The organism is Bacillus sp. FSL H8-0545 (assembly GCF_038006105.1).
Taxonomy (GTDB): domain Bacteria; phylum Bacillota; class Bacilli; order Bacillales; family Bacillaceae_G; genus Bacillus_A; species Bacillus_A cereus_U.
Genome location: NZ_JBBOUO010000003.1, coordinates 57,672 through 232,940 on the forward strand (window position 1 = coordinate 57,672; position 175,269 = coordinate 232,940).

Consider the following 175,269-nt stretch of genomic DNA (forward strand, 5'->3'; position numbering starts at 1 on the left):
ATTTTACTATCTGGTACTTTAGCTTTTAGCATCGGTCAATATTTATATGTTACATTCTTCTTATTAGGGATTATGTTTATATATAGAAGCATAAGAGATTTGTATTTAAATGTTTCATATATAATTATTGGTCTTGAGTTAGTAGTAGGTGTATTTCTAACCATATATATGGCACTTAATTATTTAGTTGCTTAGATGAAAATATAAAAAAGAATACCGCCTTTAAAGGTGGTATTCTTTTTTATATTAATGAATTGTCTTTTTGTTTACAGGTTCCTTGACCTTTTTGTTTATAGTGTTTTGAATGTATACTTTTGTTATTGATTTTGCTAAAAATAGATAAAGTCGGATAAGAATAATGAAATCAATATTTTGAATGTATACTAATGGATAAAAGTTTACATTCGGGTTTTGAAAATATTTACAACTAAATTTGTATTAAATTTCTCAATATAGATATACTTGTAAATTATGGTTTTAATATTCAAAATTAACAAAAATTAAAGTATAATAAAAATGTGATGGTTATCACTTATGTTTACTCCTTGTGCTGAAGATAAGATCGTATTCTCCGATCTTATCTTTTTTTGTTTGTAGAAATTTAATGCAAAAAAATAGAATCCTTATTATAAGGGGTCTCGCCACATCGCCATCAAGCTAAGAAAAGCAAATACCCCCAAAACGAAAAAATAAGCTTTTTTATTACAGTTAGCACAAAATCTCATTGTGGGTAGTTGTATTTTTTTGCAATGCCCCGTTGAAAGTTTACCTATACCGATATAAGGGTTTACATTTCTGAAAATTAAATCTATTATTAATAGTGGAAAATTAAGTAAGAAGGATGTGGTTCTGTGTCGAAGAAAATCATTCTATCAGGCTGGGAGCTAATTATTCATCTATTGTTGTCGTTTGTCGGTATACTAGCGGTTGGCTCTCTACCAATTCTATTCAAAGGGCTTTCAATAGATATTCCAGGGTATTTTAGTAGTATTTATAACATTTGCGAGAAGATAATACTACATGCTTCATCTATGCAGTATGGTCTGAAGATTAAAAAGGATTTGTTCCCACAAATATTTTTTCACTATACAGAGACGATGGTTATACTCTCAATTTCACTGATTGTTTCATTAATAGTGTCATTTATACTAGTACACGTAATCTTAAGGGTTAACAAAAAATGGCAGAATAGGATTAAAGAAATCATGTTATTTCTTCAATCTTTACCTGACATATTGTTTATTGTTGGTTCCCAATTGTTGGTGGTATGGATATTCCAGAAAACTGGTGTTATGGCAGCACAAGTAGCAGGAATTGGAGATCAGAAGGTGCGACTCTTACCAATTATCTGTTTTTGTATACCTACCATTATAATGTTTGTTAAGTTCTTACTTCTAAGATTTGAGGATGAGTTGAGAAAGGATTATGTATTGTTCGCTGCTGCAAAGGGGATGGATCGTCTTCATATTTTAAACCGCCATGTACTAAGAAACGTACTATTAAGCACTTTGTTCTTTGTAAAAGCTAATATATGGTTTATGCTCTCTAACTTATACATAATAGAATCGATATTCAATACTCTTGGATTCTTTGTATTTATTAAAACTTACCAAAGTATAGAGGTTTTTACGGTTGGATTAATGCTAATCTACTTACCAATATTCTTGATTTTTAAATGTTTTCATTGGGTTGTACCTACTGCGATGAAGGAGAAAATTTAATATGTGGAGTTATTTAAAGCACGATAAAAGGTTCTGGTTAGGTGGTTTATTTTTAACAATATTAATGGTCCTAAGTATAGGAAATACTATTTTTAATGATGGGCATATACACAAAGTAATCCTTCAATATGATAAAACTGGTTATCCTGAAGTACCTCCATTTCCACCTTCAATGCAATTTTTATTTGGTACCGACAGAGCAGGGTACGACTTACTCAATCTGATAATTGAGGGGGCTAAATGGACTATTGGGTTTGCAATAGTAGTAGCCATTTTACGTATGATGCTAGGTATCATAGTTGGTTTTTTACTTGGTGCATATGTTAAAAGAGGTTTTAAAAAAATAGAAGCATTTTTTGATAGTTTTACAATCGTACCAATGGTTATGATTTGTTATTTTATATTATCAGAAGTACTTATTTATGATAATGGAACGATACCGGCTCCATTTTACCAAAGACTTCTATTCCAATTGGCTGTGATTGTTCTTTTAAGTGTTCCCACCCTATCATTATATGTTGCAAATGAAGTAAGAAAATTGCAAACTGAAGAGTTTGTTGAAGCCGCAAAGATACTTGGTGGCGGGAAATTATACATTGTGGTTAAGCATATTCTTCCTCATCTAGTTCCAACATTTATAATTATGCTTATGCAACAATTTGTACAAACACTAACATTGTTGCTTCATTTAGGTTTACTAAATTTGTTTTTTGGTGGAACGGTTCTTTATGGAGATGAAGTAGATTCCGTAACACATGAATGGACTGGGTTAATTGGAATGTACTATCCTTCTCTGTCTTCAGACACTTGGATTCCAATGATTCCGATAATTTTCTTTAGTTTAACTGTTCTGGCTGCGAATAAAATAACCAATAGCATTCAAGATTCTTTAGAAAGAAACAGAACTGGCAGTATCTCTGTTAAAAATACTAATAAGAGTGTTTTGCAGGTACCTGAAAATGAATTGTTTACATTCAAACATCAAACATAAACACAGCTTTAATTCTCACTTACAGGGGGTATCATCATATCGCTACAAAAAGAATAGCGTTTTTTTCGCTTTATAAATACAATTTCTTTTTCAGTAAAAAATGTGGGTGGTACCTCTAATACCCCAGAAGGAAAAGAAGAGTTTGAATCCTTTAACGTACAGGGCGTTCCATATATCATTGTAAAAGATCATGAAAATAACACTCAAAAATCAATTCTTGGATTCAGCACTCAATCATTAGAAGAGGCTATTTTATAATAATCATCCCAAAAAAAAGAAACGAACAAAAATGTTCGTTTCTTTTTCATGGTGTTCAATGCTCAAGAAAACTTATAACCGCATAAGTATATAGAACGACTAGAGCAAAGGCACATATTCCCATAATAATAATCGCTAGTGCGCTTTTCTCTTGTCTAAACCCTATAATTCCAAGAATAAATGCACTCAACATCGTTACCTTAAGCATATTAGAAAGGTTGGGAATTGAATATTTACTCAACCAGGTAGAGAAACTTACAATTGCTAAAAAAGAGAACAAAGTTAGAATAATAGATAATATATTAATGTGCCTCCCATACTTCAAGTGCATTTCGCTACCCCCTTTTCTTTTCATTAGTGAATAATAGGTAGATGGCTATATTTTTATTTTATTCTAAACTTTCTTTAAAATCCACAACAAAAAGAAGAGGTTGTCCCAAAAGTCGCTGAATAGTTACTTTTAGGCAACCTCTTTTCTTTATTTTTTACTTTCCTCTAGTTTAGAGATACTTGCTTCTTTTTCAGGTAACGTATCAACAAAATCCTTTTGAGATTTTAATAGGTCAGATTGTTGTATCCAAGCCATAAAATCATCTAAAGATTTACGGGCTTCTTTTACATCGCCAGTAATATCATTCATGTTCAACTTATTAAATGTAGCTAAAAATTCTTGTTGAATCTCACCTTGCAATGCATTGGCTTGCTTTGTTAATTCTTTATTTTCATCACTTTTTGCCTTTTGAACATTATTCATAGCTTTCCCGATTTCATGTTTATCAAAAGCATCTTGCGCTTTCTTTAAATTTTCGGTTTGTTCTAACTTACTTTTAATCTTCTTATCATCCTTCAACTTCAAAGCCTCTTGATAATTCTTTATAGCTTCGCTATATTTTTTATCCTTAATGTTCTTATCAGCTTTTGATGTATAATCTTCAAAGGAATTACTACTACAAGCTGCCAGTAGCAAGATGAATGCTAGAATGAACCCATAAAACTTAACATTTTTCATAGAACCTATGCCTCCCCTTCTATATGCATATACTTATATTATTACAATTTCTGTAAAAATCGAAAGGGATACTTATGTTATCAATTTGATAAATATTCTGTTGGAGGCATTATGTATCATTTATTATCTTTTTCGGTAGACTGAATATATTCAAAGAAATCCGGTGGTTCTTCCATTGCTTCTTTTTTAAATTTTTCAAGTTCTTCACGTTCACGCGGAGACAATTTTTCTAGTAGGGGTACCACCCCATCACCATCAAGCTAAGAAATGCAAATACCTCAAAACGAAAAAATGAGCATTTTGTTACAAGTTAGTACAAAATTTCGTTCTGGGGGTACTATAAAATTTTAGCTTGATGGGCATGTGGTGCTACCCCATCGCTATCAAGCTAACAAAACAAAATCCCCCCTAAAATGAAAAAATACGCTATTTTTTCTGTAGATGTGGATTTGAATAAAGTCACGACGTAAAAAAATGTTGTGATATTTGGTTACCTTTAGATAATTTTTTTCTAAGGATAAGTTCCTTTTTTTACTATAGGAGTAGGTTTGCTTAATTAGAAAATAATAACGAACTGAATCTACACCTAAAGTTGAATGGAAATTTTATCCTTAAATTGTTATATTTAAGGAGGGGGGTTCATATTATTTGGCAATAAATGAACGGATTTGGTTAGGAACCTACTAAAATATTAATCTTATTAGTTCTAAGTAAGGAGGAGTAGTTTATTTTTAAAAAATTATTGCGAAAGATTGGTTATCTAAATTGTGTGTTAATAGGGTTCATTTTATTATTATGGCTCAGTGTTTTTTTTATTGGTGATATATTTGGTGCGTATTCATGGACAATACTCAAATTAGTTTTACCTATCATAGGAGCACTCGGATTATTAATTAATTTTGTCATGTTTATCATTTTAATTGTTAAAAAGAAAAGAAGTTTAAAGTTGTTTATTAATGTAATGATAAACATAGTATTAATCTTTCCAATATTAATGACCATGAATATTATTCTTTGTGCTTACCCAAACAGTATTAAACATGCTCAGCCATCTGTAACTGTAAGTTGGCCTTTAACTGAAAAAACCGTTGTTGGTTGGGGCGGTAATAGTGTCAAAGATAATATACCTCATGCAACATGGGCATCTGAGAGATGGGCATATGATTTAGTAATGGAACCATATAATATTAATAGTGATAGTGATAGTAATGAAGATTATGGAATATGGAATAAAGAAATTTATTCACCGGTTTCTGGAATAGTAGTTGCTGTTTCGGATGATGAAGCTGACATTAAACCAGGCTCAGAAAATTTTATTTCAATGGAAGGAAACCATGTGTACATAAAAATAAAAGAAACAGGCACTTATCTTTTACTTAACCATTTCAAAAAAGATAGTGTCTCTGTTGAAGTAGGAGATCATGTAAAGCCAGGGGACGTCTTAGGACGTGTTGGGAATAGCGGTTCATCCTCAGAACCTCATTTACATATTCATCATCAAAGACAAGATCCAACTAAAGTTATACACCCTGTCTTAGCAGAAGGACTGCCTCTATTTTTTAAAGATATAAATGGTGATTTAATGCCGAAAAAAGATTCTGTTATAAAACCCAAAAATACTTCATTAAAGTAACGATTTTCTATTTATAAAAATTTACATCCAGAAAAATTAATCAGTGTGATTCCGCTAACGGGAGCTAATATTCAATAAAATGTACCTAAAAGTGATCAAACGTTTTTATAAAAAATAATCATCTAATAACAAATTGAACTCACATTTTGATCACTCTTTGTCAAAATGTGAGTTTTTCTTATGTTATAAATTCAGCGTTTGTAGTTCCATTTTAATCAAAATTTATTCCAAACCAACAGTAGAATCATAGGAAAGGATGGCGTTTTTGTATGTCTATTTCTGTATCTGATGAATTACAACTATTTGCTCAAGAGATTCAAAGCTTTTTATCTCCAAATATCTTACGAGATCTTGCTAGAGATGTTGGTTTCGTGCAACGAACCAGTAAATACCAAGCAAAAGATTTAGTCGCTTTATGTGTATGGATGAGTCAAAATATTGCTACGACTTCTTTAACTCAATTATCTAGCTGTTTGGAAGCATCAACAGAAGTGCTCATCAGTCCTGAGGGACTGAATCAACGATTTAATCAAGCGGCTGTCCAATTTTTACAACATCTATTAGCTGAACTACTAAATCAAAAATTGACCTCATCTATGCCGATTTCTTATCCATATACTTCTGTTTTCAAGCGTATTCGTATTTTAGATTCAACTGCATTTCAACTTCCAGATCCCTTTTCATTCGTTTATCCAGGTGCAGGAGGATGCAGCCATACAGCGGGAGTAAAGATTCAGCTTGAGTATGATTTATTAAGTGGACAATTCCTTCATATTCATACAGGTCCAGGTAAACAACATGATCGAACCTACGGTTCCCTGTGTGTCCCAACTGTAATAGCGAATGATTTATGTATCCGAGATTTAGGTTATTTTCATTTGAAAGATCTTCAATATATACAAGATAAAAAGGCTTATTATATCTCACGTATCAAATCGAATACACGTATTTATCAAAAAAATCCCAACCCTGATTATTTTCAAGATGGAAGAATCAAGAAAGGTACAGAGTATATACAGATAAATATGGAAGTCTTAATGAACTCTCTTCAACCAGGACAAACATGTGAAATATCCGATGCTTATGTAGGAATGACTGATAAAGTCCCAACTCGTGTGATTGTTCATCGACTAACAAAAGAACAACAACAAAAACGATTACAAGATCAAACTGTAAGAGAAAAAAAGAAAGGAATGAAGTATTCTGCTCGTAGTAAACGACTTAGCGGTATCAATGTATATATGACAAATACTCCTACAGATATTGTCCCGATGGGACAAGTACATGATTGGTATTCTTTACGTTGGCAAATCGAGATTTTATTTAAAACGTGGAAATCATTCTTTCATATTCATCATTGTAAAAAGATAAAACGAGAACGATTGGAATGTCATTTGTATGGGCAACTGATTGCCATTCTACTCTGTTCTTCTACCATGTTTCAAATGCGGCAATTACTTCTTATAAAAAAGAAACGAGAACTGAGTGAATATAAGGCCATATATATGATTAAAGATTACTTTCTTCTTCTTTTCCAAGCTATACAGAAAGACACCCAAGAGCTATCAAAGATTCTAATTCGCTTGTTCAACCTCCTACAGCAAAACGGGCGAAAATCTCATAGGTATGAGAAGAAAACAGTCTTTGATATATTAGGTGTCGTTTACAATTGTAACATGTCTGATAATCAAGCGGCTTAAATCAAAAAAATGAAACCCATTAGGGTTTATTTCGTATGCAAATCTTTAAAGTATCTACATATAGACTTTCGAAAAAAAAACAATCTTGCTTATCATTGACGTTACATGAGCTTAGCTTGATAGCGATGTGGTGCTACCCCAATAAGGATTCTGCAACAAGAACTAACAATAATAAATCGTTATAATTATTGTATAACTCAACTAGTTTTACACGTATCTCGTCTGAACCCCTTCTATTTTTTTGACCCAAAAACACATCTCATGCCAAATTTAGTAACTGCATATGTGGTAGAGATCTTACGAATCGTACCTTCAGGAAAATCACCTATTCTTTTACGTAAAGTAGATGAATCTATTCCCCATTCTTCGCAAGCTTCAGTGCTACTCATAATTTCATTATTTGATAAATCAAGATCTCCCCAGTTTACATCCCTAAAAGGAAAATCTTCCATGTTATACAGTAATTCATCCAATATTATCTTCTCATCACCCTTAAAAACTATAAGATTATTTATATTAGAATTCTCCCATGAAATTTCCAACTCTTCCACACTTAAAAATTCACTATCTGCTAAGCCTTTAAAACTTTTTTTGGGGTTCTCCCATGTTAGATAATAAAGACCTTCCCTTACTTTAAATATAGCTAGATCCCATGTTTTTTCTGGATTCATTCCTTTATAAATTCTTTCTGCAATCATTCGTTTTCTCTCCTTAACTTTCACGTTTGCGTGATTTGTAGTCCTATTATATCACGCAAACGTGAAAGTAGAAGTCTTTTTTATAAAAATAAAATATTAATTTTTGTTTGTAATCAAGTAACTTTGCACGTATCTCGTCTGAACCCCATAACGAAAACATTGTTATATCAAGGGATTTTACCTTAACGTACAGAATCTGCGAAATGTTGGTGCTACCCCATCACCATCAAGTTAAGCTTATATAAGTTTAATTTTACGTAGAATTTTTTCTTTTTTCTAAAGGTCCAGTGTAAGTTCTTTAAAGATTTGCATACTAAATAAACCCTATTGGGTTTCAATTTTTTTGATTATGCTACATGATTGTGAGACATAGTAAAGTCATATACGACGCCTAAGATATCAAAGACTGTTTTCTTCTTGTACCGGTGAGATTTTCTCCCGTTTTTCTCTAAAAGATAAAACAAACGCAGTAAAACTTTTAATAATTCATGGATGCCCTTCTGTAATCCTTCATAAAACAATAGATAATAATTCTTTATCATATAGATGGATTTGTATTCACTTAGCTCTTTCTTTTTCTTATCCAAGAGTAACTGACGCATTTTGAACATCGTCGATGAACAAAGTAAAATACTAATGAGTTGTCCATATAAATGGCATTCTAAACGCTCTTTCTTGATTTCTTTGCACTTGTTAATTTGAAAGAAAGATTTCCATGTTTTGAACAAGATTTCAATTTGCCAGCGTAATGAATACAAGTCATGGATATGTTCCGTTGGAACATTTTCTGCAGAAAGATTCGTTATATACACGTTGATTCCACTCAACCTTTTACTTCGTTCTTTGTAGGTAATACCTTTCTTCTTTTCTTTTTTGGCTTGTTCCTTCAGTCTTTTCTCTGTTTGTTCTTTTGTTAATCGATGAATAATAACACGAGCTGGTATTTTTTGATACTGCCCAATGTATGCTTCTGAAATCTCCATTGTTTGACCAGGTGACAATTGATTCATGAGTTCTTCCATATCTAACTGAGTAAATAGTGTTCCTTTCTTCACGGTCCCATTTCGAAAATACTCTGGATTATCATTCTTACGATAGATTCGAGAATTTAATTTCAAACGTGAGACATAGTAGGCTTCCTTTTCATGGATCTTTTGTAAATCATGTAAGTCGAAATACCCTAAATCTCTTATGCACAAGTCTTTTGGTTGCATGGCTTGTAGACTTATTGAACCAAAAGTTTTATCATTTTCTCTTCCTTCTCCTACATAAACGTGCAGGAACTTTCCACTCAATAGGTCATACTCCAATTGAATTTTAACTCCTGCCGTATGGCTGCTTCCACCCGAACCTTGATAATGTGAAGAAAACTTATCTGGAAGCTGAAATGTTGTAGAATCTAGAAACCGAATGCGCTTGAATATCGCAGTATATTGATGAATCATTTCTTGTGTTGAATGGATTCTTTGAGTTAAAAGGTTAGCTAGAACTTGTTCAAGAAACTGTACTGCGGAAACATTAAATCGTTGATTAAGTCCTTCAGGACTGATAAGAACACCTGTAGATACTTCAAGGCAGCTACATAATTGTGTGAGTGATGTACTTGCGACCTGTTGACTAAGCCATACACATAAAGCAACTAACTCCTGTGCTTGATATTTACTCTTTCGCTGAACGAATCCTTTTTCTTTGGCTAGGTGTTCTAGAACATGAGGAGACATATGTCGTTGTAATTCTTCAGCAATCAGCTGAAGTTCATCAAGAATCGAAAGATTCATAAAGAAACGCCATCCTTTCTGAGCTAGCTTGTTTAGAAAGAATAACGTTTTTTTATACCTGGGGATAGTGAAAACTTCGCGTCTTTCTTACAAACATCGTGACTCTATTTCAAATTCACAGTTTTCTGTTCTTTTTAAGGAAACTAAATTGGATATATATGTTAATATAGAGAAGGAATTGTAAAGAAACGTACTTAAGATATCGCATGCAGAAGGATATATAGTGAGTATTAGTTATGGTCATTGGGAAAGTTCTTTTTAATTAATATAAGTTATATATGGAATAAAGAAACATAAATTTCATAATATTCTACTTTAGCTTTTGACACAGATTTATCAAAAATAGTTTCAAAGGAAGGGAGTTACTTTGAAAATGAAAATAGCAAAACCAAAATCTAAAAGTGTATGGAAAAAAAGGATGCTTATATCCCTTATAGTAGTTTTCGGATTGGCTCTTGTGGGAGTCAGTTATTGGAATCTTTCACCAGCTCCAAAGGCATTTTTGATTAAAAAAGCTTTTGAAGGAGGAACATTTGTTCAATCGGATAACTATGACAATGCCTTAAAAGAAACAAGAATCGTTAGAGATATCAATTATAAATCTAAATTTCCAGATGGAACATTGGACATCGTTTATCCGAAAAATCATACAGAAAAAACTCCTGTTATTTTTTGGGTACATGGAGGTGGATTTGTGGGGGGAGATAAATCAGATATTACTGGATATGCGGTAGAATTAGCTGCTCGTGGTTATACAGTGGTGAATATAAACTACGCTCTTGCTCCTAAAAGAGAATATCCTACGCCAGTACTCCAACTAGGTGAAGCTTATGAATACATAAAAGAAAATGTAAAGAAATATGACTTAAAACTAGATCGTGTTTATTTTGCAGGAGATTCTGCTGGAGCACAAATATCTGGTCAATTCGTTAATATTCAGACATCTGAAGAGTATGCAAAATTAACAAAGATTGACGCTATTGTTGATCCGTCTACAATAAAGGGCGTACTGCTATTTTGCGGTCCATATAATATGTCTGAATTAGCTAAGATAGAATCAACTAAAGAAATACAAGATTTTATGCGTACCACTGGTTGGGCTTATTTGGGCAAAAAAAATTGGGAAGGATCATCAGAAGTAAAAATAGCTTCGATTTTAAATCATGTTACAAATAATTATCCACCAGCATTTATCACAGATGGGAACACTGGATCATTCGAAGAGCAAGGTAAAACATTGGCTTCTGCTTTACAAAGTAAAGGAGTGCCTGTAGATAGTCTTTTCTTTGATAAAAATATTTCTGGTGAGTTAGCACATGAATTTCAATTTAAAATGAATACCCAAGCAGGTTTAGAAACCTTTAACAAAGTTCTGGAGTTTTTAAGTGAAAATAAATGATACGTTTAGGGATACCGTCACATCGCTATCAACCTAAGAAAAGCAAATACCCCAAAACGATAAATAAGCTTTTTCGTTACAAGAAAGCCTAAAAATTTCGTTCTGGGGGTGTAATAAAACTTTAGCTTGATGGGCATGTGGTGCTACCCTATCGCTATCAAGCTAACAAAACAAAATACCCCCTAAAATAAAAAAATACGCTATTCTTTCTGTAGAATCATAGGAAAGGATAACGTCTTTTGTGCTTTATGGATAGTGTAAAATCTTAGCTTGATAGCGATGTAGCCGGACCTCTAAAATAAACTATTTTGGCTCAATATTAATATTTATTTTCAGTTATTAGGTGGAAAAACACTTACTGGTATGTCCGACTTATACAATTGCTCTAATACCTTTTGATCTTTACAATATACTTTTGCATAACCATATTTATTTACTAAATCGATTCTTACAAAAATTGTTTCTTCGGTATTGCACCACCACTCAAAATATTTATCTGAAAATGATTCTCTCTTAATTTTATTTAAAGCTTTTGTTTTTTTAAACTCATCAATTTCACTAATTTTAGCCCCACGTTTTAGCCAAGTTTTATGCTTATTAACCATATAATATTTAATTGCATCATCGTCTAAAAATTCTTCTATATTGTCAGCTCTAATGAAAAAACGTCCCATGCAGAAATCATATATTTTCCCATCCTCATCAATACAAGGTCCAAAATCTCCTGCATAATGATAATCCATACATTGAACATAGTATTTTCCGTTTTCTTTTTCAAAAAATTTAAGTTCATATTTTTCTTCAAATTCATTGAAGAAAAACATATCCATTCGGAAACCTGTATAAAATCTTTCACCAATTTTATACCAAATGCCACCAAATGATACTTGAAAATCAATTACTTTATCAAAAATGGGTATTCCTTCATTGGCAAATATTCTTTTAATTTCATCTATATTTTTAATTGTATCAACTTTCTTACCAGATAATATCATGTCATTTACTGTCTCAGATAAGATTTTTTTCTCCATACTTTTAATACCCTCCATATGAATTTTTGTTACGAATTTTATAACAACTATTCTTTAGTTTATATATTATACATATTAACTCTTTTGACTATCTGCATAAAGGATATAGGCCAATAAAAAATCACTTCTCGTTCTCAATTTTTTCATTTTGGGGTATTCGCTTTTCTTAGCTTGATAGCAATGTGGCAGTACCCCAACTAGAGCATGGCGATTTTTCACATTATTTCTAGCAAGCTCCAAAAGCCCATAAATTGCCCCTTTATTGAAGATCAATGCCTAAAATCCCATAAGATCCTTTACATGTTTAGCGTTCTGTTTAGATGTTAGTTTTTCGAGTAATAAAAATGCAACATCAAAAGCTGTACCTGGATTTGAAGATGTAATAATATTTCCATCTTGAACAATTAAATCATTTTGTACTATTGCACCGAAATTCTTTAACTGCTCTTTTCGTTTACTCGTTGGATGACTGTATGTGGTAGCTTTTTTACCTGTAAGAATTCCACTTTTACCAAGCGCTAATGATGCAACACAAATACTGGCAATAGGCTTCTGCTTGGCATAAAAATGTTGAATAACATGTAAGAATTCTCTACTATATGCATCTCGATAAAAACCAGCTTCTTCAAATCCTCCTGGAATAGCTAGTGCGTCAAACTCATCTAATTGAATATCATCAACTGTTTTTTCAGGTATGACAGTAAAATTCCAAGTACAGGTTAATTTATTCCGAAGACCAACTGTTACAACCTCGGTTGATCCATCTCCCTCCCATTTATTCCAACCTAGTACATCTGTAAATACACTAGCTTCTACTGCTTCAAATCCGTCAGCTAATAATAATAAAATCTTTTTCATATCGTAAATCGCCTCCTAATATCCATATTTTATACAAATATAGAAGGCTGATAAATAAGTTTAATAAGGATATTCGATTGTTTGGCTTTATTATATAAAGAATTTAGTTTATTCTAGTTTATAAAAAAAGGTTGGATAATTTATGGATCAAATTGATAAAAAAATCGTGGGATTATTACAGTCAAATGCAAAAATTTCAATGAAGGATTTAGCAGAAGCCGTTCACTTATCTTCTCCGTCAGTAACTGAGCGAGTACGGAAGTTAGAGGAGCAACAAATTATTGAAGGTTACCATGCACATGTTTCTCTAAAAAAAATAAACCGTCCAATTTCTGCACTTATATTGTTTAAATCAAAGGATTGTAAATCATTAGCTAACTTTTGCTATAATCATCCAGATGTACTTGAATGTTACAGAGTAGCAGGGGAAATTAGCTATATTGTCAAATTAGCAACATATTCAGTAGAAAGTTTAGAACAATTTATTGATGATACAATGCAATATGGTACGCCTTCAACGAATATCGTGTTATCTTCTTATGAAAAAAAAATAATTACTCCCTTTATTAGTGAAGAATAAAAATACTGGCCTAATCAATTAACTATTGTTTACTCAATAATCCTTAATCCTTTAAAAATAGCCCTGATTTTTCTGACTTGTATAAAAAAATCAGGGTCTCTAATCATTTTTATCGTTCTGGGGCATTTATTTTTCTTAAGTTGATGGATATGGGGTATCGCCACATCGCTATCAAGCTAATATTTTAAAGTACCTCCAAAACGAAAAAACGGTATTCTTTCTATCTAAGATGTAGGAGGAGTATCGTTTATTTTTATAAATGTAAAAAACTTTTGACATTTATAACAGAATTATATAAACTAAGAATGTAAAAAGTTTTTGACAAAATCAGGGGTGATGTTCATAAAAATGGAGAACATAATTCGTATTTTACGTAAAGAGAAAAAGCTTTCCCAAGACGATTTAGCTAAATTATGTCATGTTTCAAGACAAACGATTAATGCGATTGAGAATAACAAATATGATCCTACATTGGAACTTGCTTTTAATTTAGCTAAATCCCTTGGTGTAACGGTTGATCAATTATTTATTTATAAAATCTAGATATGGAGTAGAGGCAAATGAAAAATGGAATTAATATCTTATTTACTTGTTTATACATTGTGATTATGGGGTTACTTGCTTTTGAATGGTATGAGAAACAACAGATTTCTATAACCTCGTTATTTGTAGCAACAATCATTTTGCAATCATTATTTATGAAGAGAATTTTGAAAGGTAAAAAAGAGAGCGAGAATTTTATTGATGAAATGTTTTTACATATCAGACAGAAAAGCTTATCAATTTGTTGTTTTGTAATGTATGTATTAACTTTAGGTACTTTATTTTTATCAGAAGGAACATGGAATTTTAGCCATATGCATAATAAACCGTTAATTTTTCTGGTTTTCTTATATCCTATCGTTTACCAAATAAGTCATATATTCGTTTCAAGAAACAACTCTTAATAGACTATTTAAAAGTGGGAAAAAACGCTATTCTTTCGGTATAAGTTCAAAACGAGAGAATGGCGTTTTTGTATGTCTATTTCTGTATCAGATGAATTACAACTATTTGCTCAAGAAATTCAAAATTTCTTATCTCCAAATTTCTTACGAAATCTTGCTAGAGATGTTGGTTTTGTACAACGAACCAGTAAGTATCAAGCACAAGATTTAGTAGCTTTATGTGTATGGATTAGTCAAAATGTTGCTAAAACCTCTTTAACTCAGTTATGTAGCTGTTTAGAAGCGTCAACAGAAGTGCTCATCAGTCCTGAAGGACTGAATCAACGATTTAATGCCACAGCCGTGCAATTTCTACAACAAGTGTTAGCCGAACTTCTCAACCAAAAGTTATTTTCAACTAAGCTGCCCTCTTCTCCATACACTTCTATGTTCAAGCGTATTCGTATCCTAGATTCAACTGCGTTTCAAATTCCCGATGTATTTTCATCTGTTTATCCAGGTGCAGGAGGATGCAGTCATACAGCAGGGTTGAAGATTCAGCTTGAATACGATCTATTAAGTGGACAGTTCCTACATATCCATACAGGTCCAGGTAAACAACATGATCGAACCTATGGTTCTCTGTGTGTCCCGACTGTGAAAGCGAATGATTTATGTATCCGAGATTTAGGTTATTTTCACTTGAAAGATCTTCAACATATACAAGATAAAAAGGCTTACTATATCTCTCGTATTAAATCAAATACACGTATTTATCAAAAAAATCCCACCCCTGATTATTTTCAAGATGGAAGGATCAAGAAAGGTACAGAGTATATACAGATAGATATGGAGGTCTTAATGAACTCTCTTCAACCAGGACAAACATGTGAAATATCCGACGCTTATGTAGGAATGACTGATAAAGTACCAACTCGTGTAATTGTTCATCGGTTAACAAAAGAACAACAACAAAAACGATTACAAGATCAAGCTGTAAGAGAAAAAAAGAAAGGAATGAAGTATTCTCCGCGTAGCAAACGACTCAGTGGCATCAATGTATATATGACAAACACCCCTACAGATATTGTCCCAATGGGACAGGTACATGACTGGTATTCTTTGCGTTGGCAAATCGAAATTTTATTTAAAACGTGGAAGTCATTCTTTCAAATTCATCATTGTAAAAAGATAAAACCAGAACGATTAGAGTGCCATTTATATGGTCAATTGATTGCCATTCTACTCTGTTCTTCTATCATGTTTCAAATGCGCCAATTGCTCCTCATGAAGAAAAAAAGAGAGCTTAGTGAGTATAAAGCCATATATATGATTAAAGACTATTTTCTTCTTTTATTCCAAACTATACAAAAAAACGCCCAAGAGCTATCAAAGGTGTTACTTCGCCTGTTCAATCTCCTACAGCAAAACGGGCGGAAATCTCATCGATATGAGAAAAAAACGGTCTTTGATATACTAGGTGTCGTTTACAATTGTACCATGTCTGATAATCAAGCCGCTTAATTCAAAAAAGTGAAACCCGTTAGGGTTTATTTCGTATGCAAATCTTTCAATCAACTACACTTGCCCTTTAGAAAAAAGAAACAATCTCGCCTAAAATTGACTTTGCATAGGCTTAGCTTGATAGCGATGTGGTGCTACCCCTTACAGAAAATGTCTTAGAGTGGGTTTTATGTCGCTTTTAAATAAAGTCACGGTGTTTATAAAAAAGACGCGATGTTTTGAATAAAGTCGTGACGTTTATAAAAAAGTTGGGATGCTTTGGCCTTGTGTATCTGTTTATCTAAAGGTGTGTTTTTATAGTGAAAAGTGAAAATAAGATCTGAACTGAAAGGCGGATTAAGGAATTGTTGAGTAGCAATAAAGTTACTCAACTAAAGGGCAGATTGTAAAGTAAGATTGTACAACTAACTCGGAGGTTAGAGAAGGATTTCACGATACTTAAATAGAATTTCTCACTAATACTTCTAGATGATTTATTGGATAGATTCTCTTTATTTTATGAGTAATAAGATATATTACATGAGTACTAATGAGATCAACAAAAATCTGAGGTGTCTAAACATGGGTTTTTATTTTAAAGAATGTAAGCAAAGTGATATTGGGGAATTAATCCAAAGATATGTTAGTACATTAAGTTCTCCTATTGATTCCGTTTTAGAGGAGCACATTCTCAATTCCGTATTTTATACAATCAATTACAATTCTGAAGTTGCAGGTTATTATGCCATTCATAGTAATCAGTCCCTAACACAATTTTATTTAGATTTATCATACTATAATGAGTCCCAAGAGATTTTTAACAATGTTCTTAGGGATTATTCAATTCAGTCAATACTGGTTCCAACATGCGACGAACTTTTTTTAAGTTTGGTATTAGATCATGATTATAAGATTGAAAAACAAGCTTACTTTTTCCAAGATAACAAAGTGGAAATTCCAAAGGAAAAATTATTTAAAGATGGGGAACTCAGAGCTGCGGTTCCTAGCGATGCTCCAAAAATAACTGAGGTATGTCAGGATTTCATTGGAAAAGTGGAGGAACGTATTGAAAATAGGGAAATATTCACCTACACCAAAGGAAGTATTCTGCTTGGAATAGGGATTATAGAAACAAGTAAGTTACTCGACAGATATGGAAATGTGGGCATGTTTACAAATGAACAATACAGAAAAAAAGGAATAGGCAGAACGATAATACATCATTTAAAGGAATGGTGTTATGACAATAATCTAAATCCGATTTGCGGTTGTTGGTATTATAACGCTCCCTCGAAACAAACGTTAGAAAGTGCTGGTATGGTCTCTAGAACAAGATTATTAAATATTAGAGTCCTATAGATTTTTAAATGATTGAATTTATAGCAATCTTAAGTTATTCAAGAATCGGGCGCTTTAATGGAATAAGGATCACAAAAATTATCAAACTTTTTTATAAAAGGATGATTCAATTGAATATAGAAAAAGCGTGTTTTGATCAAATTATTTTTCAAAACACGCTTTTTCTATTTATTCTTTTATCAAGGTCTATTAAGTTAATTTAATCAAACTTTATTCAAAAGCTACATTCACAACATTTGTATTAAAAGTAATATTCCGAAAGACATCCCAATAGATTAAACCTGTTATTGAAAGTAAACTTCTGGGTAAAAGTTTACATTGGATTTTTGAATCATTTATAACTAATTTTGCAATAAACTTCTCAATATAGATATAGGGGGCCTGCCACATAGCTATCAACCTAATAAAAAGAAGTGCCCCCTAAAATGAAAAAATACGTTATTCTTTCTGTAGAATCATAGGAAAGGATGGCGTTTTTTATGTCTGTTTCTGTGTCTGACGAATTACAACTATTTGCTCAAGAGATTCAAAGCTTTTTATCTCCAAATACCTTACGGAATCTTGCCAGAGATGTTGGTTTTGTACAACGAACCAGTAAGTACCAAGCAAAAGATTTAGTAGCTTTATGTGTATGGGTGAGCCAAAATGTAGCTATGACTTCTTTAACTCAGTTATCTAGCTGTTTAGAAGCATCAACAGAAGTACTCATCAGTCCTGAAGGACTGAATCAACGGTTTAATAAGGCGGCCGTCCAACTTTTACAACACCTACTAGCCGAACTACTAAGCAAAAAATTGGCCGTATCTATGCCGATTTCTTCTCCATACACTTCTGTTTTCAAGCGTATTCGTATTTTAGATTCAACTGCATTTCAACTCCCGGATGTATTTTCATCGGTTTATCCAGGTGCAGGAGGCTGCAGCCATACAGCTGGGATAAAAATTCAACTTGAGTATGATTTGTTAAGTGGACAGTTCCTTCATATTCATACAGGTCCAGGTAAACAACATGATCGCACTTACGGCTCTTTGTGTGCCCCAACTGTGACAGCGAATGATTTATGTATCCGAGATTTAGGTTATTTTCATTTAAAAGACCTTCAATATATACAAGATAAAGAGGCCTACTATATCTCTCGTATCAAGTCGAACACACGTATGTATCAAAAAAATCCTAACCCTGATTATTTTCAAGATGGAAGAATTAAGAAAGGCACAGAGTATATACAGATAGATATGGAGACGTTAATGAACTCCCTTCAACCAGGACAAACATGTGAAATAGCTGATGCTTATGTAGGAATGAATGATAAAGTGCCAGCTCGTGTAATTGTTCATCGATTAACAAAACAACAGCAACAAAAACGATTACAAGATCAAGCTGTAAGAGAAAAAAAGAAAGGAATGAAGTATTCTCCTCGTAGTAAACGACTCAGTGGTATCAATGTATATATGACAAACACCCCTACAGATATTGTCCCGATGGGACAGGTACATGACTGGTATTCTTTGCGTTGGCAAATCGAAATTTTATTTAAAACGTGGAAGTCATTCTTTCAAATTCATCATTGTAAAAAGATAAAACCAGAACGATTGGAGTGCCATTTATATGGTCAGTTGATTGCCATTCTACTCTGTTCTTCTATCATGTTTCAGATGCGCCAATTGCTCCTCATGAAGAAAAAACGAGAGCTTAGTGAGTATAAAGCCATATATATGATTAAAGATTATTTTCTTCTTCTATTCCAAACTATACAAAAAAACATCCAAGAGTTATCAAAGGTGTTACTTCGCCTGTTCAATCTCCTACAGCAAAACGGTCTTTGATATATTAGGTGTCGTTTACAATTGTACCCTGTCTTATAATCAAGCCGCTTAATTCAAAAAAATGAAACCCGCTAGGGTTTATTTCGTATGCAAATCTTTTAATCAACTACACTTGCCCTTTAGAAAAAAGAAACAATCTCGTCTAAAATTGACTTTGCATAAGCTTAGCTTGATAGCGATGGGGGCCTGCCAACAAAACGCGAATTTCATACGCTAAGGAATTATTAGGTGGGTGTTTTTGCCCATCTCCTCGAAAAGGGGTAATAAGAAAAAAGCAAACTTCTCTTTTAAGAAGGTTTGCTTTTTTCTAAGCTATATACGTATTCTTTGACTTTTTTATATTTGCTATGGTAAGCACTGTTATAAATACAACGTATTTATTGATTAATAAAAATGTAGAATCTTTTTTTTATCAATTTTTAAGCCACTGCAATTCATCTTTCATGTTGATTATTACAGTCATAATTATTTTATCGTTTAGTTGTACGTGTGACGTTTAGACCTTCAATATTTTGACTTTTTCCCGCGCCGATTTCTGAAAGTTGATGTATAAATTCCGCATTCTCTAGAATGGATTCTTTTAGACTAGGTATACTGTCTGGAAAACCGCGGGTATTTGACGCTCCGACTACTAAATACCATGAAATAACTTCGTTTGGATCATCAAATGCAAGTTTTGTACGGTAGTGATTATCTCCTTCGTCTTTATTTACACCCTCTGGAATCTTTGCTCCTACCGTTTTTGTGAGCGGACCAAATATATGTTTTTCTCCGTCTGTTGTTTCAACAACCATAAAAACAGATCCGTATCCAGTACCTGCCATGCCGGATTTTATAACCTTAATCCCTATATGTATGTCATAAAATTCTCTATCTTTTGAAATGATATAGGTTCCTCGTGTATGGGTGTCACCATCTTTTTCATTTATTTCCATGTCATCAAATCTTTCCATTTAATTTCATTCCCTTCTGTGTTTAAAAAATTTCAATCAACTTTAATATTCCTTATTGGGGAGAAAATTATACAAAGTTAATTCATTGTAGGGGTACCGCCAGCATTTCGGAAAAAAACCACGCTAAGCAAAAAATACAATAAGCTGCCCATATGGACAGCTTATTTACATAATTATTGTTATCGGGAGTTATTAAATTTCTTGAAAAATATAATCTCTGGATCACCGTCATCCAAATTATCAATGTATCCACTATTAACGTAATTGAGTGAGCAAAAGACTTTTTGCATTTTTTCGTTTAATTTGTTCGTTGATGAAAAGATTTTATCTGCTGAGAAAATATTCTCCACGTGTTTCATAAGTGTTTTTGCAACACCTTGTCTTCGTACTGTCGGGCGCACAATTACTAAATCTATAAAAATATGATTGAAAAAATGTTTATGATACACTAGAAAACCAGAAACTTGATCATCTATTTGTCCTACAAAACATCTATTTTCCTCAATAGACTTTCTTAGCTCAACTTCTCTACTCCTGTTACCAATAACTTCAGAATCAATAGATATTACATCTTCTAGATCATTAAGTGTCGCAATTCTTACTTGAACCATTTTATTTCCTCCTTACTGATTAGTTACCATAAAATTCGTTACAGGAAGTTATCAAAGCTATTCAATTAAATCAACTATATCAAGAAAAATTATAGTAGTTATCATTGCGATAACTGCTACAAGAAATTTAAATCTGAATTTAATCTTAATACCTAGCTTATCTGGAATAAAATATATTCCCAAACCCATACTAATACGTCCTATTAATAAATATAATTGATATAAAAATTCGTTATTTATTTTTGTCTTAATATACACTTTACTGTAATCAAACAATAGGAAATATATTGAAATTATAATTAAGTAGAGAATAAATAATTTCACATAGTTTCTCAGTTTAGTTTTTCTCAAAATACCCCATACTCCTTTTAGATGTTCAATCAACTTATAAAATTTCTTTTATTAAATACCAATCTGATGTGAAGTTCACATAATCACCGATGTAGAAAGACAATTATTCTAGTTCTTTTGTAAAAATAGATGGTGCTCCAATAAATACATCATCTTCATATACAAATTCCAAAAGAGATACCTTTTTAATTTGGGCTTTTAATTTATCAATTTTTTGGGAGCAATATGTAAAAGCTTCTGTTAACTTATCTGGACTTAGCCTATTGGCGATTGTGCAATGAGGGATCCAATTCCCAGAAATATACAAAGAGTTTGGATCATTGTTATATGTATTAAAGTGTTGATGATGATTATTATGAAAGTCCAGTAATGCTTTTGAAGAAGTCGGCGAGATGAATAGTGTTCCTGTATTTAAAAACACCCCTAATACACTAAATACAATATCAACTCTAGATTTTGAATCATAAAATATATCCATATCTTTCATAAAGCTTTCTTTATCAAGACAATCATAATTTGCAAGGGTAATATGTGGTCTCTTGTCCTTAGTTTCTATTGAGTAATTTGAAATGGATTGCTCGCGTAGCTCTCTCCATATCTCCTCTAAGTATTGTTCCGTTGAATCATCAAAAAAAGCTACGACAGCATACATGATTCACCCTCCTATTACATTAATTAACCATATTTTCTAAATTATATCATACTGGATAAAAACTAAAATTCAGAAGGTCCTTATATATGCCCTATACACGTTCAGTTAACATAACGTCTCATTATCGGTAGCAAGAAAAAGGCGGATTCCTTGTAAGAGCGGGGATCTGTCTTTTTCTTTTTCTATAACTCTATTCATTTTTTTATACATCCCTATCCTGGCGTGGGTTTCAGGGTTCCCGTTTGTTACTGGATTAGCCGAAAAACTGTATAAAATCTTGCATGCTCTTAGCGTGGTTTTTCTCCAAAATGCTGACGGTACCCCATGCCCATCAAGCTAAGATTTTCAGAAACCTCCCATAACAAAAATTTTATCTTTTCACAGTTATTCATAAGAGTTCGGCTCATTTTTTCTTTTTTTGGGCCTTTATTTTTCTTAAGTTGATGAGTATGTATGGTGCCCCCTCATGCCTCCTTACAGGGAGAATGATAAGGCATTTTTTATTTACCCAATTACCGAGCTCTCACATGTTTGAAATAGTTACCTATCCCCTAATCACCGAGTATGTTTATTTCTCTAAATCACTGTCCATAATAATAAATAAAGACAAACCCTTTATCCATAAGATACAAGCTCTTTCTCAAGAGTATCAAACTCGGTGATTAGGGTGGAGTGGTATACTATTGTTTGGTGACATATGTTTTATTAAACATTACGGTACGTGAAATTTTATATTTCCTTGTTATAAAAGCCCCCATAGATCTTATAACTATGAGAGCTGCCTAAGGGTATTTCTTATTCGACTTAGATCTATTGTAACAGGCTTTCGCCATAAATGAGAAACATAATGATCCAAAAGCTAACGATCATAACAAGAAATTCTTTAAACCTTTGCTGAAAGGAAATACGACCTTCTCTCATTCTACATGCCCCTTTTCTCTACAACTTTTAATATGTTAAAATATAGAGGAAAGAAATCCGCCAATTTCTTTCCTAGACGGTCACTCATGACTTTGCTCTTTGTTTGCTTTTGCAAATGAAGAGCTTTTATTTTGCATACTTATACTTGCTTTCCAGCATCGCATAGCGTAATAACTTTAACTTTGTTTCTTTTTTCAATGCTTTCCATTCCGATACAGCAATCTTCATTCTTCATTCCTCCATTAATTAAATTTGTTATTTATATAGACTTATAAGTTCCAGTTATAAATTTTTCTAATTTGCTTATCGCTAAATCCTTTATGAATAGCGAAGATTTCTGGAAAATCAGAGATACACAAATCAATAATTGTATTGTCGGTTGTTCTTATAGGGGTACGGAAACGATTCAGGTTATGAGGGGCCACTATGAAAGAAAATCAAATTGATATAATAAAAACCGCAGAAATTAAATATTTCCACGGTTTTATGTTTACGTAAGGCCCTTTTAATTATTTTACAACAATATAGAATTTACCTGGCATTTTTTCTTGTGCATCTTGAAATGTTTCTAAAATTATATCTGCCTCTTGACCTAACATATTTTGACTTTCCTTAAAAAACTCCCACTCTATTGTTAACGGAAGAATGACCCATGCCGTTAAGCAATCCCATAGTGCATCAGCATTTTCCCCATAATAATCAGGAAGATCCAATTTTTCCTTTAATACTTTGTGTAAAACTTCTTCACTTGTAAATTGTCGACCATCTAAATTTAAAAATTCCATAAAAACTCCTCCTACTTTATCTCAGTAAATGTTTTATAATGATCCGAGGTTTTATAAATTAGTCCATCACTAGAATAGACAATTCTATCATTACCTCGATAACCTGAAATATAATTAATATCCGCTTCATACCAAGTTCTACCCGGAACGTCGGGTAGTTGCTTCTTTCTGTTTTCAAAAATATCGCCACCCATACTTTTTCCAGGAGCTACTCTATGCAGATTGCCATCTCTATTCACCCAACCTAGTGCTTCTGCTTGATCTTTTGTGATGTAATTATCTGGTAACTTTTTGTGTTCTTTGACATACTTAGCAACCTCATCAAAACCTGTAGGATATTTTGTAAAGTTGGTTGTTTTTGCAGCCTTCTCAAGATTTTTTGCTTTCTTTTCAATGTCTTCGACGGTACCAACTACCTTACCGATAGTTTTTATTGTTTTTACGGTTCCACCAGAAAATACTGTTGCGATACCCATGGCATAATCTGATGATTTGTATTTTTCTGTTTCACCCATTTCATGCCCTTGTACCAATTGGATGATTTCTTTTGGCACATTAATAATTGGCCAAGCATCCAATGTGACATTCATGAATTTAGTCGTATCTCGATTAGCTTGTTCAACCTCTTCCAATTTTCCTGGTGTAACTCCAAATTCACGGAAAGCATTACCCAAATCAATATTCCCAATATTTCTAGCTGCTGCAGGTATATCAATCTTATAACTTGCTATTTTATTAGCGGAATCCATAAATGTATTTGCAAGATCTATTCCCATATTGAAATCTGTGAAGAATCCCGGGACTTTCGCATCCAATGCTTGTAAGTCTCTCGCAATAATTGGAGCGTTTTCTCTTGTTACTTGTACAAGTTCCTCCAATTGAGGTTTCGCTTCATCTACAGAATGTTTTAGGCGAATCGAACTATTTACAACTGGTCCTAAGTCTTTAACGACACCAGAAAGTCCTTCTGCTAACTTACGATGATTTTCCTCAATTTGAAGAATACCCTTAGTAATCTCATTTTGGGTTTCAAGTGCTTTACCCGCAACCACATCTAATGCTTTGTAGTAATCAGCATAGGCTTGATTAAGCGATACATAGTTTTGGAGTATAGTAGTATATACATCAGCACTAAATCCCATCCACTCTTTTCCATACGCTAGAGCATCTTCTTTCGTATTTCCAAGCAGTTTAAATAGCTCTTTTCTTTGAGTGACCGTTAAATTTTTAATGTCACCTTTCATTGCATTCACTAATTCTTCTAACTTATCATGCGCTTCTTTGATTACTTGCCTTTTATACTGTACATCTTGCTTTGCATTGTTTATGTTTCTGGAAATACTTTCCCAGTTTTCTGTAGCATCTAACAACCCTTGTTCTGATTCTTCTAAAATTTTAATTGTGTTATTTATGAATGGTTCGTCACTTTTTAAATAATCTAATACACCTTCAAATATCTTTACTTTTCCATCAAGCAAAGTAAGTGGACTTTTAGCCTCCTGATCAAAGATAATAGCATCATGAATACGCACATATCCTTTTTCACCTTGGTAATTAACCTCATACCAAGAACCGACTTTCCCCACTACTTCTATCACTTCACCCTTATTCACACTTTTTGCACGTAATGCTTTTTTCAAGTCTGGCTCAGGATATACTTTTTTAACAAGGGATTCTAATGTAACCCACCCTTTAATCATTTCTCCGTCTTGATTAAAGGAGAATTTCTTGTCTTTATATGTAAAATCTCCTGTTTGTAATGCACCTGAAGGCTGTAGTAAATACCAATTAAACTCTTGTTTCATCCAACCATTTCTTGATTCATGAGAAGCATCAAAATAATACGGTTTCCCATCAACATGTGTAAATCCTGATTGTACAGGACCTAACGGGCCAAAGTAATAGATTTTTCCGTCAATATGTTGGATTCCAGTTTGTACCACGCCATCGGTTCCCAAATAATAATCGTATCCATTTGTATGTACCCATCCAGTTTGCATAAAACCATCGGTACCAAAATAATAACGTTTTCCATCAATTGATTGAAAACCTGTTATTCTTTGCCCATCTTTTTTATAATACGTCCATTTTCCTTCTTCTTGTACCCATCCTTGTTTATTGTCTAAATAGAGTGCTTCTTTTAATTGATCAATCCATTTTAATCCATTCGCTAGAAGAGTTAAATCACTATCTAGTTGTTTATCAAATTTCTTTTGAATATTGGGCGGAAAGTATTTTTCAGGATCTTTATGATACTCCGTTATCATAAAATGAGACAAATTCGTTGCTTCTTTTGTTACATCCCATGAACTAACTGGTGATTCACCAATTATAACTGACTCTAGTATCCGGACATATCCGATTTCCCCTTGATATTTGACCTGGTACCATAAGCCCTGCTTTGAGATGACTTCTAAAACATCTCCATCTTTTACAGGTTTAGATTTAAATAGAAATTTTGTTTCTGGCTTTGGATAGATTCTTTTAACAGCAGAACGAAGGGTAATCCATCCCTTTTCCATATCCCCGTATTTGTTAATTTCAAATGGTTTTCCTTGATAGGTAAATGCTCCTGTCACATACTTCCCGTCTTTTAAGTAACTCCATGAAGTTGCAGAAAAACTCCATCCGGTCTTTAATTTACCAGGTTCACTATAATATAAAGTGTCTTTCCCTGCCTGCTTTTTCCCTTCGTATAGCCTTCCATCTTTAAAAAAGGAATACTCTATTCCATCTAAAGTAATGTTGTCTCTTTGTTTACTTCCATCTGTTTCGTAATAGTACCAATTCTCTTTCTCCTTCACCCAGCCAACCGATTCATTATTTTTCATATCTGTCACTGTCATAATCGTCCTATATAAGAACATAGAAAATTGCTCTCTTGTGACAATTCCATTTGGATTAAAATTGCCGTCATCTGTACCACTTGTTATTTTGTTACCAGCTAATATGTTGACATATTCGTTGGCCCAGTGATCCTTCATATCCGTAAATTCAAAATTCCCTTGCGGCTTTAAATCAAATGTTTTTACTAGCACAACAGCCATTTCAGCACGCGTCATATTATTTTTCGGATTGAATTTTTTCTCAGCATTTACGCTGAAAATCCCCCGTGCTGTAAGAGCCAAAATTTCTTTTTTAAAATTGCTTTCACTGATATCTAAAAATGGGTTATTATCACTGTCTTGCGGTTTTAAGTACCTATATAAAAAGGCTGCAAAATGTTCGCGTGTGATTTGATCCGTGGCACCAAAATATCCATTTCCATAACCAGTAATGATTTTATTTTCAGCCATGTACATCATTTCTTTATACGCCCAATGTGTTTTTGGCACATCGATAAAGGATAATGTAGTTTCTTGATTATTTTGTTCTGCATAAGCTGTTCCTAATGTACTGAATAATAAAATACATACCATAGAACTCAAAAATAATTTTTTAATTGTATTCACAATAGACCTCCTATTCAATTGTTAAAGATATAATTTCAAAATCAGCACTTATTTAAAACTTCGGCTTCCTCTGTAAACATTGGTGCATAGGTAGAAAATAATTAAAATAATGATAATATAAGTCCTATTACTTTCTTCATACTCGCATCTCCTTATTAATTCGTTAAAAAACCTTTTAATTATATATTAGATTTTATTACTATTAAAATAATAAATGTAAATATGTATAATTGCATTTCCATCTTCTCAATAGGGCGTACTCTATTGAGAAGATTACAAGTTATTGATTTTAAAGGATTTAGAGGTTCTCAAATACACTTATCAAAATTGAAACGTGTATTTAATTCCAGAGTGGCCCTTGAAACCCATAATCGTTTCCGTACCCCAAGAAGCATAAAATGACCGTTTTATTGTCATCTTATGCTTCCTATTGCACTTAATGTATCATGGTAAAGACAGAAATCGATTGTGGCTATAACTCTATATAGGCTTTTGTCCCACCTGGAATCTTAAATTTATTTACATCATATTCTTTAATTATATATACCTTTATCGCTTCAAAATCTTTACCAAAAGCAAGAATTGGATTTTTTAAGAAATATATTATTTCTTCTTCGTCGTCATAAATTCGGGCTTTAATTATTTCTTTGTCAGAGTGAAACGATAAATGGAGTCCTTTGTAAAAATATTCGTAGTATCCCTCTTCGTCCTGCTCACTCTTATCTTCAAAAGGAACACATTCAATATGATATATATTCCCATTTACATTTATTGATTTCATACAACATTACTCCCTTTTCAAGAATATCCATCAGAAATTAGCAACAATATATAGCAAAGTAATCTTTAGAATTATGACATGTTCCATCCCCTCATGCCAATCAAGCTAAAATTTTATAGTATTCCCAGAACGAAATTTTGTACTAACTTGTAACAAAAACAGCCAATGAAGGCTGTTAATTACTAGGACCTTTTACTTCTACTTTTCCATCATCCCAAATAAGAATTTCTTGGAAAGAGTCAGTGAACCCTTTAGTTTCAGGAGCCCAAGGCGGAAAAAGTACAGATTTGTTTCGTTCCTTCCACTCTTGCATTCTATCGTATGTTTCTCTATCAAGCACGTAATCGTAATGATACAACGGTTCCCCTTCGTCCATGCTCTCTCTTAAAAAGAAGAAGTCTTCTCCATACTTTTCTTTAAGCCACTTAGCTGCTTCTTCTCGATTTTCGAAATCAGGATAGCTTTTAAACTCTTTGTAACTAATACGATTATTCATCATACATTCCCCCATTCTTGACGAATTTCTTCTATTCTCAATAATTATTGTATCTTTTAATAAATAATATAAAAAGGAAAAATAAAAACTTATCCGCAGATAGGCTTTTGTTTATATTCATAGTATCCATTTGAATATTTTCCTATATGGGGTTCTGCCGACAAAACGCGGATATTATACGCTAAGACATTTTTTGAGAGATAAGACCTATATAGGGGAAAAACGAAAAGGGAATGTGGAGATAATCCATGTTCTCTTTTTGTATGTAATGCTATCATTATAAAAGGGGAAATTTATTAAAACTAAGGGGGATGAAATAAATGGCTATTGATATAAGAAGGGTATTTCCTAAGTTTTATCGTGTTATTCCAGTAGAAGTACAAGAAGATAATGGGGAATCTAAAGAATATTCTTGTTTAGCTGATGAAAGAGGCACTGTTTATTCAAAAGAAGATGTAAAAGCATTGTTTGAGGAAATTAAAGAGTTTTATATGCGTGAAGATATGCCTAATATAGATGATTACAATAAACATATGCAGTTATTAGATTATATGAGGTGTGTATCTATTTCGTTAGAAGAAGATGAAACGGGTAAACATTTGATTCCTAAGGCTAGGTATACATATAAGAAGTTTAATAGTGATAAAAGAAATTGGTCTTTTAAGTGTAATTGGTGTGGTGAGAAAGTATCTAGTAAGACTGATGAAGGTTACTATTCAGCATATGACCGTAATTTTAAAGTTGATAATTTTGATAGAGGTTGTTCGGAGGATTGTGCTAAGTTAATTTGGAGAGATAATTTTAAACATTGGGCACATGAACATGGGTATAGTAAATTCTTTGCATAAACAAGAAATTCCCCTACCAATCAATTAAGATCAGTAGGGGAAAGTATGGAGATATGGAATTATGTTTATTATCAGAACCACTGTTTAAGGTGGCATTAAATTTATATGAAAGAGTATTGCTTACGCCACTTCATTCACTACGTTCATTCAGTGTAACTATAAGTATATAACTATTGATAGCTAAGATATAGTAGTTACTCTTTTAAGTATTTTGCGAAGCACCGAACGAAGTGAGGTAATGTTTTATCTTTATTACTGTTATAGTGTTTATTTATCAGTTCTTCACAATAATATGTGTGGCAACCAGTACCCATTTACAGGTGATTATTAGTCACAAGTTTAGGGATTAACAAAACCCCTTGATATGACTGGCTTTGTTAAAGTCACAAATTCAGGGATTAACCTTAATGAACTAGAGATGTATCATTAGTTATAAGATTAGGTAATTTGTTAATCACAGATACTTATTGAACAGTAAAATAGGGTGATTTGTCGAATTGAATAATTGGATATATAAAGGAGATGAATGTTGTTGAAATTTACATTACTTGATAATGGTGCTGATTCACTAAAGTCAGCATATGAAAACTTAGAAACATTAAAAAACATAGCTGAGGGAGGGCAACATAGGTTAAAAGACTCTGTTATCTTCCTTAATCATGGGGTAGAACTACTTCTTAAGCTAATCCTAAAAAAACATAGTCCATCTTTAATGTTTGATAAAATAAATGAATATTTAGAGGCAAAGCAAAAGTTGAAGAAGAAGGAGGATGCCAAAACAGTATTTGACATAAATAAAAAATTGAAGACTGTTAGTCTTTTTGAAGCGTTAACAAGAGTTGAATACCTATGTGATATTGATATTCCTGAGAACTTTAGGGGATCTATTTTATATGTGAATAAAATTCGTAACCAATTCATGCACTATGAAGTGGAATTAGATGAACAGGAAACAGAAACTTTGGTTACAAAGCTACAAATATGTTATGAAGAAACGATTGAATTTCTTGAAAAACACATTGAGGATTTAGATGATATAATTCAAGATTCACGTTTTGAACTTACTACTGAAGAATATGAGGAACAACAAGCTGAAATATATGCTGAAATATATTACGAAGATATGAGCCTTGAAGAGATGAGACTTGAAGCTGAATATGAAGAGGCTAATGCAGGTGACTGGTACGGGCGTCCTTAATTGGATGCTTTTTTATTATCTCTAATTGTACAAAATAGAAGTATCTAGCTGTTACTTGCTGTAAGGGAAATTAGTCAAATTTATGCGTGGTTGTTCTCTATAGACACTTGCCTTAGAAACTTTTTTTAGCCCAAGCCTACGCCCTTAAGGGTTTACGAAATATCGTAAACATATATGTCACTTTAGGAGATAATTTGCACTAATTTTAAGTGTTCTTTTGCGTCCTGAGTATACATAATAAAGTTATCTGTGTAGATTTCGTAATTACTGGAGTAAAGGTTATGAAGTTGAGATGTTCATAACTTAAAAGTTTTGAAGGTGGTGTTGTAATTTTTTGGGTGTGTGATAAAATCAGTATATAAACCACCGTCATAACTGGTATTCATAAGTGAAGCGAAAAAAAGGAGAGTTTTAGGTGAAATATGGGTATGCAAGGGTAAGTACCTTGAATCAGGATTTAGAGTCACAAATTCAAATGTTAAAAAAAGAGGGTTGTGAAGAAATTTATTCAGAAAAGTTTACTGGAACTAAATTTGAACGGCCAAAATTTCAAGAACTACTTTCAGTGTTGAAAAATGGTGATACGCTTGTTATTACAAAATTAGATCGTTTTGCCCGGTCAACTATTGATGGAATGAAAACAATTAAAATATTATTTGAAAAAGGAATCAAGGTACATGTAATAAATATGGGTGTGATAGAAGATACACCAACAGGTAGGTTAATATTTACTATTATGAGTGCCTTTGCAGAATTTGAACGAGATATGATTTTTGAAAGAACACAAGAAGGAAAAGCAATTGCTAAGCTGAAACCAGATTTTAAAGAAGGACGACCAAAGAAATATACGAAGAAACAGATAGATCTTGCACTTGAATTATTAAAAACTAATTCTTATACACAGGTGGCGGAAATGACAGGAATCAGTGAAAGTACTTTGTTACGTGCTAAGAAGAAGAGAGAAAGTAAGGAAAGTTAAATGGATTAATAGAAAATTAAATAAAATCTTTAACTACGATGGAGTGAAATTATGAAATTATGTTTATTATGTAATGAACAAATAGAGCCTGTTAATCGGATGCAATTAAGAAAATTAAAGGAAGCTGCTACAGATTTTGAAGAGACTGATAAAAAGGAAATGAAGAATATTAAAATTAGAACTCTACAACTATCTAATCAAAAAATATGCGAATATTGTTATCTTAAAGAATTAGCCAGGTTAACAACAATTATGAGAATGAAAACAATGGCGTAATTGTTGGTTTTAAAAAATTTGAACAAAAATGTTGGCGATACGCCTTATAGGAAAGTGGAGGGGTATCGCCAGCATTTTGGAAAAAAACCATGCTAAGCAAAAACATAAAATAAGCTGTCCATATGGACAGCTTATTTACATAATTATCGTTATTAGAAGTTAATTAAGATTCTAACCTTTTCTTTCTTGTATGTAATTCAGTAATATATCTCGCTCTTTTTCAAATAGCATTTTAAGTTTATTAATCTCAGATATTGGCTTCCAGCAAATATCTTGAATCAACTCATCTGGATCCTGAATTTTCTTTTCTCCACCAACTAGTTCAACTTCAAAATATTCAACATGAACATCTACGCCATATGTAATTCCATCTCGTTCATGTATTTTTTGAACAATTTGCACTTGGTAGCCCGTTTCTTCCCAAACTTCACGAATGCAACACTCTTCAAATGTTTCCTTTTCCTCTACTCCACCTGAAGGAACAGACCAAAGTTCAGGCTCATTTGGTTTCTCCTGTGCTACCATTAGTATTTCATCTCTTGAGTTTATACAAATTGCTGCTGACCCTTTCCATATAGACATGTTCAAATCCCCTTTAATATAATAAATTAACTAAATTTTACCACAATTAAATGACGTATATTGTAGCCTTGGAATAAAGTTTGATTAAATTAACTTAATGAACCTTGATAAAAGAGCAAATAGAAAAAGCGTGTTTTGAAAAAAGATTGATCAAAACACGCTTTTTCTATATTCAATTGAATCATCCTTTTATAAAAAAGTTTGATAATTTTTGGGATCCTTGCTCAATTAAAGCGCCCGATAATGGAATAACTAAAATAGGATCTCAATTATAAAATCAATTATTTCTTCTTTCGCTAAAGCACGCGTTAGCTTAATAATATTCACAAAATAATAAATAAAATTTAATCTATTATACCTCTTAGCATTTGTTCTTTTACATTCTCACCATCAACCCAATCTTGAAAGTTAAAATCCAAGACATACTCACTTTGTGCAATGGTGGTTATGATTCTAGAATTTTGATAAGAGTATGATAACGTATGAAGGGTTCCAAATAAGTTTTCATAATCAGTAAAAAATAATGGTGAATTTTTATCTTTAAATTCATCAAACATTTCTTGATGTGCGAGATTTTTATTGGAAATTTCTTGAAGATAACTATTGCGTTTAACCGAACCATCAATAGATACTCTGTTTTTATTTTTTAGCATCTCGTCCTGAAAATGATTAACACAAGATAATGATGATTGTCCAAGCCTCACAATTACTTTCTCTGGACTAGCTTCAACTACTGCCATATTGCCATTTTTGTCACCAAGTGAAAAGTTGTAACACGCTGCATGAGGGATTTCTTTCAACATTTGAATTGCATCATCAACTGAAGAACACATATCCAAAACCATCCTAATCGCGGTCCATGGAGATATACCTTTTGAGTAACTATTATTACTTACAAAGTGCAATCCTGCTACTAACCCTTTTTGGTTAATTCCATCATGCCTTCCTAAAACTTGAAGATTATATCCTGCTGTTGCAAAGGCTTCTTCAGATTGAACTAAGCTAAAAATCCCATCATAAAGAGCGGGAGAAAAATCATAATTCCTAACATAATATTCTTTTGTAATAATTGCAGAACATCCCATAGCTTCTGTCCTTGGTACATCATAGCCACTAAACAAAGAAGCAGACTTTTTGGTAGAAATCTCTAATCCATTAGCTAGTCCATCTAACTCTTCAAGTAAATGAGGTGCTAAGGCCGAATAAATGGATTTCAAATTTTTATAGTCTATCTCTGGTCTTGTTATTGAATCCAAGACTTTTAACAGTGGGTTATTATGTAAATACTTACCGAACTTTAATCCAATATTAAATGAAGTATCTCTGATTTGAAATAGATTTACTAAAAATTCCGACATAAAAACCCTCCCCTTATTTTATTTCATTATCCTGCCCGTTTGTTTAAGTACATCTTTCACAAACACCATACTATCATTACCATAAGTATTCAATTTTTCTTAATATTCTTCCTCCATTAAATGGCCCTTTAGTGGAGTAACTTTATTGCTACTCAACAGTTCCTTAATCCGCCTTTCAGTTCAGATCTTCTTTTCACTATAAAAACATCCCTTTAGATAAACAGATCCAAAGGGACAAAACATCGCAATTTTTTTATAAACACTGTAACTTTATTTAAAAATAACACCAAACAGTTCTACTTTTCAATTGATAAGTATTTAAATTTAAATACTGGTCTAGGTACATATTTCGCAATAAATCTATCCGAAATAAAAATAATATCTCCATTTCACATAAAATAGTATCCAAAACAGACGAGACCGAATCCATTAAGCGGATTAATTAGGCACAAAATTAAATGTAGACTATTGATTATGTAGTTTATTTTTTATTAAACATTATGGTACGTGAAATTTTATATTCCCCTTGTTAAAAACGCCCCCATAGATCTTACACCTATGAGAGCTGCCTAAGGGTATTCATATTCGACTTCATTCTATTGTAGCAAACTTTCACCAAATAGCAAAAACATAACGATCCAAAACCAAATAATCAAACGAAATGCACTCTTAAATCCTCCCCAGAGAGAAAATGTTTCCTCTTGCATTATTATCCCCCTTTCCTACTTGTCTTTTGGTTCTCCAAACCATTCATACATTGCCTGTCGGCTTATAATCCATTCCTTACGCTTCCCTTCAGGATGCAAAAAATACTTCACTAAACCTTCTTGTAACATGCGTTCTAAATCATTTATTTGCTTCTCGTTCATTAAAGAAGGGCTATATTTATTCTTAATTGTCTCACGAGGAATCCTCCAGTAAAAAGCTGCTTCAGATGGTGTCATGTATTTATCGATTTCTTTCATGAGAATTCTCCTTTGTTTGTGCTTTTCCTTTTATGTTACAATAAATAAAGAAGGAAATGGACGAGATTTCCTTCTACTTCAGTCACTCATTAACTAAGCCCTTTGTTTGCTGTTAAGCAAATGAAGGGTTTTTATTTTTCTTGTTTATATTTACTATCTATGACAGCCAAACGGATCAACTTCAGCTTAATATCCTTACTAAGAGAAAGCCATTCAGATGTACCAATTTTCATATCCTTTTCCTCCCCATTCCCTTTTTATACTTCAAGAAAATTAACCCCTTAAAACATTTGTACTTTACACTAATTTAACAACCAGGGAATCCTCATCATATTCATGAATGTGTAAATCATAGCGCATTTCTGTTGCATTCAATACTTTGCAAACCTCTGATAGTAAGCCAGATTACTTACTTCCATACCAATTTCTCCATTCCTGAACAGATACTCTAAATCATCAATGATTTCTTTTACTGTATTCTCCAATATTCTCACTCCTTATCTCTATAAAATAACCTTGTAAGGCTATTTTATAGCAAAACAAACAACCCTACAAGGTTATTTGTTGTTTTTTTTGTTGCTTTGAAATAAAGTTTGATTAAAAGCATCTTATAAACACGTATTTTATAGTAAATTAAAAGGATTCAGTTTGAATAAAGTTTAATCAAACTGAATCCTTTTCTTTTCAAATGAACTTTCAGTTTTATAAAAAAGTTTGATCAAAACCCATTTAGAATTCTTTGATTGAAGAGATAAAGCATCGCAACTTTATTCAAAACTTTGCGTCTTTCTTACAAACATCGTGACTCTATTTCAAATTCAGACGAATTATAAAATCAAACCCTCTTTCAGCAAAAAAGGGTGTCCATATGATAATGCTTGTATGGAATCGTTTCATGCCACTTTAAAGAAAGAAGAAGTATATCGTACAAAATATGTCACATTTGAACAAGCAAACTTAGCACTATTTCAATACATCGAGGGATGGTATAACCGCAAGAGAATTCATAGTAGCACCCCAAGCAATAGAAGATCTAGAGAAGTAGCATAGACTTAACTTTTTTGTGTCCAAGATATTGACTCAAATCCAAGTGTTTTTATTATTTATGGTATATTTAAACTATTTCATTTAAATTATCTAATAGAAAGTAGTGAATTATAATGGAAGATAGAAAAGACGAGTATAACATTAGATTACTTTGTGGCTTTTTATTTAACACGTCTATGTGGATTATGATGCACGTTATTTTATTAGAAGACTATGATGAATTTCCAAAAACGCATGAGTTTATAAAGGCGTATATTATCAATCCAACAGCAATATTAGGGTATGTAGCTCTTACGGTATTATGGGTTCGTCATTTTATTAAAAAACTGAAAAAGAATCGAGAAACTAAAAATAAGAAAATTAACTTAGATAAAGAGTAGTATCAAGTGTATATAAAGAGAAGACAACTAGTTATTAATTAATAAGAATCATGAAAAGAGGTAGTAACGTGTTATCGTTTGGATAGAGTATATTCGACAGCGTAAAATAAAAGAGTTATCTATTTCACTTAAAATTCTTAGTTAATTAAACAGTACAATACCTCACTACATACCCGAACATATTTTATAGTTTATAAGGATGGAGGAAATAAAGTGCTTAATTTGATAATATGAGCTTTTTTTATAATGATTGCTAGTTTTGTAGTATTAGTTACCTGTTTATTTTGGTTTTTAGCTTCTTATTTTACCTTGACTACAAATGATGAAAGATATTTCATGAAAAAAGAAGCAATTAAAGTTGGTTCCATATCTTTTATTTTTTTGGTAGGTAGTATTGCCTTTTTGCTTGCTATCTATTTTTCTATATAGCTTCTTAGTACCTTATTTTGATAAAAATGCATTTTAATTTGAAATCCGCCATCAAAATAACATTGTTTTATTTTTAAATAAAGGTCTTTTTCTCAAAATTAGATAATAACAGCAGGTTTTGGTGTCGATAAGGTATCAATGGTTACGTGTTAGAAAAAAGGAAGAGACTTTTTATAAGTGACCGTAACGGTGAATTTAAACAACAGACGGTGGCACCTTACCAGCGCTCAAATGATACGTTAGAAGGCAACCGTTATCCATCTGTTTCAAAAAGGAATTACAATGACGAAAATCGCACATTTAATTGAGAAAATGTACGGCCATCACTACACGCCTCAAACCATTTCAAATATGACGAAAGCTGTATACATCGCTGTTGGCATTTGTGAAGATGGTTTAAAAGAAGTGCTTGCGTATACAATTGTACCAACCGAATCAGCGTATAACTCATCGTAACTTTCTTTTAAATCAACAAGAGGACATAATAGAAAATAAAACCTATCATCCTTTCAGTGAATATTTGTTGGTTTGAAATAAAGATTGATTAAAAAGATGCTACAAACGTTAATTTTAGTAGAAAGAAAAGGAACTCATTTAGATGTGTCCATGAATTTATACTATCATCAGTTTTGTTTTCAAGATTTCTGTTTAAAAACTAAGAGGGTTATTTACTTTTCAACCAATTATCTCTAACCAATTCTCTATCGTTAAATAAATTGTTCTTAGCTAGTTCAAAACATACTAACCAAAAATCTTTTTGCCACTTTGCACAGTCTTCCTCGTAACCCATAAGCATTTGAAGCATACAATATGAATCAGAAGGCTGAATATGAATCATATCATTTTTAAAAAATAAAGCTGTAAGACCATGTTCAATAGATAGCAAGCAACCTTTATTAAATGAAATTGTAAAATAAGCATAGTTGTCCTTCGTATAATCAGGTAAAATCTCAAATGTAGGAGTTCCTATATAAGGGTGGATTTCTTCCATACTATTAAAAGTAATAGGACTAAAGGAGTCGTCATTTTCATTATATATCTCGTATCTCATTAAATCTTTAAATTGCAATTCAAATAGACCCTTTAGTATATTTTCATAAACAATATCAAAGTGTGCCTTTAAATAACATAGCGTATTATAAGCTTCTTTTGTTAAAGGTTGGTTACTTTCTAAATCCCCCTCTATCTCAATTTTTTTTTGTTCAAAAAACGAAACGGAACAATTTACGTTTATAGATCCACCCCAACAGTTGTATTTTCCGGAAAAGTTGAAATTATCCACTCTATATAACACTATTCACACCTACCTAAAAATTTTGTTATTCATAATTAACGTCCTCTTATTATGTCACAACCTAAGCATAGCGGAGGGCGCAGTATAATTGCAATTAATATACAAAATAGAAAGTAATTTTTAGTCTTGAAAAATAGCTGTAATCCTTATAAAACCTATCAAAAATAAATAACCCCTCTTTAAATACTAAATCCTAAGGGTAAAACGGTGCAATTTTTTTATAAACAGTTAATCTTTTTTCAAAACGGTTAAACTTTGTTATAAACGATTAAACTTTATTTCAAATCCACATTTTTCAGATATTTTATAAAAAATTCTTAATAACATCCTTAACTCGCTTTAAACCGTTTATTTTCGCTTTTAACACATTTCTTGTTGTTTAGGTCTTATGTCATTCACTACTAAATAAACATTTGTTATAACGGAATCTGAGAAGTCGTTTTTTGATGAGAGTATGATTTTTATAATTAATTCCTAAAAATAACAAAAGAGCTGGATTTTCATCTCAGCTCATGTATTTATTGGTTCTGTATGTGTACATGTAGGATATTGAGAACAGCCAAAAAACTTATTTCCTGTTTTATTCGAATTTCGAACGACTAAATGATTTTTACATGTTGGGCATTTCCGTTCTTCAGGTTTTACTCCTTGATATACATCTTCAGCCGAATATTCGGGATTAATTTTATTAATCAATTTCTGAAGTTCTACACGATCTATTAGTTTTACATGGCATGCCTCCGCTAATTCCTTTGCTTGTCTTGTATATACACTGTTCGTTACAACCCATCCTTCATGTGCTTTGTAATAAGCTTGCGCTGCATATATCTCTTGTACGGCACTGATGCCGACTCTATTTTGGGTGTTTTTGCCCATCCCCTCGAAAAGGGGGAATAAGGGGTTCAGCCGAGATATATACGTTATCTTAACCAAGAAAATTAAAATATGAATTTAAAAGGGCCCTTACGTTGAATACATATACTCAACGTAAGGGCGAATTATTTTTGGTTTGAAATAAAGCTTGATTAAAAACAACTTAGGGATCTGTGTAGCCGATTTCCTTAACGTACAGAAAATTGGCTTGTTGGTTCGTTACTCGTTAAAAATGTTTGTAAAGCTTCTAGAGGTAATATCAACTTGCATTTTATTTGCTAGAATACCATTTAGCTAGCCACTCATTCCATTTATCTTTTTGAATAGTAATGGCAAATATAGTGTTTTTATCAGGCTTGTCAGTAAGACACACGGATGTATCATTAACAGATAAATATTGTCCGTGGTTATTTTTTAAAGAGAAGCTTTCAAATCCATAATTAACAAGTGTCCATACTTGTCCATAAGCGCGAAATCCTGTAACGCCCAGCTCACCACTTGCAGATGTAAGATAGGTTGCATTTGCTTCTATGTACACCTTGTTAGATCCTTTTTCAATTGGAATAATTGTAAATATGCTCCTATCTTCTGGGATCCAATTAGATGAAGCAGAAATATTCGTACTATCCTTCCATGTTCGCAAGACGTTATCCCTGTTTCTAATTTTCACAGAAATAGAAGAACATTCTTCATTTTTATGCTGTGTAACGACAGCAAGCTTATGTCTCTTTATCTCAGCAAGCTCATCAGAGGTATAACTAAAAATATCAGATTCTTTTACTGGATTCGAAGTTAATGTTGCCAGTTTTCGTTTCTCTTCTGGTAGTGCATGAAAAAGTTTCATTAGGTCAAAAGAAGCACTACCTGGTTTTATATTTGGAAACTCCTGTCTAATATACTTTAGAGCTAAAGGACCATTCATTTGACCACTATTGTCACTTTTTAAGTAATATGTTTGCCAATTCGTAAGCGCAATACCAGTATTCCCGTCATCTAATTGTTTTTGTGTAATATAATACATATCATGTTCATATGGATCTGAGGCATCAGGAGTTAAGTCCACTATGATACCAGCTTGCTTAATGAGAATTTGTTGACCATGTTTTATCGTTTTATATTCAACTTTCCCATCTTTATAGAAAATTTTAATTCTCTTAGAAAAGTTTTGGTTTTTATTATAATCATACACACTAATACCAAATTCTCCTTTGTTAAAAGTAGGAGATTTGTAAGCACGGTTTTCATTGTTAGCTGTATAATCATTTTTAGCACTTTCTTCTGATAAAAAAATAACAAAAGGCTCTTTTAGAAACGTATCATAGGTATCTCCAAATGTTGTAAGAATCGTTTCTCTTGTATCAACGTCTGCTTTCGCTTTATGTTTTGTAAATGGGTTCAAGCTGAATACAATCCCCATCGCTATTCCTACAGGGGGGATTTTTTTTATACATCTCTTTATCTTTTCCTTCATGGATGTGCTCCTTACTTTCTAATTTATACTGTTTCCAACATATTTAAATTAACATCGGTAAGTTTATCTTAATTTAAATAACTCTCAAAAGTCTTTCGTAAATGTTACAAAACCCTTTCATTGCTTCTCATACAAACACGTCAGGACTCTTGCAAGTAATTTCTTAAACTTGGAAATACCGATAGAAATAAAAGGATTGATACATAAGTAAACCACCGATATATCTTATTAAATTAAAAATTGAGACCCAAAAAACAAGAAAGGTTGGCATTTTGCCAGCCTTTCTTGTTTACTACTTCATTCATTTTACAAATAAAAATTTTGTTTTGGGGATACTTAAAAATCTTCGCTTAATGAGCATGGGGCCAAGCTGAAAAAAATATAGAATATCGAAAAAATCAAAATCTTATAATATATTAATGTAAGACTTTTGTAACATTTATGAAAGTAATTTGAAAGGTTTTTAAACTAAGATGAATTTATAAATATTGATTTTATATTTTAAATCAATATACGACAGTATTTATATGTTTGTTTTTTACAGTGTTACATGTAAGTAATCTAGGCTAAATCTTACTAAGAGAGGACAACAAAAATGAAGAAAAAATTTAAAACAATTGGAATTGGAAAGAAAGTAATTCCTACTGCAGCGGCATTAGGCATTCTTTTTTCTATGGCACCTATTGCAGAAAACAAGGCTAGCGCAGGTATAGCGACCGTACTCGATGTGGGGATTACTTCATTAGGTATAGTGAAAGACATTTATGAAGGACTTGGGATAGAGGTGGGGGATCCTGACTTAACAGGTTACACTGGTCCTTATGCTGAAAATATATCTTACAGAGCTCCTAGTTTTAAATCTGGAGAATTTAATCTTTCTATGCATCATACGAAAGATGATTCGAATTTTACTAGACCGGTTAAAGTGCTCTATCCAAATGGAAAAAGCGAAATTCACAAATTAAAATCAGGGCAACAGCTTAAGATTACAGAAGCGGGTACAATTGTAGATCTAAATCCTGATGCAGAATCTACTTCAGAACACAATCTTCTTTACATTACACAAGAGCAATTGAATGAAGGGAAAACCGGAGTTGCGCTTAACCAATCTATTATTATATATGTAGAAAAAACATCTGGTCAAAATAGCATTCTTGTTGACAACTTTTATAAGAAGAGATTTGGAGAAAATTCCCTTGATGGTTTTAAAGGTTTAGGGGTGGATCGTTTCTCTTATTTAACAGAAGAACAAAAGAAAGTTGCAACAATGACTTCTCATCCGGTATACAGAGAAGTTCTTTCGAATTATGTTACAAATAACCCTAAGGCTCTTGCAGATTTTAATGATCGCTCAACTGATATATTGGCGGACTCTACAAAAATCCTAGAGACACCTATTGCACTACCATTTAATGCACTAAATAACGGTAACCCTTTTCAAATTATCCCCTATAAAAAAGGGACGAATAAAGTAATCGTAAAAACAGGTTCAAAATATCTTTCAGGGAAAGAAGGAAATGCACTTCAATATTCTGATTCGATTGGTGATGATGAAGTGTTTGAACTTGTTCAGACTGGTAATTCTTCTGATAATAAATTCCAGTTCCATTTGAAAAACAAGAATGGAGTAAGTTTGGCTGGTAATTCTAACATTCAACAGTTTGGTACTGATTCGAGTTTCAACTCCGAAATTCATTTCACTGCAAAAAGCAACAATGAAATTCATAACTGGTTAAAAGAGTGGTATCCAGGTAAAAAAAATGAGAGACAGAAGTATGATGGAATACAGATAATATCTGATGAAAAGGATTCTACTAAATTGATTGCAAAAGATTCTTCTGGAACCGTAATAAAGAACAGTTGGGTGAACCGAAATGGCAATCAGTATTATGCAGGCTCTGATGGAATTCTCTTGACAGGTTGGCATGAAGTTGAGGGAAAGACATATTACTTTGAATTGAATACAGGATTAATCAATACAAATGGATACCAGATTGATGGGAAGTACTACAACTTCAATGACGATGGTTCTGTGCTACGATCAGCATGGAAGGAAGATCAAAATGGTCTACACTATTCTGATGCTTCTGGAGCAATTATTAAAGAAGGTTTGCGGGAAATTGATGGTAAAATTTATTATTTCCAAAATTACAATGCAACTAAAAATGAAATACGTATAGAAGATGAAAAAAGAATTCTTCACTTTTCTGACAAAGGTGTACTTGAGAGAGCTTCTAAGTTCAATGGAGAAGCGCTAGATAATAATTGGGAGACTGTTAATTTCAATGACAAAGTGTTAGTATTTGGAAAAGACGGTTCTATTAGAAAAAATGGGGTCTCTAAAATTTCTTTACCTGGATGGGATGGAAAAGAGCAGCCTGCACTGGTATATTACAGCTTAGAAGAAGGAGCTACTTATTCTGGTTGGAAAATGATTGATGGAAAGAAATATCATTTCAAAGACGGCGCGCACTATACTTTCGATGGTCATGAAACCATTGACGGAAAAAGATATTATTTTAATCATGACGGAGAAGCTAAGCTGACAGGATTTGATAAAGTTGATGGTAAGATATACCATTATGACGATAAAGGCGAAATGCAAACGGGCTGGCAAGAAATCGATGGTAAAAGCTATTACTTCGATGAATCTGGAGCAGCTAAGATAGGATGGTTCCAAGTTGGTGGTGGCTACCATTTCCCTAATTACGGATACTTTACGTATTATGCTAAACAGGATGGTTCAATTTATACAGATACCAAGGTTGAAATTGACGGAAAAACCTATACATTTGACAGTCATGGACACAAAGGTTATTAATCATCCAAAAAAAATCTATTTTTTATAAATATGAATCGCTAAATGAGATCGCCACGAACTCCAGATGCTTTCAGCATCTGGAGGATTTTTATTAACTTGATGGCTATGTGGGGTAGTGACAGTAGACCGCAAAGTAGTGATCTTACTTGTAAAAGAGAAATGGGAAAAGTAAAGTATATTTATCAACAACAAGAAAAAAGACTTTTGTAGATAGCTTGTTTGTTTTCTTCTATCCTTACAGAACTGTCATCTTTGTGTAAGGTTATTAGATAGTTTGTTTAATGTTAAAACGTAATAATTAACTTATAAAAATTGATAATGATTTTTTAGAAATTATAGACGAGTGTTGTTCACGATTATAATAACAACTAAAAAATGATTGAGAAAAATTCAACATATACATAATAAGTGGAGGTAAATATAGTGGCTTTAAAAGTATTACTTATCGTTATTGGTGTAACATTAATTTTATCGGGTGTATATAAAATGAAGAAGTATGATGCATTCGTAGGAAAAACTCAAACCAGAAAAAATCTTTTCAACTTGCTAATTAATGGACAGAGTTCTGGAATAGGACAATTATTAAGTGGGATTGTGTGTATCGTTTTAGCAATCGTAGCCTTTATAATTAAATAATTTGCAAATAAGGGAGCTAAGATATAGAATCTAGCTCCTTTTATTATGATAAAGTCTTTAGGCAAAAACAAAGATTTTTTCTAAAAATGTACATAGTCTATAGAAGTATAGATGGCACTCGTTATGAATAATTTTCTTAATAACCATTTCGTTTCAATGTGCGATAGATAGTGGTTCTGTCAACGTTTAAAAAATCAGCAATTTCCTGTTTCGTTTTCCCTTGATTAAGTAACTCAAGTATCAAATCAGTTTTAGACTTATTGATTTTAGGAGTTCTCCCCAGTTTCCCGCCATTTTCTACATACTTGATACGTCCAGCCTGTGTTCGCTCCAGTATATAGCTTCGTTCAATATCAGCAAATAAAGATAAGATTGTAACCATTACTTTAGTAGTCATGTCATCTTTTTTCCGAGTATCAATGTTATCATTAATAGCAATGACCCCAACATCGTTTTTGATAAGTTTTTCATGAGTACGGATCATATCAGAAAGATTTCTTCCTAAACGATCTAATTTATAGACAATAAGTGTGGCCCCTGGATTTAGTCGCTGCATAAGAACTTGGAATTGTTCTCTCTCCATATTTTTTCCACTTTGCTTTTCTTCAAAAATACATTCTTCTAACAACTCAATTTTGTTAGTTTCACAATATGTAAGAATTTCTTTTTTCTGAAATGTATAATCTTGTTGTGGAGTAGATACTCGAATATATGCGTAGTTCATTTTTTGCTCTCCTAACGTTGCATAAGTCTGTTTTTCTATTTTGCTACAAATATCGTATCATTTCGGGGGATTAATTTGCAACATAATATATGCAACGTCGTGACGCTATAAAAATCAAGCCCAAGGGAAGTGTTGCATATATGTTGATTTTTGCAACGCTTAGCATAGGTTTAAATTATTAAGTATAGGTAACTTATTTAACTAACTTTACGCTTAGCGTAGAAAAGCTAGGGTTTTACCTTCTAAAAAATGTCTTACCGTATAATATCCGCGTTTTGTCGGCAAGACGCCTATTATAAATATAATCTATAAGGAGATGTAAAAACAAATAAATATGAATATTCAAAAACGATTAACTATTTTAACAACAGATGAAATAAATCAACTTTATAGTAGGCCCCTTTTTACAACTAAAGAGCGTGTGCAATATTTTTCCCTTTCTCAAATGGAAAATGAATTATTATATACATTACGCTCAATAAAATCTAAGATTTATTTTATTCTTCAACTTGGATACTTTAAATCAAAACACTTATTTTTTCGATTTAACTTATGCGAAGTGGAAGAAGATATTCAATATATTCTCAAAGTCCATTTTAATGGTGCTGAATTCTCGGATTTTGGATCCATTGATAAAAAAACTAGACTTAATCAACAACAACTTATTCTTAAGCGATTTAATTATCGTCTTTGTGACTCACAGTCTCGACTAGATTTAAAGGAACAAGCCCGTAGGGCTGCGACTGTAAGTGGTAAACCTATTTTTATTTTTCGTGAGCTAATAAACTACTTAACTAACAAACGTATTATTATTCCTGGTTATAGCTTTATGCAAGAGGTTGTAGGCAATGCTATTACATATGAACAAGAACGCCTCATAATGATTATACAAAATCAACTATCTGAAACCGATAAACAGCATTTAAAAGAATTATTATATAATTCTTCTGGATTATATGAGATTACTCGGATAAAACATGAACCTAAAGATTTTAGTATGAATGAAATTAAACGTGAAATTGAATGTGGGAAAGACATTCATTCTCTCTTTCAACTGGCCAATACAATTTTGCCTAAACTAAAAATCTCTAATGAAAGTATTAAATACTACGCTTCTTTAGTAGAATATTATTCCGTATATAAATTAAAACGGTTTGATGAATCCCTTATTTATATTTATTTACTTTGCTTTATTTGTCATCGCTATCAAAGAATGAATGATAATTTGATTAATAGTTTTATTTATAAAATGAGAAAATACAACGATGATATACTATCCTTTGCTAAAGATGAGGTATATACCTACTACACAGAAAATCAGGGGAATTTCAAGAAAGTAGGCGAAGTTTTACAAGTTATAGTAGATGAAAACATTTCTGATAATACCGCATTTAAAGACATTCAAGAACGTGTATTTTCTATCCTAGACCGTCCAAAATTAACTGAACTAGCAAATCAAATCCTGGATAATACGAAAATAGATGAAAAAGCGTTCCGTTGGGAACGTATTGATACATTAGCTTTACAGTTTAAACGACAAATCCGTCCTATTTTTATGATGGTTGATTTTGTTACAACTGGTACGGATGACTCTCTTATGGATGCAATAACTTTCCTAAAAGAGGTTTTTACGAAAGGAAAAACCTTAACCAAATATGATATCGAAGATATTCCTCAAGTCTTTATAACAAATAGCAATAAACGTTATCTTTACACTAAAGATGAGTCTCATTCAAAACGTTTACTAATAGATCGATATGAATTTTTAATTTATTATTCCTTATGGCATCATTTGCAATCAGGAGATATTTTTTGTAGAGATAGTATACAGTATAGAAGCTTCGAAGATGATTTAATCGATGAAGATAAGTGGGAACAAAAAGAGACTCTCATTAAAGATTTACATTTAACTACGCTACAGCAACCTATAGAACAACATTTAAAAGAACTTGAAAACAGATTGGAAACTCGTATTACCGAAATCAATAAAAAGATTATTTCAGGAAAAAACAAATATATTCAAGTGAAAAAGCATGAAAATCATAACTCTTGGACACTTCCATATACTCGAGTTTCAGATCCTGTTAATCATTCGTTTTTCGATGTATTACCACAAATTGATATAAGAAGTATTCTGTATTTTGTAAATCAGCAATGCAATTTCCTTGATAACTTTGAACATATCCTGGGACGGTATGCAAAACAAAATACAAATTATAATATTCTCATTCCATGTTTAATAGCCTGGGGAACAAATATGGGATTATATAGAATGGGAGAAGTTTCTGATATAGATTTTTCAAAATTAGCAACTACATCAGCTAATTTTATTCGATTAGAAACGTTAAAAGATGCAAATGACTGCATTAGTAATGCAACAAGTCAACTTCCTATTGTTCAATATTATAATATTGATGATTTCATCCATTCGAGTAGCGACGGTCAAAGATTCGAAACACAGATTCATACGCTACAGTCCCGTCATTCCTCTAAATATTTTGGAATGAATAAGGGAATTACCTCTTATACAATGGTGGCCAACCATATTCCGATTCAAGCAAGAATTATTGGTGCTAATGAGCATGAAAGCCACTATGTATTCGATATTTTATATAATAATACAACTGATATTAAACCTAATATTCATTCTACAGATACACACGGAACAAATGAGGTGAATTTTGCTATTTTAGATTTATTTGGTTATCAGTTTGCACCAAGATATAAGGATATCCATGCAACAATATCCCGAAACTTATACGGTTTTCAGCATCCAAACCAATATGAAGAATTACTTATCAAACCTTTACGGAAAATCAATAAAGAGCTGATTATTAAGGAAGGGGACAATATTAAACGGATTATGTTATCTCTTGCTTTAAAAACGACTACTCAAAATATTATTGTTCGAAAGTTAAGTTCCTATGCACGAAAAAATCAAACCAAATGTGCATTATGGGAGTATGATAATATCATCAAAAGCCTATATTTTTTAGAATATATTGATTCACTATCATTACGTCAAAATGTTCAAAAGGCGCTAAACCGTGGGGAAAGTTATCATAAATTACGTCGGTCTGTATCTTATGCAAACTTTGGGAAACTTCGTTTCAAGACTGAACAAGATCAGCATATCTGGAATGAATGTAGTAGGCTACTCACCAATTGTATTATTTATTACAATGCGAGTATATTATCGAATTTATTAACGAAATCCCAGGATAAAGGTATCGAGATGAACATACTAAAGTATATTTCACCGGTTGCATGGCAACATATCAATTTTTATGGTCGGTATGAATTTAGTAAATCCCCAACTGTAGTAAATTTGGATGCAATCATTAAGAACATCAAGAAAGCTGATATTCTAACCAGGTTAGCACGAGAAGATTCATTTGAAGAAGAATAGAGTGTACTTTGCCCTTATTCCCCCTTTTCGGGGGGATGGGCAAAAACACCCTATTTAAAAACTAAAAAACGCCTAAAAAGGCATTTTTTTGTGATTAACATAATCAGTGTTATCTGTAGCGAAGACAAGGCGGAATTCTACTCTCACAAGGAATCCGCCTTTTTCTTTTTCTATGACTCAATGCATTTTTTTATACATTCCTATCCTGGCGGTATCCCTTTAATAATCGGTACCTGCTATATAATCATTAGGTTAAACTTTTATAATGCTTTCAGAATAAAAACGTGATGTCTTTTATGGCAACCAAGTTTATTTTTATCGTTGTGGGGGGACATTAAAACCTTAAGTTGATGGGAATGTGGTGCTCCCCCATGTATAGAGATAAGAATTGAATGTGGACTAGTATTTTGTTTTATATATTTTTTATTAATAAATACGGTACGTGAAATTATTATAAGTTCTAATTAAAAGCCCCCATAGAACATAAATCTATGAGAGCTGCCTAAGGGTATTTTACATTCGACTTGATTCTATTGTAGCAAGCTTTCACCAAATAGCAAAAACATAACGATCCAAAACCAAATAATCAAACGAAATGCACTCTTGAATCCTCCCCAGAGAGAAAATGTTTCCTCTTGCATTATTATCCCCCTTTCCTACTTGTCTTTTGGTTCTCCAAACCATTCATACATTGCCTGTCGGCTTATAATCCATTCCTTACGCTTCCCTTCAGGATGCAAAAAATATTTCACTAAACCTTCTTGTAACATGCGCTCTAAATCATTTATTTGCTTCTTGTTCATTAGAGAGGGGCTATATTTATTCTTAATTGTCTCACGAGGAATCCCCCAATAAAAAGCTGCTTCAGATGGTGTCATGTATTTATCAATTTCTTTCATGGGAATTCTCCTTTGTTTGTGCTTTTCCTTTTATGTTACAATAAATAAAGAAGGAAATGGACTAGATTTCCTTCTACTTCAGTCACTCATTAACTAAGCCCTTTGTTTGCTGTTAAGCAAATGAAGGGTTTTTATTTTGCTTGCTTAAATTTACTATCTATGACAGCCAAACGGATCAACTTCAGCTTAATATCCTTACTAAGAGAAAGCCATTCAGATGTACCTATTTTCATATCCTTTTCCTCCCCATTCCCTTTTTATACTTCAAGAAAATTAACCCCTTAAAACATTTGTATTTTACACTAATTTAACAACTAGGGAATCCTCATCATATTCGTGAATGTGTAAATCATAGCGCATATCTGTTGCATCCAGTACTTTACAAAACCTCTGATAGTAAGCCGGATTACTTACTTCCATGCCAATTTCTCCATTCCTGAACAGATACTCTAAATCATCAATGATTTCTTTTACTGTATTCTCCAATATTTTCACTCCTTACCTTTATAAAATAACCCTATAAGGTTATTTTATAACAAAACACCCAACCTTACAAGGTTATATGTTTGTTTTTCAGATATTTTATAAAAAATTCTTATTAACATCCTTAACTCACTTTAAACCGCTTATTTTCACTTACAACAAATCCTTTGTTATTTAGGTCTTATGTCATTCACTTTCAAATAAACATTGGTTATATCGAAATCTGAGAAGCCGTTTTTTGATGAGAGTATGATTTTTTAAATTTAATTCCTAAAAATAACAAAAGAGCTGGATTTTCTGATCAGTTACAATAAAGATGTTTAATTCTGCCCTTATAATCACACAAAACACCGTCCAGTTAACCTAGACGGTGTTTTTAATAGTTGTTTAATATCTCTGTATTGTGAATTACATTACTTAAATTGAATAACAATAAAGTCGTTTAAAATCTAAGTCTTATTCAACAACCGCGCCTGATTCTTGACTAACTCAAGATTAGCTATAAATTCATTCATTTAAAAATCTATAGGACTTTGATATTTAATAATCTTGTTTTAGAGACCATACCAGCACTTTCTAACGTTTGTTTCGAGGGAGTGTTATAATACCAACAACCGCAAATCGGATTTAGATTATTGTCATAACACCATTCCTTTAAATGATGAATTATTGTTCTGCCTATTCCTATTTTTCTGTATTGTTCATTTGTAAACATGCCCATATTTCCATATCTATCAAGTAACTTACTTTTTTCGATAATCCCTATTCCAAGCAGAATACTTCCTTTGGTGTAGGTGAATATTTCCCTATTTTCAATACGTTCCTCCACTTTATCAAGGAAGTCCTGGCAAACCTCAGTTATTTTTGTAGCATCGCTAGGCACCGCAGCTCTGAATTCCCCATCTTTAAATAATTTTTCCTTTGGAACTTCCACTTTGTTATCTTGGAAAAAGTAAGCTTGTTTTTCGATCTTATAATCATGATCTAATACCAAACTTAAAAAAAGTTCGTCGCATGTTGGAACCAGTATTGACCGAATTGAATGATCCTTAAGAACATTTTCAAAAACCTCTTGGGATTTTTTGTAGTATGATAAATCTAAATAAAATTGAGTTAGGGACTGGTTACTCTGTATGGCATAATAACCTGCAACTTCGGAGTTGTAACGGATTGTATAAAATACGGAATTGAGAATGTGCTCCTCTAAAACGGAATCAATAGGAGAGCTTAATGTGCTAACATATCTTTGGATTAAATCCCCAATATCACTTTGTTTACATTCTTTAAAATAAAAACTCATGTTTGGACACCTCGTATGTTTGTTGATCTCATTAGTACTCATGCAATATATCTTATTACTCATAAAATAAAGAGAATCTATCCAATAAATCATATAAAAGTATTAGTGTGAAATTCTATTTTAGTTTCGTGAAATCCTTCTCTAACCTCCAAGTTAGTTGTACAATCTTACTTTACAATCTGGCCCTTTTGTTCAATAGTATGACTGGCGTTTTTTAAACAACTTTATTATTCTTTAAACGACTTTATTGTAAATTAAACAACTTTATTGTTACTTAACATTTTTATCACAGCTCATGTATTGATTGGCTCTGTATGTGTACATGTAGGATATTGAGAACATCCAAAAAACTTATTTCCCGTTTTATTTGAATCTCTAACGACTAAATGATTTTTACATGCTGGGCATTTCCTTTCCGCAGGTTTTACCCCTTGATACACATCTTCAGCCGATTATTCGGGATTAATTTTATTAATCAATTTCTGAAGTTCTACACGATCTATTAGTTTTACATGGCATGCCTCCGCTAATTCTTTCGCCTGCCTTGTATATACACTGTTCGTCATTTGAAAGGTCGTTTTTTAATTAAACCTCAATTTTTTCATGTATTCTTTAAATAATGGGATCTGTTAAAGTAAAATGTTGATATTTAATCATTGAAAAAGGACTGTGAAATTTAGACAGCCCTTTTGAATTCTTATAGAACTAAAGCATGCGTTAGTTCTATAAGAATATGTGATAAAATGAGAAAAAGCATTTAGAATAAGGGGAATAAAAATGAGCGTATCAACAGAAAACAAACAAATTGCTCAGTTAGCACTAAAAGCATTTGGAGGTAAGCCTAAAGTTACTAAATATTGGGATGATAATAAAAAAAGTTCAATAGATATTCTTTTATCCAATGATAATCAATTTGACGATGATGTATTTTCGTTCTCTACACTTGGTCTTTCAGATTATTCTATTGGATATGAAAGCAACGAATTACCAATAAGGATGGAATTAGTAGGAGCAAGTGATTTTGAATGTTTTCCAAATGTACTGAGTACGTGTGCATTTTACATAATTAATTCTAATTATAAATGTTTCCCAGGAGCTATATTCAAGAATGTAGTTAGTATGTATTTGCCTAATAGTTCTATGAAGCATATTTTATTTGCAAATCCTTATTTATGGGAAAATAAATTTGAAACAGTAAGTTTCGAGAAAAAACAAGTTTCTTGGTTAATGACCGTCCCTATTTCAGAAGGAGAAAAAAAATATGCAGAAAAATATGGAGCAGATGCTTTAGAAGATTTATTCGAAGAGAAACAAATCAATGTATTTGATCTAGAACGTATTTCTTTAATATAAAAGACTGTTATTTTAAACAGTCTTTTTTTATGTCCAAATATCAACATTTTAGTTTAACAGAGCCAAATAATAAGAAATAGAGCTGGATTTTCATCACAGCTCATTTACTGATTGGTTCTGTATGTGTACATGTAGGATATTGAGAACAGCCAAAAAACTTATTTCCTGTTTTATTTGAATTACGAACCACTAAATCATGTTTACATGTTGGGCATTTCCGTTCTACAGGTTTTACCCCTTGATACACATCTTCAGCCGAATATTCGGGATTAATTTTATTAATCAATTTCTGAAGTTCTACACGATCTATTAGTTTTATATGGCATGCTTCCGCTAATTCTTTCGCTTGCCTTGTATACACACTGTTCGTTACAACCCAGCCCTCATGTGCTTTGTAATAAGCTTGCGCTGCATATATCTCTTGTACGGCACTGATGCCCACTCTATTTTTCATCCCGTATCGTTTCGCCTGGATTACTATACGATTTTTCCCCTTTAATACAAGATCTGCACCGAAATCATTTGACTGCTTTGTGACCATTGGGGAATAACCGAGCTCTCGAAAGAGAGCCTTCAGGTACAATTCGAATTGATGTCCGTCCATTTTGTCTATATAGCGAATACCAGACCTTGCCATTCGCTTCAGCACTCTTTGCTCCTGGATCTTCCGGTACACAAATTTACAAATATGAAAAAGAACATAAAGGATAAAACTATAAATCAAAATCTGTAGTATGTTTGGCATAGATGGTAGATTAGACACTTCTTTCCACCTCTTTGATTTGTTTTATTTTCTTTGGTTGAGGTGTTTCTTTTGGCTGTTGTTCACTCACTTGTTTCTTCCGGACATCGTTCCAATCTTTTTCATTCGTTGGAATATCCTCTTTAAGATCTACAAAGCATTTCATCGTCTGAATGAAGTCTTTACCAGCCTTATCGTTATCAACTGCCATAATGACTTCTTTAATATCGTGCCCTTCTTTTTTCGCATCCATTAAAGATTGAATCACTGTTTTCGACTTCAATCCATGCATAGAAACCAGGCGAGCGTTTTGTATTTTATTTTGCTTGATACTCCAATGAGATAACATGTCGATTGGATCTTCATAAAAAATCATCTTATCCGGCTTACCTACATCAACCGTAAAACCTGCATGGATTTTTTCATAATTCGGGACAATTTGTTTAAAGCTTCCTCTTTTATTTTCCATTTTGACAGTACCTTGACGGTTCATTCCAATTACTTGCCCTTTGCCACCTTCTTCTCTCCATTTAAACACGACATTGTTTTTCTTATCCTGGGCGATAAGATCCTTTTTAATCAACCAGTTCACCAAGCGAGGATCTATTTTCCGTTCATCAATTAGATATTCTTTAATCTCTGTTTGCTTATTTACTTCTAAGTGTTTGGGATAACTAAAAGGCTGCTGCTCTTTTTTGCGTTCCTCTTCAGCTTTTGAACGATCAAACTCTTTGTAGTCCCCCTTCTGAATGTCCATCACGGCTTGAGGGAATGTCATGTCATAGTACATCATGGCAAAGCTAATCGCTCCATATCCTTTTTCCCCTCGACTATTCCAGGCGTATTGATTCCCTTTAATGATGAGACTGTCATGTTCCGTATGACGATAATAGTTTCCTTCTTTCTTAAACGTTTCTCCTTTTGCTTCCAGATATGAAATCAAGTCAACTTTTCTTGCTTTCATCGCATCCTCCGTACTGACATGTGCCATTACGGAATCCCCCCTTTACTCTATAAAATGAAATAAAAAAGAGGACTATTCCGTTTCCGAGTCCTCTTTTGCTACTTATAGTTGATACATTTCATTTTTATTTGCCGAATAAGAATTTTAATCGCTTCTCCTGTACGCTGTATGATAAACGAGCATCAAATTTCTTCCCGTTTTTGTTTGAGATAAACCCTTTGATTTGATCCGTCACATTCTTTTCTAATAGCTTTTTCACATGGTTACTACTTAGATTTTTACCAGAGAATGTACCAAAAATGATGAAGTCACAGCCCTTTTTGTATCGCTCACATAAGTAATTACTTTTTCCTACAAGAACTCTATTTTTGCATAGTGGGCATTTGCCAATTGTACGATCTTCAGTTGTTGGAAAACGGAATTTCAGACTTCCGTCCGCTTCCATATAGATAGCTGCCGTAAATTCTCCCTTTTCCCCTTCAAAGCCATTTATAAAATCTGTTGTTTTATACTGAATAAGCTTTTTCATTTGATTACTAGGGATTGCTTTCCCTTTCATCTTTGCTGGTAACATAAAATCACATCCGTTTTTATGCTCCGTGCATCCATAAAACGTTTTACGATGAAGGATCTCACCTTTTTTACATTTTGGGCATTTACCAAATGACAGCTCCTCTTGTGTTGGGAACTGAAATTTCACTTTCCCTTCATGTAACACTAGATAAGCGGAAAACTCCTTCTCATTGGACTTAAATCCTTTTAAAAGATCCGTTTTCTTATCCTCAAACAGCTTTTTCGCTTGCGCTTCCGGAATCGCTTTTTCTTTAATTTTTTTCGGTAAGGAGATTTCACATTCCGGATAATTACTGCACCCGTAAAAGTTGCCTTTATGAAGGATCTTTCCTTTTTTACAAGGGCATTTGCACACCTCAATTTGTTGATTCCAAGTATTAATAATGCTATCCGACACCTTATCATCCATTGCGCCTAGTTGTTCCACCGTATCCTTTACAAACGTATTTGTTTTCTCTACAAATTCCTCATATTTCATTTCGTTCTTTTCGATCATGTAGATCATCCCTTCCATTTCAGCCGTATAAGCTGGATTTTTGATTTCATCTACCGGAAAAGCATCTATAAACGCACGACCAATATGAGTGGTTCGAATCTGACTGTTGGTAACATCAATATAGCTTCGCTCTAACAGTTTTGGAATAAACGTTTCTTCCGTTGCGACTGTCCCAATCCGTTTTCCTTTCATAAGTTCTTTCAAATGTTCATCATCTAATTTACGCCCTGCCGTCTCCATAAAGGTTAAAATGGAGCTTTCCGTATGAAAGGCTGGTTTCTTTGTTCGAGACTCAATCAAGTCATACTGAACGATTCTGAAAGAATCTCCTTCTCGTAAAATAGGTATCTGAAATGCTTCAACTGATCCCTCTTCTATATCCTCTTGAAACACACTTAGAAACCCTTTCTCTTGTAGGATCTTTTCTTTTGTACTGTATGTGTTGCCCTCTTGATCTATAAAATGTACTTCTCTTACCAGGTAGATTGCTGGTTTCATAAAATTCCCGATAAATCGTTTTACAATTAATTCATATAACTGTTTTTCTAATGGATTTCGGTTGGTCCCGACATATAATTTTGTTGTTGGGATGATGGCAAAGTGACTACTGACTAATTCATCATTAAATGTAGTGTGTTTTTTTATAATAGAAGATGGGATTACTTGTTGTACGAGATTTGCATAGGAGCTTTTTTCTAATGCTGCCATTACTTCTTTCACTCGTTCCACTTGCTCTGTAGGTAAATGCCTGGATGAAGAACGAGGATAAGTAATAAAGCCTTCTTCATACAAACTCTGAATATATTTTTTTGCTGTTTCTGCATTTATCTTCATCTTAGCGTGGGCATCCTTGTAGATATCCGTTAAGTTATATAATAATTTTGGTTTCTTTTTTCTCGTACTTTCTTTAAATTCCGTTACGATTACATTCGTTTCTTTCAAGCTATCTCCAAGCTTTTGTAGTGGCGATGGATCTATCAGTTGCTCTTCTGTTTTCATCACCGGTGATAAACCATTTTCGGTTAGTAGCTTCAAATTGTAGTAGGTTTGTTCTTTATAGTTTTGAATTGCAATTTCCCTTTGACGGATTTCATTCAAGATACACATTTGAACACGACCAGAAGCCAATAAGAATTGGTTTCTTGCTAGTTTTGATGTACAACCCCTTGTAACATTAATCCCTAAAATATAGTCCAGGTATTGCCTTGCTTTAGCGGATTGTGCAAGCCCATCATAATCTGCTCCTGGTTCTAATCGGTTCAAGGCTCCCTCTAGTTCTGCGGCTTCATAAGAAGAGATAAACAGGCGTGATTCTTGCTTGTTCACACCTGCATATTCATATAATTCACGATAGATAAGCTCACCCTCTCTATCTGCATCACAGGAGTTGACCACATGATCCACATCGGGGCGATTTAACAGCTTAACCAATATTTGAATTTGTTCGAGACTATCCGATTTCTCTTTATATTCCGGCTCTAAAATAATTGGCAAGTGATCAAATTTGAATTCTTTGTATCGCTCATCCATTTCTTCCGGATGTTTTAACTCTAATAAGTGCCCCCGGCACCAACTAATAATGTAATTTTCATTTTCATAGTAGCCATAATATGGTTTGCTTCCTGGATGTTTTTGTGAGTTTCTAAATCTAGGTGATTTTAATAATTCAACAGCTACCTTCGGCTTTTCTGCAATGAACAATGTTTTTCCCATACGTAATACCTCCTATTAATCTGCAATTTCAGTTTTACGCTTCCATTTCTTATTTCTGCGCTTTTTCATCATTCTGTGACCGAATAATAACAGCGTGTTCAAAAAGACTGCTACAAGGAGCATACAGCCTGCAAACAGCCACACATTCATGACATAACCTTCCATTCTAGTTCCTTCTGTAAGAACACATATAATTGTTTTTGTTCCGACAGCATTTCACGTACGGCTTGAATTTCTTCGTTAGACAAAGAAATAAAAATAAGCTCTTTTGGATCTCCTTTTTCTGCCCAAACGCCCTTGTAATCAATGTCTACGATTTCCACAATGTTTCCCATTCTCTTTCACTCCTTTCGTTCTAAAAGCAAGAAAGAGGGCTTTACATGTACCCTCTTTCATTTCTAGACATAAAAAAATCACTTTCCGTTTTCTCAATTGAGTAACAAAAAATGATTCAATCTGGTTTCCCTGTTATATAATTTTTCATCGTTCCATTTCCATTGTTTCTTTTTTTCTGCTTGATTTTTTTGTAGCCTTCGGCTGCTCTACATTGCCTTGTGCGATAGGATCCGGCTCCTTTACTTTATTACTATTTTGATTTTGCTTTTGATGTAACGGCTGAAATTTCTTATCCATATCTAATTCACTTGATGTTGTAGACTGATTCACCGTAATTCCTTCTTTCCCAAGCTTCTCATCCACCTGACTTTCTAATTTCACAACGTGTTCCTGGCTTACCAGCTCATTATCAATCGAAACATACTTTGTTGTATAATACCGCTCTTCAGCTTTTACACGAGTTACAATACTATCAATATTATCTGGTGTTTCTTCATATTGTGAGCGTCTGTATGCTTCGTATTTCCGGCTTAAATCCTTATCTAAAGTAGCTGACTCTTTTTCTTTTGAAGGTTGAATTTGTTGATCTAAAGAAGCAATAGGTGCATATCCTTCCTTCTTCATCTCTTTATACAATTCCACTTCTTTTTCATTAAATGAGGGATCTTTTTGTTCTTCCGCTTTATCAACTAAGATTCCATATCGTTCATCTTTTACAATTTCATCTAGACTCATATTTGCATCCTTTTCATAAACAACAAACGATTGATTGCCTTTTCCGTCAAAGATGGAATTTTGAACTTTTTCATATAAATCTGTCTTCAAAATGTTGTCCAAATAGACATTTTCTCGATTACCGTTTTTCTCCATTAAAGAAACATATAAGTCTTCTCGATCAGATTTATCAGGATTCCATATTGATAAATGGTTGATTTCTTTTGTCACACCGTCCATCATGTGTATTCTAGCTACTTCCTCATCCTGCATATCCTTATCTAACACTTCAATTGTAACTAAATGATTGGGTGTCTCTTTTATGTTTTCTAATGTATTTTCATGTACTTTTTCCATCGGCATTTCTTTGTTATTTCTATAATTCACTACTTCATCTCGTAACGCTTGTTTCACTTCATCCGATAGATATCTTTTCTCGTTTAATACTTGTTCATACGGCGTCTTGTAGTCTCCATCTCCAAGATCCAAACGATCCATACTCACAAGCTCCATTCTCCCAAAATCCCTATCTACTTCTTTTGGAATGGCGATATGATAACGAGTTTTATCATATGGTACGTATTCATCTCTTTCCTTTGCTTCTTCTTTTGCTTTTTCAATATTTGAAATGACTTCAGACATTTTTTCATTGGCTTCTCCAAATGGGATCAATTGATTACTTGTAAAATTTTCATTTTCACTCCATTGAATTAACATAGTTGAACGAGTAATGTCATTCTGATTTAGTGCTGCATATTTTTCTTGATTTGCCACGTTAAATGCATCTATAAATTCTTTATCACTCAATTGTTCTCCACCTTCTACAGGCTCAAACGCTCGGTTTCTATCTACTTGCTCCCTTAACTGGCTAACGGAAACGAGTTCTTGTGTCGTCTTACTTAAACTCATATATTCCACCAATAAAATATTTTTTTCATCTTGTTTTTCATTTCTATTTGCCATACTTCCCACCTCTTTTTCATTTAATTGTTGTTTTTCTTTTTCCAAACTGCTTTCAATCGTTTCGATGAATTCAACGGAAGTTTCATGTACTTCTTTCAACAACTTCGTTTTATCTTTCATTTCTTTTCCTTGTGTCCAGCTCGCCAAATATCCTAACGAATATTCGCTTGTATCAATTCCGAAATAAGAAGAAACTGCATAAGCGGTCATTTCTGCTTGAAACTCTTTTTCTGGCGCTGTGTAATTCATATGTGTCTCTGCTGTATGAAGTTTGGCATGTGCCAATTCATGAAGTAACGTTTTTACATTTTGCAATTCACTGTTCCGTGGATTCAAGGCAACCTCTTTTGTTAAGGTGTAACTAACCCCCTTTGCGACCCCAAGTTCTTGCTTCGGCTCAATAATTTTCACACCGTTCTTTTCCGCAACAGCCTCCATCCCTCTATACAAACTCTTGTAATCTTTTACGCTTCCTTCTAGCCAACGATTCGGAAAAATACGTGGTAGATCTTCAGCTTTTACATTCGTTTGAGACGCATCAAACACATGACCGACAGCAAAATATAAACGACCTGGTTTCACTTCTACGCTTTTAGATTCAATTTGTTTTTTCTCTTCGTCATTTGCCTTTGTAACGGATTTCCATGTCCCTGCTTTGTCTTTAAATTTTGCTACAGTTCGGTTTGGAACAAGGATCTGGATTCCTTTCTCACCCTTCTTAACCGCAAACCCTTTTTCTTTCCAAAAAGAAAAGGAACCAACTGCACTGGCTCCCTCGAATTGATTCTGTATTAATGAAATATTAGATGGTGAATAGTGATAAAACTTTGCCATAAACGTTAAATACTCTTTCAAATCTCCCGGTGTACGAAAATAACCTTCTACGCTTTTTTTCATCTTTTTTGTTAAAGCTTGCACCGCTTCTTTCTTTTCTTCTGGTGATTTCGTTTGATACTTTTTCTTATAACTTTTACTCATGATCTTCTCCTACTCTTTCACTCGCTCTTTGCAATTCCTCCATATCTTCTTCATTCCATCTTTCCGTTGTATCAAAGAAAAGCGCATTTGTTTTTACGTTAACCGGAACTAACATATTCTCTTGATTCATAACATGAACTGCAAGTTCTTCCTCTTGTTCTCTTGTAATTTTAATTGTTAATTCTTTATCCTTTACAAGTAAAATTAGTTCACCTTCTCCAATTGCTTTAATGACTCCTAATGCGATATCTTCATGAAATAATAACATCCTACTAACCTCCTATTTTTTTATAAAAAGAAACAATGTAGCTTACGTTACATTGTTCTTTGATGCCTCATGATCTATACGTTTTTGTCTCGCATGACTAATTCGTTCCGCTACGACTTCCTTTGCCATTTTCACGCCACCGACTTCTATTTTATCCGTAGTAATAATACTCTCTAAATCTAAGTCATTGGCAAAAAAGTATCCATTCATTAATTCAATTAAAACTTGTGTATTTCGATCCGCACTATTTGCACCAAGACGAATTTTTGTTAGCTCACTTTTTAACACATCGTGTAAGTTATTCGATACCACTTCCGTTATATAATTTAGTGACCATTCTGTACTTTTTGCGGCTTCATGCTCCTTGCAAATTCTTCCCATTGCTTCCCCTGTATATCGAATTCCGTGTTCCTCCATATAATCCTTTATATAATCCTCTGTCGCTTGATCCATCGTTACCTGTCTTCTAATTGTACTCATTTAATAACCCCTTTCATTTTGATATGCACTTTCTTTTTGCATACGCTCATAATACTTTTGGTTCTTCCAGCTTTCATATTCACTTTTAAAAGCACGTTCCACTTTCCTCATAGAATACTGAATAGATACATTCTGTTGAAATTTTTGAAACGGCTTTGATTTCTTCATGTGATGGATTCTCTTTTGTTCTTTATCATATGCCTTCATTTCTTGTAAAAAAGCGTTTCCCATTCTTTTATACAGGTCATTGATTTTATTCGACTTATAGTTTTCATATTGCTTCTTATCATACTTTCCTTCTCCATATGCTTCTTTAAAAACTTGCACTTCTTTATCTAACTTTTGGAGAAACTGATCGTAATCTTTTTTATGATGATGTTGAATATATCGCCTGCTTAATTCATCAATTTCCGGCTTCAATGGCTGAATGGTATTGTAACTATATTGCCACTGTCTTTTATCACTTGGTAACTGTTTATAGATTTGTAAAAACAATGGTTTCAAATGTTGATTGCGCCAATCAAAAACGGAATCTTCTTTTTTACTTCCCACCATGTTGTTTCGAATCAGATCATTAATTTGTTTTTGTTCCTGCTTACGATCTAACAAATTGTTTACGACTTTTCCCCTCATTGCATCCAAGGTTTTTGGTTTTCTTTTGCCACGTTCTCTCGTTGGGAATGGTTCAACAGTTGCCACATGAATATGAATGTTATCCGTATTAAAATGAATGGCTGCCGACCAGGTAGAACTTTTTTCTAACCCCTCCCTTTTTTGCATTTCTTTCATCGCAAGCCGTGTCACATCCATTAACTTTTTTTCATCTAATGTTTTTGTTTTCTCATCATAAATGCCTTGTTCCTCTAGCCAAGGATTATGAAAAGAAATGACATCTTGCCACATGATACTTCCATTTTCGTGAGCGGTTTTAAACATTTCCTTTAAGGCTTTTTTCTCACTTTCTGATAAACGATTTGCGTGTTCCGTAAACAGCGCCGATGTCTTTTCTGGATTTCCCATATATTCTTGATACGTTTCAAACATTTTCGGATTCAGTTTCACTTCACTTTGTGCTTCTTCTCGGTCTACATACTCAATATAGTTCTGAAAGGCATCCGAACTTGGTAACACAAATTTTGTTTTTAAAACAACACCCGGTGTACTGGAAGATTGAACAGGAACCCCATTACTCATTTTCATCATCCTGCATCATCATTTGAATAAACTCATTCATTTTTTTCATTTCGCTATAACAATCATTCATCATATGGATGTTCTTTTGAATGATATTTTCTAATTCCATTTCTCTTTTATTTTGTTGCTGAAAAAATGCCAGCATTTCAATTTGGTCTTTCAAAAATTTCTGTCTGGATAATCCTTTCCTCTTTGCAATTTCATCTATTTTCTTTACGGCAATTGGATCTACTTCTCTAATTCTAATTTCCACTTTTCCCTCTCCTTTCTGCAATTATGGGTAGAGATCAAAAAATAGTGAGAAGAGCATAAGGGGTTTTTGTTCCCACCTAGGGTGTGAAGCTAGGCGGAGCCTAGCAAAACGATGGGAACAAGAAAATCCTCTAGGTGAGTACTCACTGATGACACAAATCAAACTGATGAGTACTCACTGACGATACAAAAACCACCAAATGAGCACTCGGTGAGTACTCAAATTTCACTGGTGAGTACTCACTGACGACATGACTTTTTTCACTTTTTATTAATTTCTTGTGCTTTTTGCTCTAATTTTTTAATCTTATCTTGTGCAATTTTTTGTTCTCCTTTAAACAATTCAACGTTCTTTTCTGATGATTTTATTTTGGATTCTAGAGATGCTATTTTCGATTGCGTTTCCGTTTTTTCCGCTTCGGTTTGGTACTTCATTTCATCTTTTAGTTCTTTTACTTTCTCATAAACTGTCTTCGCATTTTCTTCTTCCAGTTTGATTGCTTTCCCATAATTTTTGATCTTTGTTTCTATATCTTTTTTGTCTCTCTCTATAAAATCTAGCTCATATGTTTTTTTATCTTCAGCTAACAATTCATCATTTGCTTTTGTTTTTCTCTGATCGGTAAAAATCGTTTGAACGAGTTTATTCGGACTTTTTGTTGATGCATTTTCTTCTTCATATTCGTTAACATCTTGCGTGAATTTTCGAATATCCATTTGTTCTTTTTCACCGTTTTTATTGTAAATATCGAAAGCTAACGCTCCCCAATTCGGAGATAACTCTTTTACTTCCACCACATAATTTCCGTTCTCTTCATACAACACTTTGACAGGTAATTGAACACCAGACTTTGCTTTTTCTTGTGCTTTAAACGTAAATCCTGTTTCCTCATACCCTTCTATTCGAAAGCGAATTTGTATAAAGTTTTTGTGTGGATTGTATTCCCTTTGTTCTACAATCAATTTCCCCATACCCGACAACTTAATTACTTTATTTGTCTCTGTATGGAATAGTTTTTCATCGTTTGGCATGTAAATTTTAGATGTCAAGAAAGCGAAAAAACCCCAAAATAGAAAGCTGATAATCATTAAGTAGATCCACGACTTATTTTTTCTTAGATTGATTCTTTCACTCTTCTTACTAATTGCACCTATCACACTCTCACCCCACCTTTTTCGTTATAAAACTTTCATATTTAACTCTTCCACACTTGTAACTCGCCATGTTTCTTTTTCTTTTTTTATGATGATTCGCAACACATTGTTTACTTTTTCTTCTCGATTTTGCGTTGAATCTGTCGTGACATTTATAAATTCAGCTAACACATTTACCTCCTCTTTATCGGGTTCATTTTCTTGTAAATAAAACTTCATTTCTATTGGTTTTGTTTTATACGTATCTCCTAATTCGTATTTGTCAGTCGGATAGAATTGTTGTAAAAGTTCTTCGCTCATAATAGATTTTGCCTTTTCTTTTCGCTCATTGTACCCTTCTTTTTCTCGGTGAAATGATAATTGTATAAACGTTTCGGCTGTCGATAGGTACGCCCTTCTCTGTTGTTCTTGTGCGGATGGAAGCACCTTATCAAGTCGTTTTTTTAAGTCTTCATTTTGTTTTGTTAGTAATTCATTTGAAAGTTTTAACTGTTTTTCCTTTCCATCACTCATTGATTTTTTGCTCAAATAGATATTAAAAGCTGTCAAACCTACAACTAAAATGACAAACACAATAAACAAAGATTTTCGTTTATCTTTCATTCTTTTAGTCTCCTATTCTTTCGGTTTTTAGAACCTTCTTACATGACCGGAAAAGACTTTTTTCCAATACGGATTATTTAAATCTTCAATAGAAACACCTTTATTAGTTTGGCAACCAATGAAAGTATTTTTATCAATTACAATGCCAACGTGTCCGTCATGTTTGTAGGTATCAAAGAAAATAACGTCACCTGGTTTCATATCATTTGCTGATACTTTTGTACCGATTTTATTTAATGTTTCCGTACTTACAGCTCCTATCGGACTGGTATACATCCCTACTTGTTCGAATGCCCAGCGTACAAAACTTGAACAATCAAAAATTCCTCTTGCAATGTCATTTGTGTTACGTCCTCCACCAAATACATAGGTAGAACGCCCTATCCATTGACGACCTACATCGGCAACTTTTGAACCACTACTTCCTCCACTTCCTGGATTTCCTCCTCCACCAGAAACAACAGAACCCGGCTGATAATATTTTAAAACCGCATCAACATACAATATATCGCCATAACACGCTTGATACGGTACGGCTTCTGGTCTAAGGCAATGATACATACCCGTGTGGGCTACTTTTTTGTATTGCTCCTGTGAGAATTTTATGGCTAATTCCTTTGTATATTTACCACCATTTGAATTAACAAAATCAAAAAATCCTGTTCCGAAATTGTAAGCTTGGAGGGCTGTTTTGATATGATCCATGTCTCCTGGACTCGTTACCCCGGCTCTTTCTATCGCATGTTTAAACTCCTGTACACCAGCCCAAATACTATAATCTGGATCAGTAATACAGTTTGGTGATTTACAATATTTCGTATTAAACGCCCCTTCAGAACTCTGCATCGGATCACTACCACGCCCTCCGCTTTCTTGCATCATTTGAGCAAGCATTAAAGCGACAAACGGTTCCACGCCAAAGGCTTTCGCATGCTTCCGAATCGTAGGTTCCCATTTCAAAACTTCGGGCGAAACATTCATCACTTGCCCTTCACCTGTATACGTGATATCACCCGTGTCTGTTCCACTCTCTCCACCCATTGCCGCAATAAAAATACTCATAACTCCAAGTAAAAGAAAAGAAAAAAGACCCATCACAATTAATGCTAAAGTGATGAGCCATCTCTTTGGTATAATCTTTAAAACTAGATGCATGGTATTAAGCACCTCCCCCAAATAACATCAATTCTTCGTCTGTTACTTCTACATGAAAATGAATGTTTTTTACAGCCCCAATACTTAAAATGACATCCCCTGTTGGCAAATGCGGAATGGCTGCAATCTCACTTTCACTTAACTGTCCTGCAAATACTTTTCTTAACATATCTAAACTATTGTTATCTTGTTGCATGATAAATTTGTACTGTGTAAGTTCAAAGAGCTTTTTGATTTCATCAATCATTTCTTGTGAAGATCCTTCCGGTACAAAATCTCGGATCGTATGACTTGCATATAAAAGACCTGCAAAATATTTTCGGTCTTCTCGGCTAAATTTTATTAAAAATTGTAAAGCGTGAGCACTTTCTTTTCTTGTGTTAATTATATGATGTGCTTCGTCAATAATAATGAAATATCGAATGACATCTTCAAAAGCAATTTGCTTTTTGTTAAAGGCTCTTAATTGAGGCGCACCATTTGATATCATTTCATCCCATAGGAGATTTAACACATTAAAGATTTGCGCTTGAAACACTTCTGCTTTAGAACTGGATATATTCCGTAAGGAAAAAGATACAACTTGTTCTTTCTTGAAATCTTCAATTGTAGAATGCCCATCGAATAATTGTGCATACACTTCTACTAGATTCATAAGATTTAATTCAATTAATTCTAAACGATGGATTCTACTGTCTCCTAAATTTTCATGGTGCTTTTTACTTACTACATCTTGATATAACTCTTTACGAACAAAATTTAAAAAATCAGAGAAAATAGGATATTCTTTTGGTTTTCTTGTTGTAATTTCATTTGTTGCTCCCTTTTTATCATTCCATAATTCCATACGAATATATAATTTTCGAAGCAAATTTTCATACTCTTTAATTTCATCATCTTTTGCTTCTGGTGCAATAAAGCGATAGAAAGTTGTCACTTTAGATAAATGCTGAATGAAACTAACTTCCTCACTTTCTGCTGTCTTATACACTTGAAGTGGGTTAATTTGACCTTGCGATCCATCTAATGCAATTGTTTTCCCATTCAAGTCACGTACTGTTTCCTCAAATTCACCTACAATATCAAAAATACGGATAAAATGTCCTTTACTTGCATAATCCACAGCTTTCTTTTTCAGTAAGGTTGATTTTCCAGCACCAGGCTTTCCAACCATTACACCGTTATAACTCTTTCTTTGTTCGTCTTTATGAAAAATATCAAAAATAACATTTCCTTTTGTTTTCGTTGTCCCATAATACGTACCGTATGGATCGTTCAAATAAGAATAGTGAAATGGACATCCACCAGCCAAACTGACTGCCGGAATTTCTTTTCCTTTTCTTCGGTTCACATAATTTTTTTGTGTATCAAAGCTCGTTACAAGTGCATCCCATTCATACTCTTGTTCATTTAAAAAGACAGCTCCTCGAAAGTTATAAGACTCTAATGTTTCCATGATTTCTTTTACTTGTTTTTCTAGCTCATCTAAAGTTCTAGCGGAAACATAGATACGGATATGAATACGTTTCATGACCTCACCTTGTTTCAAATCCGTATAGAGAGCTTCCAGCTCTAAAAATTCATTTTTTGCATCAATCCGATCTATATTATCTTTCGCTGTATCATGCCGAACACTTTGTTCACTCATGGATTTATTAATCGATTCAACAACTTCTTTTCGATCATCACTCATTACATCTAATGTTGTGATCACATTTGGCATATTCATAATTTGCTCTAACCAAAAATCATTTACTTCTGTTGGATAATCAAAAACATGGATACAAGTAGAAAATCCATCACCTGTTTGAACATAACTTTCTTTAAAACTTACGCCTCCTTGTGGCTGAACTCTAGCCACTAAATAAGGGTTGTAACCTTTCTTCTTTTTTAGTTCTTCTTGTTTTTCCTTTTTTGATTTTTTACTTTTGAACGCAAACATATTGTTTCCCCCTTACTACCATATATTTTTCGTTCCCAATTTTGCATTTTGGTTAAACAATTTAAACATAAGCTCTAGCTTTTTCTCTTCATCCACCTCTAATAGTTCGGTAGAGCGTTTGATATATCGCCTTGCTGCATCCACACGTTCTTTTACGATTAATTCCGTTTCTCCATAAATAAATAAGAAGGCTTCCCGATTTGTTCTTCCCCATTCTAAAAACTGAAGTTCTTTTAACTTCTGATTTAAAATTCGTTCATACAAAGGACTGGTACACTCTTTAATTTTCTTCTCTATATATCGTTGCTGTTCAGTAGTTTGACATGGGAAGTTTAAAAAAACGAGTTTAATGGACTGTTTGTAGGCTTGATAAAAATACGCATGTGAGAAAATAACAAATGCTTGTTCATCGCTATTCTTAGAGAACATATCGTCACCTTCAACTTGAAGAATTTCTAAAAACTCCTCATTTTTCAGCTCAAATATGCCATCCTCCGTCATATCTACGATTTGCATAATTTCCGCAATACTTTTCTTTACCTTTGGTGGTGCTTCTTTCTTTTTTCTAGATAAAAAACCTAAAAGTTTTGGATTTTTCTTTTTCGAAACATCTTTCTTTGGCTTTTCTTTCTTCTGTTTTTTTACGTTTCTTTCTACCTTTGTTTTTTCTTCTTCTTTCTTTTTGTTGGGTACCACCTTAACAATTTCTTTTGGTTCAGAAAGTGATTCTTTTACATTTTTTTCGTTAAATCGAAATGCTTTTTTCTTCGGTCTTTCTAGTTGTTTTGGCTCTTGTTTCTCTACATCTTTTTCGCTGAATAACGCCATATGTGATCCCTCCCTTATTGATCGTTATCAATGGCACAATATGCGCCTTTTCTTCTTAGCAATGTAATAATCAACACTTCATACATTCGTTTTTGAGGATTCGTACTTGGTCGCCAAATCATGATAATTGCAATAGCTGCCATGAAAATAACAAATGGTAATTGAAAGGAATCATGTACGAAGTTCCTAAGAATCATCGTTACAACTAATAAACCAATTAATAAAAAGAAATCTATTAAATAAAGCACTTTATTAATCCGTAACTCTGTACTGATTTCCTTCGGAATCCGATAGCTTCTCATCGGGATTCCCTCCTTTTCGACAATAAAAAATAAGCGCACGATTACGCTTATTTTTTATCTGTATTATTTTTGCTCACAATATCTCTCCAACTTTTACCTGTATTTTGACCCATTTGATAAAAACGCTTTGTATTTTGTACCGTTTCTGAATTATTGATTCGTTCCTGAACCCCTCTTACTGTTTGCTTAACGGATGATGTAGTGGAGTTATAACCTTTTTTAACTGTATCCGTCGCATATTGTCCTAATGTACGTGTTTCATGACTACTACTTGCTGCCACTTCTTTATCACTTTCATAAGGAATAATCGGGCTACTTCCGCTTGGCACTGATCTTGATGTTTCCACTGGTGCCGGACTACTTCCGCTTGGTATTGGTCTTGATGTTTCCACTGGTGCCGGGCTTCCTCCACTTGGTACTGGTCTTGATGTTTCCATTGGTGCCGGGCTACTTCCGCTTGGTACTGGTCTTGATGTTTCCATTGGTGCCGGGCTACTTCCACCTGGTACTGGTCTTGATGTTTCCATTGGTGTCGGGCTACTTCCGCTTGGTACTGGTCTTGGTGATTCCACTGGTGCCAGGCTACCTCCACCTGTTACCGGTCTTTGTATTGGATTTCCTTCACTCGCTCCTTGTCTTACTCCTCCTGCTGTTTGACTTCCTTCACTTGCTCCTTGTCTTACTCCTCCTGCTGTTTGACTTCCTTCACTTGCTCCTTGTCTTACTCCTCCTGCTGTTTGACTTCCTTCACTTGCTCCCTGTCTTACTCCTCCTGCTGCTTGATTTCCTTCACTTGCTCCACTTACTTTTCCAGCCTCCTTCATTTCATCTTGAAGACTTGTTGTTCCTGATTCTTGCCCACTTGCTACCTCTGGTTTTTCATTCCCTTCTTTTTTCATATCTTCTTGAATAGATGGATTACCACCATTCTTTTTATCTTCTTCCTTATTTAAGTTACCTTTTTCTTTTTCTTTATTTGCTACATCATTACCTTGTGTTTTTTTTTGATCCGCTTTTTTCATTTGATCTTGCAAGGACTCTTTATTTTCAGACTCATTTCCATTTTTCAAGCCACTTATGAGACCAGCCATTCCACCTGTTGCCATCGCTGCCGCACTTGCTGTTTTAGCTGCTGCAACACCAGTTCCTTCTGCTGCACCTTTCGCTCCTTTTCCAATCATATTTCCTAGACCCTTCATTGGTTTTGAATTTGCCAGAGCGCCAATCCCTTTACCAAGTGCGAAACCACCTGCTATACCACCTGCTAACATGCCCCAACTACTCTTTAATCCAATATCTATTCCAAATAATCTTTCTACGACTGCCGGGCCATCTAGAACTGCCATACTAAATGCGGCTAATGCAATCAGATACGGTACACCATTTAATTTGTCATGGAGAAACGTCGTTCCCATTATATATAGCTTCAAAGATAGGAATATCATAATCGTTGCTATAAATATATTGAGGATATTGGATAACACGGCTTTTAACTTTTGACCATTCGCAACATCGGCTGGTGCTAATATGTTGGCTAACAAGTAGTTAAATGCCAATTCATAAAATAATCTAGCTAATTTAATACTCACCAATAACAACGTTGCGCCAGTTATTAGTAACGTAAAGAATATGTTCCAAAAATTCCAATGCCAGCGATAATACTTTTCTGGAAAGAAATCAAACCAACCATCTTTCAATTCTGCTAGAGATGCGACTCCCATCCCATCCATCACTCTTTTATTTTTCAATATTTTTTGTCCCTCGTCTGATAACTTTTTATCTTTTGCGAATTCAAAATCTTTATCTATTTTTTCAGTAATATCTATCTGTCTAATGCTTTTTTCTGGAATATGATTCTTAGGATTCATGTCTTCTTTCTTTTTCCATTTATTTTCATCTATTACTGCAATATCCGTTATGTTCTTCTTAATAATTTCATCACTCAAAGAGCCTTTTTGTTCTGATTTTACAACCGCTATGGCATCATCGGTGAACTTATCAACCTTTGTCATACCAGTACTTAATAAACAAAGTACACTCAGTGTTACAAAAATATTGATGATAATTTGAGAACGGTTCATTTGTTTGTTCATAATGAACATGTAGCCAATATATAAAAATGATACGGCTAAAAGAACTACAAACAATGGATATAACATATCAACAAAATTTTGTATTTCTGGTGAATTAAAGAATCCTTTAATACCCAGAATGGCATCTGTCACACCTTCTAAAGCATCTACAACTAAAGATAAGCCTACAATTAGGAACCATCCTAACCAACGCAATACATAATTCACGATGTCTCCTACTTGAAGATAATCCGAGAACGCTTCTATAGTTTTTAAAATCTCTTCATCTTTCACCATTTATCCTCCTCTCATGCGTATTACTGTCCTAATACTTCCTTTGCTGTCCAATTCACCCTTTCATTCAGTCTGTCAATACGAATAATCAATTTCCCTTTTTGTTCCCGATCTACTGAAAGGAAAATAACCGCATCTTCTAGACCAAGAATGACCTCATTTTCTTCTGTTACAAATGGCAAGTAACTATCTAAAATCAATTGCATTTTATCCGTTATTGTCGGTACGCACATTCCCTCTTCCTCCTTTATATTTAGATTCAAAAAAGCACTCAATCATTTGAGTGCTTTTCTAACTCGTCACTTGTTCTTTTTCTTCTAAATCACGTAAGATTCGATTAATCTTATTTTCGACTGCTTGATAAACACTTTTGTCGATGTGGTCATTGTGAGCTAACATTTGAAATTCACTGTAAAACTCGCCCATTTCTTGATTTTCAACCTCATCTATTCCCTTACCTAACTGTGCTATAAAGAACTTATCAACTAGTTTTAAAACCGCTAAATCAGATTCGAAAAATTCATTAACCGTTTTCGTCTTCCAATTTTCAATGGCGAGTGGATTAAATGGACTGTCTTCTTGTTGGAATGACTCTTCCGGAATGTCTTCATCAATCCCCATCATTTTAGGTTCTTCTGTTGGCTGCGGTGGCTCTACTGGTGAAGAGGTTTCCTGTTCTGGCTCTGGTGGTTCTTTCTTGGTTTGTTCTGCCTTTCTTTCTCCTAAAAAATCTACAATGAGTTTTTTCGGATCTACATCATCATGTAGAGAATCAATATCTATATCTAAAATGGATTTATCCGTATCGAACTCTACTCCTAAGTACTCCCATCTATATTTTAAGGCTATTTCTTCCGTATTATATATTGGTCGTGGTCTGATACGTTTTCGATTATTATCTTGACGTTTTATTACACGAATAACGGCACTTTCTCCTTCTTTAAAACTCATCAGTTCATTTGATGTTAACAATGGTCGTTGATCTAGACCTTCCGTTTTATTTTTATCAGTAGAAAGACCTTTTCCACTTCGAGAAGGTAGGTTAATTGTCTTATTCCCAAGCTTTTTGGACACTTTTTCTGCTGTTTCTTGATCGTTTGTTAGAATGTAGATGGTATTCCCACAGTTTCCATCAATGGTATCTGCATCATCTCCATACTTGTTTTTTATTTGTGCGTATGCTTGAACAACAAGGTTAAAGCGAATATTTCTACCGAGACAAACCGTAATAATATTCGCCATTCCTTCTATACTCGGCATGTTGCCAAATTCATCGAGTAAAAATACTACTTCACGATGGCATTCTCCCCCTCGAGCAAGCGATGCCCCCTTCGCTAATATGAAATAAAGCTGTCTTACAAAAATAGAAGCAATGACATGATTCGAAGAATCATAGTCTGGTGTAATCATGAAGATAGCAATTGGCTTATCAAAGAAGTCAATCTTTGTTACCTGTATATCTTCATGTTTCTTTACCAATTGAAACTCTGTATCCCCTGTCTTATCATCTATTTTCGTAATAGAAACTATTGTTTCTTTATTACTCCCTTTTTCAATGATTTGTATTGTGTCCTTCACTTTTATTTTTTGTTTAAAATCCAATACAAAACGCCCTATAATATCTGTTTTTACAGATTCTTTTGAACCATCCGGGAATATAATTTCCACTCGTTTTCTAGGTATTGCTTTTCCTTTAATGGTTTTCCCAAAACCTACACGCTTTAAGTCTACACTGTTTTTTGCTGTCATTTTTGCGATTTCATCAAACGTAAAGATAGAGAGTCCGTTCATTGTTTGGGTGAAGATTCCGCCTCGTGTCGTTCCTTTCGAGAAGTTTGAGGTTGCATATTGCATTTTCGCAACACTATCTGCTGGCAAACCTTCAAAGTATAAATCTAATGCATTTTGTGGATCGGCTTCCGGATCTACGATTACCTCTTTTGAACCAAGTTCTGATAACATATTTGCTACTGCATACATTGTGATTTTTTCTTCTGTTCCTTCTGCAATACATTTATCCGTAACAGCTAATATCATGGCATTGCACAAGCTCATAGCGCACTGTTGCCAAAAAGGATCTTTGACAGTTGGGTTGTAATACAAAGTGTGAGAGAGTGTTTTACATAATGCCTGTGCCGTTGAATAATCCCCATCTTTATAGGCATCTTTGACAAGCTGTAATAAGTTATAACTCATAGAATCAAGTGGGTTTAACAAGTTCAAAACTTCAATGTGATACCCTCGTTCTTCCAGGGTATCTTTCGATGCCGTAAATAGTTCCCCTTTTGGTGTATTAATAATTAAAGAAGGCTGATGCTCCGCTCTGGAATAAACATCAATTGTAGGAAATACATAAGTTTCCCCTTTACCAGAGCGTGTTGTACCAATGATTAAATTGTTTACCGGGCTATCATCAATAAATACCTTGTCACCTAGTCGAGAGATAACAACACCACCGCCACCTTTAAATGATTCCTCTCGATCTGGTACAGCTCGGTACTGCTTTTTCAACTCTTCAACTGTTGTAAAGCGACTAGATCCTTTCTGATGATTATTTAAGTTTTTAAAGGAAGATTTCAATTTGTACACTGTTCTTACTATGGTTCCAATTACTACAAGGAAAACAAGCATGTAATAAATCGGATGTTCTGCAATTGGCATCCGAAAAAGAAATCCTACCTCCATATGAAATGGTTTTGGGTGTAATAAATCACTAAATGTTGTTTCTATCAGCTCTAAAGATAAGCTGAGTAAAAAATTAGCGATTAAAAACATTCCAAAAAATAAAAAAGTACTCAATGGAATGAGTACTTTTTTTTCAGCTAACTTATATTTAATTGAGATTTTATCCTTATACATGGGTAAGCGAATCCCCCTTTAAACCGTTACATCTGATTTTGACTCTTGTTTATTTAATTCTGTTGGCTTCTCTGGATTTGTTGGTTTCTTCGGCTCTGTTTGTTTCTCTGGATTCGTTGGCGGATCTACTGGTGGTTTCGGTTTCTCTGGATCCGTTGGCGGATCTACTGGTGGTTTCGGTTTCTCTGGATCCGTCGGCGGATCTACTGGTGGTTTCGGTTTCTCTGGATCCGTTGGCGGATCTACTGGTGGTTTCGGTTTCTCTGGATCCGTTGGCGGATCTACTGGTGGTTTCGGTTTCTCTGGATCCGTCGGCGGATCTACTGGTGGTTTCGGTTTCTCTGGATCCGTTGGCGGATCTACTGGTGGTTTCGGTTTCTCTGGATCCGTTGGTGGATCTACTGGCGGTTTCGGCTTTTCTGGATCCGTTGGCGGATCTACCGGCGGATCTACCGGCGGATCTACCGGCGGTTTCGGCTTTTCTGGATCCGTTGGTGGATCTACTGGCGGATCTACCGGCGGTTTCGGCTTTTCTGGATCCGTTGGTGGATCTACTGGCGGTTTTGGCTTTTCTGGATCCGTTGGTGGATCTACTGGCGGTTTTGGCTTTTCTGGATCCGTTGGTGGATCTACTGGCGGATCTACCGGCGGTTTTGGTTTCTCTGGTTCTGTTGGTGGATTTACTGGCGGTTTTGGTTTCTCTAGATCTGTTGGTTCCTCTGGTTCTGTTGGTTTCGGTTTTTCTGTCCCTGTATTTTCCGTATTACCATTCTCACCTTCCGGTGTAACTGGTGGAAGAATATCTCCTATACTCGCTACTGAAGATTCAATATTTTGATCGCCAAAAGCAAAATGATCTCCGTTCAGGGTTACTTGTGGTTTATTATCTGTAATAGCTGCCATCACATTATCTTTTGTTGTATCTTGAAGTGTTTTATCTTTTGTTTCTTTATCAAAGAGTGCAAGAACACGAGAAGTGGTTTCATCTCCATTTTGAAGATTACTTACAATGGACTTTTCTTTAAAATTAATTTTTGATTTATCAAGCTCTTCTAGTACATAAGCAACCTCATTATCTTTACTTTGAATTGCATTCTCTGTCATTGCTTCAAAATCTTGTTTGTTCAGATTTTCTTTCTTTTCCTCTGGCTTACTCTTATCTACTTTTTTTGTAATAGCTGACTTACTTTTTGAGGATTCCTTGCTTCCAAACCAACTGCATCCAGTAGTACCCAATATTAATGAACCACCAAGAAAAACAATTCCCATCTTTTTATACAGATTTTCATAATTTAATGGCATGTTATTTTTTCCCCCTTAGATGTCCTTTAGATCTTTATCAATTCTTTCAATCTTAGCTTTCTTTTCCTCTTCGCTTATCGTAGATTGTTGAACATCTCGCTTTTCTAATTCTTTCACCTCTTTCATCAAGCTTTTATTTCCTTGCGTTTTGGCAAAAGAATAACAATCTTCATATTTTTTTAAACTTACAAAAGCTTCAACAATGAGCTTTTCACGTCTACCATCCATATTGACTTTCCCTTTGAGCTTAATTACCTCTTCATATTTTTTATTAAGTGCTGCCTTTTCAAAGTCGATCACATCATTCTTGACATCAATCTCTTTGATTTTATTCATGTTGTCTATCCCGATAAAATAAGCAACCACACTCTCTGCAAATTTCGGCTCATACTGTAGTGCCTTATTTGCCTTTCCATTTAATAAATAAGTAAATAAAACTGCCTTCTGATTATCTTTATCTAATTCTGTGTAATTGACCTTATCAAAGTATTTAACAGCTTCTCCATACTGTTGAATGGCTGCCTGTTGTAATCCTTTTACTACATATTGTTCCGAGCCAGCATTTGCACTCGAAACTGGCTCGGAAGAGAATAATTTAAAGGCAAATATGGCACCAGCTCCAATTAACACCACACTTCCTATAACACTCGCAATCATCTTGAATCCTTTTCTATTTTCCTTTCCAGGCTTTACTTGTGTTTTCACTTCATCCGATGGACTATAGGAGGGTTCCTCCTTTCTTTCTGGTAATTCTTCTTGATATTCATATTCTTCATGAAAAGGAGAATCATTGATTTCCCTTTCTAACGTTTCTAACAGCTCCTTCTTTTGTTCCTCTTGTTCTGGATCTAATTGCATCACATTCATTTTTTTAGAAATGTGATCAAAAATGTGATCTGCATATCTCGAACCAAGCGATAACGTACCGTTATAAATTTCATTAGCATGACCATCTAACAAATCGAAATCAATATGTTCTTGCCGCCCTGCCTCTCTATAAACTCGTTCTAATCGCTTAGTTAAGATATAAGCTTCATGAAACGAATATTGCTTACTCGACTCAATTTCTGTTCCATTACTACTCTTAAAAATGACAAACATAGCTTCTCCTTTCTCACATTTACTTTAAATTCCAATGAAAAAAGGCAACAAAAAAAGCCATACCTTTTGCATAGCCTCCTCATTGCCTTATTTATATTTTTTCACTATTTCATCCAGAGAAATGGGAATAAGATTTGACCAAATTTTACATTGCTATTTACGCTCTCTGCTAAGTATTGGCATCCCATTACGATAACGAGTCCGGCTGCCCCACCAATAAACCACCAAATACATTTATGTCTTCCTCGTTCACCACCCCAAATTAAGAGGTAAGCACCCCAGCAAAACACAATAGCTGTACTCACCATTGCTCCTCTTTGCATCCATGTAATAAATGAATTCCCCGTATTAATTAGACCATCCATCGCATCACCTAACACTAACATTTGAGCTACTGTTTCCATCATAGACATATACATTCACTCCCTTTTCATTTTTAGATGCTCACACGTTACTAAGCTGACTTGACTCATTCGGCTTGCTGTCTTCTTTTACTTCTGTTGGTGTTGCCTTATAAGCTTGTAAAGCTTTCATTACTAAATCTTGATTTTCTTCCATACATTTCTGATGATGTAAATGAAGCCAATGGTTATAATCCTGACCATTGGCTTTTAATAGATTTGCTACCATTTCTTTTTCCTTTTTTAATTCCTTCTGTGTAATCGTCACTGTATCACCACCTTTCAATGATTATGTGATTACTTCTGATATTGTTCTTTGCAATTTTGAACGAAATAGGTAACTTCTTTTTCAAGTTCGGATTCTTTAAATGTGGAAAAATCAATATCTTTTTTCAATTTTCCTTTTTCATAATAAGCAAGCGCATCTCTTCTTTGTGATAATCCCCAATCATAAGGATTACTCGAAGGTGGAACCTCCTCACTTTCTTCATCTAACTCTTGTATCTGAACTTTTTCTTGCTGCGCTACTTTTTTTACAATATGAAGCCAATTCTCTCTTTTCTTCTTAGTGGAATTTAGCATAACAAAACCTGTGCCATCCTCACTCATGAACTTCTTCATTTCTAACGGACTAAGTTCCATTACTTCCCCTTTTCCCGAGCTAAAGACAAATGTTGAACCAATACCAATTGCCATTAACAGTCCAACTACAGCGGAAATGATCCACCCTTTACGACTCATACATGTTCCTCCCTATGTCATATTTTTATAAGCGATTTTGAAGTGTGATGAGACACGTTTAAACTTCAACATCTGTCTTTATTTTATAACATTTAAAGGAAAGTGGGATAGAAAATGGAAATATCATTTATGGCTGGAATGACGAACCCTGTATTGGTATGCGTATAGAAACTAACCCCGACCTAGCTTCTATATGCCCAATACCGCACTACGTATTTTGGCATGAACGTAGAACCTTATGTATCTACTGTTTGTATGGTTTATCGCTTCTTTAGAATGTCAAAATGGGATATTCCTCACGATCACTAGCGCAAACAGATTTTTGATACAATGCATTTCCAATGGTCACAGATATGAGTTTTACGTACGCACTCTTCTAACGATAATCGTATACCAAACCCCTCTAGTGACCGTTTCAAGGGAGGCACGCATATATATTGAAAGCCGTATATCATCCTTCTACATCATTACTGAAAGGAAGATATACGCAATATATATCTAAATTGTCAAAGAGCAAATTACTTTGTGCTATGTTCTCAGCACACTTCAAAATCGCTTTTTTATTTACACTTTTGTTTTACAGCTACTAATTCCGCTTTTTTATTTTTCCGTTTGGCAATTAAGTTTTGATGTTCATCTCTAACCGAGCGCACTTGATAATAAATTTGAGCTACCTTTTCGATGCTTCCTGTTCTATTTTCAATTGCGATGGCACCTTTCAGTTCGTATGTTTTTCCATCAAAAGTTTTAACACTATGAGCCTGTGATGCGGCAATATCATAGAATGTGAGCCTTTGTTCTTTTCCCATATGAACGCCTCCTATTTTTGATAAAGAAGGGAGAAAAACGCTTCTCCCTTGTATAGTTTTCTAGCCATCTAGATAGGATGAAATAGTAAACGAGTGCTTCATATCATGCTAGGATTGTTGTGTTGTACGAAGTGATAATGCGTTGTGCTGCCTCTTTTCCATATATCTGCTGTAATACGGATTGAGATTCAACTACGATTGAATGATGAATGTGGTATGTTGCGCATTCTTTTAAAAACTGCTCCATATGAGGGATCGGGTACAAATCATATTGATGAAATACCAGGTGAATTGGTCTTATATTCTTGCATTCTGTTAGATGTTGAAGAAAGTTCGATAACGCTTCCCCTCTTTCTTCATAAGTGCTTTGTTCTGTTTCTACACGAATATAAACAACTACTTTTTGATACCTATCAATTTGAAGTGTTTCATAACCAACAAATAGATCATGCTTCAGTATGTGATACCCTTGCTCTTGTTTCTCTTTGTATGTGTCTTCAAAAAAGATACCTTTCGGATCAAAAATGAAAATAAAATCATCGTTTGTTTCTTTTACACCTTCTATGACCGATTTATAAGCCCCAAATCGAGCTTCTATCACACCTGCAACCTTTTCCCTTTCATTCATCTCTTTCAACGCTCTAATCACTTTTGTATACTTCTTAGCTACGCCTAACATGTATTGCACTCCTTCCTATTTCATTTCCCTCTTATAACTACTACTGAAACCAAAAATACTCTTTTTGTTCCCCTTGCTTTTCACGTTGATGTTTTTCAAGAATGTATAACAAAGTGATAGTTATCGCATCCCTTATTTCTTTTGAATAAAGACCTAGCTCATGGAAGATATGATAAGCTGGATGCTCAATTTCAAGCGAACCCACTACTTCTACCAAGTTTGCTTCACTCTCATATATTTTTTCCGTGAACTCAATTACTTGTTTCACATCTAGGTAATATAGGTTTTTATGTCGTTGATCCAGATACAAAATACTTCCTGCCAATAATTTTGTAGCGGATTCTATCCAATAATCATGTTGCTTTAATGGTTTAATGACAGTTTGAGCGATCGAAACTGCTTGCATCAGTTCTTCAGCAAGCCAAGCACTTTTGCGCTGCATAACGTCTTCCCCAAGTTTCCCTAATTTTTTCGTTTTACCGACGTAGATTTCTGACATCTCATTTCATCTCCCTCTCGGTTTCTTATATCTTGCTCCCTATCCAAAAAACAACTGTCCAAATGGGAATTACGAGTATACATGCATTACGAAATCCAATAGCAAAACCAAGCGGATTTTCATCTGTTTTACTAAAATGAGATTGGTATTTTGTCATATACTATTAGTCCTTTCACGATTGAGCTTTTTTTCGATTTCTTACTGCAAATACAGCTCCAATTAAGCCAAGTGCGACACATACAAGACCAATCCATTTTATGTATGGATTTTCGGCTTTACCGCCTGTTGTCGGAAGATAAGTTTCGATTTTCTTTGGTGTTTGTTCTAGTTGTGGTTTCATAATAATCTGTTGTGGTTGCTCTAGTTGTGGAATGACAGGTTTTTCGGTTACTTTTGGTTGTTCCGGCACCTGTGGTTGTGGTGTCTCTGGTGTAGGTGGCGTCGGTTTCTTCTGATCCTTCACCGTATGCTTAATGATTTGACCATCCTCTTTAATTTCAAAAGAGAATATTTCTTCATTTAGTAAATATCCTTCTGGTGCGAATGTTTCTTTATATGTGTACTTTCCATATGGAAGCTTAAATTTCGCTATGCCGTTTTGATCCGTTTTTCCTTTTACAACTTCTTCACCTTTTTCGTTAAAGATGGTAAATTCAGCATTTGGAAGCTTATTGTTGCCATCCGCAATATCTACCTTGCTAATCTCCAACTCTCCTGTGATTTGCTTATTTTTCGCTGTTAGCATGATTGTCTTTCCTTGTTCCGAGATACTAAAAGGAATAGGCTCTTTTGTTAACACATAGCCAGTTGGCGCTTGCTTCTCAACAAATGAGTATGCACCAAATGGTAAGTCTTTTACTTCAACCAAACCGTTTTTATCACTTTTGTGTTCGCTAATTTTCTTTCCTTTACTATCTTGAAGAATGAACACCGCACCTTCTAATTTTTTATCTGGATTCTTTCCATCCACTTTAAGAAGTTGCACGTTTCCTTTTACTTCTTTATTTTCAACTGTAAATGTTAGTGTTTTTCCTTGTTCTTTGATCTCGAATGGATATTTTGTTTGATTAAGAAGATATCCTTCTACCCCTTTTGTCTCAACAAAATAATACTTACCATATGGAAGATCTTTCACTTGTGCAATCCCTTGTTCATTTGTAGTTGTTTTTGTGATTTCTTTTCCCTCTGCTGTATACACTGTGAACTCAACTTTTGGAAGATTTTTTCCGCTATCACTTAATTTCTTAATCTCAATGTTTCCTTTTACTTTTACGTTTTGTACTGCAATCGTAGCAACCTCGCCTGTTTTAACTTCAATCTGTTGTGGCTGCCCATTTAGTACATAACCAGTAGGTGATTTTACCTCTTTAAGAGTATAAGTTCCGATTTCTAAACCAGAAAGGCTTGCTGAACCTTGCTCATTTGTAGTCATTGTGCCTACTTTTTCATTTGCACTGTTCATGACTTCAAATGCTGCACCTTGTAGCAATTCTTTTTGCTCTCCTACTTTTATTACTTTCAATCCACCAAGGGATTTCCAGTTTACTTGTAGATCGGCACTCACTTTTTCCTCATTTTTTTCTAAAAGGACTGTTGCATCTTGGACTTTATCAGTTCCTTGATAAGCGACTGCCTGCAAATTAGAAAGATTAGATGTTACTTTTAAGGAAAAGTTACCTGTTTGAGAGGATTTCGGTATCAAAATACGGAATTGTTCTCCTAAATTGAATTGTTGTTTCGCTTCACCTTTTGTGGAAACAACTTTCGTTCCATTCGGTGCATTAGCTAGTTGAACTGTAAACACACCGTTCTTAGCATTACTTTCAATTTGATACACTGTCGTTTCAAAGTACTCACCGTTTAACTTTGCTTCTTGATTGTCTGTTGGCGTTACATTCATGTACATATCTTGTGTTTCCTGGCTTGCATTCGCACTATCAATAATAGCTTTTACAGCTTTCGCAACATTCCCATTACGATGCTGAACTTCGTTAATGTCAATTTGACCCAACGCTGCCCAAATACTAAGCTGTGTAGCGTAATGCGCTTCATTCCAGTTAGAAACTCCTAATTCTTGTGGACTCTTTTGCGGATATCCATTTAGAAGAACCCGATACACAACATCATCTGTGCGCCCCATCTCTGGAAGATCATTACCGTTGGGACTTAATTTCCCATAAGTTAAACAATACGCAATTTGCCCATTCGCATTCTTCAATAATTCTGTCCGTAGGTCTTTCCCGTACATGGGACTAAAACTCCAATTTATTTCGTATTTCTCACGATTAATGACTTCAGCACTCGCTTTCGTAAGTGGAAATACAAAATTTAAGACAATTAGAAGCATACTCATGACAATGAGTAACGTTTGATACGATCGTTTCAACATACTAACAGCTCCCTCAAATGATATGCAGTTTTCAAAGAACAATTTAATCTGAATTTTCTGATTTAAAAACTTAAAAAATAACAATAAAATTGTACCTTTTTTACATGGTTCATTTACAATATAAATGTATAATTATTTTTTGTGAAAATGGTTTATTCCAACTTTGCTCGATAGTAAGTTGCAAAAAAAATGTTCTCAATTGGTTCTTCAAAAAAATCCGCAATGTTTTTTGCCCTGCTAAAAATTAAACCTTTTCTCCCTGATTCTACATCGTATAAAGTACTTGTAGGAATTTTGGAACCCTTTGAAACTTCTTTAATTGTATAACCCTTTGACTCACGAATTTCTCTTAGAACTGTCAAATATCTCCCCCCTTTTTTTACAGTTTATTAGTCTTTAAGCCGAAAGTCAACACTTAATATGTTAACTTTTTTAAATTTTAACACAAATATAGTTATAAGGAGCTAAAAACCATGTTTGGAAAAAGATTAAGAGAATTAAGAAACAAAAAAAATATGAGCGCTACCGCTCTTGGAAAAGCATTAGGGATTGCTCAAACAACAATTTCCAATTGGGAAAATTCAGGAGCTGAGCCAAATTATGAAATGCTAGTAAAAATCTCACGCTTTTTTGGTGTATCAGTTGACTATTTAGTTGGAAATGACGGTGATTCTAATAAAAATGAAATAAGTAGATTAGCAAAAGAATTATATGAAGACCTTAATTCAGTCTCCGAAGATGAACGTCAAGAAATAGAAAAAGGATTATTAGAGTACATAGAGTTCCTTGGGTATAAAGTCAAAAAAACAAAGAAATAAATCCTTTGCCTTTTAATTTGCTCTCTTTCTTAGACTAGATTTTGAATTTTTATTTTGCTGTATATAAGTTTGTAATTTACTATGTAGTTCAACATAATTACTTGTTTGTGACAACACCGATACCAAGAAATCGTAATCAACTCGTTTACATATATTTTTCTTTTTCATCAAATAGGCACTCTCCTGTAAAATGGATTTTCTTTTATAAATTCCTATTTTTACGCATTAGTGGAACGAAACATTAAAAATTACCAACAAATGTTCCACCCCTTAAACAACAAATGACACTACAATGTTTTGTAGTGTCATCTTTTAACAAGCCTATCACCCAGCACCGCCACCAGGATCTACCATCATATATTGAATGATTTTAGCAATACTCCCTTGCATGGGGAGCATTGCTAATGCTGTTATTGTAATTAGCAAATAAGTTTTCTTTGTCCAATTTTTCACTTGTACCACTCCTACTTCAATTTTAGTACATTTTTAGGAAGTTCTGCATAGAACAAGTCGTTATTTCTCTCAAATGCCAATAATGCTTCTCTCATTAAATTCATATCATCTCTTGCAAGAGCCTGAATGAAAACTTGTAACGGTGTCAAGAAACCATTTTTCCTTTTGATTTCTTCAATAAGATTATCTGCTTGTTGATTCAGACCTCTTTTGACATACAAATATGCAAGTTCTGCCGGATTTTTTGGTTCTATATTATCTAGATTCTTTTCAAGATGTATGTTAAGAAAATCTAGAGTTGTTTGTATCATTTGTTTCTTCTTGAACATCTTTTTGTTATTTGGGGATATCATAAGTTGCAACCCTTTATCCAAGTAGTACTTAGATAATTCATAATCGCTTAGTATATATGTCTCACCCATGATACAGCATGCTGTTGCTTTTGGTATTAAAGCTACTCTCCCTTGTCTAGCAATCATTTCATTACATAATTCTCTTGCCTTTTCCAGCTCGTTATTCCTATGATAACTTGTAGCAAGCAATTCCATAGTTCGTAATTCATAAGAAGAACGTAAAAATGGATTTTTCAAATTTTTAATTTGTGATAATAAATCATTTGTATATTCACTTACCAAATTATAATTTCGATAATCAAAAAAAGCGTAGATTAGTGAAAAATCCATTGGGATTTTGCTAATATCATCTGTACTCTTTCTTTGTTCCATTTTCTTTTTTACTGTTTTTAAAAAAGTTTGCGGATTTATTTTTCCATCATTTCTTAAATGAAGTAATTCATAAGCATTTGCAAATTTACGATTCAGTATATTGTTAGATTCTTTTTCCTTATCAATTAAATACTGTAATACATCTAATTCTCCACACATATCTAAATATTCAAAAGCAACTCTCAAATTCACTTTACGCTTTGCTTTTTCACAATATTTCAGTACTTCCGTTTTCCTAAAATTATAATCATGTGGGTATAACATATTCAATATTTCAGTGTAAATATAAAAATCAAACTCCCTTTTCCTGGTAAATGACTCATTTATTTTAGAATGACTGGTATCAAACATTGCTGCAAGCTGTCTATTAGTAATACCTTTATCATTTAGATCTTTATGGATTTTTTCTAGAATCATGGTATATTCTCACATCCTCTTGAAATGCTAATGTATGGGAAAATACATGCGTATAGAATATTCTGTAAATACATTCTACCAGAAATTAGTGAAACTTTCGTTCCAATATACATTTTTCTATATTTCTATATAAATTTCAGAATTTTCAATAAAAATAACGCGTTTTCTTATTCAACTTCTAACTTATTCTTAGTTGATATTTCAAAAAACTATGTGTAAAATAGTTTACAAAGACATTATTAATTACCTATATTAAAAACGGTTCAATTAATGATACTATTATTAAGTTTATATAAAAAAATAAAACCCCACCGCACGGTTTTTAATTAGTCTAGGTCGGCAAACTTCGAACTAATTAAAAACTCCTCTGGATAGGGTTTTAAATTCACATTATAAATGTATGTGTTTTTCTTTAATGTCATACTTGATGTTAAAATTATACCATAAGTTGCATACAATGTGAATATAAAACCTCTGTTTTCCTGTTTATTTGTGGTGGGAAAATTAGGAGGTTTTTTCTGTGTTATTGCACAATTTTTTGCTCAGTCGAGCGAAAGCCGAATTAAGTCCCCACATCAATCACCTATCAAAGAAAACCGGGGCTATTAATCAATCAATTAAGAAAGTTATTACTTACATTGATAATATTGTCCTAGAATATGAGGGTGTTACTACGAAGGATTACCTCACAAAACGTAAATATGAAGCTGTAGAAACAGTTTTATCGTACCTAGTACAAGAAGGTTATTCCCAAGTAAAGCAAGATCATATCAGCAAAAAGTCAGGGATTTCAAAACCAATTATTAACTACGTGTTTAATTGGTTACAAGACTTGGGAGTGTGCCAACAAATCAAAGTACGAAGATATGGTAAAATTGCCCCTTCAATTTACATTTTAACTTTACATAACAATTATTTAAAAATCATTGAATATTTCAAGCTGAAATGGGCTGTAGCAATTGATGTCTGTTCTACTTTTACTAAACTTTTAAAGAAAAAACTCTTTAAAGAAGTTGTTGAATCCAAACATGAGGAAAAGAATACTTTATTTAATGGCATAGATATTTTAAATTTTGAAGAACTAGAAAGATCAAATACTATTTCACAAAACGCTATTGATAGATTACAAGATTTAAATGATTATTTAAGTGAAGATCAGAAAAAAGCATATCGATATATAACAAGTCAACCAGTAACATATTTAACAGAACAGGACGCTTATACTATAGCCTTAAGAATGCCGAAAAAAATTGATCGTTATCAAAGATGGGATTTTGAAAAATGCGTTGAATGGTTTGAATATAATCAAGCTGAAATAAGTAATCCCGCTCATTTTATGAAAATGTTCGCTGAAAAATCTAAACAAAGAAAAGAGCGTAACGATTATGAAGCGAAAGAAGCCTTAACTAATATGGAACATGCACAAAAATATGAAAGCATACTTCCAATTATAGACTGGCTTAATAACAAGAAAATAGATTCCATTCTGCAAAAAATGGGTGTTCTAAGGCCCTAATAAAAAAACATCTAAAACTTAGCCTTGCTCAAAAATAATATAATTAGCAAGGCTATTTGTCATGTATTCTTATAATCCCCAAGCAACGTACTATTTTTCCCAAAAAAGAAATTCAAAACACCTCTCAGATCTTATAATTATTTCTCTTTTTCTAAACTAATCAGCTATGAAATTTCCACTCATATGAAACTGAAATTTCTATCATTTACTCACAAATTAACCTTGTAATTTACTAAGGTAAAATCTTGAATCCCTTGATACATATAGCCTAGCACCTCTAAAATAGATTCTAATGTTTATAATGATTTTATTTTTTAAACAAGATTTAATAAATACAGTATTCTATCCTAAAAGGGAAACATTATAAGTATGTTCTTTATCATTTTCTGACAGAAGACTCCCTCTTAATTTTTGTGATTATTTGAGGAAATATATCAAATTTACAAAAAGTAGGGAAGCTTGTATGTTTTTACAAGCTTCCCTACTTTTTTTGTATTATTTAAGTTATTTTTTAAATAATTTAGCGAACCATGATTTTTCTTGTTGAGTAGATGCAACTAACTTCTTAGTTTCTTGTATTTCACGAATTACTTCTAATAGCTGTTGATCCCTGTTATTTATTTTCCCATCAATATTCTTGTGTTGTTCATCAATCTTATTCAATAACATATGATTAGTTTGTTCTAAATGATCTATGCGCTGTAAAAGTTCCATGTTCATGGCTTTTTGCTCTTGAAAATATATAGAAACCTCTTTCATACTTTCATACATCGTCTGAATAATTGGCTTCGTGATTTCGTCGTCTTCATCGCTCTCTTCTACTACAATATAATCTACATTTTGTTTTAACATCCGTTCTATTATTTCTGGTGGCTCTTGTGCATCTTTCATATTAGCAATTAATTTAAAAAGCTCTAATGCTTCCTGTTCATATCTCAGCGTTCGCCCCTTCGTCCCAGCGACGGTTGGTAAATATGGTTTGAATTGATCCCGCCAGGCCTGAAGAGTTGTCCGTGGCTTCCCAAGCATCCTTGCTATATCTGCAAGGGAATATGTTTTCTTATAAGGTTCTTCCCTATCCATTTCATCGCCCTTCCCCCATCGTCATTTGTTATTATCGATGTCCGACATGTCGTCATTACATTGTTATTGATTATCATCCATGTCGGTCATGTTGTCATTGTATTGTTATTGATTATCATCCATGTCAGTCATGTTGTCATTGTATTGTTATTGATTATCATCCATGTCGGTCATGTTGTCATTACATTGTTGTTGACCATCATTTATGTCGGTCATGTTGTTTTTTTACTGTTATTCATCATCATTTATGTTCGACATGTCGGCGTCTAACTGTTATGTGATTAATTCGTTTGAAAGAAGGTATTTCCTTGTTTATTTTGAATTTTTTAAGTGTATAGGTTAATTAAATAATAAGTACGATTCAAGTCGTACTTATTATTTAAAGTGTTCTTATTTTTGATTAAATATGCTAAAGCATAATCAAAAGTAGCACTTAAGTCGTACTTAATGTATAAAGGGGGAATTATAAATGAAAATTGGAAGAAAAGTAGCAGATTTCGGAAATAGTTTTAATAATTTCATGGTTGATGGTTATTATATTGAACTTGCAACGAATGTAGTTAAAATTTCAAAGAAAAAAGCCGAGGATTTACTTGTTGATCGTATTTCTAGACCAGAAGATTTACTGGATAGATTACTAATTTCCACTGAAATCGAAGGTGAAGAGTCTTTCTATTTAGTTGGGCAATTAGCTGAAGATAATCAGTTGGCAAACTCACATGTAAATAAGATGCACGATAAAATTAATAGTCCTATCCCATACGTAAGCTTTTTAGGAGCAATAGCATATTATCATGCCCTTAACGCTGATCAAGAAGATAATGAAGTTGAAATTGAACACATGAGTATGATGCTTCCAATTTGGCTTTTAAAACGCGAAGAGAAATTTAGCATTGCCCATAAAAAAATGGAAGAAAAATTTATCGGTGAACATAAAGTTAAAGTGTTAACACCAGGAATGGAGAAAGAACTAACTATTACAGTCAATTCAGCAAAATGTAGAAATGAATCAGAAGTTGCCAGACATTCTTTAAAATATAAAATGGTTTCAAAAGATCAGAATACAAATGTAATTAGTATTGAAAAGCGATATGAATCTGAGAGATTCGATGACTATGAAGTAGTTTTAACTGACATTGGTGGCGGTTCTACAGATGCTGTGCGATTAGGTAAAGGACTTACTACACCTAAGCACAGAGATTCTTTCCAAGTTATCGATATTGAACCATTCTTAGGATACCTAGAACGCTTTAGAAAAGAAAAATTGATTCAATACTTTAAGGATCTAAGAACATTAGAGAAATTTATAGTTAATAAATATAAAGTACAAAAGTATGTACTATCGAATGAAAATACTGGTGAAGAATATGATTTTACAAATGAAATTGTAGAGGCACTGAAAGAATATGCAAGAATTTTAGTTGCTAAAATTCTTGATGTATTCATCCCATCTAGTACGAATACAGTATTGAAATTCATTTATATCGGAGGCGAAGCACCCGTTTTAGAACCATACATCCGTCTCGCTTTATTGAATCATATGTCTGAAATGGCTGCTAAAAACAATCACTTCTTCTTGAACGATATTATTCAAAATAGCGAAAAAGAAGTATTTGCTCCAACTTCACGCACAATTAATCTAGCTGCATTAGAATTAAAAGTAATTGATGAAATGAAGGGACAGTTAGCTTAAAATAAAGGGATGTGCTGATAATGGCTAAAAATAGAAAAATGGCATTACATGCTGATAATATGCCTGAAGATGTGTATAGAATCCTTAATGAAAAAGCTAATGGTAGACAATTAACAGCATTTGTTGTTGAACTGGTACAAAATGAAAAACATTATGCGCAACTACTGCAGAAATTAGATAATGTGGAACAGAGATTAAATCTTTTAGATACAGTTGAAAATAAATTGGAGCTTCTACTTACTAATGGATTTGTTCCCGCACAGAGACAAGAAGATTTAAAAGCAGAGGAGCCCATATTGCAAGAAGGTAAAATTATTGACGCTAGGGTAGTACTTGGTGGGATTTCTGAAGAAGATAACGAAGAACTTGATTTTTAACTAGCATAGAAGACCTTTAGGTATAATCCTAAGGTCTTTTTATATTTATGTGACCTAAAGTCTGTTGAATTGAACTACCCGCCACTTAACACCCTTATGGGTTGTTTGAAGTGGGGATTCCTACGAACACCAAAGTATCCTTCGGTTATCCTAGTAGGCTAATCCCATAGTTCCTACGGTTAATACGAAATTCGTACGGTATCACAATCTTATTTTGTTTTTTTGATATCTAGAAATAGACTTGGTTTTGGTAGCAAGAATCCCACTGACATAAGTCATCTTTCCCCTTTAGGGATGGGAATGTCAAAATGAAGTAGTCCTGATATCACTACTAAAATTTTCTTTACAATATAGAAATATCCCTATTTCTATAATTAGATATTTCCCTATATCTCTACTTTTGTTATTAGAAATGGAGGTATGGGGAGAGCTTTTAACAAATTACTGATTCTATTGTATGTACCCATATCACTACTATAATCTTCTTTGTAATAGGAGAATATCCCTATTTCTATAATTAGATATTTCCCTATATCTCTACTTTTGTTATTAGAAATGAAGGGATAGGAAGAGCTTTTGAAAAATTACTGATTCTATTGTATGTACCCATATCACTACTATAACCTTCTTCTTAATATAGATATATCCCTATTTCTATAATTGGATATTTCCCTATACCTCTACTTTTGTTATTAGAAATGGAGGTATGGGGAGAGCTTTTAACAAATTACTGATTCTATTGTATGTACCCATATCACTACTATAACCTTCTTCTTAATATAGATATATCCCTATTTCTATAATTGGATATTTCCCTATACCTCTACTTTTGTTATTAGAAATGGAGGTATGGGGAGAGCTTTTAACAAATTACTGATTCTATTGTATGTACCCATATCACTACTATAACCTTCTTCTTAATATAGATATATCCCTATTTCTATAATTGGATATTTCCCTATACCTCTACTTTTGTTATTAGAAATGGAGGTATGGGGAGAGCTTTTAACAAATTACTGATTCTATTGCATGTACCACATATCACTGCTATAACCTTCTTCTTAATATAGATATATCCCTATTTCTATGATTGGATATTTCCCTATACCTCTACTTTTGTTATCCGAAATGGAGGTATGGGGAGAGCTTTTAATAAATTACTGATTCTATTGCATGTACCACATATCACTGCTATAATCTTCTTTATAACATAGAAATATCCCTATTTCTATAATTAGATATTTCCCTATATTTCTAACCCTTTCACTAAAATATAGGAATAGGGATATAGGGAAATATTCTAAAAAATAAATGGAGTGGTATAAATGGCTATTACAATTACTGTTGGAAATTACAAAGGAGGCGTTGGTAAAACCACTAATGCTGTATTAAATTCTTATGAATTCGCAAAAAAGGGGAAACGAACTTTACTCGTTGACCTTGATCCACAGAGTAATGCAACAAAATCTCTTATGTTAACAAAATCTATCCTTAATCCTGACGAAAAGGTAACTTTAACTAAAACATTGATGAAAGGGATTCAAGAGGGGAATTTAGATGGATTAGAAGTTGAAATAATGGAAAATTTACATTTAATTCCTTCTTATGTTGATTTTCAAGATTTCGCAAAATTTCTATATAAATCGTGTTCTTCGGAAGAAGAGGAAGATTTCTACTTTAAGGGATTACTTGAGAAAATAAAACATAAATACGATTACATATTTATCGATGTTCCACCTATGTCAATTGAAGTTACAAAAAATGCAGTTGTAGCTTCTGATTATGTTCTTATAACTCTACAAACACAAGAACGTTCTCTTACAGGTGCAGAAAACTACATTAACCAACTAGTAAAATTAAAAGAGCAATATAATCTTGAAATTGAAGTTGTAGGTATTCTTCCAGTGCTATTAAAAAATAATGGTAAAGTGGATGAATACATTATGGAAAATGCTCGTGAAATTTTTGGTGAAGAAAACCTATTTAAAAATATCGTTCCACAGATGGAACGTATTAAAAGGTTTGATGTTAACGGTATTACTGAAAATGATAGACATGATTTAAATGTAATAGAACTATACGAAAAAATTAGTGATGAATTATTATCTCGTATCAATGTTTTTGAAAGTATGAAGGTTGGTGTATAACATGGCAAGAACTCCTGGATTATTAGGCAGAAAAAAGAGCAATTTTGACCCAATAGATCCTTATATCCCAAACGAGGATTCAGTTGTAACAAAAAGTGGCGAAGATACTCCTACTTTTCCACCTAAAAATGAACAAGAACAAGTAAATCAGCCAGAGAAAAAGAAATTTACAAACCAACAAGGCAGTATTAAAATTTCTAGTCAATCTAAGGAAGAGCTTGGAGCACTAATGAAACTCACTAATAAAAAATATACTCATGAAATAATTGATTTACTTATACATTATTATGTAGAAAATCAATTAACCCCTGAACAGAAAAGGAAATTTAAATTATTAACAGAGATTTAGAAATATAGAAATATCCCTACTTAGAAATAGGGATATTTCTATATTTTTTGTAGTTGAAAAAATATCATCACCAGAACTTCTTCCACGACTTTCTCTTCCCTCTTCTCATCGCCGCAATTCCCTTATGATATTCCCTCATCAATCGCTTTGTCTCTTAAGCTAACTATTTAATATCTTTTTTATACTTGGCTACAATAACACTAAACCACTGATCAGTATTAACACGCCATTCTTTTTATCTCTTCAAAATCTGGAATATCCTTTAGTTTCATTTTTATCGTTTTCCGGCAGAAGACTCATTCCTCAAAAATGTGAAGGTGAGAAACACCAATTTTAGGTGGGAGATGAATGTCGGTTGGCGTAAGCCAACATGTTTGCTACCATATACTTGTACAGATTGCTCTTTGAAAACTGAAGATATAAGGTTGGTTGCAGAAAAACGTTGCAACCGTAAAATCTTCAACGTTCTATCGCCCCACGCTTGCCGAAGTTGCGAAAACCAAGCTAAAGTAGGAAGCGTGGTGAGTCAACGTACAAGATACTTATGTTCTCACCGTAGGGACTACGGGCAGAGCCTGCTAAGATAGCCGGTGGATACATCGGTGTTCGCAGGAATCTCCCACTTCAAACAGTCCGTAAGGACGTTAAGTGGTGAGTAGTTCAATGTAGTTAATCTCTTTTGACATCAATGGTTTAGATATTATCCATTAATACTATAATATGCACCACATATCACTACTATAATCTCCTTTTCAATATAGAAATATCCCTATTTCTATAAGTGGATATTTCTATATCCCATTGCTTTTGTTACAGAAATGAAGGTATAGGAGAGAGCTTTTGAAAAGTTACTGGAATAATATAAATTACTGATTCTATTGTATATACCACATATCACTACTATAATCTCCTTTTCAATATAGAAATATCCCTATTTCTATAAGTGGATATTTCTATATCCCATTGCTTTTGTTACAGAAATGAAGATATAGAAGAGAGCTTTTGAAAAGTTACTGGAATAATATAAATTACTGATTCTATTGTATATACTATATATCACTACTATAATCTCCTTTTCAATATAGAAATATCCCTATTTCTATAAGTAGATATTTCTATATCCCGTTGCTTTTGTTACAGAAATGAAGATATAGAAGAGAGCTTTTGAAAAGTTACTGGAATAATATAAATTACTGATTCTATTGTATATACTATATATCACTACTATAATCTCCTTTTCAATATAGAAATATCCCTATTTCTATAAGTGGATATTTCTATATCCCGTTGCTTTTGTTACAGAAAAGGAAATTTAAATTATTAACAGATATTTCTATATTTTGCAGTTTAAAAATTGCATCACTAGAACTTTCTCCACGACTTTTTCTTTTCTCTCGCCGTTGCAACTTCCTCATGATATTCCTTCATCAATGGTTTTTTCTCTAAAGTAAACTGTTTAATATTTTTCTTGTACTAAGCTACTGATCAGTATTAACACCCCAGTGTTTTTGAGCTAGTAGCGCCCTTCTTTTTATGCATTATCTTTTAAATCTATTACAAGTACCACATATCATTGCTTTGATTCCCTTCTTAAATATAGAAATATCCCTACTATTGTTAGCAAAAATAGCGAAGATATTCCTGTTTCTTCACCTAATAGTTAGCAAAAACAAGTGAATCTGCAGGAGAAAAACAAATTTAAAAACCTACAGGACAGTTTTTAAATTTCTAGTCAATCTAAGAAAGAGCCTGGAGCACTAATGAAACTCACTAATAGGAAATATACTCATGAAATAATTAGTTTACTAATTAATCATTATGTAGAAAATGAATTAGCTCTTGAAAAGAAAAGAGAATTTAAATTATTAGCAATACATATAGAAATATCCCTTTTTCTAAATAGGGATATTTCTATATGTATTAGTGTATTTTAAAACAGGCAAATTCAATAACTACATTAAAAAGAATCCTATTTCTAGGACTCTTTTTAATACTAATTTTTAGCTTTAACTTACATTTTATCGATGATCATTTGTCGTTTATACCATTGATTTAATTTGCTTCTCGCGGTACTAGAGAGACGTTTTGTTTTTTTATTATAGAATCTAGAAAGAGTAGGCTGCGATATACCTATCTCTATTGAAAGTTCTCGCATAGTTATATTCTTTTTCATATGCATAAACTCTATTTTCTCCCTGATTACTTGTTCATTTTCATTCGTATCTAATGGTTTTTCTACAATTTTTATTGGATGACTTTCCTCATGTATTGTATCAATTGTTTTCTTTTTCGCTAAGTTTTCCATTGAACTAATTAATTCTTTTGGTGGCAATATTACTATTCCTAACTGTGAATAATAGTTTTTAAACCAATTCTTCTTTGTCAGTTTTTCTTCTTCTAAGCCATTATGATATTCCCAATGAGAAATTACTTCTTCTTTTTCTAAATCAATAAGCACATTTTCTAATTGTTCGCGGATACGATTAGGTTTTTGTTTCTGGTTTATACCCATAACTGCTAACAAACCTTTATCTCCACCTATAGAATAAGGTCTTTGTAAGCTAGAAAACATTTGACGTATTCTCCATTGCCATGTCAAATATCGAATTAATCTTTTATGATATTTGTGTCTATAACTATTATATTCAAGTGCCTTTTTTGATAATAATGCGGTAGTACTATTAGATCCATATATATATCCGGATAAGAAACTTCCCGGTTTGATTCGGCACGATTCTATCCCCATGTATTCGTTTGTGTTTTTATCTCTCCATAGAACTACGGAATCTAATACAAATAATCTTTTAATTACCTCGCGTTTTACTTCGTAATGCTTACCTGTTTCAGCACGATCATTTAATACGACTACTTCATTATCATCATTTAGATATATAAAAATACTCGCTAAGACCGCAATCCGCTTCGCTACCTTAATTTTATCTTCCACTCTATAGTATTCGACACCATTTGCCTTAGCTTTTGAAATACTGCACATTTCTAAAACTTGTTCATATGAAAAATCAATAAATTCATCCGGCGATTTTGCTTCATTCAACCATTGAATTGTGATCGTATCTAAACAATCTGCAGTTAAATCATCCATATTACTCATTACGCCATCTACTAATGTATTCCATCTTGCTGTCTCTTCAATATTCGTTAACTTTAGATCTTCATCTTTATGAGAGGAAAGCTGTGCCACTCCATTACTATCCTTTGTTTCAATAGGATAAGATTTTAACCGTGTGTTTTCATCTTCTTCAAATTGATTTTTAGCTATTCCATCTCTTAACTTATAATAGACCGCGGAGTTATTTACTTCTAAATAGTTTTCATTCAATATGTTCGCATCTGATTCACTTGTTGCTGTATGCACTATAGTACTAGCTGTCTGATTTTCACGAAACTCTTGTTCAATAAAGACACCTATTTTCTCATGAATAATTAATCTGTAAGTATCTATATTTTTAAATATATCTAGAGAAGAAACACCTTTTCTTTGTTGTCGCTCTAACCACTGTACAAGCATTGAAAATGATGGAGAAAGGTATTCTGAAGTCACAATTTTACTTTTATCTGCTTCAACCTCAACATAATAGGAAACCCATTTATGCCACAATTGCTCATCTTGTTTATACAGTGGTTCTGTTATTGATAGTGCATCTCTAAACAATTGTAGAACGTCTTCCATATAAATTCGGCTCCTTATATACATTTAGTTATTATTGATCTTAATTTGAAAATAATTAGCTATATGATGTTCCTTTTTATAAAACTAGAAATAAAGTCGGAATATTTCATTCTTTCATTTCACTGTTAACATGGTAAGGGCTCTATTTTGCATACTTATAGCCCTCTCTGTAACTGATTATACAAGACTCAATCAATTTGTAAAATCCCAATAGCAATTATACAAGTACTTATACAATAACCTATCTTTCATTCATTAACTCTTTTTCTATTAGATTTCCAGTACTATTATTCATATTTATCTCCCTAAAGTTCCTCTTACATTTAACAGAGAAGTAAAAGCCAAAAATGTAAAGATGAAAATATATATGTTACTTCGAATACCCCAAATTCATCAAAAATGAAAATTTATAGTCATATCATTCCCCTTTCCATCAAAACATGAAACAAAAATGACATTATGTAACTCTTTTTACTAACTCGAAATTTTTTTCTAAAAGTGCTTAAAGCTTGATATATAAGCGTTTCTATTACAGCTATACTATTAGTTATGAAAATTTATAGCTATATGATGTCCCTTTTATTTTAGATGAAAACCCCATAAACCTTTTTATATTAAGGCTTTACACGTTTATAACCCTATTTTCACGTATTTATGCAACATGAAAATCGATAGCTGTATGATGTCCCTTTTTTTAACCAAACATGAAAACCCACCTAGCCACTTCATGTTCCTTTTATAATTGTAAAATTACAGATAAAGCCCATTAACATCACTGTTTAAAGGGTTTCATCTGTTTAATTCACAATTATAAACATGAAAATTCATAGCCATATCATGTCCCTTTTAATTTTTAAAAAATCGATATAACTGTTGATTTAATCATGTTTACAAGGTTTTTTTGCTATTTTCCTTCTTTTCTACCAATATGAAAATTCATAGCCACATCATGTCCATAAAAAAAATTTCAAGAATCCTGAAACCCCTTGATACACAAGGGATTAAAGGGCGTTTCATCTTTTTATTTTTTCTCTTAAAGGGACGCATTTCAACAAATTTCGATTTGGTATAATCAAAATTGGTATATTTTATAGTGTTTTGGCATTTATTTCTGAATTTATAGGTAGGAGGTGAAAAAGATGGGAAAATCATTTATTATTCGTAATCAACGTAGTCTAAATGGACAATCTACAAATGCAATTTTAGTAACACTGAAGTCTTGGCAAAAACTTGTTGAAACTTTCGAAGAGAAATACTACAGCTATAAAGATACATACCTTGAGGATATTGTTGATCATATGACATATGAGGAGCGTATTGCCGATGTGGATGGCTTCGTAGCACAGGCTAAACCATCTTTTTCACGTCGTACACTATCTGCTATTTCGGAAACAATGGGAAGAAAGCATAAATTATATGGCATTACAAACGCAGATTTGGAAGTCTTCTTATATCTACATAAAAAATGTTACACGAATGGAGTCATTCCAAATGTAACAATACATATGATGTGGGAAGATTATAAACTATATAAAGAAGAATTTGCTTACATACAGCATTCCCAATTTTATATTTCATTAAAAAAATTAAACCTACATAACATTATTACAATTGAAAATGAATTAGATGGCCGATATACCATTAAATTAACTCATTTTATGAATGAGGAAACTGAAAAGGCCAATGCATATGTTTATATTAGCCCAGTGGTATTTACGAAAGCTTTCTTTGAGCTATCAGTTGCAGCTAAGAAGCTATTCTTAGATATTGCTATGCAACAGCACAGTGAGACTACACTAAAACGTTCCTTAGATAAACAAGATGAACGAGGAAATAGAACTCATTTTGGTGGGATGTACCGCTTTTTACATAAAAAATATCCACATCAAATCCGCGCAGTTATGACAGAATTAACAACTGCATTACCATGTACAGGGACTCCACTATTCAAAATTTGTAAATTACAAAAAGGGGTTAAGAATAAAAAAAGATATACGACTCTATATCTATCCTTACATACGGATTTCTTATGTGCAAAAGAAACAGGAGAAGTACAGTATCGCGATCCATTCACACCAAAGCTTACTTATGCTCGTAAAGCTCGTTTTATCGAATCCGTACTACAAGAAATGAATATTGGTGAATTTACACAAGACATGAACAAGTTTATCCATGTACTTAAATATACATGCCATCGACAAATTCGAAGCGTAATTCATAGCTTACGTGACATGATAGATCGTAATGAAGAGTATCCAAGCAAATTAGTATATACACTGAAAAAATTATTAAATCAAACATCACAATATCAAATTCTTGATACCGCAGCTAAAGAGGGTATTTATCCTCTGATTACACAACATGTTCCAAAAGAACAAAAAGAACAAGCTGTATTTGATTTCGGATTGCATTTCTCTATGTACTCTCTTCGAAACATCAAAAAGCTGTTCCGCAAAACGTATGAGTTACTAAACTACAAATTTGCTGTACCTGTTACAGAGGAATCATATCACCGCAACTATCTAAAGTATCAAGAAGAAACGTTGTTTAGAAAGTATGCCTATGAACAAGGTACAAACCTAAACGCTTATATGGCTTTAGAAATAGAAATACGTGAACTCTTAAAAGCAAGAGGACATAAAGAGCGCTTTATTCCTAGTGATGTTCGTGAATTGTTCATTGAAAAGATAGATAGATTACCGAAAGAAAAGCTTCGCGTTATTGAAGTACCAGATAGCTTCAATTTAGTTACATTTATGCGTGCCTTTGAACAGTTAATACGCGCTGGTATTCCAGTAACAACAGCTGAGCAAGTACTCGCAGTAATGAAAACGAACTAATCCTAATCAGCTCTCTATTTTTGAAAAAAATTCAAGATAGAGGGCTATTCGTGTTGATACATTTATTTAAAAGGCTTTTACTCATTCTTCACAATAAGTAAATTTACTCGATTCTATTCAAAATAGAGTCTTTTTTTATGCAATCATATACAAAAATAGTATGGTACCTATCTCAATTTCCACACATATTTCCATAAAAACATGTTATAAGCTGTCTAAATATATTCAAATATCTACAAGAAATCATAAGAAAAAAATTAAATTTCGTGGATAAGTAGATAAATAACACATAATGTGAATAATTTAGTGAGATGATCATTGATATAAATAGCTTAAACGCCTTAATCTATCAAAAATCATCAATATTAATGTGAGTTATGTGCTAAGCCTTGACAATGTTGATTAAATAACACATAATGTGAATCTTTTGTGGGTAAATACAATAAGATTGTGGAGATTTCGTAAATTCACATGAAATTTTACGATTGAATAAATATGTTTAACAATGTATTAATTTGTTTCATTTTTTATGTAGGAATACTAAATTTCATTTATGATTATTTGTAGATTTTAAATCATAATAATACCTAATTTTCCGTTGTTAGATTCTACTATTTATGATTTTTTACGCTATGAAATGATAAAAGGCTTTGTTACAGTAAGGATATACGTACATTTCTCAGTCCTATATAAGTTTTATCTTTATATTTTTAATATATATAAGATATATATTTATATTAGATTTTATTAACTAATCTTCATAAACAAACTGATACAGTATAACCATGATAAATGATTATAGAAGAACTAAACCAATCGTATCATTCATTAACTATCATTTTGTGTTTTGTCCACGATACAGAAGAAAGATTTTTCTAAACACAAAAATAGAAGAACGTTTCAAAATGTTGGTTCAAGAAATATGTAACAGACTGGATATTGTTATTATCGCAATGGAATGTGATACAGACCACGTTCACTTGTTTTTAAATACAATGCCAATACTTAGTCCCGCCGATACAATGGCAAAAATTAAAGGGGTAACATCAAAGCGTTTGAGGGAAGAATTTCCTCACCTTATGCATTTGCCAAGTCTATGGACACGTTCCTATTTTGTTTCTACTGCTGGAAATGTATCAAGTGAGACAATAAAACATTATGTTGAAAATCAAAAAACAAGGGGGTGAAACTTATGTCGCAAACCATAACAGTTCAAGTTAAATTGCTTCCAACAAAAGAACAGATCTGTTTATTGGAACAAAGTAGCCAAGAATATATCAGAGTCATTAATGAACTTGTATCTGAAATGGTTGAGTTAAAGAAAAGCACTAAGAAAAGTACAAAAGATGTTCTCGCTAACCTACCAAGTGCGGTTAAGAATCAAGCGATTAAAGATGCGAAAAGTGTGTTTTCTACAAAGGTGAAAAAAAGTAAATACAAAATCGTTCCGATTTTAAAGAAACCCGTTTGCGTATGGAATAACCAAAATTATTCATTTAACTTCACACACATCTCGATTCCATTTATGGTGAACGGAAAATCAACTCGTTTGAAAATACGTGCTTTATTAGTAGATAAGAATAATCGTAACTATAATTTGTTAAAACACAAGTTAGGTACACTCCGCATCACAAAAAAATCTCACAAATGGATTGCCCAAATATCTGTTACAATTCCTACAACCGAAAAGACAGGAACAAAGATAATGGGTGTCGATTTAGGGCTAAAAGTTCCCGCTGTTGCAGTAACAGACGGTGACAGGGTTCGTTTCTTCGGAAACGGAAGACGAAATAAATATATGAAACGTAAGTTTCGTAGTGTCCGCAAGCAGTTAGGAGAAGGTAAGCAATTGAATGCTATTCGCCAAAATAATGATAAAGAACAAAGATGGATGAAAAACGAAGATCACAAAGTAAGTCGTAAAATTATTGATTTTGCAATATATAATAATATTTCTGTCATTCGATTAGAACAACTAACGAATATTAGACAGACGGCAAGAACAAGCCGTAAAAACGAAAAAAATCTACATACTTGGTCATTTTATCGTTTAGCACAATTTATCGAGTACAAAGCGACATTAGTTGGTATTAAGATCGAATATGTAAACCCTGCTTATACAAGTCAAACCTGTCCAAAATGTTCTGAAAAGAACAAGGCACAAGACAGAAAATACAATTGTACATGTGGGTTTGAGAAACATCGTGATATCGTTGGGGCGATGAATATTCGCTACGCAACTGTGATTGATGGTAACAGTCAATCAGCCTAAGCACCTATATGGTCTGGTTTAGGAGGGGCAATGAGATGCCCTCATCTTGAAGTCTGTTCAAAACAGAAATGGACTGCGAACGCTTAGTCATTCAAGAATCCCACCCGTTAGTCCGTAAGGATTAGGGCTTGCGACTTCAGTCGTGGGAGTCTCAAATTGTTACTAAAATGACTGAAAAATATTCCATTCATATACAAAAAATAAGGATATTTTCTAATATAAAAACAACCTTTTTTAACGAATATGATTTCTATGACGCCTCATGGTAAATGCTACGTGTCGATCTTGACTGAATATGAAAAAGAGACTGTACAAAAAGAAGTAGAAACAGTTGTTGGATTAGATTTTGCAATGGATGGATTATACGTTAGTTCTGAGGATGAGAAAACCAATTCTCCTAAGTTCTATCGTAAAATGTTAGAACAATTAGCAAAGGTACAACGAGGATTAGCAAGACGTGTTAAAGGCTCAGAACGTTGGAGCAAGGGGGTTAGCTCGACTGTCTTAGGACTAATTTGTTAGCTATCAAAAGTAATGACTAACCGAGAAGCTCCTACTTCAAGTAAGCTCATAAGAGCTAATAATTGGCGAGTAGTTCACTTGCAAATCTTTTTCTTAATGGTATACTGTAAATACAAACTAAGGTATATACCTGATTAAAAAATCATACAATAAAAAAGAGAGCAACATGCTACCAACATGTGCTCCTCTTTTGATAACTGCTACCGTCAGGTGGTGGCTATCAATTATCGTTTATTTTTACGAAAACCACTCTTTTTCTGCTTGCGACGGCGTGAAGAAAGGGTGGTTTTCTTGTTATTAACACAGATTCAAAGAATTTAAGATTCTTGTCGAACGTCATTCCTATTTTGGAATGACGTATTTTTTTAGGGACAAATTCGAAAATCCTTATCATTATCATATGTATTTAGTGTATCTAGAATTCTATATGGATGGTGAAGACATATGAGTCAATATCAAATGCTGTATAGTACACCTTATCTGTATTCTTCTCGAACATTGAATCAAATGTACAAAGCTAATAAGAATGAAGAAAACATATGTGCTATACAAGAGCATATGTTACGTCACGAAGTATATCTGGACCAACAATACCGAGGTTACTATTATTTAAGTCAAAAGATTGAAGAGGAGTTATACGGCGAAGAACATGCATTGTCATGGAATGAGCTACTGGATGATTATCAACTTTATAGAGATCGTAAGGGGAATTTATCTATCAAACCGAAAGGATGAGATAAACATGACAATCATTGGAGAGCTAGGGATTGTATATGGCGTGACCGGAGCTTCAGTTTTAGGAATAAAATTGCTGAAGAAGAAAGGTCTTTATCTTCCAGGTTGGTTGCTACGTGCGGGTCTTAAATGCTTGTTGATTGGGAGTGTTTGGTACGTTCTAATGGATATACTAGATGTGTTTCTACGTTAGTATTACACCTGGTAGTTGAAAGTGATTATAATAGCGCATCTTAAACCGCTTTTTCTAAGCTTCCATACAGGCTCAACTACCTTAAGGAGGTATGGAGGGAATGTTGTCACTTTTATTAATTCCAGCAACCTTTATAACTGTAGCGTATTTTTATCAAAGTAACGGAATGAGTGATAAGAAAAAAATTGCAACGTTTTTTGAAATTGCAAAGATATGTGTCCAGCATAAAGGTGAATTACAATACCCCATTTTTATAAAAGAAATTAAGGATGATATAAGTATGAATTATGTTTACAAGTTACCACTTGGTGTACCTAGTCAACTTATCCAAAAATTAGCTGAAGTATTAGAAGAAGGCCTATATAAACCTGTTAAAATATCGTTCCATCAAAGAGAGCTTCATATTCGCGTATTTAAGCAACAGATACCTGAAATGTGGAATTGGTCTAAGGATCTATTAAAAGAGCATACATGGAGAGTTATGATGGGGAAAGCGTTAGATAAACATGTGTATCATGATTTCGAGAAAACACCGCATATGTGCGTGTCGGGTATGACACGGTTTGGAAAGACAGTATTTCTAAAAAATGTGATGACGAGTTTGATTTTACAACAATCTCAACATGTAAGTTTTTTTATTATTGACTTGAAGGAAGGATTAGAATTTAGCCCCTACAAGAATTTGTCTCAAGTTGTAGAGGTCGCTGAAAATCCGAAACAGGCGTTAGAAATGTTGATGAGGGTACGTGAAAAGATGGTAAGACAGATTGAAATGATGAAGAAGTCCTATTTTACCAATATCATAGACACATCAATTAAAGAACGTTGCTTCATCATAGTAGATGAAGGAGCAAATCTATGTCCTACACAAGGATTACCTAAAAAACAACGGGATGTATTATTTTTGTGCCAGGAGATGTTATCTGAAATTGCAAGAATAGGAGGTGGTTTAGGATTCCGGCTCATATTTTGTACGCAATATCCTACTTCTGATACATTACCAAGACAAATTAAACAAAATGCTGATGCGAAAATAGGCTTTCGATTACCAACGGCGGTCGCTTCACAAGTTGCTTTGGATGAACCAGGTCTGGAGGATCTGCCTTCCCTTCCAGGAAGAGCATTATTTAAGACAGATCGTACAGAAGAAATCCAGGTACCTTTTTTAAAGGATACAGATATGTGGGAGCTGTTAAAGCAATATAAGGTGGTGAAGCAAAATGAGGCATCAAACACTCAAACAGAAAGCGAGACAAATCGAGATTTTATCGAGTTTAAATAAGCTGGAATTTGCTTCTAGGAGGCAATTGCAAGCCATCCACTGTCTAGGGAGTATTCGAAATGCAAATCGTGTTCTGAAGGATCTCCGGCAATATTGTCATGTCACTTCGCATAATCGGGAATATGTATATTATCTCAATAAAAAAGGTTGTGCCTTGCTAGGATTAGAACCCAATGAACGAAAAAAGAAACACCAACTTGAACATATACTTTTAAGAAATGAAGCTTGGATGTGGCTTGGATTTCCCGATTGGAAAATAGAGCAAGTTATAAAATTCAGATACCAAAATGAAGAAAAAATAATTGTACCAGATGCTTATTATTTAGTAGATCAAGTCCCACATTTTGTTGAAATTGATAGGCTGCAACACATGAAAAATAATGAAGAAAAAATACAGTATTATAGTTTAATTGCAAAGCTATATAAAAAGCAAAGGGATATCGTACCAAACATTTTATTTTTTACAATATCTGATTATCGAGAAAAGAAGTTAGAGAGTTTTGGAATAAAATATAATGTGTATGTACGTACATTTCTATTAAAAGAAGTTTTGTAGTTCCACAGGCTTTCTTCTCTGCAACTGAATTGTTAAAAAGGACTACATAGTTTAGTAGCCCTTATTAAGTCCAAAAATCTGTGTTATTAACGTTTTTACCAGTTAGTTTACGTAAAGCTTTAACGATTTTATTAGCACTTTTCATACTTGGTGAAACACTTTCTATATTTGCTAGACGACTAACAGTTGATTCTCTTAGTCCACCAATTTTAGCAATATCTACTTGTTTTAAATCGTGTTTATCTATGAATTTTCCAAGTTTTGAACGGGGTTTTTTAAACCATGACATATAATACACCTCTTTTGTTTTTTAGTTATAACTTGTCCAAAACTTCTATTTTTCAAACTTCGAAATAAAGAATAAATGTAAAAATGGAGCATATAATAAAAATAGAAAACTAAAAAACTGTAATAATTTTGCGTAATATAGCATTCATAGTAATAGCTACAAGTTGCTGATACACTATTCTAATGGCAACTTGTTGCAAAGGGTATTCCTATAAAATTAAAAGCTTGAACCTATTGATACACAAGGGTTTAGGCTTTTCTTAATTCATGGAGTAATGAAAACAAGTTTAATAAAATAAGAGATATCATATTGTTGAGTGGTCGAATGTTGAAGAATTAAATTAATAATTTCACGTACCATAATGATAATTAAAAAATATTTTCTAAACGGTTGTATAACGTAAAACAAAAGGTTTATAATAAGAACAAACGTTCTGTTTCTGGAGGGTAAACAATGTTTGATTACTCGAAATGCATGAATCGAATGATTTTCTGCATTGATCTTTGTTCATTTTTTGCTAGCTGTGCATGTGTCATGAGAGGATTAGATCCATTAAAAGTAAAATTAGCTGTTGTTGGTGACGTAAATAGAAAAGGATCTATTGTGCTGGCCGCCACTCCCGAATTGAAAAAAATGGGCATTTCCACAGCAACCAGATTATACGAAGTGCCAAAAGATCCAAATATAATTATCGTAAATGCAACAATGAGAAGATTTGTTGAAATTTCAAATCAAATCACAGAAATTTATACAAAGTATGTAGCGTTAGAGGATCTACACGTTTACTCAATCGACGAATGCTTTCTAGACATGCAACAAACCGCTCATCTTTTCGGACGTGATCCAATTGTAATTGCTAAAAGGATTCAAAAAGAAATATACGATAAAACGGGCATAACTGCATCCATCGGAATTGGGCCGAATTTGTTCCTTGCAAAAGTTGCTCTAGATGTGGAAAGTAAACATTCGAATTCCAGGATTGCAATGTGGTCATACGAAGATGTTTCGAAGAAATTATGGAATATTAAACCCCTACAAAAAGTATGGGGAATTGGAACGGCGACTCAGGAAGCTTTCCACAGCATGGGGCTATTTTCCTTGAAGGATGTTGCTAGAACGCCTAAAGAACATCTAATCAAGCGATTTGGCAAAGTAAAAGGTGAAGAGTTATATCGTTTCTCATACGGTATTGATGAGAGCCGTATTGCTAATAAATACATTCCTAAAAGTACCTCTATAACAAAAGGACAAATCTTGTTAGAGGACTGTTTTAGCCCAAAGAAATTAAAATTACTTCTTCTAGAACAAATTGAAGAAACTTGTTTTCGTTTACGATCTATAGATAAATGCTGTCGTACGGTTGAGCTTTCTATAGGCTATAGCAAATACATCGGTGGAGGATTTAAACGAGCGATTACCTTGGATCAACCTACTTGCTTAACTGAAGATGTATATGAGGCTTCTTTACAAATATTAAAAAGATTTCATTCTGGTCATCCGGTACGCCAAATACATATTACACTGAAAAATTTGACCAGGGATGACGCAATTCAAATGTCATTGTTCGAAGATACTTCCCAAAAAGATACTAAAAGGAAATTAGCAAAAACAATGGATAGTATACGGCATAAACATGGTAAGAATTTAATTATGAGAGGTATCAGTTACATTAAAGGGGCTACACAAAGGGATAGAAACGGAAAAATAGGTGGGCATAAAGCATAAGGAGGAATACAGAACATGATTGATAGAGGTATGATGCGTTGGGTTCCATTTTCAGCAATAAAAGAACAATTTGAAGGACTAAATGAATTATACGATAAGCAAAATGAAGTACCGATGCCTATTTTAGATGAACAAAAATTAGATCTTATAAATGATATTGTGTGTTGTGCAATTGCTGAAAACAAGCAAGTAAGCATTTCATATCAAAAACAAAACAAAGCATATTTGGAAGTGGGTTATATTCATTACTACGATATGATTTGTAATGAATTAAGATTTAGGAACCAACATGATAATGTACTATATATAAAAATTTATCATGTAACAGATATCAAATATATATAATGCTTTAAAAATCCTTGGGTGGGGGAGTTATGATGAAAAGTCAAAAAGAGCTTATCTATCATTTTATAGAGTTTTGGGATTTTGAGTATATTTGTTTGGAGAAAAAAGGTTTGGGGTTTCCAGAATTAGAAGAAGTAATGTTGAAGTATAACATGCATAAATCTGATGAGAATTTGGAATTTAAAGAGTGTTGGATACATCGTGAATTTGTGGATGGAGAAGAATTAAGAACAGTTCAAATTATATATGAAGATAGTAAAATCAATAGGGCTGTTCGTTTATGGGGATCTAAGAGAAATAAAGATGGAAAAGTTCTTGCAATGACAATGGACTTTTTAAATATAGATACAAAAGAACTTGAATGTGAGATAAATATATTAAATGAAGTTCAAGATAATTAAGTATTTAAAATCACCCTTAGAATTGTATCTTTACAAGAAACACCATAAAATAAGAAAACCCCTTGTCTAATGCCATGATAACAAGGGGTTTAAGGCAACCATTATAGCGATGTTTCTTATGGAATTATAGCTCCATTTTCTCTTTTGATGAAGTATAAGTAGTTAAAACCTTGTATTCTTCCCCTACTAATTTATAAATTTTAGTTAGGAACTGTTCATGTGTAATTGAATTTCCGTTCCTTTTCTTTATACCTTCGGACATTATCAAAAACTCCCTCATGTGTATTTCAATAATGATTTATAAAGAAAAGTCCTGTATTAACAGGACTCAATTTCTATTGTTTCTTTACAGATTTTCGCTATATACTTTATAAAATCAATTATCGGATATGTTATTAACGAAGGATGTTGTGTAAATGTTATTCCTTCTTTTTGTATTATTGAAACGAGTTGTTCTATACTCATTTCTTTTCGTTTAATTTTATTGTAATGTTTAAATACGATATTTTTCCACTTGAAAGAATCGCATTGGAAATAACTTTGTCCTTTTATTGTATGGTTGAAAATTTGTTCTAACTTTTCTCTTCGATGTTTTTCTTTCAAAAAGTTCTCCATACTACATACCCCTCCTAATCGTTAGCTATGCAAAGTTTTCTTCCGTATTTGCTATAACCAGTCTCTAAAGTTAAGATCCATTCGTGTAAATCTTCCCAGGAGTATCCTAGCTCAGATAAAATTACAGGAAATAAATCGAAATTATCACGCCAATCATACATATTATTGAGAGCATCCTCTAATCGACCAAATGAAAACAAGGGGATATTTTTCTTCTTTTGATTTTTATAAGTAGCACGTACTAAGTAAACATAAGTCCTCCCATGTTTCTTATTAAATACAAAAAAGCCTTTCGTTCCCTTTCATTTCTCTCACCCTTTACGTTTTTCCCACCATACTATTGAAAAAAGAAAATATGGTGGGAAAGATATGTTTAAATGTGTTCTTCATTAACTAGTTACTAGTACATTATCTTTTACGAATTTTTCAGCTTGTATATAGAGCAAAAACAAATCTGCACTAAGCGTTATAGTAGTTGAGTCTTTTATTCTTTTAAGGTTAATAAAGTCGTGTTCTTCATTACCGAACATTTTTGCGTAACCTAAAACTAAGTATACAGTGTTATCTTTTGAAAAGTGGAAAAATTCACCGCGTTTTGGCCTCATATTATATCCTCCTAAAAGTAATTAGTTATAAGGGAAAATTAGTGCGCCAAGAGCAAATGTTGTTTTCGAATTTTTTTAAACTGACCAAACTTTACTAGTTGCCGATTTTCTAGTCCAGGGATCTTATTTGAAGAATCGGAGACATCCACAACAATGGTATTAGTTAATACATTAACTACCGAACCAATTAGTGTTACTGAAGAATCATGACGATAATGGAATTGTACAGGATCACCAATTTTTACATTTACAGATTTTTTATTCATAAAATAGTTCCTCCTTAATTATATAGGTTGAAAGATATTAGAATTAAAACCCAAAATATACTCCAGAGATCATATATGTAGCTACAACCATAAAAATAGATATTCCAAATGTACCGAAGAAGCAAATGTGGGAGGTAATACAATTATCTATACCAAACCATTTACAAGTGACATTATATCGCTTATTTAAATTGGTTTTTATAATAATTTTCATTTTTTCTTTTTTAGTTAAATGTGATAAAATATTCTTGCTGTGATGAGTTTTTAGGTATATATTTGCCTTCTAGAATCAGCCTTTCTTTTATAATGTATCTGGAAAAGCCCTTACTTACTTGGCGGTGGTGGGGGCTTTTTCGTGTCTATTTTTAATGGGTAATCCCTAATTCTTTTGAGATCCGTAAACTTTAGTCATAACCTCTTTAGTTAGAAGCCATGTATTTCCTGACTTCTTGACTAATCCTAATTCCACGTAATTTTTTAATTTACCACGTACACATGACGATCTCACGGTACCTTTTTCTAATCCCCACTTCTGTTCGGCTTCACTTGCTGTAAAAACATTGGAAAGTGGGGAGTTTAAAAATTTTTTTCTACAGAACTTTTCTTATCAGTCATTATATTCCTCCTCTCTAATCACGAAAACATGATGTTCTATGTTTTTATTTTATCGCGTTTTCGTGATTGATCAATAATATTTCTGAAAATTATATCTGTTAATTCCGACAAAAAAGCACATAACCTAAATAGATTATGTGCGTAATAAAAATTTTCTTTTTAAGCAATGCTTATATGATTGGAATTGGTTGATTTACTACTGTGTTCTGTAATTATCTGTTTCAAATACATATATTGTTGATATAGTGTACAGCAAAAGGATAAATTCGTGTCCTTTCTCACATTTCCACCATGCTTTTTTATTGGAACCAACTGTAACATGGAAAGGAGTTAGTTTTCCATTTTTAGTTTCATGCCACTGTTTAGCTAGTTCAGGGTTTCTTATTGCTATGCTGTTTTCCATAAAGTGTTACCTCCTCTCTTTTATATGCTAGGGGTATAGACCATACAATTTGTTTACACATTATAGCTATTTGATATATCTATATGGGGTCACCATACCATGCTCCAAAAAGAAAATTGTATGTTTAGACATAAAATCGACACATTTTGATTAGTTCCCTGTATGTTAAGGAGTTAGTTTGTATATTTGAGGAAATGTGCGAGACAGGTGTAAATTTAAAGGAATCCAATATTTTCTATTCAAATATGATAGAATGGAAATATATGCAAAACGGAGGAACGACAAATGAACTCAAACACAAAACAGTTTATTTATGATATCCAGCAAAGAAAGAACAATTATATGGAAAATGTATTAATAGCAATACAACACCCTAAAAAAGAGCAATCTGAACAAGTCATTCAAAATATAGTAGAGAAGATGGATATGATGATCAGTTTAGTTACTACTTACATGGCTATTGAATCAGAATCTATGAAAGAATTAAAAGAGCTTCAGGAAGAAATTATTCATGCTCAAGCATATATTCAAAAACGAAAATTTGAAGAAACACAGAGATAAAACCCTGTGTTTTTACTTGTTCGTCTATGACGCTAATCTGTTATAAATCAAATTAGATTATTGTTTTGGCATAACCCATACAATTTTTTGAATACGTACAATATACGGTACCGTATATTCAATAAGCAAATGATCTGGTTTCGCATCCTTTAACTTTCCTCTTACAGTTTCAATAACCACATATTTACCAATTGTTGATTGTAATGTCTGATATACGTAGGGATTAGGTACACTTACCATGTTTTGTTCGCTAAAGTCATTTCCCTCCAAAAAACTCATTAATAGGTAATGATATAGGGATATTTTGAATGTACATCCAGGTTGTTCCTTTCAAGATATGTATCATTTTAAATACGCCCTTTATTAGAATACTGCTCATACTTTTTTTGAGATTCTTTAGTAATACGTGCGTTAAGTAAAATTGCTAACAACAAAAACACGCCATATTTTCCCCCTGTAGCTCCTATGATAATCACACTACTACAAACAAGTACAATTAATAGGAGAAACGAAACTAAAGAAATACGTTCATAGTTCTTTGACATCTTCTCGTATTTTATGCGTTGTTTCCTTGCATCCATCTAAATTCCTCCTTAAAATTATCAATTTTCCTATAAAATAAATCTCGCCCTTAAAAAGAAAACAATCTATCATTTCAAATAATTAGTGTTTTTAAGCAACTAATGTATATAACATAAAAAGAAATCCTACCAATATTAAGCTTTCCACCATGATAATCGCGACCCTCTCCTTCCTTTTAACCACATCAGATGGAATATATGTATATCCTATTATTATCAACAGCAAACAAAAAGGATCTTCCCTTCTCGTAAAGGCTGATCCTTTTCTTCGTTCATACAACTATTTTTAGCTATTCTTGATTAATTAGAATAACAGCTGGTCCATCTACACGAATTCCACCAACTTCGATTTTTTCATAAGGCTCAACTGTAATAGAAATGATTCCTTCTCGCTTCTTTAATTCATTACTTAATTCTTTTGTTAACATTTTTTTCATGTGTGCACTCCTTCTTACTGCTTAATTTACTATTGTTATGTAAATAAAATTAAAAATGGTTTCCTGGTCTGGAAACCATTTTTTGTAGTTGACCATATGGTGTTACCAGTTCGTTTATCAATTTTACGTAAAGAAGATAAACAATTACTATTCACTGTCTCAGTAGATGTAAGGAACTCTGAAAGATAGCGGTGAGATTGATTGTATTTTCTTCTAGAAATAATGACTTAGATAATATATTACCTAAAACAATGAAAGCCCTACCTCTCTTTCATCCTTACGGCTCCTTGTCCGTGCCAGTGTGAATCAGGATTGCAAAAATCAAGTGACTATTTAATCGAGTTATTTGATGAAACTTCGAACGTTCGTAAAAGAAATTTAAAAATAAAAATGGATTAGATTGAAGTAATAACAAAAGAGGTTCCTACTCTAAAAGTGAGTTGAAGAAGTTGAATGTCTTTGAAATGATTTATTTTTAATAATAATCATATTCCCGAAAAATTCAGGATATTTCCGGGGGATGTAATACATTATCTATAATGAACCTTAACCGAAACTTTTTATTTGATTTTCAGTGATCCCTTTAATTAATCCTAGTTCACTAATCAAAAATTCATGTGCGTTATCCAACATTTTTTTTTCGCTTGTATTAAGTGCTTTTTCTTTCTTCATACGCATTAAATCACGTACAACTTCAGCACCTTCTTGTATTTCACCCGTTTTTATTTTGTCCGTGTTCACTTTATACCTTTGTTTCCATGGCAGTAATCTATCTGATTCTCCATGCTGAAAAATGTGTATAATGTGTTTTAATGCAAGTATATCAGTAACTGGGCGTATACTCGAACTTAATATTTTACCCATAGGAATCATGACTTGCATATTACTGATTGACATTTTTATGACATAATACTGTTGTTTTTTCCCTGAGAATTCTTTTTCTTCTATGGCTTCAATTATACCTGCTCCGTGCATTGGATAAACAATGTTATCGCCAATTTGAAACATATAATCCACCTCCATATATGGTAACCTTCTTAACCTTAACATATATGTGATTTTTTATCAAATATTTTATAATATCATAAATTTATTTTTGGTGTCAACTACTTTTTCTTTAAAAATCAAATTAAATAAAAACAGCACCAAAACAATAGGGAGCGTGTCAGATTTCCAATAAAGGAAAGGGGAATTTCCCCGCGTATATTCTGAAACCTCTACTCATTAACGTAGATCAGCTTTCCCTTGAAAACGACCAAATCGATCCCGTATTTTTTTCAATCTTGTGTGGTACTCCAAAATCTCAATTCTTGCTTTTTCAGCTAGAGGTGCAATTGGTCGTAAGTCTTTTAACCCCCAATAATCAACCACTACATCAAGTACTTGATCAAAATATTGTAGTGGCCCATAGTTAGCTTCTTTTGCAATCACAGCCATTCGATTTTCAAAATCAGGCATGACAGCACCTGGCATTTTAAAATTCATAATCACATTGGCAATATGATAGCAATAATTAGGTTCCAATTCCAAATGTGTTCGAATAACGTCTCGATAAAACGCATAATGAAGAGTTTCATCTTTTGCAAGACGGCGTAATAATGTAGCAAGATCTGGATCATGCTTACTTGCAACCTTAGCTACATTATTGTAAAACACCATCGTTGCAAGTTCTTGTAGCGTCGTATACGTCATTGCTTCGATTGGTGTGTGAAAATCGGGCTCAAATCCCCCCTCAACGACTGACTTTCTTAATTCATGTAATCGTTTGGGATTCACACTTCGAGTGAGTAGTAAATATGTCTCCAATAAATTCGAATGTTGATCCTCTTCTGAAGTCCAAGTATGAATAAAGTCTGTAATAACAGAAAGGGACCCTTTAAAAGTCGCAGATAAATACGTTGTAAACCATGGTAAATTCACTTCTGTTAATAAAGCTGTTTCAATGGCCGTAATTACACCAGAAGGAAGAGTAACTTGACTTTCATCCCAAGGAACTCTTTTAAAGTCCATTCCCTTATCCCATGGTAAAAACTCATGATAACCCCAGTCTATCTTCTGCGCTCTTATTTTATGTTGTTCATACAGTTCTTTTAAACGTGGTTCTAATCGGAAATCTAAATCATTTGTTAGCATACATAAGTGCCCCCTTTTTTTATCATAGATAGTCATTCTATTTCTACACTCATTTTTATCCTTAAAAATTTTCTATAAATAAATATTGCTTTCCTTTTTTTAAGTTAAAAATAACAAATTTTTAACAAAACTCATTAAGAATAGGTTAAAGACTTACGTCGATAGCTATGTTGCGATACCTGTATTCAAAGCTAATGTTAATAAAAGGGGAATATTCTAAACATGAAAACAGGAGCAATTCATGAGGATTTTTAAAATGTCCAAATGACTCATATTGGTAAAATGAATCATTGATAGTTTTTATGAAATCAAGGTAATTATACAACAACTATTAAGTAACTTCTTTAATTACATGCCATTACAGCTCTTGTATAATGGAGGGGAATTCCAGAATTCCATTACTGTTAACTTATAAAGGATATGTACAAAACTGTCATTTGTTATATAAGAGGTAGCGTCCGGTTTATGCGGATTTAACAACGTTAAGAAAAAAACCTTGTCTCAATAGGGTTTAATCTATTGAGACTTAAGTGTTTTGGTTCTGGTGCAAAGATTGCATTTATTTGAAAGAGGTATATAGATCCCTAATGGAATCTATTCTTATGCAGCCATTCCGAATAGTTGATGAATAAACTTCATTTCATTTTGGACAGACTTGTCCCGTAAAATAAGTTGGCCTTTTTTAATGATATGCATCGCTTCTATTCCTGAAAGAATAGATGTAGCTGTACGAAAAGACTTCAATCCTAACATTGAACGAACTCTCTTTTTAATAAAACGATGATCTTGCTCTACAATGTTATTCAGGTATTTTATCTGCCTTATTTGGATGCCTACAGGCATCTTTTTCTCTTTCTTCAACTCTTCAAACGCTATAGGATAGGCTGGGTTTTTGTCTACTGTAATCACACGGGGCTTTGAAGCATGAAAAGACCGCAAAGCTTTCTTGAAAAAACGCTTTGCAGCCCTATGATCTCTTGTTTTGCTTAAATGAAAATCAATTGTATTTCCTTTTGAATCAACAGCACGATATAGGTACATCCATTGACCTTTGACTTTCACATACGTCTCATCGACTCGCCAAGAATCATTGGTTGACTTCAGATGACGTCGTACTCGCTTATCTAATTCGGGACCATATTGATGAACCCATCGCATGATAGTTGTATGGGCAAGGGATAGCCCGCGTTCTTCCATCATTTCGACTAAATCACGAAAACTGAGGTTGTACCGTAGGTACCATCTCACGGTTAATAAAATAATATCCGGTTGATAATGTTTCCACTTGAATAGATTTTGCTTTTCCATACCAATCACATCCTTTTTAGAATACTAGTATCAGTATGTCCAAGTTTAGGAGGTTACTTACAAGCGTTTTGGAGTGTTTGCACCAGAACCCTTTTAATCGTTTCTAACAGTTGAAATGCTTCATGTGGCGTATAATCTTCTTCCTCAACTAATCTCGCAAGACCAGTAATTATTAGCTGTTGACCAAAACTCTCTAGATTCAATTCATCTTTATTCAATTCCCATTCCCCTCTCTATTTAGCTAGAGTGATATACTCATCTAAGGACTTTTCAATTGGACACATTTACCACTTTTTATTTTTGAAAATTATGATAATATAACTTTACCGAGTCCCTTCATTCTCGGTACAACTCATATTAGAGAGCCCCGAATCCCTCAACATCCCTTTGCTCGGGGCTCTTCTATTTAATTAACTCCGCTAAAACGATGTATCCATGATGTTTTACAATAGCTTCCGCGCTGTTATGTACTCCTCTAGCCTTTAAATCTCGTATCATTTTGATGATGTTTTCTCGTTCTTCTTTATCTCGCTGCTGTTTATCCATTGCCTTACCACCTTATTTATCTATTAGGGGTCACCATACATGCCCATCAACCTAACAGAACAAGTTGCCCCCAAAATGAAATTTCTATGTTTGATTAAGCCCTTTTTGTTTTAAAGATTGTATACTACTTTATAGTGATGACAATAGTAGCTCTAAAAAAATAGTGTTCTCAAGATATTTATCTTAAGAACACTATTTTCTAATTCAGCTTTATTTAAAATACTAACGGTGATTACTATTTGATACGCATATAGACAAGTCGTACGTCATGGGAAGTATACAAAGGTTTCTAACGAACAGGTGGAACAGGAGGAACCTGAATACACTGGAAAAACAATTAGAAGAAAAAAAGAGGAAACAAAAAATGGATCGTATTTTTAATCATGCAGTGAACGGAGAAGCATATTTCCATAGTCCATCATATAAGTGGAAAAGTATTGTGTTACAACATTTCAACAAAATACAACGCAAAGAAATGAGCATTGAACAGCTCGTTTCTTTGCTTGAAAAAGAAGGAATTCAGTTCGCACAATCTAAATCTTTAATTCGATATCCTGTTATAGATTGCTTGAAGTATATCGCAAAAATTAGTGGGGCGAACCTAGAGTTGTAAAATTGTATAATAAACAACGATATTCTTAATTTTAGGAGGGAAAAATGGTTGAGTGTGTGACTCGCAACGCAACTATCAGATTCGATATACAATTATTGCACCTAGTGGAGAACGATATACGCTACGATCAACTCACTTTATTTTAATGTAATATTTGCATCCCTGAAAACTTTATATTATGATAATGGAATAATCTAACTAAACCTAATTATTTATCGGAAGTGGAGCGAATCGTTATATGTATCCTAAGTTCATTGACAAAATGGCGTTTTCAAAAACACATAAAGAGTTATTAATTAAGCTGTATAACAAAGAAATTACGAGAAGTGAGTATAATCGTTTGATAGATACGTTCTATCAAACGCAACAAAAAGTAGTTGTAAAGTAAGTGGATTTTTGTTTTATAAATATAAGAAATTTGGTTTTGGTGCAAATATATGAAGAAGAACATGGATGATAGTAGATTCCTAACGGAATCGTATTTTATGCTATAAGTCCAAACACTCGGTGGACGAACTCTTTCTGATTTTGGACAGACTTCCTGGACTTATCCCCGTCAAGTAGACAACTGTAAAAAAGACTATGCAGCCATCGAAATTCGATATTCGATCGGAGCTCGATGATTGAGTCGTTTTTGGAATCGTTTGTAGTTATAATGATAGATGTATGTTTCAATTGCTTGAATTAGTTCTCCCTTTGTTTGATAGTCATTAAGATAAAACATTTCAGATTTAAAATGAGAGAAGAATGATTCAATGCAAGCATTGTCATGGCAGTTTCCTTTGCGGGAATGGCTGCCGATGGCGCCTAGCTGTTGAAGCATACGCCAATAAGCAGGAGATGTATATTGGAATCCTTGATCTGAGTGGATGATGGTTCCATACACATCTCTTTTTTGTGTTGCTAAATCTAATGTTTTTAGAACAAGTTGTAAATCATTGCGATGTGAGAGTTTCCAAGCAACGATTTCATTATTGTAAAGGGGATACGGCAACGATTCTGGGTATGAGGGGCCACTCTGTAAAAATATTCAAATAAATACAATAAAAACCGTAGAAATTAATTATTTCTACGGTTTTATGTTTACCTAAGTTTATTTAATCATTTCACAACAATATAGAATTCATCCGCCATTTCTTCTTGAGCATCTTGAAATGTTTCTAAAATCAAATCTGCTTCTTGTCCTAACATATTCTGGCTTTCTTTGAAAAATTCCCATTCTATTGTTAAGGGAAGAGTAACCCATGCAGTTAAGCAATCCCACAACGCATTAGCATTTTCACCATAGTAATCTGGAAGATCTAATTTGTTCTTTAATGTTTTATGCAGTGCATCTTTACTTGTAAACATCCGTCCATCTAAATATATTTTTTCCATAACTAAATTCCTTTCTACTTTATTTCAGTAAACGTTTTGTAATGATCTGAAGTCTTATACAGGTTGTTTTTGCCCAAATCCCCGAAAAGGGGGAATTAGCTAAATTTATGCACTACGTTAAAAAGTACACTTTATGACATAGCTAAAAATCTAGAATTTTTCATTTCAAAAATACAACTTATGCTTATTTGAAATATGTCAATTAAAATGTATATGTTTTGACATGTAGATTATTAAAAGTAGTTAAAACCCTTTATTTATAAGCGGTTTGTTTATAGTTCGCTTGCTATTCCCCCATTTCGAGGGGATGGACAAAGATATCCAATAACGATTTTGTTTCAACTTTATAAAACTCATTTTCACTAAAATCGTTTCAAAGTTTCCATTGAACATATATAATACTTTCAAACGATTTAAATTCTACAATCAGTAATGGAGGCCTTTTTAATGGGAAACATCCCAAAAGTAGTATCAGAACAATCGAACCCCAAAATACCATCACAGCAAGTGAACCCTAATACGTACCAAGTTAATAATAAAAAAATAAGACGCCGTGTTATAGCTGCTTTAGCTTTTATATTACCTGTGATTTTTGGTGTACAATACTCCCTTAATAAGCAACAAGATAGTATTAAAGAAAAACAAATCATGATGGGTAAGGCAAAGCAAGAATTATCTTCTTTAAAAAAAGATGGGCAACACATTGAGAAAGACTTCAAAATGTTAACTGGTAGCGAAGAAGATATTTTAAAGTTCGCAAGGAAACTGTATCAATTTTCCGATCCGAATGAAACTATATTTGTAACAACTGAATAAAGTAAGAAACCATATTCAGCACCTCGCGGTAATTCCTAATTGGGGTCACCATACATCCCCATCAACTTAAGAAAAATAAACGCCCCCAAAACGAAAAAATGAGTTTTTTTGTTACAAGTTAGCACAAAATTTCGTTCTGGGGGTACTATAAAATTTCCGCTTGATGGCGATGTGGTAGATACCCCAGTGTACACAATGACAGTATTTCTTGCACCAGAACCAACGAAAGTAATTTAATGTAAAAAATAGTTAAAAATCTAAGCCCGTGTTATTATTATATAGGGAATTTAAAATTAAAGTTGTATCTGGAGAGGAAATGTTATAAATGAAAACAACAAAAGGGAAACTATCTTTTAGCATTGATATTATAGGCTTTATAGCTTCTATAATAATGATTATTGTAACTTTGGTTAATTTTAGAACATGGCTACATCCACTTACATTCTTTACCGTAGGACTAATCTTCTTTATTAATATAGTAAAGACCCTTAAGGGAAAAGGGCGTAATTCAAATTTAAAATTTGATACTTAAATGCTTATATTTTATAAATTTTGTTATTTCCTGTTGCAGAATCCTTATAATAAGGATTCTATTTTTTTGCATTAAATTTCTACAAACAAAAAAAGATAAGATCGGAGAATACGATCTTATCTTCAGCACAAGGAGTAAACATAAGTGATAACCATCACATTTTTATTATACTTTATTTTTTGTTAATTTTGAATATTAAAACCATAATTAACAAGTATATCAATATTGAGAAATTTATTACAAAATTAGCTATAAATGATTCAAAATCCGAATGTAAACTTTTAGCCATTAGTTTACTTTCAAATTCACTTAAGGTACACATTTTCTAGTTTCAAAAACCTTATGTTTAAAAAGGTATACTTTTATAGACATATCAAGTGTTCTTTACGTCTTTGAATACGTAGTAATAAAAAATGCACCCAAAGGTGTACCTTTTGAAGGGATGAGATGTATTTTAGGGGTATCAAAGTTTCTTAAGTTGATTGCATGTATAAGTGCTCTCTTTTTTAAAAAATATATATTAATAAAATCAGGTAATACTTTAGAAATTCTTTAAATTTATTTAACTTTACTTATCCTTATATATTATTTAATATATTTTAAGTAAAAGTATTGGATTTAATATTATTAAAGCGGAGGTTTACATGAGCAAAGAAAAGCCCAATAAAACAAAGAAAGATAAAGTTACTTTTAGATTAAACGCACTGTTTTTTTGTGTGTTTTTACTATTTTCAACTATTATTCTTCAGTTAGGAAAAGTACAACTCGTTGATGGAGAATCTTATAAAAATATAGTTGAAAAACAAGAAAACGAAACCATTAGTGTCCCCGTTCCACGTGGACAGATTTTTGATCGAGAAGGTGAAAAGGTTGTTAACAATAACGCTATTCGTGTCATAACGTACACAAGAATGAAAGGTATACAATCCGATGATATTCTGAAAGTAGCTAAAGACCTTTCAAATATAATTGAAATATCCGAAGAAGATATAAATAAATTAACTGAAACAGATAGAAAAGATTTTTGGATGCAAATGAATAAAGAACAGGCCCCAAAAAAAATAACGAAACAAGACGAAGAAAAACTTAGAGCAAAAAATATTGAGGGAAAAGGGTTTGATAATAAAATAGAAAAATTGAGACGAGAACGTGTCACTGATGAAGAACTAAGTAAATTAACGCCAGAAGACCTAAAAGTATTAGCTATTAAAAGTAAAATGAGTTCAGGATATCAAATGACACCTCAAGTTATAAAAAAGAACGCAACCGAGAAAGAATACGCAATAATAAGTGAGAATTTAGAAAGATTCCCAGGGGTAGATGCAACAACAGACTGGGATCGTAATTATGTAAATGGGGATTTATTCCGTTCGGTATTAGGAAATATTACAAGTGCTGAAGAAGGGCTTCCAAAAGAAAATTTAGACTCTTATTTAGTGCGTGGTTACAATCGTAATGATCGCATTGGAAAAAGTTATATTGAACAACGATATGAAGACGTATTACATGGAGAAAAAGCTGAAGTTCGAAATATTACTGACAAAGAAAAAAATATTACTCAAACGGAAATGATTTCCAACGGGAAGAACGGAAAAAATTTAACATTAACAATCAATATGAAATTACAGAAGCAGGTTGAAGAGATTATTGAAAAGCGTTTAAAAGAGTTTAAAGGTTCAGAACCACTATTAGACCGAGCGTTTGTTGTAATGATGGATCCAAAAACAGGTCAACTTTTATCCATGGCTGGAAAAAAATTAGTGAAAAAAGATGGGAATATAAAAGTAGAAGATTATGCTTTAGGTACATTGACTAGCTCTTATGAGCTTGGATCTACCGTAAAAGGAGCTACACTTTTAACAGGGTTTGAGACAGGTTCCATAACGCCAGGAACATATTTTCATGATGCACCAATGCATTTTAAAGGAACAAAACCCAAAAAATCTTGGAAGGATTTTGGAAGTATTGATGACCTACGAGCGTTACAAGTTTCATCAAATGTTTACATGTTCAATACAGCTTTAAAAATTGCAGGCATAAATTATGTACCTAATAGCTCATTAAATATTACAGCAGCTACATTTGATAAAATGAGATATTATTTTGGACAATTTGGTTTAGGTGTTCCAACAGGTATAGATTTACCAAATGAAGATATTGGACAAATGAGTAAAGAAAATTATCAGCCAGGTTTCTTACTAGATTTAGCTATTGGACAGTATGATACGTATTCACCATTGCAGTTAGCACAATACATTTCTACTATTGCAAATGGGGGATATCGAATGAAACCACAGATTGTGCAAGAGATTCGAGAGCATACAGTGAAAGAAGAAGAGATTGGAAAAGTTGTACAATCCATGGAGCCAGTTGTATTGAACCGTGTAGATATGAAAAAAGAATATATTGATCGAGTACAAGAAGGTTTCAGAAGAGTATTTCAAGAAGGTGATGGAACAGGCGTGCATTATTTCCAAAAAGCTTCTTATAAACCGGCTGGTAAAACAGGAACAGCACAAACAGTTTATGGAGGAGATGATCCTGTTGGTAGAGATGAACAAGGGAAAAGAATCCGTTGTTATAATTTAACTTTAGCAGGATATGCTCCATATGATAACCCAGAAGTCGCATTTTCTGTTGTTGTACCATGGGTATATGATGATAAAGGTGGAATTAATTCAATGATTGGTAGAGACATTTTAGATGCATACTTTGAATTAAAAAAGGATACAGGGGATAATCCCCCTTCTCAAACAAACTAAATAAAGCGAATGAAGATAATAAAAAAATGCCCCCTACATTAAAACTTAGTAGGCGGCATTTTTTATGAAATTATTAATAAGGAATGGAACCATATGTTATCTGAAGAACAAGAATATAATCTTAATTTAAAGTTTTTTCTATTTGGTATGTTGATGTTTTTGTTGTTATTTTTCAATTTTGATTTTTATAAAGTAAAAGGAAATTCCATGTACCCCACTGTACAAGATCAAGAATATATATTAGTAAATAGAGCAGCTACAACAATCTGCCCATTATATCATGGGCAGATTGTTGTTATAAAAATACCGAATGATTCCAATTATTACATAAAAAGAATAATTGGTTTGCCCAATGAAACAGTTAAAATGGTTAACGATTCCGTTTATATAGATGGGGAGAAACAAGAAGAACCTTATGTTTACAAAGATTTAATTAATAAAACTGAATTTCTCTCCAACTTTAGCGAGAGGAAAGTGCCTTCAGGCAAATTATTTGTAATGGGAGATAATCGTTATAAAAGTATGGATAGTCGAAACGGTCTAGGGTATATAGATAAAACTAGTATAGTAGGAGTGTTAGCTTGCAATTTTTGGCTTTTATAAAAAGTACATGGTGTTCCCAGAAAAAAACAGGGGTTTGAATAGTATAAATCCGGTTCTGGTGCAAATACTTAGGAAAGATATAAAGATGCGAAAAGTTTCCTAGTGAAATCTAGTCTTAAGCAGCAATTCCAAATAGTTGATGGATGAACTTCACTTGATTTTGGACAGACTTGTCCAATAAAACAAGTTGCCCTTTTTTCACCATATGCATAGCTTCTATTCCAGAAAGAATGGATGTAGCTGTGCGAAAGGATTTCAATCCTAACATCGAACGAACCCGCTTTTTAATAAACCGATGATCTTGTTCCACTATGTTATTGAGATATTTCACTTGCCTTAGTTGGATGCCTAATGGCATCTTTTTTTCTTTTCTCAATTCTTCAACTGCTATAGGATAAGCTGGATTCTTATCGACTGTCACGACACGAGGCTCAGAAATATGAAAAGACTGCAAAGCTTTCTTGAAGAATCGCTTTGCAGCCTTGTGGTTTCTTGCTTTGCTTAGGTAAAAATCAATGGTATTTCCTTTCGAATCGACAGCACGATACAGGTACATCCATTGACTTTTCACTTTGATATATGTTTCATCGACTCTCCAAGAGTCATTGGTTTGCTTGAGATGACGACGGATTCTTTTGTCTAATTCAGGACCATACTGATGAACCCAACGCATAATCGTTGTATGAGCAACGAATAAGCCCCGTTCCTCCATCATTTCCACCAAATCACGAAAGCTCAAGTTGTACCGTAGGTACCATCTTACTGTTTGCAAAATAATATCATGATGATAATGTTTCCACTTGAATAAATTTCGCTTTTCCATACTGATCACGCACCTTTTTTAGAGTAATAGTATCAGTATGTCCAAGATTTAGAGATTACCTGCAATTATCTTGAAGTTTTCGCACCAGAACCCTCGTAAGTGTATTCTGAATTACATTTTGGGCAATTTGGTAAATTAGACATATTTTTATTTCCTCCACTCGTTATCATTCATTCTAATATATAAGCATTATTTTCAATTTCCTTTTCTTATTTGTTTCTCAAACATCTATTTTATTGCATATCTTTCAATTTTTTAATAATCATGTTTGGTGTCGCCCATTCATCACGATCGAAATCAGAAATAGAGACTTCAATGTCTAAACGTTCTTGAAATTCTACTAATAAGGATACTGTACCAAAAGAATCTAGAATCCCTTCTTCAAATAATTGCACACCTGGGTTATCTTTTACGATATCATTTTCACATACTTCTTCTAAAATATTTAATACTTGATCTTTAAATTCAGACATTGTTCATTCTCCTTTATATTTATGATTTATAATGAATTTCTTCTTAGAAATCAAACAAACTTTGTATGTTGAGTAAATTTTTTAAAAATCTAATGCGTTTGCTTTATTATTTATTGTATTCCCTTCCTGGGATTGCTGAGAAAGCCCGGTACATTCATGAAAAGCGAAATGCTTACACCCTATACATTTTTTTGTATTCAAATGTTCTAAAGCACAGTTAATTGCTTCCCCGGTATGGTCAAAAAAGTTTTCTTCCCCAATCTCAGCGTACAATCCATTCTTATCTAGAGTTGCTTTTAGCTCTGATTGAATTCCTGAAATGAGAAGTACGCCACCTTGTTTTTTAAAATGCTGAACAATATTCCTAAAGTAAGACTCTCCTGTTGTATCGATAAAAGGAACTTTTCCCATACGTAAAATTAAAACTCTGGGTTTATAATGAATGGTTGCTAAAATATTTTGTTCAAATGTTTGGGCAGCCCCAAAGAATAATGGACCTTCTATTGTGTAAATACTAATTTGTGGGCAATCATGAGCTTTATTTACTACATGTGGTAGCAATTTTTCATTCTTTTTTGTATGATCAGGAAGCACTTTAGATATGACAAGCATATTACTCATACGTTTTGTAAATAAAATAATAGCTAAAATAAGACCGATTTCCACAGCTGTTGTCAAACTAGTAAATACAGTGAGCAGAAATGTTACCAGTAATACAAGAGAGTCTCCTGTCTTCATTTTAAGTATGTGAACAAAATGTTTTTGCTCACTCATGTTCCAAGCTACTACCATTAAAATAGGAGCCATGCTAGCAAGCGGAATATGTGAAGCATATGGAGCTACTAGTAGAAGTGTAAATAACACAAATCCTCCATGAATAACACCCGATATCGGAGATACAGCTCCACTCTTAATATTTGTTGCAGTGCGGGCAATCGCTCCAGTTGCCGGAATTCCTCCAAATAACGGGGTAACAATATTGGCAATTCCCTGACCAATCAGCTCTTTATTACTGTTGTGTTTACTATTTGTCATACCATCTGCTACGACAGCGGATAAAAGAGATTCAATACCACCCAACATGGCAATAACAAATGCAGGGCCAATTAACTGTTTTATACGCTCTACTGTGATTTCTGGTATACCAAACTGAGGAAGTGTATTTGGAATCGTACCATATGCTGTACCAATAGTAGGCACATGACCTGAGAAAAATACAGTTGCAATTAAAGTTGAAATAACAACACCTACTAATGAACCTGGTACTTTTGGGAAAATTTTTGGTGTTATGAGTATAACAAAAAAGCAAATCAAAGCAATTATGACACTGTAAGAATTGGTAGTACCGATATGAGTAAAAATTTCCTTCAGATTCGCTATAAATTCCTCATGCTTTTTTATACCTGTTAAACCTAAAAAACTAGCAATTTGTCCCGTAAAGATACTGACAGCAATACCTGACGTAAAGCCAATTGTTACAGGACGTGGAATAAATTTAATTAAAGATCCTAGTTTAAAAATTCCCATAAGGCATAAGATAATTCCAGCTAATAAACCAGCAAGTAGTAAATTTTCATATCCATAGGTAATTACAATCCCTAAAAGAATAGGAACAAAAGCACCTGTAGGCCCTCCAATTTGGTACTTTGAACCACCAAATAGCGAAATAAGTATCCCGGCAATACATGTTGTATAAATCCCATACTCTGGCTTAACACCAGAGGCTATAGCAAAAGACATAGCAAGCGGAATCGCAACAACTCCAACAATCATTCCTGAAAGAAGATCCTTTTGAAAATGTCCCAATGAATATCCTTCAAATCTTCCCGTAAATAACCCTTTCATTACAAAACCTTCTTTTCTATTTTTAATAAATCTTACTTCTTCTGAAAGAATATTTTCTTTTGATAAATTTGAGTTACAAATGCATTTCTCATACTCTTATACAGACGCTTCTTATCTCTTTATAAGAGAGCATCAATCTAATATTAGTTATACGTTTTGCTTAAATGACGTTCTAATTTACCTATATCTCCTCCTTCTTGTATGTAGGAATTTAACCTTTCTACTAGAAGTAATCCACCTCGACTATCTAGCTTTTTCATATCTATAAACGATTTAATTCTTACGTTATCTGGGGTACTATCTCTACGAAACATTTGTCCTGGAATTTCACTCCAGAAACTATTCCATTCGTCCAGTACCCCTATTTGATCAAATAAAAAACTTTGAATTCCGCATAACCAAGCTGTACAAGCTGTATTTCTCTTTTGACATCCAACTCCATCCTGTAAATGCTGGCATGAAAAACAACAAGAATTTCCACTTTTAATACAAACATTACAAACGTGATGAGCTCCTATTGAGCGAAATATTTCCATTCCATGTTGAATGATATCCTTTTTCTTAACTTCAATGCTCAACTTAACCCTCCTTAACTATCGTTTCACGTTCTGCTTCATCTAGTTCTTCTAACATTGAAATCGTGTCGATTAAATGGTTGTTAAAAATTTTCCGTGCAACTACCAGTAAGTCCACAATCATAGGGTCCCGTAGAGAATATAAAACTCGTTTTCCATCTTTAGTACCAACAACAATGTTTTTTGAACGTAGTACACTTAATTGTTGAGAAACAGCTGAACCTTCCTTGTTAAGGATGGTTTGAATTTCATTTACACTTCTTTCACCCTCTGACAATAGTTCTAGAATACCTATTCGCAGAGGATGTGATAAGGCTTTAAAAAAATCAGCTTTAAATTGTTGCATTTCATTTCCCATTAAAACACCTCTAGTACTTATTTATAATTAAAAACCAAAAACATCATATACATCTTCAAATGTTTGAATATGTATATGATACTTCTATGACTTACTATTTTCAATACAAATTTTGAAACGTTGAAAAAGAACCAGAAACGACCGTTTAAGGAGCTCTATTTAGTTCTAATAAAACTGAAAGAAATACGGTCAAAAACCAGTTCCAAAACTCATTATCAAAAACAAAGTACCATAACAAACACTAAATGTCGTTTATGGTATTTTGTTAACGTATGGTAAAACCAAGTTTTTCAACTTAGAAATTCCTTAGCGTACGAAATTCGCGTTTAGTTGGCGAGACCCCATCGCCATCAAGCTAATAAAGGCAAATACCCCCAAAACGAGAAAATCGGCATATTCAGGTAAAAATATACATTTTTTTGTTTTGGAGTAACTAGTTTCATTAACTTGATGGGCATGTGGTGCTACCCCACATCCATCAACTTAACGTATATTTTTATACAAAATGCGGTCTTTCCACGTAGTTTTTTATTATCTTTTATAGATGTTATAAAAGTAGGCACATCAAATAAACCCTGACGGGTTTCAAATTTTCGCTATGCTACCTGATGGGCAGAAGTGGTATACTCATACACAACACCTAAAATATCAAAGACTGTTTTTTTCTCATATCTGTGAGATTTTCGTCCGTTTCGCTGTAGGAGGTTAAACAGACGAAGGAGAATCTTTGATAATTCTTGGGTGTTTTTATGTAGTGCTTGATGAAAAAGTAAGAAATAATCTTTAATTATGTACATCGCTTTATATTCACTTAGTTCTTTCTGTTTCTTACGTAACAGGAGTTCTCTCATTTTAAACATAGTAGAAGAACATAATAGGATACTAATGAGTTGTCCATAAAGATGGCATTCTAATCGCTCTTGTTTAATAGATTTACAACGATGAATTCGAAACCAAGATTTCCATATTTTAAATAACAGCTCAATTTGCCAACGCAGTGAATATAAATCATAGATTTTCTCTTTCGGTACCCATTCCGTAGGAATGTTTGTCATATATACCGTAATTCCTTGTAAAAGTTTCGTACGCTCTGTATATGTAATCCCTTTTTTCTTTTCACGAATAGCTCGATCATGTAGACGTTTCTGTTTTTGCTCCTCTGTACATCTATAAACCACAATGCGAGTGGGTAGTTTGTCTTTGCTCCCTACATATACATCATGTAATTCATACACTTGGACAGGTTGTAATTGGTTCATGATGTCTTCCAAATGAATTTGTATATATACCGGTCTCAATTGAGCAGGTTTTGTTTTAAATACCACTGTTTCGAATTCTTTTCTATATATTTTAGTTGGTAATTTAAGACGCGATAAATAATACCCTTCCTTATCTTGGATCGATTTAAAGTCTTGTAAACGAAAATACCCTAAGTCACGAATATATAGTTCATTCTTTTGTGTCATGTCCATTCGAGTCGTCCCATATGCCTGATCACTTCGTTTTCCTGGTTCAATTTTCACATCAGAAAACTCTCCACTCAACAAGTCATACTCTAATTGAATTTTCACACCAGCTGTATGACTACAGCCTCCGGCACCAGGATAAGTAGCTGCGAATCAATCTGGAACTTGAAAGGTTGTAGAATCAAGGATGCGAATCCGCTCAAAGTAAGCAGAAAGAGAATGAGAAATTGTAGATGATCCTCCAATTTTAGCTTGTAGAAGTGTAGTAAATACATTTCGAAAGAAGGCTAAAGAAGCCGAGTTAAATCGTCGATTCAGTCCCTCAGGACTTAATAAAATTCCTGTTGAAGTTTCTAATTGACTACAAAGTTGAGTAAGAGAGGTTGTAGCGATTTGTTGATTTAACCATACACACAAAGATAAAAAATGGTGCCCATGGCACTTACGTTTTCGTTTCATTCCACCTGCTTCTATAGCTAATTGATTAAGTGTAGCGGGAGACATATATCGATATAACTCTTCGGCAAATAAAGACAACTCGTGTTTTTGATGCATATTCATAAAAAGCACGTCACCCTTTCTCATTAACATAAGAGAATAGTAACGTGCTTTTAAGTTTAAGAATAGTCTAAATCCTTAAGTTGATGGATGTGTGGCGGTACCCCAAGGTGTCAATAGGATATGTAAATATGCATATTGTATTTATTTGAGTTTTTTGTATGTTAAAATTAAATATAGGGATTTATATATATAATGAACCACAAGTAGGAATATCCAATGAATTTTGAGAGGTGTTACATGTTTAAAAATAAGAAATTAATTCGATTTTGTCTAACATTATTTGTATGTTTATCTGTAATTGATTTTACAATCGGTTATTTTCAAACATATCTTGAATCAGCAGCAGATATTAAATGGGTAATACCAGAGATTTGGAAAACTATTTTGATAGATGTTCCTGAAAGCATACTTGTTATTTTAGGTGCAATAGCTTTATATGATTTCACAAAAGAGACATCGCCAAAAGACGCATCAATCTAAATGCGTCTTTTTTCAATTGTCTTCAATTAGCAATTTCGTGGAGAGTCTTGCTGTAAAAGCAGAATAAGAGAATTTTTATTTTAGGGAAGGACTTAAGCATCAGTGCAATTGCATCCGTTGTAGCGTTATGCGGTGGATTGTTCATTATGGTTGGTAGCCAGGAACGGGGATTTTCACCTATTTCAAGGGCTGAAATTGTTTATATAGTGGTCCAAATGATTCCGCTGTTTATGAGATTGCTTGTTTAAATTGCTAAAGCTATATAGTCCTACACTTGTAGGGCTTTTTCTTTGTAGGAAATTTTTAACCATCATGGATAGGGTGATTTTAAATTCCAAATAATATGATTTTTGTCTTGATTTTTTTTAGAAAAAACAGTAATTATATGAATGTGTAACTCTAATATTAAATTAGAAACCATAGAAATAAGGGGGGATGATGTTGAAAACTATTAAAAATACACTATTATTTGTTCTATGTTTGGTGGTTCTTAGTGGTTGTTTTACAAGAGAGGGAACGATTGTTGGTGGTAAAGTTCATGGAGGTTCAAATAGTATAGATGGGAAGTATAAAAAATTCACTGGTTTTGCAACTCAAGATATGAACGTAAAAAAAGGTGAAAGCTTAATATTCTCTTTTGATGATAAAACTAAGCAAGGAACCATAAAGGCTTATGTTTTAGATTCAAATGATAATAAAATACTGGAAGTTAATAGTGGAAACGGTAAAAATAATATTAAAGTGTCTAAAGATGATACATATAAAGTTAAAATTATAACAGAAGAACATGGTGGGGAATTTGAAATATCATGGAAAAAAGAAAAGTAGCTAAGTTAATAAGTAGAGGACTATTATTATGTTCTTAGGATTTGAATGGCTTCCAAAGAGATGGGGAAAAAGAAAAGTTTCAGAAAAGTTTCTGCAAGCAAAATTTGCTGATGAAGGAAAAGGGATTTTGATTATTACTTATGCTATAGATTTATATGTGATATCTATTCCTTTAACAGTAAAGAAATATAATTCACTTTAATTTCTATTGAATATAGAAGTGGTTATGCTACGAAAGTCATGTGTATACATGGCTTTTTTTATTTGCAGGAATTTCTTAACCCTCATGGAATACTGTCACTAGGAGGTGTTGTGACGCTATGACGGATGAGATTGTTTATTCTGCTAGTGAAGTATACAAAAGGCTAGGAATATCCGATAGTACACTCAGAAAGTACATGGAAGTGTTACAACGAGAGGGATTTGCAGTAAAGAAAGATAAGTGCGGCAGACGGGAGTACTCAGAAGGCGACATTATAGTTATTGAGAGATTAATTGAACTCAGCAAGCATGACGGTATGACGCTAGAGAAGGCAGCGAAGATGATTGCACAGCAAATAGAAAAAGTTAATCCGGATCTGATTAAAGAAGAACCTGAAGATAAGAGTTTAATCCCATTCCACATTCAACAGCAACTCCAACAACAATACAGCGTTATGGCGCAAGAAATGCATCAGGGTATGTTAGCGATGGAAGAACGATTAAGTGAGCAGGCAAAGCAAAGCAATGAGGAAATCAAAGCGAGTATAGAATCGCATAATGAGCGAGTGGAAAAGAGATTGGAAGCACGAGACGAGACGCTTATGAAGACACTACGTGAGATGCAGGAAACAAAGAAATTAATGCAGGAATATCGTGATGAAGTTGCAGCGGCGAAAGAGAAGAAAAAGCCGTGGTGGAAGTTCTGGTAATTAAAATCTTAAAAACTAAGTAAGTAGAAAAGTAAGAAAGGTATGCTTTTCTACTTACTAATATTTTCTATAGAAGTAATTTTTCCGAAAGAAAATAAAAAGGGACAATGTAAGATATGCAGCGCTTAACCTTAAATACACATAAAAAGAAACCAGGCGGTAGTGAATATCAAAAATATTATGGAAAAGTGTATATTAGGAACCAAAAATTTTGCATGATCTTTATTTTTTTTCAATGCCATAGTTGAAAAGATAATGGCGCTAGCTAATGGGATCATTAAGGCATAAATTATATATGTAAGATCACGTCCAGTATCTAAATATGGTTCACCAGGGTGAATATAAATAAGTTTATAATGATAAGCAAAATATACATACAAAGCTATGCAAAATATGAAATTCGCTCCTACGGCAATCCAAAAAATTGTATTGTTTAATCTTTTCATCTGTCTACTCCCTATGTGGTTTATAAACTTCATTAGTAGAATAGGAAATTTCATGATTGTATATTTTTATATTTTGTTAGAAAAATATAAAACAGGACAAAATGTTCCTCTTACCACGTTACTAGTAGCTTGTCAGAGTTTTAGCGAAAATATATATGTAATTCGACTAAAGAAAATAGAATAAAAAAACAACCAGCAAATGTTAAAAATATTAAGGAAAAAATTAAATTTGGAACTAATAATATCTTTATGTATTTCTCTTGACGTAAGGCCCTAATTGAAAAAATAACGCCGATAGTTAGTGGAATGATAAACGCAAAAAATATATAAGTAAGATCACGAATAGTATCTTCTGTGGAAAATCTTCCAGGGACGGGATAAATAAGTTCATACATATAAGCATTATAAATATATAAAGCTATGCAAAATATAATATTTGCTCCAATTGCGATACATGAATTTTTTAACACTTTCATCTGTCTACTCCTTTAAGTAAGTTCTTCCTAATATTACAACAAATAAGAAAATTTCACATCGTAATATTATGTAGAGCACAAATAAAAAAGGGTTCAGTCGAGAGCAAGAAGAGGTACCGCCAGCCAGGGTAGGAACGTATAAAAATAGAGTTGTAGAAAAAGAAAAAGCGGATTCCTTGTGAGAGTAGGGATCCGCTGTTTTCTTGCTACCAATAATAGGACGTTATGTCATACAATGAAGATTATATTAGGAAATTGTGAGGATGGTTACGTTGTTGAACTACCCCCACTTTCACTTCGTTTAGAAGTGGGGGATTCCTAAGTAAAGAGTTCTATCGAACTCTAATTTATTAGGCTATCTCCGCAGTCCTTGCGGTTAGAAGCCTTATCGCTTCATTCTTTAGATTGATACTTGCGTTAATATCTCTATCATGATGTGTACTACAAGAAGGGCAATCCCATTTACGTAGGTTTAGATTTTTAACGTCTTTGTTTTGATATCCACAACAAGAACATAATTGGCTTGAAGCAAATGTTTTCGATACGACAATGACTTGTTTACCGTACCATGTTGCTTTATATTCCAACATGGTTCGAAACTGTGACCATGATACCTCACTAATCGCTTTTGCTAACTTATGATTCTTTAACATATTCGATACTTGCAAATCTTCTATACCGATAACATCGTGGTTTTTGATGATTTCAGTTGAGATTTTGTCCAAGTAATCTTTTCTAGCGTTTGTCATGTATTCATGAATTCTAGCAACCTTTATTCGTTGTTTATTCCAGCGAGAAGATCCTTTCGTTCTTCTAGAAAGAACACGCTGTACTTTGGCTAACTTCTCTTCTAATGATCGAAAAAACTTCGGGTTTTTATAGGTTTTTCCATCTGACAAAATGGCAAAATCTTTTAGTCCTACATCAATTCCAATGTAAGAATGTGTTTTCGGAAGTTCTTGCACTTCTGCTTCTACTAACAATGACGCAAAGTATCTGCCAGAAGGGTTCCGTCTAACCGTAGCATTTAAAATACGTCCATTTACTTCACGACTTTTGGCAAATCGAACAAGACCTAGTTTCGGCAATTTAATTTTGTTCCCTACAACGGCAATGTTTTCATTTGTTTGTTTTGTGGTGTAAGATTGTACATTGTTCTTCTTAGATTTGAAACGCGGAGCACTGTTTTATTTTTTGAAAAAACGTGTATAAGCATCCGCAAGGTTGCGAACAGACGACTGAATAGCAATGCTATCTACTTCTTTTAACCAAACAAACTCTTTCTTCATGGCAGGAAGTTTGGCAGAGCATGTACCATATGTCAAACCGTTTCCTGTTTCTTTGTATGCGTTATCCCATAGAGATAGGAAATGATTGAATACAAAACGAGAACAACCAATCGTTTTATTGATTAGCGTTGCTTGTGCTTTATTTGGATATATACGAAATTTATATGCTTTATTGATAATCATTCGTTTCACCTCCAGTTCGACATGTGTCTATTATACAACAAACATACATTCGATAGGTAGTGAAGTGATAATGACAAATTACCCAGTAACACTTTACATATGTCGAACAATTAAGATGGCTTCATGCCACCCCTTGTCCGAAGCCAATTCATCTCCCACCTACTCACTGGGCTGCGACCCTTCACGTTCCTTGAGGAAGGAGTCTTCTTGGCTAAAATGATAAAATTTGTAATTAGTTATGCTGCAAGTCTGTTTGCTTTTATTTTCGGATGGTTCTTGATTTCATATATTTTTAATCCTAGCTTTATTCACCCGAACGTTTTATTTGGATTTATTAAAACGATCGTCATTTATGGTAGTATACCAGCTCTTATAGCTTGTCTAATCGGGGAAGTCTTATACAGGAAAATCAAACGATGTAGAGAGTTTCAATTTGGAATTCCTGTATTTATAGGACTAGCAGTTATCTATACACTTACACCATTTCTTTTTCTTTTTACTTTTTCTTTTTCACATTTTTTTTATTTCGTTGCACCTGTTATTATGGGGTCCTTAGCTTTTTATTTAGTACGTAGAAACTTCCGTTAACGATAATTATGTAAATGAGCTAGTGGGGGTTCTGGTTAGGGTTTATACCACATAGAGAGAAGCAGGAGTATTTGTTTTGCCTGCTTAAAATAAAAAGATACATTTATCTTTAGATACAAGGATACATAATAAAAAGGGTTCTGGTGCGAAAACTTCAAGATAATTGCAGGTAATCTCTAAATCTTGGACATACTGATACTATTACTCTAAAAAAGGTGCGTGATCAGTATGGAAAAGCGAAATTTATTCAAGTGGAAACATTATCATCATGATATTATTTTGCAAACAGTAAGATGGTACCTACGGTACAACTTGAGCTTTCGTGATTTGGTGGAAATGATGGAGGAACGGGGCTTATTCGTTGCTCATACAACGATTATGCGTTGGGTTCATCAGTATGGCCCTGAATTAGACAAAAGAATCCGTCGTCATCTCAAGCAAACCAATGACTCTTGGAGAGTCGATGAAACATATATCAAAGTGAAAAGTCAATGGATGTACCTGTATCGTGCTGTCGATTCGAAAGGAAATACCATTGATTTTTACCTAAGCAAAGCAAGAAACCACAAGGCTGCAAAGCGATTCTTCAAGAAAGCTTTGCAGTCTTTTCATATTTCTGAGCCTCGTGTCGTGACAGTCGATAAGAATCCAGCTTATCCTATAGCAGTTGAAGAATTGAGAAAAGAAAAAAAGATGCCATTAGGCATCCAACTAAGGCAAGTGAAATATCTCAATAACATAGTGGAACAAGATCATCGATTTATTAAAAAGCGAGTTCGTTCGATGTTAGGAATGAAATCCTTTCGCACAGCTACATCCATTATTTTTGGAATAGAAGCTATGCATATGGTAAAAAAAGGGCAACTTATTTTACTGGACAAGTCTGTCCAAAATCAAGTGAAGTTTATCCATCAACTATTTGGAATTGTTGCTTAAGACTAGATTCCACTAGGAAACTTTTCGCCTCTTTATATCTTTCCTAAGTATTTGCACCAGAACCCTCTAATGAGTGCTTTTATTTATGAAATGATACGAACGAGGAGAGAAACAATGAAACTTACTTTATTTACAATATCTAACGAACAAATTAAAGAACAATTGAGCAAATTACAAACGAAAGTTGAATCTTTAGAAACTGTAAAAGACGTACAGGATAAGATAATTTCGGCTAAAGATAGCCAAATAACATTCTTACAAGGAGAGATTTCTACTTTAATCACTTGTGTTTCTATAGCAGTCGCGATTATTACAGCTCTAGCAACTTTAGCTTACGCCTATATAAAATCTTTAGAAAAGAAAGCGAACAAAAAAATCGAAGAGGCAGAAAGTACATTACGAGTAGCTACAGAACAGCTTGCAGAAATCGCAATTGCAAGGCAACAAACTGAAACTCACTTAACCGAATCAGATTTAAAAACAGAGCAACTAAACTCATTAATCGATAAATCTAACAATATAGCAACCGTTGCTCAAGAAAAAATTGAAGAATTAGAAGAAAAACAAATAATAAATATGAAATTCAACACAATAAAAACATCATTAGACCTAATTAAAGAACGTCACATTGACGATAAAGGATTTTGCCACCCGGATTATATGGATGAATTTAATATTTTCATCAGAAAAATACCATATAAAGATGCTAAGTATCGAGGTCTATTTACTGATATCAGCAACAAAATAATCAAAAACGAAACCATTACAGAAGAGGATATTAGTAGCATCGAATTACTAGAAAAAGACACACACGAATTCGTTAGTGACTACATGATACTCCTTAACAAGTCTGGCGTTTTATAAAATACAAGTAAACGTACAAATCATTAATTTTTATAAAACAAAGATTTGAACTATATTTCTCAATGAACAGTATAACTTAACCTGGTAAAATAATATTTGGACGGGAGTCCAATACATATTATTAAAATTAAAGTGGTTCAAGTCGGAGGAAGGCACCTTAGGGTGTCTTTTTTCGGTAATTATATTAATGTTTTCTTTGTTATTTGTAATGACTTCAAAGAGCTTATGAGGAGCTTGATGGACGTCAGCAAGGGCGCTTTGCTAAGCAGGTATCTTTGTATGTCAAAATGTTACGCGATAACAAAGACATACTATGATATGATTTTAGAAGAAATCATTTCCATTTGCTAGAGGAAAAATTTTACCATTCCTTCCAGTGAGAGCTTTGGCTCTCTTTTTTTTTTTCATTCGACATGATATGACAATATAATAATTAATAATTTGTTATTATCATTTGGAAATCTTACATTTAACAACAAATTATTGCTTTATTTTTAATTTTTTTTGAATGTAAAATATTTCAATGTAACTACATATCATTTGGGAAGAGGGAGAAATTCATGAAAAAACTATTAGCTTCAGCAACAGCGGTCACATTATTAACAGTGGGGTACAGTTCTTCTGCATTTGCAGCAAAAAGTCCTAATGATACAAAAAACTGTGAACATTTTAAAAGCCAACAAGATGCTCAAGCATTCTGGGATCAAAACGGATATGGTGTTGGAAATGATCCACATCGTTTAGACAATGATAAAGATGGCATTCCATGTGAAGATTATAAGTATCCAACAAGCACAAATACTACAACAGAAAATAAAGAAACTACTAAACCTCAAGAACAAACTAAACAAGAAAATACTAAGCAGGAAAACACGAAGCAAGAACCTGCTAAACAAGAAAACACTAAGCAAGAGAATTCAAAACATAATAACCAGACAACAAATACTAAGCCTCAAACAACTGCAAAAGAAACAAAGAAAAATACTAATACAGTTGTGAAAAAAGAAACTAAAAAACAAGGTGAAAAATTACCTAATACAGCATCAAACGGTGTTACAATGATGTTAGCAAGCTTAGGTTTAGCATTAGCTGGATCTGTATTAATGTTCCGTCGTAAAAAGACAAACGCATAAAATAGTTCCTTAAAACGGCAGGAGAAATCCTGTCGTTTTCAAATGGAGTGATAAAAATGAATAAAAAACAATGGATAGGCTTATTTTTAATTGTTATTGGACTTACTATCTTTTCCTATTATTTTCTAGAATGGTATGGTGCTAGACAATCAGCAGAGTCACTAACGACTAACGAAGCGAAGCACTATGAGACCTCCACACCTTCTAAAGAAAATGAAACAACAAACATCAATCAAATAGAGACAAAGACTGAGACTTCATTACAACCTGAAGAACCTGTACAAATTCCCACTTCAAAGGTAAACCATCAATTAGGAGATAAAGTAGCATATTTAATTATCCCTAAAATACAAAAGAAATACTCTGTATATTGGGGAGCTGATGATAAAGTACTAAAAAAGGGTGTAGGTATGTTTGTTAGTGACTTAACTACTACACCATCTGGAAACGGACATACAGTTTTAAGTGGGCATAGAGATACTGTCTTTACCGAGCTTGGCCAACTAAAGGAAAACGACCAACTTATTGTGGAATATGAAAATAAAACATATACATATAGAATTAACAAGCATTGGATAACAGATTCAGAAGATCGAACAGTTATTGTAGAAAAAAGCGAACCAACATTAACATTAACAACTTGTTATCCTTTTAATTATATAGGAGACGCTCCAGATCGATACATAATTGAGGCATCTCTACTCTCCATTCATTGAAAGTGAGGGCCTCGGCTCTCTTTTTTTATTTTCATTCGACAAAATGTGACGAACTAGTTGTAACTGGATTTGTTATGATGGGTTGAGAAATCTTACATTTTAAAGGGGATATTATATGGCTAATCCAAAGTACACTAAAATCGATGAGCGGTTTGGTGTTATCGAATACCCGGTTACACTTGCAGAAATGGTTGAAATATCAAAGGAATTTCCAAAAACGGAACGTAACTACTATCAGTATGCTTTCGATGCTTTAAAGAAGGTTATGAAAGCTAAAGAAGCGATTCACTACTTTGAAGTTGCTAATCCTAAACTAACAAAAACTGGTTTCATTGTTGTGGGGGGACATAACTTATACCTGGTAATGATGAAAGGCGGCTTATTTGGCGGCGCTGAAGCTGAGGTAGTGAAGTATAAAGATATCAAAGAGGTTGATTTCGATATTGCACAAGGTCTATTCGGGATTTCTCTTATGAATACAGGGATTATTTATCTTAAAGTAAAGAAAATGTTAGGAACAAAGAAACGTACAATCAGTAACATTCCAGATTACAATGTCGATGGAGTATTAAAAGCGATTCGTAATAAATTGAAATAAACATCAGCACTCTAATGAGTGCTTTTATGTTTTATAGAAAGGGATAATTGAAAATTATGAAGCCATACTTAGAAGTATTAAGTAAAAGCATCCAGTTTGGAGACGAAACGCTCAAAAACCTAGAAAGAAAAAAAGAATTACCAATCGAGCATAAAGTAATTATTGCTCTTTATAGAAAATTACTTGAACAAGTTGACGGTAATTATATTTTAGCGGATCACGAACTCGAAGGACCAGCTAGAGTCTTATTGAGATCAGCTATGGAGACTTTCTTATCTTTAATATATATCCTTCAAGAAAAAAGAAGAATTCAAGACAGAGCTTTCTCTTATTATGTTGGTTTTTTAAAAGCAGAATTAAAAATTGCTAATAATCCTCTAACTACAGACAATCCAAATGGATTTAAGAATGAAGAAGATTCCAAACTGGATATAAAAGAAATTGAATCTATATTAAATAAAAGACAGTTTAAAAAAGTGTTGAATGAATGGGAGCTTACTAACAAAAAAACTAGATACGAACCTAAATGGTATTCATTATTCAATGGACCTACATCAGTTAACCAACTTGTTAATAAAATTGCAGATAAAGATACGAATCTTCTTTATGGGATTTTATCTATGGAAGCTCATGGATATCAAGCATTAAGCGCTGTAAAACACAGAGACTTAACAAACGAAGATTTTGCACTTCAACCTATACGCAATAACATAACTGATGAAACTGTTAAACTCACAAGAGTATTACTTACAAGCATAACGATGAGAATAATTAGTCTTATAGCACCTGAATATGAGCTTGATTTAATCAAATTCGCAAAAGAAATAGGAATACTATCTAAAACCCATCCTTTTGTTATACCTAAAATTTAAAAATATATGTTTGGTTCAAGTCGGAGGAAGGCACCTTAGGGTGTCTTTTTTTACGGCAATACATCAATATTTTCTTTTTTACAATTGGTAAGAAATTTTACATTTTGTAACGACATCAAAGAGCTTATGAGGAGCTTGATGGACGTCAGCAAGGTCGTTTTGCTAAGCAAGTTTCTTTGTACGTGAAGATGCTGCAAAACAACAAAAATATTCTATGATGAAAATGTCATGTTGTGCTTCTATTGTTTTCATCATAAAAGAAATTATTTCCAATTTCTATTCGACAAATTACGACAAACTAGTTGTAACTGTTTCTGTTATGATAGTTTCGGAAATCTTACATATCAGACAGATGGAGGAAACAAACATGAAGAAACCGTTCTACAAAAAATGGTGGTTCTGGCTTATCGTTGTTATCGTAGTAATTGGGGCTGCGGGTAATAGTGATAAAGATAAAGAAGAAGCTAAAACAACTTCTACTGAATCAAAACAAGAGGCTAAACAAGAAACGAAGAAAGATGAGCCTAAGAAGGAAGAACCTAAAAAAGAAGAGCCTAAAAAGGAACTTTCTAAAGAAGGTGAGTCTTCTAAAGTTAAAATCGCTGTAGGATCTGTTGAATCAGTAGATTCTGTTGGTGGCGAATATTTAAAAGAAAAAGCACAAGGCGTGTTTAAAATAGTTGAAATTACTATTACAAACAATCAAAAAGATGCTATCACTGTTGATGCTAACAGCTTCAAATTAGTTGATAATAAAGATCGTGAGTTTACGTACTCTATACAAGCTCAAACTGCTTTCGATGTAGGTAACGGTAGCAGCTCTGATTTCTTCTTAAAACAACTTAATCCTGGTTTATCTCAAACAGGCAAAGTCATCTTTGATGTTCCTGCTGACGCACAAGGCTTAGTTTTAAAAGCTCGCGGCGGTATGATGGGTAAAGAAATTAAATTAAAAGTTGAGTAAACTTTAAGGAGTAATGAAATGAAAAGAACAACTGAATTTGTATTAGGACTTATTGGTGGTATTTTTGGTATTATTAGTGCTTTTATCGCTTTAATGATCGGCGGCATGGGAGCAGCGTTTGAAGCTGAAGGTGCAGACAGCATCATTGGTTTAGGTTGGGGAGCTGTTGCTCTATCAATCTTAGGAATTGTCGGCTGCGTAGTAGTTAAAAAGAATGCTAAAGTTGGCGGTATCATGATGACAGTTGCTGCTATTGGTGGATTCATCTGTATCTCTATTGTTTACTTATTACCAGGAGTATTATTATTGATCGGCGGATTAATGGGCATCTTCCGTAAAGGAAAAGCTTCTGTATCTGCTTAAAAGTGAGCACTCGAAAGAGTGCTTTTATTTTGTAGATTGCATCCAGGAAAAACAACAAGAATTGAGGACAACTATGAAAAGAATCATTTTAACTATTATCACGGCAATGTTAGTTTTAGCAGGTTGTGGTGGACCAGAACATACCACTGAGAATTTAGACAGTATTGTTTTCGAAATACCGAAGGATAAAGAGATTAAAAAGCATCTAATATCCGCAACATATAAAGAAGTAGAAAAATCAGATCAAAATGATGAAAATCCATATTATTATTATGATATCGTAGTTTACCTTAACGATTCATTTGATAACTTACAACCTAAAGAACAATATGAATACTTAGTATCCATAGGTAAAATCATCAAGAAACAAAGCGGAACACCGCAAGGTAAAGATGGTGAGGGAGAGTTATACTGTGGAAAAGGCGTTAAATGTGAATTGTTAAATGTTGTATTAAAAACAGAGAAACACGAATACTACGCAAATTATGATCTACCTGGCTTAATTGGAGAGTGGCTTCACTTAGATGATAAAGACAAAAGTGTTGCTGAAAATAATATCATTTACGATGCAAGTGCTAAAGATGGAAAATATATCAAACCTGTCAAACCTGATACAATTAATAAACCTGAAAGTAGCAATCCATCACCTTCAACTAGTACTTCCTCATCAGCTAATGAAGAAGTAGAAAAGATTAGAATTGCAACCGGTAGGGATTGGGTTAAGTTGTCTTTTGATGATAAGTTCATATATGTTCAAACTGTGATTGAATCCATGAAATCTTCAGGTAGATCAGTAACGGCCGATGCATATTGGTTTATTGATGCATTAAACGCCTACTATGGAGGCGGAGAAGAAGCCACCATATCAGATAAAATAATTGATATTATGGCAATGTCCGGAGTTGCTGGTGATGTAATCAAGTAAATGAGAAATATAGATTTGAACCATATTTCTTAATGAACAACATAACTTAACATGGTAAAATAATATTTGGATGGGAGTCCAATACACATTTTTAAAATTGAAGTGGTTCAAGTCGGAGGAAGGCACCTTAGGGTGTCTTTTCTTTATTTTCAAAAGGACCTGCTCAATTAATGCGTAAAACCATAAAGTAAAATGAATCCGTTAAAATACATGAGTGACCTCTTGTTTTATCCTCTTATCTAAAGGAGGAACAATTATGGGCTTTGGTGGTAGTTGCGGCGGAGGCTGCGGTTTTGCTGGAGGATTTGCTTTATTAGTTGTATTATTTATTTTATTAATCATTGTTGGAGCTTCTTGCTTCTGCTAAAAAACTATCGGAAAAGACACTCTTATAAGAGTGTCTTTTCTTTATGGGGTATTGACGGCAAAACGCGGATTTTATACGCTAAGAATATGCAGGATTTCATGCAGGCTACGAGAACGGTTTGAACTGCCAAATGCTGTTGTGACAGGAATGTATGAAATCTTGCATACAGAAAGGGACCGGAAAGCTAGAAAACTCTTGGTATGAATAGATTTCGGGGATTGGGTTACTACTGATAATAGGACGTTATGTCAACCAGATATGTATAGAATATACAACCAAAATTAAACAACATATCAATTCTTTTAAATGGTAAAATAGGGAAAAAGGAGGTTCTAAATAATGCCTTTAGGAACCACTATTTCTTACATCATTATTGCAATAATCATCGGTGCACTGTTTGGCGGGATTATACGTATAATTCGGCATACCAGCAATCGCAAAAAGCAAGATCCAGTTGAGCAAAAGTTAGATAGAGTTATTCAACTGTTAGAAAAACAAAACAAAGATTGACCCTCCCTCCAAACAGGAGGGGTTTGCTGTTGAGATGAAAAAAGGAGAGGAACATAAATGGAGTTGTATCGCAGTAAAATTAGAGAACTACTTGAATTCAATAATTTAAGGGAGCATTTCTATAAAGAGAAAGAAGAAACCATTCAAGAAGTTGAAGAGAGACTGAACGTAAAGCTTCCGGGCAGTTACCGATGGTTTCTAAAGGAATATGGCGGAGGAGGAAATGGTGTATATGTGAACGGCTGCAACGATATTTTGTATTACCATGACAGATTTAAGTCCTTCAACATTCCGAAAGGATATATTATTATTGAGCATTGCGATGAGTATTCCTATTGTTTAGATACGGAAAAAATGATGAACAATGAATGTCCTATTGTAAACTGGAGTGCCCATGAAAAAGGTATCTATCCAGAAGCAGACAACTTTTACGAACACTTATTAGAGGGAATTGAAAATGCAATTGAAAATGAGTGGTGGGAAGAATAATATATAACAAACCACAACACAACTCCTTTCAAAAGATACAAGCAGAATTACTTCCGCCCTCGGTGATTATGTGAACTTCACATCAGATTGGTATTTAATAAAAGAAATTTTATAAGTTGATTGAACATCTAAAAGGAGTATGGGGTATTTTGAGAAAAACTAAACTGAGAAACTATGTGAAATTATTTATTCTCTACTTAATTATAATTTCAATATATTTCCTATTGTTTGATTACAGTAAAGTGTATATTAAGACAAAAATAAATAACGAATTTTTATATCAATTATATTTATTAATAGGACGTATTAGTATGGGTTTGGGAATATATTTTATTCCAGATAAGCTAGGTATTAAGATTAAATTCAGATTTAAATTTCTTATAGCAGTTATCGCAATGATAACTACTATAATTTTTCTTGATATAGTTGGTTTAATGGAATAACTTTGATAACTTCATATAACTAATATTAATCAACTCCCAATAACGGAAGTTATGGTAACTAAATATTACAAGTGTATTTACTTTGAATTTTTATGAAAGGAGATAAAACAGTGTATTTATTAAGAAGGTTGATAGCAGCTATATTGTCAGCATTAATTATATCTACTTCATTCGAAATACTTGATTTTGTTTTCGCTAAGCCGTATCAATTTTCATTTCTAGATATATTTATGATAGCCATAATCTACATTAGTCCTATATTTATATTATTTGGAATTCCAGTTTCATTATTGATTGATTGGTTTACAAAAAAGGTCTTAAGTAAACTGAATTCTCCTAAAAAAATTCATTTAGTTCAACTATTTATTTATGCGATATTTGGCGTAATTTCATTAGGTATATTGTTTTCATTTGTTTTTATGGTACCTGGCTTAGTATGGAATGCTCTTTTTGGAATAATACCAGCTGTTTTATATTTCTTTGTATTATCGTCTTTAAAGAAAAGAGATAAATCAACATCCTGAATGTATACTTTTGTTGTTGATTTTGAGATTATTAAGGGATTCGAGATAAGGTTAATAATTATGGGAAAATGAATGTAAACTAATATTTAAAAGTTTACTTTCAAAAATCGAAAAAAGAGTCCTAGAAATATAGAACTCTTTTTTCGATTTTTGATGATATTATTTTAATTAAATATATAGGATGATTTAGAAATACGATTTAAAATTGGAAGGGCGTATAAAATATGAAAAAAAAATTAACTAAAATTACAATGATAAGCGGTATTATTGTAATAATTTAACTAAATGGTATTTAGTTCAATTAGTTACACCATTTTTCATGCCGTTTGTTAGTATCGCAATTTATGGGTCATTTTTTATAATATTTATTATAGGAATTATAAACTTTATAAAATGTAAAAACTGGAAACCTTTAGTTATACAATTAATCATAATTATTATTTGTATATATGTGCCTTTTGTAAAAATATATATGAAACTAGATTTTATAATTTATAAAGAAGATCGTAAACAAGTAATAGAACTTATAGAACAAAAAAAGTTAATTCCAAATGTTGAGTATAACAATAAAATGATTCATTTACCTAAACAATTTGTATCAACTTCTAAAAATGGTGGGGATATATTGGTTCAAGAAAAAGAAAATAGTACTTTAATTTTCTTCTATACTTATCGTGGTATATTAGATAATTTTTCAGGTTTTATATATTCGCTTAATGATATAAAACCAATTAAGTCGGATTTTAATAGTGATTTTAAAGAAATCATAAAGGTAGAAAAGAATTGGTATTATGTTACATCATATTAAAAAATAAAATTTGATTTGAAGCCTTTGTATTCTTCGTTGGAGCTATTTATTCGTTTAAATTATATAGAAAATAATTTACTTACAAAAAAAAATAAAAACAGTAGTGATTTTATGCACTACTGTTTTTTTATTGCCTCTTTCATATTTATAATAAATAAAAAGCACTTTTTAATGTTTTAAAAGTGGTTTTAACTTGATGTTGATGTGACGGAACCTCAAGTATGTTGTGGGTTTGAAATAAAGTTTGGTAATTTATAAAAAAGTCTGATCGTTTATAATAAATTAGAACTAACAAAAAAAACTCTGTAAAAATCATTTTACAGAGTTTTTCGCTAATTATTTATTGTTTTATATAACAAATTGTTATTTGTTCGTCTATATGGAAGATTTGTAATGTTTTACCATCTAAGTTTTTAACCTCATATGATGAATAAATCGGTCTTTCTAGCTTCACTTCTTGACCATTTTGAGTTCCTTTTTCTACTACTAACGTTAACTGATGGGAAGCAACGTCTGCATCGTATGTTCCTGTTAAGTAATTATCTTTGTTTGGATAAGAACCATTTGCATATGTTTCAAATGTTTTATCAGCTTTTAGGACTAACGTAGTTTTTACTCCGTTTCCGTAATCAATACCCCAATTACCTATAAGTTCTGTACCATCTTTATAGTTGTTCTGTACATTTTTAAACTTAGCGGAACTCTCATCAGGTGTATCAATCTGCCCTTTGAATATACCAGTTTTAGCTTGGCTACTGTATGTCTGCACTTCATTACCACTAGCTAGACTTGGTGATTTAGAAGGACTAGAAGAATTTGAAGAACTGCTTGTAGAACTAGTTGAACCACCTTTTGCTTCTGCACTTAGCTTATCAAATACTGGTTTCCAAATACGTTTTGCTTCACTTAACTTCTCGTTTGCTTTCGCTAAAATTTCTTTATCATTATCCATAGCATAGTCTTTCGTTTTAAATGCTTTTGATATCTCTGCAAAAGTCTCTCTTAACTTTCCAACGGCTTTTACGATTTCTTTATGGTCTTCCTTATACTTAGCAGGTGCATCTATATGTTCAATCTTATCGAATACTTTATCTAAGTCTTTGATAGCATCTTGAACCTCTACTTTTGATTTACTTCCTTTATGATAATCTCTTACAGAAGAATCATAGTAATCAAAGCGTTTTAACATATCTTGTTCAATGTCTAGCATAAGTTGTGGATAATCTTCTGCTAAAACTCGAACCATTTGAACATCTTTACTTTCTTCTTTCGAGTTAGTTGATTTTTCCTTTGTTTCAGATGATTTACTTTCTGACTTAGCTGAACTTGTTCCTTCTGTCTTAGTTTCCTTACTTTCTTGTTTACCAGATTCAGCATTTGTTTTTTCTTTGTCTCCAAATAAACTAGTTACACTACAAGCTGACATAGAAACTACTAATCCAGATGCTAGTAAAATTTTACCTGTACTTTTTTTAAAATTCTTCATATGATTTTCCAATTCTCCCTCTCAAAACATAAAATAGATGCGCTTTAGCCCCTTTAAAACTAAAAAACATACCACTTCTATATTTATCCTAAAATACCTTTCTATGCATAACATTTTACAGGTAATTACAGATATGGTCAAAATTAATTCTAAATTAACAATGTTTATAAAAAAGATGCGATGCTTTATTCCAAAGCAACATATGTAGAAATTTAAAAAAGTCCCTTAATAATGTTAAAGGGACTTTGCTCACATAAATGATCTGCACATCAATTTATTTTTGATATACAGATCATTTATGTGATAATTTTATAAATAATTGCGGAATAATGAACTTACATTACTGCTTTTAAAAGTTCTTGTACAAATGGAATGATTCCACCTACAAATTTTAAAACTGCCATTGCGATTGCCATATGATTTCCTCCTCTTTTTTCGTATTAAGGTATGATAATTTTTATAAATAATTGTGTAATAATGAATTTACATTACTGCTTTTAGAAGTTCTGTTACTAATGGAAGTACTCCACCTAAGAATGATAAAACTGCCATTGCGATTGTCATATTATTTCCTCCTCTGTTGTTGATGCTAAGATGTGATTTATCTTTATGCTTTTATTATAGTAAGCGCTTACATTTTTATCAATACATTCTTATATGCAATATTGCATATTTATATATTTAGACAAAAATTAGACCTCTATTAGTCATTCCTTAATGGTATCATAGCGAGGTGAGAGTCTTTAAGGGTTCTCCTTAATAGGAGGAAACGGATATGGAAAGAGTGCAAGCGATTATTGATAGTAATCTGAAAATCAAGAGCTGGGTTAAACAGGTACTAGCTATAGGCGGAATGTTAGGGTTCTGCTACTTGGTATTATATGTTTTATGTTTCTTATTTGCTATGTAAATTCTATATAACTATACTAGTGGAGTCTTGCCTACAGAGGTAAGGCTCTTTTGTTGTATCTGAGGTGAATTTTTTGGAGGTACTCCAAAATATTGGGTTGATGGGCATGTGGTTCTACTTCTATCACTGAAAGTAAACTAATATTCAAAAGTTTACTTTCATAAATGATAACAACAATCTAATTATTTAAGGTTAATTTAAGGTTATTTTCATAGATATTTCTAATTTACATATTATAATTACAATATTAAGTTGTGTTTATGGAGGATGTTATAGGGTGAACTACAAAAAAGGTATTATGATAGGTCTATTATGTGTATTTGTTTTTTCATTAGGTGGTTGTGATTTTGCGGATGGATTTAAAAGTGGATTCAGTTCTAAAACTGAGAAAGTAGAAAATCAGGAGAAATAATAAAATTTTTATAGATGTTTTGAAGCCAAAAGATGACTTATTTGATGTCATCTTTTGGCTTTTTTCTAGTGAAATTGAAAGTAAAATTCTATGTAAAAGTTTACATTCGAGAAAATTAAAAAAGAGTCCTATGTTTATGGGATTCTTTTTTTAGTTTCTGATAATATTGTATCAATTGAATATAGAGGGTAATCAAAAACGATATGATATGGATAGTTATAACAATATGAAAGGACGCGACATGTATCAATGGCGTGTTTATAATGGTTGGGCAACTAACAACTTAAGTATGATTAATAATCTTAGAGAAGATATAAGAAGTGGTTTATTAAAACATATTAGTTATTCTTATTCGCCAGAAGGATCACTATTTTGGACTAATCAACATTAAAAATAAAAAAGGTACTCTAATGAGTGCCTTTTTTATTCAGGTACAATATCCTTCTCTTTACGGAAAATACCCATTAATCCACTAATCAATAACAGGATAGCGGGTAAAATATAAAAGAATGAAATGCAAATTAATCCACCAATCGCAGAAATCGCTAACATAGTGCCACCGATTTTTGCTTTAGTCTTTACCAGAATAGATCCACAGATTCCTAAAATAGATAGAATAACAGCTCCCCATCCTAAAGCGGTAATGGTGTTCGCTCCATCAGAATCTAAAGCAGAACTTAGACCGCCTATAAATAGTGCAATCAGAGCACATAAAATACCCAAAATACCACCAATAAGTCCTAATACAAATTCAGTTGTTCTTTTCATTTTAATACTCCTTAAAGTTTATTCTACTTTTAATTTAATTTCTTTACCCGTTATACCGTCACGAGCTTTTAGGGGTACTGCCGCATGCCCATCAACTTAAGAAAAGTAAACACCCCCAAAACAAAAAAATGAGCTGGCTTCTCAAAATAACTAACTGTAGAGAAAGAAAATTTTCATTTAGGGGGTACTTCAAAACCTTAGCTTGATAGCGATGTGGCGGTACCCCAATTAAATAAATTCAAAATCTAGCTTTATTTTTTACTGCCTTCCTCGTAAATATAAATTGCATTCCCTCCTTGTATTAAAACAACGACTCTATCATTCTTTTTATATTTAATCATCGCGCCTTCTTCTTCCTGTGTTTTCCATCCAGCTAACCAAATTCCTACCTTATAATCAATGGATAATCCGTTTGAAAAACATGATCCTTTGTATTCATAGTCCTTATGTTCTTTCTGTTGTACATATTCCGCACGAGCAGGTACTGGGAATCCCTGTATCTTTGATTCAATTGTTCGATTATAGAAAATTATAAATCCGATTGTAACTACTACTGCTATCGTAAATAATAATTTCCATCTCATCGTATTTCACCCTCCTTTATTTTCCTCTTTTTTAAATAAATAGAAAAATAACCCTTTCCTTCCATCGTTATTAATTATATCATATGTTTGTGTTATAAGAATATTTAGAAGGTAGGGGATTTTCATGAAATTAAACAAAGTATTAGTTGGTGCCGCATTATCACTTGGTTTGATATTTAGTCAAATGTCAGTTACAAGTGCTGAGGAAAAAAAAGCAGATGATTATACTTTAGGTGAAATTGAAAGCGTTTTATTTGATTATTTTAGAGAACACAATCTTTCGTTCAAAGTAAATAGCGAAGAATTTCAGGCCTATCTGTTTAATCAATTAATGTACCATAAAGATAAAGAATTGGAAAAACACCTTCAATATGATCAAATTTTAGGATATGCTGCTGAGTATTTACATGAAAAATCCTTATATGCAGCTTCTACTGCGGATACGTCAAAAACTCAGTCTTTAACGGCTAAGTCTAACCCGAAAGAATTTAGCATGAAACCTGTGGCACAGAAAACAATTGGACAAATTAAAGAAGAAGTTCAAACAGAAGAAGCAGCAGCAAAAATAGAACAAGTAAACCGAGCTCCGAAAATGGCTGCAGCACGTTCAGGATATAGTGGAAGCGCAGCTGCTAGTTACGCAGTGAAATGGGCAAAGGGCAGAAACCCTAACTTTGGCGATTATAGCGGTGGTATTTTTGGCGGTGGCGGAGATTGCACAAATTTCGTTTCACAAGCTGTAAATGCTGGTGGTAAAGGTATGAATAAATTAAACAACATTTCATTCTCAACTGCTGATTTATTACCAGGTAATACATATTGGTACAGTGTAGTTGTGCCAAATGCAACTGGAAATCGTTCGGTATTTAAAGCTTCTCATACTTGGACTGTGGTTGAAAACTTCTATAATTACTGGTCTTCTAGAGTACCAACTTATGAGACTTATAGCCCTAAAGCATTAGAAGGTAATGCTAATGTTGGGGACGTTATTCAATATCGCAATGATGAAACTGGCCGTAAATGGCACAGTTTAATGGTTACACATAAATCACCAGGTAGTTTCCAAATTAGTCAGCATAGTGGCGACAGAAAAAATGATGAAATTGGATATATTTTAGACAGTGATCCTAAAGTAAAAAAATCTAAACTGCTTATTCTACAATTTACGCGATCATAATGTGTAAACAATAGCTATTGCAATAGTCAATTAAACCTCATTATTTAAAAAAGATGCTATTTCTCCCAAGAGGAGTGGCATCTTTTTTGTTCTGGTGCAAAAATAAATTATTTAATAGGGGTAAGGAAACATGCCCATCAACTTAAAAATCTTCACTACCTCCAAGTGTAAAAAAACGTTATTCTTTCTAAACAAGCTGATTGAGAAAGGATGACGTTTTTTATGAATCTCTCGATTCAAGATGAATTACAACTATTTGCTGAAGAGCTTCATCAACATTTAACACCTTCTATTTTGGAAGAACTCGCGAGAGAATTGGGTTTTGTGAAAAGAAAACGAAAGTTTTCAGGGAATGAATTAGCTACAATTTGTATTTGGGTGAGTCAACGGATAGCGAGCGATTCTCTCGTTCGATTATGTAGCCAATTACATGCAGCCACAGGAATCCTCATGAGTCCTGAAGGACTCAATAAGCGCTTTAATAAAAAAGCTGTTAAGTTTTTAAAACATATTTTTTCTGCATTATGGCAAAGTAAAGTTTGCGAAACATCAGTAATTTCAAGCTCATCATTAACCCATTTTCAACGAATTCGTATTTTAGATGCAACGATTTTCCAAGTGCCGAAACATTTAGCTAGCGTGTATCCTGGATCGGGTGGTTGTGCCCAAACAGCCGGTATAAAGATTCAATTAGAATATGATTTACATAGTGGACAGTTTTTAAATTTTCAAGTTGAACCAGGGAAAAATAATGATAAGACCTTTGGAACAGAATGTTTAACGACTTTGCGGCCAGGGGATCTCTGTATTCGAGATTTAGGCTATTATTCACTGGAAGATTTAGATCAAATGGACCAACGTGGTGTGTATTATATATCACGGCTTAAATTAAACAATATGGTATATATCAAAAATGAGTTTCCTGAATACTTTCGAAATGGGACAGTTAAAAAACAGTCTCAACACATCAAAGTCGATTTAGAACACATTATGAATACCTTACAACCAGGGCAAGTTTATGAAATGAAAAATGCTTACATTGGAAGGGATAAAAAATTATTCACACGAGTTATCATCTATCGTTTAACCGAAAAACAACTTCATGAACGTAGAAAAAAGCAAGTGTATACCGAGAGTAAGAAGGGAATTACGTATTCTGAAAAGAGCAAACGATTAACTGGAATTAACATATATATTACCAATACACCTTGGGAAATTGTTCCGATGGAACAAGTACATGATTATTATACGCTCCGTTGGCAAATTGAGATTATCTTTAAAACTTGGAAATCATTATTTCAAATCCACCATTGGCACGATATCAAACAAGAACGATTAGAATGCCATGTTTATGGAAAATTGATTGCCATTTTTCTTTGTTCCTCTACAATGTTTAAAATGCGGCAACTAATTCTACAAAAAAAACAAAAAGAATTGAGTGAATATAAAGCGATTGGAATGATCCAAGATCATTTATACATTTTGTATCAAGCTATACGAGAAAACACCCAAAGAATAACAAAGATCCTAGTTCGCCTGTTTACCCTACTACAGAAAAACGGGCGGAAATCTCATCGATATGAGAAGAAAACAGTCTTTGATATTCTGGGTATTGTCTATGAGTATAATCGATTGGAAAAACAAAAGAAAGCAGCATAATTTTTGAAACTATACCTACCAAGGTTTATTTGGCATACTCATTTTTAAGGACAAAAAGTATTTTAAGAGTTTTTTAGTTCATTTGAACGAAAGTTTATTTTGTTTCCATCCTTAAGTTGATGGGCATGGGGTACTGCCGTCATTTCGCGGATTTTATACGTTAATACAAATATTGTGAATAAGTATAACCAAAAACTTTCGTTTTCGGTTAATATCTACCTTAGCGTAAAGAATTCATGATTCTGTTTTCCAATAAATATTATAACATATAGTTTTTGCGTTTTGTCGACGAGACCTCATTGAGAAATATGATTCAAATCTATATTTTTTATTTCACAACTTTATCCATAACCTCTTTGTACTTATTAAACTCTTCATCTTTCATATCACCATTCATCTGTACAAGGAAATTACCTTTAGCGTATGTATGTGAGAATAGCATTGGAGCTGAGTTGCTTAATTCATCGTAGTATTTCTTAGCTTTCTCTAAATCTTCTTTCTTACTAAATTCAAACACACGGCCACCTTTATCATCACCTAACTTAGGTGTAAGGATACGTTTTCCATCTCTACGCATGTTACCGGGTTCTGGTGCAAAAACTTCAGGACAATTGCAATATATCTATAAATCTTGGACATACTGATATACTAATCTAAAGAAGGTGCGTGATTGGTATGGAACAGGAAAATGTATTCAAATGGAAGCATTATCAGCCTGATATTATTTTATTAATGGTAAGATGGTACCTACGGTACAACCTTAGTTTTCGTGATTTAGTGGAAATGATGGAGGAACGGGGCTTATCCCTTTCTCATACAACGATTATGCGTTGGGTTCATCAGTACGGTCCTGAATTGGACAAACGAATCCGACGTCACCTTAAACAAACAAGTGACTCCTGGAGAGTCGATGAAACATATATCAAAGTAAAATGTCAATGGATGTACCTGTATCGTGCTGTTGATTCGAAAGGAAATACAATCGATTTTCACCTGAGCAAAACAAGAGACGAGAAGGCTGCAAAACACTTTTTCAAGAAGGCCTTGCAGTCTTTTCATGTTTCAAAACCTCGTGTTATAACAGTCGATAAAAATCCAGCTTATCCTATAGCAATTGAACAGTTGGAAAAAGAAAAAAGCATACCTGGTCGTATGCGACTTAGACAACAAAAGTACTTGAATAACATAGTAGAACAAGATCATCGCTTTATAAAGAAGCGAATTCGTTCTATGCTAGGGTTCAAATGTTTTGACACAGCTGCATCCATTCTTTCTGGAGTAGAAGCCATGCATATGATAAAAAAAGAAAAGGCTGATTTACGGGACCAGTCTGTCCAAAATCAGAAAGAATTCATCCATCAATTGTTTGGACTTGCAGCATAAGATACGATTCCGTTAGGAATCTATGCGCTTTATTATCTTTTTGCACCAGAACCCGATGAGGATGAAAATGATTTTGGCTTTTTTATAGGTATTATTCTTATATTTATAGGGATATTTATTGGAATTGAAGGAATTTCTTTATTTATAACTATATTGGGAATGCTGATGATGGTATTATATAGTGATGTAAAAAAAGCAATCATTAATGAATTTAAAATAAAAAGAAGACCGAACTAGATTGTTTTTCTAGTTTGATCTTCTTTTTATTTTATGTAAACAAATATTCAAAAGTTTACTTTCGGTAATAACAAAAAAGACCCTTAATAATGCTAAAGGGACTTCGCTCACACAAATGATCTGCACATCAATTCACTTTTGATATACAGATCATTTGTATGATAATTTTTATAAATAATTGCGGAATAATGAACTTACATTACTGCTTTTAAAAGTTCTTGTACAAATGGAATGATTCCACCTACAAATTTTAAAACTGCCATTGCGATTGTCATATTATTTCCTCCTCTGTTGTTGATGCTAAGATGTGATTTATCTTTATGCTTTTATTATAGTAAGCGCTTACATTTTTATCAATACATTCTTATATGCAATATTGCATATTTATATATTTAGACAAAAATTAGACCTCTATTAGTCATTCCTTAATGGTATCATAGCGAGGTGAGAGTCTTTAAGGGTTCTCCTTAATAGGAGGAAACGGATATGGAAAGAGTGCAAGCGATTATTGATAGTAATCTGAAAATCAAGAGCTGGGTTAAACAGGTACTAGCTATAGGCGGAATGTTAGGGTTCTGCTACTTGGTATTATATGTTTTATGTTTCTTACTTACTATGTAAATACTATATAACTACACTAGTGGAGTCTTGCCTACAGAGGTAAGGCTCTTTTGTTGTATCTGAGGTGAATTTTTTTGGAGGTACTCCAAAATATTGGGTTGATGGGTATGTGGTTCTACTTCTATCAATGAAAGTAAACAAATATTCAAAAGTTTACTTTCATTTTTCTTGAAAATATTTTTTGAAGGGTATGAGATATATTTTAACGAAAAAACTGAAAATTAAAATATTTAAATGTATAATAAAGCACAGAAGATATTGAAGAAATAAATAGAGAAGAGGGAATATCGTATGACTAGTTTAAAAAATGTTCTTGAGCTGGATTTTGCATATCTTGAAACCTTTACTAGCCGAATAGAGAAATCATGGGGTTCTATATTTTGTAATGAAAGTAACCCATATTATTATGATACAAATCATGCACATGTAAGTGTAGTAAGTTTAAATCCACAAATGATAGTAGATGAAGTAGTCCATTTCTATAAGACTAAAAATATAGTACCTAGATTATATATATACAACTTAGATATGCAAGAAAAACTGATTTCTGAATTACAAATAAAGAATTTTGGATTTGAAGAATTAATAAGTCCAGTCCAATTATGGAATAAGAAATTAACTAAAAAAGATAAAAATGAAAAAATTACTATTGAAAAGGTATCTGAATTAAATTTTGAAGAAGCTTTAGATATTGAATGTAGTATAAAAGAGTTAGGAGGCGAAGTTAGAAAAAAAGCTTTTCAAGATGAATTCCAACATCCAGCATTCACTCACTATCTACTTAGATACAATGGAGTAGCATGTTCCATCGCTTGTATTTTTGAACATGAAAAACAGGCCCGGATGGAAAGTGTAGCTACAATTGAAAATTTTAGAGGTAAAAGGTTAATAGGTGAACTTATCCACTTTATTCAAAGTGAAGTAATGAATAGAGGACTAGATAATCTTTGGGTGATCCCAATTAACGAAACAGTAGAAAAAGTGTATGAAAAGTATGGATTTGAAACAGTAGAAAAAATTAAAACGGGACATGCATTTTTAGAAGGAAAAAGTATTAAAGAAATTCACGAGGGATAGAAAAAATTAATTTTTTTTCTAAAGATAATTATTAAGCTAATAGGGCTCACCATACATGCCCATCAACTTAAGAAAAGTAAATATCCCAAAAAAGAAAAAATGAGCTAAATTCTCAAACTAACTAATTGTAGAGAAAGAGAATTTTTATTTAGGGTGTACTTCAAAATCTTAGCTTGATAGCGATGTGGCGATATCCCTTTTAAAAGTTCATGAACGAATGGAAGTACTCCACCTACAAATTTTAAAACTGCCACTGTGATTCCCATAATATTCCCCCCTCTTTCTTGGTGTTTAGATGTGGTACATCTTTATGCTTTCATTATAGTAAGCGTTCGCAATAATATTTACAAATAACGATATGTAAAATTGCATATATATATATTATCGAATGAAAGATCTATGAAGCCAATGAACATGCAGGTTTCCCTTTTGGTTTATTAGTTTCATCAGAAAAGAATTCAGACCTCTGAAAGACTTTTGTAACATTTATGAAAGTAAATTGAAATGTATTTAAACTAAGATGTACATATCGAAGGTGATTTTATTTCAAAAAGTATAAGCAATGTACAGTATAATTTCATCTTTTGCATTCTTGTAAAAATGATAAAAGAAAGAGAGAGGTTGCATGAATCTAAATTAAGAGAAGCATAGGATTACGCAGTAGATATTTTATTAATTCTTACATCTAGGTAAAAACAGACAATCAGGATCAGCTTCATTATCACTAGCATATAGAGATGACTATTCTTACTCTGGTAGATTCACATACAGATATGATCTAGTTGATCTATATTACTACAATGAACCTGGTCGTATTAAATCAGTAGGCTCAAGTTATTTACAAAGTGTTTATCATTTAGCATATTCAATTTTAATTTAAAAAATAAGATTATAAACCACAGAAAGGCACTCATTCGATACTCATTAGAGTGCTTTTTTTGTTCAAATTATATCTAAACATATCAATTTCTTTTTTTGATATGGTATCGCTGTGTACAGAAATACCAAAGAAATATTGCATTTTAAAATATTTTATGATAATAATTAGTTTTTTAAATGTAATTTATAAATGGAGGAAATGTTATGAACAAGAAATCAAAATTTACTCAAATGATACTCGGTATTAGTACAATGGCCTTATCATTTGGAAGTATTCAAACACAAGTATCAGCGGAAGAAAACACACCTTATAATGTGTTACAAAAGAAACCAATTGGGATAGAAACTTCAACAGATGAAATTGCACATTCTACAAAAGCAGACGAAACATTGTCTTATGAAGAACGTTTAAAAGTGAACGATTTTTCACAACGTCCAGCTCCGGTCGTGAAACGAGCAGCGGCAAAACAATTTCAGCAAAAGTATTCTGTGGCAGAGCTGAATAGAATGAGTAATGATGAATTAATAGATACATTGGGAAATGTTAGTTGGAATCAAATTACAGATTTATCTCAATTTAATCAAGAAACAAAAGCGTTTTATCAAAATAAAGAGCGAATACAAGTCATTATTGATGAATTAGGCCGCCGCGGGAGCGCATTTACAAAAGATGATACAAAAGGAATTGAGACGTTTGTTGAAGTATTGTATTGCGGTTTTTATTTAGGGTTTAATAATAAAGAATTAAACTATTTAAATGAGCGAAGCTTCCATGATAAATGTTTACCGGCATTAAAAGCAATTGCAAAAAATCCGAATTTTAAACTTGGTACAAATAAACAGGATAAAGTGGTATCTTCATACGGTAAATTAATTAGTAACGCTTCTTGTGATGCTGAAACAGTTCAATATGCAGCGAAAATAGTAAAGCAATATAACGATAATATTTCTACATATATAAGTGATAAAAATAAAGGAGACGCCTTGTATAATCTCATACAGGCGATTGATAACGATATACAATCTTACGGTAAAAAAGCGGATGAAACAATATGGTATGGGAAAATTGATGGTTTCATAAATGAAGTCAGTCGAATGGCGCTTCTGAATCAAGTGACAACAGAAAATAGTTGGTTAATTAATAATGGTGTGTATTATACTGGCCGTTTTGGGAAATTCCATAGTAATCCAGATAAAGGTTTAGAAATACTTACACAGGCAATGCGTATGTACCCTCGTTTAAGTGAGGCTTATTTTAATGCGGTAGAGCAAATTTCAACAAACTATGGTGGAAAAGATTATAGCGGGAATACAGTAGATTTACAGAAAATCCGTGAAGAAGGCCAGCAGCAGTACTTACCAAAAACGTATACATTCGATGACGGTTCTATTGTATTTAAAACAGGAGATAAAGTAACGGAAGAAAAGGTTAAGAGACTATATTGGGCTGCTAAAGAAGTAAAAGCGCAATATCATCGTGTAATTGGAAATGATGCAGCGTTAGAAGCAGGGAAAGCTGATGATGTACTGACAATCGTAATTTATAATGATCCATATGAATATAAACGAAATAGCCAATTATATGGATATGACACGAATAATGGTGGCATTTACATTGAAGGAAAAGGAACGTTCTTTACATATGAACGTACACCGCAGCAAAGTAGTTATACTTTAGAAGAATTGTTCCGTCATGAATTTACACATTATTTACAGGCAAGATACGAAGTTCCAGGATCATGGGGACAAGGAGAATTATATCAAAATGAACGTATGACTTGGTTTGATGAAGGCAATGCAGAATTTTTTGCGGGATCTACTCGTACGAATAATGTTGTTCCGCGCAAAAGTGTAATTAGAGGATTATCATCTAATCCTGCGGAACGTTATACAGCAGAACGAACATTATTTTCGAAATATGGATCATGGGATTTTTATAATTATTCTTTTGCACTGCAGTCTTACTTATATACTCATCAATTTGAAACTTTCGATAAGATTCAAGATTTAATTCGTGCAAATGATGTGAAGGGTTACGATGCATATCGTGAAGCTTTAAGTAAGGATCCAAATTTAAATAAAGAATACCAAGACTATATGAAGCAGTTAATTGATAATCAAGATACATATAATACCCCACAAGTATCAGATGATTATTTAGCTGAACATGCACCAAAGCCACTAGCTGATGTAAAGAAAGAAATTGAAAATGTAGCAAACATAAAAGATACAACAATGACAAAGCATAAGTCTCAATTCTTTGATACGTTTACATTAGAAGGAACATATACAGGCGACGTAACAAAAGGGGAATCTGAGGATTGGAAAGCGATGAGCAAGCAAATCAATCAATCTTTGGAACAGTTAGCGCAAAAAGAATGGAGCGGCTACAAAACAGTTACAGCGTATTTTGTCAATTATCGTGTGAATGCGAACAATCAATTTGAATACGATGTTGTATTCCATGGCGTTGCAACGGGAGAAGAAGAAAAACAGACAATTAAAGTAAATATGAATGGGCCATACAATGAGATGTTAAATGAAAAAGTTGAGTTTCATAGCGATGGTACAGAAAGCACAGGTGGAAAAATTGTTTCGTATCTCTGGGATTTTGGCGATGGTACAACAAGTACAGAAGCAAATCCTACTCATGTATATGGAAAAGAGGGGGCATATACTGCAAGGCTAACAGTGAAAGATGATAAAGGAAAATTAAATCGCGGGCAAACAACGGTTACCGTAAAAAAAGATGAGCCAGCAGGTCATGGATTTGACAGTGCAAAGGCAATTCGTTTTAATAAGCTTTTCAAAGGAAGTATGGATATGCCTAATATGGCGTATATGTATACGTTCGAAGTCACATCTCCAAAAGAAGTAGATATTTCTGTTATAGATGAACAGGGAATTGGAATAGGTTGGAATTTGATTCGTGGAACAGATATGGAACATCCTGTCGCTGAGGGCCAAGTGGATGGAAATAATATAAAAGGGAAAATTGAATTAGAACCAGGGAAGTATTACTTAGTTATGTTCTTTTCTGAGGAAAACAGAAATGGAACATATTCATTATTAGTGAAATAAATCCATTTCCAATGTATATATAATGGTTATTTTTTAGAAGGAGCCTATCACTATGCAGTGACCCCTGTCAAGTAGACAGTATTTAAAAAGCGCAACTAAGCAACCTGAGTTCTATATTTATATGGACTCAGGTTATTTAATTTCTTTTGAAATCTTTGATGGTTATAAAAGTGCATATATTTACGCACGGCAAGTTTGACCTCATTCGCTTTATGGAAGGAGTGTAAATGAAAACACTCTGCCTTAAAGTGACTGAAGAAGTTTTCCATACAAGCATTATCCCAACAGTTGCCTCTTCGAGACATACTTGCCTTCATCTGATATTTTTTAAGTAATTGATTATATTGACGAGATGTATACTGGGACCCTTGATCACTATGTAAGAGGATTCCCTTCACATTTCGTTTTTTCTTTGCCTTTTTCAGTGTATCTAACACAAGTTTTAAGTCGTTTCTACGACTGGTTTCATAGGCAACAATTTCATTATTGTATAAATCCTTAATAGCGGATAAGTACAAGCGCTGTCCATTGAAAATCAAATAGGTAATATCGGTTACCCATTTCTCATTCGGTTTTGAAGCTTGAAACTCCCTATTTAGATGGTTCTCTGAAATCACATAAGCTTCTTTTTTTCCGTAATAAGGTCGTTTTTTCCTAATTACGGCTTTGATACCTAGTTCACACATCAATCTTTGGATGCGATTATGATTCAAATGAAGGTTATATGTGGCTTTCAGCCACACTTGTATTCTTCTATATCCATAAATTCCTCTTAATTTTTTATGACACGCCAATATCTTTTTCTTAATTTCGATATCCTCTGATTGTTTTTTTGAAGGCGTCGTATGCCGTTTTATCCAGTTGTAGTACCCACTTCTGGTTACACCAGCAATATCGCATAGAATGGTCACTGTATAACCTGTTTTTGTCATTTCATGGATGACTTCGAATTTTTTCGTTTTGGATACGACTTTCATTCCTCCTTTTACATCCCTAAGAGCTTTTTTAACATTTCATTTTCCGCTTCTAATCGTCTGATCTTAGCTTCTGGATCTTCGGGTCTAATCCTTGGTCTACCTAAACCTGGTCCTTTTGCTTTCCCGCGTTTTTCTTCTAGTCCTTTGATTCCTTCAGCTTCAAAGTGTTTCATCCAACGACTTACAACCGAGTGATGAATACCTAATTCTTTCGCAATGGTTTTATAGCTCATACCTTCTTTTAAGTATAAATCTATAGCTTTTTTCTTAAATTCTACATCGTAAGTGACTCTAATTTTCCCCATAAAAAAATCCCCTCCATAGTAAACAGGTTAATGTGCTTTCTTTTTCCTATCTACTATAAGGGGATCATATCAATACAAGGGTTCTTTTTATTATTTAATATGATTCTATTTTAGTTTTTTCATTAGCTGATTGGAGTCACCATATCAGTATGGTCCTGAATTGGATAAACGAATCTGACGTCACCTCAAACCAATGACTCTTGAAGAGTCCATGAAACATATATCAAAGTAAAAGGGTAATGAATATATTTATATCGTGGTGTTGATTCGAAAGAAAACAGAATCGATTTTTCCTAAGAAAAATAAGAAACCAGAAGGCTGCAAAGCGCTTTTTCAAGAGAGTTTTGCGGCCTTTTCGTGTTTCAAATCCTCGTGCTATAACAGTCGATAAGAATCCAGCTTATTATCTTCGTGTTAAGTATTGAGATGGTTGGAATGAATTTTATTTCAGAGATCTTTTGCACCAGAACCGAATAATCTGTAATCGAATTTTAAAATAAACAAGTTAATTAATCTAGCTTGTTTATTTTAGTTTAATATTATGCAATATTTTTCATGCAAACGATTGCGTTTTTCGTATATAATGAAAACGGATACAAAAGTGTTTTATAAATTTAAAAAAGGAAAAGGAGAAAAGGGATGAAAAAACAGTTTCAATATTATGGTATTGTCATTTTATCTGTCTTGATGTTATTTGTATCTCTATTAATTCCACAAGCAAGTTTTGCAGCCGTAAATGGAAAAGGAATGAATCCGGATTACAAAGCTTACTTAATGGCACCATTAAAAAAGATTCCGGAAGTAACAAATTGGGAGACATTTGAAAATGATTTAAGGTGGGCAAAACAAAATGGTTTTTATGCTATTACTGTTGATTTTTGGTGGGGAGATATGGAAAAGAACGGGGATCAGCAATTTGATTTTTCATACGCACAGCGTTTTGCTCAATCAGTAAGAAATGCAGGTATGAAAATGATACCTATTATTTCTACACATCAGTGTGGTGGAAATGTTGGCGATGATTGTAATACACCAATTCCTTCATGGGTTTGGAATCAAAAAAATGATGATAGTCTTTACTTTAAATCTGAAACCGGAACCGTTAATAAAGAAACATTGAATCCACTTGCTTCAGATGTAATTCAAAAGGAATATGGTGAACTATATACGGCATTCGCAGTAGCTATGAAACCGTATAAAGATGTAATCGCAAAGATATACTTATCTGGGGGACCAGCTGGAGAGCTGAGATATCCTTCCTACACATCTGCTGATGGAAGCGGTTATCCATCACGTGGAAAGTTTCAAGCCTATACAGAATTTGCAAAATCAAAATTCCGTTCATGGGTATTAAATAAATATGATTCCTTAAATGAAGTGAACAAAGAGTGGAGTACAAAATTTACTTCTGTTTCAGAAATTTTACCACCAAGTGATGGGGAACTGTTTCTAAAGAATGGATATAACTCTTCATATGGAAAAGATTATTTAGAATGGTATCAAGGTGTTTTAGAAAGTCATACAAAATTAATTGGTGAATTGGCACACGATGCTTTTGATCCAAGTTTTCAAGTACCAATCGGCGCAAAGATTGCAGGAGTACATTGGCAATATAATAATCCGGTTATACCTCACGGGGCAGAAAAGCCAGCAGGGTATAATAATTATAGCCATTTACTTGATGCTTTCAAAAGCGCAAATTTAGATGTAACATTTACTTGTCTAGAGATGACAGACAAAGGTAGTTATCCAGAATATTCAATGCCTAGAACATTAGTACAAGAAATTGCAACATTAGCTAATCAAAAGGGAATTGTATTAAATGGTGAAAATGCTTTAAGTTTAGGAAATGAGGCAGAGTATAACAGAGTTGCAGAAATGGCTTTTAATTATAATTTTGCTGGATTTACGTTACTTCGGTATCAAGATGTAATGTATAACAATTCATTAATGGAGAAATTTAAAGATTTATTAGGTGTGACTCCTGTTATGCAAACGATTGTAGTAAAAAATGCTCCTACAACAATAGGAGATACTGTTTATATTACTGGGAATCGTGCGGAATTAGGAAGTTGGGACACGAAACAGTATCCAATTCAATTATATTATGATTCTCATAGTAATGATTGGAGAGGAAATGTTGTGTTGCCAGCTGAAAGAAATATAGAATTTAAAGCATTTATTAAAAGTAAAGATGGAACGGTCAAATCATGGCAAACAATACAACAAAGTTGGAATCCAGTCCCACTGAAGACTACCTCTCATATAAGTCGGTGGTAATTATATTATGTAAACAAAAAAGATACTTTAATAAGTGATAAAGGATTTTTTTTGTTTTTGAAGGAAAAATAAATCTTAAAAAATGTCACATTCCTCTTTCTAGTTCTGTTGCAAAGTTTCCGAAGACATAAAGAGATGGGGAATATTGCGGACCAGTTTTATGAAACTATTAATAATTCATGTAATTCGTTATAGGGGTCTCGCCACATTGCTATCAAGCTAAAAATTTATAGTACCCCCAGAACGAAATTTTGTGCTAACTTATAACAAAAAAGCTCATTTTTTCGTTTTGGGATAGTTCTGAATTCTTAAGTTGATGGGCATGTATGGTGACCCCTTGTAGAAGAAACATTTTCCATCTGAGAGCTTATGCTCTCTTTTTTTATTTATGTTCGACATAATCTGACAAAAAAGTTGTAACCATATTTGTTATGATAGTTCAGGAATCATACATTTTACATAATTGGAGGAAACGAAATGTATAAGAAGATGGGTACACTCGTTATAACTGGAGCGCTTGCTATAAGTCTAGCGGGATGTAGTGATACAGAAGAAACTGCCAAGAAAGTATCAAATGATACAAAAACAGAACAAACAACTGAAAAGAAAGAAGAGAAAAAAAAATTTAAAGTTGGCGAAACAATTAAACTTGGAAATCACAAATTAACTGTTACAAATGTTGAAAAGTCTCCAGGTGGAGAATTCGATAAACCTAAAGAGGGTCATGAATTTTTAATCGCTAATGTAACTATAGAAAATGGCGGCGAAGAAGAAATACATTATAATGCTCACGATTTCAGTTTACAAAACAGTGAAGGAAATATTGTAGACCCAACGTTAACTATGATTAACCAAGATACTCAATTGAATTTTGGAAAACTTGCACAAAATGGGAAAATAACTGGAACTATTGCTTTCGAATCAAAACAAGGAGATCCTAAGCTTCAATTAATCTTCAAACCAATTTCCTTATCAGAAGAAGAAGTTCGAGTAAATCTTCAATAATAATATCTACAAAAAGAAAAGACACTCGAATTGAGTGTCTTCTTTTAAAATTTCACATACTACATCTAATTAATGTGGTATCGCCACATACCCATCAAGCTAAGATTTTAAAGTACCCCCTAAATGGAAATTTTGTGTTTTTATAGCATCGAAGTTTATTTTTCTTTCTTCTTTTTAAATGCCAAAACATAAAAAAATATTGGGATTAAAAAATCTGCCAATAACTCTCCTATTCCATAAGGATCGACCTTAATATCTCCTCCTGCTAGATGCATAATAGATGATATTGTAAACAAAATTGCTACAACTAATGCCCATTTACGTTGAATTAATTTATTATTCATTTTTCTTCACTTGCTTTCATAAAATATTTTTTTCATACAATACCCATTATGGTAGTAATACCTATATTAATTAGGGTTTATTTCGTATGCAAATTTTTAAATAATCTACACTGATCCCCTATAAATAAAAATTTTATTTTAAATAAAATCAATTTATGAATATAAGTAATTTAAATTATTAAAAGTAGTTAATATAAAAAACTCTGATTTTAAAAAGATCAGGGTTTTAAAATGATAGGTGATCCCTTATATAATAAAAAAATTATGATAATTGCGCACTAACATTAATAATAATTACAACACCTAAAACTAGAATAATCCAAGTCCAATACTTATTTGGAATGAAAAATAATGAAGATTTATCTTTTATTTGAACTCTTTCTCCGGTTTTTTCATCGACGAATGTTCGTACACTATCAGATATAAACTTTTTAGTGAAAAAATAATTAATCATCGCTATAGAGATAGTCGAAAATATTCCTTGCAAAATAAATCCAAGTTTATCTTCCGTGTTCACTTGCAAAAAACTAAAAAGGATTGCATTTATCATAAACCCTAAAATAAATGCTAAGGCTACTAACATTCCTTTACCTCTCCAAATAATCATTACAATGACTCCTTTCAATTTCTAAATAATGGGACATACATATTACATTATATTACATTATCTTACTTTATGAAAAAGTTTTTTATCAACTATCACACTGGTATTACAGAAAAAGTTGAAGTTTATGACTTGAACAAAGGAAAGGAAATTGCTAAAGAAGGTATTGCTTACACGCAAGAAAACATAACAATCGAATCATTAAAATTTTGGTGCTAGCCCATGCCCATCAAGCTAAGATTTTATAGTACCCCCAGAACGAAAATTTGTACTAACTTGTAAAAAAAAAAAGCTCATTTTTTCGTTTTGGGGTATTTGCTTTTCTTAGCTTGATGGTGACCCCATGCCCATCAACTTAAGAATTTTATAACGCCCCAAAAACAAAAAAATTTACAATGTCCAAGTTTAGGAGAGGTGTTACTTCGCCTGTTCAATCTCCTACAGCAAAACGGGCGGAAATCTCATCGATATGAGAAAAAAACGGTCTTTGATATATTAGGTGTCGTTTACAATTGTACCCTGTCTTATAATCAAGCCGCTTAATTCAAAAAAATGAAACCCGCTAGGGTTTATTTCGTATGCAAATCTTTCAATCAACTACACTTGCCCTTTAGAAAAAAGAAACAATCTCGTCTAAAATTGACTTTGCATAAGCTAAGCTTATGAAGTACCATCACGACTTTCACCGAAATCACAAGAAGTCATATAAGGGATAGCACTACCCATAAAGCAAAAAATACGTTATCCTTTCTGTAAAATCATAGGAAAGAATAGCGTATTTTTTCATTTTATGGGGTATTTTGTTTTGTTAGGTTGATAGCGATGTGGCGATATCCCATAAATAAACTAGCATTCATTTAGTACTTAATCACAATAAGTTAATCCTTTATTAATTTCGTGTATGTCAAAGAAAGAAGGATCAAAATTTAATAAATCCCATTCTGCGTAGATTTTATGTTGTGGGTGTGAAGAATCTTTTATCGCTTCTAAAAATTCAATATACCCTGGAATGCCCCCAATATCCTCTAATGGCGCCGCATTTTCTCCTCCTATACATTTTATTTCATCAGAAGGTTGATCAAATATCTTTTCAACATGAATCTGTAACAGCCAATGATCTCCAAAATCATATACATATTGAAAAGCCTGATCCGTTTTTCCGATATGTTGGTGTAGCATAGTTTTATCAGCATGTAGCATCGGGGACGACGTAGTCATTGCCAATGTATGAAAGGAAATGCTCGGATCAGGAGGAGATGAAATTACATATTTCCCCACAGTAAATTCAAATAAATGTTGGTGTTGCCACTGAAATAAGCATTGAATCACGTCATGTAAATCATCAAAGGATAAATCTGTCGGTAAACTAACTCTTCTCCAAATGGGGAAAGGACATCCCACTAATTCCAAGTGCAATTGATAACATTTCATTTGTGTTTCCTCCTGTTTTAAATGGATGGTATAGGTCTAGTTTTCATTTTCGCTGAAATAGTAAGAAATATAAAGTATAAATCAATAGGAGGAACAAAAAATCATGCTAGTGTACAAAGAATTCGTTGTTACCCCAAACTGAAAAAATGAGCTGAATTGTCGATAGGTAAAAATTTTCGTTTAGGGGGGACTTCACATCACTACCAACCTAAGGTTTTGAATTATCCCCATAACGAAAACTTTATGCATCGTTGACTTCTTTTAAACTGTGTTAGTTAATTTAAAGATAATTAAGAAAGCCGTTCCTATAGCTAAGAATGGCTCTTATATATAAAACTTAATTAATTGGTATATACTTCTTGAATCCCTTACTTATAGTGCCATTATAACCATTTTTAGAAAAGAATTTATGTGCTTCTATTCTAGTTGTACTACTTAATAAGATAATTCTTGTGGATCCCCTTGCAATTGATAGCCGTTCTACATGTTTTAGTAACTTTTCACCTATCCCATTACCTCGAAAATCTTCATTTACAATCACATACTCTAGAACGGTATATGGTCTAAATTGATATCCAGGATCAAGACAAAAAGTCATAAATATACTTCCTTTAACTTTACAATCTTCCTCATATACAAATAAGAAATTATTAGAATCATTCCTTATCTGCTCAATTCTTTCTGGTAAAACCTTAATGTTTTTACTATGTGGTGCTAATTTTTTATATAGATTTTCAATTACATTACTGTCTTTTGGTTCAGCTTCACGAATCATATAATTACCCCCTCTATTAATATTGATATATCAATGGTTCGAGCTATTCTAATATCACATCTTTTGACTCTATTGTATCCTAGAACAATACTTTTTTAGTACAATTTAGATAATAGGAGGGTAAAAAAAGAGAATAGGAGGGATGGCGTTTTTTTGTTTTATGGATACAAATTCTCTTAAGTTGATGGGCATGTATGGTGAGGCCTATTGGAAGTTAAGGTTTTTATTTTAGCATGATTTATATTTAGTATATTTTTTACTAAAACAAATTAAAGAGTGTGTGTTTTACTAATCATTATGAATTTCCAATAGTCAGGAAATATATTGCGATATATTTCAACAGTAAGTGGATAAGCAAGGCTCCATCAACTTAAGAGTTTTAATTCCATAGTGACTCTTGAAACCTATAATCGTTTTCGTGCCCCTACCGCAGGTACCATCTAACCGCTAATAGAATAATCTCCGGTTCATAATGCTTCCATTTAAAATCCACTGTTTTTTTATCGTCGTACACGTCCTTTATTTATGAATAATGTCATTGTATACAATGACATTATTTTTTGCACCAGAACGGAAAAAGCTGCTGTCCTAATGGGACAACAGCTTTTTCATTATGCCACGCCTTCTCTTTGTTCCTTTTGTAGCGTACTATTTTTGTAACCGTAACTGAAGTAGACAACAAGTCCAATTACAAGCCATATTGCAAAGCCGATCCATGTTGTTGCTGGGAGTTGTAATGCTAAGTATCCACAGAATAGAACAGCTAAAGCCGGAATCCATGGTACAAAGGGCACTTTAAAAGCGCGGGGTAGTTCTGGTTGTTTTTTACGTAAAATAACTACTCCAATTGATAGAACGCTGAATGCGAATAATGTACCGATATTTGTTAATTCAGCCAATTTACTTAAAGGAACGAAACCAGCAAAGAAAGCAACCATAGTGGCAGTAATCCAACTATTGATAACAGGTGTTTTTGTTTTTTTATTTACGCGAGAAAGTGCTTTTGGTAGTAAGCCATCGCGGCTAATTGCGTAAAATAAACGTGTTTGTCCATATAACATAACGAGTAATACAGTTGTAATTCCAGTAATTGCTCCTAAAGAAATGAAACCAGCAATCCAATCTTGTTGAATGTATTGTAGTGCAAATGCAACAGGGTTTTTCACACCTAACTGATCGTAAGGTACAATTCCAGTTAAAATCAATGAAACAACAATATATAAAATCGTACAAATCGTTAATGAAGCAATGATGCCGATTGGCATGTTTCGCTGAGGATTTTTGACTTCTTCAGCAGCTGTTGATACAGCATCGAATCCGATGTAAGTAAAGAATACAGTTGCAGCTCCAGTTGTTACACCAGAGAAGCCGAATGGCATAAATGGTGTCCAGTTTTCAGGTTTTACATAGAAAGCTCCAACAACGATAAATAGTAAGATGACAAAGAGTTTGATAGCTACCATGATAGCGTTAAAGCGTGCTGATTTTTTTGCTCCCCTTGTTAATAACAACGTCATTAGAAAGATGATACAGATTGCTGGTAAGTCTACATATGTTCCCGCTTCAGGACTATATGCGCTTGTTAAAGCAGTAGGTAATGTAATACCGAATCCACTTAATAGTCCTTGTAATACCCTGACCAACCAGATGCAACAGCTGAGGAAGCTAATCCATATTCTAAAATTAAATCCCACCCTAAAATCCAAGCGATCAATTCTCCAAATGTTGCATAGCTATAAGTGTAAGCACTACCGGATACCGGTACAGTAGATGAAAATTCAGAATAACATAATGCTGCAAATACACAGGCTAAACCGGATAAAATAAACGACAAAACAAGTGCTGGTCCTGCGTGTTCTGCTGCGGCAACACCGGTAAGAACGAAAATTCCAGTTCCGATAATAGCGCCGATCCCGAGCATAGTAAGATCAAAAGCACCGAGTTCTTTTTTTAAATATGCCTCTTTTTGTTCTGACTGTGCTAATAATGCTGAAATAGATTTTTTTCGAAATAGATTCATATAGTTACCTCATCTCATGGTTGTTTCAATATTCCGAAAAATTACATCGTTTTGTCGTATAATGTCGAATCCTTGTAGTTCACATTTTTATTCAAATAAATATTTTAAGTATCACTTTATTTCTTTTCGCTCAATCCATTTGTTCCAAATATATGCCTTTAAGGGAAATACTTATATCCCTATGAAATCAAGGTTTGTTGCGGTTATAAATTCCTTAGCGTACCATTTTCTCAAAATGATATGGTGACCCCAAATCGTCTTTGATAATCTATTGTGTATATCTGTATGCATCCTCTATATAAATCATAGAGATTGTTTGCATGTTGACTTTGGTTTTATGTACAATATAGGTAAAGATATAGTCTGAAACAGGAAGAGGAAAACCATGTCCAATTCATTAGTAAATTTACGTATCGATTTTGCATTTAAGCAGTTATTTGGCACAAATGGGAATGAAGATATTTTAGTTGCTTTTTTAAATGCCATTTTAAAAGATTCTTTAGAATCACCTATTGTTTCCCTACAATTAGAAGATCCACATTTACATCGAGAATATGAAGAAGATAAATTATCAATTTTAGATATTTCGGCTACATTAAATACAGGAACAAAGGTAAATGTAGAAATACAGTTGAATAACAATCACGATATGATTAAACGAAGCTTGTATTATTGGGGAAGGTTATACACCTCTCAATTGCAAAAAGGAATGCCTTATAGCTCACTTCATAAAACGATTACCATTAACTTGTTAAACTTTGTGATGTTTCCAGAATATGAAGCGTTTCATACAACAGGAATCCTTTGGAATCAGCAACAACAAAAGTTATTAAGTGACGATATAGAAGTTCATATTGTAGAGATTCCAAAGTTACTACAGCAATGGCGCGAAGAGAAAGTTAATCCGTGGGAAGATTCGTTTGTTCGTTGGTTATTATTATTACCAGCGAATGAAGATGAGTATCTCACACAAACATTGGAGGACATTGCCATGAACCAAGATCCGATTTTACAAAAAGCAATGAATAAGTGGGAACGTATGAGTCAAGATTCATCTTTCCGTCAAGCATATGAAGCAAGAGAAAAGGCTTTAATGGATGAGGCTGCAAAGTTTGCTCATGCTCGTAATGAGGGGAAAAAGGAAGGAATTCAAGAAGGGGTTCAGCAAGGAAAAATACAGATGATTAAAGGTATGCATGAACTTGGTGTACCACTTGAAACGATTGCTAAAGCCAGTAAATTAGGCATAGATGAGATTGAACGTATTTTAGAACAAAAATAATCAGCAACAAAAAAAGAACCTATTAATTGGGTTCTTTTTTTGAGCTATTTGTCAACTCGGGGTACGGAAATGATTCCGGGTATGAGGGGCCAAGCTGGAAAAATATTCAATAATAATGTACCTTTGAAATAAAGTCGTACTGTTTATAAAAAAGATGTACCGTTTTAAAGAAAGTTATACCGTTTATAAAAAAGTTGCACCGCTTTATCCCTTTGTATAAAGGGATATTTTTTGTGCGTATTATTAATGGTTCTGGTGCAAACACTCCAAAACGCTTGTAAGTAACCTCCTAAACTTGGACATACTGATACTAGTACTCTGAAAAAGGATGTGATTGGTATGGAAAAGCAAAATCTATTCAAGTGGAAACATTATCAACCTGATATTATTTTATTAACCGTGAGATGGTACCTACGGTACAACCTCAGTTTTCGTAATTTAGTCGAAATGATGGAAGAACGTGGGTTATCCCTTGCTCATACAACTATCATGCGATGGGTTCATCAATATGGTCCTGAATTAGATAAGCGAGTACGACGTCATCTTAAATCAACCAATGATTCTTGGCGAGTCGATGAGACGTATGTGAAAGTCAAAGGTCAATGGATGTACCTATATCGTGCTGTTGATTCAAAAGGAAATACAATTGATTTTTATTTAAGCAAAACAAGAGATCATAGGGCTGCAAAGCGTTTTTTCAAGAAAGCTTTGCAGTCTTTTCATGTTTCAAAGCCCCGTGTGATAACAGTAGACAAAAACCCGGCCTATCCTATAGTGATTGAAGAGTTGAAGAAAGAGAAAAAAATGCCTGTAGACATCCAAATAAGGCAGGTAAAATACCTTAATAACATTGTAGAGCAAGATCATCGCTTTATTAAAAAGAGAGTTCGTTCAATGTTAGGATTGAAGTCTTTTCGTACAGCTACATCCATTCTTTCTGGAGTAGAAGCCATGCATATGATTAAAAAAGAACAGCTTAATTTACGGGACCAGTCTGTCCAAAATCAGAAAGAATTCATCCATCAATTGTTTGGACTTTCAGCATAAGATACGATTTCGTTAGGAATATATGCGCTTTATTCTCTTTTGTTTTATTTTTGCACCAGAACCTGTTTTTCGACGTGCAGTGAATTACAAAAATTATTTATGGTTTCATAATAGTTAATGGAAAATATTTCATCTAATTTGATAGTAAGAAACTTTGCAACAGAACCTTTTTTAATAGTCGTATTTATTTGAAAACGCTTTCATTTGTGGTAATAGTTATAATCTACATTTTTTACAAAATATTTCTTAGCATATTTAACTTTAAGCATTGGTAACAAACCTTTATTGTTTATAGCTTTTAACAATGATATTTTCTTATTTTTAATATGTAGATTCCTAAAATAATAAATCCTAGTCCTACAAATGGGGCAGTTGGAAACTTTGTTCCTGCTGATGGCAGGTAATGCTTTTCTTTACTTGCAAGATCCTTTTCTTCTGTGTGCTCTTTACTTTGTGTATCATAAGATTGTTTAGCATTTTCATATGTAGCATGCACTTTTTTGATTTCTAGGTCACTTTTTATTTTTCGATTCTTGATTTCTATTTCCGCTATCTCGCCAGTTTTTACTTCCAATTTTTTTATTGTAGGATCAAGTACATATCCCTCTGGAGCTTGAATTTCTTTTATAACATACGTACCAGTAGGAAGGTGATTTAATGTAGCAATCCCATTCTCAGCTGTAGTGATTTCTTTTATGAAATTCCCATTTTCACTTACAACCTCAAACACAGCCCCTTTTAAGACTTCTCTATTTTCTCCTACCTTCATAATTTTTAAGGATCCTAATGTTTCCCATTTTACTACTATATCTGCACTGCTTTTCTCGCTCGTTCTTGGTAATAAGGCAGTTGTATTTTGAACCCTTTGTTGTCCATCAAAGATAACTGCTTGTAAACTCTGCAATTTTGTATTTACTCTTAACTTGAAATTTCCACTTGGTGTGTTTTTCGGAATCAGAACTTTAAACTTTTCCTTGATAGAGAATTCATTCTTTTTTTCACCTTGTTCATTTATAATTTGAACTCCTTCTGGTGCATCCTCTATTTGAACGGAATATACTCCAGATACTGCATTTGATTGAACCATATATAAATTTGTTTCAAAATAGTCTCCATTTTTTTCTACAGTTTGTTTTCCAGTAGGTATTATATTCAAATATGTTTCCTGCACTTCAGTACCTTTAGAAGCTTTTTCTACCAGATGTTTTACAAGGTTATATATCTGTTGGTTTTCTGTTTTTGAATCGGCGAGTTCAATTTTTTTAGATGCAATCCAGATAGCTAATTGAGTGGCATAGTAGGCTTCCTCTTTTGTAGAAACCCCTAATTCTGCTGGCGTTTTTTGAGGGTATCCATAAAGTAAGACACGATATACAAAATCATCCTCTTTTCCAATTTCAGAAAGGTCATCTCCATTAGGTGAATTCAACTCAGGTGATAAACAATACGCAACATCTTTTGATGACGTTCTTAGAAAGTCTGACTTTACCTTTACTTCAGTACCTTTGAATTTAATATAATTCCAGTTCATTTGAAATTTCTCTTGATGTATTATCTCGGCTGCTGCTTGTGGAATAGAAACTCCTAGCAACATAATGATTAAACTTATAATTCCAAACCATTTTGTTAACATCTTGCGGTTCATTTCATTCCCACCATTCATCAAATTTTTAGGATAAATCCTACATATTAATTGTACTTGTTTTAAAAGTAAGTTTATTTTAATTATTCGGAAAATTCAGGGCATAAATAAAGATTATGTTATAGTGTCATATATTCTGATGATCTTTATTGTTTAATTGAGTTCATGATATTTGTTAAAGATATTACCTAAGGTACTGGCGTAAATATTATTTTATATTATTAAAAAATGATTCGAAAAATCAATTTTTTAAGTGTGATTTATGTATCAAAAAATAAATACACTTAATAATCTACCTATGAAATAGATATTTCCTCTATTTCATCTTCTTTCACAAAACACATATCTGTATTTTCAGAAATTTTAGCTATATTTATATTTATTATATTTAGAAAGTATATGGCTTGCAATCTAAAATTTTATGCAATATTGCATAAAATTTTAGATTTTTTTATGTTATATTATTAAATTGGTTTTGTTACAAAGTTTGAAAAGAGTATAAACAGATTGGTAAATGAGGAACAATGTTTAGGAAGTAGCCAGTAATTGTTGAAGTGGTTTTGTTGCAAAATTTCTTACGAGATAACCATAAGTAAGCATGTATGCCACAATATTATGTGACCACTAGTAATTGTTGTAATTCATGATACGCTGAAAAACTGAAGTCTTAGCTAAGACTTCAGTTTCTTTTATATAGAGCATAAATGGTTTCGATTCCGTTTATCGTACGTGAAGCATGACGAAGGTTTTGAAATCCTGCGGTTTTGCAAAGCCTCTCTTGATATGCCTACGATCCTGTTCGATGGGATTGTACAATGGATTGTAGTTTGATAAAATCCTTGTTTTTTACTTTGTTAAATGCGCAAAGTAACTACGTTAATGAAATGGTTTCTATTAGGGGTCACTATATCATTCTGGGAAAATTGTACGCTAAGGGATAATCGGCTTTTAAGATTAATAGGTCTAATCGATGTAATCATAATATCTTTTTAACGAAAGTTTAGATTTAAAACCTACCTGTTTTATAATTTGCCCCTCTAAAACTTCATTTTCGATTAGCCGTAAAATGAAGGTATTCCGTAGATGTTGTGCTGAAATTCCTTTTCGTAAATTCGCTCTTTCAACTTCAAGTCGAATCATTTTTTGAACAGCAATTTCTGTTAAGGCTTTTGGAGCATCGTTGTCATATGACCAATGATAAGTTTTTCGAGTAAAATCGAATGCTACGAATAGTGGATCATTGCTATGATATTTTGGACGAACAGGTTCAGGAATCATTTTGTAATAGTTAAATAATCGCTTTTTATCTTCTTCAGTTAAAAGAATCGTTCTCTCTATACCCACTATTCCTGGTACTGAAATCGTATTGTTTTCAAAATGGACATGCTTCATCTGTAAACCTACAAGTTCTTGTAAGGACAATCCATTATTAATGAGTAAATGCACAACAGCATTGTTACGATCCATAAGTAATGGACGAACGGAGCATTGTTTTTCTGTTAATCCTTCTAATGAGGTTAAAATGTACTTTAACCTTTTTTCTTCCGCATTAGAAATAAAGTCTTCATCACGTAACGCACGATTAGGCTGAATTACAAGATTTATATCTTTTATTGGATTAGGTAGGTCTAAATATTGATAAAGTCTACTTAGGACAATATAAACACGATGTATCGTTTTATCCGAGTAATTTCGTTGCTTCTTTAAATCATTAAAATACTCTTCATAATCCTCTGTATTAAGTGTCGTCCATATATTGTGTAATGGAAGCTTTTTAGATTCTTGCAACCACTGACCAAAATCTTCAATATCATAGGCATATCTTTTAATTGTGGAAGGTTTTCTTCCTTTATCTAATAAGAAAGAAGAAAAATGCTGTACTGTGTCTTGGAATTCTTTTGTTGGCATAACCTTATCATCCTAATTTTTTCTTTTAGTATATCAAATTTAAAATCGTTTAAAGCATACAGGCCCTTCTAAATTCATACGGGTTCTGTTGCAAAGTTTTTTGAGCTGAGCTAAACTGTAGGGAAATTGAGATGAGGCGAATGATACATGGGATACTTTAAAGGAAAACAATTTAAAAAAGGTATTATTTTGGTAGCCGTAGGCTACTATTGTCGTTTTTCTTTAAGTTATCGCGATGTATCTGAACTTTTGAGAGAACGTGGAATATCGGTTCATCCTACAACCATCATGCGTTGGGTTCATGAATATGGAGATTTAATTTATCAAATTTGGAAGAAGAAAAATAAATCAGCACATTTCGTATGGCATTTAGATGAGACCTACATCAAAGTCAAAGGAGAGTGGTGTTATCTTTATCGTGCGATTGATCGAGAAGGGTACACCTTGGATATCCAACTTCGTAAAACAAGGGATCATCAAGCCGCCTATATGTTTATGAAAAGGTTAGTGAAAACTTTTGGAGAACCAACGGTTCTCACAACAGACAAGGCTCCAGCCCTACTTTGTGCGCTCAAAAAACTGAAAAATAACGGTTTTTATGTGCATACGAAACATTGCACCGTTAAGCATTTCAATAATCTTATCGAACAGGACCATAGACATATCAAGCGACGTTTTGTCAAATCCGCAGGATTTCAAAATCTTCGTCATGCTTCATGTACAATCAAAGGAATCGAAACCATTCATGCCCTATATAAACAAAGGCGAAGTCTTCAAAGAGACTCCGCCTTTTCAACGTACAATGAACTTCAACAATTACTAGCTACTTCCTAAACATTGTTCCTCATTTACCAACCTGTTTATGCTTTTTCAAACTTTGTAGCAGAACCTTTTTGTTTATATAAAAACTTTGCAACAGAGCCTTTTTTATAAATTAATTGGGATATAGTTCACTTAACATAGCATGTGGGTTCTTATTCCAAAATCTATCTAATGGGGTTCTTAACCCTTGATTAATTATCCACCTTCTACTATACACCCTTATTAGTTCTTCATTAGTTAATTTTTCTTTTTCCTCTATCGTCCATTTCAATGCTTCCAATGCTTTCTCCTTTGTCCAAAATCCACGAGGGGCCCTATTTAATTCCCATTCTTTAAATTTCCCTGGATACAACTCGTGTAGCATGGCATATGGACTATTTTTCCAAAATCTATCTAATGGGGTTCTTAACCCTTGATTAATCATCCATCTTCTACTATAGACCTTTATAAGTTCTTCATTAGTTAACTTTTCTTTTTCCTCTATCGTCCATTTTAATGCCCCCAGTGCCTTTTTCTTTGTCCAGTAGTTTTTAGGTGTTTTCTGGAATTCCCACTCTTTAAAACATCCAGGATATAACTCATTTATCATACTAAATGGACTATCATTCCAATATCTCTCCAATGGGGTCCTTAAGCCTATTTCTGAAAACCAAATTACACTAATTTTTTTTCTTATCTCCTCATTATTCATTTGTTTTCTTTCCTCTATCGTCCATTTTAATGCTTCCAACGCTTTTTTTCTTGTCCATAAACGACTAGGAGCTTTTTTAAACTCCCATTCCTTAAAATGGTCTGGATATAATTCATTTATCATTATGTAAGGACTATTTCCCCAAAAAATTTGGCAAGGCGAACTCAAATTATGATTAGATAACCACCGAACATTATAAACCTCCAATAGTTTATTATCTGTTAACCTTTCTTTTTTTTCTATCGTCCATTTTAATGCTTCCAATGCCTTTTCCTTTGTCCAATAGTTCCTAGGTGTCATTTGAAATTCCCATTCTTTAAAACAATTCGAATAAACATCACTTATCATTACATATGGGCTATCATGATATTTAACGCTAAGTAAACCACCTAATTTATATTTAATAATTAATTGGGATTTCCAACTCTTAAGAATTGTTTTTTTATCCCACTTTAAAACTTTTTCTATAAAATACTTGATTACACGTTTTGCTAGATTATTATCTTGATCATCACTCCATGTACCTTTGGGAAATCTGTTCCTTTTACTGTCCAATATCTCTTGGTATATCTCTTCTATTTTTATTACCATTACAATCCTGTTCTCTCTTTCTATAGTGATTTTTACAGTAAACTAGATAAAAATCACCAGCAATTACAAATTTATTTCTAAGCAATAATCCACCTATATTTTAAGTACTAATAGGTGAATTTTGTTCATAATTAATATATATATGAACACTAATCCCCCCTCGATAAGGGGGAATAAGGGGTTCAGCCCATCAAGTTAACATTTTGAAGTTCCCATTTAACGAAAATTTTGTGTTTTTTATAGCAACGAAGTTCATTTTTATCGTTTTTGGGGCAACCTGTTCTGTTAGGTTGATGGGCATGGGGTACAGCCATAATTACACAAAAAGAAAAAGAATCCCTTATGATTTCTGGGACTCTTTTTCTTTTTTAAAGTTTTATCAGACAAATGATCTCACATCAATTTATCTTTGATATACAGATCATTTGTCTGATAATTTCTGTAAATAACTGCGGAGTAATAAACTTACATAAATGCTTTTAAAAGTTCTTGAACCAATGGAATTGCTCCACCTATGAATTTTAAAACTGCCATTGCGATTTCCATAATCATTTCCTCCTTTTTAATATTATGATGTAGTAAATCTTATACTCTCATTATATTAAGTGCATTAACTCATATCAATACATTTTAATATGCAATATTTCATCTTAAAATCATGCTTAATACTGTTATAATAGAATAGCTAAATTCTACATCATTTTTCGATATACTAAACAGCTAATGAATACATAAAAAAGGAAGAGAATTTTTAAAATTTTCTTCCTTTTTTATGTATTCATAGGGGTCACTATATGGGGTTTAAATCTAAACTTTCTTTAAAAAGATATTATGATTTTTATTAAGAGGTATAAAATTCACAACGGAAAATGACTGGTTGCTAAAAGGGATATTTTCGTATTTGTAAGAGCAACAAAAAGAACTTGTAGTGATTTCTACATGTTCTTTTTGTTTTTCAGTTAAACAATGGGGTATGTGTAGCAACGGAACAAAATCACGCAACAAGCATTAGCGGACATTATATGTGTTTGTAAAAAATATTTTTCAACCTATTGGTTTGATTTCCTCTTTGTAAAAGATAAACGGTTCTGTTGCAAAGTTTTTTGAGCTGAGCTAAACTGTAGGGAAATTGAGATGAGGCGAATGATACATGGGGTACTTTAAAGGAAAACAATTTAAAAAAGGTATTATTTTAGTAGCCGTAGGCTACTATTGTCGTTTTTCTTTAAGTTATCGCGATGTATCTGAACTTTTGAGAGAACGTGGAATATCGGTTCATCCTACAACCATCATGCGTTGGGTTCATGAATATGGAGATTTAATTTATCAAATTTGGAAGAAGAAAAATAAATCAGCACATTTCGTATGGCATTTAGATGAGACCTACATCAAAGTCAAAGGAGAGTGGTGTTATCTTTATCGTGCGATTGATTGAGAAGGGTACACCTTGGATATCCAACTTCGTAAAACAAGGGATCATCAAGCCACCTATATGTTTATGAAAAGGTTAGTGAAAACTTTTGGAGAACCAACGGTTCTCACAACAGACAAGGCTCCAGCCCTACTTTATGCGTTCAAAAAACTGAAAAATAACGGTTTTTATGTGCATACGAAACATTGCACCGTTAAGCATTTCAATAATCTCATCGAACAGGACCATAGACATATCAAGCGATGTTTTGTCAAATCCGCAGGATTTCAAAATCTTCGTCATGCTTCACGTACAATCAAAGGAATCGAAACCATTCATGCCCTATATAAACAAAGGCGAAGTCTTCAAAGAGACTCCGCCTTTTCAACGTACAATGAACTTCAACAATTACTAGCTACTTCCTAAACATTGTTCCTCATTTA

The 175,269-nt window shown here is 33.0% G+C and carries 172 protein-coding genes and 18 pseudogenes (1 of these 190 cut by a window edge); 86 read left to right on the forward strand and 104 right to left on the reverse strand.

What is annotated here, in order from left to right; translation table 11 throughout:
* The 3 genes from MHI07_RS28120 to MHI07_RS28130 form a co-directional block, all read left to right on the forward strand.
* On the forward strand, positions 1-195 hold the 3' portion of the coding sequence (locus tag MHI07_RS28120) for a hypothetical protein (protein WP_340827186.1). Its footprint begins 66 nt before the window's first position; only the last 195 of its 261 coding nucleotides appear in the window; the start codon falls outside the window, past its left edge; its stop codon occupies positions 193-195.
* A gap of 656 nt (positions 196-851) precedes the next feature.
* Positions 852-1,721 carry an ABC transporter permease subunit gene (locus MHI07_RS28125; RefSeq protein WP_340827187.1) on the forward strand — a complete coding sequence of 290 codons (870 nt, stop codon included), beginning with the start codon at positions 852-854 and terminating at the stop codon, positions 1,719-1,721.
* 1 nt (position 1,722) lies between these two features.
* Entirely contained in the window at positions 1,723-2,712 is a 990-nt protein-coding gene (locus tag MHI07_RS28130) for an ABC transporter permease (protein WP_340827188.1), read from the forward strand.
* A gap of 313 nt (positions 2,713-3,025) precedes the next feature.
* Here the strand turns inward: MHI07_RS28130 and MHI07_RS28135 are convergent, their stop codons facing one another.
* The 3 genes from MHI07_RS28135 to MHI07_RS28145 all read right to left on the reverse strand — a co-directional run bounded on the left by MHI07_RS28135 (position 3,026) and on the right by MHI07_RS28145 (position 4,224).
* Positions 3,026-3,301 carry a hypothetical protein gene (locus MHI07_RS28135; RefSeq protein ID WP_340827189.1) on the reverse strand — a complete coding sequence of 92 codons (276 nt, stop codon included), beginning with the start codon at positions 3,299-3,301 and terminating at the stop codon, positions 3,026-3,028.
* 147 nt (positions 3,302-3,448) lie between these two features.
* On the reverse strand, positions 3,449-3,979 hold the full coding sequence (locus MHI07_RS28140; protein ID WP_340827190.1) for a hypothetical protein: 531 nt from the start codon (positions 3,977-3,979) through the stop codon (positions 3,449-3,451).
* A gap of 116 nt (positions 3,980-4,095) precedes the next feature.
* On the reverse strand, positions 4,096-4,224 hold the full coding sequence (locus MHI07_RS28145; protein ID WP_255256211.1) for a hypothetical protein: 129 nt from the start codon (positions 4,222-4,224) through the stop codon (positions 4,096-4,098).
* Between the two features lie 659 nt (positions 4,225-4,883).
* Between MHI07_RS28145 and MHI07_RS28150 the strand changes: the two genes are divergently transcribed.
* The gene (locus MHI07_RS28150) at positions 4,884-5,612 is read left to right on the forward strand and encodes a M23 family metallopeptidase (protein WP_340827191.1); all 729 of its coding nucleotides are present in this window, start codon (positions 4,884-4,886) and stop codon (positions 5,610-5,612) included.
* Between the two features lie 269 nt (positions 5,613-5,881).
* Entirely contained in the window at positions 5,882-7,312 is a 1,431-nt protein-coding gene (locus MHI07_RS28155) for an IS4 family transposase (RefSeq protein ID WP_340827192.1), read from the forward strand.
* Between the two features lie 233 nt (positions 7,313-7,545).
* Here the strand turns inward: MHI07_RS28155 and MHI07_RS28160 are convergent, their stop codons facing one another.
* Positions 7,546-8,010 (reverse strand): helix-turn-helix domain-containing protein, encoded by a 465-nt coding sequence (locus MHI07_RS28160; RefSeq protein WP_098270702.1) that lies wholly within the window; start codon positions 8,008-8,010, stop codon positions 7,546-7,548.
* Positions 8,011-8,357: 347 nt separating this feature from the next.
* Positions 8,358-9,788, reverse strand: coding sequence for an IS4 family transposase (locus tag MHI07_RS28165; RefSeq protein ID WP_340827193.1), 1,431 nt, complete (start codon positions 9,786-9,788; stop codon positions 8,358-8,360).
* Between the two features lie 373 nt (positions 9,789-10,161).
* Here MHI07_RS28165 and MHI07_RS28170 point away from each other — a divergent pair, with 373 nt between their 5' ends.
* Entirely contained in the window at positions 10,162-11,187 is a 1,026-nt protein-coding gene (locus MHI07_RS28170) for an alpha/beta hydrolase (protein ID WP_048517123.1), read from the forward strand.
* 332 nt (positions 11,188-11,519) lie between these two features.
* Here MHI07_RS28170 and MHI07_RS28175 read toward each other — a convergent pair whose 3' ends face one another.
* Both MHI07_RS28175 and MHI07_RS28180 read right to left on the reverse strand, forming a co-directional pair.
* Entirely contained in the window at positions 11,520-12,218 is a 699-nt protein-coding gene (locus MHI07_RS28175) for a hypothetical protein (RefSeq protein ID WP_016128568.1), read from the reverse strand.
* A gap of 276 nt (positions 12,219-12,494) precedes the next feature.
* The gene (locus tag MHI07_RS28180; RefSeq protein ID WP_328007643.1) at positions 12,495-13,076 is read right to left on the reverse strand and encodes a DJ-1/PfpI family protein; all 582 of its coding nucleotides are present in this window, start codon (positions 13,074-13,076) and stop codon (positions 12,495-12,497) included.
* Between the two features lie 142 nt (positions 13,077-13,218).
* Here MHI07_RS28180 and MHI07_RS28185 point away from each other — a divergent pair, with 142 nt between their 5' ends.
* From MHI07_RS28185 to MHI07_RS28210, 6 genes and pseudogenes are all read left to right on the forward strand, one after another.
* A complete protein-coding gene (locus MHI07_RS28185; protein WP_340827194.1) occupies positions 13,219-13,656 on the forward strand; it encodes an Lrp/AsnC family transcriptional regulator in 438 nt (145 codons plus the stop codon).
* Positions 13,657-14,004: 348 nt separating this feature from the next.
* Complete coding sequence (locus MHI07_RS28190; RefSeq protein WP_002204176.1) at positions 14,005-14,199, forward strand: helix-turn-helix transcriptional regulator; 195 nt, start codon at positions 14,005-14,007, stop codon at positions 14,197-14,199.
* A gap of 17 nt (positions 14,200-14,216) precedes the next feature.
* On the forward strand, positions 14,217-14,603 hold the full coding sequence (locus MHI07_RS28195) for a hypothetical protein (RefSeq protein ID WP_002146677.1): 387 nt from the start codon (positions 14,217-14,219) through the stop codon (positions 14,601-14,603).
* Between the two features lie 72 nt (positions 14,604-14,675).
* Positions 14,676-16,106, forward strand: coding sequence for an IS4 family transposase (locus MHI07_RS28200; RefSeq protein ID WP_340827195.1), 1,431 nt, complete (start codon positions 14,676-14,678; stop codon positions 16,104-16,106).
* Between the two features lie 561 nt (positions 16,107-16,667).
* Positions 16,668-17,444: a GNAT family N-acetyltransferase gene (locus tag MHI07_RS28205; RefSeq protein WP_340827196.1), complete on the forward strand. Its 777-nt coding sequence runs from the start codon at positions 16,668-16,670 to the stop codon at positions 17,442-17,444.
* A gap of 479 nt (positions 17,445-17,923) precedes the next feature.
* Positions 17,924-19,322, forward strand: a pseudogene (locus MHI07_RS28210) (IS4 family transposase).
* Positions 19,323-19,740: 418 nt separating this feature from the next.
* Here the strand turns inward: MHI07_RS28210 and MHI07_RS28215 are convergent.
* The 8 genes from MHI07_RS28215 to MHI07_RS28250 all read right to left on the reverse strand — a co-directional run bounded on the left by MHI07_RS28215 (position 19,741) and on the right by MHI07_RS28250 (position 28,272).
* A complete protein-coding gene (locus MHI07_RS28215) occupies positions 19,741-20,223 on the reverse strand; it encodes a hypothetical protein (protein WP_340827197.1) in 483 nt (160 codons plus the stop codon).
* A gap of 179 nt (positions 20,224-20,402) precedes the next feature.
* Positions 20,403-20,834 carry a GNAT family N-acetyltransferase gene (locus tag MHI07_RS28220; protein ID WP_340827198.1) on the reverse strand — a complete coding sequence of 144 codons (432 nt, stop codon included), beginning with the start codon at positions 20,832-20,834 and terminating at the stop codon, positions 20,403-20,405.
* Between the two features lie 57 nt (positions 20,835-20,891).
* Positions 20,892-21,185: a hypothetical protein gene (locus tag MHI07_RS28225; RefSeq protein ID WP_340827199.1), complete on the reverse strand. Its 294-nt coding sequence runs from the start codon at positions 21,183-21,185 to the stop codon at positions 20,892-20,894.
* Positions 21,186-21,288: 103 nt separating this feature from the next.
* Positions 21,289-21,837, reverse strand: a complete 549-nt coding sequence (locus MHI07_RS28230) for a 2'-5' RNA ligase family protein (RefSeq protein ID WP_340827200.1) — start codon at positions 21,835-21,837, stop codon at positions 21,289-21,291.
* A 1,430-nt stretch (positions 21,838-23,267) separates the two neighbouring features.
* On the reverse strand, positions 23,268-23,543 hold the full coding sequence (locus MHI07_RS28235; RefSeq protein ID WP_000395059.1) for a barstar family protein: 276 nt from the start codon (positions 23,541-23,543) through the stop codon (positions 23,268-23,270).
* Between the two features lie 11 nt (positions 23,544-23,554).
* Complete coding sequence (locus MHI07_RS28240; protein ID WP_340827202.1) at positions 23,555-26,995, reverse strand: S-layer homology domain-containing protein; 3,441 nt, start codon at positions 26,993-26,995, stop codon at positions 23,555-23,557.
* 472 nt (positions 26,996-27,467) lie between these two features.
* Positions 27,468-27,776, reverse strand: a complete 309-nt coding sequence (locus MHI07_RS28245) for a hypothetical protein (RefSeq protein ID WP_098589318.1) — start codon at positions 27,774-27,776, stop codon at positions 27,468-27,470.
* Positions 27,777-27,951: 175 nt separating this feature from the next.
* On the reverse strand, positions 27,952-28,272 hold the full coding sequence (locus tag MHI07_RS28250) for a hypothetical protein (protein ID WP_340827204.1): 321 nt from the start codon (positions 28,270-28,272) through the stop codon (positions 27,952-27,954).
* Positions 28,273-28,592: 320 nt separating this feature from the next.
* Here MHI07_RS28250 and MHI07_RS28255 point away from each other — a divergent pair, with 320 nt between their 5' ends.
* From MHI07_RS28255 to MHI07_RS28270, 4 genes are all read left to right on the forward strand, one after another.
* Positions 28,593-29,120 (forward strand): hypothetical protein, encoded by a 528-nt coding sequence (locus tag MHI07_RS28255; RefSeq protein ID WP_340827205.1) that lies wholly within the window; start codon positions 28,593-28,595, stop codon positions 29,118-29,120.
* Positions 29,121-29,652: 532 nt separating this feature from the next.
* Positions 29,653-30,318: a hypothetical protein gene (locus MHI07_RS28260; protein WP_097810509.1), complete on the forward strand. Its 666-nt coding sequence runs from the start codon at positions 29,653-29,655 to the stop codon at positions 30,316-30,318.
* 415 nt (positions 30,319-30,733) lie between these two features.
* Positions 30,734-31,297 (forward strand): recombinase family protein, encoded by a 564-nt coding sequence (locus MHI07_RS28265; protein ID WP_098403951.1) that lies wholly within the window; start codon positions 30,734-30,736, stop codon positions 31,295-31,297.
* Positions 31,298-31,348: 51 nt separating this feature from the next.
* Positions 31,349-31,573: a hypothetical protein gene (locus tag MHI07_RS28270; RefSeq protein WP_098403952.1), complete on the forward strand. Its 225-nt coding sequence runs from the start codon at positions 31,349-31,351 to the stop codon at positions 31,571-31,573.
* A gap of 171 nt (positions 31,574-31,744) precedes the next feature.
* On the opposite strand, the gene MHI07_RS28275 is transcribed toward MHI07_RS28270, so the two are convergent.
* The 3 genes from MHI07_RS28275 to MHI07_RS28285 all read right to left on the reverse strand — a co-directional run bounded on the left by MHI07_RS28275 (position 31,745) and on the right by MHI07_RS28285 (position 34,478).
* Positions 31,745-32,155 carry an NUDIX hydrolase gene (locus tag MHI07_RS28275; protein WP_016128034.1) on the reverse strand — a complete coding sequence of 137 codons (411 nt, stop codon included), beginning with the start codon at positions 32,153-32,155 and terminating at the stop codon, positions 31,745-31,747.
* 344 nt (positions 32,156-32,499) lie between these two features.
* A complete protein-coding gene (locus tag MHI07_RS28280) occupies positions 32,500-33,513 on the reverse strand; it encodes a C45 family peptidase (protein ID WP_340827206.1) in 1,014 nt (337 codons plus the stop codon).
* Between the two features lie 722 nt (positions 33,514-34,235).
* Positions 34,236-34,478, reverse strand: coding sequence for a hypothetical protein (locus MHI07_RS28285; RefSeq protein ID WP_000658310.1), 243 nt, complete (start codon positions 34,476-34,478; stop codon positions 34,236-34,238).
* An 825-nt stretch (positions 34,479-35,303) separates the two neighbouring features.
* On the opposite strand from MHI07_RS28285, the pseudogene MHI07_RS28290 reads away from it, so the two are divergent.
* From MHI07_RS28290 to MHI07_RS28300, 3 genes and pseudogenes are all read left to right on the forward strand, one after another.
* Positions 35,304-35,528: pseudogene (locus tag MHI07_RS28290) on the forward strand (integrase core domain-containing protein); the annotation flags it as partial.
* A gap of 110 nt (positions 35,529-35,638) precedes the next feature.
* Positions 35,639-35,905 carry a hypothetical protein gene (locus tag MHI07_RS28295; RefSeq protein ID WP_070146043.1) on the forward strand — a complete coding sequence of 89 codons (267 nt, stop codon included), beginning with the start codon at positions 35,639-35,641 and terminating at the stop codon, positions 35,903-35,905.
* 608 nt (positions 35,906-36,513) lie between these two features.
* Positions 36,514-36,778 (forward strand): annotated as a pseudogene (locus tag MHI07_RS28300) (transposase); the annotation flags it as partial.
* A 220-nt stretch (positions 36,779-36,998) separates the two neighbouring features.
* Here MHI07_RS28300 and MHI07_RS28305 read toward each other — a convergent pair.
* From MHI07_RS28305 to MHI07_RS28315, 3 genes and pseudogenes are all read right to left on the reverse strand, one after another.
* Positions 36,999-37,628: a DUF6985 domain-containing protein gene (locus MHI07_RS28305; protein ID WP_233151955.1), complete on the reverse strand. Its 630-nt coding sequence runs from the start codon at positions 37,626-37,628 to the stop codon at positions 36,999-37,001.
* Positions 37,629-38,138: 510 nt separating this feature from the next.
* Positions 38,139-38,489: pseudogene (locus MHI07_RS28310) on the reverse strand (restriction endonuclease); the annotation flags it as partial.
* 283 nt (positions 38,490-38,772) lie between these two features.
* A complete protein-coding gene (locus MHI07_RS28315) occupies positions 38,773-39,972 on the reverse strand; it encodes a hypothetical protein (RefSeq protein ID WP_340827207.1) in 1,200 nt (399 codons plus the stop codon).
* 595 nt (positions 39,973-40,567) lie between these two features.
* Here MHI07_RS28315 and MHI07_RS28320 point away from each other — a divergent pair.
* Both MHI07_RS28320 and MHI07_RS28325 read left to right on the forward strand, forming a co-directional pair.
* Entirely contained in the window at positions 40,568-42,793 is a 2,226-nt protein-coding gene (locus MHI07_RS28320; protein WP_340827208.1) for an N-acetylmuramoyl-L-alanine amidase family protein, read from the forward strand.
* A 423-nt stretch (positions 42,794-43,216) separates the two neighbouring features.
* Entirely contained in the window at positions 43,217-43,429 is a 213-nt protein-coding gene (locus MHI07_RS28325) for a hypothetical protein (protein WP_098157076.1), read from the forward strand.
* Between the two features lie 136 nt (positions 43,430-43,565).
* Here MHI07_RS28325 and MHI07_RS28330 read toward each other — a convergent pair whose 3' ends face one another.
* Entirely contained in the window at positions 43,566-44,153 is a 588-nt protein-coding gene (locus MHI07_RS28330) for a recombinase family protein (RefSeq protein WP_340827209.1), read from the reverse strand.
* A 334-nt stretch (positions 44,154-44,487) separates the two neighbouring features.
* On the opposite strand from MHI07_RS28330, the gene MHI07_RS28335 reads away from it, so the two are divergent.
* On the forward strand, positions 44,488-47,562 hold the full coding sequence (locus MHI07_RS28335; RefSeq protein ID WP_340827210.1) for a Tn3 family transposase: 3,075 nt from the start codon (positions 44,488-44,490) through the stop codon (positions 47,560-47,562).
* Positions 47,563-48,218: 656 nt separating this feature from the next.
* Here the strand turns inward: MHI07_RS28335 and MHI07_RS28340 are convergent.
* The 4 genes and pseudogenes from MHI07_RS28340 to MHI07_RS28355 form a co-directional block, all read right to left on the reverse strand.
* Positions 48,219-48,461: a hypothetical protein gene (locus MHI07_RS28340; protein WP_107888063.1), complete on the reverse strand. Its 243-nt coding sequence runs from the start codon at positions 48,459-48,461 to the stop codon at positions 48,219-48,221.
* 297 nt (positions 48,462-48,758) lie between these two features.
* Positions 48,759-48,947 (reverse strand): hypothetical protein, encoded by a 189-nt coding sequence (locus MHI07_RS28345; RefSeq protein ID WP_088010307.1) that lies wholly within the window; start codon positions 48,945-48,947, stop codon positions 48,759-48,761.
* Between the two features lie 520 nt (positions 48,948-49,467).
* A complete protein-coding gene (locus tag MHI07_RS28350) occupies positions 49,468-50,244 on the reverse strand; it encodes a GNAT family N-acetyltransferase (RefSeq protein ID WP_340827211.1) in 777 nt (258 codons plus the stop codon).
* Positions 50,245-50,537: 293 nt separating this feature from the next.
* A pseudogene (locus MHI07_RS28355) lies at positions 50,538-50,810 on the reverse strand (topoisomerase DNA-binding C4 zinc finger domain-containing protein); the annotation flags it as partial.
* 211 nt (positions 50,811-51,021) lie between these two features.
* On the opposite strand from MHI07_RS28355, the gene MHI07_RS28360 reads away from it, so the two are divergent.
* Entirely contained in the window at positions 51,022-51,597 is a 576-nt protein-coding gene (locus MHI07_RS28360; RefSeq protein ID WP_340827212.1) for a suppressor of fused domain protein, read from the forward strand.
* A gap of 100 nt (positions 51,598-51,697) precedes the next feature.
* Here MHI07_RS28360 and MHI07_RS28365 read toward each other — a convergent pair whose 3' ends face one another.
* The 30 genes from MHI07_RS28365 to MHI07_RS28510 all read right to left on the reverse strand — a co-directional run bounded on the left by MHI07_RS28365 (position 51,698) and on the right by MHI07_RS28510 (position 80,763).
* Positions 51,698-52,360, reverse strand: coding sequence for a restriction endonuclease (locus MHI07_RS28365; protein ID WP_340827213.1), 663 nt, complete (start codon positions 52,358-52,360; stop codon positions 51,698-51,700).
* Positions 52,353-53,330 carry a DUF3991 and TOPRIM domain-containing protein gene (locus tag MHI07_RS28370; protein WP_340827214.1) on the reverse strand — a complete coding sequence of 326 codons (978 nt, stop codon included), beginning with the start codon at positions 53,328-53,330 and terminating at the stop codon, positions 52,353-52,355. Before MHI07_RS28370 ends, MHI07_RS28365 begins: the two co-directional genes overlap by 8 nt.
* A gap of 97 nt (positions 53,331-53,427) precedes the next feature.
* Entirely contained in the window at positions 53,428-56,085 is a 2,658-nt protein-coding gene (locus tag MHI07_RS28375) for a type IA DNA topoisomerase (RefSeq protein ID WP_340827215.1), read from the reverse strand.
* A gap of 15 nt (positions 56,086-56,100) precedes the next feature.
* Positions 56,101-56,235 (reverse strand): hypothetical protein, encoded by a 135-nt coding sequence (locus MHI07_RS28380; RefSeq protein ID WP_255289205.1) that lies wholly within the window; start codon positions 56,233-56,235, stop codon positions 56,101-56,103.
* Complete coding sequence (locus MHI07_RS28385) at positions 56,232-56,420, reverse strand: hypothetical protein (RefSeq protein WP_071770378.1); 189 nt, start codon at positions 56,418-56,420, stop codon at positions 56,232-56,234. The genes MHI07_RS28380 and MHI07_RS28385 overlap by 4 nt, the downstream gene beginning before the upstream one ends.
* 145 nt (positions 56,421-56,565) lie before the next feature.
* A complete protein-coding gene (locus MHI07_RS28390) occupies positions 56,566-59,076 on the reverse strand; it encodes an LPD25 domain-containing protein (RefSeq protein WP_340827216.1) in 2,511 nt (836 codons plus the stop codon).
* Positions 59,069-59,344, reverse strand: a complete 276-nt coding sequence (locus MHI07_RS28395) for a hypothetical protein (RefSeq protein ID WP_340827217.1) — start codon at positions 59,342-59,344, stop codon at positions 59,069-59,071. Before MHI07_RS28395 ends, MHI07_RS28390 begins: the two co-directional genes overlap by 8 nt.
* Before the next feature lie 42 nt (positions 59,345-59,386).
* Positions 59,387-59,824 carry a hypothetical protein gene (locus MHI07_RS28400; protein ID WP_269482208.1) on the reverse strand — a complete coding sequence of 146 codons (438 nt, stop codon included), beginning with the start codon at positions 59,822-59,824 and terminating at the stop codon, positions 59,387-59,389.
* Positions 59,825-61,018 (reverse strand): MobP2 family relaxase, encoded by a 1,194-nt coding sequence (gene mobP2, locus MHI07_RS28405; protein ID WP_269482207.1) that lies wholly within the window; start codon positions 61,016-61,018, stop codon positions 59,825-59,827.
* Positions 61,011-61,271 carry a hypothetical protein gene (locus MHI07_RS28410; protein ID WP_002191650.1) on the reverse strand — a complete coding sequence of 87 codons (261 nt, stop codon included), beginning with the start codon at positions 61,269-61,271 and terminating at the stop codon, positions 61,011-61,013. The genes mobP2 and MHI07_RS28410 overlap by 8 nt, the downstream gene beginning before the upstream one ends.
* Positions 61,272-61,531: 260 nt before the next feature.
* The gene (locus tag MHI07_RS28415) at positions 61,532-62,428 is read right to left on the reverse strand and encodes a hypothetical protein (RefSeq protein ID WP_340827218.1); all 897 of its coding nucleotides are present in this window, start codon (positions 62,426-62,428) and stop codon (positions 61,532-61,534) included.
* A gap of 21 nt (positions 62,429-62,449) precedes the next feature.
* Positions 62,450-63,028: a MerR family transcriptional regulator gene (locus tag MHI07_RS28420; RefSeq protein ID WP_340827219.1), complete on the reverse strand. Its 579-nt coding sequence runs from the start codon at positions 63,026-63,028 to the stop codon at positions 62,450-62,452.
* Positions 63,029-63,055: 27 nt separating this feature from the next.
* Positions 63,056-64,183: a bifunctional lytic transglycosylase/C40 family peptidase gene (locus MHI07_RS28425; protein ID WP_340827220.1), complete on the reverse strand. Its 1,128-nt coding sequence runs from the start codon at positions 64,181-64,183 to the stop codon at positions 63,056-63,058.
* 4 nt (positions 64,184-64,187) lie between these two features.
* Positions 64,188-66,125, reverse strand: coding sequence for a VirB4 family type IV secretion system protein (locus MHI07_RS28430; RefSeq protein WP_340827221.1), 1,938 nt, complete (start codon positions 66,123-66,125; stop codon positions 64,188-64,190).
* A gap of 15 nt (positions 66,126-66,140) precedes the next feature.
* A complete protein-coding gene (locus MHI07_RS28435) occupies positions 66,141-66,953 on the reverse strand; it encodes a hypothetical protein (protein WP_340827223.1) in 813 nt (270 codons plus the stop codon).
* Between the two features lie 14 nt (positions 66,954-66,967).
* Complete coding sequence (locus tag MHI07_RS28440) at positions 66,968-67,255, reverse strand: DUF5592 family protein (protein ID WP_002130425.1); 288 nt, start codon at positions 67,253-67,255, stop codon at positions 66,968-66,970.
* Positions 67,256-67,302: 47 nt separating this feature from the next.
* Complete coding sequence (locus MHI07_RS28445) at positions 67,303-69,621, reverse strand: pLS20_p028 family conjugation system transmembrane protein (RefSeq protein WP_340827224.1); 2,319 nt, start codon at positions 69,619-69,621, stop codon at positions 67,303-67,305.
* A 23-nt stretch (positions 69,622-69,644) separates the two neighbouring features.
* Positions 69,645-69,854: a hypothetical protein gene (locus MHI07_RS28450; protein ID WP_340827225.1), complete on the reverse strand. Its 210-nt coding sequence runs from the start codon at positions 69,852-69,854 to the stop codon at positions 69,645-69,647.
* 58 nt (positions 69,855-69,912) lie between these two features.
* On the reverse strand, positions 69,913-72,480 hold the full coding sequence (locus tag MHI07_RS28455) for a VirD4-like conjugal transfer protein, CD1115 family (protein ID WP_340827226.1): 2,568 nt from the start codon (positions 72,478-72,480) through the stop codon (positions 69,913-69,915).
* Between the two features lie 18 nt (positions 72,481-72,498).
* Entirely contained in the window at positions 72,499-73,782 is a 1,284-nt protein-coding gene (locus MHI07_RS28460; protein WP_340827228.1) for a hypothetical protein, read from the reverse strand.
* Positions 73,783-73,797: 15 nt separating this feature from the next.
* The gene (locus tag MHI07_RS28465; RefSeq protein ID WP_340827229.1) at positions 73,798-74,883 is read right to left on the reverse strand and encodes a hypothetical protein; all 1,086 of its coding nucleotides are present in this window, start codon (positions 74,881-74,883) and stop codon (positions 73,798-73,800) included.
* Positions 74,884-74,987: 104 nt separating this feature from the next.
* Positions 74,988-75,296, reverse strand: a complete 309-nt coding sequence (locus MHI07_RS28470; RefSeq protein WP_002187864.1) for a hypothetical protein — start codon at positions 75,294-75,296, stop codon at positions 74,988-74,990.
* A 31-nt stretch (positions 75,297-75,327) separates the two neighbouring features.
* The gene (locus tag MHI07_RS28475) at positions 75,328-75,552 is read right to left on the reverse strand and encodes a hypothetical protein (RefSeq protein ID WP_059038382.1); all 225 of its coding nucleotides are present in this window, start codon (positions 75,550-75,552) and stop codon (positions 75,328-75,330) included.
* 29 nt (positions 75,553-75,581) lie between these two features.
* The gene (locus MHI07_RS28480; protein WP_340827231.1) at positions 75,582-76,025 is read right to left on the reverse strand and encodes a hypothetical protein; all 444 of its coding nucleotides are present in this window, start codon (positions 76,023-76,025) and stop codon (positions 75,582-75,584) included.
* 560 nt (positions 76,026-76,585) lie between these two features.
* Positions 76,586-76,834: a hypothetical protein gene (locus tag MHI07_RS28485; RefSeq protein ID WP_340827232.1), complete on the reverse strand. Its 249-nt coding sequence runs from the start codon at positions 76,832-76,834 to the stop codon at positions 76,586-76,588.
* A 103-nt stretch (positions 76,835-76,937) separates the two neighbouring features.
* Positions 76,938-77,513: a TraM recognition domain-containing protein gene (locus MHI07_RS28490; RefSeq protein ID WP_340827233.1), complete on the reverse strand. Its 576-nt coding sequence runs from the start codon at positions 77,511-77,513 to the stop codon at positions 76,938-76,940.
* Between the two features lie 40 nt (positions 77,514-77,553).
* Complete coding sequence (locus MHI07_RS28495) at positions 77,554-78,012, reverse strand: hypothetical protein (protein WP_002191984.1); 459 nt, start codon at positions 78,010-78,012, stop codon at positions 77,554-77,556.
* Between the two features lie 25 nt (positions 78,013-78,037).
* The gene (locus tag MHI07_RS28500; protein WP_002191985.1) at positions 78,038-78,169 is read right to left on the reverse strand and encodes a hypothetical protein; all 132 of its coding nucleotides are present in this window, start codon (positions 78,167-78,169) and stop codon (positions 78,038-78,040) included.
* Positions 78,170-78,184: 15 nt separating this feature from the next.
* Entirely contained in the window at positions 78,185-80,401 is a 2,217-nt protein-coding gene (locus MHI07_RS28505; protein WP_340827235.1) for a SpaA isopeptide-forming pilin-related protein, read from the reverse strand.
* 152 nt (positions 80,402-80,553) lie between these two features.
* Entirely contained in the window at positions 80,554-80,763 is a 210-nt protein-coding gene (locus tag MHI07_RS28510; RefSeq protein ID WP_002187883.1) for a helix-turn-helix transcriptional regulator, read from the reverse strand.
* 111 nt (positions 80,764-80,874) lie between these two features.
* Between MHI07_RS28510 and MHI07_RS28515 the strand changes: the two genes are divergently transcribed.
* Complete coding sequence (locus tag MHI07_RS28515) at positions 80,875-81,219, forward strand: helix-turn-helix domain-containing protein (RefSeq protein WP_002187884.1); 345 nt, start codon at positions 80,875-80,877, stop codon at positions 81,217-81,219.
* 324 nt (positions 81,220-81,543) lie between these two features.
* Here MHI07_RS28515 and MHI07_RS28520 read toward each other — a convergent pair whose 3' ends face one another.
* Both MHI07_RS28520 and MHI07_RS28525 read right to left on the reverse strand, forming a co-directional pair.
* On the reverse strand, positions 81,544-81,672 hold the full coding sequence (locus tag MHI07_RS28520) for a hypothetical protein (RefSeq protein ID WP_002187888.1): 129 nt from the start codon (positions 81,670-81,672) through the stop codon (positions 81,544-81,546).
* An 11-nt stretch (positions 81,673-81,683) separates the two neighbouring features.
* On the reverse strand, positions 81,684-82,814 hold the full coding sequence (locus tag MHI07_RS28525; protein WP_002187890.1) for an AimR family lysis-lysogeny pheromone receptor: 1,131 nt from the start codon (positions 82,812-82,814) through the stop codon (positions 81,684-81,686).
* Positions 82,815-83,334: 520 nt separating this feature from the next.
* Here MHI07_RS28525 and MHI07_RS28530 point away from each other — a divergent pair.
* Complete coding sequence (locus MHI07_RS28530; RefSeq protein WP_088004794.1) at positions 83,335-84,330, forward strand: Replicase RepFR55; 996 nt, start codon at positions 83,335-83,337, stop codon at positions 84,328-84,330.
* A gap of 504 nt (positions 84,331-84,834) precedes the next feature.
* Here the strand turns inward: MHI07_RS28530 and MHI07_RS28535 are convergent.
* Complete coding sequence (locus MHI07_RS28535; protein WP_002187893.1) at positions 84,835-85,413, reverse strand: DUF3967 domain-containing protein; 579 nt, start codon at positions 85,411-85,413, stop codon at positions 84,835-84,837.
* Positions 85,414-85,882: 469 nt separating this feature from the next.
* Here MHI07_RS28535 and MHI07_RS28540 point away from each other — a divergent pair, with 469 nt between their 5' ends.
* From MHI07_RS28540 to MHI07_RS28555, 4 genes are all read left to right on the forward strand, one after another.
* On the forward strand, positions 85,883-87,106 hold the full coding sequence (locus MHI07_RS28540) for a ParM/StbA family protein (protein WP_340827238.1): 1,224 nt from the start codon (positions 85,883-85,885) through the stop codon (positions 87,104-87,106).
* A 20-nt stretch (positions 87,107-87,126) separates the two neighbouring features.
* Positions 87,127-87,483 (forward strand): hypothetical protein, encoded by a 357-nt coding sequence (locus MHI07_RS28545; RefSeq protein WP_215582593.1) that lies wholly within the window; start codon positions 87,127-87,129, stop codon positions 87,481-87,483.
* Positions 87,484-88,808: 1,325 nt separating this feature from the next.
* Positions 88,809-89,630, forward strand: a complete 822-nt coding sequence (locus MHI07_RS28550) for a ParA family protein (protein WP_340827239.1) — start codon at positions 88,809-88,811, stop codon at positions 89,628-89,630.
* 1 nt (position 89,631) lies between these two features.
* Complete coding sequence (locus MHI07_RS28555) at positions 89,632-89,979, forward strand: hypothetical protein (protein WP_340827240.1); 348 nt, start codon at positions 89,632-89,634, stop codon at positions 89,977-89,979.
* 2,011 nt (positions 89,980-91,990) lie between these two features.
* Here MHI07_RS28555 and MHI07_RS28565 read toward each other — a convergent pair.
* Entirely contained in the window at positions 91,991-93,670 is a 1,680-nt protein-coding gene (locus tag MHI07_RS28565; RefSeq protein ID WP_340827241.1) for a helix-turn-helix domain-containing protein, read from the reverse strand.
* Positions 93,671-94,809: 1,139 nt separating this feature from the next.
* Between MHI07_RS28565 and MHI07_RS28570 the strand changes: the two genes are divergently transcribed.
* The 8 genes and pseudogenes from MHI07_RS28570 (at position 94,810) to MHI07_RS28605 (ending at position 102,070) form a co-directional block, all read left to right on the forward strand.
* A complete protein-coding gene (locus MHI07_RS28570) occupies positions 94,810-96,510 on the forward strand; it encodes a hypothetical protein (RefSeq protein WP_340827243.1) in 1,701 nt (566 codons plus the stop codon).
* Between the two features lie 785 nt (positions 96,511-97,295).
* On the forward strand, positions 97,296-97,697 hold the full coding sequence (gene tnpA, locus MHI07_RS28575; RefSeq protein ID WP_340827245.1) for an IS200/IS605 family transposase: 402 nt from the start codon (positions 97,296-97,298) through the stop codon (positions 97,695-97,697).
* Between the two features lie 5 nt (positions 97,698-97,702).
* Positions 97,703-98,782, forward strand: a complete 1,080-nt coding sequence (locus MHI07_RS28580) for a transposase (RefSeq protein ID WP_340827246.1) — start codon at positions 97,703-97,705, stop codon at positions 98,780-98,782.
* Between the two features lie 246 nt (positions 98,783-99,028).
* A pseudogene (locus tag MHI07_RS28585) lies at positions 99,029-99,268 on the forward strand (transposase); the annotation flags it as partial.
* 480 nt (positions 99,269-99,748) lie between these two features.
* On the forward strand, positions 99,749-100,039 hold the full coding sequence (locus MHI07_RS28590) for a phage protein (RefSeq protein WP_033717025.1): 291 nt from the start codon (positions 99,749-99,751) through the stop codon (positions 100,037-100,039).
* A 7-nt stretch (positions 100,040-100,046) separates the two neighbouring features.
* The gene (locus MHI07_RS28595) at positions 100,047-100,232 is read left to right on the forward strand and encodes a hypothetical protein (protein ID WP_002107213.1); all 186 of its coding nucleotides are present in this window, start codon (positions 100,047-100,049) and stop codon (positions 100,230-100,232) included.
* Between the two features lie 100 nt (positions 100,233-100,332).
* On the forward strand, positions 100,333-101,514 hold the full coding sequence (locus MHI07_RS28600; RefSeq protein WP_340827247.1) for an FtsK/SpoIIIE domain-containing protein: 1,182 nt from the start codon (positions 100,333-100,335) through the stop codon (positions 101,512-101,514).
* Positions 101,453-102,070, forward strand: a complete 618-nt coding sequence (locus tag MHI07_RS28605) for a replication-relaxation family protein (RefSeq protein WP_340827248.1) — start codon at positions 101,453-101,455, stop codon at positions 102,068-102,070. The genes MHI07_RS28600 and MHI07_RS28605 overlap by 62 nt, the downstream gene beginning before the upstream one ends.
* Positions 102,071-102,134: 64 nt before the next feature.
* Here MHI07_RS28605 and MHI07_RS28610 read toward each other — a convergent pair whose 3' ends face one another.
* Complete coding sequence (locus MHI07_RS28610) at positions 102,135-102,359, reverse strand: helix-turn-helix domain-containing protein (protein WP_340827249.1); 225 nt, start codon at positions 102,357-102,359, stop codon at positions 102,135-102,137.
* Between the two features lie 474 nt (positions 102,360-102,833).
* Here MHI07_RS28610 and MHI07_RS28615 point away from each other — a divergent pair, with 474 nt between their 5' ends.
* Genes MHI07_RS28615 through MHI07_RS28625 form a run of 3 tightly spaced genes read left to right on the forward strand, consistent with a single transcriptional unit; the run spans position 102,834 to position 104,830 of the window.
* Entirely contained in the window at positions 102,834-104,084 is a 1,251-nt protein-coding gene (locus tag MHI07_RS28615; RefSeq protein ID WP_445661765.1) for a Y-family DNA polymerase, read from the forward strand.
* A 15-nt stretch (positions 104,085-104,099) separates the two neighbouring features.
* The gene (locus MHI07_RS28620) at positions 104,100-104,429 is read left to right on the forward strand and encodes a YolD-like family protein (protein ID WP_199663514.1); all 330 of its coding nucleotides are present in this window, start codon (positions 104,100-104,102) and stop codon (positions 104,427-104,429) included.
* A gap of 32 nt (positions 104,430-104,461) precedes the next feature.
* Entirely contained in the window at positions 104,462-104,830 is a 369-nt protein-coding gene (locus MHI07_RS28625) for a hypothetical protein (protein WP_105590282.1), read from the forward strand.
* A 124-nt stretch (positions 104,831-104,954) separates the two neighbouring features.
* Here the strand turns inward: MHI07_RS28625 and MHI07_RS28630 are convergent, their stop codons facing one another.
* From MHI07_RS28630 to MHI07_RS28655, 7 genes and pseudogenes are all read right to left on the reverse strand, one after another.
* Entirely contained in the window at positions 104,955-105,092 is a 138-nt protein-coding gene (locus MHI07_RS28630) for a hypothetical protein (protein ID WP_340827252.1), read from the reverse strand.
* 56 nt (positions 105,093-105,148) lie between these two features.
* Positions 105,149-105,445, reverse strand: coding sequence for a hypothetical protein (locus MHI07_RS28635; RefSeq protein WP_340827253.1), 297 nt, complete (start codon positions 105,443-105,445; stop codon positions 105,149-105,151).
* Positions 105,446-105,459: 14 nt separating this feature from the next.
* A pseudogene (locus MHI07_RS28640) lies at positions 105,460-105,747 on the reverse strand (hypothetical protein); the annotation flags it as partial.
* An 87-nt stretch (positions 105,748-105,834) separates the two neighbouring features.
* Positions 105,835-106,050: a hypothetical protein gene (locus MHI07_RS28645; RefSeq protein WP_044797606.1), complete on the reverse strand. Its 216-nt coding sequence runs from the start codon at positions 106,048-106,050 to the stop codon at positions 105,835-105,837.
* Positions 106,051-106,088: 38 nt separating this feature from the next.
* Positions 106,089-106,316: a methyltransferase gene (locus MHI07_RS28650; protein WP_340827254.1), complete on the reverse strand. Its 228-nt coding sequence runs from the start codon at positions 106,314-106,316 to the stop codon at positions 106,089-106,091.
* Between the two features lie 379 nt (positions 106,317-106,695).
* Positions 106,696-106,872 (reverse strand): annotated as a pseudogene (locus MHI07_RS29485) (helix-turn-helix domain-containing protein); the annotation flags it as partial.
* Between the two features lie 255 nt (positions 106,873-107,127).
* Positions 107,128-107,334: a zinc-ribbon domain-containing protein gene (locus MHI07_RS28655; RefSeq protein ID WP_234804666.1), complete on the reverse strand. Its 207-nt coding sequence runs from the start codon at positions 107,332-107,334 to the stop codon at positions 107,128-107,130.
* Positions 107,335-107,619: 285 nt separating this feature from the next.
* Between MHI07_RS28655 and MHI07_RS28660 the strand changes: the two genes are divergently transcribed.
* Positions 107,620-107,895 carry a hypothetical protein gene (locus tag MHI07_RS28660; RefSeq protein ID WP_002191560.1) on the forward strand — a complete coding sequence of 92 codons (276 nt, stop codon included), beginning with the start codon at positions 107,620-107,622 and terminating at the stop codon, positions 107,893-107,895.
* Positions 107,896-107,952: 57 nt separating this feature from the next.
* Here MHI07_RS28660 and MHI07_RS28665 read toward each other — a convergent pair whose 3' ends face one another.
* The 8 genes from MHI07_RS28665 to MHI07_RS28700 all read right to left on the reverse strand — a co-directional run bounded on the left by MHI07_RS28665 (position 107,953) and on the right by MHI07_RS28700 (position 112,900).
* Entirely contained in the window at positions 107,953-108,174 is a 222-nt protein-coding gene (locus MHI07_RS28665) for a DUF2642 domain-containing protein (RefSeq protein WP_078177297.1), read from the reverse strand.
* Positions 108,175-108,242: 68 nt separating this feature from the next.
* Positions 108,243-108,476: a hypothetical protein gene (locus tag MHI07_RS28670; protein ID WP_078177298.1), complete on the reverse strand. Its 234-nt coding sequence runs from the start codon at positions 108,474-108,476 to the stop codon at positions 108,243-108,245.
* A 290-nt stretch (positions 108,477-108,766) separates the two neighbouring features.
* Positions 108,767-108,913 carry a BC1881 family protein gene (locus tag MHI07_RS28675; RefSeq protein WP_000738547.1) on the reverse strand — a complete coding sequence of 49 codons (147 nt, stop codon included), beginning with the start codon at positions 108,911-108,913 and terminating at the stop codon, positions 108,767-108,769.
* Between the two features lie 546 nt (positions 108,914-109,459).
* Complete coding sequence (locus tag MHI07_RS28680) at positions 109,460-109,921, reverse strand: CarD family transcriptional regulator (RefSeq protein WP_002149222.1); 462 nt, start codon at positions 109,919-109,921, stop codon at positions 109,460-109,462.
* Between the two features lie 216 nt (positions 109,922-110,137).
* On the reverse strand, positions 110,138-111,046 hold the full coding sequence (locus MHI07_RS28685) for an acyl-ACP desaturase (protein WP_340827257.1): 909 nt from the start codon (positions 111,044-111,046) through the stop codon (positions 110,138-110,140).
* Positions 111,047-111,646: 600 nt separating this feature from the next.
* Positions 111,647-112,354, reverse strand: coding sequence for an IS6 family transposase (locus tag MHI07_RS28690; protein ID WP_340827258.1), 708 nt, complete (start codon positions 112,352-112,354; stop codon positions 111,647-111,649).
* Between the two features lie 53 nt (positions 112,355-112,407).
* Positions 112,408-112,572, reverse strand: coding sequence for a hypothetical protein (locus tag MHI07_RS28695; RefSeq protein ID WP_340827259.1), 165 nt, complete (start codon positions 112,570-112,572; stop codon positions 112,408-112,410).
* Between the two features lie 184 nt (positions 112,573-112,756).
* The gene (locus MHI07_RS28700) at positions 112,757-112,900 is read right to left on the reverse strand and encodes a hypothetical protein (RefSeq protein WP_165690471.1); all 144 of its coding nucleotides are present in this window, start codon (positions 112,898-112,900) and stop codon (positions 112,757-112,759) included.
* Between the two features lie 364 nt (positions 112,901-113,264).
* On the opposite strand from MHI07_RS28700, the gene MHI07_RS28705 reads away from it, so the two are divergent.
* Complete coding sequence (locus MHI07_RS28705; protein WP_078177515.1) at positions 113,265-113,513, forward strand: hypothetical protein; 249 nt, start codon at positions 113,265-113,267, stop codon at positions 113,511-113,513.
* A 262-nt stretch (positions 113,514-113,775) separates the two neighbouring features.
* On the forward strand, positions 113,776-113,901 hold the full coding sequence (locus tag MHI07_RS28710; protein ID WP_272913526.1) for a hypothetical protein: 126 nt from the start codon (positions 113,776-113,778) through the stop codon (positions 113,899-113,901).
* Positions 113,902-114,093: 192 nt separating this feature from the next.
* On the opposite strand, the gene MHI07_RS28715 is transcribed toward MHI07_RS28710, so the two are convergent.
* Together MHI07_RS28715 and MHI07_RS28720 are read right to left on the reverse strand one after the other, a co-directional pair.
* Positions 114,094-114,507 carry an IS3 family transposase gene (locus MHI07_RS28715; protein ID WP_157681249.1) on the reverse strand — a complete coding sequence of 138 codons (414 nt, stop codon included), beginning with the start codon at positions 114,505-114,507 and terminating at the stop codon, positions 114,094-114,096.
* Positions 114,508-114,614: 107 nt separating this feature from the next.
* A complete protein-coding gene (locus MHI07_RS28720; protein ID WP_002187942.1) occupies positions 114,615-114,890 on the reverse strand; it encodes a barstar family protein in 276 nt (91 codons plus the stop codon).
* A 447-nt stretch (positions 114,891-115,337) separates the two neighbouring features.
* Between MHI07_RS28720 and MHI07_RS28725 the strand changes: the two genes are divergently transcribed.
* The 4 genes from MHI07_RS28725 (at position 115,338) to lepB (ending at position 119,603) form a co-directional block, all read left to right on the forward strand.
* Positions 115,338-115,706, forward strand: coding sequence for an FtsB family cell division protein (locus MHI07_RS28725; RefSeq protein WP_002192060.1), 369 nt, complete (start codon positions 115,338-115,340; stop codon positions 115,704-115,706).
* 325 nt (positions 115,707-116,031) lie between these two features.
* Positions 116,032-116,238, forward strand: a complete 207-nt coding sequence (locus tag MHI07_RS28730; protein ID WP_340827260.1) for a hypothetical protein — start codon at positions 116,032-116,034, stop codon at positions 116,236-116,238.
* A 644-nt stretch (positions 116,239-116,882) separates the two neighbouring features.
* Positions 116,883-119,000, forward strand: coding sequence for a peptidoglycan D,D-transpeptidase FtsI family protein (locus MHI07_RS28735; protein ID WP_340827261.1), 2,118 nt, complete (start codon positions 116,883-116,885; stop codon positions 118,998-119,000).
* A gap of 93 nt (positions 119,001-119,093) precedes the next feature.
* Positions 119,094-119,603, forward strand: a complete 510-nt coding sequence (lepB, locus tag MHI07_RS28740; protein WP_105588253.1) for a signal peptidase I — start codon at positions 119,094-119,096, stop codon at positions 119,601-119,603.
* 115 nt (positions 119,604-119,718) lie between these two features.
* Here lepB and MHI07_RS28745 read toward each other — a convergent pair whose 3' ends face one another.
* The 7 genes and pseudogenes from MHI07_RS28745 to MHI07_RS28770 form a co-directional block, all read right to left on the reverse strand.
* The gene (locus MHI07_RS28745; protein ID WP_340827262.1) at positions 119,719-120,426 is read right to left on the reverse strand and encodes an IS6 family transposase; all 708 of its coding nucleotides are present in this window, start codon (positions 120,424-120,426) and stop codon (positions 119,719-119,721) included.
* A 65-nt stretch (positions 120,427-120,491) separates the two neighbouring features.
* Positions 120,492-120,596, reverse strand: coding sequence for a hypothetical protein (locus MHI07_RS29490; RefSeq protein ID WP_445661766.1), 105 nt, complete (start codon positions 120,594-120,596; stop codon positions 120,492-120,494).
* Between the two features lie 63 nt (positions 120,597-120,659).
* Positions 120,660-120,899, reverse strand: coding sequence for a D-alanine--poly(phosphoribitol) ligase subunit DltC (dltC, locus tag MHI07_RS28750; RefSeq protein ID WP_340827263.1), 240 nt, complete (start codon positions 120,897-120,899; stop codon positions 120,660-120,662).
* 81 nt (positions 120,900-120,980) lie between these two features.
* A complete protein-coding gene (locus MHI07_RS28755) occupies positions 120,981-122,744 on the reverse strand; it encodes a SulP family inorganic anion transporter (RefSeq protein ID WP_340827264.1) in 1,764 nt (587 codons plus the stop codon).
* A 143-nt stretch (positions 122,745-122,887) separates the two neighbouring features.
* Positions 122,888-123,322, reverse strand: coding sequence for a DNA mismatch repair protein (locus tag MHI07_RS28760; protein ID WP_199676273.1), 435 nt, complete (start codon positions 123,320-123,322; stop codon positions 122,888-122,890).
* A 1-nt stretch (position 123,323) separates the two neighbouring features.
* Complete coding sequence (locus tag MHI07_RS28765; RefSeq protein WP_340827265.1) at positions 123,324-123,677, reverse strand: ArsR/SmtB family transcription factor; 354 nt, start codon at positions 123,675-123,677, stop codon at positions 123,324-123,326.
* Positions 123,678-124,273: 596 nt separating this feature from the next.
* Positions 124,274-125,704: pseudogene (locus MHI07_RS28770) on the reverse strand (IS4-like element ISBce2 family transposase).
* A 216-nt stretch (positions 125,705-125,920) separates the two neighbouring features.
* On the opposite strand from MHI07_RS28770, the gene MHI07_RS28775 reads away from it, so the two are divergent.
* From MHI07_RS28775 to MHI07_RS28790, 4 genes are all read left to right on the forward strand, one after another.
* A complete protein-coding gene (locus MHI07_RS28775) occupies positions 125,921-126,184 on the forward strand; it encodes a DUF3937 family protein (protein ID WP_340827266.1) in 264 nt (87 codons plus the stop codon).
* Positions 126,185-126,622: 438 nt separating this feature from the next.
* Positions 126,623-127,012 (forward strand): hypothetical protein, encoded by a 390-nt coding sequence (locus MHI07_RS28780; protein ID WP_199709972.1) that lies wholly within the window; start codon positions 126,623-126,625, stop codon positions 127,010-127,012.
* A gap of 28 nt (positions 127,013-127,040) precedes the next feature.
* A complete protein-coding gene (locus MHI07_RS28785; protein ID WP_165927698.1) occupies positions 127,041-127,214 on the forward strand; it encodes a hypothetical protein in 174 nt (57 codons plus the stop codon).
* Between the two features lie 118 nt (positions 127,215-127,332).
* On the forward strand, positions 127,333-127,923 hold the full coding sequence (locus MHI07_RS28790; protein ID WP_340827268.1) for a DUF3967 domain-containing protein: 591 nt from the start codon (positions 127,333-127,335) through the stop codon (positions 127,921-127,923).
* A 131-nt stretch (positions 127,924-128,054) separates the two neighbouring features.
* Here MHI07_RS28790 and MHI07_RS28795 read toward each other — a convergent pair whose 3' ends face one another.
* From MHI07_RS28795 to tnpB, 3 genes and pseudogenes are all read right to left on the reverse strand, one after another.
* Entirely contained in the window at positions 128,055-128,369 is a 315-nt protein-coding gene (locus MHI07_RS28795) for a hypothetical protein (RefSeq protein WP_199709971.1), read from the reverse strand.
* Positions 128,370-128,509: 140 nt separating this feature from the next.
* A complete protein-coding gene (locus tag MHI07_RS28800) occupies positions 128,510-128,845 on the reverse strand; it encodes a hypothetical protein (RefSeq protein WP_048517098.1) in 336 nt (111 codons plus the stop codon).
* Positions 128,846-129,195: 350 nt separating this feature from the next.
* Positions 129,196-130,317, reverse strand: a pseudogene (tnpB, locus tag MHI07_RS28805) (IS200/IS605 family element RNA-guided endonuclease TnpB).
* Positions 130,318-130,533: 216 nt separating this feature from the next.
* On the opposite strand from tnpB, the gene MHI07_RS28810 reads away from it, so the two are divergent.
* The 18 genes and pseudogenes from MHI07_RS28810 (at position 130,534) to MHI07_RS28895 (ending at position 141,417) form a co-directional block, all read left to right on the forward strand.
* Positions 130,534-130,905: a hypothetical protein gene (locus MHI07_RS28810; RefSeq protein ID WP_340827294.1), complete on the forward strand. Its 372-nt coding sequence runs from the start codon at positions 130,534-130,536 to the stop codon at positions 130,903-130,905.
* Positions 130,906-131,133: 228 nt separating this feature from the next.
* The gene (locus MHI07_RS28815) at positions 131,134-131,841 is read left to right on the forward strand and encodes an IS6 family transposase (RefSeq protein WP_340827269.1); all 708 of its coding nucleotides are present in this window, start codon (positions 131,134-131,136) and stop codon (positions 131,839-131,841) included.
* A gap of 114 nt (positions 131,842-131,955) precedes the next feature.
* Positions 131,956-132,705, forward strand: coding sequence for a hypothetical protein (locus MHI07_RS28820; protein WP_215582391.1), 750 nt, complete (start codon positions 131,956-131,958; stop codon positions 132,703-132,705).
* Between the two features lie 212 nt (positions 132,706-132,917).
* Positions 132,918-133,022: pseudogene (locus MHI07_RS28825) on the forward strand (XRE family transcriptional regulator); the annotation flags it as partial.
* 243 nt (positions 133,023-133,265) lie between these two features.
* Complete coding sequence (locus MHI07_RS28830) at positions 133,266-133,838, forward strand: excalibur calcium-binding domain-containing protein (RefSeq protein WP_340827270.1); 573 nt, start codon at positions 133,266-133,268, stop codon at positions 133,836-133,838.
* A 56-nt stretch (positions 133,839-133,894) separates the two neighbouring features.
* Complete coding sequence (locus MHI07_RS28835) at positions 133,895-134,554, forward strand: class D sortase (RefSeq protein ID WP_215582389.1); 660 nt, start codon at positions 133,895-133,897, stop codon at positions 134,552-134,554.
* A 115-nt stretch (positions 134,555-134,669) separates the two neighbouring features.
* Positions 134,670-135,152, forward strand: a complete 483-nt coding sequence (locus MHI07_RS28840; RefSeq protein ID WP_071747752.1) for a PH domain-containing protein — start codon at positions 134,670-134,672, stop codon at positions 135,150-135,152.
* Positions 135,153-135,208: 56 nt separating this feature from the next.
* Positions 135,209-136,024 carry a DUF5677 domain-containing protein gene (locus MHI07_RS28845; protein ID WP_340827271.1) on the forward strand — a complete coding sequence of 272 codons (816 nt, stop codon included), beginning with the start codon at positions 135,209-135,211 and terminating at the stop codon, positions 136,022-136,024.
* Between the two features lie 116 nt (positions 136,025-136,140).
* Positions 136,141-136,242: pseudogene (locus tag MHI07_RS28850) on the forward strand (XRE family transcriptional regulator); the annotation flags it as partial.
* Positions 136,243-136,391: 149 nt separating this feature from the next.
* Positions 136,392-136,988: a DUF4352 domain-containing protein gene (locus MHI07_RS28855; RefSeq protein ID WP_340827295.1), complete on the forward strand. Its 597-nt coding sequence runs from the start codon at positions 136,392-136,394 to the stop codon at positions 136,986-136,988.
* Positions 136,989-137,006: 18 nt separating this feature from the next.
* On the forward strand, positions 137,007-137,351 hold the full coding sequence (locus MHI07_RS28860; protein WP_340827272.1) for a DUF4064 domain-containing protein: 345 nt from the start codon (positions 137,007-137,009) through the stop codon (positions 137,349-137,351).
* 73 nt (positions 137,352-137,424) lie between these two features.
* A complete protein-coding gene (locus tag MHI07_RS28865) occupies positions 137,425-138,276 on the forward strand; it encodes a hypothetical protein (protein WP_289357765.1) in 852 nt (283 codons plus the stop codon).
* 256 nt (positions 138,277-138,532) lie between these two features.
* Positions 138,533-138,643: a YjcZ family sporulation protein gene (locus tag MHI07_RS28870; RefSeq protein ID WP_000505681.1), complete on the forward strand. Its 111-nt coding sequence runs from the start codon at positions 138,533-138,535 to the stop codon at positions 138,641-138,643.
* Between the two features lie 339 nt (positions 138,644-138,982).
* On the forward strand, positions 138,983-139,153 hold the full coding sequence (locus tag MHI07_RS28875) for a DUF4083 family protein (protein WP_098786684.1): 171 nt from the start codon (positions 138,983-138,985) through the stop codon (positions 139,151-139,153).
* A gap of 57 nt (positions 139,154-139,210) precedes the next feature.
* Positions 139,211-139,642, forward strand: coding sequence for an SMI1/KNR4 family protein (locus MHI07_RS28880; protein WP_002193665.1), 432 nt, complete (start codon positions 139,211-139,213; stop codon positions 139,640-139,642).
* A 149-nt stretch (positions 139,643-139,791) separates the two neighbouring features.
* The gene (locus MHI07_RS28885; protein ID WP_001232687.1) at positions 139,792-140,085 is read left to right on the forward strand and encodes a hypothetical protein; all 294 of its coding nucleotides are present in this window, start codon (positions 139,792-139,794) and stop codon (positions 140,083-140,085) included.
* 110 nt (positions 140,086-140,195) lie between these two features.
* The gene (locus MHI07_RS28890; protein ID WP_340827274.1) at positions 140,196-140,609 is read left to right on the forward strand and encodes a hypothetical protein; all 414 of its coding nucleotides are present in this window, start codon (positions 140,196-140,198) and stop codon (positions 140,607-140,609) included.
* A gap of 224 nt (positions 140,610-140,833) precedes the next feature.
* Positions 140,834-141,417 (forward strand): annotated as a pseudogene (locus MHI07_RS28895) (hypothetical protein).
* Between the two features lie 340 nt (positions 141,418-141,757).
* Here MHI07_RS28895 and MHI07_RS28905 read toward each other — a convergent pair.
* The gene (locus MHI07_RS28905; RefSeq protein WP_340827275.1) at positions 141,758-142,915 is read right to left on the reverse strand and encodes a DUF3994 domain-containing protein; all 1,158 of its coding nucleotides are present in this window, start codon (positions 142,913-142,915) and stop codon (positions 141,758-141,760) included.
* A 763-nt stretch (positions 142,916-143,678) separates the two neighbouring features.
* Here MHI07_RS28905 and MHI07_RS28910 point away from each other — a divergent pair.
* The 3 genes from MHI07_RS28910 (at position 143,679) to MHI07_RS28920 (ending at position 144,616) form a co-directional block, all read left to right on the forward strand.
* On the forward strand, positions 143,679-143,813 hold the full coding sequence (locus MHI07_RS28910) for a hypothetical protein (protein ID WP_016127965.1): 135 nt from the start codon (positions 143,679-143,681) through the stop codon (positions 143,811-143,813).
* Between the two features lie 277 nt (positions 143,814-144,090).
* Positions 144,091-144,225, forward strand: coding sequence for a hypothetical protein (locus MHI07_RS28915; protein ID WP_003209856.1), 135 nt, complete (start codon positions 144,091-144,093; stop codon positions 144,223-144,225).
* A 208-nt stretch (positions 144,226-144,433) separates the two neighbouring features.
* A complete protein-coding gene (locus tag MHI07_RS28920; RefSeq protein WP_340827276.1) occupies positions 144,434-144,616 on the forward strand; it encodes a hypothetical protein in 183 nt (60 codons plus the stop codon).
* Positions 144,617-144,648: 32 nt separating this feature from the next.
* Here the strand turns inward: MHI07_RS28920 and MHI07_RS28925 are convergent, their stop codons facing one another.
* Positions 144,649-144,993: a DUF4064 domain-containing protein gene (locus MHI07_RS28925; protein ID WP_215582314.1), complete on the reverse strand. Its 345-nt coding sequence runs from the start codon at positions 144,991-144,993 to the stop codon at positions 144,649-144,651.
* Positions 144,994-145,244: 251 nt separating this feature from the next.
* Positions 145,245-145,577 (reverse strand): hypothetical protein, encoded by a 333-nt coding sequence (locus tag MHI07_RS28930; RefSeq protein WP_199676463.1) that lies wholly within the window; start codon positions 145,575-145,577, stop codon positions 145,245-145,247.
* A gap of 124 nt (positions 145,578-145,701) precedes the next feature.
* Here MHI07_RS28930 and MHI07_RS28935 point away from each other — a divergent pair, with 124 nt between their 5' ends.
* On the forward strand, positions 145,702-146,754 hold the full coding sequence (locus tag MHI07_RS28935) for an amidase domain-containing protein (RefSeq protein ID WP_340827278.1): 1,053 nt from the start codon (positions 145,702-145,704) through the stop codon (positions 146,752-146,754).
* Positions 146,755-146,976: 222 nt separating this feature from the next.
* Positions 146,977-148,413 carry an IS4 family transposase gene (locus MHI07_RS28940; RefSeq protein WP_340824914.1) on the forward strand — a complete coding sequence of 479 codons (1,437 nt, stop codon included), beginning with the start codon at positions 146,977-146,979 and terminating at the stop codon, positions 148,411-148,413.
* Between the two features lie 328 nt (positions 148,414-148,741).
* Here MHI07_RS28940 and MHI07_RS28945 read toward each other — a convergent pair.
* Positions 148,742-149,002 (reverse strand): annotated as a pseudogene (locus MHI07_RS28945) (stress protein); the annotation flags it as partial.
* Between the two features lie 86 nt (positions 149,003-149,088).
* Here MHI07_RS28945 and MHI07_RS28950 point away from each other — a divergent pair.
* The 3 genes from MHI07_RS28950 (at position 149,089) to MHI07_RS28960 (ending at position 151,731) form a co-directional block, all read left to right on the forward strand.
* A complete protein-coding gene (locus MHI07_RS28950) occupies positions 149,089-149,796 on the forward strand; it encodes an IS6 family transposase (RefSeq protein WP_340827280.1) in 708 nt (235 codons plus the stop codon).
* Positions 149,797-150,519: 723 nt separating this feature from the next.
* Positions 150,520-150,654 carry a hypothetical protein gene (locus MHI07_RS28955; RefSeq protein ID WP_286675247.1) on the forward strand — a complete coding sequence of 45 codons (135 nt, stop codon included), beginning with the start codon at positions 150,520-150,522 and terminating at the stop codon, positions 150,652-150,654.
* Between the two features lie 291 nt (positions 150,655-150,945).
* Positions 150,946-151,731 (forward strand): GNAT family N-acetyltransferase, encoded by a 786-nt coding sequence (locus tag MHI07_RS28960; protein WP_340827281.1) that lies wholly within the window; start codon positions 150,946-150,948, stop codon positions 151,729-151,731.
* Between the two features lie 104 nt (positions 151,732-151,835).
* Here the strand turns inward: MHI07_RS28960 and MHI07_RS28965 are convergent, their stop codons facing one another.
* A complete protein-coding gene (locus tag MHI07_RS28965; RefSeq protein ID WP_002187974.1) occupies positions 151,836-151,997 on the reverse strand; it encodes a hypothetical protein in 162 nt (53 codons plus the stop codon).
* 817 nt (positions 151,998-152,814) lie between these two features.
* Between MHI07_RS28965 and colA the strand changes: the two genes are divergently transcribed.
* Positions 152,815-155,691: a collagenase ColA gene (gene colA, locus MHI07_RS28970; protein WP_340827282.1), complete on the forward strand. Its 2,877-nt coding sequence runs from the start codon at positions 152,815-152,817 to the stop codon at positions 155,689-155,691.
* 95 nt (positions 155,692-155,786) lie between these two features.
* Here the strand turns inward: colA and MHI07_RS28975 are convergent, their stop codons facing one another.
* Together MHI07_RS28975 and MHI07_RS28980 are read right to left on the reverse strand one after the other, a co-directional pair.
* A complete protein-coding gene (locus MHI07_RS28975; RefSeq protein WP_340827283.1) occupies positions 155,787-156,668 on the reverse strand; it encodes an IS3 family transposase in 882 nt (293 codons plus the stop codon).
* A gap of 8 nt (positions 156,669-156,676) precedes the next feature.
* Positions 156,677-156,973: a transposase gene (locus MHI07_RS28980; RefSeq protein WP_215578889.1), complete on the reverse strand. Its 297-nt coding sequence runs from the start codon at positions 156,971-156,973 to the stop codon at positions 156,677-156,679.
* Positions 156,974-157,115: 142 nt separating this feature from the next.
* Between MHI07_RS28980 and MHI07_RS28985 the strand changes: the two are divergent.
* The 3 genes and pseudogenes from MHI07_RS28985 to MHI07_RS28995 form a co-directional block, all read left to right on the forward strand.
* Positions 157,116-157,392 (forward strand): annotated as a pseudogene (locus MHI07_RS28985) (DDE-type integrase/transposase/recombinase); the annotation flags it as partial.
* A gap of 220 nt (positions 157,393-157,612) precedes the next feature.
* A complete protein-coding gene (locus tag MHI07_RS28990; RefSeq protein WP_340827284.1) occupies positions 157,613-159,253 on the forward strand; it encodes a family 14 glycosylhydrolase in 1,641 nt (546 codons plus the stop codon).
* A gap of 477 nt (positions 159,254-159,730) precedes the next feature.
* Positions 159,731-160,258: a DUF4352 domain-containing protein gene (locus MHI07_RS28995; RefSeq protein WP_002161807.1), complete on the forward strand. Its 528-nt coding sequence runs from the start codon at positions 159,731-159,733 to the stop codon at positions 160,256-160,258.
* A 155-nt stretch (positions 160,259-160,413) separates the two neighbouring features.
* Here MHI07_RS28995 and MHI07_RS29000 read toward each other — a convergent pair whose 3' ends face one another.
* On the reverse strand, positions 160,414-160,602 hold the full coding sequence (locus MHI07_RS29000) for a hypothetical protein (protein ID WP_044441260.1): 189 nt from the start codon (positions 160,600-160,602) through the stop codon (positions 160,414-160,416).
* Between the two features lie 262 nt (positions 160,603-160,864).
* Positions 160,865-161,209, reverse strand: coding sequence for a hypothetical protein (locus MHI07_RS29005; protein WP_044441258.1), 345 nt, complete (start codon positions 161,207-161,209; stop codon positions 160,865-160,867).
* A 69-nt stretch (positions 161,210-161,278) separates the two neighbouring features.
* On the opposite strand from MHI07_RS29005, the gene MHI07_RS29010 reads away from it, so the two are divergent.
* On the forward strand, positions 161,279-161,425 hold the full coding sequence (locus MHI07_RS29010) for a hypothetical protein (RefSeq protein ID WP_340827287.1): 147 nt from the start codon (positions 161,279-161,281) through the stop codon (positions 161,423-161,425).
* A gap of 645 nt (positions 161,426-162,070) precedes the next feature.
* Here MHI07_RS29010 and MHI07_RS29015 read toward each other — a convergent pair.
* From MHI07_RS29015 to MHI07_RS29025, 3 genes and pseudogenes are all read right to left on the reverse strand, one after another.
* Complete coding sequence (locus tag MHI07_RS29015) at positions 162,071-162,637, reverse strand: plasmid pRiA4b ORF-3 family protein (RefSeq protein ID WP_000650501.1); 567 nt, start codon at positions 162,635-162,637, stop codon at positions 162,071-162,073.
* Between the two features lie 337 nt (positions 162,638-162,974).
* The gene (locus MHI07_RS29020; RefSeq protein ID WP_070143925.1) at positions 162,975-163,412 is read right to left on the reverse strand and encodes a GNAT family N-acetyltransferase; all 438 of its coding nucleotides are present in this window, start codon (positions 163,410-163,412) and stop codon (positions 162,975-162,977) included.
* Between the two features lie 611 nt (positions 163,413-164,023).
* Positions 164,024-165,432: pseudogene (locus tag MHI07_RS29025) on the reverse strand (amino acid permease).
* Between the two features lie 385 nt (positions 165,433-165,817).
* On the opposite strand from MHI07_RS29025, the gene MHI07_RS29030 reads away from it, so the two are divergent.
* Both MHI07_RS29030 and MHI07_RS29035 read left to right on the forward strand, forming a co-directional pair.
* Positions 165,818-166,714, forward strand: a complete 897-nt coding sequence (locus MHI07_RS29030) for an Rpn family recombination-promoting nuclease/putative transposase (protein ID WP_242274538.1) — start codon at positions 165,818-165,820, stop codon at positions 166,712-166,714.
* 339 nt (positions 166,715-167,053) lie between these two features.
* Complete coding sequence (locus tag MHI07_RS29035; protein ID WP_340827291.1) at positions 167,054-167,761, forward strand: IS6 family transposase; 708 nt, start codon at positions 167,054-167,056, stop codon at positions 167,759-167,761.
* Positions 167,762-168,059: 298 nt separating this feature from the next.
* On the opposite strand, the gene MHI07_RS29040 is transcribed toward MHI07_RS29035, so the two are convergent.
* From MHI07_RS29040 to MHI07_RS29045, 3 genes and pseudogenes are all read right to left on the reverse strand, one after another.
* Positions 168,060-169,406, reverse strand: coding sequence for a SpaA isopeptide-forming pilin-related protein (locus tag MHI07_RS29040; protein ID WP_340827292.1), 1,347 nt, complete (start codon positions 169,404-169,406; stop codon positions 168,060-168,062).
* Positions 169,407-170,016: 610 nt separating this feature from the next.
* Positions 170,017-170,274 (reverse strand): annotated as a pseudogene (locus MHI07_RS29495) (IS6 family transposase); the annotation flags it as partial.
* Positions 170,275-170,366: 92 nt separating this feature from the next.
* Entirely contained in the window at positions 170,367-171,311 is a 945-nt protein-coding gene (locus MHI07_RS29045; protein ID WP_090835563.1) for a tyrosine-type recombinase/integrase, read from the reverse strand.
* 147 nt (positions 171,312-171,458) lie between these two features.
* Here MHI07_RS29045 and MHI07_RS29050 point away from each other — a divergent pair, with 147 nt between their 5' ends.
* On the forward strand, positions 171,459-172,145 hold the full coding sequence (locus MHI07_RS29050; RefSeq protein WP_090835562.1) for an IS6 family transposase: 687 nt from the start codon (positions 171,459-171,461) through the stop codon (positions 172,143-172,145).
* A 100-nt stretch (positions 172,146-172,245) separates the two neighbouring features.
* Here MHI07_RS29050 and MHI07_RS29055 read toward each other — a convergent pair whose 3' ends face one another.
* Entirely contained in the window at positions 172,246-173,415 is a 1,170-nt protein-coding gene (locus tag MHI07_RS29055; RefSeq protein ID WP_199710655.1) for a DUF4046 domain-containing protein, read from the reverse strand.
* Positions 173,416-174,565: 1,150 nt separating this feature from the next.
* On the opposite strand from MHI07_RS29055, the pseudogene MHI07_RS29060 reads away from it, so the two are divergent.
* Positions 174,566-175,252 (forward strand): annotated as a pseudogene (locus MHI07_RS29060) (IS6 family transposase).
* Positions 175,253-175,269 lie beyond the last annotated feature (17 nt).

Coding starts and splice junctions, on each gene's coding strand:
- MHI07_RS29040 (WP_340827292.1), bottom strand. CDS start 169,406: ATGAACCGCAAGATGTTAACAAAATGGTTTGGAATTATAAGTTTAATC.
- MHI07_RS28490 (WP_340827233.1), bottom strand. CDS start 77,513: ATGTTAGGCGTAGCTAAGAAGTATACAAAAGTGATTAGAGCGTTGAAA.
- MHI07_RS28555 (WP_340827240.1), top strand. CDS start 89,632: ATGGCAAGAACTCCTGGATTATTAGGCAGAAAAAAGAGCAATTTTGAC.
- MHI07_RS28830 (WP_340827270.1), top strand. CDS start 133,266: ATGAAAAAACTATTAGCTTCAGCAACAGCGGTCACATTATTAACAGTG.
- MHI07_RS28140 (WP_340827190.1), bottom strand. CDS start 3,979: ATGAAAAATGTTAAGTTTTATGGGTTCATTCTAGCATTCATCTTGCTA.
- MHI07_RS28425 (WP_340827220.1), bottom strand. CDS start 64,183: ATGCATCTAGTTTTAAAGATTATACCAAAGAGATGGCTCATCACTTTA.
- MHI07_RS28815 (WP_340827269.1), top strand. CDS start 131,134: ATGGAAAAGCGAAATTTATTCAAGTGGAAACATTATCATCATGATATT.
- MHI07_RS28130 (WP_340827188.1), top strand. CDS start 1,723: ATGTGGAGTTATTTAAAGCACGATAAAAGGTTCTGGTTAGGTGGTTTA.
- MHI07_RS29050 (WP_090835562.1), top strand. CDS start 171,459: ATGGGATACTTTAAAGGAAAACAATTTAAAAAAGGTATTATTTTGGTA.
- MHI07_RS28200 (WP_340827195.1), top strand. CDS start 14,676: ATGTCTATTTCTGTATCAGATGAATTACAACTATTTGCTCAAGAAATT.
- MHI07_RS28195 (WP_002146677.1), top strand. CDS start 14,217: ATGAAAAATGGAATTAATATCTTATTTACTTGTTTATACATTGTGATT.
- MHI07_RS28620 (WP_199663514.1), top strand. CDS start 104,100: ATGATTGATAGAGGTATGATGCGTTGGGTTCCATTTTCAGCAATAAAA.
- MHI07_RS28845 (WP_340827271.1), top strand. CDS start 135,209: ATGAAGCCATACTTAGAAGTATTAAGTAAAAGCATCCAGTTTGGAGAC.
- MHI07_RS28705 (WP_078177515.1), top strand. CDS start 113,265: ATGGATCGTATTTTTAATCATGCAGTGAACGGAGAAGCATATTTCCAT.
- MHI07_RS28460 (WP_340827228.1), bottom strand. CDS start 73,782: ATGCCATTAAATTATGAAAATCTGTATAAAAAGATGGGAATTGTTTTT.
- MHI07_RS28960 (WP_340827281.1), top strand. CDS start 150,946: ATGACTAGTTTAAAAAATGTTCTTGAGCTGGATTTTGCATATCTTGAA.
- MHI07_RS28590 (WP_033717025.1), top strand. CDS start 99,749: ATGAGTCAATATCAAATGCTGTATAGTACACCTTATCTGTATTCTTCT.
- MHI07_RS28470 (WP_002187864.1), bottom strand. CDS start 75,296: ATGTCTATGATGGAAACAGTAGCTCAAATGTTAGTGTTAGGTGATGCG.
- MHI07_RS28465 (WP_340827229.1), bottom strand. CDS start 74,883: ATGTTTGTCATTTTTAAGAGTAGTAATGGAACAGAAATTGAGTCGAGT.
- MHI07_RS28720 (WP_002187942.1), bottom strand. CDS start 114,890: ATGGAAAAAATATATTTAGATGGACGGATGTTTACAAGTAAAGATGCA.
- MHI07_RS28540 (WP_340827238.1), top strand. CDS start 85,883: ATGAAAATTGGAAGAAAAGTAGCAGATTTCGGAAATAGTTTTAATAAT.
- MHI07_RS28535 (WP_002187893.1), bottom strand. CDS start 85,413: ATGGATAGGGAAGAACCTTATAAGAAAACATATTCCCTTGCAGATATA.
- MHI07_RS28215 (WP_340827197.1), bottom strand. CDS start 20,223: ATGGAAAGATTTGATGACATGGAAATAAATGAAAAAGATGGTGACACC.
- MHI07_RS28930 (WP_199676463.1), bottom strand. CDS start 145,577: ATGAGATGGAAATTATTATTTACGATAGCAGTAGTAGTTACAATCGGA.
- MHI07_RS28250 (WP_340827204.1), bottom strand. CDS start 28,272: ATGAATAATCGTATTAGTTACAAAGAGTTTAAAAGCTATCCTGATTTC.
- MHI07_RS28610 (WP_340827249.1), bottom strand. CDS start 102,359: ATGTCATGGTTTAAAAAACCCCGTTCAAAACTTGGAAAATTCATAGAT.
- MHI07_RS28635 (WP_340827253.1), bottom strand. CDS start 105,445: ATGGAGAACTTTTTGAAAGAAAAACATCGAAGAGAAAAGTTAGAACAA.
- MHI07_RS28380 (WP_255289205.1), bottom strand. CDS start 56,235: ATGAATGTGTGGCTGTTTGCAGGCTGTATGCTCCTTGTAGCAGTCTTT.
- MHI07_RS28350 (WP_340827211.1), bottom strand. CDS start 50,244: ATGAGTTTTTATTTTAAAGAATGTAAACAAAGTGATATTGGGGATTTA.
- MHI07_RS28280 (WP_340827206.1), bottom strand. CDS start 33,513: ATGTCGGAATTTTTAGTAAATCTATTTCAAATCAGAGATACTTCATTT.
- MHI07_RS28170 (WP_048517123.1), top strand. CDS start 10,162: ATGAAAATAGCAAAACCAAAATCTAAAAGTGTATGGAAAAAAAGGATG.
- MHI07_RS28820 (WP_215582391.1), top strand. CDS start 131,956: ATGAAACTTACTTTATTTACAATATCTAACGAACAAATTAAAGAACAA.
- MHI07_RS28570 (WP_340827243.1), top strand. CDS start 94,810: ATGGGAAAATCATTTATTATTCGTAATCAACGTAGTCTAAATGGACAA.
- colA (WP_340827282.1), top strand. CDS start 152,815: ATGAACAAGAAATCAAAATTTACTCAAATGATACTCGGTATTAGTACA.
- MHI07_RS28275 (WP_016128034.1), bottom strand. CDS start 32,155: ATGTCTATATGGAAAGGGTCAGCAGCAATTTGTATAAACTCAAGAGAT.
- MHI07_RS28255 (WP_340827205.1), top strand. CDS start 28,593: ATGGCTATTGATATAAGAAGGGTATTTCCTAAGTTTTATCGTGTTATT.
- MHI07_RS28615 (WP_445661765.1), top strand. CDS start 102,834: ATGAATCGAATGATTTTCTGCATTGATCTTTGTTCATTTTTTGCTAGC.
- mobP2 (WP_269482207.1), bottom strand. CDS start 61,018: ATGAGTAATGGGGTTCCTGTTCAATCTTCCAGTACACCGGGTGTTGTT.
- MHI07_RS28980 (WP_215578889.1), bottom strand. CDS start 156,973: ATGGGGAAAATTAGAGTCACTTACGATGTAGAATTTAAGAAAAAAGCT.
- MHI07_RS28735 (WP_340827261.1), top strand. CDS start 116,883: ATGAGCAAAGAAAAGCCCAATAAAACAAAGAAAGATAAAGTTACTTTT.
- MHI07_RS28565 (WP_340827241.1), bottom strand. CDS start 93,670: ATGGAAGACGTTCTACAATTGTTTAGAGATGCACTATCAATAACAGAA.
- MHI07_RS28690 (WP_340827258.1), bottom strand. CDS start 112,354: ATGGAAAAGCAAAATCTATTCAAGTGGAAACATTATCAACCGGATATT.
- MHI07_RS29490 (WP_445661766.1), bottom strand. CDS start 120,596: ATGATAACGAGTGGAGGAAATAAAAATATGTCTAATTTACCAAATTGC.
- MHI07_RS28155 (WP_340827192.1), top strand. CDS start 5,882: ATGTCTATTTCTGTATCTGATGAATTACAACTATTTGCTCAAGAGATT.
- MHI07_RS28840 (WP_071747752.1), top strand. CDS start 134,670: ATGGCTAATCCAAAGTACACTAAAATCGATGAGCGGTTTGGTGTTATC.
- MHI07_RS28810 (WP_340827294.1), top strand. CDS start 130,534: ATGATAAAATTTGTAATTAGTTATGCTGCAAGTCTGTTTGCTTTTATT.
- MHI07_RS29010 (WP_340827287.1), top strand. CDS start 161,279: ATGAAAAAGTTTTTTATCAACTATCACACTGGTATTACAGAAAAAGTT.
- MHI07_RS28595 (WP_002107213.1), top strand. CDS start 100,047: ATGACAATCATTGGAGAGCTAGGGATTGTATATGGCGTGACCGGAGCT.
- MHI07_RS28150 (WP_340827191.1), top strand. CDS start 4,884: ATGTTTATCATTTTAATTGTTAAAAAGAAAAGAAGTTTAAAGTTGTTT.
- MHI07_RS28190 (WP_002204176.1), top strand. CDS start 14,005: ATGGAGAACATAATTCGTATTTTACGTAAAGAGAAAAAGCTTTCCCAA.
- MHI07_RS28220 (WP_340827198.1), bottom strand. CDS start 20,834: ATGGTTCAAGTAAGAATTGCGACACTTAATGATCTAGAAGATGTAATA.
- MHI07_RS29035 (WP_340827291.1), top strand. CDS start 167,054: ATGGAAAAGCAAAATCTATTCAAGTGGAAACATTATCAACCTGATATT.
- MHI07_RS28320 (WP_340827208.1), top strand. CDS start 40,568: ATGAAGAAAAAATTTAAAACAATTGGAATTGGAAAGAAAGTAATTCCT.
- MHI07_RS28270 (WP_098403952.1), top strand. CDS start 31,349: ATGAAATTATGTTTATTATGTAATGAACAAATAGAGCCTGTTAATCGG.
- MHI07_RS28650 (WP_340827254.1), bottom strand. CDS start 106,316: ATGAATAAAAAATCTGTAAATGTAAAAATTGGTGATCCTGTACAATTC.
- MHI07_RS28865 (WP_289357765.1), top strand. CDS start 137,425: ATGAAAAGAATCATTTTAACTATTATCACGGCAATGTTAGTTTTAGCA.
- MHI07_RS28420 (WP_340827219.1), bottom strand. CDS start 63,028: ATGAAAGATAAACGAAAATCTTTGTTTATTGTGTTTGTCATTTTAGTT.
- MHI07_RS28675 (WP_000738547.1), bottom strand. CDS start 108,913: ATGAAAAAAATGTTAACAAAAGAATTAAGTAATGAATTAAAGAAGCGA.
- MHI07_RS28630 (WP_340827252.1), bottom strand. CDS start 105,092: ATGTCCGAAGGTATAAAGAAAAGGAACGGAAATTCAATTACACATGAA.
- MHI07_RS28855 (WP_340827295.1), top strand. CDS start 136,392: ATGAAGAAACCGTTCTACAAAAAATGGTGGTTCTGGCTTATCGTTGTT.
- MHI07_RS28940 (WP_340824914.1), top strand. CDS start 146,977: ATGAATCTCTCGATTCAAGATGAATTACAACTATTTGCTGAAGAGCTT.
- MHI07_RS28680 (WP_002149222.1), bottom strand. CDS start 109,921: ATGTTTCAAATTGGCGATAACATTGTTTATCCAATGCACGGAGCAGGT.
- MHI07_RS28700 (WP_165690471.1), bottom strand. CDS start 112,900: ATGGATAAACAGCAGCGAGATAAAGAAGAACGAGAAAACATCATCAAA.
- MHI07_RS28205 (WP_340827196.1), top strand. CDS start 16,668: ATGGGTTTTTATTTTAAAGAATGTAAGCAAAGTGATATTGGGGAATTA.
- MHI07_RS28660 (WP_002191560.1), top strand. CDS start 107,620: ATGAACTCAAACACAAAACAGTTTATTTATGATATCCAGCAAAGAAAG.
- MHI07_RS28500 (WP_002191985.1), bottom strand. CDS start 78,169: ATGACAAAATACCAATCTCATTTTAGTAAAACAGATGAAAATCCGCTT.
- MHI07_RS28710 (WP_272913526.1), top strand. CDS start 113,776: ATGGCGTTTTCAAAAACACATAAAGAGTTATTAATTAAGCTGTATAAC.
- MHI07_RS29030 (WP_242274538.1), top strand. CDS start 165,818: ATGTCCAATTCATTAGTAAATTTACGTATCGATTTTGCATTTAAGCAG.
- MHI07_RS28925 (WP_215582314.1), bottom strand. CDS start 144,993: ATGAAAAGAACAACTGAATTTGTATTAGGACTTATTGGTGGTATTTTG.
- MHI07_RS28935 (WP_340827278.1), top strand. CDS start 145,702: ATGAAATTAAACAAAGTATTAGTTGGTGCCGCATTATCACTTGGTTTG.
- MHI07_RS28375 (WP_340827215.1), bottom strand. CDS start 56,085: ATGGGAAAAACATTGTTCATTGCAGAAAAGCCGAAGGTAGCTGTTGAA.
- MHI07_RS28400 (WP_269482208.1), bottom strand. CDS start 59,824: ATGAGTACAATTAGAAGACAGGTAACGATGGATCAAGCGACAGAGGAT.
- MHI07_RS28860 (WP_340827272.1), top strand. CDS start 137,007: ATGAAAAGAACAACTGAATTTGTATTAGGACTTATTGGTGGTATTTTT.
- MHI07_RS28880 (WP_002193665.1), top strand. CDS start 139,211: ATGGAGTTGTATCGCAGTAAAATTAGAGAACTACTTGAATTCAATAAT.
- MHI07_RS29015 (WP_000650501.1), bottom strand. CDS start 162,637: ATGAAATGTTATCAATTGCACTTGGAATTAGTGGGATGTCCTTTCCCC.
- MHI07_RS28160 (WP_098270702.1), bottom strand. CDS start 8,010: ATGATTGCAGAAAGAATTTATAAAGGAATGAATCCAGAAAAAACATGG.
- MHI07_RS28655 (WP_234804666.1), bottom strand. CDS start 107,334: ATGGAAAACAGCATAGCAATAAGAAACCCTGAACTAGCTAAACAGTGG.
- MHI07_RS28625 (WP_105590282.1), top strand. CDS start 104,462: ATGAAAAGTCAAAAAGAGCTTATCTATCATTTTATAGAGTTTTGGGAT.
- MHI07_RS28335 (WP_340827210.1), top strand. CDS start 44,488: ATGAATATTCAAAAACGATTAACTATTTTAACAACAGATGAAATAAAT.
- MHI07_RS28670 (WP_078177298.1), bottom strand. CDS start 108,476: ATGGATGCAAGGAAACAACGCATAAAATACGAGAAGATGTCAAAGAAC.
- MHI07_RS28480 (WP_340827231.1), bottom strand. CDS start 76,025: ATGAGTCGTAAAGGGTGGATCATTTCCGCTGTAGTTGGACTGTTAATG.
- MHI07_RS28455 (WP_340827226.1), bottom strand. CDS start 72,480: ATGTATAAGGATAAAATCTCAATTAAATATAAGTTAGCTGAAAAAAAA.
- tnpA (WP_340827245.1), top strand. CDS start 97,296: ATGATAAATGATTATAGAAGAACTAAACCAATCGTATCATTCATTAAC.
- MHI07_RS28745 (WP_340827262.1), bottom strand. CDS start 120,426: ATGGAAAAGCGAAATTTATTCAAGTGGAAACATTATCATCATGATATT.
- MHI07_RS28685 (WP_340827257.1), bottom strand. CDS start 111,046: ATGCTAACAAATGATTTAGATTTCCGATTAGAACCACGTTTAAAAGAA.
- MHI07_RS28235 (WP_000395059.1), bottom strand. CDS start 23,543: ATGGAATTTTTAAATTTAGATGGTCGACAATTTACAAGTGAAGAAGTT.
- MHI07_RS28495 (WP_002191984.1), bottom strand. CDS start 78,012: ATGTCAGAAATCTACGTCGGTAAAACGAAAAAATTAGGGAAACTTGGG.
- MHI07_RS28295 (WP_070146043.1), top strand. CDS start 35,639: ATGGAAGATAGAAAAGACGAGTATAACATTAGATTACTTTGTGGCTTT.
- MHI07_RS28285 (WP_000658310.1), bottom strand. CDS start 34,478: ATGAAAGAAATCGATAAATACATGACACCATCTGAAGCAGCTTTTTAC.
- MHI07_RS28755 (WP_340827264.1), bottom strand. CDS start 122,744: ATGAAAGGGTTATTTACGGGAAGATTTGAAGGATATTCATTGGGACAT.
- MHI07_RS28370 (WP_340827214.1), bottom strand. CDS start 53,330: ATGGCACATGTCAGTACGGAGGATGCGATGAAAGCAAGAAAAGTTGAC.
- MHI07_RS28330 (WP_340827209.1), bottom strand. CDS start 44,153: ATGAACTACGCATATATTCGAGTATCTACTCCACAACAAGATTATACA.
- MHI07_RS28385 (WP_071770378.1), bottom strand. CDS start 56,420: ATGGGAAACATTGTGGAAATCGTAGACATTGATTACAAGGGCGTTTGG.
- MHI07_RS28910 (WP_016127965.1), top strand. CDS start 143,679: ATGGAAAGAGTGCAAGCGATTATTGATAGTAATCTGAAAATCAAGAGC.
- MHI07_RS28950 (WP_340827280.1), top strand. CDS start 149,089: ATGGAACAGGAAAATGTATTCAAATGGAAGCATTATCAGCCTGATATT.
- MHI07_RS28600 (WP_340827247.1), top strand. CDS start 100,333: ATGTTGTCACTTTTATTAATTCCAGCAACCTTTATAACTGTAGCGTAT.
- MHI07_RS28435 (WP_340827223.1), bottom strand. CDS start 66,953: ATGGCGTTATTCAGCGAAAAAGATGTAGAGAAACAAGAGCCAAAACAA.
- MHI07_RS28430 (WP_340827221.1), bottom strand. CDS start 66,125: ATGTTTGCGTTCAAAAGTAAAAAATCAAAAAAGGAAAAACAAGAAGAA.
- MHI07_RS28230 (WP_340827200.1), bottom strand. CDS start 21,837: ATGTATGCTGTCGTAGCTTTTTTTGATGATTCAACGGAACAATACTTA.
- MHI07_RS28875 (WP_098786684.1), top strand. CDS start 138,983: ATGCCTTTAGGAACCACTATTTCTTACATCATTATTGCAATAATCATC.
- MHI07_RS28975 (WP_340827283.1), bottom strand. CDS start 156,668: ATGAAAGTCGTATCCAAAACGAAAAAATTCGAAGTCATCCATGAAATG.
- MHI07_RS28665 (WP_078177297.1), bottom strand. CDS start 108,174: ATGAGTTTTTTGGAGGGAAATGACTTTAGCGAACAAAACATGGTAAGT.
- MHI07_RS28605 (WP_340827248.1), top strand. CDS start 101,453: ATGAGGCATCAAACACTCAAACAGAAAGCGAGACAAATCGAGATTTTA.
- MHI07_RS28485 (WP_340827232.1), bottom strand. CDS start 76,834: ATGGGAAAAGAACAAAGGCTCACATTCTATGATATTGCCGCATCACAG.
- MHI07_RS28795 (WP_199709971.1), bottom strand. CDS start 128,369: ATGAAAAGATTAAACAATACAATTTTTTGGATTGCCGTAGGAGCGAAT.
- MHI07_RS28550 (WP_340827239.1), top strand. CDS start 88,809: ATGGCTATTACAATTACTGTTGGAAATTACAAAGGAGGCGTTGGTAAA.
- MHI07_RS28965 (WP_002187974.1), bottom strand. CDS start 151,997: ATGGGAATCACAGTGGCAGTTTTAAAATTTGTAGGTGGAGTACTTCCA.
- MHI07_RS29020 (WP_070143925.1), bottom strand. CDS start 163,412: ATGATTCGTGAAGCTGAACCAAAAGACAGTAATGTAATTGAAAATCTA.
- MHI07_RS28870 (WP_000505681.1), top strand. CDS start 138,533: ATGGGCTTTGGTGGTAGTTGCGGCGGAGGCTGCGGTTTTGCTGGAGGA.
- MHI07_RS28765 (WP_340827265.1), bottom strand. CDS start 123,677: ATGGGAAATGAAATGCAACAATTTAAAGCTGATTTTTTTAAAGCCTTA.
- MHI07_RS28920 (WP_340827276.1), top strand. CDS start 144,434: ATGGATAGTTATAACAATATGAAAGGACGCGACATGTATCAATGGCGT.
- MHI07_RS28245 (WP_098589318.1), bottom strand. CDS start 27,776: ATGAAATCAATAAATGTAAATGGGAATATATATCATATTGAATGTGTT.
- MHI07_RS28580 (WP_340827246.1), top strand. CDS start 97,703: ATGTCGCAAACCATAACAGTTCAAGTTAAATTGCTTCCAACAAAAGAA.
- MHI07_RS28995 (WP_002161807.1), top strand. CDS start 159,731: ATGTATAAGAAGATGGGTACACTCGTTATAACTGGAGCGCTTGCTATA.
- MHI07_RS28180 (WP_328007643.1), bottom strand. CDS start 13,076: ATGAAAAAGATTTTATTATTATTAGCTGACGGATTTGAAGCAGTAGAA.
- MHI07_RS28450 (WP_340827225.1), bottom strand. CDS start 69,854: ATGTGCGTACCGACAATAACGGATAAAATGCAATTGATTTTAGATAGT.
- MHI07_RS28725 (WP_002192060.1), top strand. CDS start 115,338: ATGGGAAACATCCCAAAAGTAGTATCAGAACAATCGAACCCCAAAATA.
- MHI07_RS28955 (WP_286675247.1), top strand. CDS start 150,520: ATGGAAAGAGTGCAAGCGATTATTGATAGTAATCTGAAAATCAAGAGC.
- MHI07_RS28515 (WP_002187884.1), top strand. CDS start 80,875: ATGTTTGGAAAAAGATTAAGAGAATTAAGAAACAAAAAAAATATGAGC.
- MHI07_RS28165 (WP_340827193.1), bottom strand. CDS start 9,788: ATGAATCTTTCGATTCTTGATGAACTTCAGCTGATTGCTGAAGAATTA.
- MHI07_RS28790 (WP_340827268.1), top strand. CDS start 127,333: ATGACGGATGAGATTGTTTATTCTGCTAGTGAAGTATACAAAAGGCTA.
- MHI07_RS28390 (WP_340827216.1), bottom strand. CDS start 59,076: ATGAGTAAAAGTTATAAGAAAAAGTATCAAACGAAATCACCAGAAGAA.
- MHI07_RS28440 (WP_002130425.1), bottom strand. CDS start 67,255: ATGAGAAGCTATCGGATTCCGAAGGAAATCAGTACAGAGTTACGGATT.
- MHI07_RS28315 (WP_340827207.1), bottom strand. CDS start 39,972: ATGAAGGAAAAGATAAAGAGATGTATAAAAAAAATCCCCCCTGTAGGA.
- MHI07_RS28730 (WP_340827260.1), top strand. CDS start 116,032: ATGAAAACAACAAAAGGGAAACTATCTTTTAGCATTGATATTATAGGC.
- MHI07_RS28185 (WP_340827194.1), top strand. CDS start 13,219: ATGGATCAAATTGATAAAAAAATCGTGGGATTATTACAGTCAAATGCA.
- MHI07_RS28525 (WP_002187890.1), bottom strand. CDS start 82,814: ATGATTCTAGAAAAAATCCATAAAGATCTAAATGATAAAGGTATTACT.
- lepB (WP_105588253.1), top strand. CDS start 119,094: ATGTTATCTGAAGAACAAGAATATAATCTTAATTTAAAGTTTTTTCTA.
- MHI07_RS28395 (WP_340827217.1), bottom strand. CDS start 59,344: ATGTTATTATTTCATGAAGATATCGCATTAGGAGTCATTAAAGCAATT.
- MHI07_RS28785 (WP_165927698.1), top strand. CDS start 127,041: ATGTTCTTAGGATTTGAATGGCTTCCAAAGAGATGGGGAAAAAGAAAA.
- MHI07_RS28340 (WP_107888063.1), bottom strand. CDS start 48,461: ATGAAAGAAATTGATAAATACATGACACCATCTGAAGCAGCTTTTTAT.
- MHI07_RS28505 (WP_340827235.1), bottom strand. CDS start 80,401: ATGTTGAAACGATCGTATCAAACGTTACTCATTGTCATGAGTATGCTT.
- MHI07_RS28775 (WP_340827266.1), top strand. CDS start 125,921: ATGAATTTTGAGAGGTGTTACATGTTTAAAAATAAGAAATTAATTCGA.
- MHI07_RS28135 (WP_340827189.1), bottom strand. CDS start 3,301: ATGCACTTGAAGTATGGGAGGCACATTAATATATTATCTATTATTCTA.
- dltC (WP_340827263.1), bottom strand. CDS start 120,899: ATGTCTGAATTTAAAGATCAAGTATTAAATATTTTAGAAGAAGTATGT.
- MHI07_RS28360 (WP_340827212.1), top strand. CDS start 51,022: ATGAGCGTATCAACAGAAAACAAACAAATTGCTCAGTTAGCACTAAAA.
- MHI07_RS29000 (WP_044441260.1), bottom strand. CDS start 160,602: ATGAATAATAAATTAATTCAACGTAAATGGGCATTAGTTGTAGCAATT.
- MHI07_RS28835 (WP_215582389.1), top strand. CDS start 133,895: ATGAATAAAAAACAATGGATAGGCTTATTTTTAATTGTTATTGGACTT.
- MHI07_RS29055 (WP_199710655.1), bottom strand. CDS start 173,415: ATGGTAATAAAAATAGAAGAGATATACCAAGAGATATTGGACAGTAAA.
- MHI07_RS28645 (WP_044797606.1), bottom strand. CDS start 106,050: ATGAGGCCAAAACGCGGTGAATTTTTCCACTTTTCAAAAGATAACACT.
- MHI07_RS28990 (WP_340827284.1), top strand. CDS start 157,613: ATGAAAAAACAGTTTCAATATTATGGTATTGTCATTTTATCTGTCTTG.
- MHI07_RS29005 (WP_044441258.1), bottom strand. CDS start 161,209: ATGATTATTTGGAGAGGTAAAGGAATGTTAGTAGCCTTAGCATTTATT.
- MHI07_RS28545 (WP_215582593.1), top strand. CDS start 87,127: ATGGCTAAAAATAGAAAAATGGCATTACATGCTGATAATATGCCTGAA.
- MHI07_RS29045 (WP_090835563.1), bottom strand. CDS start 171,311: ATGCCAACAAAAGAATTCCAAGACACAGTACAGCATTTTTCTTCTTTC.
- MHI07_RS28175 (WP_016128568.1), bottom strand. CDS start 12,218: ATGGAGAAAAAAATCTTATCTGAGACAGTAAATGACATGATATTATCT.
- MHI07_RS28780 (WP_199709972.1), top strand. CDS start 126,623: ATGTTGAAAACTATTAAAAATACACTATTATTTGTTCTATGTTTGGTG.
- MHI07_RS28800 (WP_048517098.1), bottom strand. CDS start 128,845: ATGAAAGTGTTAAAAAATTCATGTATCGCAATTGGAGCAAATATTATA.